Origin of the sequence: Comamonas suwonensis, from assembly GCF_012844455.2 — a bacterium.
Taxonomy (GTDB): Bacteria; Pseudomonadota; Gammaproteobacteria; order Burkholderiales; family Burkholderiaceae_C; genus Comamonas; species Comamonas suwonensis.
Genome location: NZ_JABBCQ020000004.1, coordinates 1 through 229,229, shown reverse-complemented (window position 1 = coordinate 229,229; position 229,229 = coordinate 1). Strand labels below are relative to the sequence as shown.

199 protein-coding genes, 3 tRNA genes, 1 other RNA gene and 1 pseudogene (1 of these 204 running past the window's edge) are annotated in these 229,229 nt (G+C 59.7%); 119 read left to right on the top strand and 85 right to left on the bottom strand.

Annotated features, from left to right (window positions below):
- The 3 genes from HF327_RS06395 to HF327_RS06385 all read left to right on the top strand — a co-directional run.
- Positions 1–953, top strand: partial view of an ABCB family ABC transporter ATP-binding protein/permease gene (locus HF327_RS06395; RefSeq protein ID WP_169107446.1) — the 3' portion only. 868 nt of this gene lie to the left of the window's left edge; the window shows 953 of its 1,821 coding nt (coding positions 869–1,821); its start codon lies beyond the left edge, outside the window; its stop codon occupies positions 951–953.
- Positions 954–994: 41 nt separating this feature from the next.
- Entirely contained in the window at positions 995–2,476 is a 1,482-nt protein-coding gene (locus tag HF327_RS06390) for a PIN domain-containing protein (protein ID WP_169107445.1), read from the top strand.
- Between the two features lie 102 nt (positions 2,477–2,578).
- Entirely contained in the window at positions 2,579–3,520 is a 942-nt protein-coding gene (locus HF327_RS06385; RefSeq protein ID WP_169107444.1) for a 2-hydroxyacid dehydrogenase, read from the top strand.
- A 265-nt stretch (positions 3,521–3,785) separates the two neighbouring features.
- On the opposite strand, the gene HF327_RS06380 is transcribed toward HF327_RS06385, so the two are convergent.
- From HF327_RS06380 to HF327_RS06370, 3 genes are all read right to left on the bottom strand, one after another.
- Positions 3,786–4,823: a DctP family TRAP transporter solute-binding subunit gene (locus HF327_RS06380; RefSeq protein ID WP_169107443.1), complete on the bottom strand. Its 1,038-nt coding sequence runs from the start codon at positions 4,821–4,823 to the stop codon at positions 3,786–3,788.
- A 139-nt stretch (positions 4,824–4,962) separates the two neighbouring features.
- Entirely contained in the window at positions 4,963–6,261 is a 1,299-nt protein-coding gene (locus tag HF327_RS06375) for a TRAP transporter large permease (RefSeq protein WP_169107442.1), read from the bottom strand.
- A complete protein-coding gene (locus tag HF327_RS06370) occupies positions 6,258–6,821 on the bottom strand; it encodes a TRAP transporter small permease (protein WP_169107441.1) in 564 nt (187 codons plus the stop codon). Before HF327_RS06370 ends, HF327_RS06375 begins: the two co-directional genes overlap by 4 nt.
- A 356-nt stretch (positions 6,822–7,177) precedes the next feature.
- Here HF327_RS06370 and HF327_RS06365 point away from each other — a divergent pair, with 356 nt between their 5' ends.
- From HF327_RS06365 to HF327_RS06345, 5 genes are all read left to right on the top strand, one after another.
- Positions 7,178–8,128 carry a LysR family transcriptional regulator gene (locus HF327_RS06365; protein ID WP_099735666.1) on the top strand — a complete coding sequence of 317 codons (951 nt, stop codon included), beginning with the start codon at positions 7,178–7,180 and terminating at the stop codon, positions 8,126–8,128.
- 428 nt (positions 8,129–8,556) lie between these two features.
- A complete protein-coding gene (locus HF327_RS06360) occupies positions 8,557–9,456 on the top strand; it encodes a transporter substrate-binding domain-containing protein (protein WP_169107440.1) in 900 nt (299 codons plus the stop codon).
- Between the two features lie 114 nt (positions 9,457–9,570).
- Positions 9,571–10,323, top strand: coding sequence for an amino acid ABC transporter permease (locus tag HF327_RS06355; protein ID WP_169107439.1), 753 nt, complete (start codon positions 9,571–9,573; stop codon positions 10,321–10,323).
- 1 nt (position 10,324) lies between these two features.
- Positions 10,325–10,996, top strand: coding sequence for an amino acid ABC transporter permease (locus tag HF327_RS06350; protein WP_169107438.1), 672 nt, complete (start codon positions 10,325–10,327; stop codon positions 10,994–10,996).
- Between the two features lie 24 nt (positions 10,997–11,020).
- Positions 11,021–11,758: an amino acid ABC transporter ATP-binding protein gene (locus HF327_RS06345; protein ID WP_099735670.1), complete on the top strand. Its 738-nt coding sequence runs from the start codon at positions 11,021–11,023 to the stop codon at positions 11,756–11,758.
- 209 nt (positions 11,759–11,967) lie between these two features.
- Here HF327_RS06345 and rocF read toward each other — a convergent pair whose 3' ends face one another.
- Positions 11,968–12,939: an arginase gene (gene rocF, locus HF327_RS06340; protein ID WP_236024068.1), complete on the bottom strand. Its 972-nt coding sequence runs from the start codon at positions 12,937–12,939 to the stop codon at positions 11,968–11,970.
- 11 nt (positions 12,940–12,950) lie between these two features.
- Positions 12,951–14,057 carry an ornithine cyclodeaminase gene (locus tag HF327_RS06335; RefSeq protein WP_169107437.1) on the bottom strand — a complete coding sequence of 369 codons (1,107 nt, stop codon included), beginning with the start codon at positions 14,055–14,057 and terminating at the stop codon, positions 12,951–12,953.
- 122 nt (positions 14,058–14,179) lie between these two features.
- On the opposite strand from HF327_RS06335, the gene pyrC reads away from it, so the two are divergent.
- From pyrC to HF327_RS06305, 6 genes are all read left to right on the top strand, one after another.
- Complete coding sequence (pyrC, locus tag HF327_RS06330; protein WP_169107436.1) at positions 14,180–15,217, top strand: dihydroorotase; 1,038 nt, start codon at positions 14,180–14,182, stop codon at positions 15,215–15,217.
- A gap of 160 nt (positions 15,218–15,377) precedes the next feature.
- Positions 15,378–16,250, top strand: a complete 873-nt coding sequence (locus tag HF327_RS06325; protein WP_169107435.1) for an NYN domain-containing protein — start codon at positions 15,378–15,380, stop codon at positions 16,248–16,250.
- 32 nt (positions 16,251–16,282) lie between these two features.
- Positions 16,283–17,095: a DUF3025 domain-containing protein gene (locus tag HF327_RS06320; RefSeq protein ID WP_169107512.1), complete on the top strand. Its 813-nt coding sequence runs from the start codon at positions 16,283–16,285 to the stop codon at positions 17,093–17,095.
- 73 nt (positions 17,096–17,168) lie between these two features.
- Positions 17,169–18,041: a protease HtpX gene (gene htpX, locus HF327_RS06315; RefSeq protein WP_169107434.1), complete on the top strand. Its 873-nt coding sequence runs from the start codon at positions 17,169–17,171 to the stop codon at positions 18,039–18,041.
- Positions 18,042–18,148: 107 nt separating this feature from the next.
- On the top strand, positions 18,149–18,526 hold the full coding sequence (locus HF327_RS06310) for a YXWGXW repeat-containing protein (protein ID WP_169107433.1): 378 nt from the start codon (positions 18,149–18,151) through the stop codon (positions 18,524–18,526).
- Between the two features lie 97 nt (positions 18,527–18,623).
- A complete protein-coding gene (locus HF327_RS06305) occupies positions 18,624–19,421 on the top strand; it encodes an oxepin-CoA hydrolase, alternative type (protein ID WP_169107432.1) in 798 nt (265 codons plus the stop codon).
- A 6-nt stretch (positions 19,422–19,427) separates the two neighbouring features.
- Here the strand turns inward: HF327_RS06305 and HF327_RS06300 are convergent, their stop codons facing one another.
- The 10 genes from HF327_RS06300 to HF327_RS06255 form a co-directional block, all read right to left on the bottom strand.
- Positions 19,428–19,997, bottom strand: coding sequence for a hypothetical protein (locus HF327_RS06300; protein WP_169107431.1), 570 nt, complete (start codon positions 19,995–19,997; stop codon positions 19,428–19,430).
- 79 nt (positions 19,998–20,076) lie between these two features.
- Positions 20,077–20,628, bottom strand: coding sequence for a VUT family protein (locus tag HF327_RS06295; RefSeq protein ID WP_169107430.1), 552 nt, complete (start codon positions 20,626–20,628; stop codon positions 20,077–20,079).
- A gap of 8 nt (positions 20,629–20,636) precedes the next feature.
- Positions 20,637–22,421: an NAD(P)/FAD-dependent oxidoreductase gene (locus HF327_RS06290; RefSeq protein ID WP_169107429.1), complete on the bottom strand. Its 1,785-nt coding sequence runs from the start codon at positions 22,419–22,421 to the stop codon at positions 20,637–20,639.
- A gap of 208 nt (positions 22,422–22,629) precedes the next feature.
- On the bottom strand, positions 22,630–24,561 hold the full coding sequence (locus HF327_RS06285) for a TRAP transporter large permease (RefSeq protein WP_169107428.1): 1,932 nt from the start codon (positions 24,559–24,561) through the stop codon (positions 22,630–22,632).
- A complete protein-coding gene (locus HF327_RS06280) occupies positions 24,558–25,130 on the bottom strand; it encodes a TRAP transporter small permease subunit (protein WP_169107511.1) in 573 nt (190 codons plus the stop codon). Before HF327_RS06280 ends, HF327_RS06285 begins: the two co-directional genes overlap by 4 nt.
- Positions 25,131–25,243: 113 nt before the next feature.
- Entirely contained in the window at positions 25,244–26,359 is a 1,116-nt protein-coding gene (locus tag HF327_RS06275) for a TRAP transporter substrate-binding protein (protein ID WP_169107427.1), read from the bottom strand.
- A 347-nt stretch (positions 26,360–26,706) separates the two neighbouring features.
- A complete protein-coding gene (locus tag HF327_RS06270) occupies positions 26,707–30,153 on the bottom strand; it encodes an AAA family ATPase (protein ID WP_169107426.1) in 3,447 nt (1,148 codons plus the stop codon).
- A complete protein-coding gene (gene sbcD / locus HF327_RS06265) occupies positions 30,150–31,406 on the bottom strand; it encodes an exonuclease subunit SbcD (RefSeq protein ID WP_169107425.1) in 1,257 nt (418 codons plus the stop codon). Before sbcD ends, HF327_RS06270 begins: the two co-directional genes overlap by 4 nt.
- A gap of 102 nt (positions 31,407–31,508) precedes the next feature.
- A complete protein-coding gene (locus HF327_RS06260) occupies positions 31,509–31,775 on the bottom strand; it encodes a DUF2164 domain-containing protein (RefSeq protein WP_169107424.1) in 267 nt (88 codons plus the stop codon).
- 184 nt (positions 31,776–31,959) lie between these two features.
- Positions 31,960–33,804 carry an ABC transporter ATP-binding protein gene (locus tag HF327_RS06255; protein WP_169107423.1) on the bottom strand — a complete coding sequence of 615 codons (1,845 nt, stop codon included), beginning with the start codon at positions 33,802–33,804 and terminating at the stop codon, positions 31,960–31,962.
- Positions 33,805–33,992: 188 nt separating this feature from the next.
- Here HF327_RS06255 and HF327_RS06250 point away from each other — a divergent pair, with 188 nt between their 5' ends.
- Positions 33,993–34,988, top strand: coding sequence for a M28 family peptidase (locus HF327_RS06250; RefSeq protein ID WP_198460433.1), 996 nt, complete (start codon positions 33,993–33,995; stop codon positions 34,986–34,988).
- Positions 34,989–35,086: 98 nt separating this feature from the next.
- Here HF327_RS06250 and cysK read toward each other — a convergent pair whose 3' ends face one another.
- Positions 35,087–36,007 carry a cysteine synthase A gene (gene cysK, locus HF327_RS06245; RefSeq protein ID WP_169107422.1) on the bottom strand — a complete coding sequence of 307 codons (921 nt, stop codon included), beginning with the start codon at positions 36,005–36,007 and terminating at the stop codon, positions 35,087–35,089.
- A 188-nt stretch (positions 36,008–36,195) separates the two neighbouring features.
- Between cysK and HF327_RS06240 the strand changes: the two genes are divergently transcribed.
- A complete protein-coding gene (locus HF327_RS06240; RefSeq protein WP_236024067.1) occupies positions 36,196–36,360 on the top strand; it encodes a hypothetical protein in 165 nt (54 codons plus the stop codon).
- On the opposite strand, the gene HF327_RS06235 is transcribed toward HF327_RS06240, so the two are convergent.
- Complete coding sequence (locus HF327_RS06235; protein ID WP_169107421.1) at positions 36,344–37,261, bottom strand: DMT family transporter; 918 nt, start codon at positions 37,259–37,261, stop codon at positions 36,344–36,346. The two genes, HF327_RS06240 and HF327_RS06235, sit on opposite strands and share 17 nt — an antisense overlap.
- A 91-nt stretch (positions 37,262–37,352) precedes the next feature.
- Here HF327_RS06235 and HF327_RS06230 point away from each other — a divergent pair, with 91 nt between their 5' ends.
- Both HF327_RS06230 and rnpB read left to right on the top strand, forming a co-directional pair.
- Entirely contained in the window at positions 37,353–38,165 is an 813-nt protein-coding gene (locus HF327_RS06230) for an AraC family transcriptional regulator (RefSeq protein ID WP_169107420.1), read from the top strand.
- A gap of 21 nt (positions 38,166–38,186) precedes the next feature.
- An RNA gene (gene rnpB, locus HF327_RS06225) (RNase P RNA component class A) lies at positions 38,187–38,547 on the top strand.
- A gap of 74 nt (positions 38,548–38,621) precedes the next feature.
- Here the strand turns inward: rnpB and HF327_RS06220 are convergent.
- On the bottom strand, positions 38,622–39,392 hold the full coding sequence (locus HF327_RS06220; RefSeq protein WP_169107419.1) for a pseudouridine synthase: 771 nt from the start codon (positions 39,390–39,392) through the stop codon (positions 38,622–38,624).
- A 63-nt stretch (positions 39,393–39,455) separates the two neighbouring features.
- A complete protein-coding gene (locus HF327_RS06215; protein WP_169107418.1) occupies positions 39,456–41,144 on the bottom strand; it encodes an MBL fold metallo-hydrolase in 1,689 nt (562 codons plus the stop codon).
- Positions 41,145–41,303: 159 nt separating this feature from the next.
- Between HF327_RS06215 and HF327_RS06210 the strand changes: the two genes are divergently transcribed.
- The 32 genes from HF327_RS06210 (at position 41,304) to HF327_RS06055 (ending at position 77,619) form a co-directional block, all read left to right on the top strand.
- Positions 41,304–42,086, top strand: coding sequence for a crotonase/enoyl-CoA hydratase family protein (locus HF327_RS06210; RefSeq protein ID WP_169107417.1), 783 nt, complete (start codon positions 41,304–41,306; stop codon positions 42,084–42,086).
- Positions 42,087–42,126: 40 nt separating this feature from the next.
- Positions 42,127–44,043 (top strand): feruloyl-CoA synthase, encoded by a 1,917-nt coding sequence (locus HF327_RS06205; RefSeq protein ID WP_169107416.1) that lies wholly within the window; start codon positions 42,127–42,129, stop codon positions 44,041–44,043.
- Positions 44,044–44,103: 60 nt separating this feature from the next.
- Positions 44,104–44,871, top strand: a complete 768-nt coding sequence (locus HF327_RS06200; RefSeq protein ID WP_169107415.1) for an SDR family NAD(P)-dependent oxidoreductase — start codon at positions 44,104–44,106, stop codon at positions 44,869–44,871.
- A 152-nt stretch (positions 44,872–45,023) separates the two neighbouring features.
- Positions 45,024–46,031 carry a Bug family tripartite tricarboxylate transporter substrate binding protein gene (locus HF327_RS06195; protein WP_099735698.1) on the top strand — a complete coding sequence of 336 codons (1,008 nt, stop codon included), beginning with the start codon at positions 45,024–45,026 and terminating at the stop codon, positions 46,029–46,031.
- 151 nt (positions 46,032–46,182) lie between these two features.
- A complete protein-coding gene (locus HF327_RS06190; protein ID WP_169107414.1) occupies positions 46,183–47,946 on the top strand; it encodes an acyl-CoA dehydrogenase family protein in 1,764 nt (587 codons plus the stop codon).
- Positions 47,947–48,063: 117 nt separating this feature from the next.
- Complete coding sequence (locus tag HF327_RS06185; protein ID WP_169107413.1) at positions 48,064–48,639, top strand: MarR family winged helix-turn-helix transcriptional regulator; 576 nt, start codon at positions 48,064–48,066, stop codon at positions 48,637–48,639.
- A gap of 50 nt (positions 48,640–48,689) precedes the next feature.
- Complete coding sequence (gene dapF, locus HF327_RS06180; protein ID WP_169107508.1) at positions 48,690–49,568, top strand: diaminopimelate epimerase; 879 nt, start codon at positions 48,690–48,692, stop codon at positions 49,566–49,568.
- Complete coding sequence (locus tag HF327_RS06175) at positions 49,565–50,278, top strand: DUF484 family protein (RefSeq protein WP_169107412.1); 714 nt, start codon at positions 49,565–49,567, stop codon at positions 50,276–50,278. The genes dapF and HF327_RS06175 overlap by 4 nt, the downstream gene beginning before the upstream one ends.
- A gap of 27 nt (positions 50,279–50,305) precedes the next feature.
- A complete protein-coding gene (locus tag HF327_RS06170) occupies positions 50,306–51,364 on the top strand; it encodes a tyrosine recombinase XerC (protein ID WP_169107411.1) in 1,059 nt (352 codons plus the stop codon).
- 211 nt (positions 51,365–51,575) lie between these two features.
- Positions 51,576–52,718 carry a CobW family GTP-binding protein gene (locus tag HF327_RS06165; RefSeq protein WP_169107410.1) on the top strand — a complete coding sequence of 381 codons (1,143 nt, stop codon included), beginning with the start codon at positions 51,576–51,578 and terminating at the stop codon, positions 52,716–52,718.
- Between the two features lie 251 nt (positions 52,719–52,969).
- Positions 52,970–53,713: an RNA polymerase-binding protein DksA gene (gene dksA / locus HF327_RS06160; protein WP_198460432.1), complete on the top strand. Its 744-nt coding sequence runs from the start codon at positions 52,970–52,972 to the stop codon at positions 53,711–53,713.
- A gap of 46 nt (positions 53,714–53,759) precedes the next feature.
- The gene (locus HF327_RS06155) at positions 53,760–55,469 is read left to right on the top strand and encodes an STAS domain-containing protein (protein ID WP_169107409.1); all 1,710 of its coding nucleotides are present in this window, start codon (positions 53,760–53,762) and stop codon (positions 55,467–55,469) included.
- A 174-nt stretch (positions 55,470–55,643) separates the two neighbouring features.
- The gene (hslV, locus tag HF327_RS06150) at positions 55,644–56,189 is read left to right on the top strand and encodes an ATP-dependent protease subunit HslV (RefSeq protein ID WP_099737814.1); all 546 of its coding nucleotides are present in this window, start codon (positions 55,644–55,646) and stop codon (positions 56,187–56,189) included.
- Between the two features lie 77 nt (positions 56,190–56,266).
- Positions 56,267–57,589 (top strand): ATP-dependent protease ATPase subunit HslU, encoded by a 1,323-nt coding sequence (gene hslU, locus HF327_RS06145; RefSeq protein WP_198460431.1) that lies wholly within the window; start codon positions 56,267–56,269, stop codon positions 57,587–57,589.
- 355 nt (positions 57,590–57,944) lie between these two features.
- Positions 57,945–58,373, top strand: coding sequence for a division/cell wall cluster transcriptional repressor MraZ (mraZ, locus tag HF327_RS06140; RefSeq protein WP_169107408.1), 429 nt, complete (start codon positions 57,945–57,947; stop codon positions 58,371–58,373).
- A gap of 9 nt (positions 58,374–58,382) precedes the next feature.
- Positions 58,383–59,312, top strand: a complete 930-nt coding sequence (rsmH, locus tag HF327_RS06135) for a 16S rRNA (cytosine(1402)-N(4))-methyltransferase RsmH (protein ID WP_169107407.1) — start codon at positions 58,383–58,385, stop codon at positions 59,310–59,312.
- 43 nt (positions 59,313–59,355) lie between these two features.
- Positions 59,356–59,643: a cell division protein FtsL gene (ftsL, locus tag HF327_RS06130; protein WP_169107406.1), complete on the top strand. Its 288-nt coding sequence runs from the start codon at positions 59,356–59,358 to the stop codon at positions 59,641–59,643.
- A complete protein-coding gene (locus tag HF327_RS06125) occupies positions 59,640–61,388 on the top strand; it encodes a peptidoglycan D,D-transpeptidase FtsI family protein (protein WP_169107405.1) in 1,749 nt (582 codons plus the stop codon). The genes ftsL and HF327_RS06125 overlap by 4 nt, the downstream gene beginning before the upstream one ends.
- Positions 61,385–62,890 (top strand): UDP-N-acetylmuramoyl-L-alanyl-D-glutamate--2,6-diaminopimelate ligase, encoded by a 1,506-nt coding sequence (locus HF327_RS06120; protein WP_169107404.1) that lies wholly within the window; start codon positions 61,385–61,387, stop codon positions 62,888–62,890. Before HF327_RS06125 ends, HF327_RS06120 begins: the two co-directional genes overlap by 4 nt.
- Positions 62,887–64,317 (top strand): UDP-N-acetylmuramoyl-tripeptide--D-alanyl-D-alanine ligase, encoded by a 1,431-nt coding sequence (locus HF327_RS06115; protein WP_169107403.1) that lies wholly within the window; start codon positions 62,887–62,889, stop codon positions 64,315–64,317. The genes HF327_RS06120 and HF327_RS06115 overlap by 4 nt, the downstream gene beginning before the upstream one ends.
- The gene (mraY, locus tag HF327_RS06110) at positions 64,308–65,486 is read left to right on the top strand and encodes a phospho-N-acetylmuramoyl-pentapeptide-transferase (protein ID WP_169107402.1); all 1,179 of its coding nucleotides are present in this window, start codon (positions 64,308–64,310) and stop codon (positions 65,484–65,486) included. Before HF327_RS06115 ends, mraY begins: the two co-directional genes overlap by 10 nt.
- A gap of 5 nt (positions 65,487–65,491) precedes the next feature.
- Complete coding sequence (murD, locus tag HF327_RS06105; protein ID WP_169107401.1) at positions 65,492–67,414, top strand: UDP-N-acetylmuramoyl-L-alanine--D-glutamate ligase; 1,923 nt, start codon at positions 65,492–65,494, stop codon at positions 67,412–67,414.
- The gene (ftsW, locus tag HF327_RS06100) at positions 67,411–68,682 is read left to right on the top strand and encodes a putative lipid II flippase FtsW (protein ID WP_169107400.1); all 1,272 of its coding nucleotides are present in this window, start codon (positions 67,411–67,413) and stop codon (positions 68,680–68,682) included. Before murD ends, ftsW begins: the two co-directional genes overlap by 4 nt.
- The gene (gene murG, locus HF327_RS06095) at positions 68,679–69,764 is read left to right on the top strand and encodes an undecaprenyldiphospho-muramoylpentapeptide beta-N-acetylglucosaminyltransferase (RefSeq protein WP_169107399.1); all 1,086 of its coding nucleotides are present in this window, start codon (positions 68,679–68,681) and stop codon (positions 69,762–69,764) included. Before ftsW ends, murG begins: the two co-directional genes overlap by 4 nt.
- Positions 69,761–71,197 (top strand): UDP-N-acetylmuramate--L-alanine ligase, encoded by a 1,437-nt coding sequence (gene murC, locus HF327_RS06090; RefSeq protein ID WP_169107398.1) that lies wholly within the window; start codon positions 69,761–69,763, stop codon positions 71,195–71,197. The genes murG and murC overlap by 4 nt, the downstream gene beginning before the upstream one ends.
- Positions 71,194–72,165 carry a D-alanine--D-alanine ligase gene (locus HF327_RS06085; RefSeq protein ID WP_169107397.1) on the top strand — a complete coding sequence of 324 codons (972 nt, stop codon included), beginning with the start codon at positions 71,194–71,196 and terminating at the stop codon, positions 72,163–72,165. The genes murC and HF327_RS06085 overlap by 4 nt, the downstream gene beginning before the upstream one ends.
- On the top strand, positions 72,162–72,968 hold the full coding sequence (locus HF327_RS06080; protein ID WP_169107396.1) for a cell division protein FtsQ/DivIB: 807 nt from the start codon (positions 72,162–72,164) through the stop codon (positions 72,966–72,968). The genes HF327_RS06085 and HF327_RS06080 overlap by 4 nt, the downstream gene beginning before the upstream one ends.
- A 72-nt stretch (positions 72,969–73,040) precedes the next feature.
- A complete protein-coding gene (ftsA, locus tag HF327_RS06075; RefSeq protein WP_099735718.1) occupies positions 73,041–74,270 on the top strand; it encodes a cell division protein FtsA in 1,230 nt (409 codons plus the stop codon).
- Positions 74,271–74,416: 146 nt separating this feature from the next.
- On the top strand, positions 74,417–75,610 hold the full coding sequence (ftsZ, locus tag HF327_RS06070) for a cell division protein FtsZ (RefSeq protein WP_099735719.1): 1,194 nt from the start codon (positions 74,417–74,419) through the stop codon (positions 75,608–75,610).
- A gap of 253 nt (positions 75,611–75,863) precedes the next feature.
- The gene (gene lpxC / locus HF327_RS06065) at positions 75,864–76,787 is read left to right on the top strand and encodes a UDP-3-O-acyl-N-acetylglucosamine deacetylase (protein WP_169107395.1); all 924 of its coding nucleotides are present in this window, start codon (positions 75,864–75,866) and stop codon (positions 76,785–76,787) included.
- Between the two features lie 10 nt (positions 76,788–76,797).
- Entirely contained in the window at positions 76,798–76,974 is a 177-nt protein-coding gene (locus HF327_RS06060) for a hypothetical protein (protein ID WP_169107394.1), read from the top strand.
- Between the two features lie 207 nt (positions 76,975–77,181).
- The gene (locus HF327_RS06055; RefSeq protein WP_169107393.1) at positions 77,182–77,619 is read left to right on the top strand and encodes an RcnB family protein; all 438 of its coding nucleotides are present in this window, start codon (positions 77,182–77,184) and stop codon (positions 77,617–77,619) included.
- Positions 77,620–77,905: 286 nt separating this feature from the next.
- Here the strand turns inward: HF327_RS06055 and ruvC are convergent, their stop codons facing one another.
- From ruvC to HF327_RS06025, 6 genes are read right to left on the bottom strand one after another with little or no spacing between them, the layout of a single operon-like run.
- Entirely contained in the window at positions 77,906–78,454 is a 549-nt protein-coding gene (gene ruvC, locus HF327_RS06050; protein ID WP_169107392.1) for a crossover junction endodeoxyribonuclease RuvC, read from the bottom strand.
- A gap of 19 nt (positions 78,455–78,473) precedes the next feature.
- Positions 78,474–79,190, bottom strand: a complete 717-nt coding sequence (gene mtgA, locus HF327_RS06045) for a monofunctional biosynthetic peptidoglycan transglycosylase (RefSeq protein WP_169107391.1) — start codon at positions 79,188–79,190, stop codon at positions 78,474–78,476.
- Positions 79,191–79,205: 15 nt separating this feature from the next.
- A complete protein-coding gene (aroE, locus tag HF327_RS06040) occupies positions 79,206–80,072 on the bottom strand; it encodes a shikimate dehydrogenase (RefSeq protein WP_169107390.1) in 867 nt (288 codons plus the stop codon).
- A 56-nt stretch (positions 80,073–80,128) separates the two neighbouring features.
- Complete coding sequence (locus HF327_RS06035; protein ID WP_169107389.1) at positions 80,129–80,989, bottom strand: energy transducer TonB; 861 nt, start codon at positions 80,987–80,989, stop codon at positions 80,129–80,131.
- Between the two features lie 29 nt (positions 80,990–81,018).
- The gene (locus HF327_RS06030) at positions 81,019–83,091 is read right to left on the bottom strand and encodes a ribonuclease catalytic domain-containing protein (RefSeq protein ID WP_169107388.1); all 2,073 of its coding nucleotides are present in this window, start codon (positions 83,089–83,091) and stop codon (positions 81,019–81,021) included.
- Between the two features lie 57 nt (positions 83,092–83,148).
- Positions 83,149–83,733 carry a YqiA/YcfP family alpha/beta fold hydrolase gene (locus HF327_RS06025; RefSeq protein ID WP_169107387.1) on the bottom strand — a complete coding sequence of 195 codons (585 nt, stop codon included), beginning with the start codon at positions 83,731–83,733 and terminating at the stop codon, positions 83,149–83,151.
- Between the two features lie 184 nt (positions 83,734–83,917).
- Here HF327_RS06025 and rodA point away from each other — a divergent pair, with 184 nt between their 5' ends.
- On the top strand, positions 83,918–85,099 hold the full coding sequence (rodA, locus tag HF327_RS06020; protein WP_169107386.1) for a rod shape-determining protein RodA: 1,182 nt from the start codon (positions 83,918–83,920) through the stop codon (positions 85,097–85,099).
- Positions 85,100–85,471: 372 nt separating this feature from the next.
- Positions 85,472–86,932 (top strand): metalloprotease TldD, encoded by a 1,461-nt coding sequence (gene tldD / locus HF327_RS06015; protein ID WP_169107385.1) that lies wholly within the window; start codon positions 85,472–85,474, stop codon positions 86,930–86,932.
- A 262-nt stretch (positions 86,933–87,194) separates the two neighbouring features.
- Here the strand turns inward: tldD and HF327_RS06010 are convergent, their stop codons facing one another.
- Positions 87,195–87,452, bottom strand: coding sequence for a hypothetical protein (locus HF327_RS06010; protein ID WP_169107384.1), 258 nt, complete (start codon positions 87,450–87,452; stop codon positions 87,195–87,197).
- Between the two features lie 11 nt (positions 87,453–87,463).
- Between HF327_RS06010 and HF327_RS06005 the strand changes: the two genes are divergently transcribed.
- On the top strand, positions 87,464–88,624 hold the full coding sequence (locus HF327_RS06005; protein WP_169107383.1) for a 3-deoxy-7-phosphoheptulonate synthase: 1,161 nt from the start codon (positions 87,464–87,466) through the stop codon (positions 88,622–88,624).
- A gap of 94 nt (positions 88,625–88,718) precedes the next feature.
- Here HF327_RS06005 and HF327_RS06000 read toward each other — a convergent pair whose 3' ends face one another.
- Positions 88,719–89,090 carry a YqcC family protein gene (locus tag HF327_RS06000; protein WP_169107382.1) on the bottom strand — a complete coding sequence of 124 codons (372 nt, stop codon included), beginning with the start codon at positions 89,088–89,090 and terminating at the stop codon, positions 88,719–88,721.
- A 387-nt stretch (positions 89,091–89,477) separates the two neighbouring features.
- Here HF327_RS06000 and HF327_RS05995 point away from each other — a divergent pair, with 387 nt between their 5' ends.
- Positions 89,478–89,795 (top strand): hypothetical protein, encoded by a 318-nt coding sequence (locus HF327_RS05995; RefSeq protein WP_169107381.1) that lies wholly within the window; start codon positions 89,478–89,480, stop codon positions 89,793–89,795.
- Between the two features lie 157 nt (positions 89,796–89,952).
- Here the strand turns inward: HF327_RS05995 and mpl are convergent, their stop codons facing one another.
- The gene (gene mpl, locus HF327_RS05990; protein ID WP_169107380.1) at positions 89,953–91,371 is read right to left on the bottom strand and encodes a UDP-N-acetylmuramate:L-alanyl-gamma-D-glutamyl-meso-diaminopimelate ligase; all 1,419 of its coding nucleotides are present in this window, start codon (positions 91,369–91,371) and stop codon (positions 89,953–89,955) included.
- A gap of 278 nt (positions 91,372–91,649) precedes the next feature.
- Between mpl and HF327_RS05985 the strand changes: the two genes are divergently transcribed.
- The 7 genes from HF327_RS05985 to HF327_RS05955 all read left to right on the top strand — a co-directional run bounded on the left by HF327_RS05985 (position 91,650) and on the right by HF327_RS05955 (position 98,188).
- Complete coding sequence (locus HF327_RS05985) at positions 91,650–92,252, top strand: hypothetical protein (protein ID WP_198460430.1); 603 nt, start codon at positions 91,650–91,652, stop codon at positions 92,250–92,252.
- Between the two features lies 1 nt (position 92,253).
- On the top strand, positions 92,254–92,799 hold the full coding sequence (locus HF327_RS05980) for a TlpA family protein disulfide reductase (protein WP_407927028.1): 546 nt from the start codon (positions 92,254–92,256) through the stop codon (positions 92,797–92,799).
- Between the two features lie 148 nt (positions 92,800–92,947).
- Positions 92,948–93,406: an acetyl-CoA carboxylase biotin carboxyl carrier protein gene (accB, locus tag HF327_RS05975; RefSeq protein ID WP_169107378.1), complete on the top strand. Its 459-nt coding sequence runs from the start codon at positions 92,948–92,950 to the stop codon at positions 93,404–93,406.
- A gap of 124 nt (positions 93,407–93,530) precedes the next feature.
- Positions 93,531–94,889 carry an acetyl-CoA carboxylase biotin carboxylase subunit gene (accC, locus tag HF327_RS05970; RefSeq protein ID WP_169107377.1) on the top strand — a complete coding sequence of 453 codons (1,359 nt, stop codon included), beginning with the start codon at positions 93,531–93,533 and terminating at the stop codon, positions 94,887–94,889.
- A 145-nt stretch (positions 94,890–95,034) separates the two neighbouring features.
- A complete protein-coding gene (gene prmA, locus HF327_RS05965; protein ID WP_169107376.1) occupies positions 95,035–95,925 on the top strand; it encodes a 50S ribosomal protein L11 methyltransferase in 891 nt (296 codons plus the stop codon).
- A gap of 61 nt (positions 95,926–95,986) precedes the next feature.
- Complete coding sequence (locus HF327_RS05960) at positions 95,987–97,264, top strand: zinc-ribbon and DUF3426 domain-containing protein (protein WP_169107375.1); 1,278 nt, start codon at positions 95,987–95,989, stop codon at positions 97,262–97,264.
- 24 nt (positions 97,265–97,288) lie between these two features.
- Positions 97,289–98,188, top strand: a complete 900-nt coding sequence (locus HF327_RS05955) for a carbohydrate kinase family protein (protein ID WP_169107374.1) — start codon at positions 97,289–97,291, stop codon at positions 98,186–98,188.
- A 104-nt stretch (positions 98,189–98,292) separates the two neighbouring features.
- On the opposite strand, the gene HF327_RS05950 is transcribed toward HF327_RS05955, so the two are convergent.
- The 10 genes from HF327_RS05950 to HF327_RS05905 all read right to left on the bottom strand — a co-directional run bounded on the left by HF327_RS05950 (position 98,293) and on the right by HF327_RS05905 (position 113,951).
- Entirely contained in the window at positions 98,293–99,240 is a 948-nt protein-coding gene (locus tag HF327_RS05950) for a hypothetical protein (protein ID WP_169107373.1), read from the bottom strand.
- A gap of 177 nt (positions 99,241–99,417) precedes the next feature.
- The gene (locus HF327_RS05945; protein WP_169107372.1) at positions 99,418–100,506 is read right to left on the bottom strand and encodes a ribonucleotide-diphosphate reductase subunit beta; all 1,089 of its coding nucleotides are present in this window, start codon (positions 100,504–100,506) and stop codon (positions 99,418–99,420) included.
- A 217-nt stretch (positions 100,507–100,723) separates the two neighbouring features.
- Entirely contained in the window at positions 100,724–103,621 is a 2,898-nt protein-coding gene (locus HF327_RS05940) for a ribonucleoside-diphosphate reductase subunit alpha (protein WP_169107371.1), read from the bottom strand.
- Between the two features lie 522 nt (positions 103,622–104,143).
- Positions 104,144–104,782, bottom strand: a complete 639-nt coding sequence (ampD, locus tag HF327_RS05935) for a 1,6-anhydro-N-acetylmuramyl-L-alanine amidase AmpD (RefSeq protein WP_169107370.1) — start codon at positions 104,780–104,782, stop codon at positions 104,144–104,146.
- Positions 104,775–106,256 carry a sigma-54-dependent transcriptional regulator gene (locus tag HF327_RS05930; RefSeq protein ID WP_206764357.1) on the bottom strand — a complete coding sequence of 494 codons (1,482 nt, stop codon included), beginning with the start codon at positions 106,254–106,256 and terminating at the stop codon, positions 104,775–104,777. Before HF327_RS05930 ends, ampD begins: the two co-directional genes overlap by 8 nt.
- 14 nt (positions 106,257–106,270) lie before the next feature.
- Positions 106,271–108,073, bottom strand: a complete 1,803-nt coding sequence (locus HF327_RS05925; protein WP_169107506.1) for a sensor histidine kinase — start codon at positions 108,071–108,073, stop codon at positions 106,271–106,273.
- Between the two features lie 4 nt (positions 108,074–108,077).
- Entirely contained in the window at positions 108,078–108,329 is a 252-nt protein-coding gene (locus tag HF327_RS05920) for a PP0621 family protein (RefSeq protein WP_169107368.1), read from the bottom strand.
- Positions 108,326–109,132: a cytochrome C assembly family protein gene (locus HF327_RS05915; RefSeq protein ID WP_169107367.1), complete on the bottom strand. Its 807-nt coding sequence runs from the start codon at positions 109,130–109,132 to the stop codon at positions 108,326–108,328. Before HF327_RS05915 ends, HF327_RS05920 begins: the two co-directional genes overlap by 4 nt.
- A 58-nt stretch (positions 109,133–109,190) precedes the next feature.
- Positions 109,191–110,120: a GGDEF domain-containing response regulator gene (locus HF327_RS05910; RefSeq protein WP_169107366.1), complete on the bottom strand. Its 930-nt coding sequence runs from the start codon at positions 110,118–110,120 to the stop codon at positions 109,191–109,193.
- Between the two features lie 39 nt (positions 110,121–110,159).
- Positions 110,160–113,951 carry a response regulator gene (locus HF327_RS05905; RefSeq protein WP_169107365.1) on the bottom strand — a complete coding sequence of 1,264 codons (3,792 nt, stop codon included), beginning with the start codon at positions 113,949–113,951 and terminating at the stop codon, positions 110,160–110,162.
- Between the two features lie 365 nt (positions 113,952–114,316).
- On the opposite strand from HF327_RS05905, the gene ffh reads away from it, so the two are divergent.
- Together ffh and HF327_RS05895 are read left to right on the top strand one after the other, a co-directional pair.
- A complete protein-coding gene (ffh, locus tag HF327_RS05900; RefSeq protein ID WP_099735745.1) occupies positions 114,317–115,708 on the top strand; it encodes a signal recognition particle protein in 1,392 nt (463 codons plus the stop codon).
- A 212-nt stretch (positions 115,709–115,920) separates the two neighbouring features.
- Positions 115,921–116,523, top strand: coding sequence for a C40 family peptidase (locus HF327_RS05895; protein WP_169107364.1), 603 nt, complete (start codon positions 115,921–115,923; stop codon positions 116,521–116,523).
- 68 nt (positions 116,524–116,591) lie between these two features.
- Here the strand turns inward: HF327_RS05895 and HF327_RS05890 are convergent, their stop codons facing one another.
- The 10 genes from HF327_RS05890 to modA form a co-directional block, all read right to left on the bottom strand.
- Positions 116,592–117,359, bottom strand: coding sequence for a DUF1266 domain-containing protein (locus HF327_RS05890; RefSeq protein ID WP_236024066.1), 768 nt, complete (start codon positions 117,357–117,359; stop codon positions 116,592–116,594).
- Positions 117,356–118,558 (bottom strand): hypothetical protein, encoded by a 1,203-nt coding sequence (locus HF327_RS05885; protein ID WP_169107363.1) that lies wholly within the window; start codon positions 118,556–118,558, stop codon positions 117,356–117,358. Before HF327_RS05885 ends, HF327_RS05890 begins: the two co-directional genes overlap by 4 nt.
- Entirely contained in the window at positions 118,540–118,698 is a 159-nt protein-coding gene (locus tag HF327_RS21965; RefSeq protein ID WP_236024065.1) for a hypothetical protein, read from the bottom strand. The genes HF327_RS05885 and HF327_RS21965 overlap by 19 nt, the downstream gene beginning before the upstream one ends.
- Before the next feature lie 28 nt (positions 118,699–118,726).
- On the bottom strand, positions 118,727–120,778 hold the full coding sequence (locus HF327_RS05880; protein ID WP_236024064.1) for a hypothetical protein: 2,052 nt from the start codon (positions 120,776–120,778) through the stop codon (positions 118,727–118,729).
- Positions 120,779–120,923: 145 nt separating this feature from the next.
- Positions 120,924–122,252 carry a tRNA (N6-isopentenyl adenosine(37)-C2)-methylthiotransferase MiaB gene (gene miaB / locus HF327_RS05875; RefSeq protein ID WP_099735750.1) on the bottom strand — a complete coding sequence of 443 codons (1,329 nt, stop codon included), beginning with the start codon at positions 122,250–122,252 and terminating at the stop codon, positions 120,924–120,926.
- Between the two features lie 166 nt (positions 122,253–122,418).
- Positions 122,419–122,823, bottom strand: a complete 405-nt coding sequence (locus HF327_RS05870) for a hypothetical protein (RefSeq protein WP_169107362.1) — start codon at positions 122,821–122,823, stop codon at positions 122,419–122,421.
- Positions 122,824–122,917: 94 nt separating this feature from the next.
- Positions 122,918–123,784: a formate dehydrogenase accessory sulfurtransferase FdhD gene (gene fdhD / locus HF327_RS05865; RefSeq protein WP_169107361.1), complete on the bottom strand. Its 867-nt coding sequence runs from the start codon at positions 123,782–123,784 to the stop codon at positions 122,918–122,920.
- A gap of 52 nt (positions 123,785–123,836) precedes the next feature.
- Positions 123,837–124,922 carry a molybdenum ABC transporter ATP-binding protein gene (gene modC / locus HF327_RS05860; RefSeq protein ID WP_169107360.1) on the bottom strand — a complete coding sequence of 362 codons (1,086 nt, stop codon included), beginning with the start codon at positions 124,920–124,922 and terminating at the stop codon, positions 123,837–123,839.
- Positions 124,919–125,599 (bottom strand): molybdate ABC transporter permease subunit, encoded by a 681-nt coding sequence (gene modB / locus HF327_RS05855; protein WP_169107359.1) that lies wholly within the window; start codon positions 125,597–125,599, stop codon positions 124,919–124,921. Before modB ends, modC begins: the two co-directional genes overlap by 4 nt.
- Before the next feature lie 202 nt (positions 125,600–125,801).
- Positions 125,802–126,608, bottom strand: coding sequence for a molybdate ABC transporter substrate-binding protein (gene modA, locus HF327_RS05850; RefSeq protein WP_169107358.1), 807 nt, complete (start codon positions 126,606–126,608; stop codon positions 125,802–125,804).
- 97 nt (positions 126,609–126,705) lie between these two features.
- Here modA and HF327_RS05845 point away from each other — a divergent pair, with 97 nt between their 5' ends.
- Entirely contained in the window at positions 126,706–127,578 is an 873-nt protein-coding gene (locus tag HF327_RS05845; protein ID WP_169107357.1) for a TOBE domain-containing protein, read from the top strand.
- Between the two features lie 115 nt (positions 127,579–127,693).
- Here the strand turns inward: HF327_RS05845 and HF327_RS05840 are convergent, their stop codons facing one another.
- Positions 127,694–128,695, bottom strand: a complete 1,002-nt coding sequence (locus HF327_RS05840) for a Bug family tripartite tricarboxylate transporter substrate binding protein (RefSeq protein ID WP_169107356.1) — start codon at positions 128,693–128,695, stop codon at positions 127,694–127,696.
- A 64-nt stretch (positions 128,696–128,759) separates the two neighbouring features.
- Entirely contained in the window at positions 128,760–130,373 is a 1,614-nt protein-coding gene (mdlC, locus tag HF327_RS05835; protein WP_169107355.1) for a benzoylformate decarboxylase, read from the bottom strand.
- A gap of 113 nt (positions 130,374–130,486) precedes the next feature.
- On the opposite strand from mdlC, the gene HF327_RS05830 reads away from it, so the two are divergent.
- Positions 130,487–131,419 (top strand): LysR family transcriptional regulator, encoded by a 933-nt coding sequence (locus tag HF327_RS05830; RefSeq protein ID WP_169107354.1) that lies wholly within the window; start codon positions 130,487–130,489, stop codon positions 131,417–131,419.
- Positions 131,420–131,476: 57 nt separating this feature from the next.
- On the opposite strand, the gene HF327_RS05825 is transcribed toward HF327_RS05830, so the two are convergent.
- The 7 genes from HF327_RS05825 to HF327_RS05795 form a co-directional block, all read right to left on the bottom strand.
- Positions 131,477–132,646 carry an MFS transporter gene (locus HF327_RS05825; RefSeq protein ID WP_206764356.1) on the bottom strand — a complete coding sequence of 390 codons (1,170 nt, stop codon included), beginning with the start codon at positions 132,644–132,646 and terminating at the stop codon, positions 131,477–131,479.
- A gap of 374 nt (positions 132,647–133,020) precedes the next feature.
- Positions 133,021–133,097: transfer RNA gene (locus HF327_RS05820), tRNA-Met, on the bottom strand.
- Positions 133,098–133,226: 129 nt separating this feature from the next.
- Positions 133,227–133,303 (bottom strand) — tRNA-Met (locus tag HF327_RS05815).
- Positions 133,304–133,389: 86 nt separating this feature from the next.
- Entirely contained in the window at positions 133,390–134,169 is a 780-nt protein-coding gene (locus tag HF327_RS05810) for an enoyl-CoA hydratase (protein ID WP_169107352.1), read from the bottom strand.
- A gap of 95 nt (positions 134,170–134,264) precedes the next feature.
- A complete protein-coding gene (locus HF327_RS05805) occupies positions 134,265–136,070 on the bottom strand; it encodes a M61 family metallopeptidase (protein WP_169107351.1) in 1,806 nt (601 codons plus the stop codon).
- A 109-nt stretch (positions 136,071–136,179) separates the two neighbouring features.
- Entirely contained in the window at positions 136,180–136,887 is a 708-nt protein-coding gene (locus HF327_RS05800; RefSeq protein WP_169107350.1) for a DsbC family protein, read from the bottom strand.
- A 112-nt stretch (positions 136,888–136,999) separates the two neighbouring features.
- Entirely contained in the window at positions 137,000–138,124 is a 1,125-nt protein-coding gene (locus HF327_RS05795) for an FAD-dependent monooxygenase (RefSeq protein ID WP_198460429.1), read from the bottom strand.
- A gap of 161 nt (positions 138,125–138,285) precedes the next feature.
- Here HF327_RS05795 and HF327_RS05790 point away from each other — a divergent pair, with 161 nt between their 5' ends.
- Together HF327_RS05790 and ychF are read left to right on the top strand one after the other, a co-directional pair.
- Positions 138,286–139,173, top strand: a complete 888-nt coding sequence (locus HF327_RS05790) for an MOSC domain-containing protein (protein WP_169107348.1) — start codon at positions 138,286–138,288, stop codon at positions 139,171–139,173.
- 223 nt (positions 139,174–139,396) lie between these two features.
- Positions 139,397–140,491 (top strand): redox-regulated ATPase YchF, encoded by a 1,095-nt coding sequence (ychF, locus tag HF327_RS05785; RefSeq protein ID WP_169107347.1) that lies wholly within the window; start codon positions 139,397–139,399, stop codon positions 140,489–140,491.
- A gap of 63 nt (positions 140,492–140,554) precedes the next feature.
- Here ychF and HF327_RS05780 read toward each other — a convergent pair whose 3' ends face one another.
- Together HF327_RS05780 and HF327_RS05775 are read right to left on the bottom strand one after the other, a co-directional pair.
- Positions 140,555–141,478: an NAD-dependent epimerase/dehydratase family protein gene (locus HF327_RS05780; RefSeq protein WP_169107346.1), complete on the bottom strand. Its 924-nt coding sequence runs from the start codon at positions 141,476–141,478 to the stop codon at positions 140,555–140,557.
- 28 nt (positions 141,479–141,506) lie between these two features.
- Entirely contained in the window at positions 141,507–142,385 is an 879-nt protein-coding gene (locus tag HF327_RS05775) for an SDR family NAD(P)-dependent oxidoreductase (protein WP_169107345.1), read from the bottom strand.
- Positions 142,386–142,894: 509 nt separating this feature from the next.
- On the opposite strand from HF327_RS05775, the gene HF327_RS05770 reads away from it, so the two are divergent.
- The 4 genes from HF327_RS05770 (at position 142,895) to HF327_RS05755 (ending at position 147,106) form a co-directional block, all read left to right on the top strand.
- Positions 142,895–143,845, top strand: coding sequence for an NUDIX hydrolase (locus HF327_RS05770; RefSeq protein ID WP_169107344.1), 951 nt, complete (start codon positions 142,895–142,897; stop codon positions 143,843–143,845).
- Positions 143,846–143,978: 133 nt separating this feature from the next.
- Positions 143,979–144,848, top strand: a complete 870-nt coding sequence (gene nadC, locus HF327_RS05765; protein WP_169107343.1) for a carboxylating nicotinate-nucleotide diphosphorylase — start codon at positions 143,979–143,981, stop codon at positions 144,846–144,848.
- Positions 144,849–144,997: 149 nt separating this feature from the next.
- Positions 144,998–145,993 carry a tripartite tricarboxylate transporter substrate-binding protein gene (locus tag HF327_RS05760; RefSeq protein WP_407927027.1) on the top strand — a complete coding sequence of 332 codons (996 nt, stop codon included), beginning with the start codon at positions 144,998–145,000 and terminating at the stop codon, positions 145,991–145,993.
- A 420-nt stretch (positions 145,994–146,413) separates the two neighbouring features.
- Positions 146,414–147,106 carry a hypothetical protein gene (locus HF327_RS05755; RefSeq protein ID WP_169107341.1) on the top strand — a complete coding sequence of 231 codons (693 nt, stop codon included), beginning with the start codon at positions 146,414–146,416 and terminating at the stop codon, positions 147,104–147,106.
- On the opposite strand, the gene HF327_RS05750 is transcribed toward HF327_RS05755, so the two are convergent.
- Positions 147,103–147,624, bottom strand: a complete 522-nt coding sequence (locus HF327_RS05750; protein WP_169107340.1) for a YqaA family protein — start codon at positions 147,622–147,624, stop codon at positions 147,103–147,105. The two genes, HF327_RS05755 and HF327_RS05750, sit on opposite strands and share 4 nt — an antisense overlap.
- A gap of 143 nt (positions 147,625–147,767) precedes the next feature.
- Between HF327_RS05750 and HF327_RS05745 the strand changes: the two genes are divergently transcribed.
- The 8 genes from HF327_RS05745 to HF327_RS05710 all read left to right on the top strand — a co-directional run bounded on the left by HF327_RS05745 (position 147,768) and on the right by HF327_RS05710 (position 155,671).
- Complete coding sequence (locus HF327_RS05745) at positions 147,768–148,559, top strand: M15 family metallopeptidase (RefSeq protein ID WP_198460427.1); 792 nt, start codon at positions 147,768–147,770, stop codon at positions 148,557–148,559.
- Positions 148,560–148,725: 166 nt separating this feature from the next.
- Complete coding sequence (gene dusB / locus HF327_RS05740; protein ID WP_169107339.1) at positions 148,726–149,790, top strand: tRNA dihydrouridine synthase DusB; 1,065 nt, start codon at positions 148,726–148,728, stop codon at positions 149,788–149,790.
- Positions 149,787–150,020: a Fis family transcriptional regulator gene (locus HF327_RS05735; protein WP_099735774.1), complete on the top strand. Its 234-nt coding sequence runs from the start codon at positions 149,787–149,789 to the stop codon at positions 150,018–150,020. Before dusB ends, HF327_RS05735 begins: the two co-directional genes overlap by 4 nt.
- Positions 150,021–150,108: 88 nt before the next feature.
- Complete coding sequence (gene purH / locus HF327_RS05730; protein WP_169107338.1) at positions 150,109–151,707, top strand: bifunctional phosphoribosylaminoimidazolecarboxamide formyltransferase/IMP cyclohydrolase; 1,599 nt, start codon at positions 150,109–150,111, stop codon at positions 151,705–151,707.
- Positions 151,708–151,891: 184 nt separating this feature from the next.
- The gene (locus HF327_RS05725) at positions 151,892–152,365 is read left to right on the top strand and encodes a c-type cytochrome (protein ID WP_169107337.1); all 474 of its coding nucleotides are present in this window, start codon (positions 151,892–151,894) and stop codon (positions 152,363–152,365) included.
- Between the two features lie 117 nt (positions 152,366–152,482).
- A complete protein-coding gene (locus HF327_RS05720) occupies positions 152,483–153,163 on the top strand; it encodes a phosphatase PAP2 family protein (RefSeq protein ID WP_236024063.1) in 681 nt (226 codons plus the stop codon).
- Between the two features lie 246 nt (positions 153,164–153,409).
- Positions 153,410–154,894: an amino acid permease gene (locus tag HF327_RS05715; RefSeq protein WP_169107336.1), complete on the top strand. Its 1,485-nt coding sequence runs from the start codon at positions 153,410–153,412 to the stop codon at positions 154,892–154,894.
- 138 nt (positions 154,895–155,032) lie between these two features.
- The gene (locus tag HF327_RS05710) at positions 155,033–155,671 is read left to right on the top strand and encodes a DNA-3-methyladenine glycosylase I (RefSeq protein ID WP_169107335.1); all 639 of its coding nucleotides are present in this window, start codon (positions 155,033–155,035) and stop codon (positions 155,669–155,671) included.
- A gap of 162 nt (positions 155,672–155,833) precedes the next feature.
- On the opposite strand, the gene hemL is transcribed toward HF327_RS05710, so the two are convergent.
- A complete protein-coding gene (hemL, locus tag HF327_RS05705) occupies positions 155,834–157,138 on the bottom strand; it encodes a glutamate-1-semialdehyde 2,1-aminomutase (RefSeq protein ID WP_169107334.1) in 1,305 nt (434 codons plus the stop codon).
- Entirely contained in the window at positions 157,122–158,093 is a 972-nt protein-coding gene (thiD, locus tag HF327_RS05700; RefSeq protein WP_169107333.1) for a bifunctional hydroxymethylpyrimidine kinase/phosphomethylpyrimidine kinase, read from the bottom strand. The genes hemL and thiD overlap by 17 nt, the downstream gene beginning before the upstream one ends.
- A gap of 115 nt (positions 158,094–158,208) precedes the next feature.
- Here thiD and HF327_RS05695 point away from each other — a divergent pair, with 115 nt between their 5' ends.
- Genes HF327_RS05695 through HF327_RS05670 form a run of 6 tightly spaced genes read left to right on the top strand, consistent with a single transcriptional unit; the run spans position 158,209 to position 168,598 of the window.
- Positions 158,209–158,361, top strand: coding sequence for a rubredoxin (locus HF327_RS05695; RefSeq protein WP_099735781.1), 153 nt, complete (start codon positions 158,209–158,211; stop codon positions 158,359–158,361).
- A gap of 50 nt (positions 158,362–158,411) precedes the next feature.
- Positions 158,412–158,816, top strand: a complete 405-nt coding sequence (locus tag HF327_RS05690; RefSeq protein WP_169107332.1) for a response regulator — start codon at positions 158,412–158,414, stop codon at positions 158,814–158,816.
- Positions 158,816–159,178, top strand: coding sequence for a response regulator (locus tag HF327_RS05685; protein ID WP_169107331.1), 363 nt, complete (start codon positions 158,816–158,818; stop codon positions 159,176–159,178). The genes HF327_RS05690 and HF327_RS05685 overlap by 1 nt, the downstream gene beginning before the upstream one ends.
- Before the next feature lie 14 nt (positions 159,179–159,192).
- Positions 159,193–159,720, top strand: a complete 528-nt coding sequence (locus tag HF327_RS05680; protein WP_169107330.1) for a chemotaxis protein CheW — start codon at positions 159,193–159,195, stop codon at positions 159,718–159,720.
- Between the two features lie 19 nt (positions 159,721–159,739).
- Positions 159,740–161,983 carry a methyl-accepting chemotaxis protein gene (locus tag HF327_RS05675; protein WP_169107329.1) on the top strand — a complete coding sequence of 748 codons (2,244 nt, stop codon included), beginning with the start codon at positions 159,740–159,742 and terminating at the stop codon, positions 161,981–161,983.
- A gap of 60 nt (positions 161,984–162,043) precedes the next feature.
- Positions 162,044–168,598, top strand: coding sequence for an Hpt domain-containing protein (locus HF327_RS05670; RefSeq protein WP_169107328.1), 6,555 nt, complete (start codon positions 162,044–162,046; stop codon positions 168,596–168,598).
- Between the two features lie 101 nt (positions 168,599–168,699).
- Here HF327_RS05670 and HF327_RS05665 read toward each other — a convergent pair whose 3' ends face one another.
- Positions 168,700–170,190: a cryptochrome/photolyase family protein gene (locus tag HF327_RS05665; RefSeq protein WP_169107327.1), complete on the bottom strand. Its 1,491-nt coding sequence runs from the start codon at positions 170,188–170,190 to the stop codon at positions 168,700–168,702.
- 23 nt (positions 170,191–170,213) lie between these two features.
- Here HF327_RS05665 and HF327_RS05660 point away from each other — a divergent pair, with 23 nt between their 5' ends.
- The 9 genes from HF327_RS05660 to HF327_RS05620 all read left to right on the top strand — a co-directional run bounded on the left by HF327_RS05660 (position 170,214) and on the right by HF327_RS05620 (position 179,282).
- Positions 170,214–170,813: a YqgE/AlgH family protein gene (locus HF327_RS05660; protein WP_099735788.1), complete on the top strand. Its 600-nt coding sequence runs from the start codon at positions 170,214–170,216 to the stop codon at positions 170,811–170,813.
- Positions 170,810–171,301 carry a Holliday junction resolvase RuvX gene (ruvX, locus tag HF327_RS05655; RefSeq protein WP_169107326.1) on the top strand — a complete coding sequence of 164 codons (492 nt, stop codon included), beginning with the start codon at positions 170,810–170,812 and terminating at the stop codon, positions 171,299–171,301. Before HF327_RS05660 ends, ruvX begins: the two co-directional genes overlap by 4 nt.
- The gene (gene pyrR / locus HF327_RS05650; protein ID WP_169107325.1) at positions 171,298–171,828 is read left to right on the top strand and encodes a bifunctional pyr operon transcriptional regulator/uracil phosphoribosyltransferase PyrR; all 531 of its coding nucleotides are present in this window, start codon (positions 171,298–171,300) and stop codon (positions 171,826–171,828) included. Before ruvX ends, pyrR begins: the two co-directional genes overlap by 4 nt.
- Positions 171,714–172,793, top strand: coding sequence for an aspartate carbamoyltransferase catalytic subunit (locus HF327_RS05645; protein ID WP_370627614.1), 1,080 nt, complete (start codon positions 171,714–171,716; stop codon positions 172,791–172,793). The genes pyrR and HF327_RS05645 overlap by 115 nt, the downstream gene beginning before the upstream one ends.
- Positions 172,794–172,979: 186 nt before the next feature.
- Positions 172,980–174,272, top strand: coding sequence for a dihydroorotase (locus HF327_RS05640; protein WP_169107324.1), 1,293 nt, complete (start codon positions 172,980–172,982; stop codon positions 174,270–174,272).
- A 187-nt stretch (positions 174,273–174,459) separates the two neighbouring features.
- Positions 174,460–175,221 (top strand): lysophospholipid acyltransferase family protein, encoded by a 762-nt coding sequence (locus tag HF327_RS05635; protein ID WP_169107323.1) that lies wholly within the window; start codon positions 174,460–174,462, stop codon positions 175,219–175,221.
- Between the two features lie 51 nt (positions 175,222–175,272).
- A complete protein-coding gene (locus tag HF327_RS05630; protein WP_169107322.1) occupies positions 175,273–176,181 on the top strand; it encodes a LysR family transcriptional regulator in 909 nt (302 codons plus the stop codon).
- Positions 176,182–176,284: 103 nt separating this feature from the next.
- A complete protein-coding gene (locus HF327_RS05625) occupies positions 176,285–177,670 on the top strand; it encodes an 8-oxoguanine deaminase (protein WP_169107321.1) in 1,386 nt (461 codons plus the stop codon).
- A 259-nt stretch (positions 177,671–177,929) separates the two neighbouring features.
- The gene (locus HF327_RS05620; RefSeq protein ID WP_169107320.1) at positions 177,930–179,282 is read left to right on the top strand and encodes a nucleobase:cation symporter-2 family protein; all 1,353 of its coding nucleotides are present in this window, start codon (positions 177,930–177,932) and stop codon (positions 179,280–179,282) included.
- A gap of 18 nt (positions 179,283–179,300) precedes the next feature.
- Here the strand turns inward: HF327_RS05620 and HF327_RS05615 are convergent, their stop codons facing one another.
- The gene (locus HF327_RS05615) at positions 179,301–180,311 is read right to left on the bottom strand and encodes a Bug family tripartite tricarboxylate transporter substrate binding protein (protein WP_169107319.1); all 1,011 of its coding nucleotides are present in this window, start codon (positions 180,309–180,311) and stop codon (positions 179,301–179,303) included.
- A gap of 142 nt (positions 180,312–180,453) precedes the next feature.
- Between HF327_RS05615 and arsC the strand changes: the two genes are divergently transcribed.
- The 7 genes from arsC to HF327_RS05580 all read left to right on the top strand — a co-directional run bounded on the left by arsC (position 180,454) and on the right by HF327_RS05580 (position 188,074).
- Positions 180,454–180,834, top strand: coding sequence for an arsenate reductase (glutaredoxin) (gene arsC / locus HF327_RS05610; protein WP_169107318.1), 381 nt, complete (start codon positions 180,454–180,456; stop codon positions 180,832–180,834).
- A gap of 170 nt (positions 180,835–181,004) precedes the next feature.
- Positions 181,005–182,546: a Do family serine endopeptidase gene (locus HF327_RS05605; RefSeq protein WP_169107317.1), complete on the top strand. Its 1,542-nt coding sequence runs from the start codon at positions 181,005–181,007 to the stop codon at positions 182,544–182,546.
- Positions 182,547–182,824: 278 nt separating this feature from the next.
- Positions 182,825–184,360, top strand: a complete 1,536-nt coding sequence (locus HF327_RS05600; protein ID WP_169107502.1) for a phosphatase domain-containing protein — start codon at positions 182,825–182,827, stop codon at positions 184,358–184,360.
- Between the two features lie 55 nt (positions 184,361–184,415).
- A complete protein-coding gene (locus HF327_RS05595) occupies positions 184,416–184,820 on the top strand; it encodes a hypothetical protein (RefSeq protein WP_099735797.1) in 405 nt (134 codons plus the stop codon).
- 55 nt (positions 184,821–184,875) lie between these two features.
- Positions 184,876–185,535: a response regulator gene (locus tag HF327_RS05590; protein ID WP_169107316.1), complete on the top strand. Its 660-nt coding sequence runs from the start codon at positions 184,876–184,878 to the stop codon at positions 185,533–185,535.
- The gene (locus HF327_RS05585) at positions 185,532–186,905 is read left to right on the top strand and encodes an ATP-binding protein (protein WP_169107315.1); all 1,374 of its coding nucleotides are present in this window, start codon (positions 185,532–185,534) and stop codon (positions 186,903–186,905) included. Before HF327_RS05590 ends, HF327_RS05585 begins: the two co-directional genes overlap by 4 nt.
- Before the next feature lie 143 nt (positions 186,906–187,048).
- Positions 187,049–188,074: a GGDEF domain-containing protein gene (locus HF327_RS05580; RefSeq protein WP_169107314.1), complete on the top strand. Its 1,026-nt coding sequence runs from the start codon at positions 187,049–187,051 to the stop codon at positions 188,072–188,074.
- 109 nt (positions 188,075–188,183) lie between these two features.
- On the opposite strand, the gene HF327_RS05575 is transcribed toward HF327_RS05580, so the two are convergent.
- The 7 genes from HF327_RS05575 to HF327_RS05545 all read right to left on the bottom strand — a co-directional run bounded on the left by HF327_RS05575 (position 188,184) and on the right by HF327_RS05545 (position 197,625).
- Positions 188,184–188,258: transfer RNA gene (locus HF327_RS05575), tRNA-Arg, on the bottom strand.
- Between the two features lie 197 nt (positions 188,259–188,455).
- Complete coding sequence (locus HF327_RS05570; protein WP_169107313.1) at positions 188,456–192,778, bottom strand: translocation/assembly module TamB domain-containing protein; 4,323 nt, start codon at positions 192,776–192,778, stop codon at positions 188,456–188,458.
- A gap of 2 nt (positions 192,779–192,780) precedes the next feature.
- A complete protein-coding gene (locus HF327_RS05565) occupies positions 192,781–194,688 on the bottom strand; it encodes an autotransporter assembly complex protein TamA (protein ID WP_456236854.1) in 1,908 nt (635 codons plus the stop codon).
- 3 nt (positions 194,689–194,691) lie between these two features.
- A complete protein-coding gene (locus HF327_RS05560; protein ID WP_169107311.1) occupies positions 194,692–195,879 on the bottom strand; it encodes a vWA domain-containing protein in 1,188 nt (395 codons plus the stop codon).
- A gap of 18 nt (positions 195,880–195,897) precedes the next feature.
- Positions 195,898–196,500 (bottom strand): GNAT family N-acetyltransferase, encoded by a 603-nt coding sequence (locus tag HF327_RS05555; protein WP_169107310.1) that lies wholly within the window; start codon positions 196,498–196,500, stop codon positions 195,898–195,900.
- Positions 196,501–196,511: 11 nt separating this feature from the next.
- Positions 196,512–196,730, bottom strand: coding sequence for a hypothetical protein (locus tag HF327_RS05550; RefSeq protein ID WP_169107309.1), 219 nt, complete (start codon positions 196,728–196,730; stop codon positions 196,512–196,514).
- Between the two features lie 40 nt (positions 196,731–196,770).
- The gene (locus tag HF327_RS05545) at positions 196,771–197,625 is read right to left on the bottom strand and encodes an AAA family ATPase (RefSeq protein WP_169107308.1); all 855 of its coding nucleotides are present in this window, start codon (positions 197,623–197,625) and stop codon (positions 196,771–196,773) included.
- Positions 197,626–197,741: 116 nt separating this feature from the next.
- On the opposite strand from HF327_RS05545, the gene HF327_RS05540 reads away from it, so the two are divergent.
- On the top strand, positions 197,742–198,404 hold the full coding sequence (locus HF327_RS05540) for a c-type cytochrome (RefSeq protein WP_169107307.1): 663 nt from the start codon (positions 197,742–197,744) through the stop codon (positions 198,402–198,404).
- A 64-nt stretch (positions 198,405–198,468) separates the two neighbouring features.
- Here the strand turns inward: HF327_RS05540 and HF327_RS05535 are convergent, their stop codons facing one another.
- Complete coding sequence (locus tag HF327_RS05535) at positions 198,469–198,921, bottom strand: DUF1841 family protein (RefSeq protein ID WP_099735807.1); 453 nt, start codon at positions 198,919–198,921, stop codon at positions 198,469–198,471.
- Positions 198,922–198,937: 16 nt separating this feature from the next.
- Positions 198,938–200,838 (bottom strand): annotated as a pseudogene (gene kefC, locus HF327_RS05530) (glutathione-regulated potassium-efflux system protein KefC).
- 193 nt (positions 200,839–201,031) lie between these two features.
- Between kefC and HF327_RS05525 the strand changes: the two are divergent.
- Both HF327_RS05525 and HF327_RS05520 read left to right on the top strand, forming a co-directional pair.
- Positions 201,032–201,664, top strand: coding sequence for a LysE family transporter (locus HF327_RS05525; RefSeq protein WP_169107306.1), 633 nt, complete (start codon positions 201,032–201,034; stop codon positions 201,662–201,664).
- 131 nt (positions 201,665–201,795) lie between these two features.
- A complete protein-coding gene (locus HF327_RS05520) occupies positions 201,796–202,260 on the top strand; it encodes a MaoC family dehydratase (RefSeq protein WP_169107305.1) in 465 nt (154 codons plus the stop codon).
- Between the two features lie 100 nt (positions 202,261–202,360).
- On the opposite strand, the gene HF327_RS05515 is transcribed toward HF327_RS05520, so the two are convergent.
- The 3 genes from HF327_RS05515 to HF327_RS05505 form a co-directional block, all read right to left on the bottom strand.
- A complete protein-coding gene (locus tag HF327_RS05515; RefSeq protein ID WP_169107304.1) occupies positions 202,361–202,669 on the bottom strand; it encodes a DUF4148 domain-containing protein in 309 nt (102 codons plus the stop codon).
- Between the two features lie 152 nt (positions 202,670–202,821).
- The gene (gene trmL / locus HF327_RS05510; RefSeq protein WP_169107303.1) at positions 202,822–203,316 is read right to left on the bottom strand and encodes a tRNA (uridine(34)/cytosine(34)/5-carboxymethylaminomethyluridine(34)-2'-O)-methyltransferase TrmL; all 495 of its coding nucleotides are present in this window, start codon (positions 203,314–203,316) and stop codon (positions 202,822–202,824) included.
- Positions 203,317–203,389: 73 nt separating this feature from the next.
- Entirely contained in the window at positions 203,390–204,142 is a 753-nt protein-coding gene (locus HF327_RS05505; protein WP_236024062.1) for a ComF family protein, read from the bottom strand.
- A gap of 89 nt (positions 204,143–204,231) precedes the next feature.
- On the opposite strand from HF327_RS05505, the gene HF327_RS05500 reads away from it, so the two are divergent.
- Positions 204,232–205,140 carry a class I SAM-dependent methyltransferase gene (locus tag HF327_RS05500; RefSeq protein ID WP_169107301.1) on the top strand — a complete coding sequence of 303 codons (909 nt, stop codon included), beginning with the start codon at positions 204,232–204,234 and terminating at the stop codon, positions 205,138–205,140.
- Positions 205,141–205,425: 285 nt separating this feature from the next.
- On the opposite strand, the gene HF327_RS22285 is transcribed toward HF327_RS05500, so the two are convergent.
- Entirely contained in the window at positions 205,426–205,551 is a 126-nt protein-coding gene (locus HF327_RS22285) for a hypothetical protein (RefSeq protein ID WP_268904636.1), read from the bottom strand.
- 170 nt (positions 205,552–205,721) lie between these two features.
- Between HF327_RS22285 and coxB the strand changes: the two genes are divergently transcribed.
- From coxB to HF327_RS05475, 6 genes are all read left to right on the top strand, one after another.
- Positions 205,722–207,305 carry a cytochrome c oxidase subunit II gene (coxB, locus tag HF327_RS05495; protein WP_169107300.1) on the top strand — a complete coding sequence of 528 codons (1,584 nt, stop codon included), beginning with the start codon at positions 205,722–205,724 and terminating at the stop codon, positions 207,303–207,305.
- Positions 207,306–207,339: 34 nt separating this feature from the next.
- Positions 207,340–208,986, top strand: coding sequence for a cytochrome c oxidase subunit I (gene ctaD / locus HF327_RS05490; RefSeq protein WP_169107299.1), 1,647 nt, complete (start codon positions 207,340–207,342; stop codon positions 208,984–208,986).
- A gap of 14 nt (positions 208,987–209,000) precedes the next feature.
- Positions 209,001–209,123: a cytochrome oxidase small assembly protein gene (locus HF327_RS21915; protein WP_210768956.1), complete on the top strand. Its 123-nt coding sequence runs from the start codon at positions 209,001–209,003 to the stop codon at positions 209,121–209,123.
- 37 nt (positions 209,124–209,160) lie between these two features.
- Positions 209,161–209,784: a cytochrome c oxidase assembly protein gene (locus HF327_RS05485; RefSeq protein WP_169107298.1), complete on the top strand. Its 624-nt coding sequence runs from the start codon at positions 209,161–209,163 to the stop codon at positions 209,782–209,784.
- Positions 209,781–209,978: a DUF2970 domain-containing protein gene (locus HF327_RS05480; protein ID WP_169107297.1), complete on the top strand. Its 198-nt coding sequence runs from the start codon at positions 209,781–209,783 to the stop codon at positions 209,976–209,978. The genes HF327_RS05485 and HF327_RS05480 overlap by 4 nt, the downstream gene beginning before the upstream one ends.
- A gap of 85 nt (positions 209,979–210,063) precedes the next feature.
- On the top strand, positions 210,064–210,945 hold the full coding sequence (locus tag HF327_RS05475) for a cytochrome c oxidase subunit 3 (protein WP_099735819.1): 882 nt from the start codon (positions 210,064–210,066) through the stop codon (positions 210,943–210,945).
- Between the two features lie 149 nt (positions 210,946–211,094).
- Here the strand turns inward: HF327_RS05475 and HF327_RS05470 are convergent, their stop codons facing one another.
- Positions 211,095–211,337 (bottom strand): twin transmembrane helix small protein, encoded by a 243-nt coding sequence (locus tag HF327_RS05470; RefSeq protein ID WP_169107296.1) that lies wholly within the window; start codon positions 211,335–211,337, stop codon positions 211,095–211,097.
- Positions 211,338–211,351: 14 nt separating this feature from the next.
- Between HF327_RS05470 and HF327_RS05465 the strand changes: the two genes are divergently transcribed.
- The 5 genes from HF327_RS05465 (at position 211,352) to HF327_RS05445 (ending at position 216,501) form a co-directional block, all read left to right on the top strand.
- Positions 211,352–212,176: an SURF1 family protein gene (locus HF327_RS05465; RefSeq protein ID WP_328701760.1), complete on the top strand. Its 825-nt coding sequence runs from the start codon at positions 211,352–211,354 to the stop codon at positions 212,174–212,176.
- Positions 212,106–212,879, top strand: coding sequence for a hypothetical protein (locus HF327_RS05460; RefSeq protein WP_169107295.1), 774 nt, complete (start codon positions 212,106–212,108; stop codon positions 212,877–212,879). The genes HF327_RS05465 and HF327_RS05460 overlap by 71 nt, the downstream gene beginning before the upstream one ends.
- 83 nt (positions 212,880–212,962) lie before the next feature.
- Positions 212,963–213,880, top strand: a complete 918-nt coding sequence (cyoE, locus tag HF327_RS05455) for a heme o synthase (RefSeq protein ID WP_169107500.1) — start codon at positions 212,963–212,965, stop codon at positions 213,878–213,880.
- A 6-nt stretch (positions 213,881–213,886) separates the two neighbouring features.
- A complete protein-coding gene (locus HF327_RS05450; RefSeq protein ID WP_169107294.1) occupies positions 213,887–214,492 on the top strand; it encodes an SCO family protein in 606 nt (201 codons plus the stop codon).
- Positions 214,493–214,722: 230 nt separating this feature from the next.
- Positions 214,723–216,501 (top strand): putative bifunctional diguanylate cyclase/phosphodiesterase, encoded by a 1,779-nt coding sequence (locus tag HF327_RS05445; protein WP_169107293.1) that lies wholly within the window; start codon positions 214,723–214,725, stop codon positions 216,499–216,501.
- Between the two features lie 22 nt (positions 216,502–216,523).
- On the opposite strand, the gene HF327_RS05440 is transcribed toward HF327_RS05445, so the two are convergent.
- From HF327_RS05440 to rpoH, 6 genes are all read right to left on the bottom strand, one after another.
- Positions 216,524–217,441, bottom strand: a complete 918-nt coding sequence (locus HF327_RS05440; RefSeq protein ID WP_169107292.1) for a DUF6999 family protein — start codon at positions 217,439–217,441, stop codon at positions 216,524–216,526.
- A gap of 24 nt (positions 217,442–217,465) precedes the next feature.
- Entirely contained in the window at positions 217,466–219,397 is a 1,932-nt protein-coding gene (locus HF327_RS05435) for a beta-ketoacyl-ACP synthase III (RefSeq protein ID WP_169107291.1), read from the bottom strand.
- 16 nt (positions 219,398–219,413) lie between these two features.
- Positions 219,414–220,346 (bottom strand): fatty acid desaturase, encoded by a 933-nt coding sequence (locus HF327_RS05430; RefSeq protein WP_169107290.1) that lies wholly within the window; start codon positions 220,344–220,346, stop codon positions 219,414–219,416.
- Entirely contained in the window at positions 220,343–221,089 is a 747-nt protein-coding gene (locus HF327_RS05425) for a sterol desaturase family protein (protein ID WP_169107289.1), read from the bottom strand. The genes HF327_RS05430 and HF327_RS05425 overlap by 4 nt, the downstream gene beginning before the upstream one ends.
- A gap of 188 nt (positions 221,090–221,277) precedes the next feature.
- A complete protein-coding gene (locus HF327_RS05420) occupies positions 221,278–222,267 on the bottom strand; it encodes a Bug family tripartite tricarboxylate transporter substrate binding protein (protein ID WP_099735828.1) in 990 nt (329 codons plus the stop codon).
- 141 nt (positions 222,268–222,408) lie between these two features.
- A complete protein-coding gene (rpoH, locus tag HF327_RS05415; protein ID WP_169107288.1) occupies positions 222,409–223,353 on the bottom strand; it encodes an RNA polymerase sigma factor RpoH in 945 nt (314 codons plus the stop codon).
- A gap of 923 nt (positions 223,354–224,276) precedes the next feature.
- On the opposite strand from rpoH, the gene HF327_RS05410 reads away from it, so the two are divergent.
- From HF327_RS05410 to HF327_RS05400, 3 genes are read left to right on the top strand one after another with little or no spacing between them, the layout of a single operon-like run.
- Positions 224,277–224,831 (top strand): SMI1/KNR4 family protein, encoded by a 555-nt coding sequence (locus HF327_RS05410; protein WP_236024061.1) that lies wholly within the window; start codon positions 224,277–224,279, stop codon positions 224,829–224,831.
- 41 nt (positions 224,832–224,872) lie between these two features.
- The gene (locus tag HF327_RS05405) at positions 224,873–226,525 is read left to right on the top strand and encodes an AI-2E family transporter (RefSeq protein WP_169107287.1); all 1,653 of its coding nucleotides are present in this window, start codon (positions 224,873–224,875) and stop codon (positions 226,523–226,525) included.
- A gap of 13 nt (positions 226,526–226,538) precedes the next feature.
- Positions 226,539–227,747 (top strand): hypothetical protein, encoded by a 1,209-nt coding sequence (locus HF327_RS05400; RefSeq protein ID WP_169107286.1) that lies wholly within the window; start codon positions 226,539–226,541, stop codon positions 227,745–227,747.
- 946 nt (positions 227,748–228,693) lie between these two features.
- Here HF327_RS05400 and HF327_RS21875 read toward each other — a convergent pair.
- Positions 228,694–229,229, bottom strand: a 536-nt coding sequence (locus HF327_RS21875) for an ABC-three component system protein (protein ID WP_206764349.1), incomplete at its 5' end; no start/stop codon positions are given.

Genomic DNA, 229,229 nt, shown 5'->3' with positions numbered 1-229,229 from the left:
GTGTGGTCGATGGTCGCCTGACCTTAGGTGATCTGGTCATGATCAACGCCTTCATGATTCAGCTCTATATTCCGCTCAATTTCCTGGGCGTTATCTACCGCGAAATCAAGCAGAGTCTGACCGATCTGAACCGCATGTTCACGCTGATGGATCAAGACCGCGAAGTGGCTGATGCTCCCAACGCACAGCCGCTGCCGCTGAATGATCAACCGCCTGAAGTGCGGTTTGAAAACGTGCAGTTTGCGTACGACCCAGCGCGTCCTATCTTGCACGATGTGAACTTCACGATTCCGGCGGGAAAAACGGTGGCTGTGGTGGGACCCTCTGGCTCGGGCAAGAGCACGCTGGCGCGTCTGTTGTTCCGCTTCTATGACGTGCAGGCTGGACATGTGCGTATTGCTGGCCAAGATATTCGCGATGTGACCCAAACCAGTGTGCGCCGTGCGGTAGGCATCGTGCCGCAGGACACCGTGCTGTTCAACGATACGGTGGAGTACAACATCGCCTACGGCCAGCCCGGTGCTTCACACGATCAGGTCGTCGCCGCAGCCAAGGCCGCGCGTATTCACGACTTTATTCAGGCCACGCCGCAGGGTTATGAAACACGCGTGGGTGAACGCGGCCTCAAGCTCTCAGGCGGTGAAAAGCAGCGCGTGGCGATTGCTCGCACGTTGCTGAAAAATCCCCCTATCCTGATTTTTGATGAAGCCACATCGGCCTTGGACAGTGCCAATGAACGCGCCATTCAAAATGAGCTGCGCAGCGCTGCGCAAGGCAAGACATCGCTGGTGATTGCGCACCGCTTGTCCACCGTGGTGGAGGCGCATGAAATTCTGGTCATGGACAGCGGCCGCATCATCGAGCGAGGCACGCATGACGAGTTGCTGGCTGCAGGCGGGCGCTACGCCAGCATGTGGAATATGCAGAACGCAGCTGAGGTGACGGACGCCTGAAGGCGTTGCATAAAGTTCAATAAAGAGAGGGAGATGCAGGTATGAACATCAAGGCCATGCAGAAAAGATTGCGCGACTTTGCAGCATCCAGAGAGTGGCAGTCTTTTCATTCGCCCAAGAATCTGGCGATGGCCTTGATGGTGGAGTCTGCCGAGCTGCTGGAGATTTTTCAGTGGTTGACGACAGAGCAATCCCATACCTTGACCCAAGAACCTGCAGACCGGGAAAAGGTCTCTGATGAAATCGCGGACGTGTTTCTATACCTGCTGCAGATTGCCGATCGCACAGGAATTGATCTTGAAGAGGCGGTGGAGAAAAAGCTCATCAAGAATGCGCAGAAGCACCCTGCTAAGCTGCCGGAATTGCTGCCTTCGTGCCCCAAAGTTCACCTGCTGGTGGATTGCGAGAATGTGAGCCCGGATGCAGAGGCGCTAAAGAAGCTGCTGCCTGACGGAACAGATGTCTGGCTGTTTCACGCACCGGCGCAGCGGGTGGATGCGGAACAACACAAACGAGCCTATGGCGCGAACAGCGTGACGCTGGTAGAGCGCACAGGCGCGGGCAAGAACGCGCTGGATTTTCAGCTGAGCTACTACGCGGGCTACTTGATGGCAAGGCAGCCTGATGCGCGCTTTGTGGTGGTGTCCAACGACAAGGGCTACGAGCCCATGCTGGAGCATGCGCGTAAGCTGGATTTCCAGGCCACGCGCAGCGAGTACCGAAAGCCGCCCACGCTGGCCACTCCTGCAACGCCTGTCGTGCCAGTTGTGAAGCCTGCTCAGGCTCAGAAGAAAAAGCCGGCTCCGGTCGATAAAAAAGTGCTCATAACGCTGTCCAGGCCCAAGCTTGTGCCGGTTGAGACGACGCTTGTTGCTGACCCCACTTCTGCACGCATTGCATTCCGAGCCAAGGATGCCTTGAGCCTGATGGCGGCGAATCAGCGCCCTGCGAGCTGGGAGGCATTGCTGACGCTGACGGAGGGGCTGATCACAGAGCCTGTAGCAGACAGGCAAGATTTGGCGCGCAAGGCTTGCCGGGTGCTGCAGCTTTATGGCACGGTGATGCTTGATGTGGATGGCCGTAACCTGCGTTACCGCTGTCCTGACCCTGTGCAACGGGCAGCTTCTGCAGAGTCTGTGGTCAATGCTGCGCAAGCACCAGCACTGTCAGTGCTTGCCTTAGAAAAGGCTGTCATCAAGCCCAAGACGGCGATCAAACCCCAAGTGGTGAAACCGGTGGCCGCGAAACCCAGACACAGCGTTAGTCACATTGCCAAGCGGGTAGAGCTGTCGTTGAAAAAAATGACCAGCAATCGCCCCGTTCGCCGCGATGGGCTGATGAAGGTCATCGCCACTCATATTGGGACAGTGCTTGCTCCGGTAATGACGCCGGAGCAGGTATGCATTGTTTTGCAGTCGCGGCGGGTGGTGCGGATTTTGCCCAAGGGCGAGGTGGCTTATTTCAGCAAGGCAAAGACCGCCAAGCCGCCTGAGACCCCAGTTCAGCAGCAGACTTCGGGGTGAATGCTGGTGTGAGCGATATGGCTTGCCCAGGCGCTCCACAATGCAGCTTCTACCGTTCTTCGGATTGCGAATGCTTAGCGCTTCGCGATCGTTTTGTCTGCCATGAAGCCAGTCCTGCTCGTTCTGAATTTGCAAGTCCCTGCCCATCTTGAACAGATGGTGCAGACCTTCCCCGACTTTGACGTGATCTACGCGCCCGAGGCCGATCAGGCCGAAGCAGCGATTGCCGCCCATGGCGCACGCGTGCAATGCGTTTGCACGATTGGCGCAACGGGCTTGTCCGCCGCGCAGATGCAGCGCATGCCCAAGCTTTCGCTGGTCTGCGCCATGGGGGCGGGCTACGAGAACATTGACGTGGCCTATGCCAAGGCGCATGGCATTGCCGTAGGCAACGGTGCGGGCACGAATGACGAGTGCGTGGCTGATCACGCCATGGGCCTGCTGATTGCGGCCGTCCGCGGCATCGTCAAGCTGGACAAGGCCACGCGCGCAGGCATCTGGCGCTCGGCCATGCCGCTGCCAGCCAATGTCTCTGGCAAGCGTCTGGGGGTCGTGGGTCTAGGCACCATTGGCGCAAAAATCGCCAAGCGTGCGGCAGCGTTTGACATGTCCATCGGCTATCACAACCGCCAGCCACGCGATGGTGTCAGCCATCAGTACTTCGGCGATCTGCTGGCGCTGGCTGCCTGGGCCGATGTGTTGCTGGTGGCGACGCCTGGCGGAGCCGGAACCAAGCACTTGATCAATGCCGAGGTGTTGAGTGCGTTGGGCGAAAAGGGCGTTTTAGTCAACATCGCACGCGGCTCGGTGGTCGATACCCAGGCGCTGGCTGAAGCTGTGCGCGAAGGCCGTGTGGCCGGTGCCGGCCTGGATGTGTACGAAAGCGAGCCGTTGCCGCCGCCGGAGCTGATGGACCTTGATTCGGTAGTGCTGACGCCCCATGTGGGGGGCTGGTCGCCCGAGGCGGTGCAGAACTCTGTGGACCGGTTCATCGCCAATATGCGCAGCCATCTGGATGGCAAGCCCTTGGTGTCGCCCATCTAAGTGCTATTGAATTGAAAGCTGCTTGCGCATGAAAAATAAAGCGTTTGATATGTTTTGATTCTGAAATCATTCCATATCAGGCGCTGACAGCTTTGATATTCATAGCCATAAAAAATCCCCGCTCCAGTGAACTGGGCGGGGATTTGTACTATCTGCGGCGTGATGAAACTGGCGCGGCGCAGGTCAGGGGTGGCGAGCAAGAGCCGCCTCGCGGCGAAGGCGCCGTCCCCCTCAGGGGGAAGCCGCAAAGCGGTTCAGGGGGAAATTACTTCTGGCTGGCAGCGATGGCTTTTTCGGCCTTGTCCACCAGAGGTGCGCCGATCTGGCTCTTCCACTTGTCGAACACCGGGCGGGTGGCCTTCACAAAGGCTTCGCGCTCGGCGGCGTTGGGTGTGGTAACGGTCACGCCCAGACCGGCCAGGTCTTTGAGCAAGGGCTTGTCGGCCTCAACCAGACCCTTGCGGGCGATGGCGACTTCTTCCTTGGCTGCGTCCAGCGCGGCTTGTTTGACGATGGCCTGGTCAGCAGGCGTCCAGCTGGCCCACACATCCTTGTTGACGACGAAGATCAGCGGGTCGTTCATATAGCCCCACATGGTCAGGTGCTTCTGGCCCACGGACTGCAGCTTGGCGGCCATGTAGACGCCAATCGGGTTCTCCTGGCCGTCCACGGCGCCGCTGGCCATGGCGGGCTGGGCATCGGCCCAGCTCATCTGCGTGGGGTTGGCGCCCAGTGCGGTGAAGGTGTCCAGGAACAGGGGTGAGCCGACGACGCGGATCTTCATGCCCTTCAAGTCGGCAGGCGTCTTGATGGCGTGCTTGGAGTTGGAGATTTCACGGTAGCCGTTCTCACCCCAGGCCAGTGGCACAACGCCGCTTTTTTCCAGCGTCGTGAAGATTTCCTGGCCCACTTCGCCCTGGGTCACGGCATCCACGGCCTTGAAGTTGGGGAAGAGGAAGGGCATGGAGAACAGGTTCAGCGACTTGACCTGGGGTGACCAGTTAATGGTCGAGCCCACGGCCATGTCGATCACGCCCTGGCGCAGTGCGGAGAATTCGCGCGTCTGATCGCCCTGCACCAGCGATGTGCCGGGGTAGAGCTTGATGTTGATACGGCCTTGCGTGCGTTCGCGCACCTTGTCGGCCCACAGCTCGCCACCCTTACCCCAGGGGAAGGCCGTGCCCAGCACCAGCGACATGCGGTATTCACTCTTGTACTTGGTCTGTGCCATGGCCATGGGCGATGCGAAAGCCAGAGCGGCAGCCGTAGCCACGGCGGAGGCGAGGAAGGTACGAAGTTTCATTTGGTTTGTCTCCCTTTTAGAAACGAAAAAATGCGTTGCTTGTTGGATGCATTGCACATTGAATAAGCACGGCCTATCTCAGCAGACACCGCGCTGGTGTCGTCCCCTTCCCGCGAAGCGAGATAGGGGAGGTGGCAGGTCAATAGCCAAGTCTTGCCGGTAACCACAAGGCAAGCTGCGGGAAGGCGATGACCAGAATCATCACCATGAACATGGACAGCAGCATCCAGCCCACCCAGCGCACGGTGGATTCCATGCGCACGCCAGCAATACGGCAGCTGACCATCAGGTTCACGGCCAGCGGGGGAGTAAATTGGCCCAGTGCGACCTTGAGCGTCAGAATCACGCCGAACCAGACGGGATCCCACTGGTAGTGATTCATGATGGGCAGCAGCAGCGGCACAAAGATCAGGAAGATCGAGATGCCGTCCAGGAACATGCCCACGGTGATCAGCAGCAAGATCAGCAGGCCCAGCACGCCGTACTCACCCAGGCCTGAGTTAACGATCGCGTTTGCCACCGGATCAATCACGCCCAGTGTGGACAGCGAGAAGGCAAAAATACCGGCCAACGAGACCACCAGCAAGATGATGGCGGACAGCTCACCCGCCTCACGCAAGATGGGGAACAGGTCGCGCACGCCGATGGTGCGGTGAATCACCATGCCCACGAACAGACCGTAGAACACGGCGACCACGGCGGCTTCTGTGGGTGTGAACCAGCCCATGCGCATGCCACCCAGAATCAGCACCGGCGCTGCCAGACCCCAGGCCGCTTCGCGCAGACTTTTCCAGAATTCTGGGCGGGGCATGGATGCCTCGAGTGCGCCCATCTTGTGCTTGCGCGCCATCCACACGGCGGGAATGATGAGCGCCACGCCCGCCAGAATGCCGGGGATCATGCCCGCTGCAAAGAGCGCAGGCACGGAGGCACCGGGTACCAGCACGGAGTAGATGATGAAGGCGACCGAGGGGGGAATCAGAATGTCGGTGGCCGCTGCTGCGCCGACCACACTGGCCGAGAAGCTCTTGGGGTAGCCGGCGCGGCTCATGGCCGCAATCATCACGCCGCCCACGGCAGCCGCATTGGCCGGGCCAGAGCCCGAGATGCCGCCCAGAAACATGGCCACGGCAATGGCGACCAGAGGCAGCATGCCGGGACCGCGCCCCACAATCGCCACGGCAAAGTTGACCAGCCGCAGTGCCACACCGGAGCGGTCAAAGATCGAGCCCACCAGCACAAACATGGGAATGGCCAGCAGCGGATATTTGCCCAGGCCAGCGTAGAAGTTCTGCGGCACGGCCAGCAGGCCAAACCATTGGGTATCGGCATTGGCCAGGGCAATCGCGGTGGCTCCGGCCAAGCCCAGTGCCGCACCAATGGGCACGCCAATAAACATCAGGCCGAGGAAGGCCACAAACAGCAAGGTAGCAATCATGCGATCTCCTTGCTGTGGTCTTTTTCAACGGGCTCTTCGCTGAACGCTCCGGGCTTGCCCTGGCGAATGAACAGACCCAGAGCGCGCAGAGTGATCAGGGCAGAGACGACAGGCAGCCAGATGGAATACCACCACTGCGGCAAGCCAATGCCGGGTGAGGTTTCTTCGTAGCGGAAGTCGTCCCAGACCACGCGCACGCTGAGCACGGCGATCAGGGCGAACAGCAGCGCCATCATCAGCGAGCCAAAGCGCGCCAGTGCTTTGCGGCGGGCCAGAGAGCCACCATCGGCAAAGAATTCGATGCGAATGTGCAGGTTGCGCGCCACGGCGGCAGAACCTGCAACCAGAGCCAGCAAGATCATCAGAAAGACGGAGATCTCTTCGGTCCAGGCAAAGGAGGAGTTGGTGAAATAGCGCACCAGAACATTGGCAAAGGTGATCAAGGCGAGGGCCGCCATGATGATCACCGTCAGCCAGTCTTCGATGCAAAGGGAGCGAGGCTCATCCGGGCGAGTGCCGGTATCGGCCGCACCATCGGTCTCGGGAGGAGTGGAGGACATGAACGCGGGAAGTCAGAAAAACACACATGGATCAGAGCAGCTTGCCTGGATGGCGCGATCTGCGCACTCAAAAAAGCGCTCTTATGTTGTCCTTGACCTTCGCGGTGTTGTGCACCGGGATGGTATGGAGCGAGTCAACACATCGGATAGATGTGACTAAATATTATCAAGCTATCTATGTCGCAAGGCTTACATCGGATAGCAGGCATTACCCCTAGGGTTTGTTTGAATAACCGGGCTATAGGCGCAATTCAGGTCGTATCGATATTGCGCATGCGGCTGAACTGCGCTGACTAGCCCCTAAGGATTACCTCAGTTGCACTGCCTTGGTGCGGGGCAGCGGATAATGGTGGTCTATGGAAACCAAATGGCTTGAAGATTTTGTCAGCCTTGCTGAAACTCGCAGTTTCAGCCGCTCGGCCCAGTTGCGCCACGTGACGCAGCCCGCTTTCTCGCGTCGCATCCAGGCACTAGAGGCCTGGGCTGGAACGGATCTGGTCGACCGAAGCTCGTACCCGACGCGTCTGACGCCCGCAGGCAAGACCATGTATGAGCAGGCGCTGGAAATACTGCAGTCCCTGCAAAGCACTCGCACCATGCTGCGCGCCCACGTCAGTGCGGGCAAGGGCATGGTCGGCTTTGCCGTACCGCACACACTGGCGTTCACCTTTTTCCCGAACTGGGTCTCGGCAGTGCACGAGAAGTTTGGCCCATTCCGCAGTCGCCTGTTTGCACTCAATGTGCACGATGCGGTGATGCGACTGGTGGAAGGCGGTTGCGATCTGCTGATCGCCTACTATCACTCCTCACAGCCTTTCCAGCTGGACCCTGCACGCTATGAAATGGTGAGCTTGGGGCATGAGGTGCTGGCTGCTTATTCCAAGCCCGATGCGGATGGCAATCCCATTTTCATGCTGCCCGGTCAACAGGGGCAGCCGCTGCCCTATCTGGGTTACGCCGCAGGCGCATATCTGGGGCGTGTGACGGAGCTGATCCTGAAGGAATCTTCTGAAGCCGTGCACCTTGAGCGGGTCTATGAAACCGATATGGCCGAAGGCCTCAAGGCCATGGCGTTGGAAGGTCATGGCGTTGCTTTCCTGCCCTATAGCGCTGTGCGCGGAGATCTGGAGGCGGGCCGTTTGGTGCGCGCTGTGCCAGAAGGCATGAATGGTTTTCAGATGGATATGGAAGTGCGCGCCTATCGTGAAAAACCGCAGGGTGATGCCCCGCAGGGCGGTGCTGCTGCGCTCTGGGCCTTTCTTAAGGAACAGGGCGAGACCGCCAACGGCGAAATCAAGGCTGTGTAGCCTGGGGACTCTGTTGCTTTTCTCCAAAAGGGCCATCTGGCCCTTTTTTGCTTTTCAGGCACCAAAGCCGTGATTTTAGTGATTTTCCTAGTAAAAACCCTTAGGTTATGTGCCGGGTAAATACCAAGTATGCAAGTAGGGCATAAGGTTTTTTTCTATCGGCATTGGATTCAGAAATAGGTCAGGCATTAGAGTTTGCACCTTGCGCGAAAACGGTGCTTCTTTGCAGCAATGGATTTATGTCGAAAGTGCGTGCTCGCACTTGATAATTTCCTACGGGAAAAGTCCTAGAAATGTTTGCATCGCAGTACCTTGCGTGGCTGCACAATGAGTGCAGAACGTTAATAAATTTCGCTTATCTACCCCCATAAGGGGCAGAGCGTTAATGAACGGCAAACATTTTTGGTCCTTACCAATAGGAGATCCATATGAAGAAGCAATTGTTGGCCATCGCCGTAACCGCGCTGGCTGCTGGCACCGTGTTTGCACAAGCCAATGACACATTGGCCAAGATCAAGGCCTCTGGCAGCGTCACACTGGGCGTGCGTGAATCTTCCGGTCTGGGCTACACGCTGGGCAATGGCAAGTACGTGGGCTTCCATACAGAAATGGGCGAGCGCATTCTGAAAGATATTCAGAAGCAACTGGGTCTGACGGCTCTGGAAGTGAAGTACCAGCCTGTGACTTCGCAAAACCGTATCCCTCTGGTGCAAAACGGCACCGTGGATATCGAGTGCGGCTCCACCACCAACAACACGGCTCGTCAGAAAGACGCCGCCTTTGCCTTCACCACCTACGTGGAAGAAGTGCGTATTGCCACACGTGCCAACTCCGGCATCACCGGCATCAAGGACTTGAACGGCAAGACCATCGTGACCACGACAGGTACGACTTCCGTGCAGACCCTGCGCAAGAACAAGCGCGCTGACGGCCTGACTTTCAAGGAAGTCATGGGCAAGGATCACGCAGATAGCTTCCTGATGCTGGAAACCGGCCGTGCCGACGCCTTCATCATGGACGGCTCCATCCTGGCCGCCAACATCTCCAAGTCCAAGACTCCCAACGATTACAAGGTTGTTGGCGAAGTGCTGTCGGTGGAACCCATCGCCTGCATGATGCGCAAGGACGACCCCGCCTTCAAGAAGGCGGTGGACGATTCCATCGTCCGCCAGATCAAGGATGGCTCTTTGACCAAGCTGTACGACAAGTGGTTCATGCAGCCTATCCCACCTAACAACGTGAAGGTCGGACTGCCTCTGTCGGCTGCCACCAAGGATGCATGGGCTCACCCCAATGACAAGCCCATGGAAGCCTACGACGCCAAGTAATCTCACCTGACTGGTGTACCGCCCCTTCTGCCACGCGGTTTGAAGGGGCTTTTTTGTTAAGAGGTGCGGTGTGAGTGTTTGCCCTCGTAAACCAAGAATGAAAGAGGTGCTCGTATGAGTTGGGATTGGCAGGTGTTCTGTCAGGACACCATTACCCAAGAGGTCGGGCAGAGCTGTTTTGGCAAAAACGGCGATATCACCTATCTGGACTGGATGCTGTCGGCCTGGGGCTGGACCGTCTCGGTGGCCTTGCTGTCGCTGGTGATTGCATTGGTGCTGGGTGCCGTGATTGGCACTTTGCGTACCTTGCCCGATCGACCGTGGATCGTGCGCCTGGGCAATGCCTGGGTAGAGTTGTTTCGCAATATTCCGCTGCTGGTTCAGGTGTTCATCTGGTATCACGTGATTCCAGCCATCATTCCTGCAATGAAGTCGCTGGATAGCTATGTGCTGGTGGTGTTTGCAATTGGCTTTTTCACCTCCGCGCGTATTGCCGAGCAAGTGCGCTCCGGCATTCAGGCGTTGCCACGCGGTCAGCGCTATGCGGGCATGGCGGTGGGCTTCACCACCTTCCAGACCTATCGCTATGTGCTGCTGCCCATGGCGTTTCGCATCATCATTCCACCGCTGACCAGCGAAGCCATGAACGTGTTCAAGAACTCGTCTGTGGCGTTTGCCGTGTCGGTGGCCGAGCTGACCATGTTTGCCATGCAGGCACAGGAAGAAACCGCGCGTGGCGTCGAGATTTATCTGGCTGTCACGGGTCTGTATGTGATTTCCGCCTTCGTCATCAACCGCATCATGGCTTTCATTGAAAAGCGCTCACGCGTTCCGGGCCTGATTGCAGCCAGCGGTGGAGGCCACTGATATGAATCTCAACCTCGACTGGTCGTTTTTTTCCTGGGATCTGTACACCAACTTCGTGGCCAAGGGCCTGGTGTTCAGCTTGACCCTGACCGTGATCGCCACTCTGGGAGGCATCATCTTTGGCACGCTGCTGGCGCTGATGCGTTTGTCTGGCAAGAAGTGGCTGGAAGTCCCGGCCGTCATCTATGTCAACGGCATGCGCTCCATTCCGCTGGTGATGGTGATTCTGTGGTTCTTCCTGCTGATGCCCATGATCATCGGCAAGCCGATTGGCGCGGAAACCTCGGCCATCATTACCTTTGTGGCGTTTGAGGCTGCGTACTTCTCTGAAATCATGCGCGCTGGTATTCAGTCCATTCCGCGTGGTCAGGTCCATGCAGGCCAGGCGATGGGCATGACCTATGGCCAAAACATGCGTCTGGTGGTGCTGCCCCAGGCCTTCCGCAACATGCTGCCCGTGCTGCTGACGCAGACCATCATCTTGTTCCAAGATACTTCGCTGGTCTACGCTATCGGCGCTTATGACATGCTCAAGGGCTTCGAGATTGCGGGCAAGAACTTTGGCCGCCCCATCGAGTCCTACCTGGCAGCCGCCGCGACGTATTTCGTAATCTGCTTTGCGCTGTCCTGGGCCGTGAAGCAGTTGCATAAAAAGATAGCCATCATCCGTTAAGCGGGCTCCCATCGAGGAATTGCAATGATTGAACTCAAGAACGTTTCCAAGTGGTACGGCAGCTTTCAGGTGCTGTCCGATTGCTCTACCAATATCGACAAAGGTGAAGTGGTGGTCGTGTGCGGGCCTTCGGGCTCGGGCAAGTCCACGCTGATCAAGACCATCAATGCGCTGGAGCCCTTCCAGAAGGGCGAGATCTTTGTGGACGGCACTGCGGTGCATGACCCAAAGACCAATCTGCCCAAGCTGCGCAGCCGCGTGGGTATGGTGTTTCAGCACTTTGAGCTCTTCCCTCATCTGTCCGTGACCGAGAACCTGACCATCGCCCAGATGAAGGTACTGGGCCGCAGTGCCGACGATGCCAAAACCCGTGGCCTGAAGATGCTGGACCGTGTAGGCCTGACGGCTCACAAGGATAAATTTCCCGGTCAGCTTTCGGGCGGTCAGCAGCAGCGCGTGGCCATTGCGCGTGCGCTGTCCATGGACCCCATCGTCATGCTGTTTGATGAACCCACTTCGGCGCTGGACCCTGAAATGGTCGGCGAAGTACTGGACGTAATGATGGGATTGGCCAACGAAGGCATGACCATGATGTGCGTGACCCACGAAATGGGTTTTGCCCGCAAGGTGGCCAGTCGCGTGATCTTTATGGATGTGGGCGGCAAGATTCTGGAAGACTGCAGCAAGGAAGAGTTCTTCGGTCATCCTGAAAACCGCCAGCCGCGTACCAAGGAATTCCTCAACAAGATCTTGCAGCACTGATAGCTGCGGCAACGCAATGCAAAAGCGCTCCTTGGGGAGCGCTTTTTTTATAGGCAATTTTTCAAAAAGAGTAGCTGTTTGCGCTGGTTTTATAGGCTTTTCAACATGACTTCAATCTGAACAGATTGCTTTGCAAGCGAAAGCTGCTCTCTTTCAAGGAGTGAGCTTCGGTCAAGTCATGCGTCCGTGCTGGAGCTTCGGTTGCCGTTTCAAGTGGCTGGCGATGCATCGCGCCGCATCAGCGTGCTCTGGCCAAACAAGCTTTGCACCAAATCCACGACCAGCTCCGCCGTCTGATTGCGCAAGTCCAGCGCGGGGTTCAGCTCCACGATATCCAGCGATGCGAGGCGGCCTGTGTCTGCAATCATCTCCATGCACAGCTGGGCTTCACGGTAGGTGGGGCCGCCGCGCACCGGCGTGCCGGTGCCAGGTGCAATATCGGGGTCGAGAAAATCCACATCAAAGCTCAGGTGTAGATGAGTGTCTTCGCCTTCGGTGCCCAGCAGACCGTCCAGCGCGCGGCGCATGACTTCACGCATGCCCAGCTCATCAATGGCGCGCATGTCGTAAACCTCCAGCCCCAGCGCGCGAATCATCAGTTTCTCGCTCGCATCCACGCTGCGCAGCCCTATCTGGCAAAAGGCCGAAGCAGGCAGGGCGGGGGTTGTGCCAGACAGCGATGCCAGCTCCGCAGGCCCCAGCCCGCACAGACTGGAGACCGGCATGCCGTGCAGATTGCCGCTGGGCGAACTTTCGGGGGTGTTGCAATCTGAATGCGCATCCAGCCACAGCACACGCAGGCGCTTACCCGTGGCGCGGCAATGCCGGGCGATGGCGCTGATGGAGCCCGTGGCCAGCGTATGGTCACCCCCCAGCATGATGGGCAGTCGGCTTTGCTGCAGCACCTGGAGCACGGCATCATGCGCAATCTGGTTCCAGTGCAGACATTCGGCCAGATTGCGCAGCCCCTGCGCATCGCGCCCGCCGCGTGGATTGACGGGGCCCGCCAGATTGCCCAGGTCATTCACTGCGACGCCAAGCTGCTGAAGTGCCGGGGCCAGTTGCGCAACCCGCAGCGCATCAGGCCCCATGGCCGCACCCAGCCGCGATGCGCCCACATCGGTGGGAATTCCAATCAAGGTGGCTTGCATGGCGTGACTTTCGGAGATGGGTGAAGGCATGTGTTCCATGGCTATGCCGTTTTGCGTTCAACAAGGCTCATGGTTTGCGCACTTGTTGCCTGCCTCACCATGGCGAACAAATCTTTGGGATCGGTCAGCGCAGGCACTAGTTCGATCTGGGACAGTAGCCCGAACTGGCGTGCAAGGCTGTGCATGGTGCGCAGTGCTGAGTAGTCTTCCAGTGCAAAGCCCACCGAGTCGAACAGGGTGATCTGCTCTGAGGCGGTGCGACCGGGGGCCTTCCCCTGCAGCACACGCCAAAGCTCGGTGACGGCAAAGTCGGCGGGCATTTGCTGCAGCTCGCCTTCGATGCGCGTTTGAGGCTCGTACTCGACAAAGACCCGCGCGCGCTGCAGGGCCGGAGCATCGAACTCGGTCTTGCCGGGGCAATCTCCGCCGACGGCATTGATATGCATGCCGGGCTCCAGCAGATGACCCGCAACGATGACGGCACGGGTTTTGTCGGCGGTGACGGTGGTCACAACATCTGTACCTGCTACGGCGTCTTGCACGCTGGTGCAGATGATGGCCGTGGCCGAAAACTGCAGCAGAAAGGGCTGGAGATTGCGCAGCAGTTTTTGCGATGAAGCTGGGTCGATGTCAAACAGGCGCAGCTCGCTCACGCCCAGCAGTTCCATGAAGGCCAAGGCCTGAAATTCGCTTTGGGAACCATTGCCGATCAGGGCCATGCTGCGGCTATTCGCACGGCCCAGATGGCGCGCCGCCATGGCGGATGTGGCTGCGGTACGCAGGGCGGTGGTCAGCGTCAGTTCGCTGACAACGCGGGGCATGCCGGTGGCCACATCGGCCAGCGCGCCGAAGGCCATCACTGTGGGCAGGCCGTGGCTTGGGTTCAGCGGGTGGCCGTTGACGTATTTGAAGGCATAGTCCTGCGCATCGGCCACGGGCATCAGCTCAATCACGCCGCTGGGGGAATGCGCCGCAGTGCGTGCACTTTTGTCAAAGTCTTGCCAGCGGCCAAAGTCGGCTTCGATGGCTTCGGTGATGAGGCGCAGTACCTTGGTAATGCCCACGCGGGCGACCAGACGAGCCGCATCGCTGGCGCTGAGAAAGTCGGTCTGGAATTGCCCTGCAGACTGGCGTTGAGGGATAGACATATCGCGTCCTCCTTGGCTCCATTCTTGAGGATTTCAGCCGTGAACGCCAGAGGCGGTTAACCGAAGTGTCCGTGCAAGGGAAAGGCTGCGGCGGCGAGCAGGGATGATGGGACAATATCGCCATGACTCAGACTCTCACGATCACCCGCCCCGATGACTGGCACCTGCACGTGCGCGATGGTGATGCCATGCGCTGCGTGGTGCCGCACACCGCCCGTCAGATGGGCCGCGCCATCATCATGCCTAACCTCAAGCCGCCTGTGACGACGGCTGAGCTGGCTATTGCTTACCGCGATCGCATTCTGTCGGCCGTGCCCGCAGGCAGCCAATTCCAGCCGTTGATGACGCTGTACCTGACGGATAAGCTGGGCCCCGATGAAATCGTGCGCGCCAAGGCTGCTGGCGTGGTGGCATGCAAGCTCTATCCCGCAGGTGCCACTACCAATTCCGATCATGGCGTGACCGATCTGCGCAAGATTTATCCCACGCTGGAAGCCATGCAGCGCGAAGGCTTGGTGCTGCTGGTGCACGGCGAAGTGACCGACCAGAGCATTGACCTGTTCGACCGCGAGGCCGTGTTTATCGAGCAGCAGCTCAAGCCCCTGCGCAAGGACTTCCCTGAGCTGAAGATCGTCATGGAGCACGTGACGACCAAGGAAGCTGCCGAGTATGTGGCCGCTGCCGATGACTTTCTGGCTGCCACCATCACGCCCCAGCATTTGCTGTTCAACCGCAACGCCATCTTTCTGGGCGGCGTGCGCCCGCACTTCTACTGCCTGCCGGTTCTGAAGCGCGAAACCCATCGTTTGGCGCTGGTGCAGGCCGCTACCAGCGGCAGCAAGAAGTTCTTCCTGGGCACGGACAGCGCGCCTCACGCCGCGCATCTGAAGGAAGCTGCCACCGGCTGCGCAGGCTGCTACAGCGCCCACGCTGCGATTGAGATGTATGCCGAAGTGTTTGATGGCGTTGGCGCGCTGGACAAGCTCGAAGGCTTTGCATCGTTTAACGGTGCAGACTTCTACGGCCAGCCCCGCAACACCGACACCATTAGGCTGGTCAAGGAAAGCTGGACGCCGCCCGTGAGCTTTGAGTACGGCGAAGGTGCCCAGCTCAAGCCACTGCGCTTTGGCGATGCCTTGCCCTGGAAGATGCTTGATTAAAAAGTGAGCTTCCAGCGCTTGCATCTGCTGGGTTTGCAGATGTATTGAGCTTTAAAGCAAGAAAGGAGTGGCGCAAGCTGCTCCTTTTTTATTGGATGTTTATTTGGTGTTGCCGAGTGGCTCGGTTAGTCTTGGATCACAAGATCACTCAGGAGATTGCATGCCGACCGATGTTCAGCCCCGGATTGCCTTGTTGATTGACGCGGACAACGCGCCCGCCGAGATGATTGATGAAATTCTGACCGAGTTGTCCACCTTCGGCCTCATCAACATTCGCCGTGCCTATGGCAACTGGACCAAGCCCGGCCTGCATGGCTGGCAGAGCAAGCTGCTGGAAAATGCCGTGCGGCCCATGCAGCAGTTTGACTACTCCAAAGGCAAGAACGCCACCGATATGGCGATGACGGTCGATGCCATGGAGCTGCTCTACACAGAAAAGCCCGACGCCTTTGGCATTGTCTCATCGGATGCAGACTTCACCCCGCTGGTCATGCATCTTCGTGCCAAGGGCGCTGCTGTCTATGGCTTTGGTGCAGCGCAGACGCCGCGCGCCTTTGTCAATGCCTGCTCGCGCTTTTTGTACTTTGAGGCCTTGCTGGAGCTGGGCGACGGCATCACCAGCCGCAGCGAGCGCCGTGAATTGCAGGAAGCCGATGCCGCAGCGCGCCAGCCCGCAGAACAATCCATTCAGGCTCAACCCGCCAGCAATGCCAAGGCCGCTGGCGGTACAGGCATGGCTGCACCGGCCTGTACCAATTTGCGCGTGCCATCGCATCTGCTGCGTGAAGACCGGCCGCTGATCGCCATGCTGCGTGACGCCGTCAAAGCCATGCAGGATGAAACCGGCTGGGCACGCGTCAGCGCCGTGGGCACACATATCGGCAACAAACTCTCTTTTGATGCGCGCAACTACGGCTATGCCTCGCTGACCAAGCTCATGGCCGCGACTCAGGCCTTTGAGCTGCGCGATGAAGGCACGGCCCGCGTGGCAGTGCGCGACAAACGCGCAGCGGGTGATGAGGTGGCGCATTGACTGTTGTGGATGACTTGCCCGCAGAGCTGGCGATGGATTGGGCGATTGACTGGCAAGCCCCTTGGCTTGCGCAACTGCGAAAGCTGGGCCAGCAGGCGCATGCACTGGTGCAGTGCGGGGCAACGGTGGCTAATGCGCTGCAACAGGTGGCGGCTGCACATGGTTTGCTGCAGGGCTGGCAGTTTGTGGATCAGCAGCAGTTGCCCGCCGGTCAGGCGTATGAGGCCTTTATTCGCAACCAGCGCTGTATTCCCACTCGGGATAATTTGCATGACTTCTTCAATGGCCTGGTCTGGCTGCACTGGCCCCGGCTCAAGCCGCAGCTCAATGCGCTGCAGGCCGGCGAGATTGAGCGGCAAGGCGTGGGTGCACAGCGCGGACGCTTACGTGATTCGGTCACGGTTCTCGATGAAAACGGCGGTTTGCTGGTGGCACCGCAGACCTTGTGCGACGCATTGCGAGAAAAGCGCTGGCAGGACTTGTTTGTGCACCAGCGTGATCTGTGGGCGCAGGCCCGGTTTTTCCCCATAGGCCACGCATTGCTGGAAAAGCTGGTGCAGCCGCGCAAGGCGATTACGGCCCATGTGATCTGCATGCCACTGGAGCACGGCTCGCCGCCCATCAACGCCATGACGGCCGCCGATGGCTGGTTGAGCGAGCAGGTGCTCAGCGTATCTTGCAATCTGGCAAACAAACCCTATCTACCTATTCCCATACTAGGAATCCCGGGCTGGTGCGATCAAAACCAGAACTTTTCCTTCTATGATGACTCTCTCGTTTTCCGAGCCCCACGTACCGCACAAACACCACAACAACCGGTACTGCCAGAAAGAGATCTGGCTTGATGAGCATTCGCCGCACACAGGCGGTGCGTGAGGGGTTTTGGCCATTTTGTCCCCTGTGTGGAGTACACCCTCGATGAAACGTATTGCCTTATTTTTATTGACCAACATCGCCGTTGTGGCGGTGCTTGGCATTGTCGCCAGCCTGCTGGGCGTCAACCGCTTTCTCACCGCCAACGGCCTCAATCTGGGCTCCCTGCTGGGATTTGCCTTCATCATGGGCTTTGGCGGTGCCATCATTTCGCTGCTGATCTCCAAGCCCATGGCCAAGTGGACCTCGGGCGTGCAGGTCATTAACGAGCCGCGCAACGCTGACGAGGCCTGGATCGTCAACACCGTGCGCGGCTTTGCGGACAAGGCCGGTATCGGCATGCCCGAAGTCGGCATCTACGAAGGCGAGCCCAATGCGTTTGCCACCGGTGCTTTCAAGAACTCGGCACTGGTTGCTGTGTCCACCGGTCTTCTCGAAGGCATGACCCGTGAAGAGGTCGAGGCCGTGATCGGCCACGAAGTGGCCCACATCGCCAATGGCGACATGGTGACCATGACGTTGATCCAGGGCGTGATGAACACGTTTGTAGTCTTCCTGTCGCGTGTCATCGGCTACGCGGTGGACAGCTTTCTACGCAAGAACGACGAAAACAGCTCAGGCCCTGGCATTGGTTACTACGTGACCACTATCGTGCTCGATATCCTGCTGGGCTTTGTCGCCGCCATGATCGTCGCCTGGTTCTCGCGCCAGCGTGAATTCCGTGCCGACGCGGGTGCCGCACAGCTCATGGGTAACCGCCAGCCCATGATGAACGCGCTGGCCCGTCTGGGTGGCATGCATCCGGGCGAGCTGCCCAAGAGCGTGGCCGCCATGGGCATTGCCGGTGGTATCGGCAAGCTGTTCTCGACTCACCCTCCTATTGAAGAGCGCATTGCGGCCCTGCAAAACGCACGCTGATATGTAAACGGCAGCAGCCTACCTTTACGCGCCCTTCACAAGCCCCTGTCAACAAATGCCAGGGGCTTTTGCGTTGTAGATCTAAGCTTGCATCTTCAGGAGCGCTTATGTCTCTCATCTCTCAACTTTCAACCCGTCGCTTGCTGCCAGCCTTGTTGCTGGGTGGCGCTGCAGCCTTGCTTACTGGCTGTGTGGTGGCTCCGGCTTATCCGGCCTATTCGACCTATGGCAACGAAGTCATGGTCGGCGATGTGTATGCCCCCATGGCACCGCCGCCTCTGCGCAATGAAGTGATTCCCGTGGCACCAGCTCCAGGCTATGTCTGGATTGGTGGCAGCTGGGGCTGGGGTGGCGGGCGTTACAACTGGAACCCCGGTCGCTGGTCCATGCCACCGCGCCCTGGTTATGGCTGGCATGAGGGAGGCTGGAACCATGGCCCAGGCGGCTGGCGTGGACATGGTGGTCACTGGGGCCCGCGTCGCTGATCGCCCCCGCGAGCGGTCCGCCAGGTGACAGCTGGCGGCGCTATCCCGCTAGGCGGGTTGGGCGGCTGTCGTTAAAGTGTGGTGCAGGAGGTCTGCTATGAATTCTGCACTTGTCACCCGGCGCGAAGGCGCTGTTCTCATCCTCTCCAACAACAACCCGGCAGCGCGCAATGCGCTGTCGCCCGAGTACTACCACGCCGTCATGGATGGCCTGCGTGCTGCGAGTACCGATGCCTCAGTGGCCGCAGTCATCCTGACGGGTGAAGGTGGCCATTTTTGCGCTGGTGGTGATTTAAATCAGCTGGCCACGCGTCGTGCCATGCCGCTGGCTGAGCGGCGCATCAAGCTCGAAGACCTCAACCATCTCATCCGCGCCATCCGCGATTGCCCCAAGCCGGTGATTGCGGCGGTTGAAGGTGCTGCAGCGGGAGCAGGCCTGTCTCTGGCCATGGCCTGCGACCTGTTGGTGGCAGCCAAGTCTGCCGTGTTTTCGGTGGCTTATGTGAAAGTGGGGCTGACGCCCGATGGCGGAGCCACCTCGTTTCTGGCCGAGTTTGTCTCGCGCCAGGTGCTGACCGAGCTTTGCCTGACGGGCGAACGCATCAGCGGCGAGCGCATGCATGCGCTGGGCTGCATCAACCGTTTGACGGAAACCGGTGCAGCCTTGCCCGCTGCACTGGCATTGGCGCAGCAACTGGCACAGGGGCCGGAAGTGGCTACCGCCCGCATCAAGACGCTTTGCCGCGTGGCGCACCACCACAGTCTGGAAGAGCAGCTGGCACTGGAGGCCGACTATATGGTCGAGGCCCAGGGCAGCGAAGAATCACTAGAGGGCATTGGCGCATTTCTGGAAAAGCGTGCGCCTGACTTTGCCCGGCTGCGCAGCGCTGAATAAAGCGGCTTAGCGTACCGTGTAATTAAGCTGGAACATCACGCCGGCATTGCCCAGCACATTGACCTGTGCGCCCCAGTTTTGGTTGAAGTCATAGCCCAGGGCCGGAATGGCCGTGATGCCCCAGCCATGTCTGTTGTTGAGAGGGATTTTCTTGTTGAACGGAAATTTGTAGCCGTGAATGATGCCGCCCGTGATCTTGATGAACAGGCTCGGGGCGCTGTCGAAGGGTCTGAAACGCCAGCCGTAATACGCGTACTGGCTGGGCTGGCCGAATGAGTTTTTGAAATAGGCAAAGCCTGCGATATGGCGTTCGTCCAGTTCTTTTTCGGCCTGAATCAGCCAGACATACGCATGTTTCTGCTCGTCGGGCTCAAAGTCGTTCTCCTTCCTGGCATCGGAGAAATGCCAGTCGAAGGGAGCGTAGCCAAACATCCAGCCTGACAGTGCCGAGGGCTTGTCAGCTTTTTCTGTCACTGGTGCTGGATCACTGGTTTGGGCGCTGGCGGTGGCGCAGGCCATGAAGCCGCTGAGACCAAGGGCGAAGACGGATGGATGAGCGCTGCGCAGATTCTTCATGATGACGCCTCGCGTGCGATGAAGCGTTCAGCGTAACCAGGCATGGGTTTTGGCCTTGTCAGTCAGAGGCCAAAAAATGTCAAAACGATGGGGATTGGTATTTCCGACCCATCAAAAGTCGAAATGGCAGCAACAGAAAAACACCCAAAGTCAGTTTGACACCCAGATCCCCGAGCGCCCAGGTCATCCAGGGCAGGTCTTCACCGGCAAAGCCAATGCTCCAGAAGACCGCTGTATCCAGACAGGCGGCCAGCACCGTGGCCACGAGCGGCGCACGCCACCACTGGCTGTGGCGCAGTTTGTCGAACACTGAAATATCCAGCATCTGCGAGCAGGCAAACGCCAGCCCCGAAGCCGCCGCAATGCGCGGCGGAGCCAGCAGGGCCGAAGCGACGACTGCCACCGCAAAACCGACCCATGCCACGCGCTGCGCTTGTGTCGGGCCAAAGCGCCGGTTCACCAGTTCGCTGACTAGAAAGGCGAATGGGTAGGTGATGGCGCCCCAGGTCAGCCAGTCATTGATGGCGTACTGAACGAGGATATTGGAGGCTAGCACCACCGCGCCCATGGCAGATACTGCCAGCAGCAGGGCTGGCGTACCGGGGCGCGGATAGGGCGTAGCGAGGCTCATGGGGCGGCTTACAGCGCACCGCCAGAGCCGCGTGAGCCGGACGAGGGCACAGGCAGGTTCAAGATAGCGCAGGCCACGGCTTCACCGACCTTGATGCCGTCCACACCGGCGGACAAAATGCCGCCTGCGTAGCTGGCACCTTCACCTGCGGGGTACAGGCCGCGTGTGTTGTCGCTCTGAAAATCAGCGCCACGGCCAATTTTTACAGGCGATGAGGTGCGTGTTTCCACCCCGGTCAGTACGGCATCATTCATGTCGTAGCCGCGAATCTTCTTGCCAAAGGCGGGCAGGGCCTCGCGCATGGCTTCAATCGCGTAGGCGGGCAAGGCCTGGTGCAGGTCGCCCAGGTGAATGCCGGGCTTGTAGGAGGGCTGAACCGCGCCGAATTCTGACGAAGGCGTGCCTGCCACAAAATCGCCCACCAACTGGCCGGGCGCGCTGTAGTTCTGGCCGCCCAGCTCATAGGCTTTGGACTCCAGTTGGCGCTGCAGCACAACGCCTGAGAGCGGGTGGTGCTCACCTTTTTGCAGCTTTTCCACACCCAGGGTCTTGCCGTCAAACGCCCAGGAAAAACTCTCCGCGTCTTGCGGATAGTCTTCAGGGCTGATGGCGCAGACTATGCCTGCATTGGCATTGCGCTCGGCGCGCGAGTACTGGCTCATGCCATTGGTGACGACGCGGCCGGGCTCGCTGGTCGCAGCCACCACGGTGCCGCCGGGGCACATGCAAAAGCTGTAAACGGCGCGGCCGTTCTTGGCGTGGTGCACCAGCTTGTAATCCGCAGCGCCCAGCAGCGGGTGACCCGCATCCTTACCCCAGCGAGCGTGGTCAATCACGCTTTGCGGGTGCTCGATACGGAAGCCGATGGAAAACGGCTTGGCCTCCATGGCCACGCCGCGCTCGTAGAAGTTGACAAAGGTATCGCGTGCGCTATGGCCCAGTGCCATCACCGCGTGGTGGGTGGGCAGGTGGTAGCTTTCGCCAGTCACCTGGTTGAGCACTTCCAGGCCAGTCAGCTGGCGCTGCTCGCCTTCACCCTCAATCTGTACATCGGTGACGCGCTGCTCAAAGCGCACTTCGCCGCCCAGGCGCACGATTTCTTCGCGAATGCCTTCAACCAGCTTGACCAGCTTGAAGGTGCCGATATGGGGGTGGGCGGTGTAGAGAATCTCTGGCGGTGCGCCGAATGTCACAAATTCGGTCAGCACCTTGCGGCCCAGATGGCGCGGGTCCTTGATCTGGCTGTAGAGCTTGCCGTCAGAGAATGTGCCTGCACCGCCTTCGCCGTACTGCACGTTGGATTCGGGCGTCAGCTCGCGCTTGCGCCACAGGCGCCAGGTGTCCTTGGTGCGCTGGCGCACGGTTTTGCCGCGCTCCAGCACGATGGGCTTGAAGCCCATCTGGGCCAGCACCAGACCTGCAAACATGCCGCAGGGGCCAAAGCCCACGACCACGGGGCGCTCATCCAAATCGGCGGGCGCCTGGCCCACCGGCGTCCAGCGCATGTCTGGCGTGGCGTTGACGTGGGAGTGGTCCGCAAAGCGCGCCAGCAGCGCCGCTTCCTGGCCTTCATCGGCCAGTGTGATGTCGACGATATACACCGCCAGCAGCTCGGCCTTGCGCGCATCAAAGCTGCGTTTGTGCACCTGCAAGGCAGCAATGGCCTTGGCGGGCAAGCCCAGACGCTCGGCGGCCAAAGCCGTGAGCCTTTCAACGGGCTGAAATTCGGTGTGGTTTTCGGGGTGGTATTCCACCGCCGACAAAGGGAGTTTGAGTTCTGCGATCCGGATCATGGCTTGTACCTATCAAGCAAGGGCTTGGATGGTAAGGCAAAGCCAGCAGGCCTGCGCAGCAAGGCGGCGGTGACCTGCGTTTGTGTTGTGCTTATGGCATTGAAAAAGTGAGCGGCTTGCGCTTGATGGAAATAATTTATAGATCGATTTCATGTCGAAATAAATATCCATCAAGCGCTGCCAGCTACTGATTTGATAGTCGCCCGCTTTATTTGTAGAGCAGCTGAGGCAGCCACAGGCCGATTTGGGGCCACATGTAAAGCAGCACGATGGCCAGAATCTGAATGCCCATGAAGGGCAGCATGCCCACAAAGATCTGGTTTAGCGTGACCGAAGGCGGAGCCACTCCCTTGAGGTAGAAGGCAGACATGGCCACCGGCGGCGAGAGGAAGGCTGTCTGCAGATTCAGCGCCACCAGCAGGCCAAAAAACAGAGGATCCACGCCAAAGTGGTTGAGCAGCGGGATGAAGATGGGCATGAAGATGACGATGATCTCCGTCCATTCCAGCGGCCAGCCCAGTAAAAAGATCACGACCTGCGACAGGATCATGAACTCGATCTTGCTGAGGTTCATGGACAGCACCCAGCGCTCGATCAGCTCTTGCCCGCCCAGCAGCGCAAAAGCCGCTGAAAAAATGGCGGAGCCCACAAACAGCCAGCACACCATGGCGGATGTTTTTGCGGTCAGGTAGACCGATTCCTTGACCACTTCGAGGCTCAGGCGCTTGTAGGCTGCGGCCAGCAAAAATCCGCCCAGAGCGCCCATGGCTGCAGCTTCTGTGGGGGTAGCCAGGCCAAAGACGATGGATCCCAGTACAGTCAGGATCAGCACCACCAGCGGGAAGAAGGAGCTGAGCAGCATCTTGAAGATTTCAAGCCGGGCAAAGCTCAGGAACAAATAGAAAAAGGCATTGCAAGCCCCCAGCAGCGCAAAGCCTACCCACCACCAGGTGGGCGCGGGTTGCCGGGCTTGCGTGGTTGATGCTTCAGCCTTGGCGGTGGCTGGCTCTTGCAGGTCGCTGGTGGCCGCTGTCGCTGTGTTTGTAGCAGCAGGCTCTGCACCGGGAGGCTCCTGCAAACCGCCCTCGACAGGAGGCTCTTGCAAGCCGCCTTCCACCGGAGGCTCGGCCAATCCCGAGCTGGAGAAACTGCTGCTTTCCATGCCAATCGGCTGAATGTCGTAGTGCTCTTGCAGCACTGGTTTGGTGACGCTCTGCCAGCTGCTGGCGGCCAGCAGCACAAACAGCAGTCCCGGCAGGACCACGACGGCCAGCTGGCGCAGTATGTAGCCGGTGGGGACCTGCGCATTGCGCTGGCCTTTGAGTGCAGTCAGCAGGCGTGCGGGGGCGTACTGCTCGGTATTGGCGGGGAGGTTGCGGGTCTGCATAGGCAGGCTGACCTGGCGCTCGGCGGCCGACAGAGGTGGTGCCCAGGCTGGCTTGAGCTTGGCCATGATGATCACATAGGCGATATAGAGCCCAGCCAGCATCAGCCCAGGAAATAAGGCACCGGCATACAGCTGCACCACCGATACCCCGGCCGTGGCGCCATACAGAATCAGCAGTACCGAAGGCGGGATCAAGATGCCAAGGCAGCCGCCCGCGGTGATGGCGCCAGCCGCCATAGGCGTGCTGTAGCCGGCACGCATCATGGTGGGCAGAGCCAGCAGGCCCATCAGCGTGACCACGGCACCGACGATGCCGGTGGCAGTGGCAAACACAGCGCAGGTCACCAGCGTGGCTACGGCCAGCGACCCCGGCACACGGGCCATGGCCAGGTGCATGCTTTTGAACAGCTTTTCGATCAGGTTGGCGCGCTCGACCAGATAGCCCATGAAGACGAACAGGGGGATGGCGATCAGCACGTCATTGGTCATGCTTTTGTAGGCTGCCTGCACCATCAGATCCAGCGTGCGCGTGGTGTCGCGCTCATAGGCCAGCCAGGTGAAGATCATGCCCATGCCCATCAGCGTGAAGGCGGTGGGAAAGCCCAGCATGATGGCCACCACCACCAGAGACAGCATCAGCAGACCGAGGTGGCCGTTGGTCACGGTTTCTACACTCAGCAGCAGAGCAATGGCCGAGAGCACGACCAGGGCCATGATGGAAAAGCCGAACCACAGTTCCTTGCGCATCTTCATGCCTTGCCCTCCTGAACCATTTCTTTGAGCTTTTCTACGTCCACCTCTTCCACGTCACTGCCGCGCTGGGGCCAGTAGCCTTGGCACAGGCACATCACGCAGCGTGCAATCTCGGCCAGCCCCTGCAGCAGCAGCACGGCTCCGGCCAGCGGAATCATGAACTTGAAAGGGTAGAGCGGCAGCGGATGGGCTGAAAACGTCTGCTCTCGAATACCCAGTGACTCATTGGCGTAAGTCCAGCCCGCCCAGGTCAAGGCCAGCACGCCGGGCAGAAAGAACAGGATGTACAGGCACAGGTCCACGCTGGCCTGCGCACGCGGGCTGAAGAAGCCATACAGCACATCGCCGCGCACATGCCCGTTCTTGGACAGGGTGTAGGCACCGGCCAGCATGAACATGCTGCCGTAGAGCATGATTTGCGCATCCAGCACCCAGGCGTGAGGTTTGTTGAGGGCGTAGCGGGAGAAGACCTCCCAGCTGATCAGCACGGTGAGCAGCACCACGGCCCAGGCCGCCACTTTTCCGACAAAGGTCGAAAAGCCATCGACAGCAAGCAGAATTTTTTGCATGGCAGTCTCCGCTGCGCCGCGCAGCGAGGTACGGATGGGGAAGCGGGCCGCCTGCAAGCGGCGGCCCATGAGCCACAAAAAAGCGCAGCTACTGGGGCTGCGCTGCTGGGGCATTAACCTCGCTTTTGCGCGAAGTAGTGATTCCAGGCCATCTTGAAGTCGAGGTCGGTATCGTTTTTCCAGCGTCCGCTGCGCTGGGCAAACGTGCGCATGGAATCCATGACCTTCTTGAACATCGGGTTCTCGGCGGATTTGGCGGTTGTGACCTTGTCCCAGGCGGAGAGCTGGGCACGCAAGATGGCGTCCGGCGTCTTGTAGAACTTCACCCCCTGCTTGGACTGCATTTCCGCATAGTCCTTGGCATAGCGGTCAGCGGCTTTCCAGCTCATGTCGGAGCTGGCCGCCTGCGTGGCGTACTCGATGATGGACTTGATCTCGGCAGGCAGGGCGTTGAACTTGGTCTTGTTGAACAGCACCTCAAACTGCTCGCTGGACTGGTGAAAGCTTTGCAGCATGCAGTTCTTGGCCACATCCGGAAAGCCCAGAACGCGATCGCTGGAGGCATTGTTGAACTCGGCAGCATCGAGCAGGCCGCGGTCCAGCGCGGGTACGATTTCTCCGGCGGGAAGAGGGTTGACTGCCACCCCCATTTCAGTAAAAACATCCACCGCCAGGCCGACGGTGCGGAACTTCAGCCCCTTCAGATCTTCGACCTTGGCCACCGGTTTCTTGAACCAGCCCAGTGGCTGGGTTGGCATGGGTCCATAGAGTTTGGAGACCACATCCATCTTCAGGCCGTTGTAGATTTCGTCGAGAAGCTCCTTGCCGCCGCCATAGTTGTGCCAGGCCAGCACCATATTGGCATCCATGCCGAAGGCCGGGCCAGAACCCCACAGCGCTACGGCCTGGCTCTTGCCATACCAGTACGCAATCACGCCGTGACCCCCATCAAGCGTGCCTTTCGATACCGCATCCAGCAGCTGGAAGGCCGGGACCACGGCGCCTGCGGGCAGCACCTCGATCTTGAGACGGTTGCCCGTCATGTCGTTAACTTTTTTGGCGAAGTCCTGGGCAAATTCGTGAAAGATATCTTTGGCGGGCCAGGTGCTCTGAAAGCGCCACGATGTCGTCTGGGCCGTGCTGATCATGGGCACAGACATTGCGGAAGCAGCCACTGCGGCACCTTTGAGTAGGTTGCGGCGGCCGGTTTTCTGGGTCTCCTGTGTCATCTACGTCATCTCCTCTAAGTGGTTGCCTGGCCCTCCGCCAGTGCTTGCATCTTTGAAGCGTCAGGCAGTCGGGCGCAGAGGGTTAACACCAGACGGAATCATGAATTTGTAGTCTGATACCGATTTTTTCTTAAGGAAAATCAAGCGCTTGCCTCCTGTTTGATAAGGAGGACTGCTATGAATTGATGAGTATTTTGAAGAGGTCTGAATCTGTGCGATTCGGGTAATCAGGGGTGTTGGTACGAGGCCTGATTGGCATTGCTGCGGGTATGCGTGGCTGCAGAGAAGATGGCAGCGCATTAAATCGAATGCTGCCGCCCTATGCATAACCGTCACATCACGTAGCGCTAGATCACCAGTCTTGAATAACCAATCCCCGCTGCCTTCTCGACTCTGATCTGCGCCGGAATGCGCTCTTTGAGCGCCTCCACATGGCTGATGACACCAATCATCTTGCCGCTGGCGTTCAGGGCATCGAGCGCGGACAGCGCCACTTCCAGCGTGTCGCCATCGAGCGTGCCAAAGCCCTCGTCGAGGAACAGCGAATCGATAGAGGTCTTGCTGCTGACCAGATCGGATAGCGCCAAGGCCAGCGCCAGGCTGACCAGAAACGCCTCACCGCCTGACAAAGTGCGCGTGTCGCGCGCCACATCGCCTTGCCAGCTGTCCACAATATCGAGCTCCAGCTCGCCCGTGGGCTTGCGGCGCAGCAGGTAACGGCCATGCAGGCGCAGCAGGTGCTGGTTAGCCAGGTGCAGCAGATGATCCAGCGTCAGCCCCTGCGCAAACTTGCGGAACTTGTCGCCCTTGGCGGAGCCAATCAGGCCATCCAGCCGCTGCCACAGGTCGCTGTCTTTTTCCTGCTCTGCAATTTTTTCCAGAAGCGCTTGCTGGCCGGTGCGGCGCTGGTCGTCATCGGCCAAGCGGGCGCGGTGTGCGCCCAGTTGTTCGGCTTGCTGGGTGCGTTCTGCTTCCAGCTGCGTGATCTGCTCGGTAATGGCTTCGGGTGCTTCATCGCTCAAAGCCATCGCTTGCAGCGCTGCCAGTCGCTGGCTGGCATCGGCCAGCAAGGTGCTGGCGCGCTGCGCTGCGGTGTGCAATTGATCGCTCAGCGTCTGTAGGCGGCGGTGCTCGGCATCGGGCAGCAGGGCTGTGGCGTATTGCACTTCATCGGCAAATGGGCTGGTTTGCAGCGCTTGCTGCCATGCGCCATACACTTGGTCTGCCGATTGCTGCAACTGCGCCAGCGTACTTTGGGCGTGGGTGATCTGGCCTTGCAGCGATGCCAGCGTTTGCGCAGTGCGCTCCAGTTGCTCGATGCAGTCGGCCTGTGTGGCGGCGGGAGTCGCGGAATAAGCCGGCACCTCGACGGGGAATGCCGGCAAGGCGAGCAAGGCGTTGTTGCGCTGCAGCCAGAGCTCGGCATCTTGCGCGGCTTGATCGCACTGGCGCTGCTGCACTTCGATCTGGTGCGTCACCTCTTGCAGCAGCGTTTGCTGGCGCTGCCATTGCTGCCATTCTTGCTGGCGCTGAGTCAGCCAATCGGAGGTGTTCGCCGCTGCTGGCATGGCATAGCCAGCGGCTTGCATGGCGGCTTGCACGCTGGTTTGCAGACTGGTCGATTGCTGCTGCACCGCTTGCAGCACTTGGCGGGTTTGCTGCTGTTGGTTGGTATTGCTTTGCAGCGCTTGCTGGGTACTGGCCTGTGCGTGGTCGGCCTGCTGCTGCTTGTGCAACGCGGCCTGATAGGCGTCTTTGGCGGCCTGCAAATCGCGCTCGCCCGCATCGGCTGAGGCTAAGGTGTTCTCCAGTGCTGTGATCTGCTGCTGCGCCTTGTCGCAGGCGGCGCTCAGCACGTCGGGCTGCTGCCATGCAGTGTCAGCCACGGGAACCGTTGCCTGGTCACGCAAGGCATTCCAGCGCGCTTGCCACTGCGCAATCTGCGTGGCGGTGGCATCGCGCTGCTCTTGCTGGTGTTGTTGCTGGCTTTGGCTAGTGGCCAGCGCGGTGTTCAGCAACTCGCCTTGCTGCTGCAATGCATCGCGCTCTTGTTGCGCCTGCTTGAGCGCCGCTTCAGTGGCTGACGCATCGAGCGCTGCATATTCGGTGATCGCCGGGTGCTCATGCGATCCGCACAATGGGCAGGCTTCATCGGGCTGCAGCGCGGCGCGGTGGGCTTGCAGGCTTTGAATGCGTTGCTCCTGGGTCAGCAGGGCTTGCTTGTCTGCGACTTTCTCCAGCAGCGTCTTGTATTGCGCGCGCAAGACCTGGCGTTCGCCCAGCTGCTGCTGAACGCGGGCTTCGCTGGTGGCCAGCGCTTGTGCATAGCTCTGTTGCTGTCGTTCCAGCGGCTGGCGCAGTGCCGCATGGGTTTGCAGTTGCTGCCCGTGGTGCAACTGCAGTTGTGCGGTTTGCCAGTGCGCGCGCAACTGGTGCAGGCTGGCGCCGTGGGCGGCCAGGCGTTGCAGCTGGGCGCGCTCTGCGGCTTGTTGCTGCTGCAGGGCGTGGGCCACTTGCTCGGCACCTTGTGCGCTGTGCCGGGCTTGGGTGCTGGCTTGTTCTTGCAGTTGCGCAGCGGTGTGTTGCAGCTGCAGCAACTGGTTTTCAGCCTGTGCCGTTTGCTGCTGCAGTTGCTGGCGTTGCTGCAGTTGCTCGCGCCAGCCGCTGAGGCTTTCGCCCAGCTGCGCGTGGCTGGCGTGGGTATGAATCCATGCCGTCAAATCAGCCTGCTTGGCGCTTGTGAATTGCAGTTGCTGCTGTGCTTTTTGTAGCGCGCTGGCGCTCAGCTGCTGGGCTTGCTGGTGCTGGCTCCTCTGAGCGACCTGCGCTTGCAACAGGCTGGCGTGCATGCCTTGCAGCTGGTTCTGCTCTGCGGAAAGTTGATGGCTGGCTTGCTGCCACTGCAGGTGCAAGGGGCGAATCGCCAAGGCGGGCGCATGGGCTTGCAGGCGCTGCAAGTCCGGCGCGGCATCTGCCAGCGCTTGCAGTGCTGCGGCTTCTGCGCTGCGGGCTTGCTCCACCTCGGCGCTGGTGCTTGTCGTCTGCGTTTGCGATTGCTGCACGGCATGCAACTGGGCGTGGCGCGCTTGCATATCGACCAGCCTGGCGCTCAGTTGTTCGGTCTGCGCTTGCAGATCGCTACGCGTGGCTACATCCAGCAATTGCATGCCATTGGCCTGGGCTTGCTGCTTTTCCAGCGCATTTTTGGTTTCTTTGGCGCGCTCGAAAACGGCTTGCGAGATCTGGCTGTAGATATCGGTGCCGGTCAGCTCTTCCAGCAGTTCTGCACGCTCATTGGCATCGGCGTTCAGGAAGGCCGCAAAGCCGCCCTGGGCCAGCAGCATGGATTTGGTAAAACGTGCAAAGTCCAGCCCGGTGATCTCGGCGACGCGGTCAGGTTTTTCGCTGGCCTGTACCGTAATGATGCAGCCGTTATCGACACGCGCCAGTTCCACAATGGGGTCCTGAAGTTTTCCATCGGATTTGTCGCGTGAACGTCGCTGGCTCCAAAAGGCACGGTAAGCGACACCTTTGACTTCAAACTCCACCTCGGCCAAGCAATCACTGGTGTGGCGGGTGATGATGTCGTTGCTGCTTTTAGTAATTTTCCCCAGTCGCGGTGTGCGGTTGTACAGCGCCAGGCAAATGGCATCCAGCAGCGTGGACTTGCCCGCTCCCGTGGGGCCGGTGATGGCGAACAAGCCGCTGTCGGCAAAGGGCGCGGCGGTGAAATCGATCTGCCAATCGCCCTTGAGCGAGTTCAGGTTTTTGAGGCGCAGCTTCAGAATTTTCATGCGGCGTCTCCAGCTGCAGCTCCGCTTGTGTCGTTCAGGCAGTGCAGCACTTGCTGGTAGCGCTCGGTCAGGGCGGATTGCAGGGGCGGCTCCAGACTTTCTTGCGCCAAGCGGCGCTCAAACACCTCGATCGGGCTGAGTTCGTCGAGCGATTCATGCGCATCGCCCGTCAGCTGCGCAGCTGCGGTGCCGCGCTGGCGCTTGATGCGCAGAATGTTCAGCGGCAGGCCTTCGGCCATGTTCTGCACGCGGCTGGCCATGTCGGCCAGATAGTCGTCTTCCTGTACTGTCACTTCAACCCAGACGGTGGTGTCGCCGCTGGCTTGGGCTGCCGCTTCTTGCAGCAAAGCGGGCAACTGGGTCAGGCTGCCGCTGAGGGCGAGCAGGGGCTGGAACACTGGCACGGGCAAGGCGGTAGCGGCTTGCAGGCCGCCCGCATCCACATCAACCAACAGCACTTGCTTGGTTTGCCTGGCTTCGTCAAAACCCAGTGCGATGGGGGAGCCGCTGTAGCGGATGTGCTCCAAGCCGCCCACGGTTTGCGGCTTGTGGATATGACCCAGGGCGATATAGCTGGCGGGCGGGAAGGCCTTGGTGGGAAAGGCTTCAAGCGCACCCACATAAATTTCGCGCACCGATTCATTGCTGCTGGCACCCACGGTGGTCAGGTGGCCGGTGGCGATGATGGGCAACTGCTGGCCCGTGCTGGTCAGCAACTCTGCCTGTTTTTGCAATGCCGCCGCATACACGCGCTGGTAGGTCGCTGCGATGGCGTTCTGCAGCGCCTGCTGCTTGTCCTGCGCGCTTTGCCCAGCCTGACTTTGCTGCACATCGCGCGGGCGAATAAAAGGCAGGGCGCAGACAATGCAGCCGGGTGTTTTGTCGCTGCTTTTTAGCGCCAGTGTGACGACATGCCGGGCATCGTCGCCGGTGGAGCTGACGACCTGGGTGCCAAGGTGTGAGAGCAGATCGCGGCTTTCATCGAGCACGCTGACCGAGTCATGGTTGCCCGCCAGCAGCAGCAAGGCCACGCCTTTTTCATGCAGGCGAACGATCAGCTGGTTGTACAGCTCGCGCGCATAGCTGGGCGGCGCGCCCGTATCAAAAATATCGCCGGCGATCAGAACGGCATCCACCGCTTGGGTCTGGACCTGAGTGAGAAGCCAATCGATCAGTGCCTGATGCTCGGCCTGTCGGCTGTAGCCCATGAAATGCTGGCCCAGATGCCAGTCGGAGGTGTGGAGGATGCGCATGTGCTGATGTTACGAGGGGATGCCGGGCAAAGGACTCGTAGATCAGAACAAAACAGCCTGACAGAGGGCGTCAGGCTGCTGGGAATGCTTTGAAAGCTGCTTTTATTTGCGGCCGGGGCGCTTGGCCGTCCAGTAGCTGAACTCTTCCTTGCCCACTTCATAGTCCAGCTCTTGCAGGCGGGCCTGCATGTTCTCCTGAACATCAGCGACAGCCTTGTTGTAGATGGACGGGCCAATCTCGGCGAGAAAGAAGTTGAGCAGCGCGCCGGACTGCATATTGCCGATGGGCTCGTCCATGTTCTCGCGGAAATAGCGCTCGATGGACGTGATGGCCTGTTGCTGTGCGTGCTTGGGGAGTTCGATGCTCATGGTGATCTGTGTGGCTGGATTGCCTGCATTTTTGCAAACCTTCGGCAGGGCCGCTTGGTGCGAGTGGACTAGGTACCAGCAGACCGCTTGCGTCAAACGGCGGGTTGCTCTGATAAAGAGAGCTGCTAGCGCCTATCTATAAAGCGCTGCAGCCGGTTTTTATTGAATTCCCTGCTGACTATAATCAAAGAACCGAGTTGTCGGCCTCGGCCAGAAAGCCGCCGCTCTGGTGTGCCCACAGCTTGGCGTAGATGCCGCCCTTGGCCAGCAGTTGCTGGTGCGTGCCTTCTTCTTCGATATGGCCGTCGTTCATCACAATTAGCCGGTCCATGGCGGCGATGGTGGATAGGCGGTGGGCAATGGCAATCACGGTCTTGCCCTGCATCAGACCGTCCAGACTCTGCTGGATGGCGGCCTCGACCTCGCTGTCCAAAGCGCTGGTGGCTTCGTCCAGCAAAAGAATGGGGGCGTCTTTCAGCATCACGCGGGCAATCGCCACGCGCTGGCGCTGGCCCCCAGAGAGCTTGACGCCGCGCTCGCCCACCTGGGCGTCGTAGCCACTGCGGCCCTTCAGGTCGGTCAGCGTGGCGATGAAGTCCGATGCTTCAGCCTTGTCGGCGGCGGCCCGCATCTGCGCTTCCGTCGCATCGGGGCGGCCGTAGAGGATGTTGTCGCGCATGGAGCGGTGCAGCAGCGAGGTGTCTTGCGTCACCATGCCAATCGCGCCGCGCAGGCTGTCCTGGGTGACGTGGCGAATATCCTGGCCGTCAATGGTGATGCGCCCGCCTTGCACTTCATGAAAGCGCAGCAGCAGGTTGACCAGGGTGGATTTGCCGGCGCCCGACCGGCCAATCAGACCAATGCGCTCGCCGGGGCGAATGTGCAGGTTCAGGTGGTTCATCACCTTTTTGCCATCGGCCTTATAGCCAAAGCTCACGTCTTCAAAGGCAATGCCGCCCTGGGCCACTTGCAGGGGCTTGGCGTCGGTGTCATCCAAAATGGTGCGGGGTTTGGTCAGTGTGGTGATGCCATCCTGGATGGTGCCCACGTTCTCAAACAGACCCGTCATTTGCCACATCACCCAGTGCGAATAGCCCATTAGGCGCAGCGCCATGGCAATCACGGCGGCGACCACACCGGCTGATGCCTGGCCTTGCGTCCACAGATACAGCGCTGTGCCGCCGCTGCCCAGCAACAGCAGAGCGATCATCAGGTGGTTGGTGATCTCGAACAGGCTGACCAGACGCATCTGTGCATAACCGGTGGATTTGAACGACTCCATCGCATTGCGCGCGTATTCGGCTTCGCGGCGTGTATGGGCGAAGAGTTTGACGGTGGCGATGTTGGTGTACGCATCGGTTACGCGCCCCGTCATCATCGAGCGGGCGTCGGCCTGCTCTTTGCCGATCTTGCCCAGACGCGGCACAAAGTAAAAACAGGCGGCGGTGTACGCCACAAACCACAGCGCAAACGGAATCATCAGGCGCCACTCAAAGCTGGCCGCCAGAATCAAAATGCCAATCATGTAGACGCCCACGCCCACAAACACATCGACCACCATGAAGACCACTTCGCGCACCGACAGCGCGGTCTGCATGATCTTGGTGGTGATGCGGCCGGCAAATTCGTCCGCGTAAAACGACATGCTCTGGCCCAGCATCAGCTTGTGAAACACCCAGCGCAGGCGCATGGGGAAGTTGATGGCCAGTACCTGGTGCATGACCGTGGTGTGCAAGGCCAGCAGCGCCACGCTGCCCAGCAAGATGGCGGCAATACCGATCAAAGTGCCGCGCTGCTCTGCCAAGAAATCAGCGGGTGCGGCTGCGCTTAGCCAGTCCACCACGCGGCTCATGATGGCGAACAGCACTGCCTCATAGGCGGCCAGCAGGGCGGACGTCAGCGTCATCAACCCAATCCAGCCACGCATGCCCTGTGTGCAGGCCCAGACAAAGGCGAAAAAGCCCACGGGCGGAACCTTGGGCTCCTGCGCGGGATAGGGGGGGACCTGTTTTTCAAAAAATCGGAACACGATGGCAATACTCCCAGTACCAGCTATTGGCACTTTTGTTCGTCATGGTAGGGGAGTGGGCGGCGGCGGTGTGATGATGCGGCCAAGCCCGCTCAGACCATGGGCTCATACCCTAGCTCCTCAAAACCATGAAATTTTCTGCTGCAACTTCTTGGCTTCGTCGCGATTCTGCATCCCGCAGAGGACTCTTGGCCGCTGCGATTGGGATGAGTCTGGTAGCGGTGACTGTGGCGATCAGCGGCTGTGTGATTTCTCAGCCGGTGGCGGGTTTGGCGAATGCCGCAATCCCTGATTTGCATGCATCGCCAGAGCGGCTGCGTCACCATGTACGCGTGCTGAGCGAGGATTATCTGGGGCGAGGCTTTGACCAGCCTCAGACACTGCAACGCGTTGCTGATTACATTGTGGCTGAACTGGCCCAGTCCGGTGTGACGGTAGAGCGCCAGCGCTTTGAGGTGGATGACCAAAGCTATGAAAATTTGATAGCGCGCTTTGGCCCTACAGAGAGCTCCACGCCGTTGCTGATAATGGGCGCGCATTACGACAGAGCACTCACGCAGGAGGGTGTACCCACTCCGGGTGCGGACGATAACGCCAGCGGCGTGGCAGGTCTGCTGGAACTGGCCCGCTTGCTGAAGCAAGCCATGCCTAGCGGGCCGGTGGAGCTGGTGTTCTACACACTGGAGGAGCCACCCAACTTTCGCACCGACGATATGGGCAGCTACCGCCATGCGCTTTCGCTGCAGCAGCGCAACCAGCCTGTGCGGTTGATGCTGTCTGTGGAGATGATTGGCTACTACAGCGACGAGGCGGGCAGCCAGAGTTATCCACTGGCACCGCTGGGCTGGATTTACCCGGACAAGGGCAACTTCATCGCCCTGATTGGCGAGATGAAAAACTTTGGGGAAATGCGCCGCACCAAGGCTGTCATGCGCGCTGCAGGCGGCGGGCCGAATCCATTGGGCGTGCATTCGCTCAATGCACCGCGCTTTGTGCATGGGGTAGATTTTTCAGATCACCTGAACTACTGGCGGCTGGGCTATCCGGCCGTCATGGTGACGGATACCTCGTTCATGCGTAACCCGCACTACCACCAGCGCACCGATACCTGGGAGCGGCTGGACTACACCCGCATGGCGCAGGTGGTGCGCATGCTGGCTGCGGTGGCTTTGGATACTCCTTGATTGATAGCTGCTGGCGCTTTTATCTATTAGGGTTAAAGCCATTTTTCTATCAAAAACGCCGCAGAGTTTGCGGCGTTTTTGATGGAGTGATGCGCAGATCAGGACTGAGGCAGGAAACCTTCAACCGACAGATAACGTTCGCCCGTGTCATAGGCAAAGCCCAGCACCTTGGCGCCAGCGGGCAGCTCGGGCAGCTTTTGTGCAATGGCGGCCAGTGTGGCACCGGAGGAAATGCCCACCAGCAGGCCTTCTTCAGAAGCCATGCGGCGAGCGTATTCACGGGCAGGCTCTGCTTCGACCAGGATTACGCCGTCCAGCAGGTTGGTATCCAGATTCTTGGGGATAAAGCCCGCGCCAATGCCCTGTATGGGGTGAGGTGCTGGTTGGCCACCAGAGATCACAGGGGATGCGGAAGGCTCCACCGCATAGACCTTGAGGTTGGGCCACTTGGCTTTGAGTACCTTGGCCACGCCAGACAGATGGCCGCCCGTGCCCACGCCGGTAATCACGGCATCCAGACCTTCGGGGAAGTCACGCAGAATTTCTTGCGCGGTGGTGGCTTCGTGCACGGCCACGTTGGCAGGATTCTCGAACTGCTGGGGAATCCAGGAACCGGGCGTTTGCGCAGCCAGTTCCTGCGCACGGGCGATGGCACCCTTCATGCCTTTTTCCTTGGGGGTCAGATCAAACGCTGCGCCGTAGGCCAGCATGAGGCGGCGGCGCTCGATGCTCATGCTCTCGGGCATGACCAGAATCAGCTTGTAGCCCTTGACGGCGGCGACCAGAGCCAGACCCACGCCGGTATTGCCGCTGGTGGGCTCGATGATGGTGCCGCCTGGCTTCAAGGCACCGGATTTTTCCGCATCTTCCACCATGGCCAGTGCAATGCGGTCCTTGATAGAGCCACCGGGGTTGCCGCGCTCGGACTTGATCCACACATTGGTGTTGTCACCAAACAGGCGGTTGATGTGAATGACGGGCGTGTTGCCAATGGTTTGCAGAACGTTGTCGAACTTCATGAAGCCTCCGGGTGTGGATAAGAGTGCAGAGGGGCGAGCAAGGCCCGATGCATGCATTGTGGCGTACTTGTTCTACCGTGCAGGAATATGAATATGCCTGTCGCAGATCAAGCCCCGGCCAGACAGATCACCGTGCTGCCGCATGCATGGCAACAATGGGGTTGAGCTGTTTCTCGGAGGGTGCTTTCATGCTTTCTTTCAATGCAATCTTGATGGCGCTGGCTGCCAGTTGCACCACGTTGCTGGTGGGCTTTTCATGGCGTGAGCAGCGCTGGGCACCCTGGTTGATGCTGGCTGCCGTGGTGGCGCTGCTCTCGCTGATGAGCTACTCCATCGTCAAGTTGCTGAGCTAGACGTAGCCTGATCCGCCGATTTTCGGGCGTGCAGCGGTGTTTTCCATAGCTCGGCCAGCAGCAGTCCGGCAACCGTCATGACACCGCCCACGGCGTGGTACAGCGCCAGTGGTTCATGGAGCGTGGCAAAAGCGACGATGGCGGTGAATACCGGAATCAGGTTGAAAAACATGCTGGAGCGGCTGGGGCCCAGCGCGTTGATTGCCTTCATCCACAACAGCGGCGCTGCGATGGAGGCCATGATGCCGGCAAAGGCGACCAGTCCCATATTGCTGGCGTTGAGCCCCGTCTTGGGTGACAACAGGTACAGCGGAAACTGCACCACCACCGCTACCAGAATTTGCAGATACAGCAACTGCACCGTTTTGAGCGCAGGCATGGGCCAGCGCTTGAGCAAAATGTTGTAGATGGCATAGGCCAGCATGGCCAGCAGCATCATGGCGTCGCCCAGGTTCAGGCCTTCAGATGCCAGATGCGCAAGATTGCCTGACGACACCACCAACGCGACTCCCAAAATAGCCAGCAGCGAACCCCAGACCCCGCCGCGCGTCAGCGGCTGCCCCAGCAGAAACACGGCCAAAGCCAGCACCAGCATGGGTGTGAGCGAGCCGATGATGCCCATATGCGTGGCGGTGGTGTAGTGGGCCGCGTAATACGCCAGACTTTGGTAAATCACCATGCCCAGCACACCCAGCACCGTGATGCGGGGCAGCAGCGGCTTGATGACGGCGCGCAGGCGCCAGATGCCTGGAAGCACAAACGGGGTGAACAGCAGGGCGGCCACCAGCCAGCGGAAAAAACCAATTTCCGACGCGCTGATGCTGCCCGCCGCCATTTTGCTGACGACGGTGTTGACCGACCAGATCAGCACCGCGCCCAGCGGTAATAGGTATGCACCCATGAAGACTCCTTGATGGGTCTATCATGCGACTGACGTATTTAAAGTGCATTCCTGATTTCAGACAAACCATAGCGCAAGCTGGACGAAGGCGATGAAGACCAATCAAGCCGCAGCTCAGCGCCATTCCGTTGCCATTCTGGACACGGATCAGGTGCAAGGCAGTTACTACTTTCGCTACGACGAGTTTGGCGCGCACAGCGAGGCACCGCCGCATTCGCACCGCTGGGGGCATTTGAACTATGCCTCGCATGGCAGCCTGAGCATGGAGGTGCCTGCGGGCCGCATTCTCTGTCCGCCGCAGCATGGGGTGTGGATTCCGCCCGGCGTGGTGCACAGCTGCTATCTGCAGCATGCGGTGCAGTACCGCTCCGTCTACCTGGCCCCTGAGCTGTGCGAATCTTTGCCGCAGCTGGCGGGCTGCATGCGGATGGGGCCTATTGTCAAAGCCATCCTGCTGGACTTTGGCCTGCGCGGTGTGCAGACGCCAACCACCGCAGCAGATCTCAGGCTGGCGCAGGCGGTGCATGACCAGCTATGCGCCACGCCGCTGGAGCTGAGTTTTCTGCCCATGGCCCAGCACCCGTCGCTGGTGCAGGTGCTGGACGCAATGCAGGCCGGTCCGGGTGACCACCGCAGTCTGGCCGAGTGGGCCGAGACCGTGCACATGACCGAGCGCACGCTGGCCCGCCACTGCCAGCGCGAGCTGGGCATGAGCTTGGGTGAGTGGCGCCAGCGCATGCGCTACCTTTGCGCGATAGATGCGCTGGAGGCTGGCCACACCGTGCAACGCATCGCCTACGACCTGGGTTACAGCACGCCTTCGGCCTTTATTGCCATGTTTCAGCGTGAATCAGGCCTGCCGCCCGAGCAGTTTCGGCGCGAGTTCAGTGCAAGCTCTTTGTGAACGCGAGATAATGCCACCCGTGAAGTGCGCCAGACCGCCGCTGGTACTAGCCGAAAGGCCAACGCTTGCGTTGGGTCGAAAGACCGTACTGGAGGAACGTCCGGACTGCATAGGGCGGCGTAGCAGCTAACAGCTGTCCATCGTGAGGTGAGGATCAGAGCAACAGAGACGAGTCCCGGGGGCGTGCCGCAAGGTAGACCACCGGGGGTGAAACGGGCAATCTCTACGCGCAGCAATACCAAGTAGGCACACGTTGACGGGGCCCCCGGAGTGTGCGGGTAGGTAGCACCGAGCTGTCAGGCGACTGGCAGCCAAGATTAATGGCGGTCACATGGCGGGCAACCGTTGTGCACAGAATCCGGCTTATCGGCGCACTTCACACTTATTCCCAACAAAAAGAGCTTCCAGTGCTTACGTATAAAGCGCTGGAAGCTCTTTTTTTGATAGTGGGCTGGCTTAGAAGCGTTCCCACGGCATCAGGTAGCGCCACTGCCCTTCTGGCACCTTGCCCAAAGACACGCGGCCAATGCGCAGGCGGCGCATGCTGGTCACGCTCAGGCCAATGGCGTCGCACATCTTTTCGATCTCTTCAGGCGCAATGCCCTTGAGTGCAAAGCGCAGATGGCCTTCGTTCTGCCAGCTCACATGGCAGGGGGGCATACGGCGGTGACCGTTGCCGCCGGGGATAGGCAGGCCCTCGTAGAGAATTTCCAGACCATCTTCAATGATCTGGCCTTCCACGCCGACGATGATTTCCTGCTCCAGCCATTGACCTTCTTCAGCCAGCTTGCGGATGATGCGCTTGTCTTGCGTATAGACAATCAGGCCGCTGGCGGGCAGAGGAATCGTGAGGAACGACTCCAGGTTTTTGAAGTGATGGTCCAGCACCAGCTGGGGCATGGGCGTGTCCAGCTGGGCTTTGGTGGCTTCGCCCAGCAGCGAATGCGCGCTACGTACGCGACCATAGGCCTTGCCTTGCGTCATGCCCGAAGGCTTGTTCATCAGAATGGTGACGGGGGGCAGCGCCTCGGGTTTGGCGCCGGCGCGCACGGTCACGACCTGTTCGGGGCTGACGCGTGTCTCAGGCACTTGCACGACTTTGCCATCGACCTGGACATTGCCCGCCTCGATATGCAGTTCGGCCTCGCGACGCGAGCATTTTTCTTGCTCCGCCACGCGTTTGGCGAGGCGGATGCTTTGTTGTTGTTCAGGCAGGGATTCAGACATGGCGATAGCTTAATGCCACGGCCATGTCCTAGTTGTCCACAGGTCTAGGAGGCGGTTGCTGGCTTATCTGCCCAGACAGAGCTTCTGAATCCGCTCCACATGGGCCAGCAGGGACTGCTGAGCCACGGGCCACAGAGCGGGCGGCGTGTCGGCATAGGCAATGGCCACCCATTCTTGAATGCTGCCGTCGGGCTTGGTGCGCATGGCGTTGTGCACCTTGGACTCGCGCGCCAGTCGGTGGGCCTTGAGCTTGGTGATTTGATGGCGCGCAAAGCCCAGCACATAGCCGTGGGCGGGCAGGATGTAGCGAATGCTGCGCTCGAGGCACAGCGCGTGCAGCTTATCCAGCGAAGCCAAGTAATCAATCATGTTGCCGTCTGGCGGACTGATCACGGTGGTGCTGCCGTTCAAGATGTGGTCGCCGCTGAACAGCAGCGCATCCTCTTCCAGCAAAAAACACAGGTGGTTGGCCGCATGGCCGGGCGTGAAGATGGCTTGCAGTGTATGCGTAACTTCGCCGTCTGGCCCTTGTCCAGTCAGCGTAATGCGCTCTCCATCACTCAGCGAAACATCGGGTTTGAAACGGCTATTGGCCCGCGCCGTGGGGGCTGATGCCATGCCCATGACGGGGGGCTTGCCCTGACCTGAGTGCTCTACCAAGGCCTGCAGCGGCGCGGCACCGGGCGAGTGGTCGGGGTGGGAGTGGGTGCAGACGATGAAGCGAATATCGCCCCCCGTGGCCACATGAATGCGTTGCAGGTGCACGGGCTCGTTGGGGCCAGGGTCGATGACGATGTAGCCGCTGCTGGCATCACCCACCAGATAGGTGTTGGTGCCGGGGCCGCTCATCATGCCGGGGTTGGGGGCCGTCAGGCGCATCAGGTTTTTACGCAGCGGCACGGCCTTTTCGTTCTGCCAGTCCAGGTGATGAATACCGTGGCCGTCGGGCAGCACCATTTCCAGCTCGCCATAGGCCATGTCGGTTTCGGCGTGGCGCGTATCTTTGCCCTGCAGGTGGCCGCCGCGCGGGCAGGCCTGCCACAGTGGTTTTTCGCCTTGCAGTGTGTTGATGAGCGCTTGCGTGTCAGGCAGAACAGAGATTCGCTCCAGCGTACGCAGGGTGGGGAAGAGGATGAACAGCTTTTTCTCTTGAAAGCGCTCCACCGCATCTTGTGGGCGAATCCAGGTGGGCTCGAACTGCTCGGTTTCATCGGCCACCGGTGTTTGCCCTTCAGGCATACGCGCTACAAAAAACGGGACGTTGAAGCGCTTTGGCAGGTCAAAAGGCGCTGTCCAGTTCGCCAGGTACCAGAGCTGATCGACGGCCAGCGTCCAGCCGCGCTTGCGGCATTGCTCATACAGCGATGCATGGCGGTCCAGCTGCTGCACCTGTGCGGGGGGAACGGGCTGGCCCGTTTCGTCATAGGCCAGCAAGATGCCCAGCTCTTCAAACGTCTCGCGAATGCCGGCCAGAGCCTGCGTGATGCGTTCATCGCCACCTACCTCAACCATGCTGGGGCGCATGCGAGCCAGCGCGTGGTTGGCCGGGTCGGCATCCTGATCTTCCAGTCCGCCGCCGGGGAATACATAGGCATTGGCAAAAATTCCTTGGTCGGCGCGCCTTGTCATCAGTACTTCAAAGCCATCGGCACCATCACGCAACAGCAGGATAGTAGAGGCCTCGCGTGCGGGCACCGGATCGCGCTGGGGCTGAAGAAGCTGACTGGGGCGGGGCTGGCTGGGTGGGGTCATGAGTTGAATTATGCGAAATGCGCTGTGCCATTGGATGCCATATCTGGACTAGTTGCGTCGCTGCTGCGCGTCAAATCGGGGAAAGCACTGAGAGCAAACCGTGTTCAGTTGCTTGCATTTGATTATTGTAAATAACAATAATGAATCAAAGGAATGGTTATGACTCATAAAGAAATTGCAGTGGAATTTCGGGGTGAAGCGCAGCAGGTGGCGGTCATTCGCCTGATGCGCTCCGCCAAGCGCAATGCTTTGTCGGATGGGCTGGTGCTGGGGTTGCGCGATATCTTCATGAACCTGCCCGCCAGCGTACGCGCAGCGGTGGTGGATGGTGACGGCCCGCACTTTTGCGCGGGGCTGGACCTGAGCGAGCTGGGCGAGCGTGATGCCTCGCAGGGCGTTCTGCATTCGCGTATGTGGCATGAAGCCCTGCGCCAGGTGCAGTTTGGCGCCGTGCCCGTTGTGGCGGCCTTGCATGGTGCGGTGGTGGGCGGAGGGCTGGAGCTGGCCAGTGCCTGCCATATTCGCGTGGCAGACAGCAGCACGTTTTATGCATTGCCTGAGGGCTCGCGCGGCATCTTTGTCGGCGGTGGCGGCTCGGTGCGCATTCCGCGGCTGATTGGCGCGGCGCGTATGGCAGACATGATGTTTACCGGCCGCGTTTACAAGGCTGAGGAGGGCGAGCGCATTGGCCTGTCGCAATACCTGGTGCCTGAAGGTCAGGCGCTGGATAAGGCGGTGGAGCTGGCGTTGCGCATTGCCGAAAACGCCCCCATGACCAATTACGCGCTGGTGCATGCGCTGCCCCGCATTGCCGAGCAGCCGTCAGACCAAGGCCTGATGACCGAAGCGCTGATGGCCGCCGTGGCACAAAGCGCACCTGAAGCCAAATTCCGCTTGCAGGAATTCCTGTCCGGGCGAGCCGCCAAGGTCAGCACAGACTGAAAACCTGGCGCATCACAATCAAATGGTGGAGACAAAAACCATGCAAGAGACAAGTACAGCCATGCAGGCCAACAGCCGCAGACAAGAGGTGCAGAAAGAGGGTCAAAGCCCCAAGTACCGTGCGCTGGAGTTTGGCGTGTGCAGCCTCAAAGTCGATGAGAGAAGTGACGGCACGAGCTATGCCCGGGCCGATCAGGAACTGGCCCCGTATGCCAAACGCATGACGGACCGGTTGGTGCACTGGGCACAGGCCACCCCCGATCACACTTTTATCGCCCAGCGTGAGCGCCTGGCCGATGGCGGTACGGGTGACTGGAAACACATTAGCTATGCGCAGACGCTGGCCGCTGCGCGCAGCATTGCGCAGGCGCTGATGGATCGAAAGCTGTCGGCAGAACGCCCGGTCATCATCCTCAGCGAAAACGATCTGGACCATGCCATGCTGGCCATGGGCTGCTTGTATGCGGGCGTGCCGTACTGCTCGGCTTCCACCGCGTACTCGCTGGTCAGCACCGATTACGCCAAGCTCCGCCATGTGGTGAACACGCTCACCCCTGGCCTGATCTTTGCCAGTGATGCCCTGCGTTATGACAAGGCCGTGAAGGCTGTGCTGCCCGAGGGCTGTGAAGTGGTCTATGGCAAGCCTGCTGTGGATGCCCAGCCGCACACCTTGTTTGCCGAGCTGGTGGCGACGCAGGCAACCCCTGCTGTTGAAGCTGCCATGCAGGCAACAGGGCCAGAAACGATCACCAAATTCCTGTTCACCTCGGGCTCGACCAAGCTGCCCAAGGCGGTCATCAATACCCACGGCATGTGGTGCGCCAACCAGCAGCAAATTGCCCAGACCATGCCCGATATGGTCAAGGGTCCTCCCGTGCTGGTGGACTGGTTGCCGTGGAATCACACGTTTGGCGGCAACAAAAACATGGGCATGACGCTCTACCACGGCGGCACGCTCTATATCGACGAAGGCAAGCCCACGGCGGCAGGCATTGGTGAGACGCTGCGCAATCTGCGCGAGATATCGCCCACGGCTTACTTCAATGTGCCCACCGGTTTTGAATACATTGCCGGTGCGATGGAGGACGATGCCGTGCTGCGTCGCAGCCTGCTCAAGCGCTTGAGCATGTTTTATTACGCCGGTGCGTCGCTGGCACAGCCCGTGTGGGACAGCCTGTACCGCACGCAGGAAAAAGAACTGGGCCACCGCGTGGTCATGGGCACGGGGCTGGGCATGACGGAATCATCGCCGTCGGCACTGTTTGTGAACCGGGCCGATGTGCGTTCCGGCGATCTGGGCGTGCCCGTGCCGGGGCTGGAGCTCAAGCTGGCTCCTGCGGCGGGCAAGCTGGAGGTGCGCTACCGCGGCCCCAATGTCACGCCCGGCTACTGGCGTGCGCCAGAGGCTACAGCCGAGGCATTTGATGAAGAAGGGTTCTTCCGCACCGGTGACGCCGTGCAGTGGCGCGACCCGCAAGACCACCATCAGGGCCTGCGCTTTGATGGCCGCATTGCCGAGGACTTCAAGCTGGCTACTGGCACCTTTGTGAATGTGGGTCCGCTGCGAGCCAAGGTCATTCATGCTGGCGCGCCCTATATCCAGGATGTGGTGGTGACCGGGCTTGACCGCAAAGAGGTGGGCGCCATCATCTTCGGCACCCCGGCCTGTGCCGCACTGAGCGGACTGGAGGCCGGTGCCACGCAAGAGCAAATCATGCACAGCGCACCCGTGCAGCAGCACCTGCAGACCGTGCTCAACCAGCTGGCGCAAACCGCGACCGGCAGTGCCAGCCGCATTGCGCGTGCCGTGGCCGCTACGCGTGCGCCATCGCTGGACCTGGGTGAAGTCACAGACAAAGGCTCCATCAACCAGCGCGCCGTGCTCCAGCACCGTGCCGATGTGGTGGCGGGTTTGTATGACGAGACTCTGGCCCTGATCTTGAAGCCGAATATTTAAGCCAAATCAGGCTTAAACCCAATAGCAGAAAGCGCGAGAAGCTTTTAAAAGGATAGTGAAATGCAAGTTCAAGATCAGATTGCCATCGTCACTGGCGCAGCCTCGGGGCTTGGGGAAGCCACCGCCCGGGCTCTGGCTGCGGCCGGGGCCAAAGTCGCAGTGCTGGACCGCCAGCTGGACAAAGCCAAGGCCGTGGCGGCCGAGATTGGCGGCTTGGCACTGGAGTGCGATATCTGCGATACGGCCAGCGTGATGGCGGCGCTTGATCAGATCAAGGCGCATTGGGGTGCAGATGCCCGAATTTTGATGAACGTCGCGGGCATTGGCACGGCCAAGCGTGTGATTGGTCGTGATGGAGAGCCAGCGCCGCTGGAGGACTTTGAGCGCGTCATTCGCGTCAACCTGATTGGCAGCTACAACATGACGCGCCTGTTTGCTGCGCGCTGCGCCAAGCTGGCCGCACTGGACGACGGTGCGCGCGGCGTGATTCTCTACACCGCATCCGTCGCGGCCTTTGATGGGCAGGTAGGCCAGCAGGCGTACAGCGCATCCAAGGGCGGACTGGTCGGCATGACGCTGCCCATGGCACGTGATCTGGCTCAGCATGGCATTCGCGTCTGCACCGTGGCCCCCGGTTTGTTTGCCACGCCGCTGATGCAGGAATTGCCCGAGGCGGTGCAGCAGTCGCTGGCGGCATCCATTCCCTTCCCGTCGCGCCTTGGCAAGCCTGCGGAGTTCGCGGATTTGGCCGTGCACATCGTGCACAACGATCATCTCAACGGTGAGGTGATTCGCCTCGATGGTGCGCTGCGCATGGCACCGAGGTAACGAATCCCCCGAAGCGCTGCGCGCTTTCCCTCAAAAGGATGACACCATTGCTGAGCACTGTTCTGGCTTGGTGCCTCATGAGAGCCAGCGCGGTGCCCGATATCGATTTCACAGGAACGAAGATTCCGTTTATTTCTAATAGGAGACAAACTATGCAAGATCGTCGCAATTTCGTCAAAAGTCTGAGTGCTGGCGCTGCGCTGGCCGCGTTCGGCGGTATCGCCAGTCGCAGTGCTTATGCACAGGGCGGTGGCCCGCTGGAGCAAGTTCGCATTCTTTACGGCTTCCCGGCGGGCAGCGCCGGTGACTCGGTGGCACGCCGCGTGGCGGAGAAGATTGGTGGCACCAGCTATTCAAAGAATATGGGCGTGGTGGAAAACAAGCCCGGCGCAGGTGGCCGTATCGCGCTGGAAAGCCTGCGCGGCTCCGTGGGCGATGGTTCGGTGATCGTGCTCTCGCAGGTCTCAGCCTTTTCCATCTACCCCCATATTTATAGCAAGCTCCCCTATCAGGCAAAGGACTTCGAGCCGATTTCGATTGGCGCCATCATGCACCACGGTCTGGCCGTCGGCCCGGCAGTGCCTGCCGAGGTCAAGACGCTGAAAGACTTTCTGGCGTGGAGCAAGAACAACCCCGACAAGGCCAGTTTTGGTAGCCCCGGTGCCGGCACTCAACCCCACCTGATTGGCGCGTTGCTCAGCCTGCGCTCCGGCGTCAAGCTCAGCCATGTGCCTTATCGCGGAACGGCCCCTGCGGTGTCCGACCTGGCGGGTGGCCAGATTGCGGCCGTCATGGGCCCCAGTGGCGATTTCTTGAGCTATTACAAGGCTGGAAAGCTGCGCGTGCTGGCCACCAGCGGTCAGCAGCGCAACCCCTATCTGCCCAATGTGCCTACGTTTGCAGAGCAGGGCTTTAGCGACCTGATCGCCGAAGAGTGGTTTGGCTTCTATGCGAATGCCAAGACGCCTGCCGATGTGCGCCAGCGTGCGCATGCCGCCATCACGGCGGCACTCAAGAGCGATGCACTCAAGGACAGCGTGGGCGTGGTGGGGCTGATTGCGACCAGCTCTACGCCTGAGGAAATGGCCCGCTCGCAGCAGGCTGAGTTTGATCGCTGGGGGCCGCTGGTCAAGCAGATCGGCTTCACGGCGGATTCTTAACTCCCCCTGCGCGGCTGCGCCGCTTCCCCCCAAAGGGGGACGGCGCCATCGCCGCGAGGCGGCTCTTGCTGGGCGCCTCTGGTTTTCGGGACTGCACTTCTTGCGGAGTCCGTTTTCTGTTCAGTTTTTGCTGCTTTGCAGCTGGTTTTTTATGTCTTATTTGCCCGCCAGCGCTGATAACGCGTTTCTTCTTTTTGATGTGCTCAAGGCTGATGAGCAGTTGCAGCGCCTGCCGGCCCATGCGGGTACGGATCAGGCTTTGATGCAGCAGGTGCTGGATGAGGCTGGCAAATGGGTGGGCGATGTGGTGGCCCCCTTGTCGCGCAGTGGTGATGAAGCCGGTGCGCAGTTTGAGGCGGGTCGTGTGACCACGCCGCCGGGCTTTGCCAGTGCGTATCAGGACTTCTGGCAGGCCGGCTGGCCTGCGCTGGCCTGTGCGCAAGAAGATGGTGGGCAGGGTCTGCCATGGGTGCTGGAGGGCGTGCTTTATGAATGGCTGAGCGCTGCCAATCACGGCTGGACCATGGCACCGGGTCTGCTGCATGGGGCATATGAATGCCTCAAGCACCATGGCAGCGATGCGTTGAAAGCGGCTTATCTGTCAAAAATCGCCAGCGGTGAATGGCTGGCCACCATGTGCCTGACGGAAGCGCATGCCGGTAGCGATCTGGGGCTGGCGCGCACGCAGGCTGTACTTGCCGGTGATTCGTCGCTGGGTGAGCGTTTCACCATCAGCGGTGGCAAGATTTTTATTTCGGGCGGCGAGCATGACCTGACCGACAACATTGTTCATCTGGTGCTGGCACGCTTGCCCGGTGCGCCTGCGGGCCCCAAAGGGCTGTCGCTGTTTCTGGTGCCCAAGGTGCTGCCTGATGGTGAGCGCAACGCCGTGGTCTGCGAGCGTATTGAAGAAAAGATGGGCTTGCACGGCAGCCCCACCTGTGTGATGCGCTTTGACGCTGCCACCGGTTGGCGGATTGGTCAGCCTGGCGCAGGCCTGAACGCCATGTTTGTGATGATGAATGCCGCCCGCCTGCATGTGGCGCTGCAAGGCATGGGTCTGCTGGATGCGGCATGGCAAAAAGCCCATGCCTATGCGCTGGAGCGCCGCCAGATGCGCGCGCCCGGCACGGTGCCGGCCTCGCGCGGCGCGGGTGATGCGGCGGATTTGATCATTGAGCACCCGACCATTGCCCGAACGCTGGATGTGCAGCGCGCATGGGTGGACGGCGGGCGCGTGCTGGCCTATCAGACCGGCGTCTACCTCGATGTCGCACGCCATGCCGAAAGCGCCAAGGAGCGCGAGCAGGCCCAGCAGTGGTGCAGTCTGATGACGCCTGTGCTCAAGGCTGCGTGGACGCAGCAGGCGTTCGAAGGTGCAAGCGCCTGTCTGCAGGTTTTTGGCGGCCACGGCTATATCCGTGAATGGGGCATTGAACAGATCGTGCGCGACTCTCGCGTGGCCATGATTTATGAGGGCACGAACGAGATTCAGGCGATTGACCTGCTGGTGCGCAAGGTGCTGCCTGATGGTGGGCAGGCCATGGGTCAGTGGCTTTTGTTTTTACGCAAGTCGCTGGATGCCGGTCGCCCGCTGGATGCCGAGGTTTTGCGCGGCTTGGCGCAGTTGCGCTACTTCACCACCGTGCTGGCGCAGGCCTGCAAGGAAGACGACACCCTGGCTTGGCGCGTGGCCGATGACTACCTGCGCTGCGTGGCCGTGCTGTTGCTGGGCTGGGCCTGGGCACGTATTGCCGCGACGGAAGGTACCGACGGTGAGCGCTGGCAAGGTCCGCTCATGCAGGTGCAGCAGCGAATCCTGCCTGAAATGGACTGGCGCATGAGTCTGATGAAATCGCAGTGGGCGCAGGCTTCTGTGGTGCACGGCAACCAGCTGTATGCCGCGGCCAATTGACTAAATATGCCTGCAAGATGTCCCTAAAACCGGCAAAATTATGGACTTTTCATCGCATTCCTTGGGCTGCTAGGTCCTTGACTGCTTGCTCTCTTGCTACAGAATTTGACTCGTCCAATGCTCGCTCACAAGACTGCCGAAACCCCTGTTAAAAAAACTGCCTCAAAGCCTGCTCGCGCTGTGCGTAGCGCTCTCAGCAAGGCTGAGGACTCTGGTGCTGCAAGCCCGGAGCAGGGGGGCAGTGAGGCGGTCGAAGTGTTTGCGGTGGATAGGGTGGACGCCAGCTTTCTCGAGTCACTGCTGGGCTACAACGCGCGCCGTGCATCGCTGTCGCTGGTAGGCGTCTTTGTTGAGAGCATGGAGCGCTTTGATCTCAAGATTGTGGAGTTCTCCGTGCTGTCGCTGATCGGCAGCAACGCGGGCATCACTTCGCGCCAGCTTTGTCAGCAACTGGCGGTGCTGCCGCCCAATATGGTGGGCATGATTGACGCTCTGGGTAAACGCGGTTTTCTGGAGCGTCGCCCACACCCGCGCGACGGCCGTGCCACGGGCCTGTATCTGAGCGCTGCGGGGCGTGAGCTGGTCGATGCCGCCGAGCCAGAACTTAAGAGCCGCGAGGCGCAATCCATCGCTCATTTGAGCGAAATGGAGCAGGCGCAGCTCAGAGAGCTGTTGCAAAAGCTGTACCGCTGAGGTTGTCCGATGGCGCAGACCGCGTGCCCGGCGCGATAATGCCCAGCATCATGCAGATTCGCTTCACCAAGATGCAAGGCGCGGGCAACGACTTTGTCGTGCTCGACGAAACCCAGGCTCGCCTGGGCCTGAACGCAGCCCAATACCGTTATCTGGCTAATCGCCACTTTGGCGTGGGTGCCGACCAGATTCTGACCGTCCGCCCCGCCCCGGCAGAGGGCGTGGATTTTGAATACGTCATTCACAACGCCGACGGCGGCGAGGTGGAGCAGTGCGGTAATGGCGCGCGCTGCTTTGCCCGCTATGTACATGACAAGGGGCTGACCGATAAAAGCGTGATTCGTGTGCAGACGTTGTCGGGCATCATCGCTCCCGAAATTCACAGCAACGGCCGCGTGACCGTGGATATGGGCGCGCCGCAGCTCGACCCCGCCAAGGTGCCTTTCACGACCGAAGGCCTGCAGTCCGAGGTACTGGGTTCTGTACAAAAATGGCCTCTGGCGCTTGATGTGAATGGTCAAGCAGCTACTGTTTGGATAGCGCCGGTCTCCATGGGTAACCCCCACGCCGTGCAACGGGTCGACGATGTGAACACCGCGCTGGTCGAGGTGCATGGGCCGCTGATCGAGCGCCACGCCCGTTTTCCGCAGCGTGTGAATGCGGGCTTCATGCAGATCATCAACCGCAGTGCCGTCAATCTGCGCGTCTATGAGCGCGGCTCAGGCGAGACGCTGGCCTGCGGCACCGGTGCCTGTGCGGCCGTCGTGGCAGGCATTGGCTGGGGGCTGCTGGACAGCCGCGTGGATGTGCATACCCGTGGTGGTCTGCTGACCATTGAGTGGGTGGGTGGGGCGCAGGACCGTGTGCGCATGACCGGCCCCGCCGAGTTTGTTTTTGAAGGCCAGATCGACATACCCGATACGTTATGAACAGCTTGACCGACATTGCAGTGACCGAAGAGTCCATTACCGACTATCTTCAGCAGAACCCCGAATTCTTCGAGCGCCATGCCGAAATGCTGACGGGCGTACGCTTGATCAGCGGCCATGGCCCGCGTGCCGTGAGCCTGCAAGAGCGCCAGGCGGAGATGCTGCGCGAAAAGATCAAGGGGCTGGAGCACCGCATCATGGACATGGTGCGCCACGGCAGCGAGAACGCGAGCATCGCCAACAAGATTCATCAGTGGACGCATGCCCTGGTCAAGGTGCAGGACCTGCGCGAGCTGCCCCATGCGCTCACCGCCAGCCTGCAGCATATTTTTGAGATACCCCAGGTGGCGCTGCGCCTGTGGAATGTGGCGGGCGCGCACGGCGGTACGGTCTACACCATGGGCGTCAGCGATGATGCCAAGGCCTTTGCCGCATCGCTGACCATGCCGTTCTGCGGCCCCAATATGGGCTTTGAGCCAGTGAACTGGCTGCCCAACCCCAATGCTGTGCAGTCCGTGGCACTGCTGACCTTGCACGATGGTGCGATGGACAGCACCTCCAACGCTTTTGGCATGCTGGTGCTGGGCTCGCCCGATCCGCTGCGTTTTGACGCGACCATGGGTCTTGAATTCCTCGCGCGGATTTCCGAGCTGACCAGTGCATCGCTTTCGCGCATGCGCCTGCCTGCGTTGACGCTGGCTCACGGCTAACTCCGGCGAAACGAGCCGTAACCCTTGATGCAAGAGCGCGAGAAGCTCTCTTTTGAGGAGCAATACGCGCAGCTGCCGGACCTTGTCCACAGCTACCTTGAGCATGTGCGGGTGCAAAAGCGCCTGGCGCACCGCACGCACACGCTTTACGCGCTGGATTTAATCAAGCTGCAAGACTTTGCGCAGGTGGTCAACCAAGAGCTGCTGGCGCTGCAGCCCATGCATATCCGCCGTTTTGCTGCGCAAATGCATAGCGCAGGCCGCAGCGCACGCGGTATTGCGCTGATTCTTTCGGGCTGGCGCAGCTTTTATCGCTGGGCGGCTCAGCAGGATCTGGTGCCCTTCAACCCCGTGGAAGGCGTGCGCGGCCCCAAGGCACCCAAACCCTTGCCCAAGGCCTTGGCTGTGGATGACGCCGTGCAACTGGCCAGCTTTCAAAACCCCGAAGCAGATCCGTGGATTGAAGCGCGTGACGCCGCGATGACCGAGCTGCTTTACAGCTGCGGCCTGCGCGTGGGCGAGCTGGTGGGGCTGGATGTCAGGCCCGATCAGACCACGCAGCAGCAAGGCCGGGGCTGGATCAATCTGGACGCGGGCGACGCCTATGTGCAGGGCAAGGGCGGCAAGCGCCGCAGCGTGCCCGTGGGGCGTATGGCGCTGCAGGCGCTGCAAAAGTGGCTGGCGCTGCGCAGCAGCGCTCTGTCAGGGGCTGCGCAGGCCAAGGCGCACACCGAAGCCGCTTTGTTCATCGGCCGCCGGGGCGAGCGGCTCAGTACCCAGTCTGTCTGGGCGCGGCTCAAGCAGCGTGGGCAGCAGGCCGGGCTGGTGTCGGGCGTGCATCCGCATGTGCTGCGCCACTCTTTTGCCAGCCATATGCTGCAGTCCAGTGGTGATCTGCGGGCCGTGCAGGAGCTGCTGGGCCACTCCAGCATTGCCACCACGCAAATCTATACGCGACTGGATTTTCAGCATCTGGCTCAGGCTTACGAAAATGCCCACCCGCGTGCGCAGCGCCAGAGTGAGGATGAAAAGCCCAAGTCACGGCGCAAGATGCCAAATGCTAGCGGCGATGAGGCTGAGGATTAATTAGTCCTGATTTGATAGCTGGTAACACAATTGGAATAAGCGCAAGAGGCCTATTTTCTTTGTATTTTTGCCCGACCCTGCTGACCGTGAGCGCTTGAAAGCGCCGCTACACTCCCCAGCTGTTTATCACCGGGGCGCGCTGTTCGAGCTGCGTCCGCGTGTTTTTTGGGCAGCGGCATGTAGCAGCTGCCTCAGCAAGAGGTTTCAACGCATGGCTCTCATTCCAGTCACTATCCTCACGGGCTTTCTGGGCTCTGGCAAAACCACGCTGCTCAAGCGCGTGCTGCACGAGTCGCACGGCATGAAGATTGCCGTGATCGAGAACGAGTTCGGCGAGGAGAACATCGACACCGACATTCTCAAGACCGAGTCCAAAGAACAGATTCTGCAGATGAGCAATGGCTGCATTTGCTGCACCATCCGCGAAGACCTGCGCGAAGCCCTGCAACTGCTGGCCGCCAAGCGCCGCAAGGGCCTGGTGGACTTTGACCGCATCGTCATTGAGACCACCGGTCTGGCTGATCCCGGCCCCGTGGCTCAGACGTTCTTCATGGATGATGAGATTGCCGAGACCTATCTGATCGACTCCATCATCACGCTGGTCGATGCCAAGCACGCCAATCAGCAACTGGACACGCGCCAGGAAGCACGCCGTCAGGTGGGTTTTGCGGACCAGATGTTCATGTCCAAGACCGATCTGGTGACAGAAGCGGAAAAAGACGCGCTGACCCACCGCCTCAAGCACATGAACCCCCGCGCGCCGATTCGCGCCGTGCACTTTGGCGATGTGCCCCTGAGCGAAGTGTTCGACCTGCGCGGCTTCAATCTGAATGCCAAGCTGGACATCGACCCCGACTTCCTCAAGGAAGACGAGCATGAACATGGACATGACCACGGTGACCACAGCGCCTGCGATCACGACCATGGCCAATGCGAGCATGACGATCACGCCCATGAGCACAAGCATGAACATGTGCATGATGAGCATTGCGGACACGACCACCATGATCATGAGCATGGCGAGCACTGCAACCACCCGCATCACCACCACTATGACGATGATGTGAAGAGCTTTGTCTACCGCGCTGAGCGCCCGTTTGACCCCGCCAAGCTGGAAGACTTCCTGGGTGCCATTGTCAATATTTATGGTCCCAAGATGCTGCGCTACAAGGGCGTTCTGGACATGAAGGGCACCAGCCGCAAGGTGATCTTCCAGGGCGTGCATCAGCTCATGGGAAGCGATCTGGGTCCCGAGTGGGAAGAGGGCGAGAAGCATGTCAGCAAGATGGTCTTCATCGGCATCGACTTGCCTCAGGACATCCTGCGCCAAGGCCTGGATCAGTGCCTGGTGTAACTGCTTGAGAGCGAGGCGGGACCAGCGGTCCGGCATTGCTGACAATGACTGACGGCCTGCATTGCAGGCCGTTTTTTTGTTTGAAATTTCTCGCAAACTGCTCTGGATATAGGCGACGTCAGTTTTTGAAATTGTGGGGTATGTGCAACGGTTGGAGGATGAGTCGGCGGTCGTGGCTACAATGCCGCCCCTAAAGAGGGTGTTAGTGCAATCTTGCTCTGCAAGGACACTGGACTGTGAGGAGACAGGACATGAACACTGTGAAAACCAAGCAAACCAAGGCAGCGGCCAAAGCCGCAGCCATGGCTTTGCACTCTGGTGGTGCCGGGTCCTCTTTGGTGGGTATGGCTGCGGACAAAGCGCAGCTGGCACCCGGGGTACAGGGGATCTCTTCCAGCGCACCCAAACCCAAACGATCTGCAACGCTTCCTGCGCGGCAGCCTGAAACAGATGCTCCGCCCCTGGCTCCCATCAGCGCCGAGGCAGCGGTAACCCAAAGTGATAAGAAAGCTATGACCAACACAAAGCAAGCCGCGATCAAGAAGGATCCCAAGCTGGCCAATGCCTGGAAAACCAAGTCGGTGGAGGAATTGACCGATGCTGAGGTGCTGGCCATGTCTGACGACGACTACATGAACGATGCCCAGCTGGCTTACTTCCGCCGTAAGCTGGTCACGCTCAAGAATGACATGCATGTGAATGCGGGTGAAACCGCAGAAAACCTGCGTGAAGACACCGTGGTGGTCCCTGACCCAGCAGACCGTGCCACGATCGAAGAAGAGCATGCTCTGGAACTGCGTACCCGCGACCGCGAGCGCAAGCTGCTCAAGAAGATCGATCAGTCCATCGCCCGCATCGATGCAGGCGATTACGGATACTGCGATGAAACGGGTGAGCCTATCGGTGTAGGCCGTCTGCTGGCGCGCCCCACAGCTACACTGTCGCTGGAAGCCCAGCAACGCCGTGAACTCAAGCAGAAGATGTACGGCGATTGATTTGCATCAAATGTTAATGGGGTTGCAGGCATCAAAGTAGAGGACCATGGCTAAAGAAGAAAACAAATCGGGCGGATTGCTGTCCAAGGTGGCGCGCTTTGTGCGTCATCCGACCGTCAATTGGTCCGAATTGGAGAATCTGGACCAGGACAGCGACGAGAGCCAGTACAGCAAGCAAGCGCTCAAGGAAATGCTGGAGCGCAAGCGCCAAAATGACTTTGTGCGCAAGCGCGAATTTGAGCAGCTGCGCAAGATGCGTCAGGCGCAGCTGGTCAAAGCCTCGGTCACTGTCAGAGCTCCGCTGGAGACGCCTACCCCATTAGCCGCATCGGCTTTCTTGCAGACTGCGCAGAACTCCATTCTTGGAGAGCGTGCAGACACCATCAAGAAAATCGATGAAATCGAAGCGCAGATGGCTCAGCAATGGTGGCGCGGCAAACAGGTCGCAGACGCGGCCACTATGCCGCTGCAGCTGCCTGAGGGTGGCAACACCATGCCTTCGGTCTTCAGAACACAGCCTCCCGTGCCGGAAAGCGCACTGCCCATGCTCAGTGATGCCTTGCCCAGCGGGTTCACGCTGCCTCAGCCCGGTGCAGACATCAAGCCCTTGCAGGGCTACACAGATTTTTCCCCTGGCTTTGCATCGACCGAGGTTTCCGCTCCGGTTGAAGTCGGCATGGTTCCGCCTTCTTTTGTGCGTTTTGAGCACGATGCGGAGCTGGAAGATGCGGCCATTGTTTTTGCCAGTGGCGATAACGAAGGGGCCGAGGCCTGTCTCAAGGCCCTGATTGCCCAGCGGACCCAGAGCACGCCTTCGCAGCTGCCGGTATGGCTGGCGTTGCTGGACATGTACCGAGCGGCGGGCATGCAGGCACAGTTTGAAGACGCTGCCATGGACTTTGTGGCGCGCTTTGGACGTTCCGCGCCGCAATGGTTTGCCATGCCGCAGCAGGCCGGCAAGCTCAGTGAAACAACGCCAGAAACGCCTCAGGCAGGCTTTCACTGGTCTGCGTCTGTGCAATTGGGCGAATCCAGCCTCAGGGCTTTGCAGGTCAGCAAGGCGCGCAGTCCTGGTCCGTGGGTCATGGACTGGAGCGCCCTTGAGGTGATTGACCCGAACGTAATGGCTCCAATGCTGGAAGCCGCCGAGCAATGGTCGGCTCAAAAAGGGCAACTGGTGTTTGCCGGGCATGAGCGACTGCTTTCGGTGCTCAGCAAACATGCGCCTTCGGGTGACCGCGAGGTTGATCAGAACTGGTGGTATTTGCGACTGGCCATGCAGCGCCTGATGCATCTGCAAGATGATTTTGAATTGACAGCACTGGATTACTGCGTGACCTATGAGCTGTCGCCGCCATCCTGGGTTGACCCTGTCTGCGGCTATGCGAACGAAGGTCAGGATCAAAAGCGTGCCTATCAGGACAGCCTGTTGACGGGTCCTGAAACGATTCAGCCGAGCATGCTCTGGAAGGAGCACAAGCCACGCTTTGCGCTGCAGGGTGTGATTGACGGCGATGCGCTGCCATGGCTCAGCGAAGTGCAGGGCAAGGCCAAGCTGGGCGAAGCCCTTGCCATTGACTGCACAAGGCTGGTGCGCATGGACTTTGCGGCAGCGGGATCGGTGCTGAACTGGGCGGCGCAAATGCAGGAACTGGGTCATGTGCTGCAGTTCAGCCAGTTGCACCAGTTGCTGGCCGTGTTCTTCAATGTCGTGGGCATTCAAGAGCACGCTCAGGTAATTCCTCGAAAAGACTGATACCTCCTGGGGCGCTTTGCGCCTTCCCCTTTGTGGAGGGGGTGACGCCATCGCCGCGCGGCCGCTCTTGCCATCGCTTCTAGTGCTGCGCTGCGCCGGTTTCTGGATGGTATTTCTTCAAATTTAATTTTTTCGGGCTCTTGAGGTCGCTGTAGCTTGCCCCATCTGCAGCAGATGGAACAGTTTCACGGCACCACCATCATTAGCGTGCGCCGCCAGACTCCCGAGGGCGTACAAGTCGCCATCGGTGGTGATGGTCAGGTCACATTGGGTCACATCGTCATCAAGGGCACGGCGCGCAAGGTGCGCAAGCTCTATCACGGCAAGGTGCTGGCGGGTTTTGCGGGTGCGACCGCAGACGCTTTCACGCTATTTGAGCGCTTTGAAGCCAAGCTGGAAAAGCACCAGGGCAATCTGACGCGCGCGGCCATTGAGCTGACCAAGGAATGGCGTACCGACCGCGTGCTGCGCAAGCTCGAAGCCATGCTGGCCGTGGCCGATGCCACCACCTCCCTCATCATTACCGGCAATGGCGATGTGCTTGAGCCCGAGCAGGGCATTGTCTCCATCGGCTCAGGCGGTGCCTATGCACATTCCGCTGCCAAGGCGCTGCTCAATAACACCGAGCTGTCGGCCGAAGACATTGTGCGCAAATCGCTGGCGATTGCCGGTGAGCTGTGCATTTACACGAACATGAATCACACGATTGAGACGCTGTAAGCGCTTCACTGATCTAATTTGATAGCTGCTTGCGCTTGATTGATAAGCGCTAGCGGCCATTTGACTGAGAAAACCCCATGTCTTCTGCCATGACTCCCCAGGAGATCGTCTCCGAGCTGGACAAGCACATCGTCGGCCAGCACGGTGCCAAGCGTGCCGTGTCGATTGCGCTGCGTAACCGCTGGCGCCGTCAGCAAGTGCCTGATGGCCTGCGCCAGGAAATCACGCCCAAGAACATTCTGATGATCGGCCCCACTGGCGTGGGCAAGACCGAGATTGCGCGTCGCCTTGCAAAATTAGCCGATGCGCCTTTCATCAAGGTCGAGGCCACCAAGTTCACTGAAGTGGGTTATGTCGGCAAGGATGTGGACGCCATTATTCGCGATCTGGCCGAGGTCGCTGTCAAGCAGACCCGCGAGTCAGACATGAAGAAGATGCGTGCCCGTGCCGAAGATGCGGCTGAAGACCGCATTCTCGATGTGCTGGTGCCGCAGGCACGCACCGGAGAGGTGACGGCCGATAACACGGCACGCCAGGTTTTCCGCAAAAAGCTGCGTGAAGGCCAGCTCGATGACAAGGAAATCGAAATCGACATCGCGGAGCAGCTGCCTCAGGTGCAGATCATGGGTCAGCAGCCGGGTATGGAGGAAATGGCCGAGCAGTTGCGCGGCATGTTTAGCCATATGGGCCAGGAAAAGCGCAAGACCCGTAAGCTACCTATAAAAGAGGCGCTGAAGCTGCTGACCGACGAAGAAGCCGCGAAGATGGTGAACGAGGAAGATGCCAAGACACGCGCCATCGCCAATATGGAGCAGAACGGCATTGTCTTCATCGACGAAATCGACAAAGTCGCGACGCGCCAGGAAACCAGTGGCTCTGACGTGTCACGCCAAGGCGTGCAGCGTGATCTGCTGCCGTTGGTGGAGGGCACCTCGGTGTCTACCAAATACGGCGTGGTCAAGACCGATCACATCTTGTTTATTGCCTCGGGTGCGTTTCATCTGTCCAAGCCCAGTGATCTGATTCCTGAGCTGCAGGGGCGTTTCCCCATTCGCGTGGAGTTGGAATCGCTGTCGGTTCAGGACTTCGAGGCGATTCTCATGCAGACTCACGCCTCGCTGGTCAAGCAGTATCAGGCGCTTCTGGCGACTGAGGGTGTGACGCTGGAGTTCAAACCTGACGGTATCACCCGCCTGGCCACGATTGCCTTTGATGTCAATGAGCGCACTGAGAATATTGGTGCGCGCCGTCTGTCCACGGTGATGGAGCGTCTGCTGGATGAAGTCAGTTTCGATGCGGTCAAACTTTCGGGTCAGACCGTGATCATTGACGCGGCCTATGTGGACCAACGCCTGCAAATGCTGAGTCAGGATGAAGACCTGTCGCGCTTCATTCTTTGAAGTTCTGAGCGCTTGATTCGAGCTGCCCGCCTGTGCGGGCAGTTTGCATTTGTAGGAGAAGGGCCAGAGTTAAATCAGTTCTTTCCATTGAATTGCTTGGTTGCAATTGATGGACCGAATGAGAGTCCACATGCATTGAGTTTGCTAAGTGCTTGTAAAGGAAAGGTATTTTCAAAGTGGGCCTTTTGTTTTTTGCTCTAAGTGCTTGATTTCATTGCAAATAATTGTTCCTTTGCGTTTGGAATACCCTGAAATTGCTGATACAGTGCAAAAAAGTGCAATTAAGTGGTGAAAGTTGCCCTCGTGCCTGCTTTTTGAAGGAACGAGTGGCTCCAGATGACCGGAGCAATTAGCCGTGTTTCAAGGGGCGTCCTCGCTAAATCTCGATGGAAAAGGGCGGCTGTCTGTGCCGACCCGGCATCGTGACGCCCTTTTATCGATGGCTGAAGGTCAGGTCACCTTCACCAAGCATCCCGATGGTTGTCTGTTGCTCTTTCCGCGGCCGGAGTGGTTGCAGTTTCGCGAACGTGTCGCACAACTGCCGATTACCGCTCAGTGGTGGAAGCGCATTTTTCTGGGCAACGCGATGGATGTGGACATGGATGCGACCGGCCGACTGCTGATCTCGCCTGAGTTACGTGAGGCTACAGGTCTGACCAAAGAGGTCTTGATGCTGGGCATGGGGGCGCATTTCGAGGTCTGGGATAAGACCACGTATGAAATGCGCGAAGCGGAAGCGCGCCAGCAACCGATGCCGGCGGCTTTCCAGGATTTTGTTTTGTAGGAAGAGCTTGTGAATCAGCCGTTGCAACATATCACCGTCTTGCTTGACGAGGCCGTGGACGCCTTATTAGGTGGTGCTGCCCAGCCGCCTGCGGGCCAATGGGTGGATGCAACGTTCGGTCGGGGAGGTCATTCCCGGCTCATATTGCAGCGATTAGGGCCAGATGGCCGATTGGTTGCGTTCGACAAAGATCCGGACGCAATCGCTGAAGCGGCGCGCATCACCGATGCGCGTTTTTCGATTCGGCACGAAGGATTCAGTCATCTCAATGAACTGCCCGAAGGCAGCGTGCAAGGGGTGTTGATGGATCTGGGCGTGAGCTCGCCCCAGATTGACAACCCAGACCGGGGCTTCAGCTTCCGCTTTGATGGCCCTCTCGATATGCGCATGGATACCACCCGTGGGCAGAGTGTGGCCGAGTGGCTGGAAGATGCGGAAGTGCAGCAGATTGCGGAGGTGATACGTGATTACGGCGAAGAACGGTTTGCTGGCCCCATTGCAAAGGCGATTGTTGCGAGGCGCGAAAGCCAGGGCCCATTGCGCACCACCGGTGAGCTTGCCCAGCTCGTGGCTGGTCAAGTCAGGACCCGCGAAGCTGGGCAGAATCCGGCTACACGGACCTTCCAGGCTCTTCGGATTTTCATCAATGCCGAACTTCAGGAGCTTGAACAGGCGCTAGAAGCAAGCCTGCGCGTGCTGGCGCCCGGCGGGCGTCTGGCCGTGATCAGCTTCCACTCGCTGGAAGATCGCATCGTCAAGCAGTTCATCGCCAAGCACTCCAAGGAGGTCTATGACCGCCGTGCTCCGTTTGCACTGCCAACGCCCATGCGCTTGAAGGCGCTGGACCGCATCAAGCCCAGCGCTGCTGAAGTCGACGGCAACCCGCGTTCACGCTCTGCCGTGATGCGTGTGGCCGAGCGCACCGAGGTGCCTGCATGATGCACCGCCATGCCGCTCAGTGCATGGCTGCGGGAGGGCTGCCATGCTGCGCATAAACCTGCTGCTGCTGCTGGCGGTGATGATGAGTGCCATTTTTCTGGTGCATACCCAGTATGAGTCGCGTCGGCTGTTTACCGAGCTGGATCGCGCCGAGACTGAATCGCGTCGTCTGGCAACGGATCAGCTGCGACTGCAGGTGGAAAAACGTGCGCAGGCCACGCCTCAGCGTATCGAGACGCTGGCGCGTGACAAGCTGCAGATGAAGCAGGCTTCGCCAGCTATTACCCAGTACGTGCAGGAAGGTTCCGCAACCGGAGCCGCAGTGCAATGACGCGCAGTGTTCTCTACACCACCAGCCCTTTGCTGGCATCCAAGACCCCGCTGTGGCGTAGCAAGTTCATTGTGGCTGCGCTGGCGCTGGGCTTTGTGGGTCTGGGCGCGCGCGCGGCCTATGTGCAGGTGTATGCCAACGATTTCTTCAAGCGCCAGGGCCTGGTGCGTTTTGCACGCACGCTGGAATTGCCGGCCAACCGTGGCCGCCTGCTTGATCGCAATGGCCTGATTCTGGCGTCCAGCGTGCCTGCGGCCAGCATCTGGGCCATTCCTGAAGACGTGGATCTGAAGGATCCCGAAGTTCAGAATAAGCTCAAGGATGTGGCCAAGCTCATGGACATGCCCTTGAAGGCTTTGATGGAGAAGCTCGACGTTGAGGACAAGTCCTTTGTCTGGGTCAAGCGGCAGCTGGACTGGGATGTGGGCCAGAAGATTGTGGCGCTCAATATCAAGGGCATCTACAACCGCAAGGAATACAAGCGCCAGTACCCCGAAGGGGAGTCGGCTGCGCACATCGTCGGCTTCACCAATGTGGAAGATCATGGTCAGGAAGGCATGGAGCTGGCCTTTGACAAGGATTTGGCCGGCAAGCCCGGCTCGCGCCGCGTCATCAAGGATCGTCTGGGCCGGGTGGTCGAAGGCGTGGGCGATGAAGTACCGCCGCAGGACGGTCAGGACATTCAGCTGTCCATCGACAGCAAGGTTCAGTACTACGCCTACCAGAAGCTCAAACAGCAGGTCGAGTTGAGCAAGGCCAAGGCTGGCAGCGTGGTGGTGATGGATGCCCACACCGGCGAATTGCTGGCACTGGCCAACTACCCCAGCTATGACCCCGGCCACCGCAAGAATCTGACGGGCGAGCAGTTGCGCAACCGCGCGCTGACCGATACGTTTGAGCCCGGCTCGACCATGAAGCCCATTACCGTTGCGGCAGCGCTGGAGCTTAAGCGGGTCAAGCCTTCCACCATTATTGATACGGCACCCGGCCGCTATACGGTGACGGGCTCGACCATCACCGATACGCACAACTATGGCGCGCTGACGGTGGAGGGTGTGATCCAGAAGTCCAGTAACGTGGGCGCGACCAAGGTCGCTCAAAAGCTTTCGCCGCAGGAAATGTGGGAGTACTTCAGCGCTCTTGGCTTTGGTCAGAAGCCACAAATTCAGTTTCCCGGTGCGGTCTCTGGCCGCCTGCGTGCCTGGAAGACCTGGAAGCCGATTGAGCAAGCCACCATGTCTTACGGCTATGGCTTGTCGGCCTCGCTGTTCCAGATGGCACGCTCGTACACCGTGTTTTCCAATGACGGCAACGTCATTCCATCCACGATTCTGAAAACGACCGAACCGCCCGTGGGCGTGCGCGTGATCTCTAAAGAAAATGCGGCCGCCGTGCTGCACATGCTGCGCATGGCTGCAGGCCCCGGCGGTACAGGCCAGAAGGCTCAGGCCGAGGGCTACACCATTGGTGGCAAGTCCGGTACGGCCCGCAAGCAGGTCGGTAAAAACTATGCAGCCGGCAAGTACCGCGCCTGGTTCACCGGCATCGCCCCTATCGACAAGCCTCGCATCATCGTGGCCGTGATGGTGGATGAGCCCACCGCTGGCTCTTACTACGGCGGTACCGTGGCCGGCCCCGTTTTTGCCGATGTGGTGCAGCAGACGCTGCGCTTTATGGGCGTTCAGCCCGACAAGGAAGTCAAGCCTCTGATCGTGGCTGCGCCGCCTGAGGAGCCTGTGCTATGAGCACTCTGATTCAAACACTGAACAACGCAGCCGAGGCCGTGGCCTGGTTGCGTACCCGCGTGCAGGGCGACCTGCAGACAGATAGCCGCAAGGTCAAGGCGGGTGATGCCTTTATCGCCTGGCCGGGCGCTGCCGCCGATGGCCGAGCCTATGTGGCGAAGGCGCTGGAGCTGGGCGCGGCTGCCGTACTGGTAGAAGCCGATGGCCTTGACGCCTTTGCGCTGAACAGCGACAAGATTGCCGCACTCAAGGGCTTGAAGGCCGCCACCGGCCTGATCGCCGACGAATGGTTTGCGCACCCTAGCCGCGAATTCGACGTACTGGCTGTGACCGGCACCAATGGCAAGACTACCTCGGCCTGGTGGCTGGCTCATGCACTATCAAAAGTGAAGCTGAATGCGCGCACTGGCTGTGCGCTGGTAGGCACTTTGGGTGTTGGCGTGCCGCCTGCACTCGAATCGACTGGCATGACCACGCCCGACCCGGTGCTGCTGCAGCGCGTCTTCCGCAGCTGTGCCGATCAAGGCCTGGCTGCCTGCGCGATTGAAGCCTCGTCCATTGGCATCGTCGAGCACCGCCTGGACGGCAGCCAAGTTCGCGTGGCGCTGTTCACCAACTTCACGCAAGACCATCTGGACTACCACGGCAGCATGCAAGCCTACTGGCAAGCCAAGGCCCAGTTGTTTGAATGGCCGGGTCTGCAGGCCGCGGTGGTCAATATTGATGATGCCCATGGAGCCAAGCTGTGGGCCAAGTTGCAGGCCCGGCCGCTGGATGTGTGGAGTGTCTCCATTCAAGGTCCGGCCCGTCTGCAGGCCAAGGACATTGGTCTGGGCGATGAGGGTCTGAATTTCACCGTGATGGAAGCGGGTCACAGCCTGCGCATGAATACGCGTCTGGTTGGCCAATACAACGTCTCCAATCTGCTGGGCGTGCTGGCGACCTTGCGCAGTCTGGGTCTGTCGCTGGAAGAGGCGGTGGCCGCGTGCGCCGATCTGGAGCCTGTGCCCGGTCGCATGCAACAAATTGCCAAGCCTGAGCTGCCGCTGATTGCCGTGGATTACGCCCACACTCCCGACGCTCTTGAAAAAGCCTTGCGTGCTCTGCAGCCAGCGGCCCAGCAGCGCGGAGGCAAGCTCTGGTGCGTGTTTGGCTGTGGCGGTGACCGTGATAACAGCAAGCGCCCCTTGATGGGCCAGGCTGCGCAGGCGAATGCCGACTGCGTGCTCGTCACCAGCGATAACCCGCGCAGCGAGCGGCCTGAAACCATCATCGATCAGATTCTGGCCGGCATGCAGCAGGGCGAGACATTGCATGTTCAGGCCGACCGTGCGGTAGCCATTGCGCATGCCATTGCCCAGGCCGACGCGCGCGACGTGGTGCTGATTGCAGGCAAGGGACATGAAGATTACCAGGAGACGAAGGGCGTTCGCCAGCCGTTCTCCGATATGGCTGAAGCGCAAAAAGCGCTGACAGTCCGCGAAGGAAAGATACGGTCATGATGACCCTGGTAAAAGCGCTGGAGCTGATCCAGACGCATATCCCCCAAGCCCGCCTGATCGGCGACGGCAACACTGTGCTGGCGCGCGTGCACACCGATACGCGCACGCTGCAAGACGGGGATTTGTTCGTAGCCCTGAAGGGCGAGCGTTTTGACGCCCATGATTTTCTGCCGCAGGCTAAAGGCTCGGGTGCTGTGGCAGCGCTGGCCAGTCAGGGTCTGGCGCAAGCGGGTCTGTCCGGTATTGAAGTACCCGACACCTTGCTGGCGCTGGGCGCCCTGGCTCGCGCATGGCGCGCGCAGTTTGATCTGCCGCTGATTGCCGTGACCGGCAGCAATGGCAAGACCACCGTCACGCAGATGATTGCCTCCATTCTGCGCACGCATGTGGGTGGGTCGGGGGACTCCGCGCTGGCCACGCGTGGCAACTTCAACAATTCCATCGGCATGCCGCTGAATCTGCTGCGCATGTCGGGCGAGCACCGCATTGCCGTGCTGGAGATGGGCATGAACCATCCCGGCGAAATCGCCGAGCTGGCAGCCATTGGCCAGCCCACGGTGGCACTGGTCAATAACGCCCAGCGTGAGCACCAGGAGTTCATGCACACGGTGGAAGCCGTGGCGCGTGAAAACGGCTCGGTGCTGAGCTTTCTGCCCCAAGATGGCGTGGCCATCTTCCCCGCAGGCGATGAATACACGCCGCTCTGGACTGAACTGGCAGCAGGCCGCCCCTGCCTGCTTTTTGGCGACGCCGCCGATGGTGCACAGGTTTTTGCCACGGATGTGGCATGGGAAAACGGTGCCTGGAGCTTTGTGCTGAACACCCCGCAAGGCAGCGCCGCAGTGCAGCTGCACATTGCCGGTCGCCACAACGTGGGCAATGCGCTGGCCTCAGCCGCTTGCGCCCATGCCGCCGGTGTACCGCTGGCTGCTATTGCTCAGGGGCTCTCTGGCTTTGAGCCGGTGACGGGTCGCTCGCGTGCGCTGGCTGTGCAGATCAATGGCCAGAGCGTGACCGTGGTGGACGACACCTATAACGCCAACCCCGACTCTGTGGCGGCAGCGATTGCCGTGCTGGCTGAGCTGCCTGCGCCGCGCCTGCTGGCGCTGGGTGACATGGGCGAAGTGGGTGACAACGGCCCGCAGTTCCACACCGAAGCGGGTGTGCTGGCCAAGCAGGCGGGCATTGAATATTTGTACACGCTGGGCGCACAAAGCCCGTTTGCAGCTACTGCCTTTGGCAGCGGCGCTCAGCATTTTGAGAGCATGGCTGCCTTGCAAAAGGCGGCATGCGAGGTCTTGCCCAGTCTGGGCAGTGTGTTGGTCAAAGGTTCACGGTTCATGAAGATGGAGCAAGTAGTGCAGGCTGTGCAAGCCTGTGCAGACAAGGAGCAGGGCAACTGCGGGGAGAAAACTGCATGCTGCTGATGCTCGCTCAATGGTTGCAGGGCATCTCGCCCGAATTCGGATTCCTGCGCGTCTTCCAGTACCTGACGCTGCGCGCCGTGCTGGCCGCTGTCACGGCCTTGCTGATTGGTCTGATCGTCGGCCCCAAGGCGATTCGCATGCTGACCTCGCTCAAGATCGGTCAGCCCGTGCGTGGCTACGGCATGGAGACCCATCTGGTCAAAAGCGGCACTCCCACCATGGGGGGCGTGCTGATTTTGTTCTCTATCGCTGTGTCTACCCTGTTGTGGTTTGACCTGTCCAACCGCTTTGTCTGGATTGTGCTGCTGGTCACACTGGGCTTTGGCGCGATTGGCTGGGTGGATGACTGGCGCAAGGTCGTGAACAAGGACCCCGAGGGCATGCGCTCGGGTGAAAAGTACTTTTGGCAGTCCGTCATCGGTCTGCTGGCTGCGCTGTATCTGGTGTTCTGCATTTCCGAGAACAGCAACGCGGAAGTCTTCGGCCTGTTCATCTCCTGGGTGCAGTCCGGCTTCTCTATGGACTTGCCCCCCAAGGCGGGCCTCATGGTGCCGTTCTTCAAGGAAGTCAGCTACCCGCTGGGGGTGCTGGGCTTTATCGTCATGACCTATCTGGTCATCGTGGGTGCCAGCAATGCGGTCAATCTGACGGACGGTTTGGATGGCCTGGCCATCATGCCGGTCATCATGGTGGGCACGGCGCTGGGCATTTTTGCCTATGTGACGGGTAACGCCACCTATGCCAAGTACCTGCTGTTCCCCAGCATTCCCGGCACGGGAGAGCTGATGGTGTTCTGTGGTGCCATGGCAGGGGCCGGTCTGGCCTTCCTTTGGTTCAACGCCCACCCCGCTCAGGTTTTCATGGGTGACGTGGGTGCTTTGGCACTGGGCGCTGCCTTAGGCACCATTGCCGTGATCGTGCGCCAGGAAATCGTGCTGGCCATCATGGGCGGCATCTTTGTGGCTGAAGCCGTCTCGGTGATGCTGCAGGTGATGTACTTCAAATACACCAAGAAGCGCTATGGCGAAGGCCGCCGGCTCTTGAAGATGGCTCCTTTGCACCACCACTTTGAAAAGAGCGGCTGGAAGGAAACGCAGGTTGTGACCCGCTTCTGGATCATCACCATGCTGCTGTGCCTGCTGGGTCTGTCGACCCTGAAGCTGAGGTAATCGCCATGCAGGACGAAGACCTCAAGCACGGTGATCAGGCTCTGATGCAGGAGTCGGAAGACGCTATGCAAATGCAAGCGACTGACGCTCATCTGCAGGTGACTTCAGAACTAACTGCTGCTGAAGCACATGAATCTGAAGCGGTAGCTGCTACTGAAGTTGAAGCAGTACAAACGGCTACAGCCGTCGCCGAAGGTCTGGCCCCGGCTCTGGATGCCGAGCCGGTTCCTGATATCTCCACCTTGACGGCCGCCAGAGATGCGGCCGCCTTTGTGGCACAAATTTTTGCCGACCCCAGCATCTCGGATGCAGCCGACGGCGAGGTCACGCAAGCCCAGGAAGAGCCTGAAGAGGCTGAAGCTGAAGTGGTGGAGCTGCCGCCCGTGCCTGCTCTGTGGCCTCAGGGCGCAGCCCAGCATCTGCAGGGCCAGCGCGTGCTGATTCTGGGGCTGGGCATTTCGGGCATCGCCATGGCGCGCTGGTGCGCGCGCGCTGGTGCCGAGGTCATCGTGGCGGATACCCGCGAGACGCCGCCCTTCCTGTCTGCTCTGCAGGCCGAGTTGCCCGGCGTGCGTTTTGTCGCCGGTGAATTCACGGCCGCTCTGGTCGATGGCCGGAGCCTGAGCTCTGTCTACCGCTCGCCGGGCCTGAGCCCTGTCAGCGTGGCACCAGTCTTCAATGCCGCGCGCAGCATCGGTCTGCCCACGGGCGGTGAGCTGGATCTGTTTGCCTTTGCCCTCAAGGGACTGCGCGAAGCTCACGGTTACGCGCCCAAGGTGCTGGGTATCACCGGCACCAATGGCAAGACCACGGTCACCTCGCTGACCGGGCAATTGCTGGAAAACGCTGGCTTGTCTGTGGGCGTGGCTGGCAATATCGGCCCGACTCTGCTCGATACGTTGTCCCAGCGCATTGACGCCGAAACGCTGCCGCAGGCCTGGGTACTGGAGCTGTCCAGCTTCCAGCTTGATGATTGCCATGGGTTCGAGCCCACGGCCGCCACCGTGCTCAATATCACGCAAGACCATCTGGACTGGCATGGCGGTATGCCTGCCTATGCGGCAGCCAAGGCCCAGGTCTTTGGCGAGCAGGGCCTGATGGTGCTGAACCGTGAAGATCCCGTGGTCATGGCCATGCTGCCCGCCGCAGTGCCGGTTCCCGGTAAGCGTGGCAAGACTTTCCAGCGTGCGTATGTCACCTTTGGGGGCGACATGCCGCGCCGTCCCGGCGACTTTGGTCTGGAAACCGTCAACGGCATGACCTGGCTGGTACGCGCTCATGAGGCCGATGAAACCAGCAAGGGCAAGCACGCCGACGACCTGCACATTACCCGCCTGATGCCAGCGGATGCACTGCGAATTCGTGGTCGTCACAACGCCATCAATGCCTTGTCAGCACTGGCGCTGGCAACCGGCGCGGGCTGTAATCTGGCACCGCTGCTCTATGGTCTGCGTGAATATCGCGGCGAGCCGCATCGTGTGCAGCCCATTGGCCGCGTGAGCGATGTCGAATATTTTGACGACAGCAAGGGCACGAATGTGGGCGCCACTGTGGCGGCTCTCATGGGTTTGGGTCCTGATCACCGTATCGTGGTGATCCTGGGTGGTCTGGGCAAGGGTCAGGATTTTGCGCCGCTGGCTGCACCGGTGTCGCGCTATGTGCGCGCTGCGGTGCTGATTGGTCAGGATGCGCCTCTCATCCGTGAAGCCCTGGCCGATTGTGGCGTGACACTGGTGGATGCGACCACCATGCAGGATGCCGTGCAGCATGCCGCCCGCCTGGCCCATGCCAACGATGCCGTGCTGCTCTCGCCCGCCTGCGCAAGCATGGACATGTTCAAAGACTACGCAGACCGCGCCCACCAGTTTGTGGAAGCGGTACGTGAGCTGGCGCTGGATACCGGCCAGCAACTGGAGGATGGTGCATGACTGCCGCCTTCCTGACCAGCCTCTCCGGCCGCATGCGCTCTTGGTTTCGCAGCGCTGAGGACAAGCCCATTGATGTACTTCCCGTGCGCGTGGGCGGGCCTTTGTATGACCGTCCCACCCGCACGCCAGCCAGCGTGCTGGGCCTTGATCAGGCATTGATCTGGGTCGTCATCGCCTTGCTGGCCTGGAGTCTGGTCATGGTGTATTCGGCGTCGATTGCGATGCCGGATAACCCGCGTTTCGGCAAAATTCAGCCCTATCACTTCCTGCTGCGCCACACCATGTCCATCGGCATGGCGTTTGTAGGGGCGTTGCTGGCCTTCCAGGTTCCCATGAATGTCTGGGAGAAGGTGGCACGCAAGCTGTTCGTGGTCTCCATCTTGCTGCTGGTCGCGGTGCTGATTCCGCACGTAGGCACGGTGGTCAACGGCGCGCGGCGCTGGCTGTCGCTGGGCATCATGAACTTCCAGCCGTCCGAGCTGGCCAAGTTCTCCATCTTGATCTATGCCGCTGACTACATGGTGCGCAAGATGGAAGTCAAAGAGCGCTTCTTCCGCGCCGTGCTGCCCATGGGGTTGGCCGTGGTGGTGGTCGGCGTGCTGCTGCTGGCCGAGCCTGACATGGGCGCTTTCATGGTGATCGTCGTGATCTCCATGGGTATTCTGTTTCTGGGCGGCGTGAACGCACGCATGTTCTTCATCATCGCGCTGCTGGTGGTGGCCGCGTTTGCGATGATTATTGCGACCTCGGAATGGCGTCGCGAACGTATTTTTGCCTACCTCGATCCCTGGGATGAAAAGCACGCACTGGGCAAGGGCTACCAGCTCTCGCACGCGCTGATTGCTATTGGCCGGGGCGAAATATTCGGCGTGGGTCTGGGCCGCAGCGTGGAAAAACTGCACTGGCTGCCCGAAGCACATACCGACTTCTTGTTGGCCGTGATTGGCGAAGAGTTCGGCCTGATTGGTCTGCTGGTGATTGCCGCCGTCTTCTTCTGGCTGACCCGCCGCATCATGCTGATCGGTCGCCAGGCCATTGCCCTTGACCGGGTGTTTGCAGGGCTAGTGGCGGAGGGTGTGGCGATCTGGATGGGCTTTCAGGCCTTTATCAATATGGGTGTGAATTTGGGCGCGCTGCCAACCAAAGGCCTGACTCTTCCGTTAATGAGTTTTGGCGGTTCGGCCATTTTGATGAATTTGATTGCGATAGCTGTGGTGCTCAGAGTTGATTACGAAAACAAGCTGCTGATGAAGGGAGGCCACGCATGAGTCTCCCGGTTTCTAGAAACAAGCAACGCACCGCGCTGGTCATGGCTGGCGGTACCGGTGGTCATATCTTCCCTGGTCTGGCGGTGGCGCAAGAGTTGCGTGCGCGCGGCTGGAATGTGCACTGGCTGGGCACGCCCGGCTCCATGGAGTCGCGCATCGTGCCGCCGCAAGGCTTTGCACTGGAGCTGATCGAGTTTGGCGGCGTGCGCGGCAAGGGCATCAAGACCCTGCTGCAACTGCCCTTCAAGCTGCTCAAGGCTTTCTCTCAGGCGCGTGGCGTGATCAAGCGCGTGCAGCCCGATGTGGTTATCGGTCTGGGTGGCTATCTCACGGTGCCCGGTGGCCTGATGGCCGCGATGTCTGGTGTGCCGGTGGTGTTGCATGAGCAGAACTCTGTCGCCGGCATGGCCAACAAGGTGGTGGCCAAGGTTGCCAAGCGCGTGTTCACGGCTTTCCCCAAGGTGTTTGCCAAGGGCGAGTGGGTGGGCAACCCGTTGCGTCAGCCGTTTCTGGAGCAGGGCGCACCTGCCCAGCGCTTTGCAGGCCGCACTGGCGCGCTCAAGCTGTTGATTGTGGGTGGCAGTCTGGGCGCGAAGGCGCTCAACGAGATCGTACCCAAGGCGCTGGCCTTGATTTCTGCCGATCAACGCCCTCAGGTGACGCATCAGAGCGGTGCTGCGCAAATCGATGCACTGCGTGCTAACTATCAGGCGGCTGGTGTGCAGGCCGAGCTGATCCCGTTTATTGATGACACGGCCAAGGCCTTTGCCGAGGCGGATGTCATCGTCTGCCGCGCCGGTGCCAGCACCGTGACCGAGATTGCTGCCGTGGGCGCCGCAGCGGTTTATGTGCCCTTCCCGGCAGCGGTGGATGACCACCAGACAAGCAATGCCCGTTTTCTGGTCGATGCCGGAGCGGGGTGGTTGATGCCACAAAGTACTCTGAGCCCCCACGGGTTGGCTGAAATGCTACAAAATATGCAGCGCGCTACGCTGTTGGAGCGCGCTGAACTCGCGAAGAAAATGCAAAAGATTGATGCCACCGAGAAGGTGGTTGCCGCTTGTGAGGAACTGGCCGCATGAAACACGCCATTCAACACATTCACTTTGTCGGTATTGGTGGCTCCGGCATGAGCGGTATTGCAGAGGTTCTGCATAACCTGGGTTACGTTATTTCGGGCTCCGACCTGGCTGATAGCGCCACGCTGCGCCGCCTGTCGGGTCTTGGCATCAAGACTTTTGTGGGTCATGCGGCCGAGAATATTTCGGGCGCTGATGCCGTGGTCACATCGACCGCCGTGCAAGGGGACAACCCCGAGGTCGTGGCCGCTCGCGAGAAAAAAATCCCCGTCGTGCCTCGCGCGCTGATGCTGGCTGAGCTGATGCGCTTCAAGCAAGGTATCGCCATTGCTGGTGCGCATGGCAAGACCACGACCACCAGCCTGGTAACCAGCGTGCTGGCCGAAGCGGGTCTGGACCCAACCTTTGTGATCGGCGGCAAGCTCAATAGCGCTGGCGCCAATGCCAAGCTAGGCCATGGCGACTACATCGTGGTCGAGGCGGACGAGTCCGATGCCTCCTTTCTGAACCTGCTGCCCGTGATGGCTGTCGTCACCAATATCGACGCCGACCATATGGAAACCTACGGCCACGACTTTGGCCGTCTGAAGCAGGCGTTTGTTGATTTTCTGCACCGCATGCCGTTCTATGGCCGCGCCATCCTGTGTCTGGATAGCCCTGCGGTGCGCGAAATTCTGCCCAAGCTGGCCCGTCCGGTGACGACTTACGGCTTTGCCGAAGACGCTCAGGTGCGCGCCATCAATGTGCGAGCCGAAGCCGGCCGCATGTGCTTCACGGTCAAGCGCTGCCTGGGCGAGCAAACCTACCCGGATCTGGATGTGGTGCTGAGCCTGCCTGGCGAGCACAACGTTTTGAATGCGCTGTCTGCCGTGGTCGTGGCCATGGAGCTGGAAATTTCCGACGAGGCACTGCTGCGTGCACTCGAAGGCTTCAAGGGCGTGGGCCGCCGCTTCCAGCGTTACGGTGATCTGCCTGCGAGCAATGGCGGCGTGTTCACTGTCATCGACGACTATGGTCACCACCCGGTTGAAATGGCGGCCACGTTGGCTGCTGCGCGCGGAGCCTTCCCCGGTCAGCGGCTGGTGTTGGCCTTCCAGCCCCACCGCTACAGCCGCACGCGCGACTGCTTTGAGGACTTTGTGAAGGTCATCGGCAGCGCGGATTCCGTGCTGCTGGCCGAGGTCTATGCCGCTGGCGAGGCGCCCATCGTGGCGGCGGATGGTCGCTCTCTGGCCCGCGCGCTGCGCGTGGCTGGCAAGGTGGAGCCTATTTTTGTGGAAGACATTGCCGATATGCCGACGGCCATTGCGGCCAACGCGCAAGGCGGCGATGTGTTGCTGTGCATGGGTGCTGGCTCTATCGGTGCCGTGCCTGGGAAACTGGTTGAAATGCTTCAAAAACAAGAGCTGGCTGCGCCCGCTGGGAGCGAGCAATGAGCACATTTGGCACAAATATTGATGTGAAGGCACTGGGCAAGGTTGCCGTGCTGATGGGTGGCCGCTCGTCCGAGCGTGAAGTCTCGCTGATGTCGGGGTCGGGCGTGCTGGCCGCGCTGCAGTCCAAGGGTGTGGATGCCCACCAGTTTGACCCGGCAGAGCAGGGCCTGGACCAGCTCAAGGTCCAAGGCTTCGACCGCTGCTTTATCGCGCTGCACGGCCGCTTCGGTGAAGACGGCACGGTGCAGGGCGCGCTGGAGTTGCTGGGCATTCCTTACACCGGTTCGGGCGTGATGGCCTCGAGCATTGCCATGGACAAGGTCATGACCAAGCGCATCTGGCGCTTTGAAGGCCTGCCCACACCGGACTGGCGCATGGTGGCTTCGGCCGATGAAACCCGCGCGGCGTTTGAAGCGCTGGGTGCGCCCATGATCGTCAAGCCCGCACGTGATGGCTCCAGCATCGGTCTGACCAAGGTGATGAATGCCGAGGAATGTGCCAAGGCCTATGCGCTGGCCGCACAGTACGACGCAGAAGTGCTGTGCGAGGAATTCATCACCGGTGATGAAACGACCTGCCCCGTGCTGGGCACCGGTGCCAAGGCGGGCGCGCTGCCCGTGATTCGCATCGTGGCGCCCGAAGGCAACTACGACTATCAGAACAAGTACTTCACCGACACCACGCAGTACCACTGCCCCAGCGGTCTGCCGGCAGATGAAGAGACCGAGATCCAGCGCATTGTGGAAAAAGCCTTCCGCACGCTGGGCTGCCGGGGCTGGGCACGTGCCGACATCATGATTCGCGCCAGCGATCGCAAGCCTTTCTTGCTGGAAATCAATACGTCGCCGGGCATGACAGGGCATTCTCTCGTTCCCATGGCTGCGAGAGCCTCCGGTGTGAGTTATGAAAACCTGTGCTTGGGCATTCTGGCCATGAGCGCACTGGATGGAGACGCGGAGAAGCCATGAACCGCAGCCAGCCCACATCTGTCGTCCCGTTCGACGTCAAGCTCATGAACATCACCGCCACGGTCATGTTCATGGGGTGCTTGGCCGCGTGCGTGATGACTGTGGGGTGGTGGTTGATGCGAACTCCGGCCTTCAATATTGGCCGCATCGTGGTGGAAGGTGAGTTGGTGCACAACAACGCCGTGACGCTGCGCGCCAATGTGGCGCCCGTGCTCAAAGGCAACTTCTTTACCGTGGACCTGAAGGCGGCTCAGCATGCCTTTGAGCAAGTGCCCTGGGTTCGGGAGGCGCAGGTGCGCCGCGAATACCCGAATGGCCTGCGCGTGTCTTTGAAGGAGCATGTGGCGGAGGCCTTCTGGGGTCCGGAGACCAGCACCGGTCTGGTGAACAAGGCCGGTGAAGTGTTTGAAGCTAACCTGGGTGAGCTCGACCGCGAAGGTCTGCCGCGGCTGCAAGGGCCTGAGGGTTCGGCCCCGCGCGTGCTGCAGATGTACCACTCGCTGGCTCCAGCACTGAAGCCACTGCATGTGGGGCTGGACAGTCTGACGCTGAATGCCCGTGGCAGCTGGGATGCTGTGCTGGACAACGATGCTCAGATTGAACTGGGTGGCGGCACGACGGAAGACGTGCTGCAACGCGTGCAGCGCCTGGTGCGCACATTGCCTCAGATTACTTCTCAATACCAGCGCTCGGCTGCGGATCTTGCATCCGCTGATTTGCGCTACGAAGACGGCTATGCCTTGCGACTCAAGGGCGTAACAACTGGATCCTCCGCGCCGGCATCTGCCAGGCCCAGACGATGAACCGGAGCAGGAACGCAGGTATGCAAGGCGCACATAAAGACAAGACGGAACTTACCGAGGGCGGATGCTGATATGGCAAGAGAATACAAGGATGTGATCGTTGGGCTGGATATCGGCACAGCCAAAGTCATGGCTGTGGTGGCTGAGGTTCTGTCCAATGGAGAGCTCAAGCTGGCGGGTCTGGGTGTAGCGCCCAGCAACGGCCTCAAGCGCGGCGTGGTTGTCAATATCGACGCTACCGTGCAGAGCATTCAGCAGGCCCTGAAAGAGGCCGAGTTGATGGCCGACTGCAAAATTCAGCGGGTCTGTACCGGCATCACGGGCAGTCATATCCGTGGCCTCAATTCCAGCGGCATGGTGGCCATCAAGGACAAGGAAGTCTCGTCCACCGACATGGCCCGCGTGATGGAAACCGCCAAGGCCATCAATATTTCGTCCGATCAGCGACTGCTGTTGGTGGAAGCGCAGGAGTTCGTCATTGACGGTCACGAAGTGCGCGAGCCCATCGGCATGAGCGGCATTCGCCTCGAAGCCAAGATTCACATCGTGACCGGTGCGCAAAGTGCTGCCGAGAACATCATCAAGTGCGTGCGTCGCTGCGGCCTGGAAGTGGAGCAGTTGCTGCTCAACCCACTGGCATCCGCGCAAGCCGTGCTGACCGACGACGAGCGCGAGCTGGGCGTGGCGGTGGTCGATATCGGTGCGGGTGCGACCGATGTGGCTATCTTCACGGGTGGCGCTATTCGTCACACAGCCGTGATTCCGATTGCCGGTGACCTGATCACCAGCGACATCGCCATGGCGCTGCGCACGCCCACCAAGGATGCGGAAGATATCAAGGTTGAAAGCGGCTACGCCAAGCAGTTGCTGGCCGACCCCGACGCGCAAGTCGAAGTGCCGGGCCTTGGTGACCGCAGCCCCCGCATGATCAGCAAGCAGGCGCTGGCGGGTGTGATTGAGCCGCGTGTCGAAGAAATTTTCTCGTTGGTGCAGCAAGTCATCCGCGAGTCTGGGTACGAAGAAGTTCTGTCTTCGGGCATCGTGCTTACCGGCGGCAGTGCCGTCATGCCCGGAATGATCGAGCTGGGCGAGGACATCTTCCTCAAGCCCGTGCGCCGTGGTCTTCCTAAATATTCGGGTGCGCTGGCCGACATGGTTGCCCAGCCCCGTGCTGCCACCGTGATGGGCTTGCTTGATGAAGCACGCCTGGCACGCATGCGCGGCTACAAGGTGGCCCAGAAAAGCGGTTCCATGAAGACCGCTTTTGGCCGGTTCAAAGACTTTATCGTGGGGAACTTCTGACATGAACCCTCATCGCATGTTCATTACCGGCCCCCCTTCGATGGACTTTTTTCGGTATCGAAGGCGACGACAGCAAACGCCTCACGTTTCGACGATTTCTTTTCCACTGCAGCGACAAACCACCACTAGAGAACAGGAGCATCACCATGCCTATCGACATGATTGAAACTGAAGAATTCAACCAAGGCACGCAGATCAAGGTGATCGGCGTCGGCGGCGGCGGCGGTAATGCCGTTGACCACATGATTGAACGCAGCGTGCAAGGCGTTGAATTCATCACGGCCAATACCGATGCTCAAGCTCTGCTGCGCAGCCGCGCCCACCGCACCATCCATCTGGGGGGCAGCGGCCTGGGCGCAGGCAGCAAGCCTGAAAAGGGGCGTGAGTCTGCGGAGCTGGCGGTGGACGATATTCGCGCTGCGATTGAAGGCGCTCACATGCTCTTCATTACGGCGGGCATGGGTGGTGGTACTGGTACCGGTGCATCGCCTGTGATCGCACGAGTGGCCAAGGAAATGGGCATTCTGACGGTGGGTGTGGTGACCAAGCCTTTCGACTGGGAAGGTGGCCGCCGCATGCAAAACGCTGACAACGGCCTGGCCGAGCTGGAAGCGAATGTGGACTCGCTGATCGTGGTGCTCAATGAAAAGCTGCTCGATGTGCTGGGTGACGATATCTCCCAGGATGAGGCGTTTGCCCATGCCAACGATGTTCTGAAGAACGCCGTGGGCGGTATTGCCGAAATCATCAACGAGTACGGCCATGTGAACGTCGACTTTGAAGACGTGCGCACCGTGATGGGCGAGCCAGGCAAGGCCATGATGGGCACGGCCAAGGCCGCAGGCCCTGACCGTGCCCGCATCGCTGCCGAGCAAGCGGTGGCTTGCCCATTGCTCGAAGGCATTGATCTGTCTGGTGCCAAGGGTGTGCTGGTGCTGGTGACTGCGGCGAAGGGCAGCCTGAAGCTGTCCGAGTCGCGTCTGGCCATGTCCACCATCAATGCCTACGCTTCGCCTGATGCACACGTGATCTACGGCGCTGCCTACGACGACTCGCTGGGTGATGAAATCCGCGTGACCGTGGTCGCTACCGGCCTGTCGCGCCCCAACGTGCGCCGCCAGAACATTCAGGTGGTGCAGGGCGGTTTGCGCACTGGTACTGACAACGTCGCAGTGGGTCTGCCTCCCATTGGCGGTCTGGATTACGGCACGGCCAATACCAATGTGCCCAGCGTCTGGCGCACCAACCGCACCCAGGCTTCGGAGCGTGTGAGCGCACTGGCGTCTGGTGGCATGGATGATGTGGAAATCCCCGCATTCCTGCGCAAGCAGGCTGATTGAGGGAAACACCCCCTGAGGCGCTTTGCGCTTTCCCCCTCTCTCGCCTTGCGGGAGGGGGACGACAGCATCGCTGCGGGGCGTCCCTTGCTTGCTGTCTCTTTGATGGGGCGTGCCTATTCAAGCGGTTTGCGTCAGCCGTTAGCAGCTTTGGTTCGTTAAGAGTTGAGGCCCATCAGTTCGCTGTATCGCAGCGATTAAGACAACCCTGAGTTGGTATATGCCTTCTCGGGGTTGTCGCATTTAAAATAACGACATGCTTCAGCAACGCACCATCAAGACTATTTCCCGTGCCGTAGGCGTGGGCCTGCACAGCGGCCAGCGTGTCGAGTTGACACTGCGCCCTGCCCAGCCTGATACCGGCATCGTATTTCGTCGCGTGGATTTGCCTGAGCCTGTGGATATTCCTATTTCTGCCGAGGCCGTGACCGATACGCGCATGGCGTCTACCATCGGCACCGGTGGTGCCAAGGTGCATACGGTGGAGCACCTGATGTCGGCCATCGCCGGTCTGGGCATCGACAACATCTATGTGGACACTACGGCTGAAGAAGTGCCGATTCTGGATGGCTCGTCTTCGTCCTTCGTGTTTTTGCTGCAAAGCGCAGGCATTGAGCTGCAAAAAGCGCCCAAGCGCTTTATCCGCATCAAGAGCCCGGTTGAAGTGCGAGAAGGCGAGGGCCAGAGCCTGAAGTGGGCACGTTTTGACCCCTATCACGGCTTCAAGCTGCGCTTTGAGATCGACTTTGCCCACCCGGCAGTGGATTCCACGGGGCAGTGTGTGGAGTTTGATATGGGGGTCGACAACTACACCCGCGACATCGCGCGAGCCCGCACCTTTGGCTTTACCAAGGATGTGGAAATGCTGCGCAACAACGGTCTGGCGCTGGGCGGTGGGCTGGATAACGCCATCGTCATGGATGACTACAAGGTGCTCAATAGCGATGGCTTGCGCTATGACGACGAGTTCGCCAAGCACAAGATTCTGGATGCCATCGGCGACTTGTACCTGATCGGCAAACCCATCCTCGGTGCCTATAGCGCCTTTCGCTCGGGTCACGGCCTGAACAACAAGCTATTGCGTGCCATGCTGGCTCAGCCCGAGACCTGGGAAATTGTGACCTTCGAGAACGAGCGCCAGGCACCTCAAGGTTTTGCGCTGCCGGCGCAGGCCTGGTAAGCGAGGCAGCATGCTGATCTTTCGCTGGCTGGCCACGCTGCTGATTCTGGCTTCGGCATTGAGCTTTGCCTTCTATCTCGGGACTGGCAAGCAGTCGTACAAGCGCCTGGGCTTTTTGTTGTTCAAGTGGACGGTGATTGCGGGATTGGCCTTTTTTGCCGTGATGTTGGTGGGGCGCGTTATCTAGGCATTGTCGCCATGTTGATGTTGATGCATTTGAAATGCATAGCTGTCAGAGCTTGATACACAAGCGCTACAGCTGTATTTGCTTTGTAAAGCACAGGCAAAAAAGCGGTAAAAGACCTAGGTTCAGCTTGCCGCTGGGCGTGATTGGGCGAAGATGCATGCATGGCCTCGCAATCTGTTACGTGCCTTGCTTCAGAAAGGAAAAACTATGTCCCGTCTGACCTCTCGCATTCTTTCCGCCTCCGTCGCTGCCTGTCTGGGTTTGGGGAGTCTGGCCGTCCAGGCCCAGCCCGGCCCGCCTCCCGGCCATGGTTCGCAAGACATGCGCCATGGCGGCCGCCATGATGACCGTGGTCGCAGCCACGACAACCAGCGCCGTGACGATCGCCGTTTTGACGAGCGCCGGGCTGATAACCGCTATGACCGCCGCGATGATCGCCGTGGTGCCGGCCCAGACCACAACTGGCAGCGCGGCTACCGCGTGCCGCCCCAGTACCGCTCGCACCACTATGTCGTCAACGACTGGCGCGGCCACCACTTATCGGCTCCTCCGCGTGGCTATCAATGGGTGCAGAACGGTGCTGACTATTTGTTGATCGGCATTGCCACGGGCGTGATCGCCAATATGGTGCTGGGCGGCTATTAAGAGCCGCCCACACAGCCCTTGATACGTCGTTGCTTCGCCTAGTTGTACCTGTTGTACTGCCTTCGGCCTCGCGCTTCGTCTCAACCGTAAATCTTTGGTTTACTGGGTTGTGTTAACGGCGCTAAGAACCTGAGCGAACCCAAAAGAAAGCCGTGGCGTGCCACGGCTTTTTTGCGTCTGGACGCGCAGCGGCAATGAGCATGAGCCAGATCAGAGGCGCCCAGCAAAAGCCGCCTCGCGGCGACCGCGCCGTCTCCTGGGGGAAGCCGCAAAGCGGCACAGGGGGTTAATAGACTCTTCCGCCCTTGAACATGGCGTGCTGCTTGCGCTGCAGATCGGTGGATTTGGCCATCAAGCTCATGGCCGCGTGGGCGTGGGCATGGGTAATGGCCAGCCCCAGTGCATCGGCGGCATCGGTGCCGGGCAGGCCGGGCAGCTGCAGCAGGCGTTTGACCATTTCCTGAATCTGATTTTTGGCCGCACGGCCATGGCCGGTCACGGCTTTTTTCATCTGCAAGGCGGTGTACTCAGACACAGGAAGGTTGGCGTTGACCAGTGCTGTCAGCGCTGCGCCGCGTGCTTGTCCCAGCAGCAAGGTGGACTGGGGGTTGACGTTGACGAAGACGATTTCTACAGCAGAGCAATCAGGGCTGTAGCGTGAAGCGACTTCCGAGATACCGTCAAACAGCACTTTGAGGCGACCCGGCAAATCACCCAGCTCCATTTTGTTGGTGCGTATGGTGCCGCTGGCCACATAGCTCAGGCGCTGGCCTGCCATGTCGATAACGCCAAAGCCCGTGGTCTGCAGGCCGGGGTCGATTCCTAGAATTCGCATGGTTTGACTGTAGCGCTTCTCAAGGGGCGGTCACCATCGGTATGTATCTTGCAATAGTGCGCGTGCGCTGAGCCAGATAGCGCGACTGTGGCATTTTTTCAAAGCGCTTGGGTGCAGGCAGCATGGCGGCAAGCCGGGCTGCATCGCTGGCGCTGAGCTGGGCTGCGCTTTTGCGAAAGTAGTGCTGGGCAGCAGCTTCGGCACCAAATACGCCATGGCCCCATTCCACGTTGTTGAGATAAATCTCCAGAATGCGCTGCTTGCTCAACATCAACTCCAGCAACTGGGCGAGGAGCAGCTCTTGCCCCTTGCGCAGAAAATTGCGCTCGCCAGAGAGCAGCAGGTTCTTGGCCAGCTGCTGTGTGATGGTGGAGCCGCCATAGACCTTGGCCGGTTTTCCGCTATCGCTTTGCTCAGCTTTGGCTTCGGCCTTTGCGTTGCGTTGCCAGGCTTTCTGGATGGCATCCCACTGCACGCCGTGGTGATCCATAAAGCCAGCATCCTCAGACGCAATCACCGCACGTGTCAAATTGCTGGAGATTTTTCCGTAGTCCACCCATTGCTGGCGCCAGCGCAGACCGTCTTCACTATGGGCCAATTGCCACGCTTCAGAGCGCTGATAGGTCGTGGATTCCGGGTCAAGCCAAGCCATGACTGCGATGCGTGCTACAAAAAATAATTGCAGCAGCAAAGCTGCGCAAAGCACCAGCAGGAGCAGACGGGCAAAGGCTTTCATGGCGAGCAGGCCGTATTAACGCGCGGCTTCGGTTTGCAGCAGTTCGCGTAATTCCGCCAGGACTTGAGCCGAGGGCGGGCGCACGCCGCGCCACATGGCAAAGGACTCAGCGGCTTGCTCCACCAGCATGCCAAGGCCATCACGCGCTAGCGCGCCATGGCTGCTGGCCCAGTCCAGGAAATTTTGGGCGGCGGGACCATACATCATGTCGTAGGCCAGACTGCGTGCGTGCAGCACGCTGGCGGGCGCGGGCACATCAGCCCCGGACAAACTGCTGGCCGTGGCGTTGATGATGATGTCGAAACATTGCGTCAAATCGGCCTCTAGCGCCTGTCTTTCAAGCGCAATCAGCTCTACTTTATGTAGCGCGGCGATAGCGGCGTGCTGGGCGACCAGTACTTCGGCTCTGGCGTGGGTGCGGTTCACCACGGCAATACGGCGGGGCTTTTGCTCCAGCAATGAGCCTAAAGCGCCAGCCGCTGCGCCACCCGCACCCAGCAGCAGCACATCACACCCGGCAATCGCGATGCCCGCGTTGCGGGTGATATCGGCCACGATGCCCAGACCATCGGTATTGTCCGCATGAATGCCGCTGGCGCTGAAGACCAGGGTGTTGGCGGCACCGGCCAGACGCACGCGCTCGCTGGCGCTGGTAGCCAACTCGGCCGCCTGCAGCTTGAAGGGCACGGTGACGTTGCAGCCCTTGCCACCGGCGGCGGCGAAGTCCTGCACAAAGGTCGCAAAGCCGTCGAGCGGGACCCATGTGCGCTCATAGCTCAGTGGCTGGCCTGTCAGTTCGGCAAAACGGGCGTGAATCCAGGGGGAGCGGCTATGGGCAACGGGGTTGCCTGCAACGCAGTACGAGTCGGTGGTGGCGGTCATGAAAGTCGGGGCTGCTGCAGCAGCCGCTGGTGATGCGGTGGGGGCACAGCCGGGGCTTAGTGCACGCTGGTTTCCAGCGTCTGGTCGCGGGTGAAGAGAAAGCGCGAGACCACGGCGATCTGATCGGCCTTGGTGCGCATGGCCGGGCCAAAGTGGCCGTAGGGGCCGGCAGCGCGGGCAATGGCTTCGGCGCGGGTATCCAGCATGCGGTTGCCCGAGCCTTGCACCACTTCGGTGGACAGCACGTGGCCGTCGTGGTTCACAGTCAGCACAAGGACCAGCTCGCCGTAGAGCTTCTGGCCCTTGTTTTCGGGGAAGTTCTCTGTGCCCTTGTCTTCCACCTTGCGGCGCAGCGCGTCGTAATAGACGGCATACACGGCTTCCTTGGTTGAGGGACTGATGTAGCGCTTTTTGGGGCGAGCGTTCTCGGCGTTGATGCGCTTTTCAATCTCGGCCAGCATCTTGATGAGCTGCAGCCGCTTTTCTTCCTGCGATTCCTTGGCCGGATTCTCGGCGTTCAGGCGCGGGTCCATGGGAGGCAGCGCGGCGACTTGCTGGCGCAGTTGGGTCAGCAACTGATGCTGCTGCTCCTGCATGGCGTCGAGCTGGCGCTGCTTTTCCTCAAAATCATCGCCCACAGCGGTGAGGGCCGAGTAGGGCATGGGGCTGGTGGCCCGCCCCTTTTCCGCATCGCCGCCGCCGGCCAGCGAGGTCTGGGCAATGGCCGCAGCCTTGTCCGGTGTCTCGTTGGCGCGGGCGTTGACCAGAATCACTTCCAGAGGCGTGTCCTGAAACACGCGCTCGAAGCTCTCAGGGTCTACAAACCGGATGGTCAGCAATACGGCATGTACGGCAATCGATACGCCCAGCGCCAGCTGCAGCGTGCTCAGTCGTTGAAGAGAGGAGGGCAGTTTCACGGCGGCGTCAGGGCGATGGTGAGTAGAGGTCAGGACTGTGGCTTGTCGGCGGCAGGGGCTTCGGCGTCGTTCATGTCCACCGCAATGGCGATAGGACCGGCCACCGTGTCGTCATCGTCCTCGCCGCTGTCGTCACCTTCGGCCTGCGCATCGGCGCTGGCATCCAGACGCTCGATCAGCGTACCGGTGATGTCCAGTGAGATTTCGTCAATCTCGCCGAGCTTGATGCGGATATGTGCACCACGCGGCAGGTTTTGCGCGCCCAGCACAGGCAGCACCAGCGGCAGATTGTCGGCGCGCACCAGGAAAGAACCATTGGGGCCTTCCTTGAATACGCTGGCCGTCAGCTCGGTAATGCCGTTCTGCTCCAGATACTTGAGCGTCCAGAAACGTTCCATACCGGCCTGGTAGCTGTTGTAGGCGCTGTAAGCACCATCAAAGCTGCTGATGATGCCGAACAGCTCAGCATCCTTGGGCTTGAAGGGCGCAGCCAGGGCGGCAGTCTTACCGTGGCGGGCGCAAGCAATGATCTGCCACTGGTTGACCAAGTCCACATAGCGGCGCAGCGGGGAGGTGGCCCAGGAGTAGGCCTTCACGCCAATACCGGCGTGGGGCAGCGCCTTGGTGCTCATGCGCACCTTCATGCCAGGGGCCAGGCTGGCCTGGCTGCGGTAGATGCCGGGCACGCCGTGCTCGGCCAGCATCAGACCCCAGGTGCTGTTGGCCACAATCGCAGCTTCGGCCACGATCAGGTCCAGCGGCGCGCCACGCTTGCGCACGGAGATCTGCACCTGCTCGCTGCCATTGGGTTCGGCACCGTCGTTGCCGACGAGCCGGAAGTTGTAGTCCGGGCGGCTGAAGTTCTCGGGCTTGCCACGCACCACTTCGCGGTTGGCCTTGAGAAATTTGGACCAGCGCTGCAAAAATGTGAGCTCCTTGCGCTTGTTCAGCAAGGACTCTGGCGTGTTTTCGACCTCAATCGAGGTATCGCTCAGCCACTCTTCGGTCACGATATGGTCGAGCTTGTCGTAGCGGAAGTTGACATCCACGGGCACGCGCTCAAGACGGGTTTCGGTGGCCGTGGTCTCCAGCGTGTCCTCGTTGATGGTCACATACAGCGACACGGCGGGGTTGGCGCGGCCTTCATCCAGTGTGTAAATCTGCACCACCTCATCAGGCAGCATGGTGATCTTGTAGCCGGGCATGTAGACCGTGGACAGGCGGTTGCGGCCCAGCTTGTCCAGCTCGCTGCCGGGCGTGATGGCCAGGCCGGGGGCGGCAATGTGAATACCCACGGTAACCGTGCCAGTGCCCAGACCGGTGACGGACAGGGCATCATCGATTTCAGTGGTCGCCGAATCGTCGATGGAGAACGCCTTGACCTCGGCCAGAGGCAGGTCTGCAGGTGGCTGGGGTGCTTCCAGAGCCGGGAAGCCCGTGCCTTTGGGAAAGTTGTCGAACAGGAAGCGCTTCCAGTGGAACTGGTAGGCCGAGTCGATGGCGCCTGCGCGGTGTAGCAGGTCCAGTGGGGCCATGCGGGTGGCGCGGCTGGCCTCGACTACGGCCTTGTATTCAGGGGCGTTCTTGTCAGGCTTGAACAGAATTTTGTAGAGCTGCTCGCGAATGGCCTGCGGGCATTCGCCGCGGCCCAGCTCTTCGGCCCAGCCGTCAATCTGCGCCTGAATCAGCTTTTTCTTTTCAATGGCCGCCAGCGCCTGCTGCAGGATTTCAGCAGACGCTTTCTTGAAGCGGCCCTTGCCTGCGCGGCGGAAGTAGTGCGGTGCATCAAACAGGCAGAACAGCGCACCGGCCTGCTGTGCCAGCGTGGCCGACTCGGAAAAATAGTCGCGCGCCAAGTCGGCAAAGCCAAACTCTTCATCGGGCGCAAATTCCCAGGCCAGATCCAGATCGATCTCGCTGGCCAGTGCCTGGCCCTGGGCCATCAGCTCGGCGGGAGCCGGTTTCTCGAACTTGAGCAGGATATTGGCGGACTTGACCTTGACCCGTTTGCCCGAGTCCAGTTCGACTTGGGCAGAGGATTCGGCTTCAGAGAGGATGCGTCCGGCCAGAAATTTGCCGGCTTCTTCAAACAGTGCGTGCATAGCCGTGTATTTTCCCACGAGCGGACGACCTAGCGTGGTCTGAATTCCTGGTTGAGCTCAAGCCAGGGTCAGAAATTCTTCCACGCGGCCCAGGTATTCCTCAAAATTAGACAGGGCATGGTCGCCACCTTCCTGCACCAGTTGCAGGGCGTGGGGGTAGCGCGCGCTCATTTCGGTCCAGTCCAGCACCTCGTCACCCTGGGCAATCAAAACCATCTCCGGGGCTGCGGGCGTCATGCTGCGGGTGTCGAGCAGGCGCAATTCATCGATGTATTCAGGACGAAAGAAGAATTTTTCTTCCGGGTCATGCCAGCTGGCTTGCTCGCCAATGTATTTCTCCAGATCACGGGCCGGGTTTACGGCTGGGTTGATCAGCACGCTCTTGCAGCGGGCCAGTTGCGCCACCCAGCTGGCGTAATAACCGCCCAGCGATGAGCCCATGACGGACATGCTCTGGCGCGGCCAGCTGGCAATGCCTTCGACAATCAAAGATGCGGCATCGCGCGGGGACGGCGGCAGTTGCGGGCACCACCAACGAACCTTGGGGTGCTTGGCGCTGACGTAGTCCGCCATGATGCGGGCCTTGTTGGATTGAGGGGAGGAGCGAAAGCCGTGCAGATAAAGCAGGTGGGTGGTTGTCATGGCGGCAATCTCCTCTCGTTAATAAAGCAGCTTTTCAGTACCGATCATTGTGGCCTGTTTAGGCCTTAGCCTATCAGCGGGGAAGGCCTGTAGCGGGCTGAATGGGGTGCATCAGTATTGAGTCGTCAGCAAAGCTCAACCTTGCAATGCGCACGGAGGTCTGCTCCCCCGATAATTGCCGCCCATGTCCGCCATCGAATTCGATAAACCCTCGCTGTTGCAGCGCATTGTTCCGCTGTTTCGCGGCTTTGACTTTCTGCTGCTTTTGTTTATAGCCATGCTCGCGGGGGCCGGGTTGCTGGCCATGTACTCGGCGGGCTTCGATCACGGTACGCGCTTTGTGGATCACGGGCGCAACATGCTGATTGCGGCGGGCCTGCTGTTTTTGCTGGCGCAGATACCGCCGCAGCAGCTGATGAAGGTGGCCGTGCCGCTGTATGCCGTGGGTGTGGCGCTGCTGGTGGCCGTGGTGCTTTTTGGTATTACCAAGAAGGGGGCTACGCGCTGGGTGAATGTGGGCGTGGTGATTCAGCCCTCCGAGATTTTGAAAATTGCCACGCCGCTGATGCTGGCCTGGTGGTTTCAGCGCCGCGAAGGTAATTTGCGTGCTTCAGACTTTGCGATTGCCTTTGTGCTGCTCATGGTTCCCGTGGGGCTGATCATGAAGCAGCCTGACTTGGGCACTTCGCTGCTGGTGATGGCTGCGGGCCTGTCTGTCATCTTCTTTGCGGGCCTGCCCTGGAAACTCATCGTGCCGCCTGTGGTGCTGGCCGTGGTCGGCATCTTTCTCATCGTCTGGTTCGAGCCGCAGCTCTGCGCTGACGGCGTGAGCTGGTATCTGCTGCATGACTACCAGCGCACCAGAGTCTGCACGCTGCTGGACCCCACGCGTGACCCGTTGGGCAAGGGCTTTCACATTATTCAGGGCATGATCGCCATTGGCTCGGGCGGGATCTGGGGCAAGGGCTTCATGGCCGGCACGCAGACCCACCTTGAATTCATTCCCGAGCGCACCACCGACTTCATTTTTGCCGCCTATTCCGAAGAGTTCGGGCTGGTGGGTAATCTGTTCATCATCGTCGGTTTCTTGCTGCTGGTCTGGCGCGGCCTGGCGATTGCCATGCATGCCAACTCGTTGTTTGGCCGTCTCATGGCTGCCGCCGTGGCCATGATTTTCTTTACCTATGCCTTTGTGAACATGGGCATGGTCAGCGGCATTCTTCCCGTGGTAGGCGTGCCTTTGCCCTTTATCAGTTATGGCGGCACCGCCATGGTCACGCTGGGGCTGGCGCTAGGCGTGCTGATGTCGGTTTCGCGGGCGCAGCGTCAGTTGCCGGGCGGTGATGGGCATATTCCCCATGGGTAAAAATCCGGGGACAACTAACTGCTATCAAAAAAGAAGCTGCAAGCGCTTGTTCATAAAGCGGTAGCGCGTGATTTGACTCTGATTTCATGAGTCAGCGGGGCGTTTACAGCATTGAAAATAGCCAGTAGTTCCCTTTGACCTCTTGCCTGGAGTGTGAACAGCGTTTACAAACGACTCTGGAGGGGCCAGAAGACCGATCATGCGGGAGCGGCAAAGGCCCAAGGGGCTTCTGTGATGCAATGCGGGCAGCACAGAAACCTGCGCGAGTGAATAGAGCGGAATGTTGTCCAGCCTGGTGGGGGGACATTCCGCTCTTTTTTATGGTGCATCCACCAATGCGTCAGGACTTGTAGCTATCTCTACAATGTATCCATGATTTCCCGCGAACCCACCATCGAACGCTTGGCCACGGCCCGTCAGTTGCTGCTTGAGCCTTTCGGCCTGGACGAAACCCATCTTGCGCGCGCGCTTGCCGAAATTCGCTCGCACCAGGTGGATGACGCCGATCTCTATTTCCAGTACACCCGCGCCGAAGGCTGGAGCTTGGAAGAGGGCATCGTCAAGACTGGCTCCTTCTCCATTGATCAAGGCGTGGGCGTTCGCGCTGTCAGCGGCGAGAAGACGGCATTTGCCTATTCCGACGATATTTCCGAAGCCTCCTTGCTGGATGCCGCACGCACCGTGCGCTCCATCTCCAGCGCAACCCAGACCCGCCGTGTCAAGGTTGGTGTCCAGAAGATTGCGCAAAGCCGCTCTCTCTACCCTGAACTGGACCCCATCAGCACGATGGACAGCACGGCCAAGGTCGAACTGCTGGGCAAGGTGGAAAAGCTGGCGCGTGCCAAGGACCCTCGCGTGGTGCAAGTCATGGCCGGTCTGGCCAGCGAATACGATGTGGTGATGGTCGCCCGTGCCGATGGCACGCTGGCCGCTGACGTGCGACCGCTGGTGCGCCTGTCGGTGACCGTCATTGCTGAGCAAAAGGGCCGCCGTGAGGTGGGCTCTTCCGGTGGCGGCGGACGCTTCGGTCTGGCTTACTTCAGCGATGAGCAAATCACCCAGTACGTGGATGAAGCCGTGCACTCCGCACTGGTCAACCTCGAATCACGCCCCGCGCCTGCGGGCGTGATGACGGTGGTGCTGGGCTCGGGCTGGCCCGGCGTGCTGTTCCATGAAGCCGTCGGTCATGGTCTGGAAGGCGATTTCAACCGCAAAGGCTCCAGCGCCTTCAGTGGTCGCATCGGTCAGCGCGTAGCTGCCAAGGGCGTCACCGTGCTGGACGATGGCACGATCCCTGATCGCCGTGGTTCGCTCAATGTGGATGATGAAGGCCATGTCAGCCAGCGCAATGTGCTGATTGAGGATGGTATTTTGAAGGGCTACATTCAGGATTCGATGAATGCCCGCCTCATGGGCGTCAAGCCCACGGGTAATGGTCGTCGTGAAAGCTATGCGCACATCCCTATGCCGCGCATGACCAATACTTACATGCTGGGTGGCGATAAGGACCCGCAGGAAATCATCGGCTCCATCAAAAAGGGCCTGTACGCCAGCAACTTCGCCGGTGGGCAGGTGGACATTACCAGCGGCAAGTTTGTGTTCTCGGCCAGCGAAGCCTATTGGGTGGAAAACGGCAAGATCCAGTACCCCGTCAAGGGTGCGACCATCATCGGAAGCGGCCCAGAGTCGCTCAAGCACATCAGCATGATCGGCAACGATATGCGCCTGGACTCCGGTGTGGGCACCTGCGGCAAGGAAGGTCAGAGCGTGCCTGTGGGTGTGGGCCAGCCTACGCTGCGTATCGATGGCCTGACGGTCGGCGGAACGGCCTGATACGGCACTTTTCGGCGGCTTGCCCGCTGAAATGCTCAACCCCGCTCTGCATGGCAGGCCGGGGTTTTGTTATTTCTGGGTCTTGAAAAGGGTTGAAAAGATCGGTTTTTCAGGGGGGTGATGGCTAAGCGATAAATACGGCATTTTCGCTGAAAAATTGCATTGATTATGGGTGAAACCGTTTTCAATTCAATAAAATTCTAAAAAATTAAGAAAAACGCAAAATTACTGCGTTTAAAAATCATCAAAAGAATTCCTTTTTTCAGAGGGGAAGTGTTTTTTTGGCGAGACTTTTGCGCCTGCCGCTGATGTTGCATTGCAAAATAGCTGTGCTACATTGAAAGACATGCAAACCCAACGCGCTTATTTCTTTTACTTTTGGCTCTCGCCCCAGGCGGCTGAGAGGTAATAGCGCGCACCCCGCAAACACCTCCCAAAGAACCGCCGAAGCTGCAAAGCCCGGCGGTTTTTTTATGCCCACGTTCCAGCTCCCCCGGTTTTCAAAGATCAAAGACTTCACGAAAGATTGCCATGACTGCTCTGAACACTTCCGCCACTGACTCCTGGTATCGCACCGGTTCTCCCAAGACAGGCCAGACCGATGACGCACGTATCAAGGACATCACAGTGTTACCCCCTCCAGAGCACCTCATTCGTTTCTTCCCCATCTGCGGCACTGCCGTGGAGACGCTGATCAGCGACACCCGTCGCAGCATCCACAACATCATGCGTGCCGAGGATGATCGCCTGCTGGTCATCGTCGGCCCTTGCTCGATTCACGATCCGGCTGCGGCTTTGGAATACGCCCGCCGCCTGGCCGTGGTGCGTGAGCAGTACAAGGACACGCTGGAAGTAGTGATGCGCGTGTATTTCGAGAAGCCCCGTACCACGGTGGGCTGGAAGGGCTTGATTAACGACCCCTACCTAGACCAGAGCTACCGCATTGATGAAGGCCTGCGCATTGCACGTCAGCTGCTGATCGACATCAACCGCATGGGTGTGCCTGCTGCCAGCGAGTTCCTGGACGTGATCTCTCCCCAGTACATCGCCGACCTGATCAGCTGGGGTGCGATTGGTGCCCGTACGACGGAAAGCCAGGTGCACCGAGAACTGGCTTCGGGCATCTCGGCACCCATCGGTTTCAAGAATGGTACGGATGGCAATATTCGCATCGCAACCGATGCCATCCAGTCCGCTAGCCGTGGTCACCATTTCCTGTCTGTGCACAAGAATGGTCAGGTCGCAATTGTGCACACTGGTGGCAATCAAGATTGCCACGTCATTTTGCGCGGTGGTAAGACACCTAACTATGATGCGGATCATGTGGCCGCTGCTTGCAAGGATCTGGAGGCAGCAGGCCTGATGCCGACCTTGATGGTGGACTGCAGCCACGCGAACAGCAGCAAGCAGCACGAGCGCCAGAAGGATGTCGCACGCGACATTGCCGCTCAGATCGCTGGTGGCTCGAACAGAGTGTTCGGTGTGATGATTGAAGGCCACCTGGTCGGCGGAGCCCAGAAATTCACCCCCGGCAAGGACGAGGTCAGCAAACTGACTTATGGCCAGAGCATTACCGATGCCTGCCTGAACTGGGAAGACTCTGTCGCCACGATGGAAGAGCTGTCGCAAGCCGTGCTTCAGCGCCGTCAGGCGGCTGTGGCCAGCGTGAAAGAAGCTGAAGTGGCCGCCTGATCAGCGCGCCTTGCTTGAACGAAACAGGCCACAAGACAATTGCGTCTTGTGGCCTGTTTGTTGATCTATAGGGCTATATAGATCAGGTGAGGGCTTAGTGTTTGGCGTCTGGAATGGATTCTGGGGTCATTTCGCAGCCGTTGAGGGTTGAATCAATGCGGTTGATGAGACGCAGCAATTGGCCTTTGTCGAAGTGGGTGTGCTGCTCCCACTCATGGCTGGCCAGTGGGTAGACATGGCTTTGATGAGGCAGGGTGCCCTTGGCATCCATCAGGGCGCGCAGGCGCGGAATGTAGACCCACTGTAGCCATTCATGCAGCTTGAGGGTGTCATACATAAAGGGCGTTGTGGACTCCAGCGCCTTGGGGTCAGGAGCCACTGCTGACCAGAGTTTCTGGGCTTGCAACTCAACTTCCAGTTGCTGCAGGTTCTCGCGTAATTCTTGATAGATGTTTTCAGCGGTCATGTTCATGGGCTCCTGGGGGCGTTGCTGTGCAACTCACAAATAAGCTGCCAAGTATGTAAGTGCTCTCGTTGAAATTTCAAGCCTGCAGTGACGGGGCTCAATAACAATAGAGTTACGGTTTCTTAACAGGGGTTGAAAAAGACACTTTCGCCCTTATATTCATACTAAGTATGCGCTCGGTGCTATCAAATTAATTGGTTTTTCACTGCTGCATACACCATGTTTTTGTAACCGCTGTGATGCCCGATGGATCTTGCCAGGGCCTGCACTGGTTGCCACAGCTGTTTGCAAGCTGTCAGCTTGCAGCGTCTTCAGCCCCTCGGCCACTATTAAGCTGTGGCCACAACAACGAATGGTGCAACAGTCACCAGAAGTGAGAGGAGATATATGCGTAGTGAAGTAATCGTGGTTTTGGGTGATGACCTGGAATACCGGGTCGATACCCAGTCTCTGCCGACTGTGAGTTCGGATGAAGGTCGTCGCTGGCTGGATCAGCAATTTATCTCCCTCGAGTGCGAGCCTTTGCGTGCCACCGGCAAGGTGCTGCTGGCCGACAAGCTGGTCGTCGTCGCGCGTGAAGCGCGCAATCGTCCCGAGTTGTTTGAGAGCGCAGACTGGCGTAACACTTATGCCGTGGCCGCTCAGGCAGTGCTGTCCAAGCCGCTGATTCGGGTGGATGTGCCGGCAATGTCGATTAGTTATTGACATCCCCTGAGTCGCTGCGCGGCTTCCCCCAAAGGGGTGCCTTCGCCGCGAGGCGGCTCTTGCTTGGCATCTCTGGCATGGAGTAGCGCCAGTTTTAAAGTGTGCTCTTGAAAACAAAATGCCCGTTGATTTCTCAGTGGGCATTTTTGTTTCTGGCTTACTTCAGTGCTTCAAGCAGCTTGGCGTGGATGCCGCCAAAGCCGCCGTTGCTCATGCCGACAATATGGTCACCGGGCTTGGCTGCTGCGGTGATCTGGCCAATCAAGGTGCTGATATCGCCAGCGACTTGAGCACGTTTGCCGGGGCCTACGCCCATGGATTCCATGGCTTCTGCGGCATCCCAGTCCAGGCCGGCGGTGTGACAGAAGACGAGGTCAGCGCTTTCCAGCGACCAGGGCAGCTGGCTCTTCATGGTGCCCAGTTTCATGGTGTTGCTGCGGGGCTCGAAGACGGCGAGGATGCGTGCATCGGGGCCGAGCTTGCGACGGAGGCCGTCCAGAGTGGTGCGGATGGCTGTGGGGTGGTGGGCAAAATCGTCGTAGATTTCAATGCCGCTCACCGTGCCGCGCAGTTCCATGCGGCGCTTGACGCTCTGAAAGCGTGACAGGGCTTCGCAGGCGACTTCGGCGCTGACGCCCAGATGGTCTGCGGCAGCAATGGCGGCCAGAGCGTTGAGCTGGTTGTGCACGCCAGTCAGCGACCAGGTCAGCTGGCCCACTTTCTTGCCATGGCGCAGCACGGCAAAGTCGCTGGGGTCGCCTTCGGCGCTGAAATCGCTGACAGCAGTGCCGAAAGCGCGCACTTCGCTCCAGCAACCATGGCCCAACACGCGGGTCAGGCTTTCTTCCAGTCCGTTAGTCACCACGCGCCCGGTGGAGGGAACGGTGCGCACCAGATGGTGAAACTGGCGTTCAATCGCAGCCAGATCGTCAAAGATGTCTGCGTGATCGAATTCTAGGTTGTTCAGCACGGCCGTACGAGGGCGGTAGTGCACAAACTTGCTGCGCTTGTCAAAGAAGGCCGTGTCGTATTCATCGGCTTCAATCACAAACACGGGCTCGTCGCCCATAGGGCCGGGGCCGGTCGCGGGGCGCTTGGGCGCACCCAGACGGGCAGAGACGCCAAAGTCCAGCGGCACACCGCCCACCAGAAAGCCCGGTTGCAGACCTGCGCATTCGAGTACCCATGCCAGCATGGATGTGGTGGTGGTCTTGCCGTGCGTACCTGCGACGGCCAGCACATGGCGACCGCGCAGCACATGTTCCGCTAACCACTGGGGGCCGCTGGTGTACGCGGCACCGGTGTCCAGAATGGCTTCCATCAGCGGGAATTTGGGCGAGCCGTCGGGCAGGTGTTTGCGGCTGACGACATTGCCGATCACATACATATCGGGCTTGAGCGCAATCTGATCGGCGCCATAGCCCTCAATCAGCTCAATACCCAGCTGGCGCAGCTGATCGCTCATTGGCGGGTAGACACCCGCATCGCAGCCTGTCACTTTATGACCGGCTTCACGCGCCAAGGCGGCCAGACCTCCCATGAAGGTGCCGCAAATGCCCAGAATATGAATGTGCATGGCCGGGGATTCTACGTTTGTGCGTAGACCCTGAGGGCGATCTATCGGTTGCGCAAGCGCTGCCAGTAACCTTTCTTATCAAATTGATAGCTGGTTGCGCTTTATTTATATTAGCTTGAAAGTGTTTTTACCTTGAGGATGAGATCTATCAAGCGCTACCAGTTATCAAAACATCAGCCTTGTGCGGAATAGGCCAAAGTGTCCGCGCTTTCATGGGCCACAATGTCTGCAAATGACCTGCATTGCACACTGCTGCGGAAGCTACGGAAGAGCGCGCTATGAGTTTGGATAATTTGACAGCTGAAATCGCTCAGACAGCGGCACGCATCGTGGTCGAAGAAGGGTTGGAGTGGGGCCCGGCCAAGCAGCGCGCCGTGCGCCAGCTGGCCCTGCCCAGTCGTACGGCTCTGCCCGATAACGACCAGCTGGAAGAGGCGGTGCGTGAATATATCGAGCTGTTCTGTGGCGACACCCAGCCACAAGAGCTGCTGGCGCTGCGCGAGCTGGCGCTGCTCTGGATGGACCGGCTGCAGGAGTTTCGCCCGCATCTGGCCGGTGCGGTCTGGCGCGGTACGGCGACACGCTTGTCTGATATTTACCTGCAATTGTTTTGCGATGACTCCAAGTCCGCAGAAATCGCCCTGATCAACAACCAGGTGAACTACGAACCGAGCACGGTGACTGGCTTTCAGGGAAAACCGGTTGAGGCACTTTCCATCCACTCCCTGTGCAAACCGATCAATGAAACCGTGGGCGTGCATCTGATGGTGTATGACCATGACGATATGCGCGGCGCCATGAAGCCCGATAGCCGAGGACGCAGCCCGCGTGGCGATGCCAAGGCGTTGCGCAAGCTACTGGAGGAAAGTCGTGATGAGTGAGATGCCAAGTCCTGATTCCCAAGGCAAAGGTCGCAAGCGCCGCCTCTGGCTAACGGCCTCTGTCGCGGGCGTGGCTGCGGCGGCGGGCGCGGGCTTTGCATGGTTGCGCAGCCAGCCGCAGGCCATGGGCCCCAGCGCTGAAGCGCAGTTGTGGAGCCAGGTTTTTGAAACGCCAGACGGAAAACCGTTTGCCATGGCCGACTTCAAAGGTCGCCCGGTACTGCTCAACTTCTGGGCGACCTGGTGCCCGCCTTGCGTGAAAGAGCTGCCCATGCTCAGCGAATTTGCGGCCAAGCAAGGCGCCAAGGGCATTCAGGTCGTGGGTTTGGCTGTTGATAAGTCTGAAGCCGTGCAGCGGTTTTTGCAGCGTCAACCTGTGCAGTTCCCCGTTGGTATTGCCATGCAAGGCGGGTTAGGCCTTACTCGAACCCTGGGGAATTTGCAAGGCGGCCTGCCGTTTACGGTTTTCTTCGACAGCCAAGGTCAAGTCAGGCAGCGTAAAATAGGCGAACTTTCCAGCGAAGATCTGGCAAATTGGAGCAAATAGAGCGAATGAACATTGCTCTTGCCGTCAGAAAAGTGTAGGCGAGCAAAATTCCCTGGTGACGTTATTGAAAAATATCCGCCAATGCGCGCAGAAGGCAGAATTTGAGGTAAATTCGCGCCCTGTTTAGAATTAAGTCGCTGGAGCTCCCATGGATTTGCGAAAACTCAAGACCCTCATTGACCTGGTGTCCGAATCGAATGTGTCGGAACTGGAGATCACCGAAGCAGAGGGCAAGGTCCGTATCGTCAAGAGCGAAGGTGTTGTGCATCAACAGTACGTTGCCGCCCCCATGCAGGCAGCCCCCATCATGGCCGCCCCGGTTGCAGCCGCTGCCGCGCCCGTCGCCGCAGCACCTGCCGCAGCCGCTGTGGAAGGTCATGTCGTCAAGTCGCCCATGGTTGGCACTTTCTACCGCGCTTCCAGCCCTGGTGCCAAGGCTTTTGTGGATGTGGGCAGCCAGGTCAAGGAAGGCGACACGATCTGCATCGTTGAAGCCATGAAGATCCTCAACGAGATCGAAGCCGACAAGAGCGGCACCATTGTTCGCGTTCTGGGTGAAAACGGCCAGGCTGTGGAATACGGCCAGCCTCTGTTCGTGATCGAGTAATAGATCATGAGGCGTTGCATGCAGCTCGCATTGCAGCGCCGAGGTGCGCTAGCCACTGGCTGCGCGACTGGGTCATTGGCAGTGGTCTGCGCTGAGATGCAGGCAACAAGCTGCGAGGAACTTCATGTTTAAGAAAATTTTGGTTGCCAATCGGGGCGAAATTGCCCTGCGCATCCAGCGCGCTTGTCGTGAGCTGGGTATCAAGGCGGTGATGGTTTATTCCGAAGCCGACCGTGATGCCAAGTACGTCAAGCTCGCCGACGAAGCCGTGTGTATTGGCCCAGCTCCCTCGGGACTGAGCTACCTCAACATGCCGGCCCTCATCTCGGCTGCCGAAGTGACGGACGCCGAGGCGATTCACCCTGGCTACGGCTTCCTGGCCGAGAACGCTGACTTCGCCGAGCGCGTTGAAAAAAGCGGTTTCACCTTTATTGGCCCGACACCTGAAAACATCCGCATCATGGGTGACAAGGTTTCTGCCAAGCAAGCCATGATCAAGGCTGGCGTGCCTTGCGTGCCCGGTTCGGACGGCGAACTGCCTGACGATCCCGCACTCATCAAGCGCATTGCCAAGGCTGTGGGCTACCCAGTGATCATCAAAGCCTCCGGTGGTGGCGGTGGTCGCGGCATGCGCGTGGTGCATACCGAGGCAGCTCTGGTGAACGCTGTGCAAATGACCAAGGCGGAAGCTGCTGCAGCTTTCGGCAATCCTGCGGTTTACATGGAAAAGTACCTGCAAAACCCACGTCACGTGGAAATTCAGGTGATTGCCGATACCTTCAAGAACGCCGTCTATCTGGGCGAGCGCGACTGCTCCATGCAGCGCCGCCACCAGAAGGTGATCGAAGAGGCTCCGGCCCCAGGCATTCCCCGCAAGCTGATTGAGCGCATTGGTGAGCGCTGCGTGGCCGCCTGCAAGAAGATCGGTTACCGCGGTGCGGGTACGTTCGAGTTCCTGTACGAAAACGGCGAGTTCTACTTTATCGAGATGAACACCCGTATTCAGGTGGAGCACCCGATCTCCGAGCTGATCACCGGCGTGGACATTGTTCGCACCCAGATCATGGTGGCCGCTGGCGAAAAGCTGCCGTTCACCCAGCGCCAGATCGAATTCAAGGGCCATGCCATTGAATGCCGTGTGAACGCTGAAGATCCCTATAAGTTCACCCCCTCGCCTGGCCGCATCACCATGTGGCATGCCCCCGGTGGCCCTGGCGTGCGCGTGGACTCGCATGTGTACAACAACTACTTCGTGCCGCCTAACTACGACTCGATGATCGGCAAGATCATCACGTATGGCGATACCCGCGAGCAGGCTATTTCCCGCATGCGCACCGCGCTGCTGGAGACGGTGGTTGAAGGCATCAACACGAATATTCCGCTGCACCAGGATTTGATGGTGGACGCGAAGTTCATTGAGGGTGGCACGAACATCCACTATCTGGAAGAGTGGCTGACACGCCGCAACCCTTCCAAGCGATGAGCGGGCATTTGCCGCTTTGACCTCTCATGCTGGCCTCTGGTGACGGAGACCAGCATTTTCGTTTTTCAGGAAACTACGGTTTACCCAGACAGATTGAGGCATGGCCTTGCATCTTGCTCTGTGTAGATCCATGAAAGGATTGGCCATGTACGAGCTAAGCCTGTTGTGCCCGGAGGACCGGGTTGAAACTATGAGCGACGCGCTGGATGCACTGGATGCATTGAGCGTCTCCGTTGAAGATGCGGATGCGCAAACAGATGCCGAGCAGGCGCTGTTTGGTGAGCCCGGCATGCCTGCGCCCAAGGATGGCTGGCAGCGCAGTCGTGTGATTGCATTGTTTCCAACCGAAGCGGCGGCCGTGGAAGCGCGCGAGCTGCTGCAACCGCAGGACTTTTTTGAAGGTTGCAAGATTCTGGCCGTCAAGTCTGTACCCGAGCAGGATTGGGTGCGCCTGACGCAATCGCAGTTCGAGCCCGTGGATATCACGCCCGAGTTCTGGATTGTGCCAACCTGGCATGAATTGCCCGAGCAGGCCAAGGTCAGCATTCGCCTTGACCCCGGTCTGGCCTTTGGTACCGGTACCCACCCCACGACCCGCATGTGCCTGCGCTGGATTGCACGCCAGCCCAAGGGGACGCTGGGCCGTACGCTGGACTATGGCTGTGGCTCCGGCATTCTGGCCATTGGTGCCGCCAAGTTTGGCGCGACCGAAATCGACGCAGTAGATATCGATCCAGCGGCGGTGGAGTCCACCAACTACAACAGCAGCGCCAACCATGTGCAGGTCACCGCCGGTTTGCCTGATGCGGCTGGCGGTGCATATCAGACCGTGCTGGCCAATATTCTGGCGACCCCGCTCAAGGTGCTGGCCCCTCTGCTGTGTGGCCGAGTGCAGGCGGGTGGCAATTTGGTGCTGGCCGGTATTCTGGAGCGTCAGGCTGACGAACTCAAAGAAGCCTATGCCCCCTATCTCAAGCTTGAGGTGGCCGACACCCAGGATGGCTGGATCTTGATGACCGCCCGGCGCGCCGCCTGATTCCGATACATGCCCGCACCCTTGCTGGGTGCGGTTTGCTGCTGCCTACCATTGCCATCCGATGAGCCAAGTTACTCGTTGCCCCTCCTGTGGAACCTGCTTCAAAGTAGTTGCAGACCAGTTGCGCATCTCGCAAGGCTGGGTGCGCTGCGGCAGGTGTCAAAGCGTATTTGATGCATCTCAGGACTTGCAGACCGTGCCCGATGAATTGCTGGAGCCTAAAGCTCAGCAGCCAGCGGTGCAGGCCCCTGTTGCGCAGCAAGAATCAGTGCAAAAGCAAGATATTGCTGAGACATCGAATGCTCCTTTTTTAGAAGCTGCTAACGCTTATGAAGAAAGGGCTGTAGCCCCATCTGATTCAAATCTTGCTTCTGAAGAAGCGCAAGATGTGGAGTCTGCAAAAGTGGATGCTGCACAGGAGCAGGCAGCGGAAATGGGTGATCAGGAGGCGGCTCAATCCCCACTTGAATCGCCAGCAGTGTCTGGACCGGAGTCCGAATCTCCGCCTGAAGGCGCAGAAGAGCAGGAGGCTGCAGAGCCTTCGTTTGTCGATCAGGCGCGGCCTCTGATCGCGGAGGATCAGTCGCCGGTTGAGTCGGTGCAGGCTGAACAGGACAAGTCACCGCTTGCCCCTGAATCAGAGCCCGACGCTCAGTTAGAAGCTGCGGTAGACGTCGAATCGGCGAATGCTCTGAGGTCTGCGCATGTGGACGAGTCAATGTCCGTTGCTGCGGTGTCTCAGCCTGTGGATGCAGATGCAGATGCGAACAAGGACGATGACAAAAATGAGGGTGAGGATGAAAAATCTTTGCCTGAAAGCGATGAGCCCGGCTTTGTGCGCGAAGCGCGACGCAAGGCCTTCTGGCAGTCCACTGGCATGCGTGCTGTGCTGGTCCTGGGTTCTCTGGCCGCTGTGGCGGGCGTTGCAGGCCAGTATGCATGGCAGCAGCGCGATGCTCTGGCGGCGCAGTACCCGGCGCTGACGCCTGTTTTGACCCATGCATGCCGCCTGGCTGGTTGCGAGCTGCAGGCGCGGCGCCAGATTGCCGATGTGGTGATCAGCGGCTCTGGCTTCACGCAACTGGCCGACGCACAGCAGTACCAGTGGAGTTTGACGCTGGAAAACCGCTCCGATTTTGCCGTGGCAACGCCCATGGCAGAGCTGACGTTGACCGATGCACAGGACAAACCGCTGCTCCGCCGGGTGATAGATCTCAAGCCTCTTGGTGCGCCAGAGCAGTTATGGGCCCACCAGGAGTGGAGCGTCAGCGTACCTGTTCAAGTGCAGGAGCTTGACGCCCCCGTAGCCGGCTACCGTGCACTGGTTTTTTACCCCTAATCAATTTCTGAAAGTGAAAGCGCCATGGCTGCTTTGATCTGTGGATCGCTGGCATTCGATAACATCATGACCTTTGAAGGTCGTTTTGCGGACCAGATTCTTCCTGACCAGCTGCACATTCTGAATGTGTCGTTTCTGGTGCCTACGCTGCGCCGCGATTTTGGTGGTTGCGCCGGCAATATTGCCTACAGCCTGAGGCTGCTGGGCGGCGATGCACGCCCCATGGCCATGGTGGGTAGTGATGGTGCTGACTATGTTCAGCGCTTCAAGGAGCTGGGCATTGAAACCTGCCATGTGGGCCAATTGCAGAGCACGCACACGGCTCAGTGCATGATCATGACGGACCGTGACAACAACCAGATCACGGCCTTCCACCCCGGCGCCATGATGCAGGCGCACGAGAATCAGATCACGGCCGATATGGCTGAGGAGGTCAAGGTCGGCATCGTCGCTCCTGATGGTCGCCAGGCCATGATTGATCACGCGACGCAGTTCAAGGCGGCGGGCATTCCGTTTGTGTTCGATCCCGGTCAGGGCTTGCCCATGTTCAACGGTGACGAGCTCAAGGCCTTTATCGAGCAGGCCGACTGGGTGGCCGTGAACGACTATGAAGGCAAGATGCTCAGCGAGCGTACCGGCCTGAATTTTGCGCAAATCTCGCAGCAAGTGCGAGGCCTGGTTGTGACTCTGGGTGCTGAAGGCTGCGAAGTCTGGCAGAACGGTGAGAAGACACTGGTTCCCCCTATAAAGCCTGCTGCGGTGGTGGACCCTACCGGTTGCGGCGATGCATGGCGCGGAGCCTTCCTGTTTGGCCTGGAGCGTAGTTGGGATTTGGTGCGCTGTGCTGAACTGGGCAACCGCATGGGCGCGCTGAAGATTGCAAGCCGTGGCCCGCAAAACTATCAGCTGGACTTTCAGCCTTGATGCCGTGGTCAGTGCACTCAGTGTGCTGACATCAGACATGTAAAAAAGCCCGACTCTCGTAAGCGAGATCGGGCTTTTTTATTACGTGCAGGTCAGGGAGCTGATTAGGGCTTGTTACCTGTGGGGAAGGGCCATGCCGCTTGAGGTGCAAGGCGAGTCTGAGCCACGGGTGCTGCGGTTTCTGCCACGGCATTTGCGGGAGCAGGTGCGGCAGTTGCCTTCTTGGTGGCAGTCTTTTTAGGAGCTGCAGCCTTCTTGGCGGGAGCAGCTTTGGCGACGGTTGCAGCCTTCTTGGGCGCAGCAGCCTTGACAGCAGTTGCAGCCTTCTTAGGAGCAGCAGCCTTGACAGCAGTTGCAGCCTTCTTGGGAGCAGCGGCCTTGACAGCAGTTGCAGCCTTCTTGGGAGCAGCAGCCTTGACAGCAGTTACAGCCTTCTTGGGAGCAGCAGCCTTGACAGCAGTTGCAGCCTTCTTGGGAGCAGCAGCCTTGACAGCAGTTGCCGCCTTCTTGGGAGCAGCAGCCTTGACAGCAGTTGCAGCCTTCTTGGGAGCAGCGGCCTTGGCAGTTGTTGCAGCCTTCTTGGGAGCAGCGGCCTTGACAGCAGTTGCAGCCTTCTTGGGAGCAGCAGCCTTGACAGCAGTTGCCGCCTTCTTGGGAGCAGCAGCCTTGACAGCTGTTGCCGCCTTCTTGGGAGCAGCGGCCTTGACAGCAGTTGCAGCCTTTTTGGGAGCAGCAGCCTTGACAGCAGTTGCAGCCTTTTTGGGAGCAGCAGCCTTGACAGCAGTTGCAGCCTTTTTGGGAGCAGCAGCCTTAGCAGTCGTTGCAGCCTTCTTGGCGGGAGCAGCAGCCTTAGCAGTCGTTGCAGCCTTCTTGGGAGCAGCGGCCTTGACAGCAGTTGCAGCCTTCTTGGCGGGAGCAGCAGCCTTGGGGGCAGCAGCGGTCTTGGTTGCTGTTGTCTTCTTTGCAGCTTCAGCCTTGGGCGCGGCCGCCTTCTTGGCAGTTATTTTTTTCTCGGGTGTGGCCTTGGCGGCCGTCTTCTTCGCAGTTGCCATCATTTTCTCCTTCGTTGATTTGCATAAGACGCCCGGCTTTTTTCATGGCCGGACGATTCAAAGCGATGTGGAGTTACGTATCGCTAGGAACACAAATTTGCTTCACGCCAAAACCTCAGTTTTTATAGCAATGAAGTGAAGCAAGTCATGACTCGCATTGTGCCTGCTTAGAAGCAATTAATCCCAAGAAAGTGCGCCTCCGGTTTGATACTCGATCACTCGTGTCTCAAAGAAGTTACGTTCTTTCTTCAAATCGATCATCTCGCTCATCCAGGGGAAAGGATTTTCTTCGCCGGGGAACAACTCTTCCAGACCAATTTGCGTGGCTCGGCGGTTGGCGATGTAGCGCAGATAGCCCTTGAACATCGACGCATTCATGCCCAGCACGCCGCGCGGCATGGTGTCTTCTGCGTATTGATATTCCAGCTCCACTGCTTGATGGAACAGGCCGACGATTTCTTGCTTGAACTCAGCGGTCCACAGGTGTGGATTCTCGAGCTTGAGCGTGTTGATCAAGTCGATGCCGAAGTTGCAGTGCATGGACTCATCACGCAGGATGTACTGGTACTGCTCTGCTGCGCCGGTCATCTTGTTCTGACGACCCAGTGCCAGAATTTGCGTGAAGCCCACGTAGAAGAACAGGCCTTCCATCAGGCAGGCAAAAACGATCAGCGACTTGAGCAAGGTCTGGTCGGTTTCGTGCGTGCCAGTCTTGAAGTTGGGGTCCATGATCGCTTCGATGAAGGGGATCAGGAACTCATCCTTGTCGCGGATGGATTTGACTTCGTTGTAGGCGTTGAAAATTTCCGATTCATCCAGACCCAGCGACTCCACGATGTACTGGTAGGCGTGTGTGTGAATGGCTTCTTCAAACGCTTGGCGCAGCAGGAACTGGCGGCACTCGGGGGCCGTGATGTGGCGGTAGGTGCCCAGCACGATGTTGTTAGCGGCCAGCGAGTCGGCAGTCACGAAGAAGCCGAGGTTGCGCTTGATGATGCGGCGCTCGTCTTCGGTCAGACCATTGGGGTCCTTCCACAAAGCGATGTCGCGGGTCATGTTCACTTCCTGCGGCATCCAGTGGTTGGCGCAGGTGGCCAGATACTTTTCCCAGGCCCACTTGTACTTGAAGGGAACCAGCTGGTTCACGTCGGTCTTAGCGTTGATGATGCGCTTGTCTGCGGCATTCACACGCTTGTGGGTGGTCGGTGCTTCGGCTTCTGCGCTAGCGGCGGAAGGGGCAAAGGTGTCGTCGTCAAAGCTCAGCATGAAGGTATTCCTTAATGGGAAAAAGCTGGGTGCAATGCAATCGACATCCAGCCTTTAGATTCATCTAGTTTTTTAAGCGTCAGTTCAAAACTGGCGCTATCCACCCCAGAGACACCAAGCAAGAGCCGCCTCGCGGCGAAGGTGTCATCCCCCTCCCATAGCGCGCAGCGCGTAGTGAGAGGGGGAAGGCGCAAAGCGCCTCAGGGGGTGTCGTTAATTACTGGCAGGCTTCGCAGCCTGGGTCGTCAATCGCGCAGAACTTCACATCCGTTGCAGGAGCCTGTGCACGGGCAGCAGCAGCGGCAGCTTCCAGCGCGCTCATCGCAGGCTTGGCAGCCGCAGGAGCAGCGGAAGACACCGCATTCAGCGTGCGGCTTTGGACCGTCGATTTTTCAATCTGGGTCGCGCTGGTGGTGCGCAGGTAGTAGGTGGTCTTGAGGCCACGAACCCATGCCAGCATGTAGGTGTCGTGCAGCTTCTTGCCCGATGCACCGGCCATGTAGATGTTCAGGCTCTGTGCCTGATCGATCCACTTCTGGCGACGCGAGGCGGCTTCCACCAGCCATTCGGGCGAGACTTCAAACGCGGTGGCGTAGAGGCTCTTGATCTCTTCTGGCACACGGTCAATGGCGCGCAGCGAGCCGTCGAAGTGCTTCAGGTCCATGACCATCACGTCATCCCACAGGCCCAGGCGCTTGAGGTCACGCACCAGGTACTGGTTGATGACGGTGAATTCGCCCGACAGGTTGGATTTCACGGACAGGTTGCCGAACGAAGGTTCAATCGATGCATCCACACCCACGATGTTGGAAATGGTGGCCGTAGGCGCAATGGCCACGCAGTTGCTGTTGCGCATGCCGTCCTTGGCAATCTTGGCGCGCAGAGCATCCCAGTCCATCTGAGCGGAGCGGTCCACTTCCACATAGCCGCCACGGGCCTTTTCCAGCAGCTTCAGGGTGTCTGGGGGCAGGATGCCCTGATCCCACAGCGAGCCCTTGAAGGTGGAGTAAGTGCCGCGTTCCTTGGACAGCTCGGTCGAGGCCCAGTAGGCGTAGTAGCAGATCGCTTCCATGGCCTGGTCGGCAAACTCGACAGCACCTTCGCTGGCGTAGGCGGTGCGCATTTCATACAGCGCATCCTGGAAGCCCATCAGGCCCATGCCCACAGGGCGGTGGCGCAGATTGGATTCCTTGGCCTTGGCCACGGCGTAGTAGTTGATGTCGATGACGTTGTCCAGCATGCGCATGGCGGTGGTCACCGTCTTGCGCAGCTTGTCGTGGTCTATCTTGCCGTCCTTGATGTGCTGAACCAGGTTCACGGAGCCGAGGTTGCACACTGCGGTTTCGGTGTCGCTGGTATTCAGTGTGATCTCGGTGCACAGGTTGGACGAGTGCACCACGCCCACGTGTTGCTGGGGCGAACGGATGTTGCAAGGATCCTTGAAGGTGATCCAAGGGTGGCCAGTCTCGAACAGCATCGAGAGCATCTTGCGCCACAGGTCGGTGGCAGGCAGTGTCTTGTGCAGTTTGAGTTCACCGGCAGCAGCCTTGGCTTCGTAAGCCAGATAAGCTTTTTCGAACTCGGCACCAAACAGGTCGTGCAGATCGGGCACATCGCAGGGTGAGAACAGAGTCCAGTTGCCCTTTTCCATCACGCGCTTCATGAACAGGTCTGGAATCCAGTTGGCCGTGTTCATATCGTGGGTGCGGCGGCGGTCATCGCCGGTGTTCTTGCGCAGCTCCAGGAACTCTTCGATGTCCAGGTGCCATGTTTCCAGATAGGTACAGACGGCGCCCTTGCGCTTGCCGCCTTGGTTAACGGCCACAGCCGTGTCGTTGACGACCTTGAGGAAAGGCACAACGCCTTGCGACTCGCCGTTCGTGCCCTTGATGCGCGAACCCAGAGCACGCACGCGTGTCCAGTCATTGCCCAGACCGCCCGCAAACTTGGACAGCAGGGCGTTTTCCTTGATGGACTCGTAGATGCCGTCCAGATCGTCGGGCACGGTGGTCAGGTAGCAGGACGACAGCTGCGAGCGCAGTGTGCCGCTGTTGAACAGCGTGGGGGTGGACGACATGAAGTCGAACGACGACAGCAGCTCGTAGAACTCGATGGCGCGCGCGTTGCGGTCATCTTCTTGCAGCGCCAGGCCCATGGCCACGCGCATGAAGAAGGACTGGGGCAGCTCGATGCGGGTCTTCTTGACGTGCAGGAAGTAGCGGTCGTACAGAGTCTGCAGACCCAGGTAGTCGAACTGTTCGTCGCGCTCGGCCTTCAGGGCCTTGGCCAGACGGGGCAGGTCGTAGTTCAGCAGCTCGGGGTTGAGCAGTTCGTTGTCCACACCCTTCTGGATGAAGCCTGGGAAGTACTCAGCGTAGGCGGTCTGCATGTCGGCAGGCTGCACATCGCGCAGCATGACTTCGCGCACGATGGTGTGCAGCAGCAGGCGGGCGGTGACGTAGGTGTAGTCGGGATCTTTTTCGATCAGCGTGCGGGCAGCCAGAATGGACGCCTTGTAGACCTCGGCCAGTGGCACGCCGTCGTACAGGTTGCGCAGGGTCTCAGCCATGATGGGCGCGGCCTGAATGTCGGCATTCAGGTTGCGGCAAGACGACTGGATCAATGCTTGCAGCAGTTCCTGGTTCATAGGCACGCGCTGGCCGTTTTCGGTCACATGCAGCACGGGCTTGGCGGAGACAGCGGCAGCGGCCACCTCGGCGGCCTTCTTATGCTCGGCGCGCTCCTGGTTGCGGCGCTCGCGGTACAGCACATAGGCGCGAGCCACATCCTGGTGACCACCGCGCATCAGGCCCAGCTCAACCTGGTCTTGCACGTCTTCAATGTGGAAGGTGCCGCCTTCAGGGCGCGAACGCAGCAGGGCGCGGACCACGCCTTCGGTCAGTTCGTTGACGGTATCGCGAACGCTGGCAGAAGCAGCGCCTTGTGCGCCGCGCACGGCCAGAAAGGCCTTGGTCAGGGCGATGGCAATCTTCTGGGGGGCGAACGCCACCACATCACCGCTGCGGCGAATGATCTGGTAGTTGTCGTTGGGGGAGGAAGAATCAGCTGCGCTGACAGGCGCGGCAGAAGGCAGTGAGTTCAACGCTTCTTGCATAAGTTCCTCGGAATCAGTTTGTGGATAGCAGACAAAGGCCTGCACTCTGGGCAGGCCGTCAAGAACAAGATTTGGCGCCAAGGTCTACACATGGTTTGCACAGGGTGTGCACAACTTGTAAACACTAGATGTGGGGTCTAAGGCGCTCTCAAACACTACCGGTAGTGTATCGCTCTTCAATCTTGCTGACCTGATGAAACTACTGAAATGGACATTTGAGCAGCCGCTTGACAGCTTGAAAAAAGCCTTCATACCGCATGAATCAAGGGCTGTGGCGTGGTTGCGGTGCAGCAGATTACGTGCCGTAAATTTGTAAAAAATTTAGGTGTTTGGTACAGGCGACAGATGTTGCGTGCGCGCCATTGACAGTGAGGGCTTGAATGTGAACCCAGAAGTCGAAGTGGTTACTCTTAAAAGATGAGCAGCTTGCGCAATTCAACAGGGCACTTCAGTCATGTATAGATCTGAAAACATTGAAAATCAGGCGCTACATGCTCCTGATATATGTGCGGTCTCTGAGGTTCAGGCTGGTCGCGAAGGGAATTCCCAGGCCTGTGTGCCGCTATCAGCGCTCAGCCGCTGCTGAAGTTGCGCCCAGTCAAAGCCAGGGCCGGGGTCTTGCTTGCGTCCCGGTGCAATGTGCTCGTGGCCGGCGATGTAGCGAATAGCGTATTGCGCGGCAATGGACTGGCAAAGCTGCTGCAAGGCCTGATATTGAGGGGCTTCAAAGCTCAGGCCTTCAAGGCCTTCGAGTTCAATGCCAATAGAGTCGTCGTTGCAGCGGTCACGGCCTCGCCACTGGCTGATGCCGGCGTGCCATGCACGGTCATCGCAGCTGACAAATTGCCAGATCTCGCCATCGCGGGTAATAAAGAAGTGAGATGACACTTCCAGTCCGCGAATGCCTTGGTAGTAAGGGTGGGCGTCCCAGTCCAGCTGATTGCTGAAAAGCTGCTGAACGGCCCCCGTTCCGTACTGACCCGGCGGCAGGCTGATGGAGTGAACAACGACAAGGTCGATCAGTGCGCCATCAGGGCGCGGACCATAGTTGGGAGAGGCAAGTTGCCGGGCAGGCTGGTACCAGCCGGAAGACCAGTCCAAAGACTTCTTTGGCGATTTTTCTGGCAATGGGGATGCGTCGTGCGGCACAGAATCAGGCATTGTCAGTTTGGTGCTTGCCGCCCTCGGCGGGCAGGTCTATACCCAGACGGTCAATCCGGTAGCGAATCTGGCGCAGGCTGATGCCGAGTCTTGCCGCAGTCGCGGTGCGGTTGAAACCATTGTCCTGCAGTGCCCTGACCAGAATGCTGCGTTCTTGCTCGTCCAGCCAGCCTTGCAGATTTTCGGGCAGGCCCGCAGGGCTTTCTGCAGGTGCTTCTTGAAGGGGGGGCGGCACAGCAGTCAATGCCCCGCTGGCTGCGTTTTCGTTGCCCTGCGGCTGGCCGCTTGGCGGAATGCGCAGCGGGCCATCATCGCCCAGCGCAATCGCGCGGTGCAGCACATTTTCCAGCTCGCGCACATTGCCGGGCAGGGGGAGCAAGGCGATCTGGGCGAGGCTTATTTCATCCAGTGCAGGCGTGACCAGCCCCGATTCTTTGGCCAGTTTCTTGAGCAGAGCCTGACACAGCAGGCTCAGGTCTTCGCGGCGCTCACGCAGGGCGGGTAGCTCGATTTCAATGACATTGAGGCGGTAGAACAAGTCCTGACGGAAGTTTCCGGTCTGAACTTCGGTGCCCAGATCACGGTGGGTAGCGCTGACGATGCGGACATCGACAGACTCTTCCTGCGTGCTGCCCAAAGGGCGAATCTTGCGCTCCTGAATGGCGCGCAGCAGCTTGGCCTGCATGGCCAGCGGCAGGTCGCCAATTTCATCGAGAAACAGCGTGCCGCCCTGTGCGGCCTGAAAGTAGCCGGGCCTGTCTTGTGTCGCACCGGTGTATGAGCCTTTGCGGGCGCCGAAGAATTCGGCCTCCAGCAGGTTTTCAGGAATGGCGCCGCAGTTCACAGCCACCATGGGACCATTGGCGCGCTGGCTGCAGGCGTGCAGGGCGCGGGCCACCAGTTCTTTACCCGTGCCGGACTCGCCATGAATTAGCACTGGGGCCATTCCCTTGGCGACCTTGGCAATACGCTGTTTGACCCGTTGCATGGCCTGAGAGTTACCGACCAGTGCCTGCAGGGCGCTGGCATTGAGATCCTGGTTGCCACTGGCTGCGGTTGCAGAAGCCTGGGGGGAGGCGGGGGCGGGCACGGCCCCAATGCCTTGGACGGCAGAGGCAACGACCTGGCGGAACTGACGCAGGTCTACAGGCTTGGTCAGATAGTCAAACGCGCCTGCGCGCAAGGCCTCGACCGCATTTTCGGCCGAGCCATAGGCGGTCATGACGATACAGCGCTCGGTGCGCGACTGCTCGCGTAGCAGCAGCAGCAGCTCCATGCCAACGCCGTCGGGCAGTCGCATGTCGGTGATCACCACATCAAAGTGCTGGCTTTGCAGCTGTGCTGAGCCTTCTTGTACCGATCCGGCTGTCTCTACGCGATAACCCTCCCTGAGCAAGGTCAACTCATACAGTGTGCGCAGATCGGGCTCATCATCGACCACCAAAATGGTGGCACTTGTGGATGCAGTAGGCAAAAAAGTCACTAGGCTTACACCATGATTGAGTCAAAAAGAGTGCGGCTTGCGAGGGTCGACGGGCCGCTGCGCAGGGTCACGATAAATGCATTGCCATCGATATCACCTTCTGGCGCGCTGCGGGCAAGGCGCAGGTAGCGAATGGTTGCATCGTAGCGCTGACAGAGCTCACGGCAGATATACAGACCCAGACCGCTGGAGCGGCTTTGCGAGGAGAAAAACGGCTCGAACAGGTGGCGCTCTACGCTGGCTTCCAGCGGTGCGCCGTTGCTCCAGACCATGAACCAGCAGATATCGTCTTCAGGCAGGCCAGGCATCTGGGTATTCAGCGGGCCGTGGCCGCTGACCAATTGCAGGCCGGCCTCATTGTCTGTATGACTGCGGTGGCGCTGGGCATTGTCCAGCAGATTGATCAGCACGCGGCGCAGATGCTCCTCATCAAACACGATATGCCGTGTGCTTGCATTGAGCTGAAGCAACAGCTGGCGAGATGGCGTGGACTGCCCGCGCCATTCGTTGCTGATCTGGGTGAGCAGGGTATCGAGCGGCAGGGACTGGCCCTGATGGGTTTCTACACCCTGCTGCACGCGTGTCAGATTGAGAATTTCTTCGGCAATGCGAGCCAGCCGCTCAGCGTTCTGGCCCACGATGCGGCAAAGCTGCTGGGGTCCGGGCTGGCTGACGAGGTCTTCGGCCAACAGCGCATTGGCTTGCGTAATGGCAGCCAGTGGGTTGCGTATCTCATGCGCCACGGCCGCAGACATACGGCCCATGGATGCCAGTTTTTCGGTGCGCAGCTGTGCTTCCATCTCGCGCAGGTCATGCAAAAACATGACGCAGAGTGAGTGGCCGGGCTCAGTTTGAGGTTCTTCATCCAGATAGGGTGCGGCAACTTCGGTGATGCGGGTGCGCACATTGATTCCGGTGGGGCCGCGATGCTCGGTGGCCTGCAGGTGAATCGTGGCCGACAAAGGGCGGGCGTGGGCAAAGCTGGCCTGCGCGGCATCCGCCAAAGGCGCCCATCCGCTATGTGCTTGCAGAGAGAAGGGCTGGGTGTGTTCAGGTGGCAGATTCAGCAATTGCAGAGCGGCGGGGTTGGCCTGCAGCACTTGCAGGCTGGAGTCGACCACCAGCACACCATCCGAGAAATGGTTGATGACCAGGCTGTTGACCTGCTCCTGTGTCTGGGTGCGCAGGCGGTTGAACAGTGCCTGAGAGCGCTCGCGCCTGACGCGTTTGGCCAGCTCGTGCGTGAGATAGGCTACGCAGAAATAGCCTGCCGAAGAAAATGCGGTCTGATAGTAGGCCTGAGCGGCATCGCTGAGCCCGCCTCGGTAGAGCCAGAAGGTGTGGGCCAGCGTTAGCAGCGTAATACAGGCCGTGGTCCCAAACGCGAGCATCAGGCCGCCCAGCGCTGCCGAAATCAGGATGGGAATGGCCAGCAGAGCGGTGTAGTTGAGCGATCCCACCTGGAAAATCTGCAGCAAAAAAATCACGGCAATGTCTACGCCGATCACCGGCAGCCATTGCAGGGCGGCACGCGGCGCGGGCAGATGCTTGCCTGCCAACAGTCGCAGCACCGTAGTCAGAATCAGATAGACAATGCAGACCAGCCAGACCAGTGGCGAGCTGATGTTTTGCAATTGCAGATTCAGCGCTTGCAGCAAGATTAAGGCCAGTGCCAGAAAAATACGGCCGCTTAAAAATGCCTGCCACAGGCGCACAAACGGGGCATTGAGGCTGGCATCGGCCCGGCGGCTAATGGCGGTATCCAGCGGAATGGCGGTGTGCTGCCAGGGCGAAGCGGAATTCACCATGGTTTCAGTGCCGGGATTGCTGCGCCAGGCTGCGGTGCTCTGCGCTGCAGTAGTAATGGTTTTCGCCATCGGTCACTGCATCTGCCTGAGGGAGGTGAAGGCCGCAGTGGGCGCAGGCCACCATGTTTTGCGGTTGCTTGAGGGCGGGTGCAGGCCTGGTGCCAGCCGTTTTGCGCTCAGCGACTTCGTCCCTGCGCTTGTTGCGCCAGATGCCGACGGCCACCACGATGACCAGCAAGACAAGCAGGTACTTCATGCGACGCGCTCCAGCAGAACTTCAGCGACAAAGCGCGAGCCCACATAGGCTAGCAGCAGAAAGATGGCACCGATATACAGCACGCGCACGGCGCTTTGCCCACGCCAGCCAAAGCGATTGCGGCCAAACAGCAGTACTGCAAAAGCGATCCAGGAGAGCAGGGAGAAAACGGATTTGTGATTCCACACCCAGCTCTTGCCATAAAGCTGCTCACCAAAAAACCAGCCAGCAGCCAGCGTGGCGGTCAGCAAGACAAAGCCTGCGCCCACAAAGCGGAACGTCAGGCGCTCCAGCGTGAGTAGAGGCAGGCCTCCATCATGGTCGGCGCCTTGGCGCATCTGCCGCTCGGCATGGCCCATCAGCGCGGCGTGGACAACGGCTGCGGCAAACAGTCCGTACGATGCAATGCCAAGGGCCAGATGCAGCGGTAGCCAGGGCGAGGCATCGACATGCAGGGGAGAGCCCGGAAACACCACGGCCAGCAACACCGCCAGGCTGCCCATGATGGAAAGCGGCCAGCGCGAGCTGAGCTGGGGGTAGAGCTGCTGCTCGACCACATAGACGGTCAGCACCAGCCAGGCCGTGATGGAGAGTGCGGGTGCGAAGCCAAAGCGCGGAAACTCGCCCAGCAGGCCCCAGCCCAGAAACAAGGCGTGCAAGGCCCAGGCCAGACGCAAGCAGCGGCGCGCGCCTGTTTCTTGCAGGTGTTGCGTGGTAAGTGCGGGGAGGGCGTAGGCAATGGCTGCCGCAATGGCCAGAATCCAGGCCATGGGGCTGGCTGCGGTGAGCGGTTGGGAAAGCATGTTTTCAATGATAGTGCGGCTGGCTGGCACTCATCTTTTGCAGGGGCGTGCGGGGGTGTCAATTTTTCGCATAAAGCGCGGACTGCACCTGATTGCGGCCTTGTGTTTTGGCTTTGTAGAGTAGTTCATCGACTTTTTGCAGCCATTTCTCAAAGGTTTCTGGTGTGGGCTGTGTGATGGTGAGTACTCCGCAACTGACTGTCAGGTGCTTTGCTACGTCAGATGCGGCATGGGCTATGCACAGCTGGGCCACGCTTTCGCGAAACTGCTCGACCAGCGTCTGTGGCTCGCTATTGCCGGGCAGGATGAGCGCAAATTCTTCGCCACCAAAGCGGGCTGCAATATCGAAAGAGCGCCGGGCATGGCGTGCCAGTGTTGATGCTACAGATTTAAGAGCTTCATCCCCTTGCAAATGGCCGTATTGGTCGTTGTATTGCTTGAAATGGTCAATATCGATCAGCGCCAGTCCCAGGACCTCGCCGGTGCGCATGCAGCGGCGGCTGGTGCGCTGCAGCATGTCATCAAAGTGGCGGCGGTTGGAGAGGCTGGTCAGCCCGTCCACATGGGCCAGGCGCTCCAGTGCTTGGCGCTGCTGGGCCATCTGAATCTGGTTGCGTACGCGCACACTCACCACGGCGGGGCGAATGGGTTTGGAGACATAGTCTGCTGCGCCAAGGCGCAGGCCGTACTCTTCGGCGGCGGCATCGCTTTGACCGGTGATGAAAATAATAGCGATTGCGGCCGTAGCATCATTGCTGCGTAACTGAGCCAGCACTTCATAGCCATCCATGCCGGGCATGCTGACGTCAAGCAAAATCAGCATCAGGCGGTGGGCCTCACGGCTGGCAATGGTCAGGGCGCTATGGCCATCCTTGGCCAGCAGAACCCGGTATTGCTGACCCAGAAGCTCTGCCAGCATGGTGCGGTTGACACGCTCGTCGTCAACGATGAGCAGTGTGGGCTGGTCTTGTTCCAGAACTTCCAACATAGGCCGTGCTTTACAGATAGAGGACAAAGGTGCGCAGAGTCAGATGGCCGTCTGATGCAGCTGTTGCTTGAGCAGGTCCAGGTCCTGCAAGGCCGCATCAGCCTCCAGATCTTCGATATTTTTGCGAATTCTCTGTAACTGCGCGCCATGCCGACGGTGATCCAGCTGGTGCTGCAGGCGCTCAAACCCTTCCACGGCGGCATAGTTGCCATCAGTAATGAGCTGGCGCAGCTCTTCAATAATGACGTCGACTTCTGCAAGAGAGCTGGCGGGCACGGCAGGAGCAGGGGACGTAGTCTCTGCCCCGGCTTCTGGCAGCTGCTTGAGCAGTTGCGCCAGTTGCTCGGCGAAGACCGGCACTTGCTGTTGCAGATGCTGGTGTGACTGCGGAGACAGACTCATGATGCCCTGAGGCGTGCGGCAGGCCGATTCAATCTGAGAGGCCTGTTCCATCAAGGCCGGTGCGCCCAGATAGCCCAGTGAGCCTTTGAGGGTATGGGCCAGCATGGCCAGGTCTTGCCAGCGGCTTTGCGACAGGTATTCCTGCAGGTGGGATGGTGCCTCAACGAAGTCACGTGCAAAGCCATTGAGCACGCGGCTGATCAGATTGGTGTTGCCGCGAAAGCGCTGCTGCATCTGAGACAGGTCAAAAGCGGGAGTGCTTGCCTGCTGGGGCTGAGCTGAAGAGGCATCAGGTGCCATCCACTGGCATAGCGTTTCATAGAGCAGCTTGTCATCAATGGGCTTGCTCAGGTGCGCATTCATGCCCGCAGCTTCAATGGCCTCGCGGTCTTCCGTGCGGGCCTGAGCGGTCAGTGCAATCACCGGCAGGTTGTGCAGGGCGGGCTGCTGGCGTATGGCGCGTGTGGCCTGCATGCCATCCATATTAGGCATGTGTACATCCATCAGCACCAGGTCAAAAGACTGCCTCTCCAGCACTTTTAGCGCCTGTTCACCATCGGTGGCCAGCTCGACCTGAATGCCGACCAGATCCAGAAAGTCTGCCGCCACTTCGCGGTTCAGGGCGTTGTCATCGACGACGAGTACGCGCTTGCCTTTGAGTTCTGGGTAGCGCTTGCTCGGCGATATGTCCGCCATGCTGGGCGCGGCAGCGGCTTGGTAGCCTGGGCTGTGTGCTTGCAAGATTTCGAGAATCGAGTTGAACAGCACGGACTCTGTGACCGGCTTGGTCAGCAAGCCTTGCAGGCCGAGTTGTTCGGCCTGTCTTTGCACCTCATCGCGGCCATAGGCGGTGACCATGAGTACGGCGGGAATGGTGGCCAAGTGTTCCACTTCGCGAATGCGCCGCGCGGCCTCAAGACCATCCATGCCGGGCATGCGCCAGTCCATCAGCACCAGGTCATAGGGCGAGCCGCTGTGCGATGCGAGGTGTAGTGCGGCCAGCGCCTTGTCGCCGCTGTCAACCGCATCGGTGCGCATGCCAAAGCCGCGCACCATGGTGCTGAGAATGTCGCGGGCGCTGGCGTTGTCGTCCACGATTAGCACTCTGTTGGCTGCGCCCACGCGGTAGATCTGCGGGCGCTTGGTCGGTTGGCTGGTCGCCATCATTTGCACTGCAAAGCGGAAAGTGCTGCCGCGCCCGGGCGCGCTGAACACATCAAAGCGACCACCCATCAACTGCACCAGACGGTTGCAGATGGCCAGTCCCAGCCCGGTGCCGCCATAGCGGCGCGTGGTCTGGCTGTCGGCCTGAGAGAAGGGGCGAAAAAGCTGCTGTATCTGCGCTTGATTCATACCGATGCCGGTGTCACGCACGGTAATCAAAAGGGTCTGAACCTCGTCCACCCCCGTGCTGGCACGCGCAATCGCGGGGCGCTCTTTCTCAATCGATACCACCACTTCGCCCTGATGGGTGAATTTGATGGCATTGCTCACCAGGTTGTTGAGTACCTGGCTCAGGCGCAGCGGGTCGCCGCACAGATGTCGCGGCACTTCTGGCGAGACCGAGTACACAATCTCCAGCCCTTTTTCTTCGGCTTTTAGGGTGGTGACGGCGGAAACTGTCTCCAGAATATCGTCCAGCGCGAACTCCACGCTCTCCAACTCCAGCATGCCGGCTTCAATCTTGGAGTAGTCAAGAATGTCATTGATGATGGACAGCAGCGCGTTGGCAGACAGCTCTACCTTGTCCAGATAGTTGCGCTGCTTGGGCGACAGCGGGGTTTGCTGCATCAGGCGCGTCATGCCAATGACTGTATTCATGGGCGTACGGATTTCATGGCTCATGGTGGCCAGAAATTCCGACTTGGTGCGCTCGGCCGTTTCTGCAGCTTCCTTGGCTTGCTGCAAGGCCAGCTCGGCCTCGCGTTCGCGGGAGATGTCTAGCAGGATGCCATCCCAGACCGTCCCTGTTTCGGTGTGGCGCGGAGCTGAGCGGCAGCGCAGCCAGCGCATGATGCCGTTGGGGCGGATGATGCGAAAGCTGTGGTCAAACAGCTTGTTTTGCTGCTTTGCCTCTTCCATCAAAAGTTTGTACAGGGCGATATCGCTGGGGTGAATGCGATCCAGATAGACCTGCTGGTTGGCAATGATGGCCGTTGCCTTGATGCCCATGAGCTTTTCCACACCTGCGCTGATGTAGCTGAGGCGCTGGGCGCCCTCGTTGTTCTCAAGGCGGAAGATGGCCCCGCTGGGCAGGTTGTCGGCCACGGCTTCAAGCCGTTGCTTGGCCGCTTCGCGCTCTGAAAGGTCTTGCACCACACCGCTGATGCCGATGATGTTGCCTTGGGCGTCCCGATCGGCCTGCCCCAGAATAGACGCCGGAAAGCTGCCGCGGTCCGGGGTGGTATGGGTGACGTCCAGTGCATAGGACTGCCCCGTCTGGGCACAGAGGTTGATGGCCGCTGCCACGCGGGCGTGATCTTCGGGCGGCATCAGGCGGCGCAGGTCGTCGGGTGTCAGCTGGGGTCCCTTGGGGTCGGCCCCATTTATCTCGTACATCATCTCTGATGCCCAGAATTCGCCGGTTTTCAGGTCCAGCCGCCAGCTGCCAATGCGCGACAGGCGCTCGGCCCGACGCAAAAAATGGTTGCTGGTGCGTAGCTCTTTCTCGGTGGCTCGCAAAGAGGTGATGTCGCGTGCGATACCCAGCAGACCAATCACGTTGCCGTTCTCGTCGTGGTAGGGGCTCTTGATGGACTGGAACAGGCATTTCCTCCCGTCCATCTTCACGTAGCCTTCGGAAATGATGGGCTTCTCGCTGTGTATGGCCCGGGAATCGTCGGTAGCAAAGTTGTTATTGCCACCCCAGATGTCTTGATCTGTCTTGCCTATCAGTGTCCCTTCCGCAAAGCCCGCCACTTTGTCGGCAGCAGGATTGGAGAACAGGTAGCGGCCGTCCAGGTCTTTGACAAAAACGATGTCGGGTGTGTCCCGCATGACGGAATTCAGCAGCCGACTGGAGTCTTTCCAGCGCTGCTCAAGCTCGATATTGAGCTGGCGGATTTCCTCTTCACGTCGAACGCGCTCAGAGATATCTCTGGCCATGGCGTAAAAGAGCTTGCGCCCCTCAACCAGCTGGCATGCAATTTTGACCTCGACGGGGTAAATCGTGCCGTTTTTGCGCTGGTGCTGGTTTTCCAGCACGGTGTTAAAGCCGGGCTCCATCGAGTTCCACAGGGCTATCAGCGCCCGCTCATCATGGTCATGCGAAAAATTCAGGACCTTGAGATTCAGCATTTCCTCACGGCTGTAGCCCAGACTTTCACAGGCTTGCATGTTGATATCCAGCAATTGGCCGCAATCGTCATGCAGAAAGAAGGCGTCAGCGAAGTGATCGAGGAAATGACGGTACAGCAGCTGGTCAGACATGAAGCGCCTTGGATTTAGGGAGCACCAGTGGTCTAGCGGCAGCCCCCGAAGCAGGGTGATGCGGCTGATGTTACCTGTGTAGCACTTAATAACAAGCTCGCCAGAACCCTGCGAAACGGTGCGCTGCTGGGCGGTTTTGCTGAATCGCCACAGACCGAGGGACCTCAGATCGGAGTCCGGGCGAGCGTAAACAGGCACCAACACCCTCTATAGAAGGGGGTGCGGGTAAAATGCCTTATTCGCACAGCTTTGCCTTGTCTCGGTGATGGACGGCCCGGCAATGTCTGCAGGCTGTGTGGCGACCGGCGCATGCTGGATCGCGCTCTGTTTCTTGTCTGTCCACAACTTTCGAATGCTTTTTGTCTATGGCCTCCGCACTGACCGATAAACTCTCGCGCCTCGTCAAGGAGATGCGTGGCCAGGCCCGCATTACCGAATCCAACGTGCAGGACATGCTGCGCGAAGTGCGCATGGCCCTGCTTGAGGCCGACGTGGCCCTGCCCGTGGTGCGCGACTTCATTGCCCGCGTCAAGGAAAAGGCGCTGGGTCAGGAAGTCATCAGCTCGCTGCAGCCCGGCCAGGTGCTGGTCTCCATCGTCAACAAAGAGCTGGCGGCCACCATGGGTGAGGGTGTTGCGGACATCAACCTCAATGCCCAGCCCCCCGCCATCATCCTGATGGCCGGTCTGCAAGGCGCTGGTAAGACGACCACTACCGCCAAACTGGCCAAGCACCTGATCGAAAAGCGCAAGAAAAAGGTGCTGACCGTCTCGGGTGACGTGTACCGCCCTGCTGCTATCGAACAGCTCAAGACCGTGACGGCACAGGCGGGTGCCGAGTGGTTCCCGTCCACGCCGGACCAGAAGCCCCGCGACATCGCTATCGCGGCGCTGGACTACGCCAAAAAGCATTACTTTGATGTGCTGCTGGTGGATACGGCCGGTCGCCTGGCTATTGACGAACTGTTGATGGCCGAAATCAAGGACTTGCACTCTATCCTGAAGCCCGTTGAAACCCTGTTCGTGGTGGATGCCATGCAGGGGCAGGATGCGATCAACACCGCCAAGGCCTTCAAGGAAGCGCTGCCGCTGACCGGTATCGTCCTGACCAAGCTCGATGGTGACTCGCGTGGTGGCGCGGCCCTGTCCGTGCGCCAGATCACGGGTGCTCCCATCAAGTTCGCCGGTGTCTCCGAAAAGCTCGATGGACTGGAAGTCTTCGATGCCGACCGCCACGCACAGCGCGTGCTGGGCATGGGCGACATCGTGGCCCTGGTCGAGCAGGTCACCAAGGGCGTGGACATGGAAGCCGCGCAGAAGATGGCCGAGAAGCTGAAGAGCGGCGACGGCTTTGATCTGAACGATTTTCTGGCGCAGCTGCAGCAGATGAAGTCCATGGGCGGCCTGTCCCAGTTGATGGATAAGCTGCCTGCCGAATTGGCCGGCAAGGCCGGTGCCGTGGACATGGACAAGGCCGAGCGCGAAATCAAGCGCAAGGAAGGCATCATCTGCTCCATGACCTTCAAAGAGCGCAAGCACCCCGCGCTCATCAAGGCCACGCGCAAAAAGCGCATTGCTGACGGCGCAGGCGTGCAGGTTCAGGAAGTGAACCGCTTGCTCAAAGAGTTTGAGCAAATGCAGACCATGATGAAGAAGTTCAAGGGCGGCGGCCTGATGAAGATGATGAAGAAGATGGGCGGCATGAAGGCCATGAAGGGCATGATGGGCGGCGGTGGCATGCCCAAGCTCCCCTTCTGATCAGCTCTACCCATCAAAAAAAGCGCTCCAATCGGGGCGCTTTTTTTGATGGGTTGCTCATGAAAAATGAGCTGCTTGCGCTCTATTAGATTGAGTTTTAGATGTTTTTGTTGGTGAATATGATATGAATTGGTCGCTGTCAGCTCATATTTTTGTAAAGCCGCAGACCTCACGCTGGAGCCGGGCTGCGCTTTCTGCGAACATGCCCATCCATGAAGCTACAAGTCTGGACTCCCATCCAGGGCGAGACCGCCCTCAGCGAAGCGCTGAACGTTGAACGCGATGCACCCAACCCCGGGCGGCGTGCCTGCACGCTGGCCCTGGTCGGTTCGCTGGCTGCGGTGCTGGCCGGATGCTCATCCGCCCCCAAGGAGAAGGCCAAACCCGCCGCACAGGCTGGCGGCCCGCGCTCGGCCCAGGTGCTCAATCTCTCCGAAGATCTGCGCGAATCCTTGCTGGCGCGCACCATGCTGGTGGTCAACACGCCCTATACCTATGGCGGCAATTCGCCCGAAGGTGGTTTTGACTGCAGCGGTTTGATTCAATGGGCCGTGGGAGGCATTACCGAGACCCGGCTGCCGCGCACCACATCGCAGTGGGCAAAGGTCAGCAATGCCGTGGACGGGCGTGATCTGATGCGCGGCGACTTTGTGTTCTTCAACACCTTGGGCGGGCGCTATTCGCACATGGGCATTTTTGTGGGCAATGGGCAGTTTGTGCATGCGCCATCCAGCGGCGGCACCGTGCAGCGCGCGCGCATGGATAACGTGTACTTTGCCAAACGCTTTACGGAAGCTCGCAGCATCTTTTCCTGAAGTTTTGCTGCACCCATGAAAAAGGGACTGCCTGGCAGGCCTTTTTTTGCAATCGTATTGATGGCGCTTTACGCTGATGCAGCAAGCGGCGTGGCAGTGTTTGAATCATCGACTGTCAGCGGCAAGCTCCAGCTCATCACATGCCATGGGTGCTTTTCTTCTGTCACCCACTGTGCGACTTCTTCGGGGCTGAAGGCCTTGCCCAGCACATCGCTGCGGCCAAGGGCCAGCCATTGGGTGCGTCCCTGTGCAAAGGCTTGGCCAAACTCCTGCCAGTTGCCAAAGCATTGTTGGGCGCGTTGGGCGTTGAGTAGCAGTACCTCCCAGTGCATGCTGTCTTCCAGCCAGTCCAGCAGCCGGGCGCTGCGCACAAAAAAGCTCACACGCGCGCAGGCAAAAGCCATGGCGGCGCGGCCGTCGTCGCTGCGCTGCAGGCGTTGCAAGTCCAGCATGAACCAGCGCTGGCGCAAAGCGTCGGGCAGTTGCTGGCGCACCTGCTCGTCGTTCAGGTCGGTGCGAAGACCCATGTGGTGCAAGATCATGGGGCGCAACTGTTTTGCCAGTGCCTCGTCAGCACCACCGAGATCGCTGGCAAAACCGCCCTGCATGGCGTGGTAGGCCATGGGGTGAGCCAGCGCCAAGGCCCAGTTGCGCTCATCGCTGCCGGCCTGGTAGCTGATGATGTCACCGCGTTTTTTGGCTTCGCCCAAGCGCTTGAAGCCACCGCGCAGCGTCCAGTAAATCAGGCCTCCGATGATGAAGAGAAGCGTCCAGCCGCTCAAGCCCTTCCAGTAAATCAGTCCCAAGATGATGAAAAAAAACGTCCAGCCGTTCATACCCGGCCTCCGGCGCGCAGGGGGCGTTTCTTGGCCATCTGCAGAGTGTGTTTCAGTGCGGCTGATTTGGGCATGCGATCTATCACTTCGCTGTCCAGTGAGTCCTTGCGCGCCGCCACCATCCACTGCATCAGCGGGGACTGCAGATTGAGCTGGGGAAGCAGGCTGGGGTACTGCTGCATCAGCCATAGCTGCTCGTTGTCGGTCTGCAACTCCTGCACCGAGCACCAGGGCGTCAGCTCGGGGTGGGCCTGCAGCACATCGGGCGGGCGCCGCACAATGCCCATGGCCACGGCATCTTCGGGTACTTCGTCATTGAGCGGCAGGTGGTTGAGCAGGGTCACCACATCAGGCACATAGCGCGCAATGGGGGGGCGGTTTTGCTTGCCTTTGATCTGCTCGATTTTCAGCTTGCCGTCTTTTTGCACAAAGGCGTTGACGGTGATGCGTGGCTGGGCTGCGCCCGTGCGATAGCTGAACAGGCGCATGCGACCCGACTCAAGGCCTTCCGCGTAATGCTCGCCATAGCCGCCGATAAAGGTCTTGCGGCTGGCAAACTGCCCCACGCAGTGGCCCATCATCTGGCTTTCATAGGCCATCTCTTGGCGGGCCTTGGGGCTCTCGCCAAGAAACTCTACAAAAGTGCCCAGCTGGCCGCGCAGAATGCCTTGCACGGCTTCTTGGCTGTGCTCTATCCAGCCGCTGTTTTGCTTTTGCTCGAAAGCCAGATGCTCCAGCATCCAGCGCGCCAGTGCCTGCGGGGCGTTCACGCGCTGCAGTTTTCCTTCCAGCGATGTGCCCTTGCGGGTGGAGAGAAACTCCACCAGCCGCGTCTCCAGCGTCAGCACGGCGGCGGAGTCGGGCAGCACCCACCACAGGTCGGGCAGGTCAAAGCCAGACTGCTTGCGCGCCAGTCGCTCGAGTGCCCAGGCGGGCGGCTCTTGCCTGCCCATCAGGGTCTGCAGTTGCTGGACATCGGCAATGCGCTGCACGCCGGGTTCATCGGCCTGCAGGTTGCCAACGACATGACGGTAGAAATGGTTGCCCAGCCAGGTCGCGACATCAGGCGCGTCGCCACGCCCGGTGCTGCGCTCCTTGATACGTTGCTTGATGGCCGGGGCGTTGACGACATCGCGGGCCTTGTAGGCACTGGCGGCGGCAGAGTGGTCGGGCGCTTGACTCACCAGAATTTCCACCATGGTTTGCGGCCAGAGGCTGGGGCGGCGTCGCGTTCGGCCAACTTGCGCTCGGCGCGCTCGATACCGGTGCGCGACATGCGCTGCTCGTCTGCGTCGTCGTCCTTGTCCAGATAGCTGTGGGCCTGTTTGTGCAGTTCCACGGATTCCTCCAGTAGCTCTGGATAGGCTTCAAGCGCGCAGGCGTGGCAGTACCAGCTCTGGGCGGGTGCTGGAGAAGAAATCCAGCATGGACATGAGAGAGGCCAGGTAGTCGCGGCGCTCGTTGCGTTGATCGTCTTCGTCCAGCTCGCTGAACCATTGGTCAAGACGCTCCATCCAGATGGTGATTTCGTCATCACGGTCGAGCTTGTAAAGCGACATGGCGACGGTGGAGAGGTAGCGCGTGGGGTCATGGCGGCTATAACCGTTATCCAGCGCAAAGTGCCACAGCCGCTCGGCTTCGATCACGGTCTGTGTGTCATCGTCTTTGCCTACCGCGCACCAGAACAGGCCGTTGTGGTGTTCTGCAAACGCGCTGCTGTTCAGACCCTTGTGGTGCAGTTCAGCGGCCTCGTCGTAGCGGTTCATGAAGCGGTACTTGATGGCCAGATTGTTGCAGAGCATGGAGTACACATGCAGATCTGCATCTTTGAACATGCCTTTGCCCGTGGCCCAGAAGTTCTCGAAGCGGCGCAGGCCTTCTTCGTAGTAGCGCACCACCAGGGGCTCGCGCACTTCTTGCGACGGCACTTTTTTCTTGCCGCCCATCAGGGGGGCGAGATCGTCGGGATCATCCAGCAACACGGCTGCCGCATAGCACCAGTGTCCGCCATGGGCTTCGGGGAAGGGGCGGGCCAATGCTTCTTCCAGAGGCAGGGCGGCAAAGCGGGCGGCCCACAGGGCCGAAAGTTTGTCGCCGTCGGCCAGTTCTGGATGCTGGCTTACACCCACTTCCAGCAGAGGCAAGGCCTGTTCAAACTGGCGCTTGCGGGCCAGTTTCATGCCATCAATCAGCGCCAGCGCCGGGTGACCCGGCTGGGCGGCGCGTGCCATGTTCAGGTAGAAGTCTGCCGGGTGGGGGGGGCGGCTTTCCTGCGCCAGCAACTGGCGCATGTCTTCATCTATCTGGGAGATGCCCAGAATCAGCGCCCAGGTAATGGAGTGAGCGGGATCGCTGTCAAAACGCTCGCGCGCCAGCTGGAAGGCTGCCACGGCAGAGACGGGGCGCGAGTGCAGCACGCTTTCAAGCGCCAGATCCGCAGCTTCGCTGATGCGATTGGCTTGCACCAGCCAGCCCAGATGCGTGGGGGTAAATGGGTCGCCTTCATCGTCGGTCAGGCCAAAGTGGCCTTGCGGTGCCAGTTGCAGCGCAGCCTCCAGCTGGCCAGCCTGTGCGCAGGCTTTGGCTTGCAGGCGCATGATTTTGACCTGTCGGTGGGCTTTGACGGCTTGCGATGGCGCAGGGCTTTCCGTGCGCGCTACCTGCTGTTCGCAGGCCATGAGCAACGCGGGCAGGCTTTGCGGTGCCAGCGGCAGGGCATGTTCTGCCAGCGTCATCCAGGAGTCAAAGTCCACGTTTTGCTCGTAGGTGGCATCGCGCAGGGTGTTGATGGCTGTCTGCACCATGCCGCTCATCTCGGCCGCAGGGTTGCTCTTTTGCAGCAGCGCGGCCTTGCGCACGCAGGCGATGGCGTCCAGATAGGCGGTGTCTGCGGCGAGATCGGGGTTGGTTCGTTCTCTGGCGCGGTGCAGGTCGATACCGGTGGCGGCAATGTCCCAGGCTTGGAGCTCATCGACCATCCACTGCCAGCCATGCCATAAATTGTCGGTGTCTATGTCTTCGGGCAGCCGGGCAATGGCCTGGGCAGCGGGCATGAGCAGGGCGGCGGCGGCGGACCTGTCAAAGACCATGCGACTTTGAATATCACTGAGCGCCAGCCGCACCGCTGAGTCGCTGGCAAGGTTGGCATCGGTGGTCAGCACCGCGGCTCTGTGCTGCTGCAGCAAGGTGTTGGCGGTTTCAGGTTGCTCCAGATAAAGCCAGAAGTCGTGAACTCGCTCCAGTTCTTGCACGGTGGCGGGGGCAAAGTTTTGCTGCCCCAGCAGTTCTACGGCAGCAGCAATGCGGTCTTGCCGGCTGATGGAGCTGGAGTGATTTTCGTGATAGTCATTGAGCAGTTCATGCGCTCGATCGATGAGAGCGAACAGGGCATCACCCTGAAGTGCAGCAGTTTGATTCATTGTGTACAGAGTTCGTGCCGGAGCAGTCGTTGCCCCAATGCCCTCCATCCTATCTGCTGAATGGGGTGGAAAGTGTCGGCAAAAGGGCGCAAAAAAAGCCTGCATGGTGAAGTGCAGGCTGATTTCTGAACGGATGATGCCGGATTTACTCTTTGACCAGCACTTCCGCACGCAAGGTGTAGGCCTTGGCTTCAGTGATCTTCACATCCACCATCTGGCCGATCAGGCGCTCGTGGCCAGGGAAGTTGACCACGCGATTGCACTCGGTGCGGCCCATCAGCTCGCTGCCGTCGCGCTTGCTCACGCCTTCGACCAGCAGGCGCTGCACGGTGCCCACGCGCTCTTCGCTGATCTCCTTGATGTTGTTGTTGATGACGGCTTGCAACTCCTGCAGGCGGCGCAGCTTCACTTCGTGCGGTGTGTCATCGTGCAGATTGGCCGCAGGCGTGCCGGGGCGGGGGCTGAAGATGAAACTAAAAGAATTGTCAAAACGCACATCGTGGATGAGCTTCATCATCTTCTGGAAGTCTTCTTCGGTCTCGCCGGGGAAGCCCACGATAAAGTCGCTGCTCATCGCCAGATCGGGGCGAATGGCGCGCAGCTTGCGGATCGTGCTCTTGTACTCCATAGCGGTGTAACCGCGCTTCATGGCCATCAGAATCTTGTCACTGCCGTGCTGAACGGGCAGGTGCAGGTGGCTGACCAGCTTGGGGATCTTGGCGTAAGCCTCGATCAGGCGGGGTGTGAACTCGTTGGGGTGGCTGGTGGTGTAGCGAATGCGCTCAATGCCGGGAATCTCGGACACATATTCCAGCAGCAGCGCAAAGTCGCAAACCTCGCTGGTGTCGCCCATCTTGCCCAGATAGGCGTTCACGTTCTGGCCCAGCAGCGTGATTTCTTTCACGCCTTGCTCGATCAGACCGGCCACTTCCACCAGTACATCTTCAAACGGGCGGCTGACTTCTTCGCCGCGGGTGTAAGGCACCACGCAGTAGCTGCAGTACTTGGAGCAGCCTTCCATGATCGACACAAAGGCCGACGCGCCTTCTACGCGGGCGGGCGGCAGGTGGTCGAACTTCTCGATCTCGGGGAAGGAGATATCCACCTGGGGCTTGGCCTTGGCGGCGCGGGCGTTCAGCAGCTCGGGCAGACGGTGCAGGGTCTGGGGGCCAAACACCACATCCACATAAGGCGCGCGCTTGATGATTTCTTCGCCTTCCTGGCTGGCCACGCAACCGCCCACGCCAATCAGCACGCCTTTTTCCTTCAGGTGCTTGAAGCGGCCCAGGTCGCTGAACACTTTCTCCTGCGCCTTTTCGCGCACCGAGCAGGTGTTGAACAGGATCAGATCGGCCTGCTCCGGGTCGTTGGTGGACTCATAGCCCTGGGCTGCGCCCAGCACGTCGGCCATCTTGTCCGAGTCGTACTCGTTCATCTGGCAGCCGAAGGTTTTGATAAAGACTTTTTTGCTCATGGGGCGCTCTTATAGGGTGTTGTCGGGTACAGCGCTTGCGGGGGTAAGCGCAAAGTCATAGCGGCTGGCGCGCGCCATAACTTGGTTTGAATCGATAAACGGTCTGAACTGCTAGCAGAAAAAGCGCAAGCAGCTTTTAAATCAATAGCAGTCAGCGGTGGCTGGTTCAGCTGCCAAGCACGCGTTGCAGCAAGCTGCGTGGCTGTATCGGCTTGTATTTTTCGATCTCGGCGGGCGTCAGAATCCAGGCTGTGTGCAGGCCTTGCGTATGGGGCTCGATCACATAGCCCACCAGCATCTTCTGCCCCGTGTAGTTGTGGGCAAAGACGACGGAGCGCTCCTGGCTGAACAGGCGAAAGCCCGGCGTGGTGCGGATGGCTGCGCCGTTGATGGCGACTTCGGGGAAGTTGGTGATCGTCAGCTCGCCAAACAGCGCCGTGGGCGGGAAGTTGCGTGTGTCATTCGACGGCAGGCCTTGGGCCTGAGCCAGCAGACTGGCGCTGGCAGCAGCGGCCAGAGCGATGGAGCCAAATAGACGACGATTGAGGAAAGCGGTGGTGCAGCGGTTCATGGTGTATATCCAGGGGCTGATCAAGGGCGGCGCAATGAAGTCTCAGAAGCGCAATGCCGCGATTCTAGAGGCTGGCGTGCAGCTACGCGCTTGCTCAAGCTTTGCCGCCGCAGGCATACAGCACGGCCTTGGGTGGGCGGCACAGGCCCCAGAAGCGCAGGCCTGTCAGCTCGGCCATGCGTACGCCCATGGCCGTGGGGGCAGAAATGGTGGCGAGCGCTGCAATGCCGACCTTGGCGCATTTGCGCACCAGTTCATGGCTGCCGCGGCTGGATAGCACGACAAAACCGGGCTCGCCCAGTCTGCCGGTGCGGGCGAGGCGGCCAATCAGTTTGTCCAGTGCGTTGTGGCGGCCCACGTCCTCCAGCACATCGGTGATCTCGCCATCCAGCGTGGCCCAGCCTGCGGCGTGAATGGCACCGGCTTCGGCATTGAGAATCTGAGACGGGGGCAGGGCGTCAATGGCTTTGAGTACGATGGCCGCATCCACGCGCGCCAGCCAGTCATGGGCGGGCAGGGCATCAAACGACAGATCGAGTGCCGCAAAGCTTTCCACACCGCAGACGCCGCAACCCGTGCGGCCCGTGATGCTCCGGCGCTTGTCTTTCAGGCGCGCAAAGCAGCGCGAGGCAATGTCTAGCTGCACCTCCAGGCCATCCATGCCTTCGGGCAGGCCTGCGGCAGCGGCGCTCACCGGTTGCGCTTCAATGCTGTAGCAGTCGGCAGCGCTGTCGATGATGCCTTCAGTCAGCGCAAAGCCCATTGCAAAGTCCTCCGCATCGCCGGGCGAGCCCATCATCACCGCGTGCGAGATGCCGTTGAACACCAGCGCAATCGGCACCTCGGCGGCCAGAACGCGCTCTTGCGCTTCAAGCTGCCCGGCATTGAAGAAGCTCACGGCCTGCTTTTGCAGTGGCTCAATGCAGGTGACAGCTGGTATGGGGCAGGCGGGATTGATCATGGGCCGATGATAGTCAGTGCACCGTTTCCATGTCCCGAAAAGGTGGAGATGGCTAGTCCAGCAACGCCATGCCTTTGATCTGTGCAAACAGCGGCAGGCCCGCCTGCAGCTGCAAGGCTCTGGCCGAATGCTGGGTAATGCGTGCCAGCAGGCGGGTATTGCCAGATTGCAGTGACACCATGACCTGCCCCGGCCCGTCTTCCCGCAGATTCAGCACTTGCGCGGGCAGGATGTTGAGAATGCTGCTGCTCTCGGGTCTGCCAAGGCTCAGGCTCACATCGCGGGCTTGCACGCGCAGCTGCACCTGAGTGCCTACGGCGCGCGGGTGGGCCATCACCAGTTGCAGCTGCCCGCCATCAAAGGCCAGGGTGCTCAGATGGTCAGTCGCATCATGGCTTTGCACTGTGGCGTGTACCACGCTGGATGCGATATCTCCATGGGCCAGCGGCAGATCAAGGCTGGACAGGAGATCGGTCACCGCGCCTTGCGCCACAACCCGGCCCGCATTCAGCAGCACCATGTGCTGGGCCAGGCGAGCTACTTCATCGAGCGAGTGGCTGACGTAGATGACGGGTATCTGCAGATGGCGCTGCAGCTGATCCAGATAGGGCAGCACCTCTGCCTTGCGCTGTGCGTCGAGGGCGGCCAGCGGTTCGTCCATCAGCAGCACTTCGGGGCTGGTGGCCAGTGCACGGGCAATGGCTACGCGCTGGCGCTCGCCCCCAGACAGTGTGGCGGGCATGCGGTCCATCAAATGAGCGATACCCAGCAATTCCACAGCGCGGTCACGCGAGACCTTGCGTCGCTCCACCGGCGTGCGCTTGAGTCCATAGTCAATGTTCTTTTGCACCGAGAGGTGGGGGAACAGGCTGGCTTCCTGAAACACATAGCCCAGTGCGCGCTGGTGGGTGGGTCGCCATTGTTTGCGGGCATCGTCCTGCCAGATATGGCCGTTGACGGCGACCCGGCCCTGCGCGCGCTCCAGCCCGGCCAGGCTGCGCAGGCAGGTGGTCTTGCCGCAGCCCGAAGGCCCGAACAAGGCGGTGACGCCGTGGCCGGGCAGTTGCAGATCGACGTCGAGCGAAAAGTCCGAGCGGCTCAGCTTGAGCTGGGCGGAGATGAAGTGGGGCGTATTCATGCGCGGCGCTCCGCCTTGGGTTGCAGCCAGTTGAGCGCCAGCAGCACGATGAAGGAGAACACCACCATGCCTGCAGCCAGCAGGTGGGCATGGCCGTACTCCATGGCTTCCACATGGTCGTAAATCTGTACCGAGACCACGCGGGTCACGCCGGGGATGTTGCCGCCCAGCATCAGCACCACGCCAAACTCGCCAACGGTATGGGCAAAGGTCAGTACGGCGGCGGTAATAAAGCCGGGGCGCGCCAGCGGAACGGCCACGGTCAGAAAACGATCAAGCGGGCTGGCACCCAGGCTGGCCGCAGCTTCCATGGGGCGCGTGCCCAGTGCTTCAAAGGCGCGCTGCAGTGGCTGTACGGTAAACGGCATGGAATAGATCAGCGAGCCTATGACCAGACCGGCAAAGGTGAATGGCAGATTGCCGATACCGATGGCCTGCGTGAACTGGCCGATGGGGCCGTTGGGGCCCATGGTGACCAGCAGGTAAAAGCCGATGACGGTGGGCGGCAGCACCAGCGGCAGCGCCACCACGGCTCCAATCGGCCCGCGCCAGCGCGAGCGGGTGTGGGCCAGCCACCAGGCCAGCGGTGTGCACAGCAGCATGAGCAGCACGGTGGTCACGCTGGCGAGCTTGAGCGTGAGCCAGATGGCTGCGTAGTCTTCGGCGTTCAGTTGCATGGACTTAAAAATAGGATTTACGCAAACAAGAATGCGCAACAGGCACCTCTATCGGCAAACACCAAGCCTGACCCGAATTTGCGTCAATCGTGAAAAAAACCCTTGGTGTGCTCAGCTTAGCCGAGCGGCACCAAGGGCAGAGCGGAGCGTATGAAGGTAAGGCTTGAAGGAAAATCGGCCTCAAGCCCTTGTGGATCAAGCGTCAGAAGCTATAACCGTAGGAGCGGATGATGTCGTGCGCCTTGGGACTGCGCAGGTATTTCATCAGCGCGGTGGCGGCTTCGTTGTCCTTGGCGTTGTTCAGGACGATGGCGTCCTGGCGAATCGGCTCATGCATATTGCTGGGGATTTGCCAGGCCGAGCCTTCGCGAATCTTGCCGTTTTCCATGACTTGCGACAGGGCCACAAAACCCAGTTGGGCATTGCCCGTGGCGGCGAACTGATAGGTCTGGGCAATGTTCTCGCCCATCACCACCTTGGGTTGCACTTGCGCGGTCAAGCCCAGTTTGTTCAGCACTTCCATGGCGGCGGTGCCATAAGGAGCCAGCTTGGGGTTGGCAATGGCGATGTGTTTGTAGTCGCCAGTCTTGAGCACTTCGCCCTTGTCATCGACATAGCCGGCCTTGGGGCTCCACAGCACCAGCGTGCCGATGGCGTAGGTAAAGCGCGATTCCGCAACGCCCTTGCCCTCTTTGGCGAGTTTCTCGGGCGTGGTGTCATCGGCGGCCAGCAAGATGCCAAAGGGCGCGCTGTTGTTGATCTGGGCGTAGAACTTGCCGGTGGCACCAAACGACAGCTCGGCCTTGTGGCCGGTGTCTTTTTCAAACTCCACCGCGATCTTCTTCATGGGCGCGGTGAAGTTGGCCGCCACGGCAACGGCCACCTCGGCGGCCTGGGCCTGCGCGGACCATAGGCCCAGCACGGCCGAACTGGTCACGGTCGCGATCACGGCCGCAGAGCGGGCCAGTTGAAAGGAAAAACGCGAGGAGCGGGCAGTGATCTGAGTCATTGAGGTATCGCTATTCATAAAAGGAATAGCGAAGTGTAGCCTTTTTGAAAAGGCAAGAGGCAGCCAGGAAAATCCAAGGCGGGCATGATGGCGGCTTATGTCAGAACCCGATCATTTCGAACAAGAACAATTTGATGCATTTGACGATGAGGGAGCGCAAGGCCGTTCGCTCTCGTCAGACTCTGTATCCCAGGCGCTGGGCTACGACATGGCGGATCGCCGCATCGCCATCCTGCGCGGCATTGCGCAAAGCGGCTCCATCTCTCAGGCGGCACGTGATGTGGGTGTGAGCTACAAGGCCGCGTGGCAGGCCATTGATACCTTGACCAACCTGGCCGGCGCGCCGCTGGTGGAGCGTAGCGTGGGCGGAGCCGGTGGTGGTGGTGCCCAGATGACGCCTGCTGGCGAGGAATTGCTGCATGCAGCCGAGGCCATGATGCGCTTGCGCACTGAGCTGATGCAGCGCATGCAGTCTGGGACGCCAGGCGGTACGCAGCCGAATCTGGGTCTGATGACCAGCATGCGCAACCAGTGGCCCTGCACCGTGCTCAAGGTGGAATCGATGGGGGGGCAGATCCGGGTTTGGTTGCGCGCGGCGATGGAGGCGGGCTCAGACTGGACGATTGCTGCTCGCATTACCCCTGAAAGCTATGAGCTGCTGGGCCTGGCCCCTGGCGTGAAGGTGCTGGCGCTGTGCAAGGCCACGGCCGTCAAGGTCTGGCTGGGCAATGAGCGTCCGGCGGCATCCATGCAGGGCATCAACCTCTGGCCCGCCGTGGTGCAGCGCGCTACCTATGGCGCAGCCACGGTGTCTGAGGAATTCATGGCCTCCGATGAAGCCATTTGCCGCCTGAGCTGGGGCGCGCAGATCGTCGGCTTCGCACCCGCCATGAGCGGGCTGGTGGCCAACGACAGTGTCTGGCTGGAAGTGCCTGAGTCTGCGGTGGTGGTGGCCGTTACGGCCAGCTAACCGCTTCCCCTTACTATAAAAGCGCTGCAGTGTTTTAGCACTTCAGCGCTTTATTCATGGGCGGTAGCAGCTATCTTTATTGAAGTGGCAGCCACTCTTTAGACAAGCTGGCCCGTCAGTCCACCTTCAGGCCAATGGCCTTGATCAGCGGCGCAAAGCGGACTCGCTCCTTGGCGTGGTGGTCTACAAACGCCTGGCGGCTCATATTGGACTCAGGCGTAGAGCCAAGGCCTTGCAGCACCTCGATCACGTTCTTTTGCTCCAGTGCCTTGAGCACGCTGGCGCGCACGGCCTCCACCACGGGTGCAGGCGTGCCTGCGGGGGCGTAGATGCCGAATAAGGTGTCGGCATCAAAACCGGGTAGGCCGCTTTCGGCCAGCGTGGGGACTTTGGGGTAGAGCGGAGAGCGCTGAGGGCTGCCAATGGCCAGCAGCTTGAGCTTGCCGGCTTCCACCTGTTTGAGGCCGGGACCCGGATCAAACCAGTACTGGAGCTGGCCGCTGAGCACATCGGTCAAAGCCGGGCCAGCGCCTTTGTAGGGGATGTGGCTGGCATCGACCTTGGCGGCGCGCTTGAACATTTCACCTGCCAGATGGGGAGAGCTGCCGGGGCCGGGGGAGCCGTAAGACAGCTTGCCGGGATTGGCCTGCAGGTGCTTGATGAAGTCCTGCACATTGCTCACAGGCAGGCTGGGGTTTGTTTCCAGAAACACATGCACACGGGCCACGGCCGCGACAGGTATCAAATCCTTCTCGGGATTGAAGGGCAGCTTGCTGTAAATCATCGGATTGATGCTGATGCCGCCGCCAGAGCTCAGCAGCAGCGTATAGCCATCCTTGGGCGCGCGCACGGTTTCACCAATGCCGATGTTGCCGTTGGCACCGGGCTTGTTGTCCACCACCACGGACTGGCCCAGCACCTGACTCATGGTGGGAGAGATGGCTCGGCCCATCACATCGGCAGCGCCGCCGGGGGCGAAGTTGACGACCAGGCGGATGGGGCGTTCCGGCCACTTGTCTGAAGCCATGGCGGGGGCAGCGAATGCACCGCAAAGCAGGGCCGGAACGGCCGCCAGACTCAGGCGGCGCAAGCGGTTGATGATGGTTTTTGAACTCATGTCTTGTCTCCTAGATAGTGTTTTTATCAATGCGCCTCGAACGTGCGCTCATTTTTGAGTCTCTTCAGACCACCTCGACTTCCACCACGATGGGGCGAGGATGGGCAATGGCTTGCTTGAGGACTCTGCCGAGCTGGCTGGCGTCTTCCACATGAATGCCATCGCAGCCGTGGCCCTTGGCCAGAGCCACGAAGTCGAGATCGGGCAGCTCCGTACCTTCGACCTTTTCACCTTCGCGGTAGCCAAAGACTTTGGAGAAGTCTTGCAGCGCGGCATAGCGGCGGTTTTTGAGAATCACAAAGGTGATGGGCAGGCGCAGATTGGCCGCAGACCACAGCGCTTGAATGGCATACATGGCGGAACCGTCACCAATCACGGCAATGACCTTTTGGCCTGGCTTGGCCAGAGCAATGCCGACAGCCGCAGGCATGCTGTGGCCCAGCCCGCCGCTGCACATGGTGAAAAAGGTCTCGCTGTGAAAGATGGGCAGATAGGTCTGAATCGTGGAGCGTGAGCTGGGAGCTTCTTCCACGATGATGCTGTGCGGGTCGCGCACGCTGGCCAGCGTGTGCATGGCAAACGCGACCGACATGCGCTCACCCGCCGCAGGGGCGGCTGGAGCGGGCGGTGCGGGCTTGCGCGCTGGCGCTGGGCGCTGGGCCAGTGGCGGGTGGCTCAGTAATTCCTCGACGCCCAGCTTGATATTGCCCACGGCAGCCGTGCCCACGGGTGCCCAGGCCGCAATGGCAGGGTCTTCAATCAGCTGGAACAGCTCGGAGTTAACGGGGATGAATGGACCTTCTCCTTCCACGTGGTAGGTGAAGGCGGCAGCGCCAATGGCAAAAATTTTGTCATAGGGGCTCAGCAGGTCCACGATGCGCTCGCGCATGGCGGGCAGAAATCCGGCGAACAGCGGGTGATCTTCGGGGAAGCTGCAGCGGCCGCTCATGGGCGCTACAAACACGCGGGCCTGATGGCGCTCGGCCAGTGCCACGACGACATCCCACGCGCCAGCGCGGTCTACGGCGGCACCCACGACAAAAGCGGGTGTCTTTGCGGCATCAAGCGCATGACCTATGGCCGCCAGCGTTTGCGGGTTGGGGCGAGTTTCAAAGCCAATGCTGCGCAGCGTGATGGGCTCACAGGGCTTGTCCCAGTCATCCGCAGGAATGGAGACAAACACCGGGCCGCGCGGCTCCTGCATGGCGATGTAGTAGGCGCGGGCCAGTGCCTGGGGAACATCTTCTGCGCGAGCGGGTTCGCAGCTCCACTTGACATAGGGCTTGGGCAGCTCTGAGGCGTCGCGCGAATGCAAAAACGGGTCGAATTGCAGCAAAGAGCGCGCTTGCTGGCCGGCCGTGATGACCATGGGCGTGCGGTTCTTGAAGGCCGTGAAGATATTGGCCATGGCATGGCCCACACCTGCAGCCGAGTGCAGGTTCACAAAACTGGCGTTGCGCGTGGCCTGGGCATAGCCATCGGCCATACCGACAACGACGGCTTCCTGCAGGCCCAGCTCGTACGAGAAGTCTTCGGGGTAGTCACGAAACAGCGGCAGCTCGGTTGAGCCTGGGTTGCCGAAGATGCGCGTCATGCCCAGCTCGCGCAGCATGGCGATGACGGCATGGCGGACGGTGTGGGTGTCTTGCGGGAGTGTGGTTTGAGGCGTGACTTGCAAAGTGTGTTTCCTTGATCTGGCGGCTCTTCATGGGGTGGAGCGCTTCTGAGGGAATCTTGCATGGCCTCATAATTTCCAGCAATTGAATAAAACATCTAAGAGATATTCGTTTTATGGATATATCGGGCCTGGATCTGAATCTGTTGCGCGTCTTTGATGCGGTGTTCAGGCACGGCAGTGTCAGCCGTGCGGCGCTGGAGGTGGGGCTGTCGCAGCCTGCGGCCAGTCAGGCGGTGACGCGGCTGCGCCAGTTGCTGGGTGATCCTTTGTTCGAACGCATGCATGGCGGAGTTCGTCCCACGCCGCGTGCCGAGAGGCTGGCCCGGGCGGTGCGTACGGCCCTGGCGACGCTGGAGGTGGCGCTGGCCGAGGCGCATACCTTTGACCCGTTGCAGGCGAGTCAGTGCTTTCGCATGCATCTCAGCGATATTGGCGAGGCCCGTTTTTTGCCGCCGCTGATGCAGGCCTTGCGAGAGAAAGCGCCGAACGTGAAGCTGGAGACGCTGCCCATGCCCATGGCAGAGATTGCCGATGCATTGGACCGTGGCTCACTGGACATCGCCATCGGCTTTTTGCCCGGTGTGACGGGCACCAAGCAGCAGGTCTTGCTTTCGGACCACTATGCCGTGCTGCTGCGGCAGGCGCATCCTGTGCTAAAGGGCTTGAAGAGCAAGCGGCTTTGCCCTGAGCATTTGCAAGGGCTGGACTACGTGGCGGTGCGTTCGCACTCGGAAACTTTGCGTATTTTGCGCACACTGGAGTTGCAGAACCAGATTCGCCTCTCGGCGGCGCACTTCATGGCCGTGCCTTCCATCGTGCGCCAGAGTGATCTGGCCGTCATCATGCCGGCCGAGATTGCGGACACGTTTGAGCAAATGGGCGGCTATGCGGTGCTGCAGGCCGATCTGCCCGAAAGCGCGTTTGATGTCTCCTTGCACTGGAGCTGGCGCTTTGAGCGCGAACCCGCCAACCAGTGGCTGCGTGCGCTGGTCAGCGAGGTGTTTCAGCTGCACCCATCAACCAAATCAAAAGAGGGGCGGCCATGAAAAAGCGCCAGGCTTTTAAGGCTCTGGCGCTTTGCTGATCTGCGGTAGCAGCTATCTTTATTGAAGTTCCTTGCCCTTGAGCTCTGGAATCAGGAAAGCAGTGGCCAGCATATCCAGCACATAGATGGCGGCCAGCAGGGCAATGGCGACCTGGAAGGAATAGGCCATGGCCAGAGCGCCAATCACCACAGGGCCAAAGCCGCCGACTGCGCGGCCGATGTTGAACAGCACGTTCTGCGCCGTGGCACGGGCTTCGGTGGGATAGGCCTCGCTGATGACGGCGCCGTAGCCGCCCATCATGCCGTTGACGAACAGGCCCATGATGGCGCCCACCCACAGCATGGCGGTGGGGTCGCTGAGCTGGGAATAGGTCAGTACCGAGATGACTGAGCCGACCTGGAAGATCAGGAAGGTGGGCTTGCGGCCAATGCGGTCGGCCATCTGGCCAAACACCCAGATACCGACGGACATGCCGATGATGGTGGCGGCCGTCCACATGGAGGACTTGGTCAGGCTGAAGCCCATTTGCTTGGACAGGAAGCTGGGCATCCAGATCATGATGCCGTAATAGCCGAAGTTTTGAACCGAAGTCAGCACGATCACGCCCAGGCTGACTTTGCTTGTGGCCTTGTCCTTCATCAGCAGCTTCAGGCATTGCATGGCGGAGGGCTGGTCTTTGGGGTTGCGGGCCGTAAACACCTCGGGCTCATGCAGCTTGTTGCGGATGACCCAGGCCACGACCGCAGGAATCACACCCACCAGAAACATGCCGCGCCAACCGATGGAAGGCAGCAGCAGCGGGGTCAGCACGGCGGCGCCGAGCACGCCGAGCTGCCAGCCCAGTGCCACATAGGAGGAAACGCGGGCACGGTGGCGGGCAGGCCAGGCTTCGGCGGCCAGCGCCATGCCAATGCCGAACTCTCCGCCCAGACCAATGCCGGCAATGGTGCGGTAGATCAGCAAGTCCCAGTAGCCCTGCGCAAAAGCGCACAGGCCGGTAAAGACCGCGAACAGCACAATCGTCCAGGTCAGCACGCGGATGCGGCCGTACTTGTCGCTGAGAATGCCGAAAAAGATGCCGCCGAAGACGGCGCCGATCAGCGTCCATGTCACCAGAGAACCCGCCTGACCGGGCGTCAGATTCAGGTCCTTGGAGATGGCAGAGAGCATGAAGCCCAGAATCAACAGATCAAAGCCGTCCATGGCGTAGCCGACGGCCGAGCCCATGAGTGCTTTCCAGCTATATCCGTTGACTTCTGTGGGGGCGCTGGGCGCGGCTGAGCCAGCCACAGCGCTAGTGGTTTGAGTGGTCACGGGTGAGTCCTAGAGCAAAGGTGGATTCTCGTGAGCTGCGGCTGCTTTTTTCCGGGAAAAGCACAGCCCTCGCCGGGCGAATGACCGGCGCGTGGGCACGCGGCGTGCGTGCAGCATCCTTGGGGTGCAACGGGCACGAGAAAATCCTTGAGAGAGGGGTGAGCGGCTGGAGCATTGCAGCGCCATCTGCACGCATTTTTTGCAAGCTGCAAAAAAGGGCAGGGGCGCAATGAGGCCTCTGTAAAAAGCGAAAAGCCCCAAGAGCTTGCGCGCTTGGGGCTTGAATTTGGTGGTCGTAGCGGGACTCGAACCTGCGACATCAGCATTATGAATGCTGCGCTCTAACCAACTGAGCTATACGACCGACAGCCCGCAATTGTATAGGAAGAAATGGCCTTGGCAGCCAAGTTGGGAATTTTTGTGCGCAGGCTGCAGCGAGCGTTGCAGCAAAGAAAAAACCGCAGTGCTTTTGCAAACACTGCGGTTTTCTGTCTGGTGGTCGTAGCGGGACTCGAACCTGCGACATCAGCATTATGAATGCTGCGCTCTAACCAACTGAGCTATACGACCGAAGACCGCAATTATATGCAGAAAAATGACCGGCGGAAGTAAAAAGGTATTTTTGCTTCAAAAATCGGTCATCGGCTGCGCAGCGCTTACTGGTGGGTGAAGTTGGCAGGGCGCTTGTTCATGAAGGCATCCATGCCTTCCTTCTGGTCCTGTGTGGAGAACAGCGCCTGGAACAGACGGCGCTCAAACATCACGCCATCATTCAGGCTGCCTTCAAAGGCGCGGTTCACGGACTCCTTGGCGGCCATCACGGCCAGCTGCGAGAAGCCGCTGATGATGATGGCGGCGCCCAGCGTCTCTTCCATCATTTTTTCGTAGGGCACGACTCGGCTGACCAGACCTGCGCGCTCGGCCTCGGTGGCATCCATCATGCGGGCGGTCAGCGCCATGTCCATGGCTTTGCTCTTGCCCACGGCGCGGGGCAGGCGCTGCGTGCCGCCAGCGCCAGGGATTACTCCCAGCTTGATTTCGGGTTGACCGAACTTGGCCGTGTCTGCGGCAATGATGAAGTCGCACATCATGGCCAGCTCGCAGCCGCCACCCAGTGCAAAGCCGCTGACGGCGGCAATCACGGGCTTGCGGATGCTGCGAATGGTTTCCCAGTTGCGGGTGATGTAGTCGCCGCCGTAGGCGTCTGCAAAGTTGTACTTGGCCATGGCACCGATGTCGGCACCGGCGGCAAAGGCACGCTCGCTGCCGGTGATGACCATGCAGCCAATGCTTTTGTCGGCATCAAACTTCTTGAGCGCGTCGCCCAGCTCATCCATGAGCTGATCGTTCAGCGCGTTGAGCTGTTTGGGGCGGTTCAGGGTGATGATGCCGACTTTTTCCGCTTCGACGCGGACTTCGATGGTTTCGTAGGCCAAGTTTGTCTCCTGCTAAAGATGAATTGTTGTGCCAAGAATAACCGCTGAGGCTGGCTGCCAGCTACCCTGCTGCCGCCAGGCCTAGGCACTGGGTCTTATTCGGAAACGCCCGTCAGCCAGCGCTCTGCAGCGGTTTTGTCGCTGATCTCCAGTCCCAGATTGCTGATGGCTTTGGCGCTATCTGCATCCTCGCTGGCGGTTTTGGCCGGCAACGGGCCCAGGTTCAGAGGCAGCTCAAGCATCAACCGGTCGCGCGCGACCCAGGCTGTGACCTGATTGGAGCTGCCGGCGTACAGCAGCACATCGTCCAGTTTGCCGATACGCCAGCGCTGGCCTTCTGCCTCAAGCGCCAGCCATTCGTCGCCCGCCATCATGCCGGCCTGCTCGGCAGGGCTGCCACGCAGCACGGTCTTGATTTGCACGCTGTGGTTCTCCTGCACGCGCAGGCCCAGTCTTTGCGCCAGCTGGGCGGGTTCCACCTTGGTGTTAATGCCATGCTGGGCCAGCAGCTCTCGCAGCGGCAGGTCGTTGGTGGAGTGGACCCAGCTTTGCAGCTGCTGGGCGATGTCGGCATTTCCCAGTTCGGTCACCACGGCCAGCACATCGGCTTCGCTGATGGGGCCGCCTTCGCTTTTGCGCCACAGGCCGCGCATGACGTCATCCAGACTGCTGCCGCTGCCGCTGCGCAGGGCCAGATCAAGGCATAGCGCCACCAGCGAGCCCTTGGTGTAGTAGCTCACCGTGTGGTTGGCGGTGTTTTCGTCCTGGCGGTAGTACTTGACCCACGCGTCAAAGCTGGACTCGGCCACGGACTGCACATGGCGGCCCGGCGTCTGCAGCACCTGATTGATGGTGCGGGTGATGAGCTTGAGGTACAGGGCGCTGTCGATGAGTCCGGCGCGGCGCAGGAACAGGTCGTCGTAGTAGCTGGTGAAGCCTTCAAAGAACCACAGCAGCTCGGTGTAGTTTTCCTGCTCGTAGTCGTAGCGGGCAAATTCCGCCGGTCGCAGGCGCTTGACGTTCCAGGTGTGAAAGTACTCGTGGCTGATCAGGCCCAGCAGGGTGTTGTAGCCCTCGCCAGCCTTGGCCTCGCCCTTGCGCGGCAGGTCACGGCGGCCGCAAATCAGCGCGGTGCTGTTGCGGTGCTCCAGCCCGCCGTAGTTGTCGTCCACCACATTGAGCATGAAGACATAGCGATCCATGGGCGGCTGGCTGCCATCGGCATGCCAGAAGGCGATTTCGGCTTCGCAAATCTTTTGGGTGTCGGCCAACAGGCGCTGGCCATCAAAGCTGGGGGCTGCACCGGCCACCACAAACTCGTGCGGCACGCCGCCAGCCGTAAAGCTGCCGCGCCAGAACTGGCCCATTTCCACGGGGCAGTCCACCAGCGCGTCGTAATGGGCGGCGGTGTAGAGGCCAAAGCCGTTGGCGTCGATTTGGGCTGGCGTCAGGCCGGTGGCAACCTGCCAGCCTTGCGTGGCGGGGCTGCTCAGCAGCTCCAGGTCATGGGGCTGGCTTTCTTGGCCATGCACGCGCAGGCACAGGCTGGTGCCGTTGAAAAAGCCACGGCGGCGATCCAGCCAGGCGGTACGAACCGAGGTGTCGTAAGCGCAAACTTGATAGCTGATAACGCATTCTGCATCTGCGCTACAGGCAATTTTCCATTGATTCTTGCTGAGCTGTTCTGCTGGAACGGACTGGCCGTTTTGCGTGGCGCTCAGGCTTTGCAGGTTCTTGGCGAACTCGCGCACCAGATAGCTGCCGGGAATCCACACCGGCAGCGACAGAAGCTGGTCGGTTGCAGGTTTTGTGATGTGCAGCTGAACATCAAAAAGATGAGCATCTACCGCACTGGCCTGCACGGTGTAGCGAATGCCGGGGGCATGGGAAACGGTCGTCATGGCAGCTCCAGAAATGCGGCCGGAGCAAGCGAACCTATCGCAGCGCGGTGGCGTCACACAGACCTGACGCGCGCTGCTCCGGCAGAGATTGAGTTGTTATTGGGCGGAATTACTTGGCAGCCGCCAGGTGCTTTTCCACCTCGGCGGCAGAAATGGCACCGGGGACGCGCACATTGTTGGAGAACACGACGGTCGGGGTGCCGGTGATCTTGTACTTGCGGCCAAAGGCCAGATTGCGCTGGATGGCAGCGGTATCGCACTGCACGGCAGCGGCGTTCTTGCTGTTGAGCATCTGCTCATGCCAGGCCTTGGCCTGATCCTTGGCGCACCAGATATTACGCGACTTCTCGGCGGAGTCGGGGCTCAGGATGGGGTAGAGGAAAAGGTAGATGGTGACGTTATCCACGCTCTGCAGGTCTTTTTCAAAGCGCTTGCAGTAGCCGCAGTTCGGGTCTTCAAACACGGCCATCTTGCGCTCGCCCTTGCCATGCACGATGGTGATGGCGTCCTTGAGCGGCAACTGCTTGAAGTCCACAGCCGTCAGCTGAGTCATGCGGTCTTCAGTCAGGTTGCGGCGCGCCTTGGTGTCGATCAGCTCGCCCTGAATCAGGTAGTTGCCCTTGGCATCAGTATAGAAAATGTCCGTGCCCACGCGCACTTCATACAGGCCTGACATGGGAGTTGCGCGGACCTCGTCGATTTTTTCGAGCTGGGGAATGCGCTCGGTCAGCGTCTTTTTGAGGTTGGCATCCTGGGCGTGAACATTCAGGCCGAAGGTCAGGCTGGCAGCAGCCAGAAGGCAGGCAACAAGTTTCATGGGTGATCTGTCAGGCCGCGGAGGCGGCGGGTAGGGCTAACGGTTTCTGCCGTCCCGGGTGTGCCGGGAGGCAGGGCTGAGGGTTGGAGTCTGATCGGTCTCAGGGGTTCCCTTAAAGCAAACCCATGGCCTGCTTGGCCATCCAGGACTTGAGCGGGCCGCTGCGCTCAAAGCCCTTCATGCCCCAGTTGCGCAGCATCTGCACGGGCACTTCGGGGCGGGAAAACAGCTGCTGCAGGCCATCCATGGCCAAGCCCATGGGGGCCAGAGCCGCCTTGCGCTCGCGCTCGTATTGGCGCAGCAGCTTCAGATCAGAGGGGCTGCGCCAGTAGTCGCGCTCTTGTAGCACGCGGGCCAGTGCCTGCGCATCGGCAAGGCCCAGGTTCAGGCCCTGACCTGCCAATGGGTGCACGTTGTGGGCGGCATCACCGGCCAGTACCCAGCTCTGGTTGCTCTTTTGCGCAAACGGGCCGCACCAGCGGTCAGCCACCGCCTGCTGCAGCGGCCAGGTGGCGCGGTCCGCAATCACCTCCAGCTGGCCCAGGGCATCCTGGCTGATGGCCTGCAGGCGGGTGGTGAAGCTGGCTTCGTCGCTGTCCAGCCACTGGGGCACCAGCGCTTGCTCCAGCGACCAGACCACGGCCACTTCATGCCCTTCTGGGCCGCCCATGGGCAGCAGGGCCAGAATGCCTTCGGGCGTAAACCACTGGCGGGCGATGCCGCCGTGGGGCAGCTCGCAGCGCAGGCGCGTGGCAATCGCGTGCTGGGGATAGGGGGTGACTGTGAACTCCACGCCAAATTCGGCGCGCGTGCTGCTGGAGCGGCCTTCGCAGACGGCGGTGAGGGCCGCTTCTACCGGCTCTTTGACGATTTCGACCTGCGGCTGGTAGCGCACGGCCTCGGCCAGACGCTGCTCCAGTGCGGGCACATCGACAATCCAGGCCAGCGCGTCCACATCTTGCGATGCGGCATCAAATTGCACCTGGCCGTCCAGATCGCCAAAGACCTGCATGCCGACCACCGGTGTGGCATCTTCGTCGTCAGGCCAGCAGCGCAGAGACTGCAGCACGGCTCTGGAGCTGGCATTCAGCGCATAGGCCCGTACATCCTGCTGTTGTGATCTGGCCTGTGGCGGTGCCACGAGGGCGACACGCAGACGCTCACGCGCCAGTAAAAGGGCCAAGGTCCGGCCCACAATGCCGGCTCCACGAATACATACATCAAAGGTTTGCGCCATGCCCGTCATTGTAGAAGGCGCAGGCGAGGCCTGCGGGCATAGAGGGAACCCCAGCGCCCTACCAGTGTATCGGGCGCACAACTATATTGTTGATAGCGCCTTGCGTATGACTAGCAAGGGCTTGATTGCAAAATGCTGTGAAAGTTAGCAAAGGACATGCGATGACGGACTCCACCCACGACGTGCAAGGCCAGATTGCCGAGCTCTGGATTTACCCAGTCAAATCCTGTGCCGGCATTGCCGTGCAGCAGGCCCGCCTGTCGCGCCACGGGCTGGAATGGGACCGGCACTGGATGGTGGTGGAGCCCAATGGCGAGTTCTTGACCCAGCGCAGTCACCCGCGCATGGCGCTGATTCGCCCTGAAATCACGGCCGATTCATTGCTGCTGCACTTTGCCGGTCAGCCCAGCCTGCAAATACCGCTGCTGGCGCAAGGCGAAAAATGCCGGGCCCGGGTCTGGAGCGACACGGTGCAGGCTTGGGATTTGGGGGAATGGGCGGCCGCTGCCCGCGCATGGCTCAGTCAAGTGTTGGGAACGGACTGCCAGCTGGTGCGCTTTGACCCGGCCCAACCCCGCCAGGCCAGCGAGCGCTGGGTGAGCAGCGGTCAGGCACCGGTGCACTTCGCTGACGGCTACCCGTTGCTGGTGCTCAGCCAGTCGGCGGTTGATGAGCTGAACCAGCGGCTGGCGCAGGCGGGCGAGGCTGCGGTTGATGCCCGGCGCTTTCGCCCCAATATCGTGATTGCTGGCATCGAAGCCCACGACGAAGACCGGGTGGAAGAGCTGGAGGTGCTGGAGCTGCCTGGCTTGAGTCTGCAGCCCTGCAAGCCTTGCACGCGCTGCCCCATCCCCGATATCGACCCGGATACGGCGGTGCCGGGAACCTCGGTTGGGCAGTCAATTGGCAGTTATCGCCAAGATCCACGTGTGGATGGCGCTATTACTTTTGGCATGAACGCGATTGTGCTGGGTCTGCCTGAGGCAGCGGGCGCAAGCGTTCAACTGGTGTTGGGTCAGCAGCTGGCGGGCAATCTGCGCTTTGATTAGCCACCTCTTGGTAATGACGGTGGCAATCTACGGCAGATCAGCAGAGATTGCCGGGTCATTACAATCGAGGGCTTTCCGTGACAAAACCGGCACCAAACTCTGCAAGCCCAGAGTGCTCTGCCGTCACGCTCCCAAGAGAACCAGATTCGCCTCAATGCGGATCGGGCACTTCGGCCACGATGGTGTGGTGCCAGGTAGTGCATTGATACATAAGGAAAATTCCATGAGCCTCAAATGCGGCATCGTTGGCCTGCCCAACGTGGGCAAGTCCACTCTTTTCAACGCGCTGACCAAGGCTGGCATCGCTGCTGAAAACTACCCTTTCTGCACGATTGAGCCTAACACCGGTGTGGTGGAAGTGCCAGATCCGCGTCTGGATCAGCTGTCCGAGATCGTCAAGCCCGAGCGCGTGGTTCCCGCCATCGTGGAATTCGTGGACATCGCCGGCCTGGTGGCCGGTGCCTCCAAGGGCGAAGGTCTGGGCAACCAGTTCCTGGCCCACATCCGCGAAACCGACGCCATTGTGAACGTGGTGCGCTGCTTTGAAGATCCCAACGTGATCCACGTGGCCAACAAGGTGGACCCGATTGCCGACATCGAAGTCATTCAGACCGAGCTGTGCCTGGCCGACATGGCCACGGTGGAAAAGGCAATTCACCGCTATAACAAGGCCGCTCGCTCCGGCACTGACAAAGATGCCGCCAAGGTGGTTGCCATCCTCACCCAGATTCAGGATGCCCTCAACGAAGGCAAGCCAGCACGCACCGTGCCTGTCTCCAAGGAAGACGCGCCCCTGATCAAGCAGTTCTGCCTGATCACGGCCAAGCCCGCCATGTTTGTGGGCAATGTGTCGGAAGACGGTTTCGAGAACAACCCTCTGCTGGACCAGCTCAAGGCCTATGCCGAAGCCCAGGGCGCGCCTGTTGTGGCCATCTGCGCCAAGATCGAGGCCGAGATGTCCGAGATGGACGACGAAGACCGCGACATGTTCCTGGAAGAGCTGGGCCTGGAAGAGCCGGGCCTGAACCGCCTGATTCGCGCGGGCTTTAAGCTGCTGGGTCTGCAAACCTACTTCACCGCTGGTGTGAAGGAAGTGCGCGCCTGGACGGTGCCTATTGGTGCGACAGCCCCTCAGGCGGCTGGCGTGATTCACGGTGACTTTGAGCGCGGTTTCATCCGTGCCCAGACCATTGCGTTTGACGACTTCATCGCTTTCAAGGGCGAACAAGGTGCCAAGGATGCAGGCAAGATGCGTGCTGAAGGCAAGGAATACATCGTCAAGGATGGCGATGTGCTGAACTTCCTGTTCAACGTCTAACCACGTCAATCATCAAAAAAGCCTCGTCATTCATTTGGCGGGGCTTTTTTTGCGAGGGCTATGTCACACGGCCTGAGCTTGCGACTCCAGTACCTGCGCCACGGCTTCGCGAATGGCGTGCTCCACGTCGTTGCGACGGTAATTCAGGCGTTGCTGTGCATCGGCGGTGGGCTGATAGCTCACAGGGGTGGGACGGCCAGCGTAGATCACTTCGTCGGGCATCAGCGGGTGGTTCTGGTCTTTTTCGGGAACCACGGTGCTGCTGCCCACGGCCTTGAAGAACAGGCCGAAGAAGTCTGCGAACGAGATGTTTTCATCGCCTACCAGGTAGGCCTCACCGGACTGGCCGTTTTCCAGCGCGCCAGCAATGGCTTCAGACAGCGAGCGCACTGACATGAAGTTGGTACCCCCGGTTGGGCCAAAGACGGGCATATCACCCATCTGGCCCTTGGCGTAGGCGGTGTAGGCCTCAAAAATAGGGCTGGGCAGGCCCGGCACCGATCCGACCATAAAAGGCGCGTTCAGGCTGCAGACCTCAAAACCTGGTGCGGCCAGCGCGCGGGCGCCCACGCAGGCCATGTGGCGCGAGCGCACATAGGGGTCACTCTCGGTCAGCTTGATGTCGATCTGTGGGTAGAAGCTGCCAATCAGCACGGCTTTGCGAATGCCTGCGGTGCGGGCCAGCGCAAAGAATTTGGGCAGGGCTTCGCCGTTGGCATACAGCCAGTGGGCTGCCGCATCCGCCTCAGGCGGCACGTGGCGAATGTCATTGCCGGCTGCAAAAACCAGAGCGTCAAAACCCGTCAAATCATCCTGCGTGACGGTACCCGCTACGTAATCCATGGCGATAAAGGGCAGTTGCGCCATGGCCGTGGTGGCTGGTGCGGGCTTGCGTGCGGCAATGGTGACCTGATGACCCTGCGATTGCAGGTGCAGTGCGGCGTGACCGCCGAGAAGGCCTGTGCCTCCGACAACAAGAATTTTCATGGTGAATCTGTCAAAAAAGTGGAAGTGATCAGGAACGGTCGAGCAGGGCAGGCTTGGCCTGATCGCTGCTGGAGGCGTCGATAAAGCCATTGCCGGTGATGAGGGGAATGGTGGTCCAGGCACCGCCGGGGGCCTGCATCCAGCCGCCAGCGGCCAATGCGCCGCCGTCGACATTAAGGGTGGTGCCCGTCACCCAGGCGGCCAGCGGGCTGGCCAGGTAGAGCGCCGCGCCTGCACAGTCGCTGGGCTGGCCGAAGCGGCCGAGCGGGATCCAGCGTGGGATGTGGTGCTTGTTGGCATCAGGGATGGCCAGGCTGACGGGCACTTGCGCGGTTTCGGTGGTTTCAGGCGCGATGACGTTAACGCGAATGCCTTCAGGGGCCAGCTCCAGCGCCAAGGTGCGGGAGAAACCACCAATCGCTGCCTTGAACGCGGCATAGACAGCGCAGGTAGGCGCGCCGCGCAGGCCTTCGATGGAGGAGATGCTGACAATGCTGGAGCCTTGTCCGCGCTTGCGCAGCAGAGGCAGCATGGCACGGGTGACGCTGAAGATGTGGCGCAAATTCAGGTCATAGAGGCGGCTGATCTCGTCGTCGCTGAATTCTTCAAAGCGCTTGGAAAGCACAAAGTCGCCGACGTTGTTGACGAGAACGTCCAGGCCGCCAAATTCGCTGTCGATGCGCTGGGCCAGGGCTTGAACGTCGGCCTCGCGCGTCATGTCGCCCTCGATCACCAGTGCCTCAACGCCAGCGCGATCAAGCGATTTACGCATCTCGGCTACCAGTTCGGGCTTGATGTCCGCAATGACGATGCGCGCACCGGCATCACTGAATGCCTCGGCGATGCCGCGCCCTATGCCTGAGCCGCCGCCTGTCACCAGAACCGTCTTGCCTTTGAAGTCAATCATCTGTCTTCCCTTCCATGGATCTTTAATTCTTGAAAGATGGAGATGGCTAACCGATGTCTGTCAGCGAAATCCGCCGCAGCTATCCGTCGCCAACCTGGCAAGGCAAAACCGGAGGTCAATACCGGTCTTCAATCTTTGACCTCCGACCCGCAGGCAGGGCGCGGCCTTGTCTCGACACCGGCGGCTGCAAGCGGACAGAGGGTCTGATTTCGCCTTCCAGGCTGACGCCAGTATTGATGCCCGAATGCGGAAGTCGTTACTCAAAACGGACTATCGACCTGTGCAAAGAGGGTGATACGCGCGGGAAGTGCCGGGTGATCGGCGGAGTAAGGGAAAAGCCTGAGGAAAAAACGTAGTCCGTTAAAACTAGTTGTCGATGATCAGAAAGTGCGGCGGGATGCAGCAAGATTTGGGGGCGCAGGTCCGATGAAGTTCCGGCTCAGTGCCTGCGCACCGTAGAATTTGCTTTTCCCCTGATGGGGCTTTGCCCTCCAACGCTTTTGAGTGGTTTGAACAATTCCGAGCTGCATTCCGTGCAGGCCGATCTGGTGGCAGTGCTGGTTGCCGTCACGGATGGCCAGCCCCGTATCCTGACCACCGGGTCCGGGCGGGCGCTGCCTGCCGGGCCCTTTACCAGCAATCACAGCTCCCTGCAGGCCAGCTTGCGCGCGTGGGTGGAAAAGCAGACCCATCACCCGCTGGGTTTTGTGGAGCAGCTCTACACCTTCGCCGACCGTGAACGCTCGCAGCAATTGGGCATGCATGTCATCTCCATCAGCTATCTGGCGCTGACGCAGGAGCTGGACGAAACCGGTGCCGCACAGCCCGGCTGGCAGGACTGGTACCGCTACTTCCCGTGGGAAGACTGGCGCGACGGCATGCCCGCCGTGATTGCCGAGCGCATCGCACCTGCGCTGACGGACTGGAGTGAAAACGCTTCAGATAGCGTAGCTAGAAGTGCACGCTGGCAAAGAGCTGCGGTGACTTTTGGCTTGGATGAATACGAGTGGAACGAAGAGCTGGTGCTGCAGCGCTACGAGCTTCTGTTTGAAGCCTGTGTGGTGCCCGAAGCATGGGGTGAAGGCGATGGCGAAAGCTCGGCCTCTGCCGCCGCCAGCTTGCTGCCAGGCGCTGCCATGAGCAACGACCACCGCCGCATTTTGGCCACTGGCATGGCCCGCCTGCGCGCCAAAATCAAATACCGCCCCGTGGTTTTTGAGCTGATGCCCGAGGAATTCTCGCTGCTGCAACTGCAGCAGACGGTAGAGGCACTGGCAGGCCGCGGCTTGCACAAGCAGAATTTTCGCCGTCTGATTGAGCAGCAATCACTGGTCGAAGAAACCGGGCAGGTGACGGCTGTGGGTGCGGGCCGCCCGGCCAAGCTCTACCGTTTCAGGCGCAATGTGATGCTGGAGCGGGCGATTGCTGGCAACAAGCTGCCGCTGGCGCGCAGCCACTGATTCATCGCTTATTCATCCGGTCAATTGCACTCTAAAGGAGTGCTTGACTTGAATAATGCTCAGGTTTAGCATAAGTCCATCTGCGCGAGGCTTCAAGCCATTCGCGCTTTTTTCTCGACTATAAATACTCAAAATGAGCATTAATAAAATTGCCGCACTGCCCGTTCCATCTTTGCCCGATGTGATGCTGGAGCCGCTGGTGCGCATGGCCTTGCTGGAAGACCTGGGCCGTGCCGGAGATCTGACTACAGACACCATTGTCCCCGCTGATGCCACGGATGAGCTGCGCCTGATGGCCAGACAAGACGGCGTGCTGGCCGGGTTGGATCTCGCGCGTCTGGCCTTTACGCTCATGGATGGCCGCATGGCGTTCGACGTCAGCTGCGCTGATGGCACGCGGCTGGTGCCCGGCATGGAAATCGCCCGTATTCGCGGCAAAAGCCGCGCTATTTTGTCGGCGGAGCGCACAGCCCTCAACTACCTGTGCCACCTGAGCGGTGTGGCCAGTGCCACGCATTCGATTGCCGAGGCCATCAAGCCCTTTGGCACGCGTGTGACCTGCACTCGCAAGACCATGCCTGGTCTGCGCTCGCTACAAAAGTACGCTGTGCGTGTGGGCGGCGGCAGCAATCACCGCTTTGGGCTGGATGACGCCGTGCTCATCAAAGATAACCACATTGCACTGGCCGGTGATGTCGCTACTGCCGTGGGCCGCGCGCGCGCTGGCGTGGGCCATATGGTCAAGATCGAGCTGGAAGTGGATACGTTGGCGCAACTGGAAGTGGCGCTGCAACTGGGTGTGGATGTGGTGCTGCTGGACAACATGAGTCTGGACGACTTGCGCACTGCCGTGGGCATGTGCAAGGGGCGGGCGATTACCGAAGCCTCGGGTCGCATCACCCCCGAGACAGCACCTGCTGTGGCGGCCACGGGTGTGGATCAGATCGCCGTGGGCTGGCTGACGCACAGCGCCAAGGTGCTGGATATTGGTTTGGATGCATAAATGGCATACCCCCTGTGCCGCTTTGCGGCTTCCCCCAAAGGGGGCGACGCCATCGCCGCGAGGCGGCTCTTGCTTGGCGTCTCTGTCTTAGGCCCTGTTTTTGCATGCCTGCGGCAATATGGCGAACCGAGGAAGGTTAGCCAATGAAGATGGTTTTCAAGCGCCGCAGCAACTGGGCTGTTGCGTTGGCGGTCGCTGTTCTGGCAACGGCTGCGGCTGGTTTGTGGCAGGCCCGCACAGGGACAGCGGCCATGCGGTTTGAAAAGCCCATCACCATTGTGGTGACCTTTCCGCCCGGCGGCGGTACGGATTTGCTGGCCCGCAAGTTGGGCGCAGCGCTGCAAGAGCGCATAGGCCAGACCGTGGTGGTGGAAAACCGCCCCGGTGCCAGCGGCAATATCGGCGCGCGTGAAGTGGCGCAGGCCAAGGCAGACGGCAGCACGCTGCTGATGGCCAACAGCTCTTTTGCCATCAACCCCGGCGTGTACCCGCATCTGGACTTTGATCCGCGCAAAGACTTTAAGGCCATCTTCAATGCGGGAACGATTGCCTCGGTGCTGGTCGTTCCGCTGCACAGCAGTATTCACAGCCTCGCCGATGCGCTGGCTCAAACCTCTGTCGCCCAACCTCTGGCCTTTGCCAGCTGCGGCAACGGCACACCCCAGCACATGGCCGGTGAGATGCTGGCCCAGGCCACGCACAGGCCTTTGCAGCACATTCCTTTCAAGGGCTGTGGCCTGGCCGTGACCGCTGTGGCAGCCGAGCAGGTGCCGCTGGGCGTGGTCACCGCCAGCAGCGCTGCGCCCTTGATTGAAGCCGGTCGTGTGCGCGCCATTGCCATCACGGCACCGCAACGCGTGGCGCAGCTGGCGGAGGTTCCTACGGTGGCAGAGCAGGGCGTCAAAGCCTTTGCCGTAGAGCAGTGGCATGGACTGCTGGCCCCTGCCGCCACGCCGGATGCCGTGGTGGCCCACCTGAACGAGGTGCTGGGCCAGATACTGAGTGACCCTGTCATGCAGCAGGCGCTGATGCAGCAGGGCTACACATTGCTCAAGCAGACGCCTGTGCAATTTGCGCAGCAGATTGAGGCCGATATGGATCGCTATGCGGTGGTGGCCCAAAGTCTGGGCTTGAAGGTGGATTAAGCGTCGCGAGCACCCCTCTCGATACGTCGTTGTTTGGCTTTTTTGCATTCGCCAATCGGCGGTTTTCAGGGAGTGTCCACACCTTGGTGCACGGCTGAAGTTTTCCTGATGTGTCTGGGGCGGAGGTTTTGCAGCGTCTGCTTTTGCTCGCAAATCAATAGCTTTTAGCGCTTTTCCCACAAGGGCTGGCTGGCAAAAACATTCAAATTGCGGGATGCGCTGAGCTGTGTCACAGTGCTGCGCTAAATTGAAGCCAAGCGCTGCACCCCCTCCTTGATTCGCCATTTTGTGGCCTTGTCGTACGCTTCGCCTGCGACTTCATGCCTCGTCTCAACCGCGAATTTGCGATGGGCTGGGTGGTGTTGGCGCCTCTAAGACCGACTAAGTCCCTTATCGAACAACACATAACAGGGAGAGCCCATGCCATTCAAAAAACTGCTGATGGCGGCTGTCGCCGTGCTGGCGACAACGGCCCATGCCGCCCGACCCATGAATACGGACGATGCCCGCATCGTCGACGCCAAGTCTTGCCAGTTGGAAAGCTGGGTCAAACACCCCAGGGGTCATACCGAATTCTGGGCACAGCCCGCTTGCAACTTCACAGGCAATCTGGAGCTGACCATGGGCGGATCGCTGACCCGTCAAGACGGCAGCACGCGCGGCAGCGCCCAGATGTTGCAGGGCAAGACCTTGTTCAAGCCGCTTGAGACCAATGGCTGGGGCTGGGGGCTGGCCATGGGCATGGCCCGTGACCCGCGCCGCGATGCCGGTGGTGGCCACGATATGTATGCCTATGTGCCAGCCAGCTTTTCCCTGCTCAATGACAAGGTGGTGTTGCACACCAATGTGGGCTGGCTGCGCGAGCAAGGCACACGCAGCAACCATCTGACCTGGGGGCTGGGTAGCGAAACGCAGTTGCAGGAACGCACCTGGCTGATCGCTGAAACCTACGGACAGGGCTCAGGCAAGCCGCTGGTGCAGGTGGGCCTGCGTTACTGGCTGGTGCCCGATCGCGTGCAAATAGATGCGACGTATGGCAACCGCATTGGCGAGGGCAGCCAGCGCTGGTTCTCGGTGGGGCTGCGCTTGCTGTCGCTGCCTTTTCTGCCTTAGAAAAACCGCAAAATGAGCTGGTGCAAACCCGCTGTCATCAGCAGGTAGCGCATGAATTTCCCAATCGCCATATAGAACACGCAGGACCAGAAAGGCAGGCGCACCCAGCCAGCCACGGCACACAGCGGGTCGCCCACAATGGGCAGCCAGCTCAGCAAGCAGGCTTTGGCACCGTATTTGCGCAGCCAGTAGCGGGCAAGGCGGTTCCAGCGTGACTTCTGGTGCATGTTCTGGGGGGCTGGGTCGCCGGTTTTGCGCAGCTTTTTGGCCTTGTTCCAGGCCTTGTGAGCTGCCAGCCCCATGCCCCAGCTGATGGCTCCACCCATCGTGTTGCCTGCGGTTGCGACCACAATGGCGGGCCAGAACAGGGCCGGGTTGGCCGAGACCAGTGCAGCGACCACGGGTTCTGAGCCCAGTGGCAGCAAGGTGGCCGAAATCAGGGCGACGATAAAAACGGTGCTCAGGCCCAGCTCAGGCAGGGCCAGCCACTGTAATAACTGATGAATCCACGCTTCCATAGGGTAGCTAGTTTAGAGGGCGCGCTGAATTCCCTGAACTATGCTGATCGTGGCGGGATGAGGAATGGCGGGCTGATGTATGGTTTCTTTTCCAAATGTATACGCTGGTGTAATCAAGTAATACCAGATTAACGGGAGTAAAAATGGCGTTTAGCCCTCAGTCAAACACGGCGCTGCTGAACAAGTCGGCAGCTCTGGCTGTTGCTTTGCTTTTGATAGCTGGTTGCGCCCAGAAAGTGGGCACTGGCGCCTCATCCGATGCCAAACCCGCCGTGGCTAAAGTGGCTGCCGATCTGGTGCCGCTGGCAACGCTGGCACCGGGCGTGAAGCAGGATATGCGCTATGTCACCAAGCACAACTTCATGGGCCGTCCCATTGCGGGGTACGAAGCCGGGGTCTGCTGGCTCAGCCGCCCGGCGGCAGAGTCGCTGGCAGGGGTGCAAAAGGAATTGAGCAGCAATGGGCTGGCTCTCAAGGTTTTTGACTGCTACCGCCCGCAGGCTGCGGTGGATGACTTTGTGCGCTGGGGCCGCGATATGAGCGATCAGCTGAACAAGGACATGTACTACCCGCGCGTGCCCAAGAGCGAACTGTTCAAGCGCGGCTACATCGCTGAAAAATCCGGGCACAGCCGCGCCAGCACGGTGGATATGACGCTGCAGGTGATCGACGCCAAGCGTGCCAGCAAACTGGTGCGTGGTCCGCTGGCCGACGGTATTGAGGTGGACATGGGGACGCCCTTTGACATGTTTGACGAGCAGTCGCATACCGATAACCCCAAGCAGTCCCCGGATGTGCAGCACAACCGCCGCTGGCTGCGCACCCTGATGCAGCGCAATGGCTGGAAGAATCTCCCCGAAGAGTGGTGGCACTACACGCTGGTCAGCGAGCCCTATCCCGCGCAATACTTCAATGTGCCGGTGCGCAGCAACTGAGGCCGCAGACCGGTATTTTTGATAGTGATTCGCACCCGAGGGTGATGCATGGCGTTTAGTGCTGCTGAAAATTTGGGCAGGTATAATCCACCCCTCTTTTCCAGCGCCCAGTCTGCGCCGGGCCCCGCCAGAGTCTGGCTGCCCGCCGCAAAGCGAACCCCTTTCCATGCCCGCCCTGCACATTGGTCATATCCCATTGGCAAATCGTCTGTTTGTCGCACCCATGGCGGGCGTGACGGACAGGCCGTTTCGTCAGCTGTGCAAGGCATTGGGGGCAGGCTACGCCGTCAGCGAGATGGTGACCAGCCGCAAGGACTTGTGGAACAGCCTGAAAACCAGCCGCCGCGCCAACCATGAAGGCGAGCCGGGGCCGATTTCGGTCCAGATCGCCGGTACCGAAGCGCAGATGATGGCCGAGGCCGCTGTCTACAACATCGAGCGCGGCGCGCAGATCATTGATATCAACATGGGCTGCCCGGCCAAGAAGGTCTGCAACAAATGGGCGGGTTCCGCCCTGATGCAGAACGAGCCACTGGCCGTGGAAATTGCCCGTGCCGTGGTCGAAGCCGCGCGCCCCTTCAATGTGCCGGTCACACTGAAGATGCGCACCGGCTGGTGCGATGAGCACAAAAATGCCATCGCCCTGGCACGCCAGTTCGAGGATGTGGGCATTCAGATGCTCACCGTTCACGGCCGCACGCGCGAGCAGGGCTACAAAGGCTTTGCCGAGTACGACACGATTGCTGCCGTCAAACAGGCGGTAAACGTGCCCGTGGTGGCCAATGGCGATATCAACAGCCCCGAAAAAGCCCGCGATGTGCTGGCCTATACCGGGGCGGACGCCATCATGGTCGGCCGTGCAGCGCAGGGCAGGCCGTGGATTTTTCGCGAGATTGGTCATTTTCTGGCAACGGGCGAGCATTTGGCTCCACCGCTGGTGAGCGAGCTGCGAAGCCTGCTGCTTGAGCATCTGCAAGATCACTACCGTCTGTACGGAGAGGGGACCGGCGTGCGCAGCGCCCGCAAGCATATTGCGTGGTATCTGCGTGCTCTGCCGGGCGGGGAAGAGTTCAGAAAACATATCAACACTATTGAGGACTGCGCGGTGCAATGGCAGGCCGTTGCCGACTATCTGGAAGCCCTTGGGCAGCAGATGGACCGGATACCGGCTGCCACGGCCGCTGCTGAGGACAGCAGCGAGCTGGATGAACCGGCAGAAATGACTGCATGAGCAATCAGAATTTAGAACAAGTTGTTCGCGATAGCCTGGAAGGCTATTTCCGCGATCTCGAAGGTGAAACACCGGCCAATGTCTATGACATGGTGATCCGCCTCGTCGAAAAGCCCTTGCTGGAAGTGGTGATGGGGCAGGCCGAAAACAACCAGTCGCGTGCGGCTGAGTGGCTGGGCCTGAACCGTAACACCCTGCGCAAAAAGCTGGTCGATCACCAGCTGCTCTGAATCGATAAAACTACCAAATCCATAGCTGCAAGCGCTTTATAGATATGGGCTTGCGGCTTGTTTTTATCCAAACTTTGAATTGACGCCCATGAAAGCTCTGATCTCCGTCTCTGACAAGACCGGTATCGTCGAATTTGCGCAAGCCCTGCACGCTCTTGGCGTGCAACTGCTGTCCACTGGTGGCACCGCCAAGCTGCTGGCCGACAAGGGCCTGCCCGTGACCGAAGTGGCCGAAGTCACCCAATTCCCCGAAATGCTGGACGGCCGCGTCAAAACCCTGCACCCCATGGTGCACGGTGGCCTGCTGGCCCGCCGCGACTTCCCGGAGCACATGGCTGCGCTGAAGGAACACGGCATCGAGACCATTGATCTGCTGGTCGTGAATCTCTACCCCTTTGAAGCCACCGTGGCCAAGGCCGGTTGCACGCTGGCCGACGCGATCGAGAACATCGACATTGGCGGCCCCGCCATGGTTCGCTCTGCTGCCAAGAACTGGAAAGACGTGGGCGTGATCACCGCCGCTGACCAGTACGACGCTGTGCTGGCCGAGTTGAAGGCAGCTGGCAAGCTGAGCAACAAGCTGCGCTTTGAAATGTCGGTGGCTGCGTTCAACCGCATCAGCCAGTACGACGGCGCGATCAGCGACTACCTGTCGTCGGTGAAGTTTGAAGACGAAAAGCTCAGCGAAGAATACGTGCCCGAGCGCAATCTGTTTGCTGACCAAGCCAACAGCCAGTTCATCAAGATCCAGGATCTGCGCTACGGCGAAAATAGCCACCAGCAAGCCGCCTGGTACCGCGATCTGTACCCCGCCCCTGGCTCGCTGGCCACCGGCGTTCAGTTGCAAGGCAAGGAACTGAGCTACAACAACATTGCCGACGCCGATGCGGCCTGGGAATGTGTGAAGAGCTTTGACGTGCCTGCCTGCGTGATCGTCAAGCACGCCAACCCCTGCGGTGTGGCGATTGGCAAGGATGCGCACGAGTCGTATGCCAAGGCTTTCCAGACCGACCCCACCAGCGCGTTCGGCGGCATCATTGCCTTCAACCGCACGGTGGACAAGGCTGCTGCCGAAGCGGTGTCCAAGCAGTTCGTTGAAGTGCTGATGGCTCCTGCCTTCAGTCCCGAAGCCCTGGAAATTTTCAAGTCCAAGGTCAATGTGCGTCTGATGACGATTGCGCTGCCTGCCGGCGGTGCCACTGACTGGGATAACGGCCGCAACGCCATCGAATCCAAGCGCATTGGCTCGGGCTTGCTGCTGCAAACCTCTGACAACCATGAGCTGACACTGGCCGATCTGAAGGTCGTGACCGTCAAGCAACCGACCCCGGAAGAGCTGAACGATCTGCTGTTCGCCTGGAACGTGGCCAAGTTCGTCAAGTCCAACGCCATCGTCTTCTGCAAGAACGGCATGACCATGGGCGTGGGCGCAGGCCAGATGTCGCGCCTGGATTCGGCACGCATCGCCTCCATCAAGGCTGAAGCGGCCAAGCTTTCGCTGCAGAACACAGTCGTGGCGTCGGATGCCTTCTTCCCCTTCCGCGACGGTCTGGATGTGGTGGTCGATGCAGGCGCGACCTGTGTGGCACAGCCTGGCGGTTCCATGCGTGACCAGGAAGTGATTGACGCAGCGAACGAGCGTGGCGTGGCCATGGTGTTCACCGGCGTGCGCCATTTCCGTCACTGATCTTGGCTGCGGCGAACACAGACCTTCAGACTTCGTTGCACAGTCTCGCCGTAGCGCTGCTACTGTCTTCGACTATGACGCCTTGCCTGAACCGCGAATCTGAAGATTCGCTGGTCTGTTTTCACCGCTAAGACAGAATTGAATCGGCCCGCTTGCGGGCCGATCTACATTGAAGAGTGATGTTATGACTGATCCCATAGACGACGAAGAAAACTATCCGCCGCGTCCGCGCTGGATTGGCTGGCTGATCGGGCTGGTCATGCTGGCGGCAGCTTTGGGGGTGGCCAATATTGGCTGGCGCATCATGCGGGTCAGCTCGGCCGAGCAGGCCACGGATGTGCTGGTGCAGAAGCACCCTGAGCTCGCTGCAGGCAAGAAGTTGGTGGAGCAGTCCGACTGCATGCGCTGCCATGGCTGGGACCGCAAGTTTGTGGGGCCGTCTTTTGTCTCTATCGCGCAGAAGTACAGTGCGCAGAGTGATGCGCAAAGCTATATCGCAGGCAAGATTCGCGGCGGCAGTGTGGGAGTCTGGGGCAATGTCATCATGCCGCGCCATCCGCAGATTAACGATGAGCAGTCGTTGCAGATGGCTGGCTGGATACTGGCGGCGACCCCAGGTGCATCGTCAACGGCATCGCCAGCAGAAGAAGCGAAGTAGTCCGTTGAGACAAACCAGACATCAGAACGAAAAGGCCCTGGGCGTCATGCTCACGGCCTTTTTTTGTCTTTGCCGTCCTATGCCAGTGATGGCGCGCAATCTTTGATAATTCAGCGCATGACTCAGCCCGCGCATTCCTCTGGCAGCCCCCACCATGCTGCTCACCCGCCTCTGGCACGCAAGCAGCGAGGCTTTGTCTTCTGGGCCATCTGGGTGCTGATTGCGTCTTATGCGGTCTACCCCACGGCCAATTGGCTGGCGAGCCTGCGCGAGCAGCGTTTTGACTTCATCACGCCTTGGGATGGGCTGATTCCGCTGGTGCCGGAATTCATCTTTGTCTATTTCTCGTTCTTCCCGTTTCTGGTTCTGCCTTACTGGCTGGTGCAGCAACCGGCCATTTCGCTATTGGGCAAGCGTCAAGTCGCGGGTACGCTGATTTGCGGGCTGGTTTTTGTGCTGTTCCCGGCCAATCTGGCGTTCGACAGAGTGATTCCTGAAGTCGAGCCGTATCGCAGCATTTTTTCTGCGATGTTCTTTGTGGACAAGCCGCACAACCTGCTGCCATCGCTGCACATCGTCTACACAGCGCTCACGGGGCTGGCCATTTGTCAGGCGCAATGGCCCAAAGGCCGGGTCTGGCTGTGTGCGGCAATTGCGCTGTGGAGTGTGGCGATCTGTGCCTCCACCATGTTGGTGCACCAGCACCATATTCTGGATGTGGTCACGGCGCTGCTGCTGGTCGCCGTGCTTTATGGCGTGATCAGGCCAGCGCCCGCTGAGTTGAAGCATCCTGCTTGAGTGCTTGCTTACTTGCAGGAGATAAGCGTCATCCTCCTTCGGCTTGCAGGCTTCGTGAAGCAAGCGCTTGGCTAATCTTTTTCGAGACTGTTGTGCGGCTGATCGCGCATAAAACATGCGGATAAGGCGGTAATGCTGCAGGGAATCTGCATGCTCCTAGTGAAATCCCTAGTATGCATTTTTGACCAAATAAACTGGGCCACAGGTGCAGCTCCATAAGCGCTGCACAGAGCCCAAGGGATATGCATGCAGTGGCTGAAAACCAAAACCATTGAACAGGCTCTGGCCGATTCGGACGAGCCGGGCCGCCAGTTACAGCGCACGCTGGGTGTTTTTGATCTGATGATTCTAGGCCTGGCGGTCGCCGTTGGCGCCGGCATCTTCTCGGTGGGCGCACGGGCAGCGGGCAGCTTTGCCGGGCCTGCGGTGATCTTCTCCTTCATTCTGGCGGCCGCGACCTGCGCGCTGGCCATCATGTGCTATGCGGAGTTTGCCTCCACCGTGCCCGTCACGGGCAGCGCCTACACCTATACCTATCTCACGCTGGGCGAGGGACTGGCGTGGATCATTGGCTGGAATCTGCTGCTGGAGATGATCTCGGCCGCCGCCGTGCTGGCCAAGTACTGGGGTATTTACCTGTCGGCCGTGTTCTCCACGGCGGGTCTGGATATTGCGCAGACCATCCAGATTGGCGGCTTCTCGCTCAACTGGGGGCCGTTCTTCATCGTGGCCGTATTCACCGCCTTGCTGATTGCGGGCACGCAGGTGTCGGCCAAGGTGAACAACGTGTTCACCGTGATCAAACTGCTCATTACTGTGTTTGTGATCGTTGTCGGCTTCACTTATATGAATACCGATAACTTCGCCCCCTTTGTGCCGGCATCGCAGCCGCCTGTCTTGGCACATGGCGTGACGGGTGACCTGTGGGGTCAGCCCATGCTGGCCTGGCTGTTTGGCGCAGCACCCAGTCAGTACGGCTGGCTGGGCGTGGTCTCGGGCGCATCGCTGGTGTTTTTCGCCTTTCTGGGTTTTGACGTGGTCGCCACATCGGCCGAAGAAGTCAAAGACCCGCAGCGCACCCTGCCACGCGGCATTCTGGGCGGGCTGGCGCTGGTCACGGTGCTCTACATACTGGTCACGCTGGCGTTGACCGGCATGGTTCCCTATACCGAACTGGCCAAGGCCGAAAATCCATCGCTGGCCACCGCCTTCATCGCCGTGGGCGCAGGCTGGGCGGCACAGGTCATCTCGGTCGGCGTGCTGATTGGCATGACCACCGTGGTCATGGTGCTGCTCATGGGCAGCTCGCGTGTGCTGCTGGCGCTGTGCCGTGATGGCTTGCTGCCGCGCAGCTGGGGCGTGACATCGGCCACGCGCAAAACCCCTGTGCGCCTGCAGCTGATCGTGGGCGCCGTAGTGGCGGTGCTGGCGGGCTTTACCAAGGTGGAGCTGCTGGAGGAGATGATCAACATCGGCACGCTGTCTGCCTTTGTGATGGTCAGCATCGGCGTGCTGGTGCTGCGCAAAAAGCGTCCGCAAGCGACGGGTGGCTACCGGGTTCCCTTTGTTCCCGTACTGCCCGTGCTCTCAGCCCTGCTGTGCACCTACCTGATGCTGAACCTGACCACGCTGACCTGGGTGCGCTTTCTGGGCTGGATGGCGCTGGGAGTGGTCATCTATATGGTGTACGGCATGCGTTACTCACGCTTGGCACAAGCTAGTAAAAAGTGAGCTGGTAGCGCTCTATATTCATAGACTTCAATAAGTTTTATGCCTGAAGTCTATTGAAATAAAGCGCAAGCAGCTATCAAATGAAAAGCCCTGTAGTGAATGTGCTGCAGGGCTTTTGCATTGGGTAGAGTGCTAGGCATGAGCACTGAATCCACTGACATCGCCACTCCCCGAGTTCCCACCAGCCCTAGCGGAGACGGCCTGCACCGCTGCACCTGGTGCCTGGCTACGCCTGACTATGTGCACTATCACGATCATGAATGGGGCTTCCCGGTCGATAGCGACCAGCGCCTGTTTGAAAAGCTCTGTCTGGAAGGCTTTCAGTCCGGCTTGAGCTGGTACACGATCCTGAAAAAGCGCGAGCACTTCCGCGCTGCATTTGCGGGGTTTGACTTCTACCAAGTCGCCCAGTTTGGCGAGGCCGATGTGCAGCGCCTTCTGCAGGACGCAGGCATCGTGCGCCACCGCGGCAAGATCGAGGCAGCGATTAACAACGCCCAGCGCGCGATTGAAATGGTGGCGCAAGAAGGCTCGCTGGCTGCTTTCTTCTGGCGCTATGCACCGGCCAAGCCTTCTGCGGGCACGGATATTCAGGCTCAGACTGCGGAGTCACAAGCCATGTCGAAAGAGCTGAAAAAACGCGGCTGGAAGTTTGTCGGTCCCACCACCATGTACGCGCTGATGCAGGCCATGGGCCTGGTCAACGACCATGCTCCGGGTTGCGTGACCCGGGTAGAGGTGGAAAAGGCGCACAAGGCCTTCAAGCTGCCGCAATAAAAAACGCCCCGGCAAAGCGGGGCGCTCTCATCAATCGGGAGGTGCTGCTTGAAACTGGCGCACTCCAAGTCGGAGACATCCAGCAAGGGCAGCCCCGCAGCGAAGATGTTGTCCCCCTCCCGCAGAGAGGGGGAAGCCGCAAAGCGGCTCAGGGGGCGATATTCAAAGTGTCTTGAACACTTCCTTGGCGGCTTCAATCGTGCGGTCGATATCGTCTTCGGTATGGGCCGCGCTCACAAAGCCCGCTTCATACAGCGCAGGCGCGAAGTAGTGGCCGCGCTCCAGCATGCCGTGGAAGAATTGGTTGAAGACCTTGCCGTCGGTCTTCATGACCTGCGCGTAGTCCGTGGGCAGCTCGGGCAGGAAGTAGAAGCCGAACAGGCCGCCTTGCCAGTCCACGCTGAAGGGAATGCCGGCGGCATTCGCTTCGGACTTCAGACCTTGCATCAGGTGGCCGGTCTTGAGGTGCAGGTCGGCATGGAAGCCGGGGCGGCTGATGAGTTCCAGCGTCTTCAAGCCGCAAGCTGTAGCAATAGGGTTGCCCGACAGCGTGCCGGCCTGGTAGACGGGGCCGAGCGGCGAGAGCTTTTCCATGATCTCGCGGCGCGCGCCGAAAGCGGCCATGGGCATGCCGCCGCCGATGACCTTGCCCATCACGGTAATGTCGGGGGCAAAGCCGGGAATGTCTTTGGCGTACAGACTCTGGGCGCTGCCCAAGGCAACGCGGAAGCCGGTCATGACTTCGTCATAGACCATCAGCGCACCGTGTTCCTGGGTCAGCTCGCGGATGCGGCGGGTGAACTCCACGCTGGCGCGCACAAAGTTCATGTTGCCGGCAATGGGCTCCATGATCACGCAGGCGACTTCGTGGCCAATCTTGGCAAAGGCTTCTTCCAGCTGCGCCACATCGTTGTATTCCAGCACGATGGTGTCTTTGGCCACATCGGCGGGCACACCAGCAGAGGACGAGGCACCAAAGGTGGCCAGGCCCGAGCCAGCCTTGACCAGCAGCGAATCTGCATGACCGTGGTAGCAGCCGTTGAACTTGATGATCTTGTTGCGACCGGTGTAACCACGGGCCAGGCGCAGCGCGCTCATACCGGCTTCGGTGCCGGAGCTGACCATGCGCACCATGTCCATGCTGGGCATGAGTTCACGAATCTTCTCGGCCAGCACCACTTCGCGTTCGGTGGGGGCGCCAAAGCTGAAGCCTTCGAGCACGGCAGCTTGTACCGTCTCGATCACTTCGGGGTGGCCGTGGCCCAGGATCATGGGGCCCCAGCTGCCGATGTAGTCGGTGAATTGCTGCTCGTTCTGGTCCCAGAAGTAGGCGCCTTGGGCGCGCTTCACAAAGCGGGGTGTGCCACCCACGGCGGCAAAGGCGCGCACGGGCGAGTTGACGCCGCCGGGGATCACACCCTTGGCGCGTTCAAACAATGCAGTGTTCAAGTCAGTGTTTTGTGTCATGAGAGGGGATCACAAAGCCTTCGATCGGCTTTGTCTCTGGTTCGTCATCAGGGGTTTCTTCGTCTTCTGGCTCGTCTTCGGACTCTTCATCCTCGGTGGGCTGGGCCCAGAAAAGACGGTCAGGCAGGTAGTGGCCCATGCCGGGCCTAAAGCCTGCATCCAGGCTGTGGTCCAGGTACTCCAGCGCTTCCAGCGTTGCGACGCCCAAGTCGTTGCCGGTTGCCAGCAAGGCCGTAATGGCAGCTGAAAGCGTATCACCTGCACCTGTGAACGTAGCGTCAAACATCTCGTACTTGCTGTTGCCCAATACGGTCTGGGCAGTGGTCAGTACGTTGTCCACAAACTGGTCTGGCAAGGGTATACCCGTAACTAATACATAGGGTACTTCCAGCGCTTCGGCAGCCATGGCAATGTCGCGCGCCGTGGGCGAGCGGCTTTGCTCCCAGTCGGGCAGCAGCCAGCGCCACAGGGTATTGTGGTTTCCAACCAACACTGAGGTTTGAGGCAGGACAAGCTCCTTGAACGCGTCCAGGTACTGATCCTGCTTGTCGTCCTCCCACCAGGACAGGTCCGGCATGTAACTGATGATGGGGATGTTGGGGTAGTCAGACGAGATCGCGGCAATCGCAGCCAGGTTGGCGGGCGAGCCAGCAAAACCGACCTTGATGGCGGCGACAGCAATGTCTTCCAGCACCATGCGGGCCTGCTCGGTCACCGCCTCATCATCGAGCGAGAAGTGCTCATGAATGCGGGCGGTGTCTCTGACGTAGGCACCGCAGGCGACAGGCAGGGCGTGACCACCGACCGAGGAGATGGTGGCGATGTCAGCCGACAGTCCGCTGGCTCCACTGGGGTCGCTGCTGTTGAAAGACAGCACGCAAACGGGAGCGGATTCTGTCGCTTCTTCCTGGCTTGTGCGGCGAGGGGGAGTGGTGGAGATGGGGTTCAATGCCATGGCGCACCCCAGTTTGCACCCGGGAATGCAAGGGTGGGAGCCGGGGTTGTGACTAGATACAATCGTTGCATTCTATGTGAAGCCCCTATAAGCTGTGACTGACCCTAAAACTTGGATGTGTTTGACCTGTGGCTGGCTCTATGAGGAAGCTCTTGGCTGCCCGGAGCACGGAATTGCCCCCGAGACTCGCTGGGAGGATGTGCCCATGAACTGGACATGCCCGGAGTGCGGTGCACGAAAAGAAGATTTTGAAATGGTGGAAATCTGAGTGAGCAAAACACTCAATCCATCGACGACCGAATTGGGAGGAATTTCACTGTGACAGCATCTAGTGCGCCCTTGCGCGTTCTGGTGGTGGATGACAGCAACACCATCCGCCGCAGCGCTGAAATTTTCCTCAAGCAAGGCGGCTACGAAGTTCTTCTGGCTGATGATGGCTTTGATGCCCTCTCGAAGGTCAACGACTATCAGCCTCAGCTCATCTTTTGCGACATTCTGATGCCCAAGCTCGATGGCTATCAGACCTGCGCCATCATCAAGCGCAATGCGCGCTTTGCCAGCACACCCGTCGTCATGCTGTCTTCCAAAGACGGTGTCTTTGACAAGGCGCGTGGCCGCATGGTGGGTTGCCAAGACTATCTGACCAAACCGTTTACTAAAGATCAATTGCTGCAAGCCGTACAACAATTCGGGCTGCAGGCAGCAGATGTGGGAGCTGCGTAATGACAATTCAAAAAGTTCTGGTCATCGACGATTCAAAAACAGAGCTGATGGCTCTGACGGACATCCTGCAAAGACAGGGTATGCAAGTGCGTACGGCTGAAAATGGCGAAGACGCCATGAAGCGTCTGGCCGAAGACAAGCCTGATCTGATCCTGATGGATGTGGTCATGCCCGGTCAAAACGGCTTTCAGCTGACTCGCGCCATCTCGCGTGATCCGCTGTATGCCGACGTACCCATCATCATGTGCACCAGCAAGAATCAGGAAACTGACCGAGTCTGGGGTATGCGACAGGGCGCACGAGGCTACATCACCAAGCCGGTGGATGCTGCCGAGCTGCAGGCCAAGATCGCAGCTCTGTAAAGGTTGCGCTGCTTATGGCGAACCGCGAAGCCCTCCGAGACCTCCAATCCCGACTGGCCGGGCGCCTGCAAGCAGCGCGCAATGAAGGCGTCAGCGTCGCCGCTTGGCTGGCTGTACAAGTCGGCGGGCGGGACTATTTGCTACCGCTTAATCAAGCGGGCGAAATTTTCCCCTGGGCAGGCGTTCAGCCTGTTCCTTACACACAAACCTGGTTTCTCGGTATCGCCAATCTGCGCGGTGCCTTGATGGGCGTTGTGGATCTGGCCCAGCTACTGGGTCATGGAAGTGCCCGCAATGAGCAGGAATTGATGGACTGCAGCTTGCTGGCTTTCAACCCTGCGCTGGAAGTGAATGCGGCCTTGCTGGCCGATCGTCTGCTGGGGCTGCGCGCCGCAGATGCATTTTCCAAAACCGAGCCTGCACCTGAGCGCTCCCCGAGTTTCTTTGGTGCCGTGCATATTGATGCGAGCGGCCGCCGCTGGCAGGAGCTGAAATTGCAGCACCTGTCTCAAACTGCTAAATTTTTGAGCATTCGTGCTTGAGGTTTCTGGATACAGCTCTATGTCCTTCGCACAAAAATTAAATCAAATGTTTCGACGCAAGCCCGTTGCGGATGCTGTCCATGCCGATAGCAGCATGATGGCGGACACCGTTGTACAGGATATGTATGACGGCGCGCTCAATAGCGTGCAAGGCGCCCCTTCCATCATCGGAATGGACGAGATGGGGCGCGAAGATGAGCGGGTGAGCTTACCGATTCTTGGCACCGCGACGGTGGCCAAGCATCAGCGCACTTTGTTTACCTTGCTGGGCGGTTCGGTTCTGGTGCTGGTGGTGACTGCGGCATGGATGCTGCGTGATGCCAGTAACTCCAACCAGCAACTCGCAGCCACAGGCCAGGCCCTGATGCAGTCGCAGCGACTGGCCAAGTCGGTTTCCATGGCCATGACCGGTGCGGCGCCGGCTTTTGCGGACGTGAAGGACAGCGCTGGCGTTCTGGCTCGCAACGTGCGCGCTCTGGCGGCGGGCGACTCTGAACTGGGCGTGAATGCGCTGAGCAGCGGCCTGCAAGCTGAGGTCAGCGACATCAGCATGCTGATGGAGCGTGCAGAAAAAAGCGCCAGCCTGATTCTGGGCCAACAAAAAACACTGACTCAGGTGGGTGAGGCGCTGCGCACCATTAATCGCCAGTCTTCTGACTTGCTGGAAACGGCAGAAACCATCTCTTCGCTGAAGCTGCAGCAAGGTGCAGGTGCGGCGGAAATTTCTGCTGCGGGTCAGCTGGTGATGTTGACTCAGCGTATTGCCAAGTCGGCCAATGAATTTCAGACCTTGGAAGGCGTGAGCCCCGAGGCGGTGTTCTTGCTAGGCAAGGACTTGAACTCTTTCAAGGAAATCTCTGAAGGTCTGCTCAACGGTAGCACCGAGCTGGGTCTGAGCGCCTCGCGCGACCCGCAGGTGCGTGAGCAGCTGCAGACACTGATCAAGCAGTACGACGATACACGCACTCAGGCCAGCGCTATTCTGGGCAACCTGCAAGGCTTGGTATCTGCGCGTGAAGCGCAGACCAGCATCAACAATGACAGCGAGCCACTGCGTCAGCAGCTTGAGAAACTGCAGTCTGATTTGCAAGGGCTGGGAGGCTCAAGCATGCTGCAGCTGGTGGTGTTGGCTCTGGCTCTTTTGACGGCGGTGTTGAGTGGTGTCGGTATTTCTCGCGTGCAACTGCTGGACAGCCGCGCACGTCAGAAGGAAGCCGAAAGCCATCAAGTAGACGCCCGCTTGCAGGAGCAAGAGGCCAAGCGCATCAACGACGCCAATCAGGCGGCCATTTTGCGTTTGATGAATGAATTGCAATCCGTCGCTGAAGGTGACTTGACGCAGGAAGCGACCGTTACCGAAGACATCACCGGCGCGATTGCCGACTCGGTGAACTACACGGTAGAAGAGCTGCGTGCGCTGGTGGGCTCGGTACAGAATACCGTCACCCGAGTGGCACAGACGACCGAGCAGGTGGATATGACGTCGACCGAACTGCTGGCCGCATCCAACGAGCAATTGCACGAAATCCGCGAAACCGGTAAGTCCATTCTGGATATGGCCGGCCGTATTAACAATGTGTCAGCTCAGGCGCAGGAATCGGCACTGGTGGCTCGTCAATCGCTGCAAGCGGCTGATTCGGGTCTGAAGGCCGTGCAGAACGCCATCGGCGGTATGAACTCCATTCGTGACCAGATTCAGGACACCTCCAAGCGAATCAAACGTCTGGGTGAATCGTCGCAGGAGATTGGCGAAATCACAGAGCTGATTTCGGACATTACCGAGCAGACCAACGTGCTGGCGCTGAACGCCGCCATTCAGGCCGCATCTGCTGGTGAAGCCGGTCGTGGCTTCTCGGTGGTGGCGGAAGAAGTGCAGCGACTGGCGGAACGTTCTGCCGATGCGACACGTCAGATTGCTGCGCTGGTGAAAGCCATTCAGACCGACACGCAGGACGCGGTGGCCGCTATGGAGCGCTCCACACAGGGTGTGGTTGAAGGGGCTCGCCTGTCTGACTCTGCAGGTACAGCACTGTCTGAAATCGATAGCGTGTCGCGGCGACTGGCCGAGCTGATTGAGCATATTTCTAACTCCACATCGCGTGAAGCCAGCATGGCCAACGGCGTGGCGGAAAACATTCAGCACATTTTTGCGGTGACCGAGCAGACCGGTGAAGGTACTCGTACAACTGCCCAGCAGGTGCGCGAGCTCTCTCACATGGCTGAAGAACTGCGTCAGTCTGTTTCTCGATTCAAGATTGCCTAATTTGACTGGCTCTCCCTCTTATAAAAATGCACGACCCCCTGAGGGTTAAGGAACTAGAGCATGTCAGTGGTTGACGACTCGCCAATACGTGCAGCCATGCCTGCACCCGCGGAACAGGATCTGGGCCCGTTGGCCTGGGTGCTCGATGAGGTGCGAAAGTCTCTTGAGGCTGCGACCAAGGCTGTAGGTCGCTTCATGCGTGATGCTGATGCGGCCCGTTTGTCTGATCTGGAAGAGTTGGATACATCGGCGCTGCGCATTGCACGCCAGCAGTTGCACCAGGCTTGCGGTGCACTGGAGATGGTGGGCGTCACTGCCCCGGCGCAGGTGATGCGCAGCATGGAAGCGGTGGTCAACCGCTTCGTGCAGCGCCCCGAATATTGCACACAGGAAGCGGCCAACACGCTGGAACGCACGCATTTCGCGCTGATGGAGTTTCTGGAGGCGGTGCTTGCAGGTCAGCAAGTCTCTGCCGTGGCTTTGTTCCCTCAGTACCGTGAAACACAGGTTCTGGCGGGTAATGAAAAATCTCATCCTGCTGATTTGTGGCCTGCCGAGCGCCGAGCCCGCGAACCGCGCTGGACAGGCCCTGTGCCAGAGCCGCTGGCCTATGGCCCGCATGCCCGTGCCATGCTCGATGGTGTGGTGCTGCGCATGGTCAAGAGTGATGACCGTGAAGCCGCTGCCCAGATGCGCGAGTTGTGCCTGCGCTTTGCCTCAGGTCTGCCCGAGGATGTGGCAGCGCGCAGTTTCTGGAAGATTGCGGCAGCCTTCTTTGAAGGACTAGCGCGTGGCCTGATTACGGCTGATATCTACGTCAAGCGCATGGCTTCACGTGTGCTCATGCAGTACGCATCCATGGCCAAGGGCGACAGCCTGCCGCCAGCGCGTTTGCTGCAGGACTTGATGTTCTTCTGTGCGCAGGCCAAGCCGCGCGAGCAGGCCGGAGAGTCTTTGCAGGCTGTGCATGAAGCCTATGCCATGGAGTACATGCCGCTGGTGGATTACAACGTGGCCCGTTTCGGTCGCTTTGATCCGTCGGTTCTGGTGCAGGCCCGCAAGCGCATTGTGGCGGCGGCGGAAACCTGGTCAGCACTGGCTGGTGGGGACCGCAGCAAGATTAAATCCATGGCCGAGCAATTCGGCCATGTGTCTGAATCGCTGGTCAAGCTGCAGCCGGCCAGTCATGGCCTGGCGCGTGCACTGATTCGCGTGGCCGACACGGTGGACAGCGTTGGAGCGCCGCCACCTGCCGAGCTGGCCATGGAGGTGGCAACGGCTGTGCTGTATCTGCAGGCTAGCTTTATGACAGCTGGCCAAAACGAAGAAGTGCAGTCTGCCCAGTCCAGCGTTCTCGTGCATCGCCTTGATGCTGCGTTGAATGGCGCCGTGCCTGAGCCGCTTGAAGTTTGGATGGAAGAGCTGTATCGCCAGGCGAGCGACCAGCAAACCATGGGGTCTGTGGTGGGCGAGTTGCGCTTGACCTTGGGCGAGGCTGAAAAGCAGCTCGACATGTTCTTTCGTAATCCCGCAGACACCTCTGTGCTGGGTCCAGTGCCCGGTCAGATGTCGCAGATGCGTGGTGTGCTGTCGGTGCTGGGCTTTGACCAGGCCGCGACTGCCATGCAGCGCATGCGCGAGACCGTTGAGCACCTGATGCTTGGCGAGTTGAGCGTGGAAAGCTACCCCCAGGTTTTTGAGAAATTAGGTAGCAGTCTGGGTGCCATGGGCTTCCTTATCGATATGCTCAGCTACCAGCGCAATATGGCGCGCAAGCTGTTTGTCTACGACGAGGAAAAGGACGAGCTGCGTATCGTCATGGGCCATAGTCGCAGCCGTGGCCCCGAGGCTTTCCGCCCCACGGTGGACATCCCGACTGATATTGCTCAGGTTCCTGACTTCAAGCCAGCGCAGCCAGACGCTGCTGCGCCATGTGCCGCCTCTGTCAAACCTGCAGCTGTCGAGGTGGCTCAGGCCGCTTCGCTGCAGGCGGGCGCTCAGCCCTCCGTGGCTGCGCCGCCGCCACCGCCTGAGGTGACGCAGGCTCCAGTGTCTGCAGTGGTCGCACCTGAGTTGTTGCTTTCTCCTGAAGTTCATCTGCCAGCAGTGCATGAGGCAACTGCAGACCCGGAATCCGGTGCTGAGGATGAGCCTTCGCCGTGGGCCGTTACAGAACCGGGTGCTCTGCCCGAGTTCTCCATGACGACTGCGCCTGCTGAACTGGACATGGCTCCTGTGGGGTCTGATGCTCTGGCCGATGCCATGGCTCAGGTATTCAAGGGGATGCAGACCGTCAAGCCTTCTGAGGCCGCAGATGCTGAACTGGCCCGTGGCCTGAATTTCGTTGCTGATTTCAGTGCTTTGGCTGAACCTGCACCGGTGTCTGCTCCTCCCGGTCCTGCTCCTGTGCCCGCACCCGTGGCCCAGGCTGTAGAGCTGAGCGCAGAGGATCTGGATGGCGATGACGAGTTGCTGTCCATCTTCCTGGAAGAAGCCCGTGAAGTCGTCGACAACGGCCTGAATGCCTTGAAGGTTCTGGCCTATGAGCCAGAGAACCTGAGCGAGCAGACCACACTGCGCCGTGCTTTCCACACGCTCAAGGGTAGCTCCCGTATGGTCGGGCTTGATGAGTTTGGTGAAGCCGGCTGGTCGATGGAGCAGATGCTCAATGCCTGGCTGGCCGAGCAGCAGGCGATGCCCGCGCCCATGCAGCTTCTGGCGCAAGACTCGCTCAAGGCCTTTGCGGCCTGGGCGCAGGATATTGAAAACCACCAGGCCGAAAATTGGTCAGCCACGCCATTCCGCGCTGCGGCAGATGCCATGCGCCTGCAAGGCACACGTGTAGATAGCGCTCTGGTGCCGCGTCGTGGCAAGCGTGCCGAACTGGTCGATCCTGTGCAAGGCGCACCAGAGCTGGTGATGCCTGAGCTCGACTTCCCTGATGTCGACTTGACACCGGTTGTTCAAGCAGCGTTGTCGGCTGAGCCTGAAGAGGCCGCTGCTGACTTTGCCATGCCGGAGCTGGATATTCCTGATGACCTGCTGGAGTCGGTCGAGGCATCTGCCGTGGCCGCTGAAGCGCCGCATGCGACCCTAGCCGAAGACGTGCAGGAGCTGGACTTTGCCGCGTTTGAAGCGGCCATGCGCGAAAGTGAGCAGGCTGCAATGGAAGTGCAGGCCGTTGCCGAGCCCGAGCATCTCGTGGCTGAATTGCCTGAGGTGACTCAGCCAGAAGCGGCTGCAGCAGAGCTGGATGCAGTCGAAGCCTTGCTTGAGGCTGCACCTGAAGCTGCTGAGCCTGAGATCGCCAAGCCCGCTGAGTCAGAAACGGCGGAACCAGAAGTCGCCGCGGAAAAGCCTGTTGCGCAAGATGACTCTGACGCCGAAGAGGGCTATCGCAATATTGATGGCTTGCGCATCAGCGCGCCGCTCTATAGCGTCTACCTCAACGAGGCCGATGAATGGTCCGAGCGCCTGGGGGATGTGCTCCAGCAGTGGGCGCAAGCGCCTGCGGAGCCTGTCCCTGATGACGCGATTGCACTGGCGCATTCGCTGGCGGGTAGCTCCGGCACCGTGGGCTTCAAGGCCTTGTCAGAACTGGCGCGCCTGCTTGAGCATGCGCTGCTGCATCTGCAGTCTCAGGGCTTTGCCAGCAAGCTGCAGATTCAGCAATGTGTGACTGCTTCGGATGAAGTGCGCCGTTTGCTGCATCAGTTCGCCGCAGGGTTCCTCAAAGAGACTGTGCCTGGGGTTGAAGATGGGCTGCGTGAAGTTCTCAGCTCGACCATTGATTCCAATGCTGCGCCTGCTGCTGCATACGATGAGTTGCCCGATCTGGATGATGTCGAGTGGCCCGTTGCTGAAGTGCTGCAGCCAGCCGCAGACCCCAAGGATTTGCCGCTGGACTTTGCTGCCGAGCAAGTGCCGGATGCAGAGCCTCAGGCATTGCTCTCCAGCGACACGCTGGTGGATGCATTGATCGCTGAACAGGCAGTTGACAGTCCTGCTGTCGATGCCCCAGCCGCGGACCCGCTGCTGGATGCAGTGCCAGATGCCGCAGCTCAGGCCCCTTATTCCATGGTCCCCGCTGCGGGCAGCGTGGAGCATGAAGCTGAGCTGCAGCGCCGCATTGATGAAGCCATTGCACTGGCTGTGCATTCGGGCGACGATGAAGACGACATTGATGTGCTGGATCAGGTTGACCCCGATCTGTTCCCCATCTTTGAAGAAGAAGCCATCGACCTGCTGCCCAGACTGGGCGCTGCGCTGCGCCGCTGGCATGGCCGCCCCACGCAGGATGAGGCGCGCAACGAGGTCTTGCGTGCTCTGCACACCATCAAGGGCAGTGCCCGTCTGGCCGGTGCCATGCGCATGGGCGAGATGGCTCACCGTCTGGAGTCTGCCGTTGAACGCATTGACCAGGAGCGCCCCTCCGCTGAAGCCATTGAGCCTTTGCTGGGCAGCTTTGATGCCTTGCAAGCCAGCTTTGATGTGCTGCGCATGGCGGGTGAGCAAGAGCCCGAGCAGCCGCTGGATCCGCTGGAAGATAAGCTGGCCCAAGCACCACTGCACCTGAATGCTGTCGAGGCTGAAAGCGAAAAGAGTGAGGTCGCTGCGGCAGAGTCTGCTCAAGCGCTTGCTGCGATTCAGATGCCGGCACCCGTGGTGCCACGCGCTTCGTCGCAGCAGACCGTGCGTGTGCGTGCCCAGTTGTTGGACCGTCTGATTTCTCAGACCGGCGAAGTACTGATTGCCCGCTCGCGTGTTGATGCGCGCCTGATGCAGGCGCGCTCGGCGCTCAATGACCTGACAGGAAACCTGGAGCGTCTGCGTACCCAGCTGCGTGACATTGAAGTGCAGGCCGAGAGCCAGATGCAGTCGCGCCTGGCTTTGTCCAAGGACACGGCGGCTGGCTTTGACCCGCTGGAGTTTGACCGCTTTACCCGCGTGCAGGAATTGACCCGCATGATGGCCGAGTCGGTGAACGACGTGGCCACCGTGCAGCGCAATCTGCAGCGCGATCTGGCCGTAGCCGAAGATGATCTGGTCGCACAGGGCCGCCAGGCACGTGATCTGCAGCGCGATCTGCTGCGCACGCGCATGGTGGAGTTCGACTCGTTTGCCGAACGTCTGTACGCCGTGGTGCGCCAGACCTCCAAGGAGATGGGCAAGCAGGTCCGCCTGAACATTTTGGGCGGCACCATCGAAATGGACCGCGGCATGCTGGAACGCATGATGCCGGCCTTCGAGCACTTGCTGCGTAACTGCGTGGCGCATGGCATAGAGTCCCCCGAGCTGCGCCAGGAAATGGGCAAGCCCGCCATCGGCACCATCGAAATCGTGCTGAGCCATGAGCGCAATGACGTTGCGTTGTCCGTGGAGGACGATGGTGCTGGCTTGGATCTGGAGCGCATTCGTGCCAAGGCCATCAGCCTCAAACTGTGGACCGATGACCGTCACATGACGCTGGAGGATGCCGGCCGCCTGATCTTTGAGCCGGGCTTCAGCACGGCCACCGAAGTGACAGGCGTAGCCGGTCGCGGCATTGGTATGGACGTGGTGCGTTCTGAAGTGAATGCGCTGGGCGGCCGTATCGAAACCCATACCGAACCCGGTCGTGGCAGCGCCTTCCGTTTGGTGTTGCCGCTGACGACGGCGGTTACGCAGGTAGTCATGCTGCGCATGGGCTCTGTGTCCATGGGCGTGCCTGCCAACCTGATTGAAATCGTGCGCCGCGTGCCGGTCGATGCGCTGGAAGAAAGCTATCGCAAGAACGAGTTCCATGATGGCACCGAAGTCATGCCCTTCTACTGGGCTGGCGCGCTGTGGCAGACCTCGCTGCGCAGCGATGAAAACCTGGGCCGTACCCGCCCCGTGGTGATTGCCCGCAGCGCTTCGCAGCGCGTGGCTTTGCACGTGGATGAAGTGCTGGGCAACCAGGAAGTGGTGATCAAGAACCTGGGTCCACAGCTTTCGCGTCTGCCCGGCTTGACGGGGATGTCCGTGCTGCCCTCGGGCGCTGTGGTGCAAATCTACAACCCGGTGGCGCTGGCCAACGTGTACGGCGACAGCGTGCGCGCCATGCTGGCCAAGGCCGAGCTGGATGCCGCTGAAGGCGGACTGCTGGCCAAGGCCGCAGGTGCGGGTTTGCTGGGCACTGAAGCGGGCCAGACCACGGTGCCGCTGGTGCTGGTGGTGGATGACTCCATCACCGTGCGCCGCGTGACCCAGCGCCTGCTGCAGCGCGAAGGCTACCGCGTCACGTTGGCGGCTGATGGCTTGCAAGCCATTGAGCGTCTGCAAGAGGAGCGCCCGACGCTGGTGCTGTCTGACATCGAAATGCCGCGCATGGATGGCTTTGACTTGCTGCGCAATATTCGTGCGGACCAGAAGCTTGAAGGCATGCCCGTGGTCATGATCACTTCGCGTATTGCGCAGAAGCATCGCGAGATGGCCCGTGAGCTGGGTGCCAACCACTATCTGGGCAAGCCTTACTCGGATGAAGAGCTGCTGGGTCTGATTCAGCATTACGCCTTGAAGCTCAGCGGCCCGGCACCGGAGCGCAACCCGCTGAGCGGCCTTGGGCCTGATGCCTCGGGAGCTGTTGCCGAATAAGCACTGCTGCCAAAAGAAAAGCGGCTTGCGCCGGTCTTGATTGGGTTTCAGGTTGAAAATGACCTGAAACCTTTTAAAGACAAGCGCAAGCCGCTTCTTTTTTAGCTGTCTTTTTTCAAGATGCCGTAGCGTGCCAATGTCTTCTCGCGTGCCACTGCGTGATCGACGATGGGATAGGGGTAGCTGCTGCCTAGCGCGATGCCTGCTTTAAGCAGATCCAGCGGCTTGGCCAGCCAGGGCGCGTGGCGCAGTTTGGCGGGCAGTTGCGCGACCTCGGGCACATAGCGGGCAATGAATTTGCCGTCCGCATCAAATTTCTCGCTCTGCGTGATGGGGTTGAAGATGCGAAACCAGGGCTGGGCGTCGCAACCGGTGGAGGCAGCCCATTGCCAGCCGCCGTTGTTGGCTGCCAGATCAAAGTCGTTGAGCTTTTCGGCAAAATAAGCCTCGCCCCGGCGCCAGTCGATTCCCAGGTCTTTGACCAGAAAGCTCGCCACCACCATGCGCAGCCGGTTGTGCATATAGCCGCTGGTGTTGATCTGGCGCATGGCCGCATCGACCAGCGGGTAGCCGGTGCGGCCCTCGCACCATGCGGTGAAGAGCGCATCGGCTTCGGCCCCCGTGTCCCATTCGATCACGTCATAAGCAGGCTTGAAGCTGCGTTCAATGACATGCGGGTGGTGGGCCAGAATCTGAAAGTAGAAATCGCGCCAGATCAGCTCGCTGAGCCAGGTGGCTGCGCCTTCACGGCCTGCATCAGACCCGTCGCTGTGATGCGCGGCCTCATGGGCCAGACGAGCCAGTTCGCGAATCGACACGGTGCCAAAGCGCAGGTGCACGCTGAGATAGCTGGGGCCTTTGAGCGCCGGAAAGTCCCGCGCCGCCTTGTACTGCGGCAGGCGCGGCAGAAAGTCGGCCAGCAGCTGGCGCGCGCCGCTTTCCCCTGTGGGCAGGCGCAGGCCTTGCAGGGTGTCGGGTGCAAAGCCCAGTTCGACTGCGGTGGGCATGCGTTGGCGGTCGGCTTCAGGCCGGTCGGCCAGCTTGGCGGGCAGGTCACGCTCGCTGGGGTAGCTGGAAAGGTAAAACGGCGTCACTTTTTTGAGCCAGGCATTTTTGTAGGGCGTGAAGACCGAAAACGGCGACAGGCTCTGGGTCAGCACCTCGTCGCGCGCAAAAATGCGGTGGTCTTTGCTGCGCAGCAGTACGCGGCCTTCGGCCTTGAGGCTGCGGGCCACCTGCGCATCGCGCGCCAGAGCGGCAGGTTCGTCATCGTCATTGCAGAAGACGGCGCCCGCCCCCAGCTGGCTGGCCAGCGCCGGAATGATCTCCTGCGGCAGGCCGCGCCGGGTGATGAGGCCTGCTTGCGGGCGGTCTGCGGCGTGGCGAATGGCTTCGTCCAGCTCGGTCACGCTCTGGCAGATGAACTCTATCCGGCGGTCGGCGTGGGGCAGGGCGGTGAGGATACTGTCGTCGAAAACAAAGACGCAATACAGCGTTTTGCAGTGCTGCGCAGCATGGTAGAGGGCGGCGTTATCGGCCAGGCGCAGGTCGCGCCGGAACCATATCAAGCCCACAGGGTAAAAAGGAGTCATGGATCGCCATTAAAATCGCAGTTATGTCTGCAGAATCTGCGCCTATCAACTTGACGCACCACTTCCTGATTGCCATGCCGGGTCTGGAAGATGAGTCGTTTTCGCGCAGTGTTGTGTACCTGTGCGAGCATAGCGAGCGTGGCGCGCTCGGTCTCATTATCAACAAGCCTTCCAAGCTGAGCCTGCAAGGCCTGCTACAAAAAGTGGACTTGGGTCTCAAGCGTGAAGATTTGCGCGAAGAGCAGGTCTTTACCGGCGGCCCGGTGCAGACCGATCGTGGTTTTGTGCTGCACGAGCCTATGGTGATCGAAGGCGCACCCGAGAACGAATCGGCCTATGCCTCGACCATGACCATCCCCGGCGGTCTGGAGATGACCACCTCCAAGGATGTGCTCGAAGCCCTGTCCGACGGTGCCGGCCCCAAGCGCGTGCTGGTCACGCTGGGCTACTCGTCCTGGGATGAAGGCCAGCTCGAATCCGAAATTGGCGAAAACGCTTGGCTGACTGTGGAAGCCGACCCCGACGTGATCTTCAGCACCCCTGTGGATGAACGCTATGACCGCGCTCTGGGTCTGCTGGGCCTGCAGCGCTGGATGTTGTCTCCCGAATCGGGTCGCGCATGAACGATATTTCCTCTTCCAACAAGGCCGCCGATGCGGCCTTTTCCTCGGCCAGCGATCAGCCTGCCGTAGCCCCTGTGCCCCAAAAGCCCGAGGTGCCTGCGCATTTTCAGCAGTTTCTGTGTTTTGACTTCGGTACAAAGCGCACGGGCTGTGCATCGGGCAACCGCGTGCTGGGTGGCGCCAATCCGCTGCCCACCATCAAGGCTGAAGGTGCCGAGGCTCGATTGGTGTCCGTAGACAAGCTGGTCCGCGATTGGCAACCCCATGCGCTGGTGATTGGCGTGCCCTATCACCCCGATGGCGCGGCGCACGAGAACACGGCGCGTGCCCTGAAATTTGGACGCCAGCTCAGAAGCCGCTTCAAATTGCCGGTGTATGAGGTGGACGAACGCTACAGCACGACCGAAGCCCTGGCAGGAGGCGCACGCGACGCCGATGCCGCTTCGGCCTGCATCATTCTTGAACAGTTTTTGAGGAGTCTCCCATGAGTGAAACCATTGCAGGAAATCAACCGGGACAAGGTAGCCTGATTCTGGATGCCGAAGCCCTGTATAGCGAGCTGCTGCGCGGCGTGCAGCGCATCATGGGGCCCAACACCCGTCTGGCGGGCATCACCTCTGGCGGTGCCTGGCTGGTCGAGCGCCTGCACAAGGACCTGAACCTGGCAGGCAAGCCCAGCGTGCTGTCGTCTGCGCTGCACCGCGATGACTTTGCCCAGCGCGGCATGGCCTCCAGCGCGCAGACGCAGATTGATTTTGACGTCAACGGCGCTGATGTGCTGATTCTGGATGACGTGCTCTACACCGGCCGCACGGTGCGCGCAGTCATCAACGAACTCTATGACTACGGCCGACCCGCTTGCGTGCGTCTGGCCGTTCTGGTGGACCGTGGCGGGCGCGAATTGCCCTTCCAGGCCGACTTTGCCGCAGCCCGCGTGGTGCTGCCGGCGGACCGCTCTCTGGCGCTGGCGCGCGACGAGGCCGGTGTTTTCCACTTCCGCATTCAAGAGGCCTGATCGTGCTGTACAAGCGCAACCCCCAACTCAACAAGAACGGCGAGCTGATTCACTTGCTCTCCACCGAAGGCCTGTCCAAGGACATCCTGACCCAGATTCTCGACACGGCCGGCAACTTCGTCAGCGTCAATGACCGCGAAGTCAAGAAGGTGCCGCTGCTACGTGGCAAGAGCGTGTTCAACCTGTTCTTCGAAAACAGCACGCGCACCCGCACCACGTTTGAAATCGCGGCCAAGCGCCTGAGCGCTGACGTGTTCAATCTGGACATCGCCCGCAGCTCGGCCAGCAAGGGCGAGACCCTGCTGGACACCATCGACAACCTGAGCGCCATGGCCGCCGACATCTTTGTCGTGCGCCACAGCGAATCGGGCGCGCCTTACCTCATCGCCAAGCATGTGGCGCCTCATGTCCATGTGGTCAACGCCGGTGACGGCCGCCACGCTCACCCCACACAGGGTCTGCTGGACATGTACACCATCCGCCACTACAAGAAGGATTTCTCCAACCTTCGCGTGGCGATTGTGGGCGACGTGCTGCACTCGCGCGTGGCACGTTCTGACATTCATGCCCTGACCACGCTGGGCGCGGCTGAAGTGCGTGTGGTTGGCCCCCGTACCCTCGTTCCATCCGACATGGCCAGCATGGGTGTGCGCGTCTTCCACAACCTGGAAGAAGGCATCAAGGACTGTGACGTCATCATCATGCTGCGCCTGCAGAACGAGCGCATGAGCGGCGCGCTGCTGCCATCGAGCCAGGAATACTTCAAGAGCTTCGGCCTGACCGAAAAGCGCCTGGAGCTGGCCAAGCCCGATGCCATCGTCATGCACCCCGGCCCCATCAACCGTGGTGTGGAGATCGACTCCGCCGTGGTGGACGGCCCGCAGGCCGTGATTCTGTCGCAAGTCACCTTTGGTATTGCCGTCCGCATGGCCGTGATGTCCATCGTTGCTGGTAATGAGGCTTAAACACCCCCTGAGCCGCTGCGCGGCTTCCCCCTCTCTCTCGTTGCGGGAGGGGGACGACGCCTTCGCTGCGAGGCGGCTCTTGCTCGGCGTCCCTGGCTTGGGGCGCGCCGGTTTCTCGGTAAGTAATATTTTTGTAGCTGCTGGTGCTTGATTGATAAGCGCTGGCAGCCAATTTGGTGCCAAACCATGAAGATTCTGATTCGCAATGGCCGGGTGATGGACCCGGCAAGCGGTTTCGACCAGCAGGCCGATATCGCCATCGAGGGCAACAAAATTGCAGCCATCGGCTCCGTCCCCGATGGTTTTGTGGCCGAGCGTGAAATCGATGCCAAGGGCTGCTGGGTGCTGCCCGGCCTGGTGGACTTGGCCGTGCGCTTGCGCGAGCCCGGCCATGAGCACGAAGGCATGCTGCAGTCCGAAATGGCCGCTGCCGCTGCCGGTGGTGTGACCAGCCTGGTTTGCCTGCCCGATACCGACCCCGTGCTCGACGAGCAGGGCCTGGTCGAAATGCTCAAGTTCCGTGCCGAGAAGCAGCACAAGTCCCGCCTGTTCCCCATGGGTGCGCTGACGGTGGGCCTCAAGGGCGATACGCTGACCGAAATGGCCGAGCTGACCGAGTCCGGCTGCGTGGCCTTTGGTCAGGCGGATGTGCCCCTGCCCAATATTCAGACGCTGCAACGCGCCATGTCGTACGCCAACACCTTTGGCTACGCCGTGTGGCTGCGCCCGCAAGACAAGGATCTGGGCAAGGGCGTGGCGGCCAGTGGCGCTCTGGCGACCCGCATGGGTCTGTCCGGCGTGCCCGTGGCGGCCGAGACGATTGCTCTGCACACCATTTTTGAGCTGATTCGTGGCTCGCAAGCCCGCGTTCACCTGTGCCGTCTGGCCAGCGCCGCCGGTGTGGAACTGGTGCGCCGCGCCAAGGCCGAAGGCCTGAACGTGACGGCCGACGTGTCCATCAACTCGCTGCTGCTGACCGAAACCGATATCGGCTTCTTCGACAGCAACGCCCGCCTGACCCCACCGCTGCGCCAGCAGCGCGACCGCGACGCATTGAGCGCTGCGCTGGCCGACGGCACGATTGACGCGCTGGTGTCTGACCACACTCCTGTGGATGAGGACGCCAAGGTCCTGCCTTTTGCCGAAGCCGAACCCGGTGCCACCGGCGTGGAGCTGCTGCTGTCTATCGCCGTGAAGTGGAGCCGCGAGCACAACGTGCCTCTGAACCGCGCGCTGGCCGCCATCACTATCTCCCCCGTGGCTGTGCTGGGAAGTGCTCTGGGCGAGCAGCAATCGCAGCTGGGCCAGCTGCGCGTGGGCGGCGTTGCCGACCTGTGCATTGTGAATCCCGATGCCGAGTGGACGGTTGAGCCCAAGGCCTTGGCCAGCCAGGGTAAGAGCACACCGTTTACCGGCTACGAGCTGCCTGCGCGCGTGGTAACGACTATCGTTGATGGCGCTGTCGCTTATCAACGATAGGCTCCACCTGAGCGGCTTTGCCGCTTCCCCCTCTCTCGAGGCGTTGCATCGGGAGGGGGACGACACCCTCGGTGCGCGGCGGCGCTTCCAAGGTGTCTCTGACTTTGCATTGCGCCAGTCTTAGGCGCTTGCCGGTTTCAAGTTGGTGCAACTTGTACGGGGCGAGTCGCTAAACTCTTTGTGAATCATGGCAAACGGCTTGCACAAAATCAAAACCAGTCTGCGTGCTGTGTGGCGCGGCATGCGTCTGCTGGCCCATGTGGCCAAGGGGGCGTGGATTGTGGCTTTCCGCTTTCCGCAGCTGCATTACTGGCAGCAGCACGCGCTGGTGCAGGCCTGGGCTGCAACGTTGCTGGTCCGCGCAGGCGTGGAGCTGGAGGTCAAAGGCCAGCCGCCCGTTAAAGGGCCGGTGCTCATGGTCAGCAACCATATCTCCTGGCTTGATATTCCGCTGCTGCACGCAGCGCGCCATTGCCGCTTTATCTCCAAGTCTGATGTGAAGGGCTGGCCCATCATTGGCACGCTGGCCACGGCGGCCGGCACCCTTTATATCCAGCGCAGCTCGCGCCGTGATGCCATGCGCATGATCACTGCCATGGCGGATGCTTTCAAGCGCGGCGAGATTCTGGCCGTCTTTCCCGAAGGCACCACGGGCGATGGTCGCAGCCTGCTCTCGTTTCACTCCAACCTGCTTGAGGCCGCCGTGCAATGCGATGCGCCAGTGCAGCCGGTGGGTCTGCGCTTTGTGGATGGCAAGACGGGTGAAACCAGCTACGCCGCCACCTATGTGGGCGATGAAACTCTGCTCGGCTCTATCTGGCGCGTGCTCAGCGCAGACCATCTGCAAGCCGTGGTGCACTACGGTGAGTTACAAAGCGCAGACGGCCGTGATCGCCGCAGCTGGGCTAAGGATTTGCACACCGAGGTAGACCGGCTGCGCCAAGACTAGGCGGACTTCCCATTCTTTCGCGAGGTTCTCAAATCCGTGTAGGCTGCGCGCATGCACGCCAGAGTTCTGCGCTATCTCGACGAAGTGGTTCGCCGCGGCTCCATCCGCAAGGCGGCAGAATACCTGCACGTGGCTCCCACGGCCGTCAATCGGCAGATTCTCGACCTGGAGGCCGAGCTGGGCGCACCGTTGTTCGATCGCATCCATAACCGACTGCGCCTGACGCCTCTGGGCGAGATGGTGCTGACCCATGTGCGTAGCACGCTGCGTGAGCATGCAGCGCTGCGAGAGCGCATTGCCGACTTCAAGGGCATGCGACGTGGTGAGATCACGGTGGCTGCAACCTCCGGGCTGGCCGGTTCTTTGCTGCCTTCGCTGGTGCATGATTTTCGCAGCGCGCATCCGGGCATGGCCGTGCGTGTCATCGACCTGCCAACGGATGCGATCGTGGCTGCAGTGGAAGCGGCCGAGGTCGACCTGGGACTGGCCTATGACCTGCCGCAGCGGCCCGGTTTGCGCATGCTGGCGGCCAGCGAATGGCAGATTGGTGCCGTTTTGCCGATCAAGCACCCGCTGGCGCACCATTCATCGCTGTTGCTGAGCGAATGCGTGGGTCATCCGTTGATTCTGCCGGCATCGTCTCTGACCATACGCAGTCTGCTCAACGAAGCCTTCGCGCGCAGCGCCATCGAGGTGACGCAGGTGGCCGAGTCCACCTCCATGGCACTGATGTGGCGGCTGGTCATGCTGGGGGAAGGCATTGCTCTGCTCAATGCGCTGGATGTACTCGAAGAGCTGGATCGCGGAGCATTGAGCTTTGTGCCCTTGCGCGATGTGCATCTGCAGCGCCAGACTCTGATGCTGTTTGCCCGCAGAGGGGCGGAGCTGAGTACCGCCGCTGAGCTGATGGCGGCCAGTATTGAGACCGCACTGGCGCGGTTGTTTGCAATGAAACATTAATTTAACTGTCCACATTTTGTGGACATGCTTGGCTGAATTTGGCGCTATCGCGCGCCTGGGTCACTCTCTAGACTTGCGCTTCTTGTTTAGAGAGGAAGAGACCATGACCCTGATTGCCCTGAATGCCGACGTACTGGTGACCATGGATGCGCAGCGCCGCGAGATCAAAGACGGCGCCCTGGTTGCAGACGGCCCTGCCCTGCTGTGGGTGGGGGCAACGGCAGATCTGCCGGCGCAGTACCGTCGCATGGCCGACGAGGGACAGGCAAAGGTGCTGGACATGCGCGGCAAAGTGGTGACACCAGGCCTGATCAATACCCACCATCACATGTACCAGAGCCTGACACGCGCCGTGCCTGCGGCTCAGGACGCCGAGCTGTTCTCGTGGCTGCAGAACCTCTACATGCTGTGGTCGCATCTGACGCCCGAGATGATCCATGTCTCAACCCAGACTGCCATGGCCGAGCTGATGCTGTCTGGCTGTACCACGACCAGCGACCACCTGTACTTGTTTCCAAACGGCTCACGCCTCGATGACTCCATCGCCGCCGCGCAGCAGATGGGCATGCGCTTTCATGCGGCGCGTGGCTCCATGAGTCTGGGCCGCAGCAAGGGCGGTCTGCCTCCCGATGTGGTGGTCGAGGAGGAAGAGGCCATCCTGCGCGATAGCCTGCGCCTGATTCAGCAGTACCACGACGGCTCGCGCCACGCCATGCTGCGTGTGGTACTGGCGCCTTGTTCGCCCTTCTCGGTGACGCGCGACCTGATGCGCGAGTCGGCCGTGCTGGCGCGCGAGCACGGCGTATCACTGCACACCCATCTGGCCGAGAACGACAACGACGTGGCCTTTTCGCGGGAGAAGTTCGGCCTGACCCCGGCCCAATACGCCGAAGACCTGGGCTGGGTGGGCCGCGACGTCTGGCATGCGCATTGCGTCAAGCTCGATCCTGAAGGTATTGCGCTGTTCGCGCGTACCGGCACCGGAGTGTCGCATTGCCCTTGTTCCAATATGCGCCTGGCCTCGGGCATCGCGCCCATCCGCAGCATGCGCGATGCGGGCGTGCCCGTCTCCCTGGGCGTGGACGGCAGCGCCTCCAACGACGGAGCCCATATGTTGGGCGAAGTGCGCCAGGCCATGTTGCTGCAGCGCGTGGGCCATGGCCCGGCGGCCATGAGCGCCCGCGAGGCGCTGGAGATCGCCACGCTGGGCGGTGCGCGCGTACTCAACCGCGACGACATCGGTGCGTTGGCCCCTGGCATGTCCGCCGACTTTGTGGCCTTCGATATGCATGACGTCGGTTATGCGGGCGCCGGTCACGACCCTGTGGCGGCACTGGTGTTCTGCACACCGGCCAATGTATCCAGCAGTGTCATCAACGGCCGTGTGGTGGTCGAGGACGGCCGTCTGCTGACTGCCGACCTGCCCGTGGTTCTGGGCCAGCACCGCAAGCTCGCACGTAGCTTGTTCGAGCGGGCTGCGGGACAGTAATGCCCCTCAGCGGCTTTGCCGCTTCCCCTTCTCTGCTTCGCGGAGGAGGCAACAGCCTCGCTGCGGGGGCGGCCCTTGCTCGCTGTCCTTGAGTAAGGGGCATCAGTTTTCAACTTGCCCTCTGCAGCCGCTGATTCAACCAGGGAGATCTGCCACGACACAGCCAAGCACGCAGTGACAGCCCTCACGGGCACCCTCGACGACATAGCAACAAGTGCCTCAGAAGAGGCCATTCGCATAGGGAACAGGAGACAAAATCATGGAAAAACTGCTTTACGGGGTGGAAGATCGTCCGCCCAGCCTTATCACCACTACGCTGCTTTCACTGCAGCATCTGCTCGCCGCCCTGGGCGGCATCATCGCCGTGCCGCTGGTGTTTGGCGGCGCGCTCAAGCTGCCTGCCGATCAGATCGTGGCCCTAGTCAATGCTGCGCTGCTGGGCTCTGGCATTGTCACCATCATCCAGTGTCGCGGCGTGGGGCCTGTAGGCATACGCCTGCCCTGTGTGATGGGCACCAGCTTCGCCTTCGTCGGCGCTGGCATCAGTGTGGGGCTGGAGCATGGTGTGCCCGGCATTCTGGGCTCTTCGCTGGTGGGGTCACTGGTGATGATCGTCGGCAGCTTCTTCATGCCGGTGATCCGCCGTTTCTTCCCGCATACCGTCACCAGCGTGGTGGTGACCATGATCGGCCTGTCGCTGACACCCGTGGCCGTTGACTGGGCCGCAGGCGGTCTGGGCAGCGGCAGCTACGGTGCCGTGGGCAATCTGGCGATTGCCGGCTTTGTGCTGGCGTTGGTGATCGGCTTTGTGCAATGGGGCAAGGGCGTGGTTTCGGCATCGGCCGTGGTGCTGGGCATTGCCTGCGGTTATCTGCTGTGTCTGGCGCTGGGGCTGATCGATTTCACCCAGGTGCGCGAGGCAGCCGTGTTCGCGATTCCGCAGCCGCTGCATTTCGGCATGAGTTTTCCGGTATCGGGCATCGTCGCCATGTCCATTGCCTTTCTGGTGACCATCGTCGAGACGACCGGAACCTTTATGGCTCTGGGAGCAGCCACCCAGACTCCCATCCGGGGCAAGCGCCTGGCCAGCGGCATGCTTTGCGACGGCGTGGGATCGGCGTTTGCTGCCGTGATGTCCAGCCCCCCAGTCTCCACCTTCGCACAGAACGTGGGCGTGGTCTCGCTGACCGGCGTGGCCAGCCGCCATGTGGTGATGCTGACCGGCGTGATGCTGCTGCTGGCGGGTCTCTTTCCGGTGCTGGGGGCGCTGGTGGTGACGATTCCTTTGCCTGTGCTTGGCGGTGCCGGCCTGATGATGTTTGCCATGATCATTCTGGCGGGCATCCGCATGCTCAGCAGCAGCGAACAGTCGCGTCGCAGCGGTCTGATCATTGCGGTTTCGCTGGGCTGCGGTCTGGCCGTGACGGTACGCCCCGATCTGCTGTCCAAGATGCCGGCCTTTGTGCGCGAAGTCTTCGGTTCGGGCATCACCGTGGGTGCGCTGGTGGCCGTGGGGCTGAACCTGTTGCTGCCAGGGCGCGAGTTCGAGGCGCATGAGGAAGAGCTGGAGCCCGCGACGGCTCCGGTCGCGACCAGCTCGGCCGCCGCCTGAAGCGTAATTTCTGAGCGTTCAAAGCGTCATCTTGCTATCAACAATGACCTTGCGCCAGCGTGCCAGGTCCTTGTTGATCAGCTCGGCAAACACTTTCGGTGTGCTGGGCATGGGCTGCGCGCCTTCGTTGTGCAGGCGCTCCAGAATGGCCGGGCTTTTAAGCGAAGCATTGATCTGCTGATTGATCTTGGCCACCACATCGGCCGGCATGTTGGCGGGGCCGACGACGCCATACCACTGGTCTGCTTCAAAGCCGGGGAGACCCGCTTCCGCAACCGTGGGAACATTCGGCAGAGCCGCGACACGCTGTGGCGATGACACGGCAATCGCCTTGATCTGCCCGGCACGAATTTGCGCCAGCACTGCCGGTATGCCCGTGAACAAAGCCTGTACCTGGCCCGCAACCAGATCATTGACGGCAGGGGCTGTGCCTTTATAGGGCACATGCTGCATCTTGAGCCCTGCCTGCAGGCTCAGGTAGGCCATGGTCATGTGCGCGGCACTGCCGTTGCCACCCGAGCTGAAATTCACAGCATCGGGGTTGGCTTTGACGTAGCGGATGAACGATGCCAGATCAGTGACCGGCAGCGAGGGGTGAACCACCAGTACATTGGGTACGCGCGCCACCCAGGCCAGCGGCGTGAAGCTTTTGATGGGATCGTAGGGCAGCTTGGGGTACAGCGTGGGGGTGATGGCCAGCGTGCCCACATGCCCCATCAGCAGGGTGTAGCCATCTGCACTGGCCTTGGCGACGCGATCGGCACCAATGCTGCCGCCTGCGCCAGCCACATTTTCTGGCACCACGCTTTGACCCCATGCCGTGGTGAGCTCATGGCCGATGGCGCGCCCCAGAATGTCTGCCGAACCTCCGGGAGTGAACGGGATGACCATGCGTATGGCCTTGCCGGGGTATTTCGTTTCTTGCGCAAGCGCAGAGCCAGCGAATCCGCTCAATGCGGTGGCTGCGGCCCATTGACCCCATTGACGGCGGCCCAGAGTGAGTGGAATTGGCGGTTGAGCATCAGGCATGTTGTCTCCTTATTGTGTTTTCACGCATTTTTCAGTCAGTCTATGGGAATGGCTGCACGCATGGCTCTGGCTTGGGCCGCATAGCAGCTATGCAGTCTTTGTCGGAGCACAAGTCCACGCGCAGGCTCGCTAAACTGCAGCCATGACAATAAGCACTGATACCCCCGTGAATCGCCCCGATATCACCATCTTTCACAACAACCGCTGCAGCAATTCGCGCGGTGCGCTGGCGCTGTTGCGTGAGCATGGCATTGAGCCCAATGTCGTGGATTACATTGCCACACCGCTCACGGCGCCGGAACTGTCCGAGCTGGTGGCGCATCTGGGTGTGCCGGTGCGAGATTTGCTGCGCAGCAAAGAAGCGCAGTTCAAAGAGCTGGGGTTGGACAACGCGGCCGTCAGCGATGTGCAGCTGATTCAGGCCGTGGCTGCGCACCCGGTTTTGCTCAATCGTCCGATTGTGGTGACGCCCAAGGGCGCTAAGCTTTGCCGCCCGCCAGAGCTGGTGCTGGAACTGCTCTGAAATTGCGAGGGTTCAGTGAAAAAAGAGCTGAAGCCCTCTGCAGATAAGCGTGGACAGCTTCTGATTCAGTAGCGTTTTACAAAGATCAATGGCCTAAGTCTGGCCTAAGTCTTGACGTTCAAACTTCCCTTCAACAGGCACCGGTACGGTGTTGATTTGAAAGGATTGCCATGAACACAATTTTGTCTACTCCCCGTCGATTGGTCATGGCTCTGGTCGCTGCCGGTGCGATTGGTGCACTGGGCGCGACTGGAGCCGGTCTGGTGGGTACGCGCAGCGCAGCACAGGCGCAAGCGACTCATGCTGAAGTGTCTGCACAGCCTGCAGCGCTTAATTTGCCTGCGGTAAATGCTCCTAATTTTGCAGACATCACGGCACGCAATGGTGCGGCTGTGGTCAATATCAGCGTGGTCGGGTCTTCGCGTTCCATGCGTGAGGAAGAGGGCGACCAAACCAGCGAGCGCCAGCAACAGGGTCAGGGCATCAGCCCCGATGATCCCTTCTTTGAATTCTTCCGCCAATTTGGTATGCCCGGCGGCCCCGGCTCTCGCGGCATGGGACCCCGTGCGCAGCAGCCTGATACGCCCATGCGGGGCGAAGGCTCGGGCTTTATCGTCTCCAGCGATGGCGTGATTTTGACCAATGCCCATGTGGTGCACGGTGCCAAAGAGGTGACGGTCAAGCTCAACGATCGGCGCGAATTCAATGCCAAGGTGCTCGGTGCCGATCCCAAGACCGACGTGGCCGTGCTCAAGATTGATGCCAAGAACCTGCCCACGGTCAAACTGGGGCAGACCAGCCAGTTGCGCGTGGGGGACTGGGTGCTGGCCATCGGCTCGCCATTCGGCTTTGAAAACAGCGTGACCGCTGGCGTGGTCAGCGCCAAGGGCCGTTCGCTGCCTGATGATTCTTTTGTGCCTTTCCTGCAGACCGACGTGGCCATCAACCCTGGTAACTCGGGCGGCCCGCTGTTCAATGCGCAGGGCGAGGTGGTCGGTATCAACAGCCAGATCTACACCCGCTCGGGCGGCTATCAGGGTGTGTCGTTTGCGATACCGATCGAGGTGGCAACCCGCGTGCAGCAGCAGATTCAGGCCACGGGCAAGGCGCAGCATGCCAAGCTGGGTGTGAGCGTGCAGGAAGTCAATCAGGCCTTTGCCGATTCCTTCAAGCTGGACAAGCCCGAAGGTGCATTGGTCGCCAGTGTTGAAAAGAACGGCCCGGCCGCCAAAGCGGGGCTTGAGCCCGGCGATGTGGTCCGCAAGGTGGATGGCAAACCCATTGTGGGATCGGGCGATTTGCCTGCAGTGATTGGTCAGTCCATGCCCGGCCAGAAGGTGACGCTGGAGGTCTGGCGCAAGGGTGAAGCCAAAACCCTGAACGCCACCTTGGGCGATGCCAGCGAGAAGGCCGTCAAGACCGTCAAGGCCGCCTCGGATGAAGGCCAGGGAAAGCTGGGTCTGGCATTGCGCCCCTTGCAGCCTGAAGAGAAAAAGCAAATCGGTGTTGATGCCGGTTTGCTCGTAGCTCAGGCCAGCGGCCCGGCGGCAGCGGCAGGCATTACCGAAGGGGATGTGTTGCTGTCCATCAACGGCGTGGCGGCTGGTGATGTTGATGCCGTGCGTGCGGCAGTGGCCAAGGCCGACAAGACCGTGGCGGTGCTGATCTGGCGTGATGGCAACAAGATTTTTGTGCCGGTACGGCTGGGTTAATGCATCAGCTTGCGTAGACAAAACAGCACCTGTTTTCAGGTGCTGTTTTCTTTTTCGTGTTTTGTTGATTTAAAACAAAATCAATTTGAATTAGTGACGAATCGATGGATTTCCCCATCACATTGACTTGTTTTGAGAGATGTCGAATCTTCAAGCATGTAATGTCAGAGGCTGTCGGTCCGATGCATCTATTTGCCTGATGCAAGGCCTTTGATGACGATTCGTGACCGAAACCAATCATGACGGCCCTCGGTGCAGGCGCTGCGGGGGAGACTTCTTTGGAACAGCAATACAGCCTGCAGGTGCAAGGCCTGGGGGCCTCATATGGCCCGCGCGTCATTTTGGCGGAGGTCGATTTCGGGCTGCCAGCGCATGGCGTGACCGCGCTGCTGGGCCCTGCAGGCACGGGTAAATCCACACTGCTGCGCACACTGGCTGGGCTGAATACGGCCAACCCGCGTTTTCGCAGCTGGGGACAGGTGTCTTATGCCCAGCAGCCGCTGAACATGCCTTTGATGGCCGATGGGGCGCAAGCCCTGCCGCGATTGGTGCAGCAGCACGCCCGTCTGATGCGTGCCAACACGCTGGATGCGTTGATTGAAATGGCGCGTCACACCGAGCAGCGATCGCCGCTGGAGTGGCGCAACTGGGTCACCGCGCAGCTGCAAAACTACGGCTTTGCCGAGCTGGCACAGGCGCTGGACAACCCCACCATGCTGCTGAGCAGCGTGCAGCAACGGGTGGTGGCCATCTTGCGCGAGGCATGGGCCAAACCGGCGGTGCTGATGGTGGATGAACCCACGGCGGATCTGGAAGGCTACGAAGCCTTTTTGCTGCTCGATGTACTCAAGCAAATTGGCCAGCAAAGCAGTGTGCTTCTCGTCACCCATCAGCAGCAACACGCTCAGGCCGCAGCGCAACAGATGCTGCTGCTGGCGGGCGGCAGCATTCAAGAAGCGGCCCGCATGGCCGACTTTATGCACCGCCCCATCAGCGCTGCGGGCCAGCAATTTTTGCGCAGTGGCAGTTGCGCCGTGCCCATGCCCGGCACGCCGTTACAAGAGCTGGCCGACGATGTACTGCCCCCGCCCCCTTTGCCTGCGGCTGCGCTGTCCGCCATTGCTGAGTTTGCGCGGCAGCCGGTTGAGGCGGGTGAGTCTGTGACGGAGCTTGAGGCAGCGCCTGCGTCCGAGCCCGAACCTGTGTTGACTCAAGCTGAATTACCGGATGCGAAGAATGCCGTGGCTGCACAGGCTCCCGCCAATCAGCCGCGCCCGATCAACGCAGCCGTGCTGATGGAAATGCAGCCATTAGTGGCGGCTGAAAATGCCGTCGCTGCCAGTCGCGGTCCGAATGGCTTTTCCTGGCTGGTGCCGGGTCGCCTTGCGGGAACACCTTGGCCGGGCGTGGTGCATGACATGGATATGGACCTCAAGGCACTGAGTCGTTGTGGTGTGACCATGCTCATTACGCTGACGGAAAAAGACTTTCCGCAAGATGCGCTTGCCCGCCATGGGCTCAAGAATTTTCACCTGCCGGTCTACGACCATGAACCACCGACCGTCGCGCAGATACAGATGCTGCTGGCGCGTATGTCGGCGGCCATGCGCCGTGGCGAGGTACTGGCCGTGCACTGTCTGGCGGGGTTGGGTCGTACCGGTACCGTGCTGGCCGCATGGATGGTGCGTGAAGGCCTGACTGCCGAAGAGGCTCTGCGCCGTGTGCGTTTGATTGACGCGCAATACGTGCAGTCGCAAGCGCAGGAAGCCTTGCTTTATGAATACGAAAACGCGCTGCTGCTGAAAATGGGCTGATTGATGCCCGAAGTGCTGCGTGCCGCTGAATTGAAATTAAAGAAGTGAGAAAACAATGAGTTTGGACTCTGTATTGACACAGGCTGCGGCCTCTGTGCCTGAATGTCTGGCGGCTGGCTATGTGGATGCTGCCTCGGGCATGCTGCTGTCGATTCGTACCGTGGACTCGCATCCACGTGAAGTGATCGATCTGGTGGCGGCAGCCACGGCTGATCTGTTTAACGGCCCCAATGTGTCGATGATCGAGACGTTGTTCAAGCGCTCGCGCGGTATCAGCGATGACGGTCACCATTACTTTCAGGAAATCATTATCAACAGTGACAACCTGATTCACGTCTTTCTGCGCAGCAAGAACGTGACGGACTACGTGGCCGTCTTTGTCTGCCGCCGCACAGCCAACCTGGGCATGGCGCTGACCAAGGCGCGTATGGCGATGCCGGGCATTGAAGCGGCTGTTTAAATGACTCGCCCTGAGCGGCTAGGCCGCTTTCCCCAAGGGGCGCTATCCTTCCACCATGCGTTTACTGCTTGTTGAAGATGACACCATGATTGCTCAAGCCGTGCTCAGCTTGCTGTGCGGTGATGGCTATGTGGTGGACTGGGTGCAGGATGGCGCTCAGGCGGATACGGCCCTGCACGGCCATCAGTACGATCTGGTACTGCTCGATCTGGGTTTGCCCAAGCTCGATGGTTTGCAGGTGCTGCGCCAGTTGCGGGCCCGCAAGGATGCGACGCCGGTGCTGGTGGCGACGGCGCGTGATGCTGTGCGTGACCGCATCGCGGGGTTGGATGCAGGGGCGGATGATTACGTCATCAAGCCTTATGACATGGATGAGCTAAAGGCTCGCATTCGTGCGCTGACGAGGCGTGCTGCCGGGCATCTGGATGCGGTGTATGAACATGGCGGCATCATGCTCAACCCCAACACCCGCGAGGCCAGTGTGAACGGCCAGCCCGTCATGCTTTCTGGGCGTGAATGGGCGGTGCTGCAGGCGCTGCTTGCTAGGCCGGGCAGCACGCTGTCGCGCCAGCAACTGGAGGACAAACTCTACGGCTGGGGCGATGAAGTCAGTAGCAACGCGGTGGAGGTCTATATCCACGGCCTGCGTAAAAAGCTAGGTGCGGCAGCCGTACTCAACGTGCGCGGCCTTGGCTATATGGTGCCCAAACCATGAATACGCGCAGCATCCCATCCATGTTCAGATTGCCCGGCTCTTTGGGGGCTAGGCTGCTGCTGTTTATTGGCGCTGCCATTGTGCTGGTTGCGGTACTGCAGGGCGTACTGGCCTATCGCAATGCATTGGAGCAGACCGATAGGCTGTTTGACTATCAGATGCAGCAGACCGCCTTTGCCTTGCGCGCAGGTCTGCCGGTTGATGTCAGGGGGCGTTCTCAAGGCACACCCCCTGAAGATGAAAACAACGAATTCATTGTTCAAGTCTGGACCAATGAGGGCTTGAGAATTTTTGAGTCTGCGCTGGGGGATGCGCTACCGCAAATGGCAGTGCTGGGCTTTGCCGATGTGCCAGCGCGCGGCACCACTTATCGTGTGTTCTCGCTGCAGACCCGTTCGCAGGTGGTTCAGGTTGCGCAGGACATGCGCGTGCGTCAGTTGCTGGCGCGTGAGGCCGCCTGGCGAAGCTTGCTGCCCGTGGTGCTGCTCTTGCCGCTGCTGGCGCTGGCGGTGTGGTGGGTGATTCACCAGTCGCTTGTCCCTGTGCAACGCGTGCGCCATGAGCTGGCGGCGCGCAAGCCACAGGATCTGGCTCCCGTCTCCATGGATGGCCTGCCTGATGAAATACGCCCGCTGTTGCAAGAGCTCAACAGTCTGCTGCAGCGCGTACAGCAAGCGTTTGAAGCTCAGCAGCACTTTGTGGCCGATGCCGCGCACGAGTTGCGTTCGCCACTGGCAGCGTTGCATCTGCAATTACAGGCTTTGCGCAAAGCGCCTGATGACACTGCGCAAAAAGCGGCGCAAGAGCAGCTGGCTTCAGGCATTGAGCGCGCCAAGCGACTGGTGGAGCAATTGCTGGCGCTGGCAAGGCAGGAGGCTGCGCAGACCGCCATAGACGAGGGCCGGCAACAAGCGGATTTGCGAGCCCTGGTAGAGCAGGCGCTGGCTGATTCGGCGCAAGCGGCCCAGGCCAAGGGGCTGGATATGGGCTTGAGCGAAGACCCGCAGATGCAAACTGCATTCAGCGTACCTGCGGATCCACAGGCGCTGGCCGTGCTGCTGCGCAACCTGCTGGATAACGCCGTCAAATACGTACCCGCAGGCGGCAGGGTCGATGTGGGCTGGCAGCAAGACAATCACGGCCGCGCATTGGTGGTTGAAGACTCTGGTCCAGGCATTCCGGTGGCTGAGCGTCAGCGTGTGCTGCTGCGATTTGTGCGCGGAGCAGATGCCGGCGGCATGGCAGGCGGCAGTGGTCTGGGGCTGGCCATTGCTCAAAGTATTGCGCAGGGCTGCGGTGCGCAGCTCTTGCTCGATGAGTCCCCGACGCTGGGCGGGCTGCGTGTCAGAGTCTTGTGGCCTAAGGCGTAGTCCGACAGACGATTACATCAAAACGGGGCTGTTACATCTTGAGGCGCGTTGCATGATGGGTTGATGAACCCTCTGCGATGCTCGGCTTGTACATTACGTGCTTATTCCAATTTTTTGATTTCGCTTGTATTAGAGGTCGCACGATGATATCGATTGTTCAGCGTCTTTCCCAAACCGTGACAGCGGCACAGACGCTTTCTGCGTTCACGCGGCCTTTGCTGAAAATCATGATCGAAGTCACTGAGCTGGAATCCGCTTATCTCACCACCGTGGATGAAGCCCGCGGCGTGCAGAACGTTCTGTACTCCCTCAATACCAGTCAGATGAACATCCCCGAAGGGCTGGAAGTTCCCTGGTCTGACACCCTGTGCAAGCGCGCTCTCGAAGAAGGCCAGACGTTCACCAACAATGTGCAGGAATGCTGGGGCGACTCGGATGCAGCACGGGCTCTGGATATACAGACCTATGTCAGTACCCCCGTGCGCTTTGGCAGCGGACAGCTCTACGGAACGCTCTGTGCCACCAGCAGAACGTCCCAGTCCATCAGCGGCGAGGCCGAAGATGTGCTGCGCCTGTTCTCCAAAATCATTGCCGGCTTCGTCGAGCGCGAGCAATTGGTGCGATCGCTGCAGCGCGCCAATGAAGAGCTGGCCTCGCTGGCCATGCTCGACGCCTTGACAGGCCTGCCCAACCGGCGCTGCATTACGGAGGAGCTCAACCGCGTCATCGCCCACTGCAGTCGTTCGCGTGAATGGGTGCTGGTTGGCTTTATCGATCTGGACGACTTCAAACAGATCAACGACCAGTTTGGTCATGAAGCTGGTGACTCGCTGATGCGCATTTTGGCCGAACAGCTGAGGGTATCCATGCGCGGCTGCGACATGCTGGCCCGCTTTGGCGGCGATGAATTTGTCATGGTCGGCATCGGTCCGCAACTGCAAGAAGACGGTGATGCCGTGCTGGAAGATTTGCGGACTCGCCTGTTCAGCGCATCAATCGCCAGTGTGGAACTGTCCGACGGCAGCAAGATTGACTACGCTGGCGCTAGTGTCGGCATGGTCTGCCTGGTGCCCGACAACACCGATGTGGATGACGCCCTGCAAAAAGCCGATGCCGCCATGTACAAGGTCAAGGCCTCACGCAAACAGCTGGAAGTGGTAGCGACTTGAAATGGGTGGCTGTGAAGTGAGGCCTCATAGTTGAGATGAGCCTGGACGATGTGAATTGCCTGATTTTTTCCAGATAATAAAAAAGCACCTCGATGAGGTGCTTTTTTATTGGTATCCCGGAGTGGAATCGAACCACTATTTATTTCTTAGGAGGAAATTGTTCTATCCATTGAACTACCGGGACAACTGTTCGGGGTGCAAATAGCTTGCAATCTGGCTTGAATTCTACCCGCGTTGCAGCGCTCCCAAAGGCTTGGCTGGACTGAGCCTTGTCAAGTCACCAACCCAGCAGCCGCCGCAGGGGGCGGTACGCTGGGTTGATTATCAATTTTTATAGCTATGAGCGCTTATTAGATAAGCGCTGCAGGCCATTTTGAATGCTTAATCCTTGCGCACGGTATAGACGATATCCAGCGCACTGGTCATGCCGGTTTGGGCGCGCAGCGTGACGCTGCGGGACAGGTCGTAGAAGATGTAGATGATGCCCATGGCCCCCGACAGGCTCTGCTCATAGGTCAGATACAGCTTGTCCGACAGGCGCTTTCCCATGGTCAGCGCTGCGCCGGATGCATCGCTGCCATCACCGCCGCTTTTGAAGCCAACCTCATCCAGCCCCAGGCTGCCGGCAATCTTGCCGCTGCTGCTGTTGCCGCCCGCCAGCAAAGCCATGGCGGCCTGCTGCAGCAGGGCGCTGCTGGCACCGCCAGAGGCCGGGTCACGGCCCATGACGACCCAGGAGAGCTTTTCTGCATCGGGCAGGTCAGGGTCTGAATACAGCAACACGCGGGGCGCGCTGGCCGTGCCCAGCACCTGCACACCGGCCTTGACGGCAATGTTGGGGCGCAGGGCCAGAATGTCCAGCGATGGGTTGTTGTAGGGGCCGTTGAAGCGGATCAGGCCGGTTTCTACATTCAGCGACTGGCCCCATGCACGGTAGCGCCCTTGTTCGGTGCTGATTTCTCCGGTCACGCTGGGCGGGCCGCCCACATAGCTGGCACCTTTGATCTCCAACTGGCCGAGCAGACGGGTGGTGATGCCAAAACCTTGCAGCGCAAAGTCGCGGCCCATGTTGAGCTTGACAAGAATGTCCGGCACTTTGCGTGGCGTGGCGCGGGCCTGGTCTTTGCGGATCTCGCGCTCGGCGCGCAGGCGTTCTTCCTCTTCGGCCTTGCGTGATGCGGCGGAGCGCACGACCACGTCTTTGTCCAGCGAAGGCGCAGATTCCTCGGGCAGGATGATGGATGCACGGTCAACGGTGAGATCACCGCGCAGCGTGAACTGGCCTTGCTCAAGTTTGGCCTGTAGATCTCCGGAGACGCTGACTTGCCGGTCTGCGCGCACCAGCACCTGCAGCTTGCTGGCCTTGGCCTGCAGATTCATGCTCAGGCCAGACTCGGTGCCCTTACCGGGTGGTGTGAACTGGGCGTAGCCGGTGCCGGTCAGCAGGCCGCCATCTTCAGGGGCGCTGGTCAGGTTGCCGCTGTAGCCCAGAATGCGCGAGTTGCTGCCTTTGCCGCCCTTGAAGCGCAGCTCGGTAATGTCCAGTCGCGTGCCTTGCAGCTTGGCGTGCAGAATGCCGTCGCGCAGATCAACCCCGTCGAGCAGAGACAGAATATTCAGCGCATCAGCCTTGATATTGCCTTGCCACTGCGGGTCTTGCAGGTTGCCGCTGATGCTGGCATCAGCCGCCAGTGTTCCCTGAATGCGCCAGCCCGGCGGGGCAAACAAGGCCCAGATGCCCATGTCAGGCATATTGGCGCGCAACTGGCCTGAAAGAGGGGCGGTGGCGGGCAGCGTCCAGCCGCTTTGCTGGTAGCTGAGCTGGGTGCGCAGGTCGGCGTTGATGGTGCCTGCGCGCTCGCTGTCCCACAGCAGTTTGGCGTTGACCTGGCTGCCTTGTGCCTGAACGGTGAGGCGAATGTCTTTGATGCGCGCGCGCATGCCCGCGCCGCCAATCTTGCGGGTGCGTGTGCTGCTGGCACGGTTGGCTGTGGGCCCGGTGCTCTGAACGACGGTGGTGCTGGAGCCATCGTCCACCGCCAGTCGCAAATCGCCTGCCGCGCGCTCGACCGTCAGGTCGGCCTTGAGGTTTTTGCCCAGTGTGTCCAGGTTCCAGCTGCCGTTAAAGCTCAGGTCGCCAGACAGGCCTGCGGCCTCCAGTGGTGGGTCATCCTCGCCCAGGCTGAAGGCATCGACCCATGCCAATGGAATGCCCAGCGCTTTACCGGCACTGCGCACGCCCCAGGTGCCGCTGCCGGTACGGGTGACAGAGCTCTCGTCCCATGCCAGCTGCACGGGCGCCAATGGCTCGGAACTGGTGCGGCGCATGCTCAGCTTGGGGGGCGTGACTTGCAGCTTGCCCGCGCTGAGCTGGTAGACGGTGTTGAGTACCGTATTGCCGCTGGTGCGCTGCGTAATCTGCACGGGTGCACCGGGCTGCAGCTGCACGGCCCAGGGGCCAGGTTTGTCGTTGCCAGGTTTCAGCTGGGCTTGCAGCTTTTCAAGGCTGGCTTGCCAATCCAGCGGTGCCGTGCCTTTGCCGCCCGTCAGTCCGGCTTGCAGGGCGGTGTCGATCTGCACGCTTTTGCCAGCTTGTTGTGCCTGCGCGCTCAGGTCGACTTTGGTGCTTTCGGGGCTGCCGTTCAAGGTCAGTCGCAGGGCAGGGATGACGATGGCTTGATCGGCCGTCGTGCTCGCCGGCAGATAGCGAATCTTGTCGCCGCGCAGCTGGGCTTGAATTTGCAAACCGCTGGCGGGGATGGGTGCGCCATGGGCCGCACTCAGGCGTTTCAGCAGGTTTTGCCAGCCGCCTTGCACCGCCAGTTGTAGATCGGCAGAGCCATCGAGCTGCGCTCCGCCCAGCGGGTCTTTGATGCCAGGTAGCTTGCGCAGCCACTGCGTGAGGCTGGACATGGACGCCAGCTGCAACTGGCTTTGCACCTTGCCGCTGTCAGGGCTCATGTGTCCATCCAGATTGAGCTGCGCGCCGGGCACGGCGGCTTTGAGCTGGGCCTTGGCCTGCTGGGTTTCGGTGTTGAACTCCAAGGCCTTGGCGTCGATGCGGGCCTGCAGCGCTTCGACCTGCAGCTTTTCCAGCTGCAGCAGCGGAGCCTGCCACTGGCCGTTGGCGGCCAGTGTTTGAATGCGCAGCGCCTTGCCAGCAGGCTTGCCTGCGGCATGCAGGTCGACGGAGAAGGCGACGGCGGGTGCGGGTTGAGGCTCCTGTTGCTCAGCCGGGTTGACGGGGATCGGCGGCGTCAGTGTCTCGGCCTGCAATATGCCTTCCAGCGGCGCGGCTTCCAGGTTGCTGAGCAGGTCGGCGGGGTTGAGCTGCGAGACTTGCAGCTTGCCGTCAAACATCTGGCCCATGGGCACATAGCGGCCTGTCAGCTTGATCTGGCCTTTGCCAATATCGAGCTGACCGTCATCCACTCGCCACTGGCTACCGTCGAAGAGAATCTTGGCCTGCAGCTGTTGCAACGGCAGGCGTTGCTTGTCCCAGGGGCCGGGCAGTGTGTTGGTGAATGCGGTGCTCAGCGTCCAGATCTGCTGGGTGTCGCTAAGGGTCTGAGATGGCTGACCAACGGTCATGGCTGAGTCGATTGAGACTGGTGCCTGACCGGGACCAGCGCTTAGCTCGCCAGACAAGGCCGTGCGCGGGCCCTGAGGCCAGAAGGCCGCAACGTCCAGATTTTTGAGCAGCGCCTTGGCAGACAGCAGCGGCTGCGATTGCCATGGTGCGATGCTGGCTTCAATATCGGCCAGCATGGGCTGGGCATCCAGCGGTTTCTGCTCTGATTTTTCTAGCTTCTCGCGCTTGTTGTTGAGTGCTTTTGATGCATTTTTATCGTCAGATGCTTTTGTATCAAGCGCTTGCAGCTCCTGTTTTTGTATCTCCGCCTCAGCGTGAGCCGTGATCTTGAGTTGCGCTGCTTCAGTCGCCAGCGTGCCTTCAATCTGCGCATTGGCCAGCACATCGATCAGTGAGGGCGTGGCGTTGCCCTGCTTGGCCTCCAGTGGATTGGGGGTCTGGAGTTTGCCTTGCAGCTCGATGCGGGTCTGCATGGGCGCAGCGCCTTGAATGCGTGCCAGCATCTGGTAGTTGCCATCTGCGACCTGCAGGCTGCGAATCTGCAGATCGTGGTGGCTGCCGGTGTATTCATAGGTGCCGGTCAGGTTCTGCACCACGGCCTCTGGCGGGCCTTGCCAGATGATTTGATCGACCTTGAATGGCAGCTCGACCTTGATGGGCAGCGTCAGTGACTGCAGGGGCTCGCTGGGCTTTTTCTCAGGTTCGGGTGTGCTGGCAATGCGTACTTCGGCAATATGAATTTCACCCAGCTTGAGCGTGCGTGAAAAAATCAGCGGCCTGAATTGCCAGCCGATCTTGGCGTCCTTGACTTCGACCTTCATGGTCGGGCTTTGCCACTGCAGCCAGCCAATATGGCCGCCGTTCTTGACGCTGCCTGAAACCTCTTTGGCCACCAGCGTCTGGTTGGCGGGCAGCCAGCCTGCCACGCGTTGCAGGGTCTGGTTCAGAGAATCGTCTTTACCTATCCACCACAGCAGGCCGCCTACAGCCAGTACGACTGCCAAAAATGCTGCGGTCAAAGTCCAGCCCAGTGCGCGCAGCCAGCGGCGGCGCTTGGGCGGCACTGGCTTGGCAGGCGCTTGGGAAGGGGTTGAGTTGTCTTGTTCTGCCATGCTTAAAACGTGAAGCCAAGGCGCAGGTGCAGGCGCAGTTTTTGCTCCTGCGCACCCCAGGCGAGATCTGCTTGAATCGGGCCGACTGGGCTTTTCCAGCGCATGCCAGTACCTATGCCAACGCGGGTGTAGAGGTGGTTGATGTCATCGCCCACGGTACCGGCATCGATGAACAGCGTATGTTCAAAATCCTGTGTGTTGCCCTTGATGGTGATGGGGCGCTGCCATTCCACACTGCCCATGGCCAGGTAGCGGCCTGCAATCACGCGGCCGTTGTCGGTGCGCGCGCCAATCGACTGATAGCCGTAGCCGCGCACCGTGTTATCGCCACCGGTCAGAAACATGACCGTGGTGGGCAGGTCCACATCTTTCTTGGCCAGCACGGCACCCAGGCCCACCTTGAGTTGCAGGCGGCTGCGGCGGCGGGTTTCCTCATCGCGATCGCCCACCGGTATCAGGCTGAGCCAGCGGCCCGTGATGCGGCCAAAAGGCGAGCGCTGCGGGGTCAGTGTGGTGCCGACCCCGGCTTCCGCCGCCAGTCCAAAACCGGATGTGGGCAGCAGGTTGTTGTCGAAGTAGCGGGCCGTCCAGCCATAGTTGGCCAGCAGCGATGAAGCGCCGGGCGGCGCACCGTCGCCCTGAGTCTTGGCATAGTCGTATTGCAGATAGAGATTGCGCTCGATGCGGTCTTCTGCCTTGCTGCGGCCAAAGCGCATTTGCGCGCTGTTGGTGTAGAAGTCGCCTGCAGGTGCACGCTCCAGCTTGCCACCGGCAAACCAGCGCCACAGGTCTTCACCCGGCAGTCCAACCAATTGGGTGGATATCAGTGGATTCTTCTTGTCGATCTGCAGCTTGCTCACGGCACGCCAGTCAAGACCTGGCACTTTGTTATAGGTGTGATCAATGGACAGGCGTGGCCCGGTGTCGGTGCTCAGACCCACACCGAACACCCATTTTTGCAGCTTGGCCTCGCGCACCTTGGCAATCACTGGCGAGGTGACGGCGGCACCTTGATTCTTGCGCTGCTCGTCGCGCTGCGCTTCGGTATCGGTCTGCAACGGAGAGTCGGCCAGTGAGAGAAACACCGAGTCATAGTAGCCGCTGCTGACCAGACGCTGCTGTGCATCGAGCATGCTTTGCTGGTCATACTCCTGTCCCTCAGGCAGACGCCCAATGCGGGCGATGCGAATGGGGTCGTAGCGCTCGGCACCTTCAATCTGCAGCGGGCCAAAGGTATAGGCCGGACCGGGGTCGTAGGTGACGTTGACCTGCGCCTTGTTGGTGTCTGCATCTACATCGGCCAGGCTGGTGTCTATGCGTGCCAGCGGGTAGCGGCGTTTTTGCAGCTCTTTGAGGCCGCCGCTCTTGGCACTGCTCCATGCCGATTGCGAGAATTGCTCGCCCACTTGCAGCGGCCAGTTTTCTTCAATCTGCAGGCGCTGCGAGGTGCCTAGCTCATCGCGGGCGTTGATGCCTGTAAAGCGCACTTCAGATTTTTCAATCACTGTGGGCGGGCCGGGATCAACCTTGACCACCACCTTGCGCGGCGTGTCTTCATCGGGTGTATCGGTCAGCTCTACGGTCACGTTGGGGCTGAAGTAGCCCATCGTTCCAATCAGCTCGCGCACATTGGCATCGGTTGCGCCCAGCAGGCGCGTTAGTTCGCGGCGCTGTAGATCAGGCTGGTGGCGAAAGCGCTTGAGTTCGAGGTGCTGCTCCAGCAGCGCACGCACTTCTTTCGGTGCATCAACCTCCAGAGTGAAAGCTGCCGGGCCGCTGGTGTCTATGCCCATGGCCTCTGCTTCTTTGTCTTTAGGGGACAGTAGGCTGCAACCGCTGAGAATCAAAGCGGCTCCCAAAAGCAAAGTCGGCTTCAAGGCCGACTTTTTTACAAGCAATGTCTGGAGCATTTCTTATTTTGACAGCATACGCATGGCATCTTCTAGACCCTTGAGTGTCAACGGGTACATACGGTCACCCATCAGTTGCTGAATGACGCTGATGCTCTGGCGGTATTGCCAGACACCTTGCGGCTCTGGGTTAATCCAGGCAAAGCGAGGGAAAGCATTGGTCAGGCGCTGCAGCCATTCGGCACCGGGCTCTTCGTTCATGTATTCAACCGAGCCACCGGGTTGCAAAATCTCGTACGGGCTCATGGTTGCATCACCTACAAAGATCAGCTTGTAGTCCTTGCTGTACTTGCGGATGATGTCCCACGTAGGGAACTTCTCCGCGAAGCGGCGGCGATTGTTCTTCCACATGAAGTCGTAGACGCAGTTGTGGAAGTAATAGAACTCCAGGTGCTTGAGCTCGCCTTTGACGGCAGAAAACAGCTCTTCCACTTTCTGCACATGCTCGTCCATGGTGCCGCCCACATCCATGAGCAGCAGCACTTTCACATTGTTGTGCCGCTCGGGAATCATCTTGATATCAAGATAGCCCGCATTGGCTGCTGTGGCGCGAATGGTGTCTGGCAGGTCCAGTTCCAGCGCGCTGCCTTGACGGGCAAACTTGCGCAAGCGGCGCAGTGCCACCTTGATGTTGCGCGTACCCAGTTCCTGCGTATCGTCATAGTCGCGGTAAGCGCGCTGTTCCCATACCTTGACGGCGCTTTTGTTGCGGCCTGGCCCGCCAATGCGGATGCCTGCGGGGTTGTCGCCGCCATGGCCAAACGGGCTGGTGCCGCCCGTGCCAATCCATTTGCTACCGCCTTCGTGCCGCTCTTTCTGCTCTTCAAGGCGCTTTTTGAGCGTCTCCATCAGCTCGTCCCAGCCCATGGCTTCAATCTTGGCCTTGTCCTCGGGACTGAGTTCGCGCTCCAGCAACTTTTGCAGCCAGTCTTGCGGAATCTCTTTGGTCAGATCGGCCAGCATTTCTACACCTTTGAAGTAGGCGGAGAAGGTACGGTCGTATTTGTCGAAATGCTTTTCATCTTTGACCAGAATGGTGCGGCCAAGGTGATAGAAATCATCGAGACTCCAGCAGTCTTCGCTCTTGGGGCCGATGATGCCTGCATCCAGCGCTTCGAGCAGAGCCAGAAATTCTTTGACCGAAACCGGCAGCTTGGCTGCACGCAGTGTGTAGAAAAAGTCGATCAGCATTAAATTGGGCTCCAGCGCTTATTTGGCGGGCACATGCTGCTCTAAAAGATAGAGCAGCTGGGCACGGGCCTCAGGCCACTCGCCGCTGCGCATGCTGTACATCACGGTGTCGCGAATCGTGCCGTCGCGGCGCAGCGCGTGGCCGCGAATCACGCCATCTTTTTTGGCTCCCAGCCGCTCAATAGCGCGCTGGCTGGCGAAGTTGAAATTGTCCGTGCGCCAGCCTACGACATGGCAGGCCAGCGTGCCGAAGGCGTGGGCCAGCAGCAGCAGCTTGGCCGAGGTGTTGACATGGGTGCGCTGCATGCTTTTGGCATACCAGGTGTAGCCAATTTCCACGCGGCGAATAGCGGGAACGATGTCATGATAACTGGTCGTTCCCAGCACCTTGTCCGTCTCATCATCGATCACCGCAAACGCAAAGCGGTGGCCTTGATCGCGCCCTAGCAGCGCGGTTTCGATATAGCTGCGCACCTCTTGCGGCGCAGGCACGGAGGTGACGCGGATCTTCCACAGTTCGCCGTCTGTTGCGGCGGCGATAAGGCCGGCTTCATGGCTCAACGCCAGTGGCTCCAGTCGTACGCCGCGGTCGCGCAGGGTAACGGGTTCTACAAAGGCCATGATGTGCTCACTCAAACGGTTTTGCGTTTGCGCCAGAGTCGGGCCAGCTTCAGGCCTAGCCCGCCACCCAGACCCACCAGTGCAATGGCTGCAATGCTGCCTGCACCGTAGCCCTGGGCAAACAGATCAAGGCCCAGCACATGTGAAACGCCCCAGCCCAGAAGAGCGCCACCGACAAAGCCGACGGCATCAGAGCTGCCTTCCAGTAGCAGTTGTTGGGCATTGCTCATGGTCTGTCTCCTTGGACTATTTTCTGGCTATTTTTAGGGTTTAACGGTTGCGCTGGTTCATGAAGACCAGCTTCTCGAACAGGCTCATGTCTTGTTCGTTCTTCAGCAGTGCACCCACCATAGGCGGCACGCTCACCTTACCGTCTTCTGCCTGCAAGGCGGAAGCGGGAATCTCCTCGGCCACCAGCAGCTTGAGCCAGTCAATCAGCTCGCTGGTCGAAGGCTTTTTCTTCAGTCCCGGCAGATTGCGCACGTCATAGAAGACCTTCATCGCGGCACTCAGCAATTCACCCTGCAGTTTGGGGAAGTGCACGGCCACGATCTGGCGCATGGTCTCGGCGTCGGGGAACTTGATGTAGTGGAAGAAGCAACGGCGCAAGAAGGCGTCGGGCAGCTCTTTTTCGTTGTTTGAGGTGATGAACACCAAGGGTCTGTGTTTGGCGCGAATCATCTCGCGCGTTTCGTAGCAGTAGAACTCCATGCGATCGATTTCGCGCAGCAAGTCGTTAGGGAACTCGATGTCGGCCTTGTCGATTTCGTCGATCAGCAGCACCACCGGCTCATTGGCTGTGAAGGCTTGCCAGAGCACGCCCTTGATGATGTAGTTGTGGATGTTTTTGACGCGTTCGCTGCCTTCGATATCAGCCAGCTGGCTGTCGCGCAGACGGCTCACGGCGTCGTATTCATACAGGCCTTGCTGGGCTTTGGTTGTTGACTTGATGTGCCACTGCAGCAGCGGCATCTTCAGTGCCTCGGCCACTTCTTCGGCCAGCATGGTCTTGCCCGTGCCGGGCTCGCCCTTGATGAGCAGCGGGCGCTGCAGAGTGGCAGCAGCGTTGACGGCCAGCATCAGATCTTGCGTGGCAACGTATTTGTCGGAACCTTGAAACTTCATAGGCGGTATCAGCGTAAGTATTGATAAGCGTGCCAAATTCTCACTGCCATAATCGTTTGCACTGCAGCAAGGCTTTTGAGCACCCGTCTGAACTCTTGAAGGATTGTGCGCGAAAAATGATAAAAACTTGGACCACGGTAATGGCCGTAGTTGTCGCCTCAGTGACTGGCGTGGCACATGCCCAGGCCGTCAAGGGCAACGCGAAAGCAGGCGAAGGCAAGATCGCCATGTGCATCGGCTGTCACGGTATCACCGGCTATCAGGCCAGTTTCCCTGAGGTGTACAAGGTGCCCATGATTGGTGGGCAGAACGAGGCCTATATCGTCTCGGCCCTGAACGCCTACAAAAAAGGCGAGCGCAAACACCCCACCATGCGTGGCATTGCAGATCCTCTGAGTGATCAGGATATGGCCGATGTGGCTGCTTTCTACGCTGGTCACGGCAAGGCCAAGGAAGGCAAGGCGAAGGAAGCCAATGCCGCAGTCACCGCGCTGCTGCAAAAAGGTGCCTGCTTCTCCTGCCACGGCGATGGCTTTGCCAAACCGATTGACCCCAGCTACCCCAAGGTGGCGGGCCAGTATTCGGACTATGTCTTCCGCGCCCTTCAGTCGTACAAGACCGAGAACAACCCGCTCATCGGCCGCAGCAATGGCGTGATGGCAGGCATTGCCAAGCAGTTCAAGAACGACGAGCTGCAGCAGCTGGCCAAATACATCGGCAGTCTGGACAGCGAGATGCAAGTGGTAGCCCAGCCGCACTTCCGTATGGGCCAGAAGTAATTTGTGCCTTTGCAAAAAAAGCCCGTGAAAACGGGCTTTTGTTTTGGGTGAAAGCGGTGGCTGCTTAACTGGCGCTTTTGAAGCTGCCGTCCGTGGTGGCCAGGCGCTGTACGCCAGCGACGTAGGCTTCACCATCCGGCGCGCGGCCCGAGCGCTGGCTTTCCCAGAGCATCTGGCCCAGACATTCCATGGCGGCATGGTGCGCGTCATGCAGATCGCGCTTGCGGGTTAGAAGCTCTACGGCCTGGCGAATGCCACGCGGAGAATCCACGCTGCACTGCTCGCTGATGGACAGGTGCATGGACAGGTGCAAGAACGGATTGGTGCGTTCGGTCTCGGCGTCATAGTTGCGCGCAAGTGCGGCATCTACGTCGGAGAGCTCGTCAAAATACTCGGGGTGCTCGGCGATCCACAGGCTGGCCAGCGTCTCGATGGCCTCCATGGGCCCGCCGCTGATCATCTTGGCGCGCACACCGCAAAAAAATCGCCGTACGTCGGCTTGACTGGGGTTGAACATGATGGCGCGCAGCGTATCACGGCTGCTTTGAGTCAGCTGGGCTGTGGTTTTGCTCGCTCGCGGCGGGGACATCGGGTCCATCAGGTATTTCTGTCCCGTTCTCCAGCAGGTCGGCGCGCTCTTTGGCCATTTGCTCCACCAGCTGCTGGCGGCCTTGTTTGGAGACGGCGATCAGCTTGTTCTTGTCCTTGTAATGCGGGTACATGCGCTCGGCCAGTGCCAGATTGTGTTCTCTGAAGCGATCGGTCATGTGCCGGGCATTTGCCGGGCTCTGGCCGATCAGCTCCAGCACCGACTGGGCAGACACAAGGCTGGATTCAAACACTTCACGCTGGGCGTGTTCCACACCCAGGTCACGCAGGCGGAACCAGTGATTCAGGTCGCGGCTGCGGGCCACAATTTGCAGGTTGGGAAAATGCTTGCGCACCTGGCTGGCAATCTTGATGGATTGCTCGGGCGAATCCACCGCAATCACCAGCACGCGGGCCTTGGCAGCGCCGGCAATGCGCAGCAGGTCCATGCGCGTGGCATCGCCAAAAAAGACGCTATGTCCGTAAATTTTGGCGGCCTCCAGCATTTCCACGTTGTGGTCGAGGATGGTGGGGCGTATGTCTTGTGCCAGCAGCACGCGGGCGATGATCTGCCCGTAGCGGCCAAAGCCGGCAATGATGATGGGCGCTTCTTGCTGCTCTGAGATTTCCTTGGCTTTGCTGGATTCTGCGTTGTCGTCCTTGATGGTGGAGAAGCGGCGCAGCAGCAACTTGTCCAGCGCGACCAGTAGCAGCGGTCCCAGCAGCATGGACAGGGCGACGGCCGCCACCAGCATGGATGAGACGTTGTGGTGAAACACCTTGTACTGGGCCGCAGTCTGGAACACCACAAAGGCAAATTCCCCCCTTGTGCCAGCATCAGCGTAAAGACAGGGCGCTCGCGCCAGGGGATTTGCATGAAGCGCGCCAGACCAAAAATCATCAGAGCCTTGAGGGCGATGAAGCCTGTCACCATGGCGGCCATGGCCCAGGGTGACTTGAGGATGACGCCAAAGTCAATGCTCATGCCCACGGCCATGAAGAACAGGCCCAGCAGCAGACCCTTGAAGGGTTCGATATTGGTTTCCAGTTCACTGCGGTACTCGCTGTCTGCCAGCAGCACACCAGCGAGAAACGCGCCCAGCGCCATGGACAGGCCGACTTGGGTCATTAGCATGGCAATGCCCACGACCAGAAGCAGGGAGGTGGCGGTAAAAATCTCGGGCGTCTTGCTGCGCGCAATCCATCGCAGCAGGGGTTGTAGCAACAGGCGGCCGCCAATGATGACGGCGGTAATTGTGCCCACGGTCTTGAAGATGGCCAGCCAGAGATGGCTGTCGGAGTGAGCGGCGTTGGCCGCCTTGTAGGCACCCAGAATGGGAATCAGCGCCAGAATGGGGATGGCGGCCACATCCTGAAACAGCAGAATGGAGAAGGCCGCTTGCCCGCTGGGTGTGCGCATGAGGTTGCGCTCGGCCATCACTTGCAGGCAGACGGCGGTGGATGACAGGGCCAGGCCCATGCCTGCAATCAGGCTGACACGCCAGGTAAAGCCAAAGCCCCAGGCTGCCAGAAACAGAATGCCGGTGCAGACCACCATCTGAGCCATACCCCAGCCAAAAATGGGCCGCCGCAGCTCCCACAGTCGCTTGGGCTGCAGCTCAAGGCCGATCACAAACAGCATGAGCACCACGCCAAACTCGGCAAAGTGCAGGATGTCGTCGACATTGCTCACCAGCCCAAAGCCCCAGGGGCCCATGGCAATGCCCGCGCCAAGGTAGCCAATGATGGAGCCTAGCCCCAGTGCCCTGGCAATAGGGACGGCGAGTACTGCCGCCGTCAGGTAGATGAAGCCGTAAGTCAGCCAGATGGGGGAGCCGTGTTCCATGGGGGAGTGTTGTTTGGTATTTACCCTAGATGGATTCCATTTTGGCACCCAGGATCAAGTTTCTGCTTTGGCCCGGGCGAAAAGTGGAATGAATCGCTGCCTGCTGCTTATATCGTCAGGTCAACTGCGCGTCTGCAAGTTGATGGCGCAACTTTTAAGATAGCGGTTTTGTGACTGGGTACTTGGGACTGGTATGGATTTGCACACATGGTTCGCGTTTTTTGTGGCTTCCTGGATTATTGCGGTGTCGCCGGGGTCGGGGGCGGTGCTGTCCATGAGCCATGGCCTGTCTTATGGTGTACGCAAGACCAGCGCCACGATCATGGGGCTGCAGCTAGGTTTGCTGCTCATTTTGTTGATAGCAGGGGCAGGCGTGGGTTCGCTGCTCATGGCGTCTGAATGGGCGTTCAACGCTGTGAAGATTGTGGGTGCTTGCTATCTGATTTATCTGGGCGTCAGCCAGTGGCGCTCGGGAGGATCGCCGCTGGCCACGCAAGAAGCCATGCCTGAAGTCAGCCTCAAAAAGCGGGTATTGACCGGTTTCTTGACCAATGCCACCAACCCCAAAGGCATCATCTTCATGGTGGCCGTGTTGCCCCAGTTCATGACCACCAGCCGCCCGCTGGCGCCGCAGCTGGCCATTCTGGCGGTGACGATGCTGGCGGTGGATACCACAGTCATGCACAGCTATGCCGCCGGTGCCAGCGCCTTGCGCGGCCTGATGCGCAGCGCGCGGGCCATGCGCAATCAGAATCGTATCTTTGGCGGCTTGCTGATGGCGGTGGGAGCCGGCCTTTTCTTCGTGCAGCGCGGTACCGAAGCTTGAGATGCTTTTAAAAGCATAGCTTTCTGCGCTTGATTGCATTGGGTTTGAGGCATATTTTTCTTGAAATTCAGGGTAAGCCCCTTGTCCCGCGTCAGACATGGCGCAGGGCAGGGGGCTTCTACATTGAGGGCATGAAAACCTTTCGCTCCTACTCCGAAGTGCTGGCCTGTATTGGGCAGGAAGTCGCCGTCAGCGACTGGATCACCATTAGCCAGGCACAGATTCAAATGTTTGCCGATGCTACGGGTGATCAACAATGGATTCACACCGACCCGGAGCGTGCGGCCAAGGGCCCGTTTGGCGTACCGATTGCCCATGGCTTTCTTACCCTGTCCCTGCTGCCGCAGTTTTTCGAGAGCACCTTCGAGATCGAAGGCTCCAAGATGGGCGTGAACTACGGTTTGAACCGCGTGCGCTTCATGGCACCGGTTCCGGTCAACAGCCGCTTGCGAGCCCGCATGACCTTGCAGGCGGCAGAGCGTATCGAGCCAAACGGCATTCAGATGACCTGGCTGGTCACCGTGGAGCGCGAAGGCGGTGACAAGCCAGTATGCGTGGCCGAGTCTCTGGCGCGTAGCTTCGGTGCGCCAGCTTGATTCAGACGCTGTAAAAGCATTACACCCGGCATGAAAAAGCCCCAGTGCACTGCCCTGGGGCTTGGTTTTTACCTGCTGATGGCAGCAGGTGCATCGTCCGTCACTCTCCGTAGCTGTCCAGCAAACCGGCCTTGCCTGCGGCAATGGTTTCCTGACGTACTTGTTCACGGCTTAGGCCCGAAGACTGTTGCGGTGCCGACAGGGGCAGGTAGGCGTCGCCGACGGATTGCAGCTGGCCCTTGGCCATGGCGTCTTGCACCTGGGCTTTGACTTGGGCGCGAGTCAGCGTGGATTGGCTTGCCACTTCAGGAGGATAGTGGCCGTCGGTGAAGTCATAACCTGCGGCTTGGGCGGCGGCTGCCGACATGGCTAAAGCTGCAACGATGGCGAAACGGTTAGCGTGTTTCATGGGGTTTCCTTGAGTACATCGGGCTTGCAGTCCTGACGGGAATCGTCGGTTGGCCGGAAGTCCATGACTCGTACTTTAGGACGATGCAATCCCAAGACAAACCCCCTGGATCGAAACTTAATGTCTCGAAATTAGCGCTAATCGGTGGGAACTTATGGTGCGGGCACAGGCTCGGCCATCGCCGCACCGTCAAAGCCTTGCTGCCGCCAGGCTTCAAAGACTGTCACCGCGACGGCGTTGGACAGGTTCAGGCTGCGCTGTGATGCCAGCATGGGCAGGCGCAGGCGCTGCTCGTTGGGGAACTGGGCGCGTACACCGGCAGGCAGGCCTTTGCTTTCAGAGCCAAAGACCAGCCAGTCGCCTGCTTTGAAATTGATAGCATGAGCCGGACTGCTGCTGTGCGTGGTCATGGCAAACATGCGATCGCGCTGGGGCTGGCAGGTTGCGATGAAGGCCTCCCAGCTGGCGTGGCGGGCCACGTTGGCGTACTCGTGGTAGTCCAGGCCGGCACGGCGCATGTGGCGGTCTTCCATGGAAAAGCCCAGCGGCTCAATCAAATGCAGGCTACAGCCCGTATTGGCAGCCAGGCGGATGACGTTGCCCGTATTGGGTGGGATCTCGGGCGCCACAAGAACGATATGAAACATGGGGCGCTATTGTGCAGGCGGGCCTTTACCCGTGCTGCCAGCCCAGGCAGTTTTTGGGTCTGGTGAATATGCTTCAAGCCGTGCGTGCCAGAACCACGGCACAGACGGATGCGGCCCCCGCCGTCAGCAGGCAACTGGCCAGAGCGTCCAGCGTGGCACCCGTGGTCATCACATCGTCAATCAACAAAATGTGGCGGTCCGCAACCTGCTTTGTTTGCGCTGGTGCAAGGCTGAAAACACCGCGTAGCTGGCGCAAGCGCTGCTCGCGCGTCGATGAATGCTGGGCAAGCTCCATGTGCTTGCGCTGCACCACCTGCGTGAGCACGGGACGCTTGATGCCTGATTGTCTTGCCAGCGCGCGCGCCAGCAGCAAGCTGTGGTCAAAGCCGCGCTCTCGTATGCGCTGACTGGTGGTAGGGACGGGCAGCAGCACATCACAGGCCTGCAACTGCTCCTTGACTTCAGGGTGGCTGGCCATCAGGCGGCCCAGACTGCGCGCCAGCCCCAGGTCGGCCTGAAACTTGTAGCGGGTGATGAGGTCTTGCCAAGGGTAGGCGTAGCTCAGTGCGGCGGTGCAGCGCTGGAGTTTAGGTGCCTGCATCAGGCAGGCGCCGCAGGTACAGACCAGTGCCGGCAGCGGTATGGCGCAGGTCTGGCAGCGATGAAAGCGACTAACCCAGCGCGCACGGCAGTCATGGCAGATGCGCGGCCCCGGCCAGCGGCCGCAGACGGCACACTGGCTGGGCAAGGCGTTCAGCCAGTTTTGCTGCTGACGGCGAAAGCGCAGGCCAAGCTGCGAAAGCCATGTCGCATGAAGGTCGGGCATGGAATCAATATACTCGCGCCGCATTGATTCCCTTTCAGGCAGGGGGTGAGCGGCCCGCTCCCTCAGCCTCTTGCTCGCCTTGTTTGCCCATGTCTCACGCTCTTCCTCCTACTATTGATTCTGTAGCTGCTAACCATTGGCATACGGCCGCTCCGGCTGAATCGCCTTGGTTGCATGAGGAGGTGGCCAGCCGCATGCAGCAGCGGCTGGACTGGATTGTGAAACCGCCCGAGCAATGGTGTCACTGGGAGCCGGTGCGCGGGGGCATGGCATCGCACAATCTGCTGCGCGAGCGCTATCCGCAGGCGGAATGCACGATTTACGAACCCGTGGCCCAGCGCCAAGCCCTTGCGCAGGAGAAACTGACCAGCCGCTGGTGGCAGCTGTCTCGTTGGAAGGGCGCTGCTGCGCAAGTGGGCGAACCTGCGGACGGCAGCCTGGACATGCTCTGGGCCAATATGCTGCTGCATACGGCGGCAGACCCACAGACGCTGATTGAGCGCTGGCACAAGGCGCTCAAGGTGGATGGCTATGTGATGTTCTCGGGCCTGGGGCCTGACACCGTGCAGCAGTTGCACCGTCTGTATGCCGAGCTGGGTCTGGGTCCTGCAGGTCACGCCTTCACCGACATGCATGACTGGGGCGACATGCTGGTGCATTCAGGCTTTGCCGAGCCGGTGATGGACATGGAGCGCATCACGCTGACTTTTGCCACGCCAGAGCGTTTGCTGCAAGAGCTGCGCGAGTTGGGACGCAATTTTCACCCGGCCCGTTTTGCGGGTCTGCGCGGCAAGCGCTGGAAGGCCGATCTGCTGCAAAAAATGGCCGAGCGCTGGCCCGACAAGCAGGCCGATGGTCAGCTGTCACTGACTTTTGAAATCGTCTATGGTCACGCCTATAAACCGCAGCCCAAGGTGCGCCTTGAAGCCAATAGTGCCGTCTCGCTGGAAGACATGAAGGCCATGCTCAAGCAGCCGCGCAACACGGGTTTGCGATAGTTCAAGTGTCGTTTTCCGGTCATTGATTTAGCGCAAAGCTGCCTACAATTTCCCCAAGTTATTTCATAGATAGCAGCCATCTTTCGGGCATCTCTCCTGCCTGAAAGAGACAAGACAGTGCGGCTTGAGCCGCCGGGGGGAGATTCGGGTGTTTCGCTTTGCCAAGGGGACTGGCCAGCGGGTTTTTGAGCGGCCAGCTCACGCAGTTCATCATCACCAAAAGCCAGCCTCGCGCTGCGCTGACGCATTCATGTGCACGGCTGTCGCCGCAGTACATGCGCGTCCTCATCTCTTTACCTCTGTCACGGCTGCGATGCCAGTTTTCGCCATGCCCGGCTTTTGCCGCGGCATGCGCTTGTCGTTGTTGGTTTCGAGGTCGATCGGTGCTGCCAAGGCATGGCTGATTGGCATGGGTTCCCGGTACATGCATTAGTGAATGCGCGCAGACAGTGCTATCAAATTTTGGGGCATGCTGCGGTGTAGTTCGCAAGGGTAGTGTGAGTGCACAGCCTTCTGGCGCAAGCGGCGCGCAAGCAGTCTGAGCGAGTGGACAAACTAAGGCTTAGAGGTAAGTGAAAACGATGAAAAACATTTCCACCAAGCTGGTTCCCTGGAGTTTGGCCTTGGCAGCGTGGGGTAGTTCCATGGCTTACGCCGCGCAGGATTTGCCGGGAGGCCCTGCCGTCAACCAGCTGAACCTGCATCCGCCTGTGACGCGCATTGCCGTGGAGCAGCACTGGCTGCACTGGATGATGCTCATCATCTGCACGGTGATCTTCCTCGGTGTGTTCGGGGTGATGTTCTATTCCATCTGGAAGCATCGCAAATCCCAAGGTGCCAAGGCTGCGAATTTTCATGAATCCGTCAAGGTAGAAATCGCCTGGACGGTCGCCCCCTTCATCATCGTCATCTTGATTGCGCTGCCCGCGACCAAGGTGCTGGTGGCGCAAAAAGACACGACCAATGCCGATCTCACGATCAAGGCCACGGGCTACCAGTGGAAATGGGGTTATGACTACCTTAACGGCGAAGGCGAGGGCGTGGCCTTTATCTCCACGCTGGATACGGCTCACCGCCAGATGTCCAACAGCGGTGATGTCAGCAATGCTCCCAGCGACTACCTGCTCAAAGTGGACAACCCGCTGGTAGTTCCCGTCAACAAGAAGGTGCGCATCATCACAACCGCCAATGACGTGATTCACTCCTTCATGGTGCCTGCCTTTGGTATCAAGCAGGATGCGATTCCCGGCTTTGTGCGTGACACCTGGTTCAAGGCCGAGAAAATCGGCGACTATTACGGCCAATGCGCCGAGCTGTGCGGCAAAGAGCATGCGTACATGCCCATTCATGTGAAGGTGCTCTCTGCCGAGAATTACACAGCATGGGTGGCTGGCGAGATGAAAAAGCTGGCCGCCAAGGCCGATGACCCGAACAAGGTCTGGGCTCTGGCCGATCTGGTGACGCGCGGCGAGAAGGTCTATGCCGCTAACTGTGCAGCCTGCCACCAGCCCAACGGCAAGGGTGCAGGTCCCATCAAGGCGCTGGATGGCAGCCCGGTGGTGTTGGGCCCCACGGGCGACATGATGCATGCCGTGCTGGAAGGGCGTGCCAACGGTGCCATGCCAGCCTGGAAGCAGCTGAGCGACACCGATTTGGCTGCCGTGGTGACCTTTGCCAAGAACCATTGGAGCAACAAGACCGGCCAGCTGGTGCAGCCCGCGCAGTTTGTGGCGGCACGTGGCGGAAAGTTCCCTGAAGGTGGCGCTGCCGCCCCTGCAGCACCCGCGGCTGAACCTGCTGCACCGGCACCCGCTCCGGCAGAAAATGCCCCCGCAGCAGACAGCGATTCTGGTCCTCACCAGGTCTTTTTTGAAACCGGTAAGAGCACCCTGGACGACAAGGCTCAGGCTGCTGTGAAGAAGGCCGCCGAGTACTGGTCGGCACACAAGGACGGCAAGATTGCATTGTCCGGCTTTGTGGATTCCACCGGTAATGCTGAGAAGAATGCCGAGCTGGCCAAGGAGCGTGCCAAGGCCGTCTCCAAGTTGCTGACCGATAGCGGCATTGCCGCTGATCGCATTGAAATGCGCAAGCCCGAGACCATCACGGCCGCAGCGGGCACTGACCAGCAGGCACGCCGTGTTGACATCACGGCCGCCCAGTAAGCCCCGGGTATAGAGACAGATTGGAGAAAAGAATATGAGCGCCGTAGTTCCTCCCGTCCACACCCATGAGGGCCATGGTCACGATGACCATGGGCATGACGACCACCATCACGCCACGCCCACGGGCTGGCGTCGCTGGCTGTTTGCCACCAATCACAAAGACATCGGCACGATGTACCTGCTGTTCTCCTTCACCATGCTGATGGTGGGGGGCGTGCTGGCCATGCTGATTCGCGCCGAGCTGTTTGAGCCCGGTCTGCAGATCGTCAATCCCGAGCTGTTCAATCAACTCACCACCATGCATGGTCTGATCATGGTGTTCGGCGCCATCATGCCGGCCTTTGTGGGCTTCGCTAACTGGATGTTGCCGCTGCAGATTGGCGCATCCGACATGGCTTTTGCGCGCATGAATAACTTCAGCTTCTGGCTGCTGATTCCTGCGGGCATCATGTTGGTGGGGTCGTTCTTCATGCCCGGCGGCGCACCCGCTGCAGGCTGGACGCTGTATGCGCCGCTGACGCTGCAAATGGGCCCCTCCATGGACACCAGCATCTTTGCGATGCACGTCATGGGTGCCAGCTCCATCATGGGCGCGATCAACATCATCGTGACCATTCTGAACATGCGCGCACCTGGCATGACGCTGATGAAGATGCCACTGTTTTCCTGGACCTGGCTGATTACGGCGTATCTGCTGATTGCCGTGATGCCCGTGCTGGCTGGTGCCATCACCATGACGCTGACTGACCGCCATTTCGGCACCAGCTTCTTCAACCCCGCGGGCGGTGGCGACCCGGTGATGTACCAGCACATTTTCTGGTTCTTCGGTCACCCCGAGGTCTACATCATGATCTTGCCGGCCTTCGGCATCGTCAGCCAGATCGTGCCCGCCTTCAGCCGCAAAAAGCTGTTTGGCTACACCTCCATGGTCTATGCCGTGGCGGCCATTGCCATCCTGTCTTTTATCGTGTGGGCGCATCACATGTTCACCACCGGCATGCCGGTTACAGGTCAGCTGTTCTTCATGTACGCGACCATGCTGATCTCCGTGCCTACGGCGGTGAAGGTGTTCAACTGGACCGCCACCATGTGGCGCGGCTCCATGACGTTCGAGACCCCCATGCTGTTTGCCGTGGGCTTCATCTTCGTGTTCACCATGGGTGGCTTTACCGGACTGATCCTGTCCATGGCTCCCATCGACATTCAGCTGCAAGACACTTACTACGTGGTGGCGCACTTCCACTACGTGCTGGTGGCCGGTTCGCTGTTCTCCATGTTTGCTGGCTACTACTACTGGTCGCCCAAATGGACGGGCGTGATGTACTCCGAAACGCGCGGCCGCCTCCACTTCTGGGGCTCGCTGATTTTCTTCAACATCACCTTCTTCCCCATGCACTTCCTGGGGCTGGCCGGCATGCCCCGTCGCTATGCCGACTACCCCATGCAGTTTGCCGACTTCAACATGATTGCCTCCATTGGCGGCTTCGGTTTTGGTCTGATGCAGGTTTATTTCTTTGTCTTCGTGGTGTGGCCTGCCATGCGCGGCCGTGGTGAAAAAGCGCCGCAAAAGCCTTGGGAAGCCGCAGAAGGTCTGGAGTGGGAAGTACCTTCTCCCGCGCCGTTCCACACTTTTGAGAACCCGCCCAAGCTCGATGAAACTGCCACCAAGGTGATTGGCTGAACAGGAGCTTTGAGATGACAACGCAAACCAGAATGCAAGAGCAACGCAAGGCGAATCTGAAACTGGGGCTGATTCTGGCCTCTACAGCCGCCGTGTTCTTTATTGGCTTTGTCGTGAAGATGGCTTGGCTGCACTGAGACGGCCGGTTGATGCAGTGAATGCAAGGAGGGTGATGTGAGCGTAGCCAAGGAAAACGCAAAGATGGTGGGCAAGCTGGCGATTGTCGCGCTGGGCATGTTTGCGTTTGGCTACGTGCTCATCCCCATCTACAAGCACATCTGCGAGCTGACGGGCATCAACATCTTGTCGCTGTCCGAAAAGCAGGTGCCCGGTGCGGGCGTGGCCGGGCGCGATGTGAAGCTGCCCAGCAATAGCCAGATCGACACCAGTCGCACCATCACCGTAGAGTTTGACGCCAATGCGCGCGGCCCTTGGGACTTCAAGCCCGCCAAGCGTTCGGTACAGGTTCACCCTGGTGAGCTGGCGACGGTGATGTATGAGTTTCAGAATGTGCAAAACCGCCGTATGGCTGCGCAGGCCATTCCCAGTTATGCACCGCGCCAGGCCACGGCCTACTTCAACAAGATGGAGTGCTTCTGCTTTTCGCAATACACGCTGGAGCCCGGCGAAAAGCGCGAATGGCCGGTGGCTTTTGTGATTGATCCACGCATCTCCAAAGATGTGAAGACCATCACCCTGTCGTACACGTTTTTTGAAGTGGGTGGCAAGACCCCCCCTGCACCTGTCACGCCTGCTGACAGCACGGCTGCCGTGGCTGCGCCGGGGAGCCATTTATGACGCAGGACCGCAAAAAGACCAATTTCTGGCGCAGCATCGTCGCAGTGGCATGGGCCATGCTGGGTGTGCGCAAGGGCAAGGAATACGAGAAAGACTTCGCCAGCATCACGCCGCTGCACGTCATTGGGGTGGGTCTGGTGGCGATTGTGATCTTGGTATTAGCGTTGATATGGATCGTCAACCTGGTCGTTTAGCCTAGGCTGAAGACGGGTGGGGCGAAGTGCCAGTGATAGTGGAGCGTCGGTAAAAACAACGATCAACAGCGTCAGGAGCCGAGTGATGAGTGCAACCCATAAGGGCGCGACCCCTTACTACTATGTGCCAGCCGAATCCAGCCATCCCGTGATGGCGGCCATCGGTCTGTTTTTCATGATTCTCGGTGCGGGCACCTGGATCAACGGCCATGAATGGGGAATGTATTCCCTGTACTTTGGCCTGATCTGGTGGCTGTCGATACTGTTTGTCTGGTTCCGCGATGCTGCGCGCGAAAGCGAAGCCGGGCTTTACAGTCGCAAGATTGATCTGTCGTACCGCTGGAGCATGAGCTGGTTCATCTTCTCTGAGGTGATGTTCTTCGGCGCTTTCTTCACAGCTCTGTGGTGGGCGCGCGCGCACTCTGTGCCCGCACTCGGCAGCCTGGCAAACGAGCTGCTGTGGCCCAATTTTCAGGCCGTCTGGCCCAGTGTGGCCGCTGGTGCCACGGCATCGCCCGGCAATATTGTTGAGCCCTTCAAGACCGTGGGCCCGTTCTGGCTGCCCACCATCAACACGGCACTGCTGCTGACATCAGGGGTGACGCTAACCATCGCCCACCATGCGCTGCAGGTCAACAACCGCGCGCGCTGCATCAGCTTCATGTGGATGACGGTGATTCTGGGCTGCATCTTCCTGTTCGTGCAGGGTTACGAATACCACCACCTCTACAACGACTACAACCTCAAGCTCAACTCGGGCGTGTTCGGCTCCACCTTTTACATGCTGACCGGCTTTCACGGCTTCCACGTTCTGGTGGGCATGCTGATGCTGTTCTTCATCACCATTCGCTTGATGAAGGGCGACTTCACTGACAAGCACCACTTCGGCTTTGAAGGCGCTGCCTGGTACTGGCACTTTGTGGACGTGGTCTGGGTCTTCCTCTACATCCTCGTTTACTGGATGTGAGAGAGCCGTAGTCACTACTTTTTTCAGAGCGCCTTGCGCTTGTCATCTAAAGGTTCCAACATTGTTTAATGCTGAAACCAAAGACAGACAGGCGCAAGGCGCTTGCTTTTGTATAGCGCGGTAAATGGCGAGCAGCTGTTTGCAAAGGATCAGCTGCCTGGAACCCAGCCTGTAGGCTGGATCCAGCCCATCTTGGCGGCCATCAAAATGCACAGAAACAGCCCTATGGACAATGCCACGCGCAAGGCAAGGGCGTGGAACATCTTGCGGCTGCGCTCTGCGTCTTCGGCGGCTGTGCTGGCGCTGCCATCGCCCTTGCGCATCATGAAGAACAGCGCACTGCCAAGGCTCGCCAAAATGGCGAGAAAAGCGAGAATGATCACGAATTTCATGAATGGATTATCTGGTGCGAACTTCCCGAATTCCAGACCTCTGGCGGTTTCTACTGATCACATTCGCAGCCCTTGTCTGCGCAGGCATAACGGCATCGCTGGGTTTCTGGCAACTGGGCCGCGCCGCGCAAAAGCAGGAAATCTTTGACACCATGGCACGCCAGCAGGCGCTGGCGCCTTGGGGTAACGCAGAGCTTGCGAGCCAGGTTCCTGCAGTCAGCCAAATCCTGAGCGATTCGAAGCGCAAAGAGCTGCTGCACAGACCTGCGCAACTGCAAGGCCAGTGGCTGCCCGAGCAGACGGTGTTTCTGGAAAATCGCCAAATGCAGGGCAAGGTGGGTTTCTATGTGCTCACACCGTTTCGCCTTGCTGCGCCTCATGAAGGCACCGTCATCATCGTGCAGCGCGGCTGGGCACCGCGCAATTTCATGGATCGCATGGTGCTGCCGCCGGTGCATACGCCTGCTGGACTGCTCACGATTGAGGGCCGGCTTGAGGCTCCGCCCTCCAAGCTGATGGAGCTGGAAGGTGAGAATGGCGGGGCAGACCCTGATGGGAAAAAGTCGCGCATCCGACAGAATGCAGACATTGCCCAGTGGGCGCAGCAAAGCAGTCTGCCGTTGCTGGCGCTGAGCTTGGTGGAGACCAGTGATGGTGCCGCCAGCCAAGGCTTGCTGCGCGACTGGCCACAAATCAATGCCGGTGTGCAAAAGCACTACGGCTATGCCTTTCAGTGGTTCGGACTCAGTGTTTTGGTGGTGTTGCTTTATGTCTGGTTTCAACTCGTCCGACGCTTTTACCTCCCCCGCCGCGCGGCCCATCCCGCAGCGCCGCGATAGTGAGGGTCATGAAGGCGATGAGCCGCTGAGCTTTTCAATTCACAGCCTGCCAGACCCCGCACAAACCCAGATGCAGCAAGCGCGCAGTGGACGCTGGAAGATGCTGGCTGTGCTGCTGGTCTGCGCTGCGCCTGTGGTGGCTTCGTACTTCACCTATTACGTGCTGCGCCCTACGCAGCAGCGCAGCTATGGCGAGCTGATCAGCAGCCAGCCCAGTCTGCCTGATGTGAAGGTGCAAAAGCTCGATGGCTCCAGCATGGATTTGCGCAGTCTTCAGGGCCAGTGGCTGCTGGTCAGCACCAGCAATGCCAGCTGCGAAGCGCGCTGCCAGGACCACTTGTATCTGCAGCGCCAGTTGCGTGAAACGCTGGGCCGTGAAAAAGATCGGCTGGACTGGGTCTGGCTCATTAACGATCAGCAAGCCGTAAGCGAAAAAATCCTGCCCGCCGCCGAGCAGGCGACGGCGCTGCGCATGCCAGCTGCCGCTATTCAAGACTGGTTGAAACCTGAAGTCGGCCATACGCTGGATGAACACCTGTATGTGGTGGACCCGCAAGGCCACTGGATGATGCGCTTCCCGGCCCATATGGACAAAGCCACGGCAGGCAAGGCCAAGCGAGATCTGGAGCGACTGCTGCGTGCCTCTTCCTCATGGGATGAGGCCGGGCGTGCGGCTGCTGACGCCGCAGGGAATAAGCATTGAAATGCCCTATAGCGTATGCAGATAAACCGCTGCTAGCTATCTAAATCATAGTTATTGAGGAGGGTGACATGCAGGCAGAGGTCATGAATGTGGAGAGCATCCCTCAACCCGCTGCAGAGGCCGAGCAGCAGACATCGCGCTGGGCACAGTATTACGCGCTGACCAAACCGCGCGTGGTGCAGCTCATTGTGTTTTGTGCCTTCATCGGCATGGTGCTTGCCGTGCCTGGCGCGCCCACCTGGCAAGACTGGGGCCGCATGCTGGCGGCCTGCACAGGTATCTGGCTGGTGGCCGCGGCCGCGGCGGCTTTTAACTGCCTGGTAGAGCGCACGATTGATGCCCGAATGAAGCGCACCGCCTGGCGCCCCACGGCGCGTGGCGAGTTGTCGCACCGGCAGGCGCTGGTGTTTTCTGCCCTGCTGTGCGCAGCGGGTGCCGCCATCTTGCTGCTGGCCGTCAACGCGTTGACGCTATGGCTGACGCTGGCCACCTTTATCGGCTATGCGGTCGTCTACACACTGGTGCTCAAGCCACTCACACCTCAGAACATTGTGATTGGCGGTGCATCGGGAGCCATGCCGCCGGTGCTGGGCTGGGCCGCGATGACGGGGCAGGTCGGGCATGAGGCGCTGCTGCTGTTTCTCATCATCTTTCTGTGGACACCGCCACACTTCTGGGCGCTGGCGCTATACCGGGTTGAGGACTACCGCCGCGCGGGCCTGCCCATGCTGCCCGTGACGCATGGCAATGCCTTCACGCGGCTGCAAGTGTTTCTCTACACTGTGGTGCTGTTTGCGGGCTGCCTGCTGCCGTTCGTGGTGGGGATGAGCGGCTATCTGTACCTCTTTGCCGCAGTGGTCCTGGGGTTGGGGTTTTGCGGTTATGGTTGGGCACTGCTGCGCAACTACTCGGATGCGCTGGCACGCAAAACCTTCCGCTTTTCCCTGATTCACCTGAGTTTGCTGTTTGCAGCCCTGCTGGTGGATCACTACCTGACCTGAACCATCATGGATAAACGAGGTGCATTGCGCGCATTCGGCGCCGCAACACTGGCCTGCACAGCCGCATTCACTCTGACCGCCTGCAAGGACGATAAAAAGCCCGCGTTTCAAGGCGTGGATGTGACAGGTGCTGATTACGCCAAAGACATTCCGCTGACCGACGTGAATGGCCAAAAGCGCAGCCTCAAGGATTTCTCCGGCAAGGTCGTCGCCGTGTTCTTTGGCTACACCCAATGCCCCGATGTCTGTCCGACCACGCTGCAAGAGCTGCTGGAAGTCAAACAGGCGCTGGGCGCTGATGGCGACAAGCTGCAGGCGGTGTTTGTCTCGCTAGACCCTGAGCGCGACACGCCCGAAGTGCTCAAGGCCTATCTGGCGAACTTCGACCAGAGCTTTGTCGGCTTGAGCGGGACGCCTGAAGAGCTCGCCGCTGTGGTCAAGGACTTCAAGATTTACTTCAAGAAAGTTCCAGGCAAGGCCGAGGGGACCTACACCGTCGATCACTCTGCCGGCACTTATCTGTACGACCCTCAAGGCCGCTTGCGCATCTATGAGCGCTATGGCGCAGGCCCGCAAGTCCTGGTGCAGGATGTGAGAGCACTGCTGGGCTGATAGCGCGGCTGCTTGGAACATTTGTGCAGATGAGAGTAACCCATTGAAATTTCTTGTTACACATTTGTGTTTGATGTAGCGCAAGCAGATTGCGCTTGCTGCCGCGCATAGTGGGTGCTTTCAAACACTTGGCAAGGCTTCTCGCCGCGAGCCAGCAGATACCTATCCTCTGATGTTGCATGAGGCGGTTCTGCACGCAGGACGCCAGAGTGAATGTCTGGAGCGCTTGTATGGCTGAATGCCCTTTTTCTTCAATGCTTGAGCCTGTGTCCGAGGCCGCACTGGCGGACCGTCAGCGACGAATGGGTCTGGCGCTTTCTGCGGGGCACGATGAGGTGAGCCTGCCTTCCATGCTGCTGACTCAGCGTGAGCGTTATGCGCTGGACTCTGCTCCTGATGGAATCTTGCTGGTGGGGCGGGATGGGCGCATCGTGGCGGCCAACGCAGCCATGCAAGCCATATCGGGTTATGAATGCAGGGAGCTGGAAGGTCAGGGTCTCGACATCCTGCTGCCATCCGATGTTCAGGCGGTGCATGGTCACTACCTGCGCAGTTATTTCTCTCAGCCCTCGCGCCGCCCCATGGGGCTGGGTCGCGTTTTATGGCTGCAGCGAAAGCAAGGTAGTGCAATGCCTGTCGACATTGCTCTGGGTTTTTTGGGCGAAGATGGCGAAGGCTTGGCTGTCGCCTTTGTCCGGGATGTGACGGAGCTGCATCAGATGCAGCAACGTCTGAAGTTTCAGGCCACCAAGGACACTTTGACCGGCCTTAACAACCGCTGGCAGTTTGGTCAGGAACTGCAGGAGCAGCTCAAGATTGCTCAGGCTGGCGATGATCCCATGGCCCTGTTGCAGCTGGATCTGGATAATTTCAAGGCTATCAACGACGGTTACGGGCATGCTGCTGGCGACCATCTGCTCAGAGAAGTCGCCCGACGCCTGAAATCTCAGCTGCGCAGCGAAGGCATTCTGGCGCGGCTTGGAGGCGATGAATTCATCGTGCTCCTGGCGGGGGAGAACGCCGCCCGTGCGAGATTCTGGAGCGATCAGATTCTGGCTGCGCTGTCCATCCCTTTCAAACATGATGGGCTGGCGCTGGATTTCGGGGCCAGCATTGGCATCGCGTTGTATCCCGATGATGCCCAGACTGGCGATGATCTGATGCGGTTTGCCGATATGGCCATGTACAGCGCCAAGGCGCGGGGTCGTGGCAATGCCGTGTTTTTCGAGCCTTGCATGGGTAAGGAAATGGCCGAGCGTGTGCAGCTGGCCGAGCGCTTGCGCATGGCGCTCAGCTACGGCGGGCTGCAGTTGCATTACCAGCCGCAGGTCAGGATAGAGAGTGCCGCAGTGGTGGGGGTGGAGGCGTTGCTGCGCTGGAATGATCCGGTGCTGGGGAATGTCAGCCCCGTGCGTTTTATTCCGGTGGCGGAGGCTTCCGGGCAGATCGTGGCCTTGGGCAACTATGTGCTTGATGCCGCCTGCAAGCAGATTTCCGTGTGGCTGAAGGCCGGCACGCCGTTGCGCGTCGCGGTCAACCTCTCGGCCCATCAGTTGCGACAGGTGAATCTGGTCGAGCAGGTCAGCAGCTGTTTGACGCGGTATGAAGTGCCGCCGCAATGGCTGGAGCTGGAGGTGACGGAGTCGCAGGCCATGTTGAACCTCGAACAGGGACGCGAAGTGTTGCAAGGGCTGGCACGGCTGGGGGTGACGATTGCGCTTGATGATTTTGGCACCGGCCATTCATCGCTGGCCTATCTGCAATATCTGCCGCTGCAGCGCATCAAGCTGGGGCGGGAATTTTTGTCTCCATCTCCCTGCCGGGACCGCCTGATGGGCGGCATTGTGCACATGGCCCATGCACTCGATCTGGAGGTCGTGGCCGAAGGCGTGGAAGAGGTCGAACAGCTGGACCTGCTGCGCGACATTGGCTGCGAATTCTTTCAAGGCTGGCTGCATTCCCGCGCCATGCCTGCCGAACAGTTAGACGCTTGGTTAGTCATGGTCTGAAGAATTGATGACGGGTGATGGTTCATTGCTTGGCTTCGGCCGCCTTGTGCATCTTGGCCAACTCACGCGCTGGAATCGGCAGCTCACCGCTGGCCATGCGCGCAAGCAGCGAGTGCAGCATTTCGGTGGACAGCCCGTGCAGCACCAGACGGTAAGCCGCATAAAGCGTTGAATCCGGAACCATAGGATGCTTGTTGTTGAGCAACACCAGATGCTCGGGCGAGGCCAAAATCTTGGCGCAGTAAATGCCCAGGGTTTCATCCAGCTGCAGCGAGTTGCTGGCGCGCCAGAAATCGTTGTCGGTCAGTAGCAGCTGATAAATGGGCGTGTAAAGCTCAATGGCGCTTTGCAGATCGATGACGTTGAAGCGCCCGCGTGGCATGTCTTCGAGCTTGAGCTGGGGCTCGTGAATCATCGAAAAATCGGGCTCTGCGACAGGGACCAGCTCTTGCTTGTTTTCACGCAGCGCCTTGTTCAGGCGAATCACAAAGTTGAAGAGGTTGAGGTCGTGCTTGAGGAAGAGTTCCTCTTTCACATCGTCAATCTCCATGGGCATCAAAGGCGTGGTACTGACCTTGGTGGGCGAGTTGGCGGCCACAAACTGCAGCACCTGAGAGCCCAGGTGAAAGTGCCGCATGATGAGCCAGTTGGCCTCTGGCGAAAGAAACCTCTTCATGCCAAACGCCAGCATGCGGTGCAGCAAGATGGAGTGTGACCAGCGTTTTGGCAGAAAGATTTTCAGCGCCTGAATGAGGATCATCGACAGGCGCGCCATGGGCCGCATGGCGGGCAGAAAAAACTGGCGCGAGCTGCTGCTGCAGTCGCGCAGCCAGGCGGCTTTGACGTCATCGGGCAATGGCGTGCTCTGGTCCAGATACAGGGCCAGCCAAGGACTAGGGTCGCGTTCGTCCCAGATATGGTCGTTGAATTCGTTCTTCATCAGGCTGTCCTGCTCGTCTTGTTTTTATTCGGCCAGCACATGCTGGAACTGCATCAGATACATGGCCGCCGTGTGGCGGGCGGTCTGCAGTATGGCTTGCTGGGCCGTGCCTTCGGTGTCCAGGTCCAGCGCCATCTGCACGGCGATCAGCCAGCGCTCCAAATGGTTCTCGTCATTGGCACCGTGATACTCCAGAAAGCGAAAGGCATCGGGGGGCAAGGGCAGGGCGGCGCGCAGCAGCGGCAGCAAGCTGGGCACGATGCGCTGGCCCGTCCCTTCAATGATGTAGATGGCGCCCAGCAGGCCAATGGGGTTGGACGTAGCAGCAAGGCCGTGCAGATAGGCGTTGAGTGCCTCGCCACCGGGGTTGCGACGCAATTTGCCAATATCGGTTTCGGTGCCGCCGGCCTTCAGGTAGTCGCTGTGCAAAATTTTGAAGTCGTTTTGCTCTTCACCGGCATGCAGGTCGATGAGCGAGGCCAGCGTGGCGTAGTCGCCCGTGAGCGATGCTGCGCCTTCCCGCATCCACAGGCTGCCTTCGCGCACTTGGGGAATCCAGTGGCTCATCCAGCGCACATAGTCGCTGCTTTGCAGCTCGCGGGTGCGAATGCGGCGCAGCAGCGGCGAGCGCCAGACATTGCTGCGGTAGTCCTGCCAGATGCTGGCCAGCTCGGTCAGCAGTGGGGCCAGTTGCTGCGGTGCAGTAGCCGGGTCGTGCGGCGCAGCGATGGTGGACACATCGGGCAGGGCATCGTTGGCAATCGTTTCAGAGGCGGCGGTTTTATGAGGGAAATGGGCCTGTGGCGCTTGCTGAACGGGCGTATCCAGCTCTACTTCCCATAGCATGTAGCCGGCAGTGAAGCGGCCCGATTCGGGGATGAAGCAGAGCACGGTGTCGCCCGCTTTCAGGCGCTTGCCTTCTTTCTGCAAAAACTCCGACATCATGATGAAGATGGAGGCCGCGCCCGTGTTGCCACGCCAGGCCAGATTGCTCCACCAGCGCTCACGCGGGATGCTGAGCTGTGCTTTGCCCAGCAGATCATCGACGACGGGGATGAAACGCTCTGACGAGTAGTGGCACAGAAAGTGGTCAATACCGCGCTCGGGCACCCAGCCTTTGTGGGCGAGGTCGGCGTATTCGTGAATGCAGACGTCAAACAGGTGCGGCAGCAGGCGAATGTCCTGGCGCAGCGACAGCGCACCGGCTGCCTCGGCATCGCCCCAGGCGGGGAAGTCCAGGTGGCTTTTGCTGCGATCTGCCGTCAGGCCCAGTTGCATGCAGACGGGGTAGTCTCCGGCAAAACTGCGCTGGTGCGTCCACTTGAGCTTGAGGCGCAGGCCATTGGCTTGCGGCAGGGCCTTGGGTCCGCCCAGCAACACCGCACCTGCGCCATCCGACAGCATCCAGCGCAGAAAGTGGGCGTCAAAGTCGGTGTTGTAATCCTGCGCGGCGAAGCGCGAGCGCTTGAACAGGCGCGATGGCATCTCGCTGGCCACAGACAGCGCCAGTGAGTGCGCGCCGCTTTCCACCGCTATGGCCGCTGCCTGCATGGCTCCCACGCTGGCGGCGCAGACGCCGTGCACCGATAAGGTCTCCATGGGGGGCGCAGCCATCTCGCCCTGAATCATGCTGGCAAAGCCGGGCATCAGCGCATCGCCACCTGATGAACCGCTGGAGAGGTAGCCTACATCAGCGAGCGTCTTGCCAGCCAGTGCCAGTGTTTCTGTAATTGCACCTGCGGCCATCTGCGTGTTGCTGAAGACGGTCTGGCCAGCGCCATCGATGGCGTAGTAGCGCTGCTGAATGCCGTTTTCCGCCAGGATGCGTTGCTTGATGCGCCCGGAGATGCGGTTCAGCGGTGCGACATATGCATCCATGCCAGCGTTATCCACCGGAGAGCCAGGCAGGAACATACCGGCAGATTGAAGATAGACGTTTGAATAGGCAACAGGCATAGATCCTCGACAGGTTTTACTTCACAGCGTCTGGCGGCATTTGCGGCTGGGTTCTTGCCGCGGGCCAGATCAGACCCAATACAAACACGCGTCCCATGTAGGGCAGCAGGCCCCCCTCGTTCAATGCGGGCGTAACTCGCTGGCGGTAAATACGCTCATGCAGCGTGGTCAGATCAGACCAGTGGGCATGCGGGCATTCATGGTGCGCGGTGTGCAGGCCAATATTAAAAAGCAGGGGGTTGACCAGCCCCTCAAAGTTGCGGGCGTAGTTCAGCTCGATACCTGGAGTATTGCGCTGCGCTCTGGACAGCGGCCTGCCATCGGCATGGGCGTGCTGCAGGTAGTTGGTGGCCAGCAGCCAGTGCAGCCCATGCAACTGGGGGACGATGATAAAGATCAGCGCCTTTTGCCAGTCCAGCCACAGAAAGAATCCCCAGCTACCCAGCCACAGCGCGTACTGCCCCATGCAATAGCGGAATGCTCCGGGCCAGCGAAGGCGCAGATTGTTCAGCCAGCGAAAAAACAGCGGGTAGAGCACCACGGCGGCCTGCAGCGGATGAATCAGATAACCCCAGAGATGGTTGGTGTCGCCGCCAAAGTCTGGCCGGTAGGTGCGCGCTAGATCGCGCGGCCCGTGGCGAAAGCGGTGGTGGTTGGCCACATGGGCGGGCCAGAACACAAAGGTGGGGTGGCCTTGCAGCAGGGTCAGCCAGTAGTCGGTGGCGCGGTTCGTCCAGCGGCCCCACCACATGCGCACATGGGTGTGGTTGTGGTGAATGACGCCCACGCCCAGCGTTAAAAACAGCTCAATGCCGTAGAGGATGAGGTTGAAGCCATGCGACCACTGCCACCAGACGATCAGCGGGAGGATGAGCATGTAGAACACGGACTGCCAGTCGCGCCAATGGCGCAGAGTGGGAGGCAGGCGCTGGCCGGGGTGTTGGCTCATTCAGCGGCTGGTGCGCGGGTGTAGGCGGTCTTGACCTTGGTGCCCATGATCTGATCCATAAAGGGCAGCGCAAAGCCATAGTTGCCTGCTGGCCGTGAGTGGTGCAGATGGTGGCGACGGCTGGCCGCCAGAGGGTGCGAGTCAAGCACGTTGGGGAAAAAGTCGTAGTTGGAGTGGCCGATGAGATTGAGGATCAGGCTCAGCACCGGCACTGACGCCAGTGACCAGAAGTTGAAGTCATGCACAACCATGGGTAGCAAAATGATGTTGCCCAGCATCAGTGCCTCAATCGGGTGAAAGCTGTAGGTGGACCAGGGCGTTGTCACCACGGAGCGATGGTGGTCGCCGTGATAGCGCACCAGCTTGCGGGTATGCAGCAGACGGTGGTTGATCCAGAAGTGCACATCGTTCCAGATCAGCAGCACGGCAATCTCCAGCGCAATGCGACCTGCACTGGCATCGGGTGTCAAGTGTGCCCAGCCCAGTTGCAAAAAGCCCCAGGGCACGATCATGCCGAGGCCGAAAACCAGAATCGAATGAAACGACTGACGCCATTCGCGGCCTAACTGATCGGGCTTGAGCGGGCGCGTGTCGAGTACCTGACCGATGCCAAGTCGAGAAAGCACAGCAGTCAGCGTGCTCATGAGCAGGCCGCCCAGCAGATAAATACCACCGAAAAAAACCAGCCCCAACAGCATGACTTGCCAAGCGTTGAGTTGCGTGAACCAGGTACCAGCGTCCATGAAGGCTCCGTAAACAGCGGGACAGCCTGATAAAAAATGCGCCCGATGGCATAGCGTAAACGCATGCCTGTCGAGCGCATGATATCTGACGAGGTAGTCGCTTTATGGGATACCGAACGGAGTTTCAGCAGAGACGCTTAGCAAACACCAAACGTTTAAAACGGGCGCGCCAACGCCTCTCGGTGAGCTTATTGCGACGTGATGTGCTGATCGCGAATGATGGCACCCAGCGCCTTCACATCCTGCTGAATGCGGTTCTGCAGACCTTCAGGGGAGCTGCCCACCGCTTGCCAGCCTTGCATGGAAAGCTTCTGGCGCATTTCAGGCGTGCGCACAATTTCGCTGACGGCTGCGGCCAGCTTTTCTACGTGGGCCTTGGGCATGGACTTAGGCGCAGCTACGGCGTTCCAGATTTCCAGATCAAAGTTGTTGACGCCCAGATCCTTCAGACTGGGCAGGCCGGGAGCCAGTGGGCTTCGGGCGGCAGAAGTCACAGCAATGCCGTGCAGCTTGCCTGCCTGAATCTGCGCCATGGCCAGAGCCGGGGGCAGCATGGACAGTTTCAGATCGCCGCCCTGAATGGCATTGAAGACCTGTGGGTAGCCGGTATAGGGAACATGCACGGCCTTGATGGCAGAGCGGCTCTTGAGCAACTCCATGCCCAGATGGCCGACGGTGCCCACACCGGGGGAGCCGTAGCTCCACTTGTCGCCCGCTTGGGCTGCGGCTTCCATGAAGGCTTTGCCTTGTGGTGCCGATGCGGGAGCCACCAGCACCAGTGGTGCCACGCCAATCAGGCTTACGGGCTGCAGGTCTTTGATGGGGTCGTAGCGCACGGCGGGGTTGAGCATCTTGGCGATGGTCATATTGCCGTTGATCATCACGCTGAAGGTGTAGCCGTCAGCCTTGGCTACGTATTCGCCTGCAATATTGCCGCCAGCACCCACGCGGTTTTCCACGATAACCGTCTGGCCCAGTTTCTTTTCCAGTGGTTCGGCCAGTGCGCGGGCTGTGAGGTCAGGGGAAGAGCCGGCTGGGAAGCCCACAATCAGGTGCAGGGGCTTGTCGGGCCAGTTGTCAGCGGCCATGGCTGCGGGTGCCAGCGTTGCGGCCATCAGGGCGGCACCGGCGGCGACCAGGCTGCGGCGAGACAGATTCTTCAAAGTGCGTGCGTGCATGGCAGGTCTCTTATGTCTTGTTGGTATGAAGATCGACGCAGATGCCTGTGACACCGACGCCAGAAATGAAAAACCCGGAAATTATCCGGGTTTAGGGTTCAGCATTTCAGCCTTTTTAAGGGCTTTGGCGCAAGTTGGTGTTTACGCAAACTCGGCCAGCGCTTTTTTCATCTTTTTCATGGCGGCTACTTCAATCTGGCGAATGCGCTCGGCGCTCACACCATATTCGGCAGCCAGTTCATGCAGCGTCATGCCGCCAGATCCATCGTCGTTCACCTGCAACCAGCGCTGCTCAACGATACGGCGGCTGCGGTCATCCAGACCTTCCAGTGCCAGAGCCAGGCCATCGGTTGCCAGATGGTCACGCTGGCGCGACTCGATCATGGCCGTAGGCTCATGGTTGGCGTCGGCCAGATAGGCGATGGGGCCATAAGCCTGTTCGCCATCATCGCTGGGCGAAGGGTCCAGAAGTACGTCGCCGCCCGAAAGACGGGTTTCCATCTCCATGACTTCTTCGCGCTTCACGTTGAGTTTGGCCGCGACCGTGTCAATCTCATGCGAAGTCAGCGTGTCGCGCATCATGGGCTCGTCATCTGCCATGGCGGCGTCAGACTTGAGACCGTTCTTCATCGAGCGCAGATTGAAGAACAGCTTGCGCTGAGCCTTGGTCGTCGCAACCTTGACCATGCGCCAGTTCTTCAGGATGTACTCGTGGATCTCAGCCTTGATCCAGTGCATGGCGTAGCTAACCAGACGCACGCCTTGATCGGGATCGAAGCGTTTGACAGCCTTCATCAGGCCCACATTGCCCTCCTGAATCAGGTCGCCGTGAGGCAGGCCATAACCCAGATACTGGCGCGAAATAGACACGACCAGACGCAGGTGAGACATCACCAGACGCCCGGCGGCGTCCAGGTCGTTGTTTTCTTTGAGCTTGCGTGCGTATGCCTGCTCTTCCTCAAGGGTGAGCATGGGCAGACGATTGGCGGCCGAGATATAGGCATCGAGGTTGCCCAGCGAAGGAACCATCGCCCAAGGGTTAGCGGGTGCCAAGGCTGTAGCAATGGAGCCGGAGGCAGTTGTCATTGCGGGTTTCCTTTCTTCCATAATCTTCATATTAGCACTCTGTTAGAGGGAGTGCTAAAGACAAAGTTCCCGCAAATTTCGTAGGGGGAGTTAAACCCGTGAGGTGTCGTTGTCGATTGTCGGTTCTCGCTCAGTTTTGTACTTTTCTCACTGAGTTTTGTACTCCTGTTTATCCAAAATAACGATGCAACTGATTGATTTAATTAATGAATTTTTGAGATTTCATTTTTTTGAAGACGCGAATTTGCCCGTTTTTTAGGCAAATTGCTCAAAAAAGCCGTAAATCCTTAGCGCGTGAATTTGTTTTATCCGCACTCCACTTATTTGTCTTCATGAAGAAGCGCCTGTGCCAGGTTCAAGCGGGCAACAGCTGGATACCCGTACCCCCTAGCAAATTGCGAGTCTCAGGTTGAACATGCGAGTTCTATAGGACATGCTGCTAGAGGCATCCGATGGTTTTTGAGGCGGGCCTAGAGTGCCGTTCTTGAGCAAGTCGATTGCCCATGTGTGCGCAACAATGTTTGTTCTGCATACCCAGCTAGATCTGAGTCACTTTGTGCTGTTGGAGCCTCGGGCCAGATGTCGGCAACGGCCCAATGCGTGTACTGGCAACATTGAGCATCTGTACCAAATGCTCGCTATCAGTGCGACGACAGCTTCAGCCTGCGATTGACTGAGAAGATGATCGTCCTTGGCTTCCGAGGCAATTTTCCGGCCTACTGCTTTTGGCCAGTAACAGTCGGTCAGAGCTAGAGCTTGAGCGACTGCTTCAGTTTGAACCCGGTCGGTCGCGTTTAGTTGTCCGAGTGCCGGAAAGGACAAATAGTGATCGCCCTGCAATTGCAGTCGATATTGACAGCTACAGGGTCACCCGCAAGCAGTGAAATTGACTGTCATGACACGGGCCCGTCCGGGCATGAGGTATGCTGCATGATGAATTTGGTAACAAAATGAAACAAGGAAAAGTTGTCATGAAGCAGCAATGGGAAAGGCTAGAAGCATGGCTCAAAGCCAACAACCCTGCACTACTTGCCGACCTCAATCCCCCAGCAAGCGATGCCAAGATACAAACACTGGAACAGACGCTCGGTGTGACGTTGCCGGTTGATTTTGTCGAATGCCTCAGGGTACACGATGGGCAACGTGGCGGGGTTGAGTGGTTGTTCCCGAGTGCTGAATTTCTGTCATCGGAGCGAATTCTGGATGAATGGGCAATCTGGAAAGACCTGCTGGATGGCGGCGATTTCGATGGTGCTAAAGCCCGCCCGGGAGCTGGCATCCAGCCAGCCTGGTGGAGCCCGAAGTGGATCCCGTTCACTTACAACGGAGCGGGGGACCACCTGTGCCTCGACCTTGATCCAGCCTGCGGTGGTCGGGTTGGTCAGATCATCACGCTTTGGCACGATGACGGCGCACGCAATAAGAAAGCCGACAGCTTTTTCCAATGGTTTACTGAGTTTGTAGATCTGACAGTGTGATTTAGCGAGGCCAAGACCGGCTGATAACAGAAAGAAGATAAGTGAACCAGAGCATTGCAGAGCTGAAGCAGCAGCGCCTCAACAAACTCTTTGATGACTGCCAGCAGCAAGTCATATCCCAGATCATCGGTCCTTTTGGCCTGTCGACGGCCATGTTCGAAGACCGTAATGGTGGGAACGTCACCACGCTACATAACTTCAAACGCGAAGATAGCGACTATGTAGCAACCAACTCAGACAAGAAGCTCCATGCGCAGTCCAAGAAAAAATACGACGAAGCAGTCCGTTCGGGGTACGAGGTAAAAAAAAAGGAGCAAGCCAAAGGTGCAGGCGAAAAGGTTTGGGAAGATTTACGGCAGGACAAAATCAAACAAGGCCAGGATGAATATACCGGGCGCAATGTTTCTGCTGATGGAAAGGTCGAACTGAAGGATGGACGCATCGTCGGTGTCGACTTGGATCATGTCGTTTCCGTCAAGGAAATTCATGGCGATCCAAAGATTCACCTTGCATTGGGGCAGGACAAAGGTGAGGCCACGGCAGATGTCACGCGTATTCGTGAGGTCGCCAATAGTGATGAAAATCTGGCCCTTACCAATATGTCGGCAAATCGTTCCAAGGGAGAAAAAGATCTCAAGGAATGGTCTGAAGAAAAGCGCAAGGATGGCTCGACCAATGCCGAGAAGTTTGATCTCGACGAACAGCTAGTGGAGCAGAAATACCAGGAAGCCAAGAAGCACATCAATGACACGGCCAACAAAGCATTGCTCAAGAAGCAGACTACCGAGCTGCTGCAGTCCGGAGGAGCTCAGGCTGTGAAGCAGGGGATGTGCCAGGCCTTGGGCCTACTGCTGACCGAATTGGTCAACGGCCTGTTCAATGAGTTCAAGGTGTTGATCAAGCATGGGGTCGAAGCCGGAAAGACCTTGTTCGGGGAAATCCGCGAGCGTCTAGCGCGAGTCATCGACTTGGTTGTCAAGAAAATTCCCGACGCGGTGAGTCAGATGTTTCAGGGTGGCGTCAGCGGTTTCATGAGCAATCTGCTGACATTCCTGATCAATAGCTTTCTCTCCACCGCAAAGCGCTTCGTCACCGTAATTCGCGAGGGCCTGCTGGGCTTGTTTCGTGCGTTCAAGATGATCTTTTTTCCGCCCACGCATATGACCAGCGACCAAGCTCTGCAGGAAGGGTTAAAGATTCTGACTGCAGTGGTGATCACTTCGGTCGGCCTGCTGCTCACCGAGACGATGGGCGGCTTCATGGCAACGGTGCCTTTCCTCAAGCCCTTTGCGGATTTGATTACACCGGTGCTGATTGGCATCATGACAGGCCTGCTCTCGGCCTTTCTCGCCTATCAGATCGATTGTTTGTTCGACCGCTACCGGAACTCGCAGAGTGAAAAATTCATAGACGAGCTGCTGACTGATGCAAAACGTCGCGATGAGTTCGCCACGGAATTGGTCGCTCTTTCCGAGACCTCATTGGGCAACATTGAAAATTACTCGAAATCCATCAGCCTCTACCAAAGCATCGGCGTAACGCTGGGAGCTGCCGGGACAGCTGCGGCTGCCACCCTGGCCAGTTTGGAGCAGACCGTTGTCGAAACCGGTGAACAGGTGGCCAAGAGCTTCGCGATGATCGACTTCATCAATGAAAGCCAGTCGGAAATCGACGATTTTCTGAAAACCCTTTGAAAGCTCAATGGATATGAACGCGTTGAACAAGCAAGAACTCCAGATCATCGAGGTATTCTCCTCGGTGAACATCCCAGAAAAAATCATCCGTGACAGCAATATCAAAGAGCTGATCAATGGCATGCTTTCTGCGCAGGATGCGGTTGCGACGAATGCCGAGCAATTAGCGCAGCTGCGTCGGGAGAAAAAGGAGGGAAACTTCTTGGGTAACTGGTGGGATGATCGCGGCGAAAAAATTCAGGATGCCCAGCTAGATCTGAACCAGACCATTGGCCGTCTGACCGCGAAATCCTCGCAACTGCTGATTGTCAACACGGCGATCTCCAAGGTGCTGACCGACCAGCAGCGTATTCTTCTGGAGCAGCAGAACATACTCAAGCAACAGACCAACACTCTGGAGCAGCAAAATCGGAAAATTCTCGAGCAGCAGAATCTGTTGGAGAAGCAACAGCAAGACATTAACAAGGCCAATCAGGGCTTGTTGGAGGCCAAGGGCATTACCCAAGAGCAGGCGCAGCAGTTGGTCGGCTGCGTGAAGCTGGTCAAGGAAGCAGAAAGCCGTATCAGCGTGGAAAGCCAGGCTTTGAAATCGGATGTCAAGAAATCCTTGCTCGATTCAGTCGAGCAGTGCCTGGGGCGTCTGAACAGTGGCTTTGCTGAGCAGCAACAACGGGCGGGCGCTTTCGAACAACAGGTCATCGATGGTTTTTCGACTCAAGCCCTGCGGGCCCAGGAGACGCTGGAACAGATCACGGCCGAGAATACCCAGCGCAAAGCAGCCATCCAGGAGCAGTTGGCCACGACCGTCACTGCACTGGAACAACATCGCGAAGTTCTTGAGCAACAACTGACCACTGCCTTCTCTAACCAATCGCAACACACCCAAGCTGAATTGGCGCATTTTGCTAGCGATACCGCTGATTTCAAAGTCGACATCGGGCAGCAGCTACAGCTGCACATTCAATCCGTCTTAGAGAAAGTGTCTGTACAGGACGTTACTGCCAAGCTACTGCACGAGGCGGTTAAGGGCGTCGAACAGAAGCAGGAAGCTAGCCTAAATGAGCAGACCAAGATGCTCAAGGCCACCGAAACTCAACTGACAGCCCTGCAAGCTGAACAACAGAGAGGTGCCCGAAGCAATCATCTGGCCGTTGCTGTGACTGCTACCCTGGCACTGGTATCGCTGGGCTGGCAGGTAGCTCAGCACTTTGCGCTAGTGTGATCCGGCGAAGGATTGCCGGAGCTCGTTAGCGTGCTTCGGCAATCAGTTGCTGTAGCGTTGCCTAAACTGCAGTGTTCAAGTTTGTTCGGTCAAGCAGGGGGCGCCCAGATTTTGTCGGATGCATAAGGGCTGCAAACGTCATGCGACCGAACGCGCCAGACCTTTGGCTTACTGATTGCCAAGTTTGTCGAGGGATAACATTTGCGACTTCTGCTATGCGCTGCACAGCAGTCATTCACAGAATTAGATTGACCGGCTGGTATGGGTCGTCAGCACCTGTTCGTAGCTTGCGAGAGCTGCCGCTCAGGTTGTCTGGGGTACTGAGACCCAGCAAGCTTCCGGTTTGAGGCTCGTAGCGGTCGTCTGATCAGATAGCGGGTCAACGTCTGGTCTCGGCAGCAGCGGTCACAAGCTTGCCAAAGCTCAGCGGCTGCAACCAGCCTAAAGCTGTCCTTGAAGAAGGGCTACGGCCTTTTCCCATTCGGGCGATGGCATAAAACCTAAGCTTAAAGTGTGCGCGTACAGGCTGTTGACCATATCCAAAGATGCGTTGACCTCGCGCGCGCAACGCAAGATCAAACTAGGCTCAATTTCGTTAAAAAAAGGAGCTAAAACTCCATTCACCCATTCATTTTTTCCACTTAAGCGACCATTGCAAAACGATGCAATCACATCCGACGAACTTACGATGGGTCCGTATGGAACATTCATATGGTTTGCGATGAGGTAAGCGCCTGACATGCATCTGATTGTCTAGTATTGCTAGCTGACTTGGTAATTTCGTTGCTCGAGTGGTGGTGCTCTACGAGGACTAAGCGTCTCGTTTTATCAATGCCGTCTTGGCGCTGTTTGAGCAAGGATTGATTGAGTGACCAAGTTCGAAGGCTGCTGCTTGTAAACGATGAGTATCCGGAGCCAAGACCTCACTAGGGGTAGAAATTGGCGCTTACGCGTGATCAACCTCCGGAAGCTCCATTCCATCCGTTAATTGTTCCTCATACCGACCTGCGGAACGCTGACGTATCGCCGCGGCTAATTGTTGCAGTGTCATCATGATCAGTGTCCTTTCCCGCAAGCTTCGATTGCACGCTTCGCGTGCCTGAAGCCAAGCACCCCAGTGCCTTTGGAAATGCGCTTGCAGTTTGATCAGCGTGCCTGTTCGCAGCTGTTTATAAACTTGGGATCTTGTAACTAGCAGGCGAGGCTGTCGCTCGGCCGCCATGCTATGACCGGATTCCAGGTCCTCAGCTATACCTGCCTGAAGCAACTCAGTTGCAGACTCCTCTATGCCCGAAAGGATGACTACGGGTGGAGGGGAATGGCCCAGCAACTTGCGCAGGTTGTCATCCCCTAGACGCCTGGGGCCGTCAGTATCTCCAAGCTCTCCAGACCAGTGACGCAGTGCGATGCTCAGCACATCACCCACTGGTTCGATCGAACGCCAATTGGCACCGCCAAGACCCACGCTTACCAATAGCAACA

Excerpts from the sequence above, each read along its gene's own strand:
- HF327_RS06230 (WP_169107420.1), top strand. The coding sequence starts at position 37,353 with ATGAAGACCAATCAAGCCGCAGCTCAGCGCCATTCCGTTGCCATTCTG.
- HF327_RS06365 (WP_099735666.1), top strand. The coding sequence starts at position 7,178 with ATGGAAACCAAATGGCTTGAAGATTTTGTCAGCCTTGCTGAAACTCGC.
- modC (WP_169107360.1), bottom strand. The coding sequence starts at position 124,922 with ATGAATACGCCCCACTTCATCTCCGCCCAGCTCAAGCTGAGCCGCTCG.
- HF327_RS05630 (WP_169107322.1), top strand. The coding sequence starts at position 175,273 with ATGCACGCCAGAGTTCTGCGCTATCTCGACGAAGTGGTTCGCCGCGGC.
- HF327_RS06025 (WP_169107387.1), bottom strand. The coding sequence starts at position 83,733 with ATGACAACCACCCACCTGCTTTATCTGCACGGCTTTCGCTCCTCCCCT.
- HF327_RS06310 (WP_169107433.1), top strand. The coding sequence starts at position 18,149 with ATGTCTCTCATCTCTCAACTTTCAACCCGTCGCTTGCTGCCAGCCTTG.
- nadC (WP_169107343.1), top strand. The coding sequence starts at position 143,979 with ATGAGCATTAATAAAATTGCCGCACTGCCCGTTCCATCTTTGCCCGAT.
- HF327_RS06215 (WP_169107418.1), bottom strand. The coding sequence starts at position 41,144 with ATGACCCCACCCAGCCAGCCCCGCCCCAGTCAGCTTCTTCAGCCCCAG.
- HF327_RS05500 (WP_169107301.1), top strand. The coding sequence starts at position 204,232 with ATGTCTCACGCTCTTCCTCCTACTATTGATTCTGTAGCTGCTAACCAT.
- HF327_RS06370 (WP_169107441.1), bottom strand. The coding sequence starts at position 6,821 with ATGTCCTCCACTCCTCCCGAGACCGATGGTGCGGCCGATACCGGCACT.
- HF327_RS05400 (WP_169107286.1), top strand. The coding sequence starts at position 226,539 with ATGAACGCGTTGAACAAGCAAGAACTCCAGATCATCGAGGTATTCTCC.
- HF327_RS06120 (WP_169107404.1), top strand. The coding sequence starts at position 61,385 with ATGAGCACTCTGATTCAAACACTGAACAACGCAGCCGAGGCCGTGGCC.
- HF327_RS06165 (WP_169107410.1), top strand. The coding sequence starts at position 51,576 with ATGGCTCTCATTCCAGTCACTATCCTCACGGGCTTTCTGGGCTCTGGC.
- HF327_RS05640 (WP_169107324.1), top strand. The coding sequence starts at position 172,980 with ATGAAGATTCTGATTCGCAATGGCCGGGTGATGGACCCGGCAAGCGGT.
- HF327_RS05685 (WP_169107331.1), top strand. The coding sequence starts at position 158,816 with ATGACAATTCAAAAAGTTCTGGTCATCGACGATTCAAAAACAGAGCTG.
- HF327_RS05680 (WP_169107330.1), top strand. The coding sequence starts at position 159,193 with ATGGCGAACCGCGAAGCCCTCCGAGACCTCCAATCCCGACTGGCCGGG.
- thiD (WP_169107333.1), bottom strand. The coding sequence starts at position 158,093 with ATGGCATTGAACCCCATCTCCACCACTCCCCCTCGCCGCACAAGCCAG.
- HF327_RS05445 (WP_169107293.1), top strand. The coding sequence starts at position 214,723 with ATGGCTGAATGCCCTTTTTCTTCAATGCTTGAGCCTGTGTCCGAGGCC.
- HF327_RS05890 (WP_236024066.1), bottom strand. The coding sequence starts at position 117,359 with ATGAACGGCTGGACGTTTTTTTTCATCATCTTGGGACTGATTTACTGG.
- arsC (WP_169107318.1), top strand. The coding sequence starts at position 180,454 with ATGACAATAAGCACTGATACCCCCGTGAATCGCCCCGATATCACCATC.
- dapF (WP_169107508.1), top strand. The coding sequence starts at position 48,690 with ATGCAGATTCGCTTCACCAAGATGCAAGGCGCGGGCAACGACTTTGTC.
- HF327_RS05505 (WP_236024062.1), bottom strand. The coding sequence starts at position 204,142 with ATGCCCGACCTTCATGCGACATGGCTTTCGCAGCTTGGCCTGCGCTTT.
- lpxC (WP_169107395.1), top strand. The coding sequence starts at position 75,864 with ATGCTTCAGCAACGCACCATCAAGACTATTTCCCGTGCCGTAGGCGTG.
- cyoE (WP_169107500.1), top strand. The coding sequence starts at position 212,963 with ATGAATGTGGAGAGCATCCCTCAACCCGCTGCAGAGGCCGAGCAGCAG.
- HF327_RS21915 (WP_210768956.1), top strand. The coding sequence starts at position 209,001 with ATGACAACGCAAACCAGAATGCAAGAGCAACGCAAGGCGAATCTGAAA.
- ftsW (WP_169107400.1), top strand. The coding sequence starts at position 67,411 with ATGACTGCCGCCTTCCTGACCAGCCTCTCCGGCCGCATGCGCTCTTGG.
- HF327_RS05525 (WP_169107306.1), top strand. The coding sequence starts at position 201,032 with ATGGATTTGCACACATGGTTCGCGTTTTTTGTGGCTTCCTGGATTATT.
- HF327_RS05425 (WP_169107289.1), bottom strand. The coding sequence starts at position 221,089 with ATGGACGCTGGTACCTGGTTCACGCAACTCAACGCTTGGCAAGTCATG.
- HF327_RS06350 (WP_169107438.1), top strand. The coding sequence starts at position 10,325 with ATGAATCTCAACCTCGACTGGTCGTTTTTTTCCTGGGATCTGTACACC.
- ruvC (WP_169107392.1), bottom strand. The coding sequence starts at position 78,454 with ATGCGAATTCTAGGAATCGACCCCGGCCTGCAGACCACGGGCTTTGGC.
- HF327_RS05885 (WP_169107363.1), bottom strand. The coding sequence starts at position 118,558 with ATGGTGGAAATTCTGGTGAGTCAAGCGCCCGACCACTCTGCCGCCGCC.
- HF327_RS05550 (WP_169107309.1), bottom strand. The coding sequence starts at position 196,730 with ATGAGCAATGCCCAACAACTGCTACTGGAAGGCAGCTCTGATGCCGTC.
- rodA (WP_169107386.1), top strand. The coding sequence starts at position 83,918 with ATGTCCGCCATCGAATTCGATAAACCCTCGCTGTTGCAGCGCATTGTT.
- HF327_RS05560 (WP_169107311.1), bottom strand. The coding sequence starts at position 195,879 with ATGCTGATCGACTTTTTCTACACACTGCGTGCAGCCAAGCTGCCGGTT.
- HF327_RS05410 (WP_236024061.1), top strand. The coding sequence starts at position 224,277 with ATGCTGCATGATGAATTTGGTAACAAAATGAAACAAGGAAAAGTTGTC.
- HF327_RS05950 (WP_169107373.1), bottom strand. The coding sequence starts at position 99,240 with ATGGCAACTGCGAAGAAGACGGCCGCCAAGGCCACACCCGAGAAAAAA.
- HF327_RS06080 (WP_169107396.1), top strand. The coding sequence starts at position 72,162 with ATGAACCGCAGCCAGCCCACATCTGTCGTCCCGTTCGACGTCAAGCTC.
- HF327_RS05840 (WP_169107356.1), bottom strand. The coding sequence starts at position 128,695 with ATGAGTTCAAAAACCATCATCAACCGCTTGCGCCGCCTGAGTCTGGCG.
- HF327_RS06005 (WP_169107383.1), top strand. The coding sequence starts at position 87,464 with ATGACTGCTCTGAACACTTCCGCCACTGACTCCTGGTATCGCACCGGT.
- HF327_RS05540 (WP_169107307.1), top strand. The coding sequence starts at position 197,742 with ATGATAAAAACTTGGACCACGGTAATGGCCGTAGTTGTCGCCTCAGTG.
- ftsL (WP_169107406.1), top strand. The coding sequence starts at position 59,356 with ATGCTGCGCATAAACCTGCTGCTGCTGCTGGCGGTGATGATGAGTGCC.
- HF327_RS05915 (WP_169107367.1), bottom strand. The coding sequence starts at position 109,132 with ATGCTTTCCCAACCGCTCACCGCAGCCAGCCCCATGGCCTGGATTCTG.
- HF327_RS05440 (WP_169107292.1), bottom strand. The coding sequence starts at position 217,441 with ATGAAGAACGAATTCAACGACCATATCTGGGACGAACGCGACCCTAGT.
- HF327_RS05435 (WP_169107291.1), bottom strand. The coding sequence starts at position 219,397 with ATGCCTGTTGCCTATTCAAACGTCTATCTTCAATCTGCCGGTATGTTC.
- HF327_RS06185 (WP_169107413.1), top strand. The coding sequence starts at position 48,064 with ATGCTCGCTCACAAGACTGCCGAAACCCCTGTTAAAAAAACTGCCTCA.
- HF327_RS05670 (WP_169107328.1), top strand. The coding sequence starts at position 162,044 with ATGTCAGTGGTTGACGACTCGCCAATACGTGCAGCCATGCCTGCACCC.
- sbcD (WP_169107425.1), bottom strand. The coding sequence starts at position 31,406 with ATGCGCATCCTCCACACCTCCGACTGGCATCTGGGCCAGCATTTCATG.
- HF327_RS05665 (WP_169107327.1), bottom strand. The coding sequence starts at position 170,190 with ATGACTCCTTTTTACCCTGTGGGCTTGATATGGTTCCGGCGCGACCTG.
- HF327_RS06235 (WP_169107421.1), bottom strand. The coding sequence starts at position 37,261 with ATGGGTGCATACCTATTACCGCTGGGCGCGGTGCTGATCTGGTCGGTC.
- HF327_RS05480 (WP_169107297.1), top strand. The coding sequence starts at position 209,781 with ATGACGCAGGACCGCAAAAAGACCAATTTCTGGCGCAGCATCGTCGCA.
- murG (WP_169107399.1), top strand. The coding sequence starts at position 68,679 with ATGAGTCTCCCGGTTTCTAGAAACAAGCAACGCACCGCGCTGGTCATG.
- HF327_RS06190 (WP_169107414.1), top strand. The coding sequence starts at position 46,183 with ATGTCTTATTTGCCCGCCAGCGCTGATAACGCGTTTCTTCTTTTTGAT.
- HF327_RS05555 (WP_169107310.1), bottom strand. The coding sequence starts at position 196,500 with ATGGCCTTTGTAGAACCCGTTACCCTGCGCGACCGCGGCGTACGACTG.
- htpX (WP_169107434.1), top strand. The coding sequence starts at position 17,169 with ATGAAACGTATTGCCTTATTTTTATTGACCAACATCGCCGTTGTGGCG.
- HF327_RS05745 (WP_198460427.1), top strand. The coding sequence starts at position 147,768 with ATGGCGTTTAGCCCTCAGTCAAACACGGCGCTGCTGAACAAGTCGGCA.
- HF327_RS05795 (WP_198460429.1), bottom strand. The coding sequence starts at position 138,124 with ATGGCGCAAACCTTTGATGTATGTATTCGTGGAGCCGGCATTGTGGGC.
- fdhD (WP_169107361.1), bottom strand. The coding sequence starts at position 123,784 with ATGATCAATCCCGCCTGCCCCATACCAGCTGTCACCTGCATTGAGCCA.
- HF327_RS05955 (WP_169107374.1), top strand. The coding sequence starts at position 97,289 with ATGGCTGCTTTGATCTGTGGATCGCTGGCATTCGATAACATCATGACC.
- HF327_RS05725 (WP_169107337.1), top strand. The coding sequence starts at position 151,892 with ATGACTGATCCCATAGACGACGAAGAAAACTATCCGCCGCGTCCGCGC.
- HF327_RS06125 (WP_169107405.1), top strand. The coding sequence starts at position 59,640 with ATGACGCGCAGTGTTCTCTACACCACCAGCCCTTTGCTGGCATCCAAG.
- HF327_RS05450 (WP_169107294.1), top strand. The coding sequence starts at position 213,887 with ATGGATAAACGAGGTGCATTGCGCGCATTCGGCGCCGCAACACTGGCC.
- HF327_RS05980 (WP_407927028.1), top strand. The coding sequence starts at position 92,254 with ATGCCAAGTCCTGATTCCCAAGGCAAAGGTCGCAAGCGCCGCCTCTGG.
- HF327_RS05585 (WP_169107315.1), top strand. The coding sequence starts at position 185,532 with ATGAATACGCGCAGCATCCCATCCATGTTCAGATTGCCCGGCTCTTTG.
- hslV (WP_099737814.1), top strand. The coding sequence starts at position 55,644 with ATGGAACAGTTTCACGGCACCACCATCATTAGCGTGCGCCGCCAGACT.
- HF327_RS05660 (WP_099735788.1), top strand. The coding sequence starts at position 170,214 with ATGTCTGCAGAATCTGCGCCTATCAACTTGACGCACCACTTCCTGATT.
- aroE (WP_169107390.1), bottom strand. The coding sequence starts at position 80,072 with ATGACCGCCACCACCGACTCGTACTGCGTTGCAGGCAACCCCGTTGCC.
- HF327_RS05470 (WP_169107296.1), bottom strand. The coding sequence starts at position 211,337 with ATGAAATTCGTGATCATTCTCGCTTTTCTCGCCATTTTGGCGAGCCTT.
- pyrC (WP_169107436.1), top strand. The coding sequence starts at position 14,180 with ATGACTCAGACTCTCACGATCACCCGCCCCGATGACTGGCACCTGCAC.
- HF327_RS06325 (WP_169107435.1), top strand. The coding sequence starts at position 15,378 with ATGCCGACCGATGTTCAGCCCCGGATTGCCTTGTTGATTGACGCGGAC.
- miaB (WP_099735750.1), bottom strand. The coding sequence starts at position 122,252 with ATGAGCAAAAAAGTCTTTATCAAAACCTTCGGCTGCCAGATGAACGAG.
- HF327_RS05830 (WP_169107354.1), top strand. The coding sequence starts at position 130,487 with ATGGATATATCGGGCCTGGATCTGAATCTGTTGCGCGTCTTTGATGCG.
- HF327_RS06155 (WP_169107409.1), top strand. The coding sequence starts at position 53,760 with ATGGCTAAAGAAGAAAACAAATCGGGCGGATTGCTGTCCAAGGTGGCG.
- HF327_RS05870 (WP_169107362.1), bottom strand. The coding sequence starts at position 122,823 with ATGAACCGCTGCACCACCGCTTTCCTCAATCGTCGTCTATTTGGCTCC.
- HF327_RS06385 (WP_169107444.1), top strand. The coding sequence starts at position 2,579 with ATGAAGCCAGTCCTGCTCGTTCTGAATTTGCAAGTCCCTGCCCATCTT.
- HF327_RS06170 (WP_169107411.1), top strand. The coding sequence starts at position 50,306 with ATGCAAGAGCGCGAGAAGCTCTCTTTTGAGGAGCAATACGCGCAGCTG.
- mtgA (WP_169107391.1), bottom strand. The coding sequence starts at position 79,190 with ATGAAAGCCTTTGCCCGTCTGCTCCTGCTGGTGCTTTGCGCAGCTTTG.
- HF327_RS06320 (WP_169107512.1), top strand. The coding sequence starts at position 16,283 with ATGGATTGGGCGATTGACTGGCAAGCCCCTTGGCTTGCGCAACTGCGA.
- HF327_RS05620 (WP_169107320.1), top strand. The coding sequence starts at position 177,930 with ATGGAAAAACTGCTTTACGGGGTGGAAGATCGTCCGCCCAGCCTTATC.
- HF327_RS05460 (WP_169107295.1), top strand. The coding sequence starts at position 212,106 with ATGTCTGGTTTCAACTCGTCCGACGCTTTTACCTCCCCCGCCGCGCGG.
- rocF (WP_236024068.1), bottom strand. The coding sequence starts at position 12,939 with ATGCCTTCACCCATCTCCGAAAGTCACGCCATGCAAGCCACCTTGATT.
- HF327_RS05945 (WP_169107372.1), bottom strand. The coding sequence starts at position 100,506 with ATGCTGAGCTTTGACGACGACACCTTTGCCCCTTCCGCCGCTAGCGCA.
- HF327_RS05475 (WP_099735819.1), top strand. The coding sequence starts at position 210,064 with ATGAGTGCAACCCATAAGGGCGCGACCCCTTACTACTATGTGCCAGCC.
- HF327_RS06380 (WP_169107443.1), bottom strand. The coding sequence starts at position 4,823 with ATGAAACTTCGTACCTTCCTCGCCTCCGCCGTGGCTACGGCTGCCGCT.
- HF327_RS05580 (WP_169107314.1), top strand. The coding sequence starts at position 187,049 with ATGATATCGATTGTTCAGCGTCTTTCCCAAACCGTGACAGCGGCACAG.
- HF327_RS06175 (WP_169107412.1), top strand. The coding sequence starts at position 49,565 with ATGAACAGCTTGACCGACATTGCAGTGACCGAAGAGTCCATTACCGAC.
- HF327_RS06085 (WP_169107397.1), top strand. The coding sequence starts at position 71,194 with ATGAGCACATTTGGCACAAATATTGATGTGAAGGCACTGGGCAAGGTT.
- HF327_RS05780 (WP_169107346.1), bottom strand. The coding sequence starts at position 141,478 with ATGAAAATTCTTGTTGTCGGAGGCACAGGCCTTCTCGGCGGTCACGCC.
- HF327_RS05940 (WP_169107371.1), bottom strand. The coding sequence starts at position 103,621 with ATGCAAGAAGCGTTGAACTCACTGCCTTCTGCCGCGCCTGTCAGCGCA.
- HF327_RS06210 (WP_169107417.1), top strand. The coding sequence starts at position 41,304 with ATGACTCATAAAGAAATTGCAGTGGAATTTCGGGGTGAAGCGCAGCAG.
- HF327_RS06355 (WP_169107439.1), top strand. The coding sequence starts at position 9,571 with ATGAGTTGGGATTGGCAGGTGTTCTGTCAGGACACCATTACCCAAGAG.
- HF327_RS06375 (WP_169107442.1), bottom strand. The coding sequence starts at position 6,261 with ATGATTGCTACCTTGCTGTTTGTGGCCTTCCTCGGCCTGATGTTTATT.
- murD (WP_169107401.1), top strand. The coding sequence starts at position 65,492 with ATGCAGGACGAAGACCTCAAGCACGGTGATCAGGCTCTGATGCAGGAG.
- pyrR (WP_169107325.1), top strand. The coding sequence starts at position 171,298 with ATGAGTGAAACCATTGCAGGAAATCAACCGGGACAAGGTAGCCTGATT.
- trmL (WP_169107303.1), bottom strand. The coding sequence starts at position 203,316 with ATGTTTCATATCGTTCTTGTGGCGCCCGAGATCCCACCCAATACGGGC.
- HF327_RS05430 (WP_169107290.1), bottom strand. The coding sequence starts at position 220,346 with ATGAGCCAACACCCCGGCCAGCGCCTGCCTCCCACTCTGCGCCATTGG.
- HF327_RS06290 (WP_169107429.1), bottom strand. The coding sequence starts at position 22,421 with ATGATCCGGATCGCAGAACTCAAACTCCCTTTGTCGGCGGTGGAATAC.
- HF327_RS05720 (WP_236024063.1), top strand. The coding sequence starts at position 152,483 with ATGACTCAGCCCGCGCATTCCTCTGGCAGCCCCCACCATGCTGCTCAC.
- HF327_RS06345 (WP_099735670.1), top strand. The coding sequence starts at position 11,021 with ATGATTGAACTCAAGAACGTTTCCAAGTGGTACGGCAGCTTTCAGGTG.
- purH (WP_169107338.1), top strand. The coding sequence starts at position 150,109 with ATGAAAGCTCTGATCTCCGTCTCTGACAAGACCGGTATCGTCGAATTT.
- HF327_RS05895 (WP_169107364.1), top strand. The coding sequence starts at position 115,921 with ATGAAGCTACAAGTCTGGACTCCCATCCAGGGCGAGACCGCCCTCAGC.
- modB (WP_169107359.1), bottom strand. The coding sequence starts at position 125,599 with ATGCAACTGAACGCCGAAGACTACGCAGCCATCTGGCTCACGCTCAAG.
- HF327_RS06060 (WP_169107394.1), top strand. The coding sequence starts at position 76,798 with ATGCTGATCTTTCGCTGGCTGGCCACGCTGCTGATTCTGGCTTCGGCA.
- ruvX (WP_169107326.1), top strand. The coding sequence starts at position 170,810 with ATGAACGATATTTCCTCTTCCAACAAGGCCGCCGATGCGGCCTTTTCC.
- HF327_RS05750 (WP_169107340.1), bottom strand. The coding sequence starts at position 147,624 with ATGGAAGCGTGGATTCATCAGTTATTACAGTGGCTGGCCCTGCCTGAG.
- HF327_RS05925 (WP_169107506.1), bottom strand. The coding sequence starts at position 108,073 with ATGGTGAATTCCGCTTCGCCCTGGCAGCACACCGCCATTCCGCTGGAT.
- HF327_RS05635 (WP_169107323.1), top strand. The coding sequence starts at position 174,460 with ATGGCAAACGGCTTGCACAAAATCAAAACCAGTCTGCGTGCTGTGTGG.
- HF327_RS06270 (WP_169107426.1), bottom strand. The coding sequence starts at position 30,153 with ATGAAAATTCTGAAGCTGCGCCTCAAAAACCTGAACTCGCTCAAGGGC.
- hslU (WP_198460431.1), top strand. The coding sequence starts at position 56,267 with ATGTCTTCTGCCATGACTCCCCAGGAGATCGTCTCCGAGCTGGACAAG.
- HF327_RS05905 (WP_169107365.1), bottom strand. The coding sequence starts at position 113,951 with ATGTCTGACCAGCTGCTGTACCGTCATTTCCTCGATCACTTCGCTGAC.
- tldD (WP_169107385.1), top strand. The coding sequence starts at position 85,472 with ATGATTTCCCGCGAACCCACCATCGAACGCTTGGCCACGGCCCGTCAG.
- HF327_RS05960 (WP_169107375.1), top strand. The coding sequence starts at position 95,987 with ATGAGCCAAGTTACTCGTTGCCCCTCCTGTGGAACCTGCTTCAAAGTA.
- HF327_RS06115 (WP_169107403.1), top strand. The coding sequence starts at position 62,887 with ATGATGACCCTGGTAAAAGCGCTGGAGCTGATCCAGACGCATATCCCC.
- HF327_RS05715 (WP_169107336.1), top strand. The coding sequence starts at position 153,410 with ATGCAGTGGCTGAAAACCAAAACCATTGAACAGGCTCTGGCCGATTCG.
- HF327_RS05565 (WP_456236854.1), bottom strand. The coding sequence starts at position 194,688 with ATGCTCCAGACATTGCTTGTAAAAAAGTCGGCCTTGAAGCCGACTTTG.
- HF327_RS05535 (WP_099735807.1), bottom strand. The coding sequence starts at position 198,921 with ATGTTCAACCCCAGTCAAGCCGACGTACGGCGATTTTTTTGCGGTGTG.
- rpoH (WP_169107288.1), bottom strand. The coding sequence starts at position 223,353 with ATGACAACTGCCTCCGGCTCCATTGCTACAGCCTTGGCACCCGCTAAC.
- HF327_RS06305 (WP_169107432.1), top strand. The coding sequence starts at position 18,624 with ATGAATTCTGCACTTGTCACCCGGCGCGAAGGCGCTGTTCTCATCCTC.
- ampD (WP_169107370.1), bottom strand. The coding sequence starts at position 104,782 with ATGCCTGATTCTGTGCCGCACGACGCATCCCCATTGCCAGAAAAATCG.
- HF327_RS05910 (WP_169107366.1), bottom strand. The coding sequence starts at position 110,120 with ATGTTGGAAGTTCTGGAACAAGACCAGCCCACACTGCTCATCGTTGAC.
- HF327_RS05845 (WP_169107357.1), top strand. The coding sequence starts at position 126,706 with ATGTCAGAACCCGATCATTTCGAACAAGAACAATTTGATGCATTTGAC.
- HF327_RS05520 (WP_169107305.1), top strand. The coding sequence starts at position 201,796 with ATGAAAACCTTTCGCTCCTACTCCGAAGTGCTGGCCTGTATTGGGCAG.
- ftsA (WP_099735718.1), top strand. The coding sequence starts at position 73,041 with ATGGCAAGAGAATACAAGGATGTGATCGTTGGGCTGGATATCGGCACA.
- HF327_RS06000 (WP_169107382.1), bottom strand. The coding sequence starts at position 89,090 with ATGACCGCTGAAAACATCTATCAAGAATTACGCGAGAACCTGCAGCAA.
- HF327_RS05995 (WP_169107381.1), top strand. The coding sequence starts at position 89,478 with ATGCGTAGTGAAGTAATCGTGGTTTTGGGTGATGACCTGGAATACCGG.
- mraY (WP_169107402.1), top strand. The coding sequence starts at position 64,308 with ATGCTGCTGATGCTCGCTCAATGGTTGCAGGGCATCTCGCCCGAATTC.
- accB (WP_169107378.1), top strand. The coding sequence starts at position 92,948 with ATGGATTTGCGAAAACTCAAGACCCTCATTGACCTGGTGTCCGAATCG.
- HF327_RS05920 (WP_169107368.1), bottom strand. The coding sequence starts at position 108,329 with ATGAAGTACCTGCTTGTCTTGCTGGTCATCGTGGTGGCCGTCGGCATC.
- ctaD (WP_169107299.1), top strand. The coding sequence starts at position 207,340 with ATGAGCGCCGTAGTTCCTCCCGTCCACACCCATGAGGGCCATGGTCAC.
- HF327_RS05880 (WP_236024064.1), bottom strand. The coding sequence starts at position 120,778 with ATGAATCAAACTGCTGCACTTCAGGGTGATGCCCTGTTCGCTCTCATC.
- ftsZ (WP_099735719.1), top strand. The coding sequence starts at position 74,417 with ATGCCTATCGACATGATTGAAACTGAAGAATTCAACCAAGGCACGCAG.
- mpl (WP_169107380.1), bottom strand. The coding sequence starts at position 91,371 with ATGCACATTCATATTCTGGGCATTTGCGGCACCTTCATGGGAGGTCTG.
- HF327_RS05800 (WP_169107350.1), bottom strand. The coding sequence starts at position 136,887 with ATGAAACTTGTTGCCTGCCTTCTGGCTGCTGCCAGCCTGACCTTCGGC.
- HF327_RS05695 (WP_099735781.1), top strand. The coding sequence starts at position 158,209 with ATGTGTTTGACCTGTGGCTGGCTCTATGAGGAAGCTCTTGGCTGCCCG.
- HF327_RS05825 (WP_206764356.1), bottom strand. The coding sequence starts at position 132,646 with ATGGGCTCGGCCGTCGGCTACGCCATGGACGGCTTTGATCTGTTGATT.
- HF327_RS06220 (WP_169107419.1), bottom strand. The coding sequence starts at position 39,392 with ATGTCTGAATCCCTGCCTGAACAACAACAAAGCATCCGCCTCGCCAAA.
- HF327_RS06300 (WP_169107431.1), bottom strand. The coding sequence starts at position 19,997 with ATGAAGAATCTGCGCAGCGCTCATCCATCCGTCTTCGCCCTTGGTCTC.
- HF327_RS05605 (WP_169107317.1), top strand. The coding sequence starts at position 181,005 with ATGAACACAATTTTGTCTACTCCCCGTCGATTGGTCATGGCTCTGGTC.
- HF327_RS06285 (WP_169107428.1), bottom strand. The coding sequence starts at position 24,561 with ATGAAGATGCGCAAGGAACTGTGGTTCGGCTTTTCCATCATGGCCCTG.
- HF327_RS05625 (WP_169107321.1), top strand. The coding sequence starts at position 176,285 with ATGACCCTGATTGCCCTGAATGCCGACGTACTGGTGACCATGGATGCG.
- HF327_RS05755 (WP_169107341.1), top strand. The coding sequence starts at position 146,414 with ATGCCATTCAAAAAACTGCTGATGGCGGCTGTCGCCGTGCTGGCGACA.
- cysK (WP_169107422.1), bottom strand. The coding sequence starts at position 36,007 with ATGAAGTTCGACAACGTTCTGCAAACCATTGGCAACACGCCCGTCATT.
- modA (WP_169107358.1), bottom strand. The coding sequence starts at position 126,608 with ATGACTCAGATCACTGCCCGCTCCTCGCGTTTTTCCTTTCAACTGGCC.
- HF327_RS06360 (WP_169107440.1), top strand. The coding sequence starts at position 8,557 with ATGAAGAAGCAATTGTTGGCCATCGCCGTAACCGCGCTGGCTGCTGGC.
- prmA (WP_169107376.1), top strand. The coding sequence starts at position 95,035 with ATGTACGAGCTAAGCCTGTTGTGCCCGGAGGACCGGGTTGAAACTATG.
- HF327_RS05545 (WP_169107308.1), bottom strand. The coding sequence starts at position 197,625 with ATGAAGTTTCAAGGTTCCGACAAATACGTTGCCACGCAAGATCTGATG.
- HF327_RS06195 (WP_099735698.1), top strand. The coding sequence starts at position 45,024 with ATGCAAGATCGTCGCAATTTCGTCAAAAGTCTGAGTGCTGGCGCTGCG.
- HF327_RS06030 (WP_169107388.1), bottom strand. The coding sequence starts at position 83,091 with ATGCACGCACTGTTTGAAGAAGCCGGCAAATTTCTGGCCGGACGCATC.
- murC (WP_169107398.1), top strand. The coding sequence starts at position 69,761 with ATGAAACACGCCATTCAACACATTCACTTTGTCGGTATTGGTGGCTCC.
- HF327_RS05615 (WP_169107319.1), bottom strand. The coding sequence starts at position 180,311 with ATGCCTGATGCTCAACCGCCAATTCCACTCACTCTGGGCCGCCGTCAA.
- accC (WP_169107377.1), top strand. The coding sequence starts at position 93,531 with ATGTTTAAGAAAATTTTGGTTGCCAATCGGGGCGAAATTGCCCTGCGC.
- HF327_RS06200 (WP_169107415.1), top strand. The coding sequence starts at position 44,104 with ATGCAAGTTCAAGATCAGATTGCCATCGTCACTGGCGCAGCCTCGGGG.
- HF327_RS06335 (WP_169107437.1), bottom strand. The coding sequence starts at position 14,057 with ATGTCTATCCCTCAACGCCAGTCTGCAGGGCAATTCCAGACCGACTTT.
- HF327_RS05985 (WP_198460430.1), top strand. The coding sequence starts at position 91,650 with ATGAGTTTGGATAATTTGACAGCTGAAATCGCTCAGACAGCGGCACGC.
- hemL (WP_169107334.1), bottom strand. The coding sequence starts at position 157,138 with ATGACACAAAACACTGACTTGAACACTGCATTGTTTGAACGCGCCAAG.
- coxB (WP_169107300.1), top strand. The coding sequence starts at position 205,722 with ATGAAAAACATTTCCACCAAGCTGGTTCCCTGGAGTTTGGCCTTGGCA.
- HF327_RS06390 (WP_169107445.1), top strand. The coding sequence starts at position 995 with ATGAACATCAAGGCCATGCAGAAAAGATTGCGCGACTTTGCAGCATCC.
- HF327_RS05735 (WP_099735774.1), top strand. The coding sequence starts at position 149,787 with ATGAGCAATCAGAATTTAGAACAAGTTGTTCGCGATAGCCTGGAAGGC.
- HF327_RS05570 (WP_169107313.1), bottom strand. The coding sequence starts at position 192,778 with ATGGCAGAACAAGACAACTCAACCCCTTCCCAAGCGCCTGCCAAGCCA.
- HF327_RS06275 (WP_169107427.1), bottom strand. The coding sequence starts at position 26,359 with ATGACACAGGAGACCCAGAAAACCGGCCGCCGCAACCTACTCAAAGGT.
- dusB (WP_169107339.1), top strand. The coding sequence starts at position 148,726 with ATGCCCGCCCTGCACATTGGTCATATCCCATTGGCAAATCGTCTGTTT.
- HF327_RS06295 (WP_169107430.1), bottom strand. The coding sequence starts at position 20,628 with ATGAGCCTCGCTACGCCCTATCCGCGCCCCGGTACGCCAGCCCTGCTG.
- HF327_RS06055 (WP_169107393.1), top strand. The coding sequence starts at position 77,182 with ATGTCCCGTCTGACCTCTCGCATTCTTTCCGCCTCCGTCGCTGCCTGT.
- ffh (WP_099735745.1), top strand. The coding sequence starts at position 114,317 with ATGGCCTCCGCACTGACCGATAAACTCTCGCGCCTCGTCAAGGAGATG.
- HF327_RS06260 (WP_169107424.1), bottom strand. The coding sequence starts at position 31,775 with ATGAGCATCGAACTCCCCAAGCACGCACAGCAACAGGCCATCACGTCC.
- HF327_RS05675 (WP_169107329.1), top strand. The coding sequence starts at position 159,740 with ATGTCCTTCGCACAAAAATTAAATCAAATGTTTCGACGCAAGCCCGTT.
- HF327_RS22285 (WP_268904636.1), bottom strand. The coding sequence starts at position 205,551 with ATGCCAATCAGCCATGCCTTGGCAGCACCGATCGACCTCGAAACCAAC.
- HF327_RS05805 (WP_169107351.1), bottom strand. The coding sequence starts at position 136,070 with ATGACGACCGTTTCCCATGCCCCCGGCATTCGCTACACCGTGCAGGCC.
- HF327_RS06205 (WP_169107416.1), top strand. The coding sequence starts at position 42,127 with ATGCAAGAGACAAGTACAGCCATGCAGGCCAACAGCCGCAGACAAGAG.
- ychF (WP_169107347.1), top strand. The coding sequence starts at position 139,397 with ATGAGCCTCAAATGCGGCATCGTTGGCCTGCCCAACGTGGGCAAGTCC.
- HF327_RS05515 (WP_169107304.1), bottom strand. The coding sequence starts at position 202,669 with ATGAAACACGCTAACCGTTTCGCCATCGTTGCAGCTTTAGCCATGTCG.
- HF327_RS05775 (WP_169107345.1), bottom strand. The coding sequence starts at position 142,385 with ATGATTGACTTCAAAGGCAAGACGGTTCTGGTGACAGGCGGCGGCTCA.
- HF327_RS05790 (WP_169107348.1), top strand. The coding sequence starts at position 138,286 with ATGACGGACTCCACCCACGACGTGCAAGGCCAGATTGCCGAGCTCTGG.
- HF327_RS06240 (WP_236024067.1), top strand. The coding sequence starts at position 36,196 with ATGCTTTCTTTCAATGCAATCTTGATGGCGCTGGCTGCCAGTTGCACC.
- dksA (WP_198460432.1), top strand. The coding sequence starts at position 52,970 with ATGAACACTGTGAAAACCAAGCAAACCAAGGCAGCGGCCAAAGCCGCA.
- HF327_RS05595 (WP_099735797.1), top strand. The coding sequence starts at position 184,416 with ATGAGTTTGGACTCTGTATTGACACAGGCTGCGGCCTCTGTGCCTGAA.
- HF327_RS06280 (WP_169107511.1), bottom strand. The coding sequence starts at position 25,130 with ATGCAAAAAATTCTGCTTGCTGTCGATGGCTTTTCGACCTTTGTCGGA.
- HF327_RS05760 (WP_407927027.1), top strand. The coding sequence starts at position 144,998 with ATGGTTTTCAAGCGCCGCAGCAACTGGGCTGTTGCGTTGGCGGTCGCT.
- HF327_RS05590 (WP_169107316.1), top strand. The coding sequence starts at position 184,876 with ATGCGTTTACTGCTTGTTGAAGATGACACCATGATTGCTCAAGCCGTG.
- HF327_RS05420 (WP_099735828.1), bottom strand. The coding sequence starts at position 222,267 with ATGCACGCACGCACTTTGAAGAATCTGTCTCGCCGCAGCCTGGTCGCC.
- HF327_RS05710 (WP_169107335.1), top strand. The coding sequence starts at position 155,033 with ATGAGCACTGAATCCACTGACATCGCCACTCCCCGAGTTCCCACCAGC.